198 protein-coding genes, 2 tRNA genes, 3 pseudogenes and 1 riboswitch (2 of these 204 only partly in view) are annotated in these 230,686 nt (G+C 65.3%); of the genes and pseudogenes, 126 read left to right on the top strand and 77 right to left on the bottom strand.

Annotated elements, in window-relative coordinates:
• The 4 genes in view from ACVW17_RS04300 to ACVW17_RS04285 are tightly spaced (at most 34 nt apart) and all read right to left on the bottom strand, a layout consistent with a single transcriptional unit that may run on beyond the window.
• A protein-coding gene (locus ACVW17_RS04300) for a response regulator (protein ID WP_212021435.1) crosses the window boundary here: on the bottom strand, positions 1–583 show its 5' portion. The gene continues 155 nt to the left of window position 1, outside the view; only the first 583 of its 738 coding nucleotides appear in the window; the start codon lies at positions 581–583; its stop codon lies off the left edge, out of view.
• Positions 580–2,325 carry an ATP-binding response regulator gene (locus ACVW17_RS04295; RefSeq protein ID WP_456750791.1) on the bottom strand — a complete coding sequence of 582 codons (1,746 nt, stop codon included), beginning with the start codon at positions 2,323–2,325 and terminating at the stop codon, positions 580–582. Before ACVW17_RS04295 ends, ACVW17_RS04300 begins: the two co-directional genes overlap by 4 nt.
• Positions 2,295–4,361 carry an ATP-binding protein gene (locus ACVW17_RS04290; RefSeq protein ID WP_456750790.1) on the bottom strand — a complete coding sequence of 689 codons (2,067 nt, stop codon included), beginning with the start codon at positions 4,359–4,361 and terminating at the stop codon, positions 2,295–2,297. The genes ACVW17_RS04295 and ACVW17_RS04290 overlap by 31 nt, the downstream gene beginning before the upstream one ends.
• Positions 4,362–4,395: 34 nt before the next feature.
• On the bottom strand, positions 4,396–5,385 hold the full coding sequence (locus tag ACVW17_RS04285) for a TRAP transporter substrate-binding protein (protein WP_456750789.1): 990 nt from the start codon (positions 5,383–5,385) through the stop codon (positions 4,396–4,398).
• Positions 5,386–5,581: 196 nt separating this feature from the next.
• On the opposite strand from ACVW17_RS04285, the gene ugpB reads away from it, so the two are divergent.
• The 10 genes from ugpB to ACVW17_RS04235 all read left to right on the top strand — a co-directional run bounded on the left by ugpB (position 5,582) and on the right by ACVW17_RS04235 (position 16,564).
• Complete coding sequence (gene ugpB / locus ACVW17_RS04280) at positions 5,582–6,901, top strand: sn-glycerol-3-phosphate ABC transporter substrate-binding protein UgpB (protein WP_456756338.1); 1,320 nt, start codon at positions 5,582–5,584, stop codon at positions 6,899–6,901.
• Between the two features lie 250 nt (positions 6,902–7,151).
• On the top strand, positions 7,152–8,099 hold the full coding sequence (locus ACVW17_RS04275) for an aminoglycoside phosphotransferase family protein (protein WP_456796794.1): 948 nt from the start codon (positions 7,152–7,154) through the stop codon (positions 8,097–8,099).
• Between the two features lie 246 nt (positions 8,100–8,345).
• The gene (locus ACVW17_RS04270; protein ID WP_456750787.1) at positions 8,346–9,968 is read left to right on the top strand and encodes an ABC transporter substrate-binding protein; all 1,623 of its coding nucleotides are present in this window, start codon (positions 8,346–8,348) and stop codon (positions 9,966–9,968) included.
• Positions 9,969–10,086: 118 nt separating this feature from the next.
• Positions 10,087–11,100 carry an ABC transporter permease gene (locus ACVW17_RS04265; RefSeq protein ID WP_456750786.1) on the top strand — a complete coding sequence of 338 codons (1,014 nt, stop codon included), beginning with the start codon at positions 10,087–10,089 and terminating at the stop codon, positions 11,098–11,100.
• Positions 11,101–11,103: 3 nt separating this feature from the next.
• Complete coding sequence (locus ACVW17_RS04260; RefSeq protein WP_456750785.1) at positions 11,104–12,003, top strand: ABC transporter permease; 900 nt, start codon at positions 11,104–11,106, stop codon at positions 12,001–12,003.
• 94 nt (positions 12,004–12,097) lie between these two features.
• Positions 12,098–13,819 (top strand): dipeptide ABC transporter ATP-binding protein, encoded by a 1,722-nt coding sequence (locus tag ACVW17_RS04255; RefSeq protein WP_456750784.1) that lies wholly within the window; start codon positions 12,098–12,100, stop codon positions 13,817–13,819.
• A 19-nt stretch (positions 13,820–13,838) separates the two neighbouring features.
• Entirely contained in the window at positions 13,839–14,018 is a 180-nt protein-coding gene (locus ACVW17_RS04250) for a DUF4089 domain-containing protein (protein ID WP_024578945.1), read from the top strand.
• A gap of 7 nt (positions 14,019–14,025) precedes the next feature.
• Positions 14,026–15,423 carry an AtzE family amidohydrolase gene (locus ACVW17_RS04245; protein ID WP_456750783.1) on the top strand — a complete coding sequence of 466 codons (1,398 nt, stop codon included), beginning with the start codon at positions 14,026–14,028 and terminating at the stop codon, positions 15,421–15,423.
• 2 nt (positions 15,424–15,425) lie between these two features.
• Complete coding sequence (hpxZ, locus tag ACVW17_RS04240; RefSeq protein WP_456750782.1) at positions 15,426–15,818, top strand: oxalurate catabolism protein HpxZ; 393 nt, start codon at positions 15,426–15,428, stop codon at positions 15,816–15,818.
• Positions 15,819–15,835: 17 nt separating this feature from the next.
• A complete protein-coding gene (locus ACVW17_RS04235; protein ID WP_456750781.1) occupies positions 15,836–16,564 on the top strand; it encodes a GntR family transcriptional regulator in 729 nt (242 codons plus the stop codon).
• 140 nt (positions 16,565–16,704) lie between these two features.
• Here the strand turns inward: ACVW17_RS04235 and atzF are convergent, their stop codons facing one another.
• A complete protein-coding gene (gene atzF, locus ACVW17_RS04230) occupies positions 16,705–18,492 on the bottom strand; it encodes an allophanate hydrolase (RefSeq protein ID WP_456750780.1) in 1,788 nt (595 codons plus the stop codon).
• 213 nt (positions 18,493–18,705) lie between these two features.
• On the bottom strand, positions 18,706–19,221 hold the full coding sequence (locus tag ACVW17_RS04225; RefSeq protein WP_456750779.1) for a MarR family winged helix-turn-helix transcriptional regulator: 516 nt from the start codon (positions 19,219–19,221) through the stop codon (positions 18,706–18,708).
• Between the two features lie 154 nt (positions 19,222–19,375).
• On the opposite strand from ACVW17_RS04225, the gene ACVW17_RS04220 reads away from it, so the two are divergent.
• Positions 19,376–21,238, top strand: coding sequence for a feruloyl-CoA synthase (locus tag ACVW17_RS04220; RefSeq protein ID WP_456750778.1), 1,863 nt, complete (start codon positions 19,376–19,378; stop codon positions 21,236–21,238).
• 261 nt (positions 21,239–21,499) lie between these two features.
• Here the strand turns inward: ACVW17_RS04220 and ACVW17_RS04215 are convergent, their stop codons facing one another.
• Positions 21,500–22,024, bottom strand: coding sequence for a MarR family winged helix-turn-helix transcriptional regulator (locus ACVW17_RS04215; RefSeq protein ID WP_456750777.1), 525 nt, complete (start codon positions 22,022–22,024; stop codon positions 21,500–21,502).
• Positions 22,025–22,106: 82 nt separating this feature from the next.
• Between ACVW17_RS04215 and ACVW17_RS04210 the strand changes: the two genes are divergently transcribed.
• Positions 22,107–23,309: a cytochrome P450 gene (locus ACVW17_RS04210; RefSeq protein WP_456750776.1), complete on the top strand. Its 1,203-nt coding sequence runs from the start codon at positions 22,107–22,109 to the stop codon at positions 23,307–23,309.
• A 56-nt stretch (positions 23,310–23,365) separates the two neighbouring features.
• A complete protein-coding gene (locus tag ACVW17_RS04205) occupies positions 23,366–24,592 on the top strand; it encodes an ABC transporter substrate-binding protein (protein ID WP_456756337.1) in 1,227 nt (408 codons plus the stop codon).
• Between the two features lie 248 nt (positions 24,593–24,840).
• Here the strand turns inward: ACVW17_RS04205 and ACVW17_RS04200 are convergent, their stop codons facing one another.
• Together ACVW17_RS04200 and ACVW17_RS04195 are read right to left on the bottom strand one after the other, a co-directional pair.
• Positions 24,841–26,115, bottom strand: a complete 1,275-nt coding sequence (locus tag ACVW17_RS04200) for an NAD(P)/FAD-dependent oxidoreductase (RefSeq protein ID WP_456750775.1) — start codon at positions 26,113–26,115, stop codon at positions 24,841–24,843.
• Between the two features lie 115 nt (positions 26,116–26,230).
• On the bottom strand, positions 26,231–27,631 hold the full coding sequence (locus tag ACVW17_RS04195; protein WP_456796793.1) for an MFS transporter: 1,401 nt from the start codon (positions 27,629–27,631) through the stop codon (positions 26,231–26,233).
• Between the two features lie 180 nt (positions 27,632–27,811).
• On the opposite strand from ACVW17_RS04195, the gene ACVW17_RS04190 reads away from it, so the two are divergent.
• Both ACVW17_RS04190 and ACVW17_RS04185 read left to right on the top strand, forming a co-directional pair.
• Positions 27,812–28,120 carry a hypothetical protein gene (locus ACVW17_RS04190; RefSeq protein ID WP_456750773.1) on the top strand — a complete coding sequence of 103 codons (309 nt, stop codon included), beginning with the start codon at positions 27,812–27,814 and terminating at the stop codon, positions 28,118–28,120.
• 35 nt (positions 28,121–28,155) lie between these two features.
• Positions 28,156–29,052: a sigma-70 family RNA polymerase sigma factor gene (locus ACVW17_RS04185; protein ID WP_456796792.1), complete on the top strand. Its 897-nt coding sequence runs from the start codon at positions 28,156–28,158 to the stop codon at positions 29,050–29,052.
• Between the two features lie 105 nt (positions 29,053–29,157).
• Here ACVW17_RS04185 and ACVW17_RS04180 read toward each other — a convergent pair whose 3' ends face one another.
• Complete coding sequence (locus ACVW17_RS04180) at positions 29,158–29,889, bottom strand: DUF805 domain-containing protein (RefSeq protein WP_456750771.1); 732 nt, start codon at positions 29,887–29,889, stop codon at positions 29,158–29,160.
• A gap of 220 nt (positions 29,890–30,109) precedes the next feature.
• Here ACVW17_RS04180 and ACVW17_RS04175 point away from each other — a divergent pair, with 220 nt between their 5' ends.
• From ACVW17_RS04175 to ACVW17_RS04155, 5 genes are all read left to right on the top strand, one after another.
• Positions 30,110–31,282, top strand: coding sequence for an ABC transporter substrate-binding protein (locus ACVW17_RS04175; protein WP_456750770.1), 1,173 nt, complete (start codon positions 30,110–30,112; stop codon positions 31,280–31,282).
• 271 nt (positions 31,283–31,553) lie between these two features.
• Positions 31,554–32,471: a branched-chain amino acid ABC transporter permease gene (locus tag ACVW17_RS04170; RefSeq protein ID WP_456750769.1), complete on the top strand. Its 918-nt coding sequence runs from the start codon at positions 31,554–31,556 to the stop codon at positions 32,469–32,471.
• Positions 32,468–33,415, top strand: a complete 948-nt coding sequence (locus ACVW17_RS04165) for a branched-chain amino acid ABC transporter permease (RefSeq protein ID WP_456750768.1) — start codon at positions 32,468–32,470, stop codon at positions 33,413–33,415. The genes ACVW17_RS04170 and ACVW17_RS04165 overlap by 4 nt, the downstream gene beginning before the upstream one ends.
• A gap of 4 nt (positions 33,416–33,419) precedes the next feature.
• Entirely contained in the window at positions 33,420–34,187 is a 768-nt protein-coding gene (locus ACVW17_RS04160) for an ABC transporter ATP-binding protein (protein ID WP_456756336.1), read from the top strand.
• The gene (locus tag ACVW17_RS04155; protein ID WP_456750767.1) at positions 34,180–34,908 is read left to right on the top strand and encodes an ABC transporter ATP-binding protein; all 729 of its coding nucleotides are present in this window, start codon (positions 34,180–34,182) and stop codon (positions 34,906–34,908) included. The genes ACVW17_RS04160 and ACVW17_RS04155 overlap by 8 nt, the downstream gene beginning before the upstream one ends.
• A 256-nt stretch (positions 34,909–35,164) precedes the next feature.
• On the opposite strand, the gene ACVW17_RS04150 is transcribed toward ACVW17_RS04155, so the two are convergent.
• From ACVW17_RS04150 to ACVW17_RS04130, 5 genes are read right to left on the bottom strand one after another with little or no spacing between them, the layout of a single operon-like run.
• Positions 35,165–36,436 carry an MFS transporter gene (locus tag ACVW17_RS04150; RefSeq protein WP_456750766.1) on the bottom strand — a complete coding sequence of 424 codons (1,272 nt, stop codon included), beginning with the start codon at positions 36,434–36,436 and terminating at the stop codon, positions 35,165–35,167.
• Positions 36,437–36,482: 46 nt separating this feature from the next.
• On the bottom strand, positions 36,483–36,926 hold the full coding sequence (locus ACVW17_RS04145; protein ID WP_456750765.1) for a cupin domain-containing protein: 444 nt from the start codon (positions 36,924–36,926) through the stop codon (positions 36,483–36,485).
• Between the two features lie 39 nt (positions 36,927–36,965).
• Complete coding sequence (locus ACVW17_RS04140) at positions 36,966–37,769, bottom strand: alpha/beta fold hydrolase (protein WP_456750764.1); 804 nt, start codon at positions 37,767–37,769, stop codon at positions 36,966–36,968.
• A 54-nt stretch (positions 37,770–37,823) separates the two neighbouring features.
• Positions 37,824–38,372, bottom strand: coding sequence for an NAD(P)H-dependent oxidoreductase (locus ACVW17_RS04135; RefSeq protein WP_456750763.1), 549 nt, complete (start codon positions 38,370–38,372; stop codon positions 37,824–37,826).
• A 27-nt stretch (positions 38,373–38,399) separates the two neighbouring features.
• A complete protein-coding gene (locus ACVW17_RS04130) occupies positions 38,400–39,632 on the bottom strand; it encodes an acyl-CoA dehydrogenase family protein (RefSeq protein ID WP_456750762.1) in 1,233 nt (410 codons plus the stop codon).
• A gap of 425 nt (positions 39,633–40,057) precedes the next feature.
• Between ACVW17_RS04130 and ACVW17_RS04125 the strand changes: the two genes are divergently transcribed.
• A complete protein-coding gene (locus tag ACVW17_RS04125) occupies positions 40,058–40,858 on the top strand; it encodes a response regulator transcription factor (RefSeq protein ID WP_456750761.1) in 801 nt (266 codons plus the stop codon).
• 34 nt (positions 40,859–40,892) lie between these two features.
• On the opposite strand, the gene ACVW17_RS04120 is transcribed toward ACVW17_RS04125, so the two are convergent.
• Positions 40,893–42,329, bottom strand: coding sequence for a glutamine synthetase family protein (locus tag ACVW17_RS04120; RefSeq protein ID WP_456750760.1), 1,437 nt, complete (start codon positions 42,327–42,329; stop codon positions 40,893–40,895).
• Positions 42,330–42,443: 114 nt separating this feature from the next.
• Complete coding sequence (locus ACVW17_RS04115; protein ID WP_456750759.1) at positions 42,444–43,802, bottom strand: aromatic ring-hydroxylating dioxygenase subunit alpha; 1,359 nt, start codon at positions 43,800–43,802, stop codon at positions 42,444–42,446.
• A 118-nt stretch (positions 43,803–43,920) separates the two neighbouring features.
• On the opposite strand from ACVW17_RS04115, the gene ACVW17_RS04110 reads away from it, so the two are divergent.
• Positions 43,921–44,706 carry an IclR family transcriptional regulator domain-containing protein gene (locus tag ACVW17_RS04110; RefSeq protein WP_456750758.1) on the top strand — a complete coding sequence of 262 codons (786 nt, stop codon included), beginning with the start codon at positions 43,921–43,923 and terminating at the stop codon, positions 44,704–44,706.
• Positions 44,707–44,892: 186 nt separating this feature from the next.
• Here the strand turns inward: ACVW17_RS04110 and ACVW17_RS04105 are convergent, their stop codons facing one another.
• Entirely contained in the window at positions 44,893–45,885 is a 993-nt protein-coding gene (locus tag ACVW17_RS04105) for a helix-turn-helix transcriptional regulator (protein WP_456756335.1), read from the bottom strand.
• Between the two features lie 68 nt (positions 45,886–45,953).
• Between ACVW17_RS04105 and ACVW17_RS04100 the strand changes: the two genes are divergently transcribed.
• The 4 genes from ACVW17_RS04100 (at position 45,954) to boxB (ending at position 51,966) form a co-directional block, all read left to right on the top strand.
• Complete coding sequence (locus ACVW17_RS04100; RefSeq protein ID WP_456750757.1) at positions 45,954–47,477, top strand: benzoate-CoA ligase family protein; 1,524 nt, start codon at positions 45,954–45,956, stop codon at positions 47,475–47,477.
• Between the two features lie 113 nt (positions 47,478–47,590).
• Positions 47,591–48,400, top strand: coding sequence for an alpha/beta fold hydrolase (locus ACVW17_RS04095; protein WP_456750756.1), 810 nt, complete (start codon positions 47,591–47,593; stop codon positions 48,398–48,400).
• A gap of 325 nt (positions 48,401–48,725) precedes the next feature.
• Positions 48,726–50,414 carry a 2,3-epoxybenzoyl-CoA dihydrolase gene (gene boxC, locus ACVW17_RS04090; RefSeq protein ID WP_456750755.1) on the top strand — a complete coding sequence of 563 codons (1,689 nt, stop codon included), beginning with the start codon at positions 48,726–48,728 and terminating at the stop codon, positions 50,412–50,414.
• A 100-nt stretch (positions 50,415–50,514) separates the two neighbouring features.
• Complete coding sequence (gene boxB / locus ACVW17_RS04085) at positions 50,515–51,966, top strand: benzoyl-CoA 2,3-epoxidase subunit BoxB (protein WP_456750754.1); 1,452 nt, start codon at positions 50,515–50,517, stop codon at positions 51,964–51,966.
• Between the two features lie 245 nt (positions 51,967–52,211).
• On the opposite strand, the gene ACVW17_RS04080 is transcribed toward boxB, so the two are convergent.
• Positions 52,212–52,508 carry a type II toxin-antitoxin system RelE/ParE family toxin gene (locus tag ACVW17_RS04080; protein ID WP_456750753.1) on the bottom strand — a complete coding sequence of 99 codons (297 nt, stop codon included), beginning with the start codon at positions 52,506–52,508 and terminating at the stop codon, positions 52,212–52,214.
• The gene (locus ACVW17_RS04075) at positions 52,505–52,813 is read right to left on the bottom strand and encodes a type II toxin-antitoxin system RelB/DinJ family antitoxin (protein ID WP_456756334.1); all 309 of its coding nucleotides are present in this window, start codon (positions 52,811–52,813) and stop codon (positions 52,505–52,507) included. Before ACVW17_RS04075 ends, ACVW17_RS04080 begins: the two co-directional genes overlap by 4 nt.
• Positions 52,814–53,095: 282 nt before the next feature.
• On the opposite strand from ACVW17_RS04075, the gene ACVW17_RS04070 reads away from it, so the two are divergent.
• On the top strand, positions 53,096–54,379 hold the full coding sequence (locus ACVW17_RS04070; RefSeq protein WP_456750752.1) for a hypothetical protein: 1,284 nt from the start codon (positions 53,096–53,098) through the stop codon (positions 54,377–54,379).
• A 24-nt stretch (positions 54,380–54,403) separates the two neighbouring features.
• Here the strand turns inward: ACVW17_RS04070 and ACVW17_RS04065 are convergent, their stop codons facing one another.
• Entirely contained in the window at positions 54,404–55,204 is an 801-nt protein-coding gene (locus ACVW17_RS04065) for an SDR family NAD(P)-dependent oxidoreductase (protein WP_456750751.1), read from the bottom strand.
• 268 nt (positions 55,205–55,472) lie between these two features.
• On the opposite strand from ACVW17_RS04065, the gene ACVW17_RS04060 reads away from it, so the two are divergent.
• The 3 genes from ACVW17_RS04060 to ACVW17_RS04050 are packed head-to-tail and all read left to right on the top strand — an operon-like array spanning position 55,473 to position 56,640.
• Entirely contained in the window at positions 55,473–55,688 is a 216-nt protein-coding gene (locus ACVW17_RS04060) for a hypothetical protein (RefSeq protein ID WP_456750750.1), read from the top strand.
• A 49-nt stretch (positions 55,689–55,737) separates the two neighbouring features.
• Positions 55,738–55,866 (top strand): hypothetical protein, encoded by a 129-nt coding sequence (locus ACVW17_RS04055; RefSeq protein WP_456750749.1) that lies wholly within the window; start codon positions 55,738–55,740, stop codon positions 55,864–55,866.
• A 48-nt stretch (positions 55,867–55,914) separates the two neighbouring features.
• A complete protein-coding gene (locus tag ACVW17_RS04050) occupies positions 55,915–56,640 on the top strand; it encodes a sulfite exporter TauE/SafE family protein (protein ID WP_456750748.1) in 726 nt (241 codons plus the stop codon).
• Positions 56,641–56,687: 47 nt separating this feature from the next.
• Here ACVW17_RS04050 and ACVW17_RS04045 read toward each other — a convergent pair whose 3' ends face one another.
• Positions 56,688–57,743 carry a polysaccharide deacetylase family protein gene (locus ACVW17_RS04045; RefSeq protein WP_456796791.1) on the bottom strand — a complete coding sequence of 352 codons (1,056 nt, stop codon included), beginning with the start codon at positions 57,741–57,743 and terminating at the stop codon, positions 56,688–56,690.
• 181 nt (positions 57,744–57,924) lie between these two features.
• Here ACVW17_RS04045 and ACVW17_RS04040 point away from each other — a divergent pair, with 181 nt between their 5' ends.
• From ACVW17_RS04040 to phoB, 10 genes are all read left to right on the top strand, one after another.
• Positions 57,925–59,319, top strand: a complete 1,395-nt coding sequence (locus ACVW17_RS04040; protein ID WP_456750746.1) for an OmpA family protein — start codon at positions 57,925–57,927, stop codon at positions 59,317–59,319.
• A gap of 2 nt (positions 59,320–59,321) precedes the next feature.
• Positions 59,322–59,618: a hypothetical protein gene (locus ACVW17_RS04035; protein ID WP_212021509.1), complete on the top strand. Its 297-nt coding sequence runs from the start codon at positions 59,322–59,324 to the stop codon at positions 59,616–59,618.
• Between the two features lie 300 nt (positions 59,619–59,918).
• Positions 59,919–60,974 (top strand): UPF0104 family protein, encoded by a 1,056-nt coding sequence (locus ACVW17_RS04030; protein WP_456750745.1) that lies wholly within the window; start codon positions 59,919–59,921, stop codon positions 60,972–60,974.
• An 84-nt stretch (positions 60,975–61,058) separates the two neighbouring features.
• Positions 61,059–62,372 (top strand): sensor histidine kinase, encoded by a 1,314-nt coding sequence (locus ACVW17_RS04025; protein ID WP_456750744.1) that lies wholly within the window; start codon positions 61,059–61,061, stop codon positions 62,370–62,372.
• 136 nt (positions 62,373–62,508) lie between these two features.
• Positions 62,509–63,519, top strand: a complete 1,011-nt coding sequence (gene pstS / locus ACVW17_RS04020; protein WP_456750743.1) for a phosphate ABC transporter substrate-binding protein PstS — start codon at positions 62,509–62,511, stop codon at positions 63,517–63,519.
• 246 nt (positions 63,520–63,765) lie between these two features.
• Positions 63,766–64,755: a phosphate ABC transporter permease subunit PstC gene (gene pstC, locus ACVW17_RS04015; RefSeq protein WP_456750742.1), complete on the top strand. Its 990-nt coding sequence runs from the start codon at positions 63,766–63,768 to the stop codon at positions 64,753–64,755.
• Positions 64,756–64,759: 4 nt separating this feature from the next.
• On the top strand, positions 64,760–65,605 hold the full coding sequence (gene pstA, locus ACVW17_RS04010; RefSeq protein WP_456750741.1) for a phosphate ABC transporter permease PstA: 846 nt from the start codon (positions 64,760–64,762) through the stop codon (positions 65,603–65,605).
• The gene (gene pstB, locus ACVW17_RS04005) at positions 65,602–66,420 is read left to right on the top strand and encodes a phosphate ABC transporter ATP-binding protein PstB (RefSeq protein ID WP_456750740.1); all 819 of its coding nucleotides are present in this window, start codon (positions 65,602–65,604) and stop codon (positions 66,418–66,420) included. Before pstA ends, pstB begins: the two co-directional genes overlap by 4 nt.
• Positions 66,421–66,440: 20 nt before the next feature.
• Positions 66,441–67,157: a phosphate signaling complex protein PhoU gene (gene phoU, locus ACVW17_RS04000; RefSeq protein WP_024578984.1), complete on the top strand. Its 717-nt coding sequence runs from the start codon at positions 66,441–66,443 to the stop codon at positions 67,155–67,157.
• Positions 67,158–67,285: 128 nt separating this feature from the next.
• Positions 67,286–67,996 (top strand): phosphate regulon transcriptional regulator PhoB, encoded by a 711-nt coding sequence (phoB, locus tag ACVW17_RS03995; RefSeq protein ID WP_016844067.1) that lies wholly within the window; start codon positions 67,286–67,288, stop codon positions 67,994–67,996.
• A gap of 271 nt (positions 67,997–68,267) precedes the next feature.
• Here the strand turns inward: phoB and ACVW17_RS03990 are convergent, their stop codons facing one another.
• Positions 68,268–68,780 (bottom strand): GcrA family cell cycle regulator, encoded by a 513-nt coding sequence (locus ACVW17_RS03990; RefSeq protein WP_021076557.1) that lies wholly within the window; start codon positions 68,778–68,780, stop codon positions 68,268–68,270.
• Positions 68,781–69,040: 260 nt separating this feature from the next.
• Positions 69,041–69,280, bottom strand: a complete 240-nt coding sequence (locus tag ACVW17_RS03985) for a hypothetical protein (protein ID WP_456750739.1) — start codon at positions 69,278–69,280, stop codon at positions 69,041–69,043.
• Between ACVW17_RS03985 and ACVW17_RS03980 the strand changes: the two genes are divergently transcribed.
• The 3 genes from ACVW17_RS03980 to ACVW17_RS03970 all read left to right on the top strand — a co-directional run bounded on the left by ACVW17_RS03980 (position 69,279) and on the right by ACVW17_RS03970 (position 72,639).
• On the top strand, positions 69,279–70,481 hold the full coding sequence (locus tag ACVW17_RS03980; RefSeq protein ID WP_456750738.1) for an acetylornithine transaminase: 1,203 nt from the start codon (positions 69,279–69,281) through the stop codon (positions 70,479–70,481). The two genes, ACVW17_RS03985 and ACVW17_RS03980, sit on opposite strands and share 2 nt — an antisense overlap.
• Positions 70,481–71,407 carry an ornithine carbamoyltransferase gene (gene argF / locus ACVW17_RS03975; RefSeq protein ID WP_456756333.1) on the top strand — a complete coding sequence of 309 codons (927 nt, stop codon included), beginning with the start codon at positions 70,481–70,483 and terminating at the stop codon, positions 71,405–71,407. The genes ACVW17_RS03980 and argF overlap by 1 nt, the downstream gene beginning before the upstream one ends.
• Positions 71,408–71,637: 230 nt before the next feature.
• A complete protein-coding gene (locus ACVW17_RS03970) occupies positions 71,638–72,639 on the top strand; it encodes an Hsp33 family molecular chaperone (protein WP_456750737.1) in 1,002 nt (333 codons plus the stop codon).
• A 7-nt stretch (positions 72,640–72,646) separates the two neighbouring features.
• Here the strand turns inward: ACVW17_RS03970 and apaG are convergent, their stop codons facing one another.
• Positions 72,647–73,045, bottom strand: coding sequence for a Co2+/Mg2+ efflux protein ApaG (gene apaG, locus ACVW17_RS03965; RefSeq protein WP_456750736.1), 399 nt, complete (start codon positions 73,043–73,045; stop codon positions 72,647–72,649).
• A gap of 295 nt (positions 73,046–73,340) precedes the next feature.
• On the opposite strand from apaG, the gene ACVW17_RS03960 reads away from it, so the two are divergent.
• The 5 genes from ACVW17_RS03960 to ACVW17_RS03940 all read left to right on the top strand — a co-directional run bounded on the left by ACVW17_RS03960 (position 73,341) and on the right by ACVW17_RS03940 (position 80,630).
• Positions 73,341–74,588, top strand: a complete 1,248-nt coding sequence (locus ACVW17_RS03960; RefSeq protein ID WP_456750735.1) for an OpgC domain-containing protein — start codon at positions 73,341–73,343, stop codon at positions 74,586–74,588.
• Positions 74,585–75,358: an SGNH/GDSL hydrolase family protein gene (locus ACVW17_RS03955; RefSeq protein ID WP_456796790.1), complete on the top strand. Its 774-nt coding sequence runs from the start codon at positions 74,585–74,587 to the stop codon at positions 75,356–75,358. Before ACVW17_RS03960 ends, ACVW17_RS03955 begins: the two co-directional genes overlap by 4 nt.
• Before the next feature lie 16 nt (positions 75,359–75,374).
• Complete coding sequence (locus ACVW17_RS03950) at positions 75,375–76,391, top strand: SGNH/GDSL hydrolase family protein (protein WP_456750733.1); 1,017 nt, start codon at positions 75,375–75,377, stop codon at positions 76,389–76,391.
• 227 nt (positions 76,392–76,618) lie between these two features.
• Positions 76,619–78,121 (top strand): glycerol kinase GlpK, encoded by a 1,503-nt coding sequence (glpK, locus tag ACVW17_RS03945; RefSeq protein ID WP_456750732.1) that lies wholly within the window; start codon positions 76,619–76,621, stop codon positions 78,119–78,121.
• A gap of 64 nt (positions 78,122–78,185) precedes the next feature.
• On the top strand, positions 78,186–80,630 hold the full coding sequence (locus ACVW17_RS03940; RefSeq protein ID WP_456796789.1) for a penicillin acylase family protein: 2,445 nt from the start codon (positions 78,186–78,188) through the stop codon (positions 80,628–80,630).
• 188 nt (positions 80,631–80,818) lie between these two features.
• Here the strand turns inward: ACVW17_RS03940 and ACVW17_RS03935 are convergent, their stop codons facing one another.
• A complete protein-coding gene (locus tag ACVW17_RS03935) occupies positions 80,819–81,100 on the bottom strand; it encodes a hypothetical protein (protein WP_456750731.1) in 282 nt (93 codons plus the stop codon).
• 148 nt (positions 81,101–81,248) lie between these two features.
• On the opposite strand from ACVW17_RS03935, the gene ACVW17_RS03930 reads away from it, so the two are divergent.
• From ACVW17_RS03930 to ACVW17_RS03905, 6 genes are all read left to right on the top strand, one after another.
• Positions 81,249–81,842 (top strand): GNAT family N-acetyltransferase, encoded by a 594-nt coding sequence (locus ACVW17_RS03930; protein WP_456750730.1) that lies wholly within the window; start codon positions 81,249–81,251, stop codon positions 81,840–81,842.
• A 156-nt stretch (positions 81,843–81,998) separates the two neighbouring features.
• The gene (locus ACVW17_RS03925) at positions 81,999–82,625 is read left to right on the top strand and encodes a glutathione S-transferase family protein (protein ID WP_456750729.1); all 627 of its coding nucleotides are present in this window, start codon (positions 81,999–82,001) and stop codon (positions 82,623–82,625) included.
• Positions 82,626–83,774: 1,149 nt separating this feature from the next.
• Positions 83,775–85,190: a threonine synthase gene (gene thrC / locus ACVW17_RS03920; protein ID WP_456750728.1), complete on the top strand. Its 1,416-nt coding sequence runs from the start codon at positions 83,775–83,777 to the stop codon at positions 85,188–85,190.
• Positions 85,191–86,480: a M16 family metallopeptidase gene (locus ACVW17_RS03915; RefSeq protein ID WP_456750727.1), complete on the top strand. Its 1,290-nt coding sequence runs from the start codon at positions 85,191–85,193 to the stop codon at positions 86,478–86,480.
• A 188-nt stretch (positions 86,481–86,668) separates the two neighbouring features.
• Entirely contained in the window at positions 86,669–87,256 is a 588-nt protein-coding gene (locus ACVW17_RS03910; protein ID WP_029079870.1) for a GNAT family N-acetyltransferase, read from the top strand.
• A gap of 117 nt (positions 87,257–87,373) precedes the next feature.
• Positions 87,374–88,027 carry a hypothetical protein gene (locus ACVW17_RS03905; protein WP_456750726.1) on the top strand — a complete coding sequence of 218 codons (654 nt, stop codon included), beginning with the start codon at positions 87,374–87,376 and terminating at the stop codon, positions 88,025–88,027.
• Between the two features lie 73 nt (positions 88,028–88,100).
• Here ACVW17_RS03905 and ACVW17_RS03900 read toward each other — a convergent pair whose 3' ends face one another.
• From ACVW17_RS03900 to ACVW17_RS03880, 5 genes are all read right to left on the bottom strand, one after another.
• On the bottom strand, positions 88,101–88,586 hold the full coding sequence (locus ACVW17_RS03900; protein ID WP_456750725.1) for a F0F1 ATP synthase subunit B family protein: 486 nt from the start codon (positions 88,584–88,586) through the stop codon (positions 88,101–88,103).
• Positions 88,587–88,590: 4 nt separating this feature from the next.
• A complete protein-coding gene (locus tag ACVW17_RS03895) occupies positions 88,591–89,157 on the bottom strand; it encodes a F0F1 ATP synthase subunit B (protein ID WP_456750724.1) in 567 nt (188 codons plus the stop codon).
• Positions 89,158–89,248: 91 nt separating this feature from the next.
• Positions 89,249–89,479 (bottom strand): F0F1 ATP synthase subunit C, encoded by a 231-nt coding sequence (locus ACVW17_RS03890; protein ID WP_016847054.1) that lies wholly within the window; start codon positions 89,477–89,479, stop codon positions 89,249–89,251.
• A gap of 55 nt (positions 89,480–89,534) precedes the next feature.
• On the bottom strand, positions 89,535–90,284 hold the full coding sequence (locus ACVW17_RS03885) for a F0F1 ATP synthase subunit A (RefSeq protein WP_456750723.1): 750 nt from the start codon (positions 90,282–90,284) through the stop codon (positions 89,535–89,537).
• A 71-nt stretch (positions 90,285–90,355) separates the two neighbouring features.
• Positions 90,356–90,727, bottom strand: coding sequence for an AtpZ/AtpI family protein (locus ACVW17_RS03880; protein WP_212021558.1), 372 nt, complete (start codon positions 90,725–90,727; stop codon positions 90,356–90,358).
• Positions 90,728–91,001: 274 nt separating this feature from the next.
• Between ACVW17_RS03880 and ACVW17_RS03875 the strand changes: the two genes are divergently transcribed.
• The 3 genes from ACVW17_RS03875 to ACVW17_RS03865 all read left to right on the top strand — a co-directional run bounded on the left by ACVW17_RS03875 (position 91,002) and on the right by ACVW17_RS03865 (position 92,791).
• On the top strand, positions 91,002–91,625 hold the full coding sequence (locus ACVW17_RS03875; RefSeq protein WP_456750722.1) for a DsbA family protein: 624 nt from the start codon (positions 91,002–91,004) through the stop codon (positions 91,623–91,625).
• Positions 91,626–91,655: 30 nt separating this feature from the next.
• Positions 91,656–92,165: a hypothetical protein gene (locus ACVW17_RS03870; RefSeq protein ID WP_456750721.1), complete on the top strand. Its 510-nt coding sequence runs from the start codon at positions 91,656–91,658 to the stop codon at positions 92,163–92,165.
• A 152-nt stretch (positions 92,166–92,317) separates the two neighbouring features.
• Positions 92,318–92,791 (top strand): secondary thiamine-phosphate synthase enzyme YjbQ, encoded by a 474-nt coding sequence (locus ACVW17_RS03865; protein WP_456750720.1) that lies wholly within the window; start codon positions 92,318–92,320, stop codon positions 92,789–92,791.
• A gap of 79 nt (positions 92,792–92,870) precedes the next feature.
• On the opposite strand, the gene ACVW17_RS03860 is transcribed toward ACVW17_RS03865, so the two are convergent.
• Positions 92,871–94,535, bottom strand: a complete 1,665-nt coding sequence (locus ACVW17_RS03860) for an MFS transporter (RefSeq protein ID WP_456750719.1) — start codon at positions 94,533–94,535, stop codon at positions 92,871–92,873.
• 314 nt (positions 94,536–94,849) lie between these two features.
• Between ACVW17_RS03860 and ACVW17_RS03855 the strand changes: the two genes are divergently transcribed.
• Complete coding sequence (locus tag ACVW17_RS03855) at positions 94,850–95,524, top strand: response regulator (protein ID WP_212021572.1); 675 nt, start codon at positions 94,850–94,852, stop codon at positions 95,522–95,524.
• A gap of 162 nt (positions 95,525–95,686) precedes the next feature.
• On the opposite strand, the gene ACVW17_RS03850 is transcribed toward ACVW17_RS03855, so the two are convergent.
• From ACVW17_RS03850 to ACVW17_RS03830, 5 genes and pseudogenes are all read right to left on the bottom strand, one after another.
• On the bottom strand, positions 95,687–99,196 hold the full coding sequence (locus ACVW17_RS03850; RefSeq protein WP_456750718.1) for a PAS domain-containing hybrid sensor histidine kinase/response regulator: 3,510 nt from the start codon (positions 99,194–99,196) through the stop codon (positions 95,687–95,689).
• A 170-nt stretch (positions 99,197–99,366) separates the two neighbouring features.
• Positions 99,367–100,596 carry a 5-aminolevulinate synthase gene (gene hemA, locus ACVW17_RS03845; protein ID WP_456750717.1) on the bottom strand — a complete coding sequence of 410 codons (1,230 nt, stop codon included), beginning with the start codon at positions 100,594–100,596 and terminating at the stop codon, positions 99,367–99,369.
• A 181-nt stretch (positions 100,597–100,777) separates the two neighbouring features.
• Positions 100,778–101,843, bottom strand: a pseudogene (locus tag ACVW17_RS03840) (MBL fold metallo-hydrolase).
• A 135-nt stretch (positions 101,844–101,978) separates the two neighbouring features.
• Positions 101,979–105,188: an efflux RND transporter permease subunit gene (locus ACVW17_RS03835; RefSeq protein ID WP_456750715.1), complete on the bottom strand. Its 3,210-nt coding sequence runs from the start codon at positions 105,186–105,188 to the stop codon at positions 101,979–101,981.
• A 54-nt stretch (positions 105,189–105,242) separates the two neighbouring features.
• The gene (locus ACVW17_RS03830; RefSeq protein ID WP_456796788.1) at positions 105,243–106,493 is read right to left on the bottom strand and encodes an efflux RND transporter periplasmic adaptor subunit; all 1,251 of its coding nucleotides are present in this window, start codon (positions 106,491–106,493) and stop codon (positions 105,243–105,245) included.
• A 324-nt stretch (positions 106,494–106,817) separates the two neighbouring features.
• Here ACVW17_RS03830 and ACVW17_RS03825 point away from each other — a divergent pair, with 324 nt between their 5' ends.
• Positions 106,818–107,396 (top strand): TetR/AcrR family transcriptional regulator, encoded by a 579-nt coding sequence (locus tag ACVW17_RS03825; RefSeq protein WP_456750713.1) that lies wholly within the window; start codon positions 106,818–106,820, stop codon positions 107,394–107,396.
• A 274-nt stretch (positions 107,397–107,670) separates the two neighbouring features.
• Here ACVW17_RS03825 and ACVW17_RS03820 read toward each other — a convergent pair whose 3' ends face one another.
• The 3 genes from ACVW17_RS03820 to ACVW17_RS03810 all read right to left on the bottom strand — a co-directional run bounded on the left by ACVW17_RS03820 (position 107,671) and on the right by ACVW17_RS03810 (position 111,341).
• Positions 107,671–109,815: a methyl-accepting chemotaxis protein gene (locus ACVW17_RS03820; RefSeq protein WP_456750712.1), complete on the bottom strand. Its 2,145-nt coding sequence runs from the start codon at positions 109,813–109,815 to the stop codon at positions 107,671–107,673.
• 240 nt (positions 109,816–110,055) lie between these two features.
• Positions 110,056–110,799, bottom strand: a complete 744-nt coding sequence (locus tag ACVW17_RS03815) for an outer membrane protein (protein WP_456750711.1) — start codon at positions 110,797–110,799, stop codon at positions 110,056–110,058.
• A gap of 245 nt (positions 110,800–111,044) precedes the next feature.
• Positions 111,045–111,341, bottom strand: coding sequence for a hypothetical protein (locus ACVW17_RS03810; protein ID WP_456750710.1), 297 nt, complete (start codon positions 111,339–111,341; stop codon positions 111,045–111,047).
• Between the two features lie 112 nt (positions 111,342–111,453).
• On the opposite strand from ACVW17_RS03810, the gene ACVW17_RS03805 reads away from it, so the two are divergent.
• Positions 111,454–111,579, top strand: coding sequence for a hypothetical protein (locus ACVW17_RS03805; RefSeq protein ID WP_456750709.1), 126 nt, complete (start codon positions 111,454–111,456; stop codon positions 111,577–111,579).
• Here the strand turns inward: ACVW17_RS03805 and ACVW17_RS03800 are convergent.
• Positions 111,531–113,123 carry a hypothetical protein gene (locus ACVW17_RS03800; protein ID WP_456750708.1) on the bottom strand — a complete coding sequence of 531 codons (1,593 nt, stop codon included), beginning with the start codon at positions 113,121–113,123 and terminating at the stop codon, positions 111,531–111,533. The two genes, ACVW17_RS03805 and ACVW17_RS03800, sit on opposite strands and share 49 nt — an antisense overlap.
• A gap of 237 nt (positions 113,124–113,360) precedes the next feature.
• A tRNA-Thr gene (locus ACVW17_RS03795) sits at positions 113,361–113,435 on the bottom strand.
• Between the two features lie 316 nt (positions 113,436–113,751).
• Here ACVW17_RS03795 and ACVW17_RS03790 point away from each other — a divergent pair.
• Together ACVW17_RS03790 and ACVW17_RS03785 are read left to right on the top strand one after the other, a co-directional pair.
• A complete protein-coding gene (locus tag ACVW17_RS03790; protein ID WP_456750707.1) occupies positions 113,752–113,961 on the top strand; it encodes a hypothetical protein in 210 nt (69 codons plus the stop codon).
• Between the two features lie 44 nt (positions 113,962–114,005).
• Positions 114,006–115,703, top strand: coding sequence for an FAD-dependent oxidoreductase (locus ACVW17_RS03785; protein ID WP_456750706.1), 1,698 nt, complete (start codon positions 114,006–114,008; stop codon positions 115,701–115,703).
• Between the two features lie 137 nt (positions 115,704–115,840).
• Here ACVW17_RS03785 and ACVW17_RS03780 read toward each other — a convergent pair whose 3' ends face one another.
• On the bottom strand, positions 115,841–117,172 hold the full coding sequence (locus ACVW17_RS03780; protein WP_456756305.1) for an IS1182 family transposase: 1,332 nt from the start codon (positions 117,170–117,172) through the stop codon (positions 115,841–115,843).
• 227 nt (positions 117,173–117,399) lie between these two features.
• Here ACVW17_RS03780 and ACVW17_RS03775 point away from each other — a divergent pair, with 227 nt between their 5' ends.
• The 10 genes from ACVW17_RS03775 (at position 117,400) to ACVW17_RS03730 (ending at position 123,978) form a co-directional block, all read left to right on the top strand.
• A complete protein-coding gene (locus tag ACVW17_RS03775) occupies positions 117,400–117,708 on the top strand; it encodes a UBP-type zinc finger domain-containing protein (protein WP_207833514.1) in 309 nt (102 codons plus the stop codon).
• A gap of 171 nt (positions 117,709–117,879) precedes the next feature.
• The gene (locus tag ACVW17_RS03770) at positions 117,880–118,380 is read left to right on the top strand and encodes a hypothetical protein (RefSeq protein WP_456750705.1); all 501 of its coding nucleotides are present in this window, start codon (positions 117,880–117,882) and stop codon (positions 118,378–118,380) included.
• Between the two features lie 70 nt (positions 118,381–118,450).
• On the top strand, positions 118,451–119,275 hold the full coding sequence (locus tag ACVW17_RS03765) for an alpha/beta fold hydrolase (RefSeq protein ID WP_456750704.1): 825 nt from the start codon (positions 118,451–118,453) through the stop codon (positions 119,273–119,275).
• A 376-nt stretch (positions 119,276–119,651) separates the two neighbouring features.
• On the top strand, positions 119,652–120,080 hold the full coding sequence (locus tag ACVW17_RS03760; RefSeq protein ID WP_456750703.1) for a DUF2948 family protein: 429 nt from the start codon (positions 119,652–119,654) through the stop codon (positions 120,078–120,080).
• Between the two features lie 118 nt (positions 120,081–120,198).
• Positions 120,199–121,494: a histidinol dehydrogenase gene (gene hisD, locus ACVW17_RS03755; protein WP_456750702.1), complete on the top strand. Its 1,296-nt coding sequence runs from the start codon at positions 120,199–120,201 to the stop codon at positions 121,492–121,494.
• Positions 121,491–121,994, top strand: a complete 504-nt coding sequence (locus ACVW17_RS03750) for a UPF0262 family protein (protein WP_456750701.1) — start codon at positions 121,491–121,493, stop codon at positions 121,992–121,994. The genes hisD and ACVW17_RS03750 overlap by 4 nt, the downstream gene beginning before the upstream one ends.
• A 54-nt stretch (positions 121,995–122,048) precedes the next feature.
• On the top strand, positions 122,049–122,513 hold the full coding sequence (locus ACVW17_RS03745) for an arsenate-mycothiol transferase ArsC (RefSeq protein WP_456750700.1): 465 nt from the start codon (positions 122,049–122,051) through the stop codon (positions 122,511–122,513).
• A gap of 202 nt (positions 122,514–122,715) precedes the next feature.
• Complete coding sequence (locus ACVW17_RS03740; protein ID WP_456750699.1) at positions 122,716–123,345, top strand: Maf-like protein; 630 nt, start codon at positions 122,716–122,718, stop codon at positions 123,343–123,345.
• 234 nt (positions 123,346–123,579) lie between these two features.
• Positions 123,580–123,762: a DNA gyrase inhibitor YacG gene (gene yacG, locus ACVW17_RS03735; protein WP_456750698.1), complete on the top strand. Its 183-nt coding sequence runs from the start codon at positions 123,580–123,582 to the stop codon at positions 123,760–123,762.
• A gap of 140 nt (positions 123,763–123,902) precedes the next feature.
• Positions 123,903–123,978: transfer RNA gene (locus ACVW17_RS03730), tRNA-Phe, on the top strand.
• Between the two features lie 215 nt (positions 123,979–124,193).
• Here the strand turns inward: ACVW17_RS03730 and ACVW17_RS03725 are convergent.
• A complete protein-coding gene (locus ACVW17_RS03725; RefSeq protein WP_456750520.1) occupies positions 124,194–125,108 on the bottom strand; it encodes a LysR family transcriptional regulator in 915 nt (304 codons plus the stop codon).
• Positions 125,109–125,233: 125 nt separating this feature from the next.
• On the opposite strand from ACVW17_RS03725, the gene leuC reads away from it, so the two are divergent.
• The 5 genes from leuC to ACVW17_RS03700 all read left to right on the top strand — a co-directional run bounded on the left by leuC (position 125,234) and on the right by ACVW17_RS03700 (position 131,258).
• Positions 125,234–126,655 (top strand): 3-isopropylmalate dehydratase large subunit, encoded by a 1,422-nt coding sequence (gene leuC, locus ACVW17_RS03720; RefSeq protein ID WP_456750519.1) that lies wholly within the window; start codon positions 125,234–125,236, stop codon positions 126,653–126,655.
• A gap of 93 nt (positions 126,656–126,748) precedes the next feature.
• Complete coding sequence (gene leuD / locus ACVW17_RS03715) at positions 126,749–127,261, top strand: 3-isopropylmalate dehydratase small subunit (RefSeq protein WP_456796787.1); 513 nt, start codon at positions 126,749–126,751, stop codon at positions 127,259–127,261.
• Positions 127,262–127,316: 55 nt separating this feature from the next.
• Complete coding sequence (locus tag ACVW17_RS03710; RefSeq protein ID WP_456750517.1) at positions 127,317–128,651, top strand: 2-hydroxycarboxylate transporter family protein; 1,335 nt, start codon at positions 127,317–127,319, stop codon at positions 128,649–128,651.
• Positions 128,652–128,690: 39 nt separating this feature from the next.
• Positions 128,691–129,914: a mannonate dehydratase gene (locus ACVW17_RS03705; protein ID WP_456750516.1), complete on the top strand. Its 1,224-nt coding sequence runs from the start codon at positions 128,691–128,693 to the stop codon at positions 129,912–129,914.
• 84 nt (positions 129,915–129,998) lie between these two features.
• Positions 129,999–131,258: a lipase family protein gene (locus ACVW17_RS03700; RefSeq protein ID WP_456750515.1), complete on the top strand. Its 1,260-nt coding sequence runs from the start codon at positions 129,999–130,001 to the stop codon at positions 131,256–131,258.
• 284 nt (positions 131,259–131,542) lie between these two features.
• Here the strand turns inward: ACVW17_RS03700 and ACVW17_RS03695 are convergent, their stop codons facing one another.
• The 3 genes from ACVW17_RS03695 to ACVW17_RS03685 all read right to left on the bottom strand — a co-directional run bounded on the left by ACVW17_RS03695 (position 131,543) and on the right by ACVW17_RS03685 (position 136,276).
• The gene (locus tag ACVW17_RS03695; RefSeq protein WP_456750514.1) at positions 131,543–132,346 is read right to left on the bottom strand and encodes a hypothetical protein; all 804 of its coding nucleotides are present in this window, start codon (positions 132,344–132,346) and stop codon (positions 131,543–131,545) included.
• On the bottom strand, positions 132,327–134,528 hold the full coding sequence (locus ACVW17_RS03690) for an AAA family ATPase (protein WP_456796786.1): 2,202 nt from the start codon (positions 134,526–134,528) through the stop codon (positions 132,327–132,329). The genes ACVW17_RS03695 and ACVW17_RS03690 overlap by 20 nt, the downstream gene beginning before the upstream one ends.
• Positions 134,529–134,632: 104 nt before the next feature.
• Positions 134,633–136,276 carry a hypothetical protein gene (locus ACVW17_RS03685; protein ID WP_456796785.1) on the bottom strand — a complete coding sequence of 548 codons (1,644 nt, stop codon included), beginning with the start codon at positions 136,274–136,276 and terminating at the stop codon, positions 134,633–134,635.
• Positions 136,277–137,013: 737 nt separating this feature from the next.
• On the opposite strand from ACVW17_RS03685, the gene ACVW17_RS03680 reads away from it, so the two are divergent.
• The gene (locus ACVW17_RS03680; protein WP_456750512.1) at positions 137,014–137,223 is read left to right on the top strand and encodes a DUF2945 domain-containing protein; all 210 of its coding nucleotides are present in this window, start codon (positions 137,014–137,016) and stop codon (positions 137,221–137,223) included.
• Positions 137,224–137,234: 11 nt separating this feature from the next.
• On the top strand, positions 137,235–137,783 hold the full coding sequence (locus tag ACVW17_RS03675; protein WP_456750511.1) for a DUF488 domain-containing protein: 549 nt from the start codon (positions 137,235–137,237) through the stop codon (positions 137,781–137,783).
• Positions 137,784–137,817: 34 nt separating this feature from the next.
• Here ACVW17_RS03675 and ACVW17_RS03670 read toward each other — a convergent pair whose 3' ends face one another.
• Both ACVW17_RS03670 and ACVW17_RS03665 read right to left on the bottom strand, forming a co-directional pair.
• Entirely contained in the window at positions 137,818–138,972 is a 1,155-nt protein-coding gene (locus tag ACVW17_RS03670) for a caspase family protein (protein ID WP_456796784.1), read from the bottom strand.
• A gap of 73 nt (positions 138,973–139,045) precedes the next feature.
• Positions 139,046–140,278, bottom strand: a complete 1,233-nt coding sequence (locus tag ACVW17_RS03665) for a hypothetical protein (RefSeq protein WP_456750509.1) — start codon at positions 140,276–140,278, stop codon at positions 139,046–139,048.
• Between the two features lie 205 nt (positions 140,279–140,483).
• On the opposite strand from ACVW17_RS03665, the gene glf reads away from it, so the two are divergent.
• Together glf and ACVW17_RS03655 are read left to right on the top strand one after the other, a co-directional pair.
• A complete protein-coding gene (glf, locus tag ACVW17_RS03660) occupies positions 140,484–141,692 on the top strand; it encodes a UDP-galactopyranose mutase (protein ID WP_456750508.1) in 1,209 nt (402 codons plus the stop codon).
• A gap of 64 nt (positions 141,693–141,756) precedes the next feature.
• Positions 141,757–143,028, top strand: coding sequence for a serine hydrolase domain-containing protein (locus ACVW17_RS03655; protein ID WP_456750507.1), 1,272 nt, complete (start codon positions 141,757–141,759; stop codon positions 143,026–143,028).
• Between the two features lie 101 nt (positions 143,029–143,129).
• Here ACVW17_RS03655 and ACVW17_RS03650 read toward each other — a convergent pair whose 3' ends face one another.
• Positions 143,130–143,417 (bottom strand): hypothetical protein, encoded by a 288-nt coding sequence (locus ACVW17_RS03650; protein WP_456750506.1) that lies wholly within the window; start codon positions 143,415–143,417, stop codon positions 143,130–143,132.
• A 442-nt stretch (positions 143,418–143,859) separates the two neighbouring features.
• On the opposite strand from ACVW17_RS03650, the gene ACVW17_RS03645 reads away from it, so the two are divergent.
• A complete protein-coding gene (locus ACVW17_RS03645) occupies positions 143,860–145,161 on the top strand; it encodes a PQQ-dependent sugar dehydrogenase (protein WP_456750505.1) in 1,302 nt (433 codons plus the stop codon).
• A 14-nt stretch (positions 145,162–145,175) separates the two neighbouring features.
• Here ACVW17_RS03645 and ACVW17_RS03640 read toward each other — a convergent pair whose 3' ends face one another.
• Both ACVW17_RS03640 and ACVW17_RS03635 read right to left on the bottom strand, forming a co-directional pair.
• Positions 145,176–146,030: an alpha/beta fold hydrolase gene (locus ACVW17_RS03640; RefSeq protein ID WP_456750504.1), complete on the bottom strand. Its 855-nt coding sequence runs from the start codon at positions 146,028–146,030 to the stop codon at positions 145,176–145,178.
• A 39-nt stretch (positions 146,031–146,069) separates the two neighbouring features.
• Positions 146,070–146,774, bottom strand: a complete 705-nt coding sequence (locus ACVW17_RS03635) for an alpha/beta fold hydrolase (RefSeq protein ID WP_456750503.1) — start codon at positions 146,772–146,774, stop codon at positions 146,070–146,072.
• A 166-nt stretch (positions 146,775–146,940) separates the two neighbouring features.
• Here ACVW17_RS03635 and ACVW17_RS03630 point away from each other — a divergent pair, with 166 nt between their 5' ends.
• The 8 genes from ACVW17_RS03630 to ACVW17_RS03595 all read left to right on the top strand — a co-directional run bounded on the left by ACVW17_RS03630 (position 146,941) and on the right by ACVW17_RS03595 (position 155,990).
• Positions 146,941–147,546, top strand: coding sequence for a CGNR zinc finger domain-containing protein (locus ACVW17_RS03630; protein WP_456756314.1), 606 nt, complete (start codon positions 146,941–146,943; stop codon positions 147,544–147,546).
• 281 nt (positions 147,547–147,827) lie between these two features.
• Positions 147,828–148,187 carry a hypothetical protein gene (locus ACVW17_RS03625; RefSeq protein WP_456750502.1) on the top strand — a complete coding sequence of 120 codons (360 nt, stop codon included), beginning with the start codon at positions 147,828–147,830 and terminating at the stop codon, positions 148,185–148,187.
• 391 nt (positions 148,188–148,578) lie between these two features.
• The gene (locus ACVW17_RS03620) at positions 148,579–150,048 is read left to right on the top strand and encodes a phenylacetate--CoA ligase family protein (RefSeq protein WP_456750501.1); all 1,470 of its coding nucleotides are present in this window, start codon (positions 148,579–148,581) and stop codon (positions 150,046–150,048) included.
• A 23-nt stretch (positions 150,049–150,071) separates the two neighbouring features.
• Positions 150,072–150,869 (top strand): ABC transporter permease, encoded by a 798-nt coding sequence (locus ACVW17_RS03615; RefSeq protein ID WP_456750500.1) that lies wholly within the window; start codon positions 150,072–150,074, stop codon positions 150,867–150,869.
• Between the two features lie 12 nt (positions 150,870–150,881).
• Positions 150,882–151,706 (top strand): ABC transporter ATP-binding protein, encoded by an 825-nt coding sequence (locus ACVW17_RS03610; RefSeq protein ID WP_456750499.1) that lies wholly within the window; start codon positions 150,882–150,884, stop codon positions 151,704–151,706.
• Positions 151,706–152,299 (top strand): GNAT family N-acetyltransferase, encoded by a 594-nt coding sequence (locus ACVW17_RS03605; RefSeq protein WP_456750498.1) that lies wholly within the window; start codon positions 151,706–151,708, stop codon positions 152,297–152,299. The genes ACVW17_RS03610 and ACVW17_RS03605 overlap by 1 nt, the downstream gene beginning before the upstream one ends.
• Positions 152,300–152,456: 157 nt before the next feature.
• Entirely contained in the window at positions 152,457–154,403 is a 1,947-nt protein-coding gene (locus ACVW17_RS03600) for a DEAD/DEAH box helicase (protein ID WP_456750497.1), read from the top strand.
• A gap of 255 nt (positions 154,404–154,658) precedes the next feature.
• Complete coding sequence (locus ACVW17_RS03595; RefSeq protein ID WP_456756305.1) at positions 154,659–155,990, top strand: IS1182 family transposase; 1,332 nt, start codon at positions 154,659–154,661, stop codon at positions 155,988–155,990.
• A 167-nt stretch (positions 155,991–156,157) separates the two neighbouring features.
• Here the strand turns inward: ACVW17_RS03595 and ACVW17_RS03590 are convergent, their stop codons facing one another.
• Positions 156,158–157,651, bottom strand: a complete 1,494-nt coding sequence (locus tag ACVW17_RS03590; protein ID WP_456796783.1) for a sensor domain-containing diguanylate cyclase — start codon at positions 157,649–157,651, stop codon at positions 156,158–156,160.
• 116 nt (positions 157,652–157,767) lie between these two features.
• Here ACVW17_RS03590 and ACVW17_RS03585 point away from each other — a divergent pair, with 116 nt between their 5' ends.
• Positions 157,768–158,025: a DUF7662 domain-containing protein gene (locus tag ACVW17_RS03585; protein WP_456750495.1), complete on the top strand. Its 258-nt coding sequence runs from the start codon at positions 157,768–157,770 to the stop codon at positions 158,023–158,025.
• Between the two features lie 159 nt (positions 158,026–158,184).
• On the opposite strand, the gene ACVW17_RS03580 is transcribed toward ACVW17_RS03585, so the two are convergent.
• Complete coding sequence (locus tag ACVW17_RS03580) at positions 158,185–161,061, bottom strand: EAL domain-containing protein (protein ID WP_456750494.1); 2,877 nt, start codon at positions 161,059–161,061, stop codon at positions 158,185–158,187.
• A gap of 120 nt (positions 161,062–161,181) precedes the next feature.
• Positions 161,182–162,180, bottom strand: coding sequence for an NAD(P)H-quinone oxidoreductase (locus tag ACVW17_RS03575; protein ID WP_456750493.1), 999 nt, complete (start codon positions 162,178–162,180; stop codon positions 161,182–161,184).
• 287 nt (positions 162,181–162,467) lie between these two features.
• Here ACVW17_RS03575 and ACVW17_RS03570 point away from each other — a divergent pair, with 287 nt between their 5' ends.
• The 6 genes from ACVW17_RS03570 (at position 162,468) to ACVW17_RS03545 (ending at position 166,657) form a co-directional block, all read left to right on the top strand.
• Positions 162,468–162,659, top strand: a complete 192-nt coding sequence (locus tag ACVW17_RS03570) for a DUF1192 domain-containing protein (RefSeq protein WP_456750492.1) — start codon at positions 162,468–162,470, stop codon at positions 162,657–162,659.
• A gap of 480 nt (positions 162,660–163,139) precedes the next feature.
• Entirely contained in the window at positions 163,140–163,652 is a 513-nt protein-coding gene (gene rcdA / locus ACVW17_RS03565) for a protease adaptor protein RcdA (protein WP_146988279.1), read from the top strand.
• A 34-nt stretch (positions 163,653–163,686) separates the two neighbouring features.
• Positions 163,687–164,280, top strand: coding sequence for a hypothetical protein (locus ACVW17_RS03560; protein ID WP_456750491.1), 594 nt, complete (start codon positions 163,687–163,689; stop codon positions 164,278–164,280).
• A 173-nt stretch (positions 164,281–164,453) separates the two neighbouring features.
• Positions 164,454–165,080: an FMN-binding negative transcriptional regulator gene (locus ACVW17_RS03555; protein WP_456750490.1), complete on the top strand. Its 627-nt coding sequence runs from the start codon at positions 164,454–164,456 to the stop codon at positions 165,078–165,080.
• 199 nt (positions 165,081–165,279) lie between these two features.
• Positions 165,280–165,894, top strand: a complete 615-nt coding sequence (locus tag ACVW17_RS03550) for a LysE family translocator (protein ID WP_456750489.1) — start codon at positions 165,280–165,282, stop codon at positions 165,892–165,894.
• 430 nt (positions 165,895–166,324) lie between these two features.
• Positions 166,325–166,657, top strand: coding sequence for a hypothetical protein (locus tag ACVW17_RS03545; RefSeq protein ID WP_456750488.1), 333 nt, complete (start codon positions 166,325–166,327; stop codon positions 166,655–166,657).
• A gap of 197 nt (positions 166,658–166,854) precedes the next feature.
• Here the strand turns inward: ACVW17_RS03545 and ACVW17_RS03540 are convergent, their stop codons facing one another.
• The gene (locus ACVW17_RS03540) at positions 166,855–167,361 is read right to left on the bottom strand and encodes an N-acetyltransferase family protein (RefSeq protein WP_456750487.1); all 507 of its coding nucleotides are present in this window, start codon (positions 167,359–167,361) and stop codon (positions 166,855–166,857) included.
• A gap of 1,121 nt (positions 167,362–168,482) precedes the next feature.
• Complete coding sequence (gene rpmE, locus ACVW17_RS03535; RefSeq protein ID WP_016845230.1) at positions 168,483–168,710, bottom strand: 50S ribosomal protein L31; 228 nt, start codon at positions 168,708–168,710, stop codon at positions 168,483–168,485.
• Positions 168,711–168,904: 194 nt separating this feature from the next.
• Here rpmE and ACVW17_RS03530 point away from each other — a divergent pair.
• From ACVW17_RS03530 to ACVW17_RS03510, 5 genes and pseudogenes are all read left to right on the top strand, one after another.
• Positions 168,905–170,768: pseudogene (locus tag ACVW17_RS03530) on the top strand (ABC transporter ATP-binding protein/permease).
• Between the two features lie 170 nt (positions 170,769–170,938).
• Positions 170,939–172,429, top strand: a complete 1,491-nt coding sequence (locus ACVW17_RS03525; RefSeq protein ID WP_456750485.1) for an amidohydrolase family protein — start codon at positions 170,939–170,941, stop codon at positions 172,427–172,429.
• A 1-nt stretch (position 172,430) separates the two neighbouring features.
• Positions 172,431–173,354 (top strand): CobW family GTP-binding protein, encoded by a 924-nt coding sequence (locus ACVW17_RS03520; RefSeq protein WP_456750484.1) that lies wholly within the window; start codon positions 172,431–172,433, stop codon positions 173,352–173,354.
• Positions 173,355–173,407: 53 nt separating this feature from the next.
• A riboswitch (cobalamin riboswitch) is annotated at positions 173,408–173,603 on the top strand.
• A gap of 107 nt (positions 173,604–173,710) precedes the next feature.
• Positions 173,711–175,993, top strand: a complete 2,283-nt coding sequence (locus tag ACVW17_RS03515) for a TonB-dependent receptor (protein WP_456750483.1) — start codon at positions 173,711–173,713, stop codon at positions 175,991–175,993.
• A 2-nt stretch (positions 175,994–175,995) separates the two neighbouring features.
• Positions 175,996–177,495 (top strand): PepSY domain-containing protein, encoded by a 1,500-nt coding sequence (locus tag ACVW17_RS03510; RefSeq protein WP_456750482.1) that lies wholly within the window; start codon positions 175,996–175,998, stop codon positions 177,493–177,495.
• Positions 177,496–177,501: 6 nt separating this feature from the next.
• On the opposite strand, the gene ACVW17_RS03505 is transcribed toward ACVW17_RS03510, so the two are convergent.
• Together ACVW17_RS03505 and gspD are read right to left on the bottom strand one after the other, a co-directional pair.
• Positions 177,502–178,029, bottom strand: a complete 528-nt coding sequence (locus tag ACVW17_RS03505) for a tetratricopeptide repeat protein (RefSeq protein ID WP_456750481.1) — start codon at positions 178,027–178,029, stop codon at positions 177,502–177,504.
• 22 nt (positions 178,030–178,051) lie between these two features.
• A pseudogene (gspD, locus tag ACVW17_RS03500) lies at positions 178,052–180,440 on the bottom strand (type II secretion system secretin GspD).
• A gap of 322 nt (positions 180,441–180,762) precedes the next feature.
• Here gspD and ACVW17_RS03495 point away from each other — a divergent pair.
• From ACVW17_RS03495 to ACVW17_RS03450, 10 genes are read left to right on the top strand one after another with little or no spacing between them, the layout of a single operon-like run.
• Entirely contained in the window at positions 180,763–182,439 is a 1,677-nt protein-coding gene (locus ACVW17_RS03495) for a GspE/PulE family protein (protein WP_456750479.1), read from the top strand.
• Positions 182,440–182,443: 4 nt separating this feature from the next.
• The gene (locus ACVW17_RS03490; RefSeq protein ID WP_456750478.1) at positions 182,444–183,655 is read left to right on the top strand and encodes a type II secretion system F family protein; all 1,212 of its coding nucleotides are present in this window, start codon (positions 182,444–182,446) and stop codon (positions 183,653–183,655) included.
• 17 nt (positions 183,656–183,672) lie between these two features.
• Positions 183,673–184,191: a type II secretion system major pseudopilin GspG gene (gspG, locus tag ACVW17_RS03485; RefSeq protein ID WP_456750477.1), complete on the top strand. Its 519-nt coding sequence runs from the start codon at positions 183,673–183,675 to the stop codon at positions 184,189–184,191.
• A gap of 22 nt (positions 184,192–184,213) precedes the next feature.
• Positions 184,214–184,678, top strand: coding sequence for a pilus assembly FimT family protein (locus tag ACVW17_RS03480; protein WP_456750476.1), 465 nt, complete (start codon positions 184,214–184,216; stop codon positions 184,676–184,678).
• Entirely contained in the window at positions 184,653–185,063 is a 411-nt protein-coding gene (locus ACVW17_RS03475) for a prepilin-type N-terminal cleavage/methylation domain-containing protein (protein WP_456796782.1), read from the top strand. Before ACVW17_RS03480 ends, ACVW17_RS03475 begins: the two co-directional genes overlap by 26 nt.
• Positions 185,060–185,770 (top strand): PulJ/GspJ family protein, encoded by a 711-nt coding sequence (locus ACVW17_RS03470; protein WP_456796781.1) that lies wholly within the window; start codon positions 185,060–185,062, stop codon positions 185,768–185,770. Before ACVW17_RS03475 ends, ACVW17_RS03470 begins: the two co-directional genes overlap by 4 nt.
• Positions 185,770–186,702 (top strand): general secretion pathway protein GspK, encoded by a 933-nt coding sequence (locus ACVW17_RS03465; protein ID WP_456750473.1) that lies wholly within the window; start codon positions 185,770–185,772, stop codon positions 186,700–186,702. Before ACVW17_RS03470 ends, ACVW17_RS03465 begins: the two co-directional genes overlap by 1 nt.
• Positions 186,702–187,775 (top strand): PilN domain-containing protein, encoded by a 1,074-nt coding sequence (locus ACVW17_RS03460; protein WP_456750472.1) that lies wholly within the window; start codon positions 186,702–186,704, stop codon positions 187,773–187,775. The genes ACVW17_RS03465 and ACVW17_RS03460 overlap by 1 nt, the downstream gene beginning before the upstream one ends.
• Entirely contained in the window at positions 187,772–188,335 is a 564-nt protein-coding gene (gene gspM / locus ACVW17_RS03455) for a type II secretion system protein GspM (protein WP_456750471.1), read from the top strand. The genes ACVW17_RS03460 and gspM overlap by 4 nt, the downstream gene beginning before the upstream one ends.
• The gene (locus ACVW17_RS03450) at positions 188,335–188,979 is read left to right on the top strand and encodes a hypothetical protein (protein ID WP_456750470.1); all 645 of its coding nucleotides are present in this window, start codon (positions 188,335–188,337) and stop codon (positions 188,977–188,979) included. Before gspM ends, ACVW17_RS03450 begins: the two co-directional genes overlap by 1 nt.
• A gap of 7 nt (positions 188,980–188,986) precedes the next feature.
• Here the strand turns inward: ACVW17_RS03450 and ACVW17_RS03445 are convergent, their stop codons facing one another.
• Positions 188,987–189,601 (bottom strand): prepilin peptidase, encoded by a 615-nt coding sequence (locus ACVW17_RS03445; RefSeq protein ID WP_456750469.1) that lies wholly within the window; start codon positions 189,599–189,601, stop codon positions 188,987–188,989.
• Between the two features lie 125 nt (positions 189,602–189,726).
• Here ACVW17_RS03445 and ACVW17_RS03440 point away from each other — a divergent pair, with 125 nt between their 5' ends.
• From ACVW17_RS03440 to ACVW17_RS03425, 4 genes are all read left to right on the top strand, one after another.
• Positions 189,727–190,512: an EfeM/EfeO family lipoprotein gene (locus ACVW17_RS03440; protein ID WP_456750468.1), complete on the top strand. Its 786-nt coding sequence runs from the start codon at positions 189,727–189,729 to the stop codon at positions 190,510–190,512.
• Entirely contained in the window at positions 190,509–191,885 is a 1,377-nt protein-coding gene (locus ACVW17_RS03435) for a cytochrome c peroxidase (protein ID WP_456750467.1), read from the top strand. Before ACVW17_RS03440 ends, ACVW17_RS03435 begins: the two co-directional genes overlap by 4 nt.
• 235 nt (positions 191,886–192,120) lie before the next feature.
• The gene (locus ACVW17_RS03430; RefSeq protein ID WP_456750466.1) at positions 192,121–194,178 is read left to right on the top strand and encodes an alkaline phosphatase family protein; all 2,058 of its coding nucleotides are present in this window, start codon (positions 192,121–192,123) and stop codon (positions 194,176–194,178) included.
• Between the two features lie 121 nt (positions 194,179–194,299).
• Positions 194,300–194,971 carry a hypothetical protein gene (locus tag ACVW17_RS03425; RefSeq protein ID WP_456750465.1) on the top strand — a complete coding sequence of 224 codons (672 nt, stop codon included), beginning with the start codon at positions 194,300–194,302 and terminating at the stop codon, positions 194,969–194,971.
• A 12-nt stretch (positions 194,972–194,983) separates the two neighbouring features.
• On the opposite strand, the gene ACVW17_RS03420 is transcribed toward ACVW17_RS03425, so the two are convergent.
• Entirely contained in the window at positions 194,984–196,333 is a 1,350-nt protein-coding gene (locus tag ACVW17_RS03420; protein WP_456750464.1) for a cytochrome c peroxidase, read from the bottom strand.
• 384 nt (positions 196,334–196,717) lie between these two features.
• Here ACVW17_RS03420 and ACVW17_RS03415 point away from each other — a divergent pair, with 384 nt between their 5' ends.
• Positions 196,718–198,487 carry an alkaline phosphatase family protein gene (locus ACVW17_RS03415; RefSeq protein WP_456796780.1) on the top strand — a complete coding sequence of 590 codons (1,770 nt, stop codon included), beginning with the start codon at positions 196,718–196,720 and terminating at the stop codon, positions 198,485–198,487.
• Between the two features lie 79 nt (positions 198,488–198,566).
• Here ACVW17_RS03415 and ACVW17_RS03410 read toward each other — a convergent pair whose 3' ends face one another.
• Positions 198,567–204,827 (bottom strand): DUF5801 repeats-in-toxin domain-containing protein, encoded by a 6,261-nt coding sequence (locus ACVW17_RS03410; protein WP_456750462.1) that lies wholly within the window; start codon positions 204,825–204,827, stop codon positions 198,567–198,569.
• Positions 204,828–205,305: 478 nt separating this feature from the next.
• Here ACVW17_RS03410 and ACVW17_RS03405 point away from each other — a divergent pair, with 478 nt between their 5' ends.
• Positions 205,306–205,962 carry a FecR family protein gene (locus ACVW17_RS03405; protein ID WP_456750461.1) on the top strand — a complete coding sequence of 219 codons (657 nt, stop codon included), beginning with the start codon at positions 205,306–205,308 and terminating at the stop codon, positions 205,960–205,962.
• Between the two features lie 74 nt (positions 205,963–206,036).
• A complete protein-coding gene (locus ACVW17_RS03400) occupies positions 206,037–206,903 on the top strand; it encodes a tetratricopeptide repeat protein (protein WP_456750460.1) in 867 nt (288 codons plus the stop codon).
• A 47-nt stretch (positions 206,904–206,950) separates the two neighbouring features.
• On the opposite strand, the gene ACVW17_RS03395 is transcribed toward ACVW17_RS03400, so the two are convergent.
• The 6 genes from ACVW17_RS03395 to ACVW17_RS03370 all read right to left on the bottom strand — a co-directional run bounded on the left by ACVW17_RS03395 (position 206,951) and on the right by ACVW17_RS03370 (position 212,148).
• Positions 206,951–207,817: an efflux RND transporter periplasmic adaptor subunit gene (locus tag ACVW17_RS03395; protein ID WP_456750459.1), complete on the bottom strand. Its 867-nt coding sequence runs from the start codon at positions 207,815–207,817 to the stop codon at positions 206,951–206,953.
• A complete protein-coding gene (locus ACVW17_RS03390) occupies positions 207,814–208,020 on the bottom strand; it encodes a DUF1656 domain-containing protein (RefSeq protein ID WP_353699194.1) in 207 nt (68 codons plus the stop codon). The genes ACVW17_RS03395 and ACVW17_RS03390 overlap by 4 nt, the downstream gene beginning before the upstream one ends.
• Positions 208,017–210,068 carry an FUSC family protein gene (locus ACVW17_RS03385; RefSeq protein ID WP_456750458.1) on the bottom strand — a complete coding sequence of 684 codons (2,052 nt, stop codon included), beginning with the start codon at positions 210,066–210,068 and terminating at the stop codon, positions 208,017–208,019. Before ACVW17_RS03385 ends, ACVW17_RS03390 begins: the two co-directional genes overlap by 4 nt.
• A gap of 2 nt (positions 210,069–210,070) precedes the next feature.
• Positions 210,071–210,559 (bottom strand): MarR family winged helix-turn-helix transcriptional regulator, encoded by a 489-nt coding sequence (locus ACVW17_RS03380; protein WP_456750457.1) that lies wholly within the window; start codon positions 210,557–210,559, stop codon positions 210,071–210,073.
• An 85-nt stretch (positions 210,560–210,644) separates the two neighbouring features.
• Positions 210,645–211,784, bottom strand: coding sequence for an MFS transporter (locus tag ACVW17_RS03375; RefSeq protein WP_456796779.1), 1,140 nt, complete (start codon positions 211,782–211,784; stop codon positions 210,645–210,647).
• Between the two features lie 217 nt (positions 211,785–212,001).
• A complete protein-coding gene (locus ACVW17_RS03370; RefSeq protein WP_456750456.1) occupies positions 212,002–212,148 on the bottom strand; it encodes a hypothetical protein in 147 nt (48 codons plus the stop codon).
• 154 nt (positions 212,149–212,302) lie between these two features.
• Here ACVW17_RS03370 and ACVW17_RS03365 point away from each other — a divergent pair, with 154 nt between their 5' ends.
• Positions 212,303–212,515 (top strand): hypothetical protein, encoded by a 213-nt coding sequence (locus ACVW17_RS03365; RefSeq protein WP_456750455.1) that lies wholly within the window; start codon positions 212,303–212,305, stop codon positions 212,513–212,515.
• 48 nt (positions 212,516–212,563) lie between these two features.
• Here ACVW17_RS03365 and ACVW17_RS03360 read toward each other — a convergent pair whose 3' ends face one another.
• Positions 212,564–213,835, bottom strand: coding sequence for a GNAT family N-acetyltransferase (locus ACVW17_RS03360; protein ID WP_456750454.1), 1,272 nt, complete (start codon positions 213,833–213,835; stop codon positions 212,564–212,566).
• A 189-nt stretch (positions 213,836–214,024) separates the two neighbouring features.
• Entirely contained in the window at positions 214,025–214,582 is a 558-nt protein-coding gene (locus ACVW17_RS03355; protein WP_139486795.1) for an HNH endonuclease, read from the bottom strand.
• Between the two features lie 190 nt (positions 214,583–214,772).
• Here ACVW17_RS03355 and ACVW17_RS03350 point away from each other — a divergent pair, with 190 nt between their 5' ends.
• Together ACVW17_RS03350 and ACVW17_RS03345 are read left to right on the top strand one after the other, a co-directional pair.
• Complete coding sequence (locus tag ACVW17_RS03350) at positions 214,773–216,533, top strand: chloride channel protein (protein ID WP_456750453.1); 1,761 nt, start codon at positions 214,773–214,775, stop codon at positions 216,531–216,533.
• A gap of 211 nt (positions 216,534–216,744) precedes the next feature.
• Entirely contained in the window at positions 216,745–218,076 is a 1,332-nt protein-coding gene (locus tag ACVW17_RS03345) for an IS1182 family transposase (protein WP_456756347.1), read from the top strand.
• A gap of 125 nt (positions 218,077–218,201) precedes the next feature.
• On the opposite strand, the gene ACVW17_RS03340 is transcribed toward ACVW17_RS03345, so the two are convergent.
• The 5 genes from ACVW17_RS03340 to ACVW17_RS03320 all read right to left on the bottom strand — a co-directional run bounded on the left by ACVW17_RS03340 (position 218,202) and on the right by ACVW17_RS03320 (position 224,901).
• A complete protein-coding gene (locus ACVW17_RS03340; RefSeq protein ID WP_456750452.1) occupies positions 218,202–219,179 on the bottom strand; it encodes a peptidyl-alpha-hydroxyglycine alpha-amidating lyase family protein in 978 nt (325 codons plus the stop codon).
• Between the two features lie 126 nt (positions 219,180–219,305).
• Positions 219,306–221,093: a flavin-containing monooxygenase gene (locus ACVW17_RS03335; protein ID WP_456750451.1), complete on the bottom strand. Its 1,788-nt coding sequence runs from the start codon at positions 221,091–221,093 to the stop codon at positions 219,306–219,308.
• Between the two features lie 100 nt (positions 221,094–221,193).
• The gene (locus tag ACVW17_RS03330) at positions 221,194–222,279 is read right to left on the bottom strand and encodes a DUF2855 family protein (protein WP_456796778.1); all 1,086 of its coding nucleotides are present in this window, start codon (positions 222,277–222,279) and stop codon (positions 221,194–221,196) included.
• A 102-nt stretch (positions 222,280–222,381) separates the two neighbouring features.
• Positions 222,382–223,899, bottom strand: coding sequence for an acyl-CoA synthetase (locus ACVW17_RS03325; RefSeq protein ID WP_456750449.1), 1,518 nt, complete (start codon positions 223,897–223,899; stop codon positions 222,382–222,384).
• A 30-nt stretch (positions 223,900–223,929) separates the two neighbouring features.
• Positions 223,930–224,901: an NAD(P)H-dependent flavin oxidoreductase gene (locus tag ACVW17_RS03320; protein ID WP_456750448.1), complete on the bottom strand. Its 972-nt coding sequence runs from the start codon at positions 224,899–224,901 to the stop codon at positions 223,930–223,932.
• Between the two features lie 176 nt (positions 224,902–225,077).
• Between ACVW17_RS03320 and ACVW17_RS03315 the strand changes: the two genes are divergently transcribed.
• A complete protein-coding gene (locus tag ACVW17_RS03315) occupies positions 225,078–225,965 on the top strand; it encodes a LysR family transcriptional regulator (RefSeq protein ID WP_456796777.1) in 888 nt (295 codons plus the stop codon).
• Positions 225,966–226,072: 107 nt separating this feature from the next.
• Here ACVW17_RS03315 and ACVW17_RS03310 read toward each other — a convergent pair whose 3' ends face one another.
• Together ACVW17_RS03310 and ACVW17_RS03305 are read right to left on the bottom strand one after the other, a co-directional pair.
• Complete coding sequence (locus ACVW17_RS03310; RefSeq protein ID WP_456756312.1) at positions 226,073–227,635, bottom strand: glycoside hydrolase family 17 protein; 1,563 nt, start codon at positions 227,633–227,635, stop codon at positions 226,073–226,075.
• Between the two features lie 169 nt (positions 227,636–227,804).
• Complete coding sequence (locus tag ACVW17_RS03305; protein ID WP_456750446.1) at positions 227,805–228,458, bottom strand: DNA-3-methyladenine glycosylase family protein; 654 nt, start codon at positions 228,456–228,458, stop codon at positions 227,805–227,807.
• 112 nt (positions 228,459–228,570) lie between these two features.
• On the opposite strand from ACVW17_RS03305, the gene ACVW17_RS03300 reads away from it, so the two are divergent.
• The 3 genes from ACVW17_RS03300 to ACVW17_RS03290 form a co-directional block, all read left to right on the top strand.
• On the top strand, positions 228,571–229,437 hold the full coding sequence (locus ACVW17_RS03300; protein WP_456750445.1) for a nucleotidyltransferase domain-containing protein: 867 nt from the start codon (positions 228,571–228,573) through the stop codon (positions 229,435–229,437).
• Entirely contained in the window at positions 229,437–230,309 is an 873-nt protein-coding gene (gene gluQRS / locus ACVW17_RS03295; protein ID WP_456750444.1) for a tRNA glutamyl-Q(34) synthetase GluQRS, read from the top strand. Before ACVW17_RS03300 ends, gluQRS begins: the two co-directional genes overlap by 1 nt.
• A gap of 110 nt (positions 230,310–230,419) precedes the next feature.
• Positions 230,420–230,686 carry the 5' end (the start) of an ATP-binding protein gene (locus tag ACVW17_RS03290; protein WP_456750443.1) on the top strand. It continues 1,047 nt past the right edge of the window, so only the first 267 of its 1,314 coding nucleotides appear in the window; its start codon is at positions 230,420–230,422; the stop codon falls past the right edge of the window.

Below are 230,686 nucleotides of genomic sequence, written 5' to 3'. Positions count from 1 at the left end.
CGAGTTCCAGGAGCCGCTCGCGCGACAGCACGCGCTTCGGGTTGGCCGCGAACACCTTGAGCAGGCCGAATTCGGAAGCGGTCAGCGGGTGCTCGTTGCCCTCGTCGTCGCGCAGCGCCTGGGCCTCGAGATCGAGCCATTTGGTGCCGAACCGCACCAATTGCTCCTTTTCGGCCTTGCTGCCGGCCGGCTCCGGCGCGGCTGATTTCGCAGGCCCGCTCCGCCGCAGCACCGAGCGGATGCGGGCCATCAGCTCGCGCAATTCGCAGGGTTTTGCCACGTAGTCGTCGGCGCCGAGCTCGAGCCCGACCACCCGGTCGATCGGGCTGGCGGTAGCTGTCAGCATGATGACGGGGACGTTGATCTTGCTCTTGAGGTCGCGGATGATCGACAGCCCGTCTTCCTCGGGCATGTTGAGGTCGAGCACCACGAGATCGGGCGTGCTGCTCTCGATCTCCTTGCGCAGGCTCTTGCCGCCGTCGCACAGCGTCACGCCGAAGCCGTGCATCTTGAGGTAATCGCCGACCATCTCGCGGGCCGGCGCCTCGTCGTCGACAATGAAGATATGCGGGTTCTGGTTCATGTCTCTGTCGCCGGCAGTGTAACCGTAAAGGTCGACCCCTGTCCGGGGCCCGGGCTCTGTGCGGTCACATGGCCGCCATGCATGTCGATGATGCGCTTGACGATGGAGAGGCCGAGCCCGGTCGAGCTCTCGCCCGCGGTCGGCTTGGCCGACAGCCGCTGGAACCGGCCGAACAGCCGGCTGAGGTCCTCGGGGCTGAGGCCGGGGCCCTGGTCGGCGATCCGGATCACCGTGTCGTCGCCCTCATGGTTGACCGAGACCGTGATCTTGCCCCCGATCGGCGAATATTTGATGGCGTTGCTGACCAGATTGTCGATCGCCTCGCGGATACGGTCGGCGTCGCACATCGTGACGAAGTGCTGCGGCCCCGAGACCGAGATGCTCTGCTGCTTGTTGACGGCCGAGGGCAGATTGGCCTCGGTGACCTCGTTGACAAGGGCTGCGACATCGACCGGCTCGCGGCGGATGGTGATGTCGAAGGCATCGGCCATCGCATCCGAGATCAGGTGGTCGACCATCGAGGTCAGCCGCTTGGTGGCGTCGCGGATGTGCTCGACCTGCGCGGTGACGTTCTCCTTCGGCGAGCCGGCGCCGATCAGCTCGGTCAGCATCTCGGTGCGGCCGAGGATCACGCCGAGCGGGTTCTTCAAATCGTGGGCGACGGTGCCGAGGATCTCGTTCTTGAAGCCGTTGGCGCGTTGCAGCCGCAGCCACTGCGCCGACAGCCGCCGGTTGGCCTGCATCAGCGCGCGGGTGCGCTGCGTGACGCGGTCCTCGAGCTGGGCGTTGGCCTCTTGCAGCTGCTGGTACAGGATCACGTTGTCGAACGCGATCGACAGCCGGCTCGAGAAGATCTCGACCAGCGCGCGGTCGGTGTCGGAAAGCTGGCGCTCGGCCTGCAACAGCACCACCACCTCGCGGCCGCTGCCGGTGCGCGAATAGAGCACGCTGCGGTGGTCGGCGAACTCGTTCTTGCGGGCCTGGAACGCGGCTTCCACCATGTGCCTGAGGTCGGGATCGAGTGCCTTCGACGATGTGGTGCCGATGAAGCGGCTGTAGCAGCCCGAGCACGCCAGCACCGAGAAATCGCAGGCGGCCGCGTTGCCGTCGTCGCGTAGCACCAGGATGCCGGCGCAATCGACATTGAGCAGCGAGGCGAGCTGGGTCAGCACGCCCTCGGCGAGCCGCTGCATCGACTTGAAGTCGTACAGCGTCGAGGCGGCGTCGATGATGATCTCGAGCCCGCGCCTGGTCTGCACCATGCGCTCGAGCTGCTGGTAGCTGCGCAGCGCGGCGGTCAGCGAGGTGAACAGCTTGTCGGCGGTCAGCTCGGTCTTCGCCTTGTAGTCGTTGATGTCGTACTGCACGATGACGCGCCGCTCGGGCGCCTGGCCGGGCTGGCCGGTGCGCAGGATGATGCGGACGGTCTCGTTCCTGATCTCGTTGCGGATGTATTCGACGAGCTCGAGGCCGGCGACGTCGGTCTCCATGATGACGTCGAGCAGCACGGCGGCGATGTCGGGATTGTCCCGCATCAGCGTGCGGCCTTCGGCCGCGGAGTAGGCCGAGAGGATCTCCAGCGTCGCTCCGTTCAGATTGTAGTCGCTGAGCGCGAAACGGGTGCCTTCATGGACGGCATGGTCGTCGTCGATGACGGCGATCTTCCATTTGCGGGCCGACGAGTCCTCCGGGGGGCTCTCGGTATCGTCGATCAGTTGGAGGACATCGTCCTGTTCGGCCATTGACTGGTTCCGTCGGCTGCTGCGTCAGTGATCGTGGGCTCCCCCTTGGCAGCCCCCTTGGCGATCCTGGGCATGATAATGCGAAAAGTTGTGCCTTGTCCTACCCTTGACTCCAGCATCATGCGTCCGCCGAGCTGCTGGGTGACCAGGTTATAGACGATATGCAGGCCGAGGCCCGTACCACCTTCGTTGCGCCGCGTCGTAAAGAACGGATCGAACGCCTGTCGCTGCACGTCCGGCGTCATGCCAGCCCCGTCGTCCGCGAAGATGATCTCGACATCATCAGCGCCGCGCCCGCGCGCCGAGATCGTGATGTTGCCGGAGCGGCCATCGGCAAACGCATGATTGACGGCGTTCAGGAAAAGATTGGTTAAGATCTGGCCATAGGCCCCGGGATAGCCGTCGATCAGGAGCCCCTCGGGCACGTCGACGGACAGCGCGATCGCGGCCTTCTTCAGCACCGGGCGAAGGCTCGCCACGATCTGGTCGGTGGATTCACTCAAGGCAAACTGGCGGCGCTCGGCGTGCGAGCGGTCGACCGCGACCTGCTTGAACGACTGGATCAGCTCGCCGGCACGCTGCAGATTGGAGACCAGTTGCTGCGATGCGTCACGCGAGGCGCGCACGAATTCGTCGAGCTTGGAGCGGCGCAGCGGCTCGGTCTTCAGGTCGCTCTCGAACATCTCGCTGCGGCGGGCAAAGCTCGAGGCCACGGTCAGGCTGATGCCGATCGGGTTGTTGACTTCGTGGGCGACGCCGGCAACCAGGCCGCCGAGCGCGGCGAGGCGCTCGGCATCGATCAGGTTCTGCTGCGCGGCGTTGAGCTCGAGCAGCGCGCTCTCGGCCTTCTCCTTGGCGGTGCGCAGCTCGTCCTCGGTCTTGCGCTTGGCGATCGCATTCTCGCGGAATACTTCCACCGCGCGCGCCATCGCGCCGACCTCGTCCTTGGCCGAGGTGCCTTGCACCGGCCGGTCGAGGTCGCCCGAGGTGATGGTGCGCATCGCCGCCATGATCTGCGCCAGCGGCAGCCGGATCGAGAGTGCGATCATGACGCCGGCGGACATGATGACGCCGAGGAAGATCACGGCGATCGACAGCACCCGGCGCGAGATCGACGCCAGCGTCCGGTCGAAGGTCTCCTGCGCCTTCTGCTCGCGCTGGCGCATCTTCACCGACAGATCGTCGATCGCGCCGATCGCATCGGCCTGGCTGGCGTCGATCGAGTTGCGCAACAATTCGGTGCGGTTGGTGAGCTGATCGCTGAGCTTGCCGAGCCCGTCGCGCAGCTCGGCGGTCTTGACCTTGAGCCGCGCCAGCGCCATGCGCTGCAAATCGTTCTCGGCCAGGTCGGTCATCACGGGGATCGTCCGCTCGATCGTATCGATATTGCGGCGGGCTTCCTCGGCCGACGAGGAGGCAAGCGAGAGGTAGTAGGCGTTGGCGGCGACCAAGAGCGAGGTGAATGCCTCGCGCGATTTGCCGAGCGCGGGCCAGATCAGCGCGTCGCGATGGCCGGTGGCGCCCTCGATGATCGAATACAGCCCCGCCATGTCCTTGGTCGGCGTCAGCACCTGCTCGTCATAGGTCTTGGCGATCTGGGTCTGCACGGTGCGCAATTCGCCGAAGCCGTCGAGGAAACGGCTGGTGACGCGCTCCAGTTGCTCGACCGAGCCCGACAGCATCGGGTCGGTCGAGGCCCGGTTGGTCAGCGTGCCGAGCACGGCCTCGCGCAGCAGCAGGATCTCCGCGAACAGGTCCGGGCTCGGCTGGTTGATGTAGCGATGGATCAGGTTCTGCAACCGGCTGGTCTCGCTTTCCAGCTTGGCCAGGATCTTGTCGGATTCCCGCACCTGGCGGACGTCCTCCCAGGCCGAGCCGAGCACCTTGGAGCCGTTCCAGATCAGCACCGCCAGCACGATCACGACCGCGGAGTTGAGCAGCGCGATCGAGAGGATGCGCCAGCGGATTGGCACCGCACGCAGCAACTGGACGATGCGGAAGCGGCCCTGCGGCCCGAAGGCCGCCGGCCGTCGCATCGTCCCGTCCTGCTCTGGTGCGGCCAAGATCCGGTTACTCCATGTTGCGGATGCGTTCGATCAGCGCTGCCATCGCCGGATCGCTTTCCGCCTTGGCATAGACGCCGGCCATCGCCGCTTCGAACGGCTTGCGGTCGAAGTCGGTCACGACCTTGACGCCGGCCTGCTCCGCCTGCCTGCGCGAGCGGTCCTCCAGCTCCCGCCACTTCTCGCGCATGTAGAGGCTGGAGCGCTGCGCGGCCTCGCGGAAGATTTTCTGCTCATCCGGCGTGAGGCTGGCCCAGGCCTTTTGCGACATCACCAGCACTTCGGGGCTCACGGTATGTTGGGTCAAGGTGTAGTAGCCGGCGTATTTGTAGTGACCGGTGGTGACGAAAGACGGCCAGTTATTCTCCGCGCCGTCAATCAGCCGGTTGGCCAGCCCGGTCAGCACCTGGCCGTAGGCCATCTCGACCGGCTCGGCGCCGAGCGCGCGGATCATGTCCGACATCTGCGCCGATTGTTGCACGCGCAGCCGCAACCCCCTGAGGTCGTCGAGCGAACGCACCGGGCGCACGCTGTTATAGATCGAGCGGGCACCGGAATCGTAGAACGTCAGTCCGACAAAGCCGTGGGACTCGAAACTGTTCAGGATCTCGCTGCCGATCGATCCGTCCAGCACATGTTGCAGGTGCTCCTGCGATCGAAACAGGAACGGCATCGCCAGAACGTTGACCTGCGGCACCATGGTTCCGATCAGCGCGACATTGGTCCGGTTCAGATCGATCGCGCCGGCCCGGGTCTGCTCCAGCGTCTCCTTTTCCTCGCCGAGCTGGCGGGAATGGAACACCACGATGCGGTGTTTACCTCCCGTGCGCTCGGTGATCAGGCGGTCCATGTAATTCAGCGCCTGGACGGTCGGATAGTCCTCATTCTGGGTATCGGCGGTGCGGAATTCGCGCGCGAAAACGCTCGCCGAGACCGCTGTGCACCACAGCGCGACGGCAAGCGTGACGATCCGCGAAAGGCCGGCGCGGCGGTACACAGGCTACAATTCCCCTTGTGATGTATGTCCAGGGCGGGAGCAAAAGGTTCAACGCTTTTTAACAGAACGGCGCTGGTTCGCCCATCGGCCAAAACGTTAAATCCCGCCTGCAACCTGCGGTGTCGATTGAATCTGCGGTTGTGGCGCCGTATGACGGCGTGTTGGCACCCGGGAACAGCTCGTCGTGACGTTCACCTTGAAGTTCGCCTGCAAGCTCCTGCATCTCGTCGTCGCAGCCTGTCTGCTGATCTCGCCGGCGCGCGCGGCGACCGAGATCATGTGGTGGCACGCGATGTCGGGCGAGCTCGGCAAGCAGCTCGAGAAGCTCGCTGCCGACTTCAACGCCTCGCAATCCGACTACCGGATCGTGCCCGCCTACAAGGGCAACTACACCGAGACCGTCACCGCGGCGATCTTCGCCTTCCGCTCGCGCAGCCAGCCGGCGATCGTCCAGGTCAACGAGATTGCCACCGCAACCATGATGGCGGCGCGCGGCGCGATCTATCCGGTGTTCGAATTGATGCGCGACCAGTCGGAGGCGTTTTCACCACAGGCCTATCTGCCCGCGGTGGCCGGCTACTATGCCGATGTCGACGGCAACATGCTGTCGTTCCCGTTCAATGCCTCGACGCCGATCCTCTACTACAACAAGGATATGTTCCGTTCGGCCGGGCTCGATCCGGACCAGCCGCCGAAGACCTGGCCGGAGCTCGGCATCGCGGCAAAACGGCTGCGCGCGGCCGGTGCGATGTGCGGCGTCACCACGTCGTGGCCGTCCTGGATCAATGTCGAGAATTTTTCCGCGTTCCACAATCTGCCGGTCGCGACCAGGGCCAACGGCTTTTCCGGGCTCGATGCGCAGCTGATCTTCAACAATCCGATCGTCGTGCGCCACATCGCCCAGCTCGCGCAGTGGCAGGCCGACAAGACCTTCGACTATAGCGGCCGCGGGCAGGCGGCCGAGCCGCGCTTCCAGAAGGGCGAGTGCGGCATCTTCATCGGCTCGTCGGGCACCCGCGCCGACATCAAGGCAAACTCCAAATTCGAGGTCGGCTACGGCATGATGCCGTACGATCCGGACGTGCAGGGCGCGCCGCAGAACTCGATCATCGGCGGCGCCACGCTGTGGGTGCTGCGCGACCGGCCGCGTGCCGAATATGCCGGGGTGGCGAAGTTCTTCGCCTATCTGTCGCGGCCCGAGGTGCAGGCGGCCTGGCACCAGAACACCGGCTATTTGCCGATCACCCGCGCCGCGTTCGATCTCACCCGCGCGCAGGGTTTTTACGATCGCAATCCCGGCGCCTCGATCTCGATCGAGGAGGTCACGCTGAAGCCGCCGACCGACAATTCCAGGGGTATCCGCCTCGGCTCGTTCGTGCTGATCCGCGACGTGATCGAGGAGGAGCTCGAGCAGGTGTTTTCAGGCAAGCGCTCGGCGCAGGCCGCGATGGACAACGCCGTCGAACGCGGCAACCGCCTGCTGCGCCAGTTCGAGCGCGCCAATCCGGATAGGTGATGGGGCGCGTCCAGGCGCTCAGCCGCTTCTCCGATAGACTGTCAAAATATATGACACGCGATGGCGCAACATACTCGATGTCGTCCCGGCGAAGGCCGGGACCCATAACCACCGAAGGCCATTGTTGCGCGGCGCTGGGGCCACAACTTTTTCAACAACTCAACCCTGTGGTTATGGGTCCCGGCTTTCGCCGGGACGACGAGAGGAGAGATTGCGCCGTGATTGCATCGTCTCAGGATGACGGCTGAAAATGCACCTTCCCTCCATCACCACCTACGACACCTACCGCGCCTGGCGCGGCGACAGCTCGCGCTGGCTGCCGGTCGCGCGCGAGATCGCCGACGGCCACGGGCTGTCCTGGGGCACGCCGCATGTGTTTGCGACCGGCACCAATCTCGTCGTCGGGCTCGATGGCAACCTGATCCTGAAACTGTTCCCGCCGTTCCTGCGCCCGCAATTCGTCTCCGAGCGCGGCGCGCTGGCGGAGCTGCGCGGCCGGCTCGGCATTCCGATTCCCGACCTCGTCGCGGAGGGCGAGCGCGACGGCTGGCCCTATCTCGTCATCACGCGCCTCGCCGGCACCGTCGGATCGGAGGTCTGGCCAGCGCTGTCGGACGCCGAGCGGGAGCGCGTGCTGGCCGAGATCGGCGCGGTGATCGCCGACGTGCAGCGCGTGCCGCCCGGCAGTCTGCTCACAATCGGGCAGCCCTGGGAGACCTTCCTGCGCACCCAGATCGCGCAGTGCCGGGCCCGCCACCAGCGCCTCGGCCTGCCGGCGAAATTGCTCGCCTCGCTCGACGATCTGCTGCGCGACGCCACTGAGCTGATCCCGATGAATGCGCCGCCGGTGATCCTGACCGGCGAGTACATTCCGGAAAATTTCCTGCTCGGGCGCCGGGCCGACGGCTGGCATGTCGCCGGCCTGTTCGACTTCGGCGACGTCCGGACCGGATGGGGCGAGTACGACCTGCTCGGTCCCAGCGCCTTCATGGCCGCGGGGCATCCGCGAAGGGTGCAAAGCCTGTTCGACGGCTTCGGCATCCCGCGCAGCGAGGTGAATTTCACGCTGAAGCGGCGGCTGATGGCGTTGATGATACTGCACACGGCCAGCGATCCGCTCCGGCACATCTGCATTGCGGACTGGCCGGACCGGGTGGATGACTTCGTGCAGTTGCAGGAGTTGATCTGGCCGGACTAGCCGTCCGGACGGCGAAGTCGATTGTCGGCCAGAAAACGAGCAGGCCTCATGTATTGCTTATTAACTAAGCAGCGATCCGCCCTTTGTATGCAATGACGCGCATCACCGACAGCGCCAGATCAAGATACCTTCGTCAATTTCTCGCATTCTTACAGGTGCTTAGCGTCTCATAAGGTTTCGTTAAGGGTTGGCACAATCCTTGCGAACCGAGTTCCAAGGCCCAGTCCAGGGGCGTTGGAGCATCACATGAAGCGTCGCGATTTCCTCAAATCGGTGTCCGGACTGGCCGCGGGGGCGCTGGCGCCGGCCGCGCCGGCGATCTGGTCGCCGGCCAAAGCCGACGCCCGCTCCGAGACGCTGCTGATCGTCTCCGAAGGCGGTCCCAACAATCTCGATATCCATGGCGTCGGCACCAACGTGCCCGGCTATGAGGTGTCGTGGAATTGCTACGACCGGCTGATCAGCCACGAGATGAAGAGCGGCCCGGGCGGCGTGCCCTATTACGACCGCGACAAGTTCAAGCCCGAGCTCGCCGAGGACTTCAACATCGGCGACATGTCGGTCACCTTCAAGCTGCGCAAGAACGCCAAATTCCACGACGGCACGCCGGTGACCGCGAAGGACGTCAAATGGTCGCTCGACCGCGCCGTCTCCGTCGGCGGCTTCCCGACCTTCCAGATGAGCGCGGGCTCGCTGACCAAGCCCGAGCAGTTCGTCGTCGTCGACGACCACACCGTGCGGGTCGACTTCCTCAAGAAAGACAAGCTGACGATTCCCGATCTCGCCGTCATCGTGCCCTGCGTCGTCAACTCCGAGCTCGTCAAGAAGAACGCCAGCGAGAAGGATCCCTGGGGTCTCGAATTCACCAAGCAGCAGACCGCAGGCTCCGGCGCCTACAAGGTGACCAAATGGACCGCCGGTACCGAAGTCGTCATGGAGCGCAATGACGAGTGGGTCTCTGGCCCGATGCCGAAGATCAGGCGCGTGATCTGGCGCATGGTGCCGCAGGCCGGCAACCGCCGTGCGCTGCTCGAGCGCGGCGACGCCGACATCTCCTACGAGCTGCCGTTCAAGGATTTCCAGGAGATGAAGGCCAACGGCAAGCTCAACGTGGTCTCGCTGCCGTTCTCCAACGGCATCCAGTATATTGGCATGAACGTCACCAAGCCGCCGTTCGACAATCCGAAGGTGCGGCAGGCGATGGCCTATGCGATGCCGTACCAGAAGATCATGGACGCGGTGCTGTTCGGTCTCGCCAACCCGATGTTCGGCGCTCCGAAGGACAGACCGACCGAGGTCGCCTGGCCGCAGCCGACCAAGTATGTCACCGAGATGGAGAAGGCCAAGGCGCTGCTCGCGGAAGCCGGCTACGCCAACGGCTTCGAGACCACGATCTCGTTCGACCTGAATTTCGCAGGCGTTAACGAGCCGCTCTGCGTGCTGGTGCAGGAGAGCCTGGCGCAGCTCGGCATCAAGACCACGATCAACAAGGTACCCGGCGCCAACTGGCGCACCGAGCTGACCAAGAAGGAAATGCCGCTGTTCACCAACGTGTTCTCGGGTTGGCTCGATTACCCCGAGTACTTCTTCTACTGGTGCTATCACGGCAACAATTCGATCTTCAACACGATGAGCTACAAGTCGCCCGAGATGGACAAGCTCATCGACGGCGCGCGCATCGCGGCCGCCAACGGCGACACCGCGGCCTACGACGCCGACGTCAAGGGCTTCGTCGATCTCGCGTTTAGCGACATCCCCCGCATCCCGCTCTATCAGCCCTTCGTCAACGTCGCGATGCAGAAGAACATCTCGGGCTATGAGTACTGGTTCCACCGTCGCCTCGACTACCGCGCGATGGCGAAGGGATGAGGGGCGAATGGTGAGTGGCGAGTAGCGAGTAGCGAATAGGGAGCATGGCAATGACTGTTAGTCGCGGGCGTCCATTCGCCATTCGCTATTCGCCATTCGCACGTGCGGAGAGCACGCCATGCTGACCATGATCGGCAAGCGGCTGCTGTTTGCGATCCCGTCGCTGATCGGGGTGGTGATCGTGACGTTCCTGCTGACGCGTGCGCTGCCGGGTGATCCGGCGGCGTATTTTGCCGGGCCTGCGGCGACCAAGGAGGCGGTCGACCAGATCAGGAAGAAGCTCGGCTTCGACAAGCCGCTGATCGAGCAGTTCGTCCGCTACAGCAACGATCTCGCCCATGGCGATCTCGGCACGTCGCTGACCACGGGGCAGCCGGTCGCGGCCGAATTGCGCAACCGTCTGCCGGCGTCGGCGGAGCTGACGCTGCTCGGCCTCGTCGTCTCGATCGTGATCGCGATCCCGCTCGGCGTGCTGGCGGCGACGCGGCCGGGCTCCTGGATCGATCATCTCTGCCGCGTCACCACCACGGCCGGCGTGTCGCTGCCGGTGTTCTTCACCGGGCTGGTGCTGGTCTATGTGTTCTACTTCCGGCTCGGCTGGGCGCCGGCGCCGCTCGGCCGGCTCGACGTGTTCTACAGCGCGCCGCCGACCGTCACCGGCTTCTATCTGATCGACACGCTGATCGCGCGCGACGTCGAGGCTTTTCGTTCTGCGTTCAGCCAGCTGATCCTGCCGGCGGTGACGCTTGCGATTTTCTCGCTGGCGCCGATCGCGCGCATGACGCGGGCCTCGATGCTGGCGGTGCTGGCGTCGGATTTCGTCCGCACCGCACGCGCCAGCGGCCTGTCGCCCGGCAAGGTGATCGTCACCTACGCGTTCCGCAACGCGATGCTGCCGGTCATCACCACGCTCAGCATGGTGTTCTCGTTCCTGCTGGGGGCCAACGTGCTGGTCGAGAAGGTGTTCGCCTGGCCCGGCATCGGCTCCTACGCGGTGGAGGCGCTGATCGCGTCCGACTTCGCGCCGGTGCAGGGTTTCGTGCTGACCATGGCGGTCATGTACGTGGCTCTCAATCTACTGATCGACATCCTCTACGGCGTGATCGATCCGCGCGTCAGGCTGGAAGGGTAGAGCATGAGCACCGTTGCGCCGACCGTCGAACCCGCAGGTCCCGCCCGCACGTCCGGCCTCGCCGCGGTGCTGGAGCAGACCCGTTACGTGCTGGGCGAGAACAAGGTCACCGGCTTTGCCTTCGCGCTGCTGATCCTGATCCTGTTCGCGGCGCTGTTCGGGCCCTACGTCGTGCCGTACGATCCGCTCGCCTCGGATACTGCGGCCGCATTGAAGCCGCCGTCGGCCGCGCACTGGTTCGGCACCGATCAGCTCGGTCGCGACATCTTCAGCCGCGTCATCGTGGCGACACGGCTCGACACCTTCATTGCGGTCGCCTCCGTCGTGCTGGTGTTCCTGATGGGCGGGCTCGCCGGCATCGCCGCCGGCTATTTCGGCGGCTGGACCGATCGCATCGTCGGCCGCATCGCCGACACCATCATGGCGTTCCCGCTGTTCGTGCTGGCGATGGGCATCGTCGCCGCGCTCGGCAACACCGTGCAGAACATCATCATCGCGACGGCGATCGTGAATTTTCCGCTCTATGCCCGCGTTGCGCGCGCCGAAGCCAACGTCCGCCGCAACGCCGGCTTCGTGCAGGCCGCGCGGCTCTCCGGCAATGGCGAGTACCGCATCCTGCTCGGGCACATCCTGCCGAACATCATGCCGATCATGATCGTGCAGATGTCGCTGACCATGGGATATGCGATCCTCAACGCCGCGGGCCTGTCCTTCATCGGCCTCGGCGTCCGGCCGCCGACCGCGGAATGGGGCATCATGGTCGCCGAGGGCGCCGGTTTCATGGTCTCGGGCGAATGGTGGATCGCGCTCTTCCCCGGCCTTGCGCTGATGATCGCGGTGTTCTGCTTCAACCTGCTCGGCGACGGCCTGCGCGACATCGTCGACCCGCAGCGGAGGACGTGATGACGGTCTCGTTAGGGTGTCAAGATACCGCTCAACGCCTTTGCATGGGGTTGTTTTGCGGCTTTTTGGATGACGCCTCGCATGAGGGGCGAAGATGACCTCCCAACCGCTGCTCGACGTCCAGGACCTCACCGTCGAATTCACCACCCGCCGCGGCATCGTCAAGGCGGTGCAGCACGTCAATATCTCGGTGGCCAAGGGCGAGACCGTCGGCATCGTCGGCGAGTCCGGCTCCGGCAAATCGGTGACCTCATACGCGGTGATGCGGATTCTCGACCGCGCCGGCCGCATCGCCGATGGCTCGGTGATGTTCTCCGGCATCGACGTCAAGGCCGCGACCGAAAGCCAGATGCGCGATCTGCGCGGCCGCGAAGTCTCGATGATCTTCCAGAATCCGCGCGCGGCCCTCAATCCGATCCGCAAGGTCGGTCACCAGATCGAGGACGTGCTGCGCCAGCATGTGCAGCAGGCTGTTGTCACCGATCGCGGCGAGACCGCGATCGAGGCGCTGGAGCAGGTCAAGATCGCGCGACCGCGCGAGCGCTATCACGCCTATCCGTTCGAATTGTCCGGCGGCATGTGCCAGCGCGTCGTCATCGCGCTGGCGCTGGCCTGCAACCCGCAGCTTCTGATCGCCGACGAGCCGACCACCGGCCTCGACGTCACCACCCAGAAGGCGGTGATGGATCTGATCGTCGAGCTGACCAAGCGCCGTGCGATGTCGACCATCCTGATCACGCATGACCTCGGCCTTGCCGCCGCCTATTGCGACCGCGTCGTGGTGATGGAGAAGGGCCGGGTGGTCGAGACCGCGAAATCGGCCGACATCTTCGCCGCGCCCCAGCACGATTACACGAAGAAACTGATGCGCGCGACGCCGCGACTTGGGGTGTCGCTGAGGGATTTGCTGCCGGAGGACGCTGAGGCGACGCCCACAGCTGCCACCACTACCGCTGCGACCGCGCCTGCGAAGAGTGGGGAGCCTCTCCTGTCAGTGGAAAAGCTCGTCAAGGAATATCCCCGTCAGGGCGCCGGCTCGGTGCTGACAAAACTGTTCGGCCGCAAGCCGCCGGTCGAGGAGGAGATCTTCCGCGCCGTCGACGGCATCAGCTTCCAGGTTGACCATGGCGAGAGCGTCGGCCTGGTCGGCGAATCCGGCTGCGGCAAGTCGACGACGTCGATGATGGTGATGCGCCTCCTCGACCAGACCTCCGGCCGCATCGTGTTCGACGGCGAGGACATCGGCGGCATCCTGCCGCAGTCCTTCGCGCGGCTGCCGCAGCGCAGCCAGATCCAGATGGTGTTCCAGGACCCGACCGACAGCCTCAACCCGCGCTTCACCGCGGCGCGCGCGATCGCGGACCCGATCATGCAGCTCGGCGACATCAAGGGGCGCGACGCGCTGCGTGACCGCTGCGAGGAGCTGGCGCGGCTGGTCGGCTTGCCGGTCAATCTGTTGGATCGCTTTCCGCATCAGCTCTCCGGCGGCCAGAAGGCCCGCGTCGGCATCGCGCGCGCGATCGCGCTGCACCCGAAGCTCGTGATCCTCGACGAGCCGACCGCGGCGCTGGACGTCTCGGTGCAGGCGGTGGTGCTCAATCTGCTGCAGGACCTCAAGCAGTCGATGGGCATGAGCTATCTGTTCGTGTCGCACGATCTCAACGTGGTGCGCCTGCTGTGTGATCGCGTCATCGTGATGCGCGCCGGCCGCATCGTCGAGCAGGGCACGTCCGAACACGTCTTGGGCAATCCGCAGGATGCCTATACAAGGGAATTGCTGACGGCGATCCCGCATCCGCCGTTGCCGGTGTCCTGAGAAACCCATTGGAAGCGAAATGGCCGATCATCTCGACGACTACATGAACGCGGTTGCCCGCGCGATGGGGCTGCCGCTGGAAGACGCCTGGCGGCCCGCGGTGCGTGCCAATCTCGAGGTCTCGCTGCGGCTGGCGAAGCTGGTCGACGACTTCCCGCTGCCGGATGATGTCGTCTCGGCCGCTGTCTATTCGACCTGAGATCGCGATGTCCGAAACTCCCGCTTTCATGTCGGCTGCCGAGATCGCGCAGGCCGTCTCAAACCGCAAGCTCACCGCCCTCTCCGCGACCGAGGCTGCGCTCGCGCGCATCGCGGCGCATGACAAGGTGCTCAACTCCTTCACCGACATCACCGCCGAGCGCGCACGCGCCAAGGCGAAGGCGATCGATGCCGCGATTGCGGCGGGCCAACCGGTCGGCCCGCTCGCCGGCGTGCCGTTCGCGGTCAAGAACCTGTTCGACGTCGAGGGCCTCTCGACCCGCGCCGGCTCGAAGATCAACCGTGACCTGCCGCCGTCGCCGCGCGACGCCACGCTGATCGAGCGGATGGAGGCGGCCGGCGCCGTACTGGTCGGCGCGCTCAACATGGGCGAATACGCCTACGACTTCACCGGCGAGAACATGCATGACGGTCCGTCGCGCAATCCGCACGATCCGACGCGGATGACCGGAGGCTCCTCGGGCGGCTCGGGCAGCGCGGTCGGCGGCGCGCTGGTGCCGATCGCGCTCGGCTCCGATACCAACGGCTCGATCCGGGTGCCGTCGTCGTTCTGCGGCACGTTCGGCCTGAAGCCGACCTATGGAAGGCTGTCGCGCGCGCGCTCCTATCCGTTCGTTGCGAGCCTCGATCACCTCGGTCCGCTGGCGCGGAACGTGAGGGATCTCGCGCTGGCCTACGATGCGATGCAGGGCCCTGACGCCGACGATCCGGCCTGCATCGTGCAGTCGGTCGAGCCGACCGTGCCGTTGCTGGCCAATGATGTCCGCGGGCTGCGGATCGCGATCGCCGGCGGCTATTTCCAGCAGAACGTGTTTCCCGAGGCGGTCGAAGCGGTCGCGCGGGTCGCGCAAGCACTCGGCGCGAAGCAGACCGTGGAGCTGCCGGAAGCCGCGCGCGCCCGCGCTGCGGCCTACATCATCACCACGACCGAGGGCGCCGCGCTGCATCTCGACCGGCTGCGCAAGCGTCCGAACGATTTCGATCCGGCGGTGCGCGATCGCTTCATTGCGGGCGCGATGGTACCCGCGGTCTATGTCGACAGGGCGCAGAAATTCCGCCGCTGGTTCCGCGCCAGGATGCTGGAGCTGTTCCAGTCGGTCGACGTGATCCTGGCGCCGGCGACGCCGTGCACCGCGCCGAAGCTCGGTCAGGTCAATTTCACGCTCGACGGCGTCGAGCTTCCGGTGCGCGCCAATATCGGCATCCACACCCAGCCGATCTCCTTCATCGGCCTGCCTGTGGTGGCCGTGCCGGTGCCGCTCGAACCGTTGCCGATCGGGGTGCAGATCATCGCCGCGCCCTGGCGCGAGGACATCGCGCTGCGGGTCGCCTATGCTCTGGAACAGATGGGCGTTGCGGCCGCGCCGGCGCCGAGAGGGCTCTGATTATGGACATCGATCTTCCCGACGTGGTCGCCGAGGTCACCGCGCAGTTCCAGCGTTACGAGGCGGCGCTGGTGTCGAACGATGTCGCCGTGCTGGACGAGCTGTTCCGCAACGACAGCCGCACGCTGCGTTACGGCATCGGCGAGAACCTCTATGGCTACGCCGAGATCATGGCGTTCCGCGCCCGGCGCTCGCCGGTCGGCCTGATGCGCAGGATCGACCGCACCGTGATCACGGCCTATGGCCGCGACACCGCGATCGCCTCGACGCTGTTCTATCGGGACAGCGCTCCGGGTAGGGTGGGACGGCAGATGCAGACGTGGATTCGCTTCCCTGAGGGCTGGAGAATCGTCGCGGCCCATGTCAGCGTCATCGACGAGCCCAAAGGCGTTTGAACACGAGCGCTTGAACCATGAGCCTGGACGATCTTCCGACCCGCGCGCAGCAAGCCGAGGCCGAGCCGCTGGTGCCGCGCGTCGATCGCCCGTCGTCGCTGGTCGACAAGATCACCCGCGCCGAGGAGTTGCGCCTGCAACTCGCCGACGAGATCGTGCGCGGCACGCTGCCGCCCGGGGCGGCTCTCGACGAGACCGACCTTGCGCGCCGGTTCAACGTGTCGCGCACCCCGGTGCGCGAGGCGCTGCGGCAGCTCGCCGCCAGCGGCTTGATCGATGCCCGCGCGCACCGTGGCGCGGTGGTGGCGCGGCCCTCGCTGGAGCGGCTCACCGGCATGTTCGAGGCGATGGCCGAGCTGGAAGCGCTCTGCGCCGGCCTTGCCGCCGAGCGGATGATTCCGGCCGAGCGTCACGCGCTGGAGGCGGTCCATGAGGAATTGCGGGTGTTGAGCTACACCGGCAATCCCGAGCGCTTCCACGAGGTCAATGAGCGCTTCCACAACGCGATCTATGCCGGTTCGCAGAACGCCTATATCGCCGAGATCACGCTGGCGACGCGGGTGCGGGTGCAGCCGTTCCGCCGCGCCCAGTTCCGCAACCTCGGGCGTTTGGCGAAGTCGCACGCCGAGCACGACCGCGTCGTTGTCGCCATCCTGCGCGGCGACAAGCAAGGTGCCGCCGCTGCGATGCGCGCCCATATCGAGCAGGTGCGCGGGGAGTACGAGACCTACGCGGTGTCGGTGTAACGCTCGCGCAAACCCATCAACGCTGTCATTCCGGGGCGCCGCAAAGCGGCGAGCGGAATCCATTCGTCGACAACGCGTGCGGCCCGATGGATTCCGGGTTCGCGCCAAGAGGCGCGCCCCGGAATGACGATGGGGGGCTGCTACCCCTTCGCCCGCTCCGCCATGAACGCCCGCCAGCCGCCGTAGCCCGAGATATCCGTCGCGCCGGTGACCGCGGCGGGCTCGACGATGAAGCCTTTGGCCTCGCGTCCGTCGGCGAGCCTGATGGTGCCGATCGACAGCGGCGGCGGGATCGCGGCGACGAATGTGCCGAACGCGGCCGGCGACATTGCCCACAGCTCGAGCTTGATCGCGTGGCCCGCGCCGGCCGCGACACGCAGCATGCCGGGCTTGGGCGGCGTGGTGTCGAGCGCGTAGAGCTTGTAGTCCGCCGCGGTGACGGTCTCTTCCTGCAGGCGCGCATCGAGCGTCGTCAATTCGTGGTTCAGCGCCATGCCGGACAGATGCGCGCCGACCACCGCGATCGTGATCTCGTTTGGCGTCGCCTGCGCCGGCACGGCGGCGAGCGGCGGCTGCGGGAGCGCCTTGGCGCTGATGGCAAGCTTGGTGTCGGCGTGGAACACGCGGCCGATGCCGGCGAGCGCGGCGTCGCGGCCGGCCGGCGCCAGCAGCGTGATGCCGAACGGCGCGCCGTCGGTCCGCATCGCCGCCGGCAGCGCCAGGCCGCAGAGATCGAGCAAATTGACGAAATTGGTGTAGGTGCCGAGCCGCGAATTCAGCTCGATCGGATTGGCCAGCACGTCGGCGGTGGAATAGACCGTCGGTGCGGTCGGCAGCACGATGGCGTCGCACTCCGCGAAAGTGCGCGCGGCGACGCGGCGCAGCGCCTGGAGACGATACAGCGCCGAGAACGTATCGGCCGCGGTGAGCCGCGCGCCGCCGATCGTGATCTCGCGTGTCACCGGATGGATCGCGTCCGGCGCCGACGCCAGGAGGTCGCGGATCACCAGATAGCGCTCGGCGACCCAGGGGCCCTCATAGAGCAGCCGCGCGGTCTCATAGAACGGCTCGAGATCGAATTCGACGAGTTCGGCGCCGAGCGACTGCCAGCGCGTCAACGCCTCGCCATACGCTGTCTCCGCTTTGCGGTCGCCGAAGAAGATCAGCTGGCCGCTGCTGGGAATACCGAGCTTCGGCTTCGTCGGGAATGTCGCGAGCGGCGCCAGCGGCCGGTCGCGCAAGTACGGATCGGCATCATCCGGCCCGGCCATCACCGCGAGCGCGGCCAGCGCATCGTCGACGGTGAGCGAGAACACCGAGATGCAGTCGAGCGTGCGGCAGGCCGGCACCAGCCCGGTGTTCGGGATCAACCCGAGGCTCGGCTTGAGGCCGACGATGTTGTTGAGCATCGCCGGCACGCGGCCGCTGCCCGCGGTGTCGGTGCCGAGCGACAGCGGCACCAGGCCCGCGGACACCGCGACCGCGGAGCCCGAACTCGATCCACCCGGCACCAGGTCGCCACGCACCGGATTTTTGGGAATGCCATAGGGCGAGCGCACGCCGACCAGGCCGGTCGCGAACTGGTCGAGATTGGTCTTGCCGATGATGATCGCGCCGGCCGCGCGCAGCCGCGCGACCGCGGTGGAATCCCGTGCCGGCGTGTAAGCGAAAGCCGGGCAGGCTGCGGTGGTCGGCAGGCCCGCGACGTCGATATTGTCCTTCACCGCGACCGGCACGCCATAGAGCGGCAGCGTCGGATCGGTGAGCCGCGCGGCCTCGGCGAGCGCGTCCTGCTCGTCGCGCAGGCTGATGAAGATGGCGGGGTCGTTATGCGCGCGGATGCGCTGGTAGCTGCGCGCCACGGTTTGCGCCGGCGTCATGCTCCCGGCGCGGTGTGCGGCAACGATCGCGGCGACAGTTTCAGTCACGTGGTTGGCCTCGTCTCTGGTGCGGCACCGCCGCGAGGGAATTGCGGCCTGATCGAAGCAAGCAATGTGCCATTGTGTACAATTCACCCGCGCCCATCGCGTGGCGGATTATCATACAATATCAGTCGCTTGAAATAGTCGCCGAGAACTGCCGCGGATCGGCCGGTGAGTGCGATTGCCCATTTCTTGGGCTGATACGGCCAAGCCGCCAGATCAGGTGAAGCAGGTGAGGATCCGCAGCAGCTGCTCGCGATTCTCTTTGCCGATCTTCTCGGCGACATGCCGCTCATGCTCGGCGGCGAGCCGCTTGAATTGCGCCAGCGCGGTCTTGCCGCGCGCGGTCAAGTGCAGCGCGTGGGAGCGGCGGTCGGTGGCGGACGGGATGCGGCTGACGAAGTCGCGCTCCTCCAGGCTGTCGAGCAGATGCACCAGCCGCGCGCGCTCGATCCCGAGCCGCTTGGCGACCGCCATCTGGCTCAGGCCCGGATTGGCCCCGATCACGGTCATGACCGAATATTGGGTCGGGCGGATATCGACGGTCGCCAGCGTCTTGATGAAGTCCTGGAAGATCCAGAGCTGGAAGCGCCGCACCGCATAGCCGGCGTGGCCGACCAGTGCGTCGAGGCCGATGTCATCGCCGGCATGCGCCCCGCCATTGATCGCCCGCGCGCGGGGACGGCGGATTGCCGCTGCTGCCGGCTTGCGCGATGTCTTTTGACGGATTGCCATCACCGCAAGGCTAGCGCGCCTGAGGCGGGAGGGAAAGATTGTTGTTGACGACAACAATTGATGTCCGCAACATTATCGCCAAGAGCCCGGCCGGGACCGCGCCGCCGCATCATGTTGCAGCGCGATCCCGCAAAATGCGGGCGAGGAGGAAACGATGACGATCGCCACTGCCGGCGGTGACAATCCGGACAGCCTGTTCGCGACGCCCGCGATCGTTGCCGTCAGGCGCGACGACGGCAGCATCCTGGTTCGATCCACCACGCCGCTCAAAGACAGCGCCCGCTGCGTCGGCGACTGGCTCGAGCACTGGGCGCGGCAGGCGCCGGACCGCATCTTCCTCGCTGAGCGCGCCAGCACCGAGGTACCCTGGAGCACCGTGAGCTATCGCGACGCGCTCGCCATCGTCCGGCGCGCCGCGTCGTGGATTTTGGCGCAGGGGCTGAGCGCCGAACGGCCGCTCGTCATCCTGTCCGACAATGGCATCGACCACGCATTGTTCGCGCTCGCCGCCCAGCATGTCGGCGTGCCATCGGCTGCGATCTCGCCGGCCTATTCGCTGATGTCGAAAGACTTCGACAAGCTGAAGGGCATGATCAGCCTGCTCGATCCCGGCGCGATCTATGTCACAGGCATCAAGCCGTTCGCGGCGGCGCTGGCCGCGATCAACCCGCTGCATCGGGCGACCATCGTCAGCGGCAATCCCGACGATGCCGATGCGCTGGCGTTCCGCACCATCGCGGCGACGCCGCAATCGCCGGAGGTCGCCACGGCGTTCGCGGCGGTGACGCCGGACACGATCGCAAAATTCCTGTTCACCTCGGGCTCGACCGGCACGCCGAAAGCCGTGATCAACACCCAGCGCATGCTGACCTCGAGCCAGCAGGCCAAGGCGCAGACCTGGACGTTCCTGGAGCAGGCCGGCAGCGAGCTCGTGATTCTGGATTGGCTGCCCTGGAGCCACACCTTCGGCGCCAACCACAATTTCAATCTGGTGCTGCGCAACGGCGGCACGCTCTACATCGACGGCGGCAAGCCGGCGCCCGGGCTGTTTTCCGCCTCGCTCGCCAATCTGCGCAGCGTGGTGCCGACGGTCTATTTCAACGTGCCGCGCGGCTTCGACATGCTGATCGCGGCGCTGCGCACCGACGACGAGCTGCGCCGCAAATTCTTCGAGGGCAGCAAATTCGCCTTCTATGCCGGCGCAGCGCTGCCGCAGAATTTGTGGGATGCGCTGGAGGAATTGTCGCTCGCCACCGTCGGCCGCAAGCTGCCGATGGTGTCGGCCTGGGGCTCGACCGAGACTTCGCCGCTTGCGACCGATTGTCACTTCCTCGCCAAACGCTCCGGCAATATCGGCGTGCCGATCCCAGGCACCGAACTCAAGCTGGTGCCGTCGGGTGACAAGCTCGAGGTGCGCGTGCGCGGGCCCAATGTCACACCGGGCTACTGGAAGGCACCCGAGCTGACCGCACAGGCTTTCGACGACGAGGGCTTCTACAAGATCGGCGACGCCGTCACCTTTGCCGATCCCGACCGGCCCGATCTCGGCCTGTTCTTCGACGGCCGGGTGGCGGAGGATTTCAAGCTCAATTCCGGCACCTGGGTCAGCGTCGGCACCTTGCGCGTCGCTGGCATCGCGGCGCTGGCGCCGCTCGCGCAGGACATCGTCGTCGCGGGTCACGGCCGCGACGAGGTGCGCTTCCTGGTGTTCCCGAACCTCGCCGCCTGCCGGTCGCTGGCAGGATTGCCCGAGACCGCCGATGCGCGCGAGGCGATCGGCCACACGGCGGTCCGCTCCGCGATCGGGCAGGGGCTGGCGCGGCTGAAAGCGCAGGGCGGCCATTCCTCCGGCCACGCCACCCGCGCGCTGTTGCTCGCCGAGCCCGCCTCGGTCGACGGCGGCGAGATCACCGACAAGGGCTACGTCAACCAGCGCGCCGTGCTGACCCGCCGCGCCGCAGCAGTGGCGGTGCTGGAGGACAATGCTTCGGCCGAGCCGATCGCTTGCGCCGGGTGAGACTGTAAGGGAGGTACCAACGGAACGGTTCCCTCCCCCCTGACCTGTGGGCGACGTTACAGGTCTCGGCATGGGACCTGACGCCGCACTCGTTCACCTTTATAGTTGCTATAGCAACTAGTCTGTGCGAGTTTTCGCCCCATAGGGACAAGGCCGGCCAACGGCCTCGCGTTTGGGAGGACGATGTTGCGCAGCAGCGCGCGAGCAGCACGCTTTGAAGAGCTGATGAATACCGCGGCGGCGCAGCGCCCAGCCGCGCCGTCAGCTCGTGCTCTGCCCGGTCACGGCGCCGAGGTTCTCGTGCAGCCGGCGCAGCAGGTCGATCAGCACCTCGCGCTCGTTCTTCTTCAGGCACGACAGCAGCCGCCGCTCGCGCTCCAGCGCCGCGACGATCACCTTGTCGTGGATGGCGCGTCCGCGCGCGGTCAGGGTGATCGAATGGGTGCGGCCGTCGTCGGGCGCGGTGCGGATCGTCAGCAGGCCGCGCTTCTGCAGCGCCGCGAGGTTGCGGCTGACCGGCCCCTTGTCGAAGCCGATCACCTGGCAGATCCGGGAGGCCGGAATCCCCGGTTCGATCGCCAGTTGCGAGATGATTCGCCACTCGGTGACGTTGACGCCGAAATTCTTTTGGTAAAATGCAGTGGCGCTGTTCGACAGCTTGTTGCCGATGAAGGTGATGAACGCCGGCACATAGCGGTTGAGGTCCAGCAGCGGGCCATCGGTGGCATCTGCGGGATCGGCCGGTCTGGGCCGGCGGGGCTTTCGGGGGAGGGGCTGACTGCTCATCTCTTAAATCATCGCTGCGAAACCGCTCGGGAGCAAGTGACATGCGGCCCGTGTTGACAAGAACAAACCTCGGGAGGTCCCGATGACTGCAACAGCAGGGACATCCGTCCCGCATCTCGACGTCGATCCGTTTGCGCTCGACTTCTTCGCCGATCCGTTCCCGACCCATCAGCGGCTGCGCGAGGCCGGGCCGGTGGTCTATCTCGACAAGTGGAATGTCTATGGCGTGGCGCGCTACGCCGAGGTCCATGCCGTCCTGAACGATCCTGCGACCTTTTGCTCCAGCCGCGGCGTCGGCCTCAGCGACTTCTCCAAGGAGAAGCCGTGGCGGCCGCCGAGCCTGATCCTGGAGGCCGATCCGCCTGCCCACACCCGGACCCGCGCGGTGCTGAGCACCGTGCTGTCGGCGACCGTGATGAAGCAGCTTCGCGGGCAGTTTGCCGCGGCCGCGGAGGCTCGCCTCGATGTGTTGCTGGAGAAGCGCCGGTTCGACGCGATCGCAGACCTTGCCGAAGCCTATCCGCTATCGATCTTCCCGGATGCGCTCGGCTTGCGGCCCGAGGGCCGCGAGAATTTGCTGCCCTATGCAAGTCTGGTGTTCAATGCCTTCGGCCCACCGAACCAGCTGCGCAAGGAGGCGATCGAGCGCTCGGCGCCGCACCAGGCCTATGTCGCCGAGCAGTGCCAGCGCGACAATCTCGCGCCTGATGGCATCGGCGCCTGCATCCATGCCCATGTCGATAGCGGCGCCATCACGGCGACCGAGGCGCCGCTCTTGGTGCGTTCGCTGCTGTCGGCCGGGCTCGACACCACGGTCAACGGCATCGGTGCCGCCGTCTACTGCCTCGCCCGCTTCCCGGACCAGTTCGAGAAGTTGCGCAGCGATCCGACGTTGGCGCGCAACGCCTTCGAGGAGGCCGTGCGGTTCGAAAGTCCGGTGCAGACCTTCTTCCGCACCACGACCCGCGACGTCGAACTCAGCGGTGAAAGCATTCCCGAAGGCGAGAAGGTGCTGATGTTCCTCGCCGCGGCCAACCGCGATCCGCGCCGTTGGGAAAACCCTGATAGCTACGACATCACGCGCCGCACCTCGGGGCATGTCGGTTACGGCTCGGGCATCCACATGTGCGTCGGCCAGCTGGTCGCCCGCCTCGAAGGCGAGGTGATGATGGCGGCGCTGGCACGCCGCGTCGCCAGCATCGAAATCACCGGGGAGCCGAAGCGGCTTTTCAACAACACGCTGCGCGGGCTGAGCAGCCTGCCGGTCGAGATCGCGCCGGCCTGACGGGAAGCCTGAAGCCGGCAACGGGATTAGCTGAGGAGAAACGGGGGATGCGATCGATGAGGGGCTTCGGGGCTGGGCGATGTGGGGTTGGGCTTGCGCTGGCATTGGTTTGCGCCGCGGGCAGCGCACACGCGGAGATATCCGACAATGTGGTGCGCGTCGGCGTGCTCAACGACATTTCCGGCATCTTCCAGGACACCAACGGCATGGGCTCGGTGGAGGCCGCGCGGATGGCCGCCGAGGATTTCAACGGCGGGGCTAAGGGCATCAAGGTCGAGATCGTCTATGCCGATCACCAGAACAAGGCGGACGTGGGATCGGCGATCGCGCGCAAATGGCTCGACGTCGAAGGCGTCGACGCTATCGTCGACGTGCCGAACTCGGCGGTCGGCCTCGCCATCAACACCGTGCTGCGCGATTCCAGGATGACGTTCCTGGCGTCGTCGACCGCGAGCTCCGATCTCACCGGCAAGGCCTGCTCGCCGAACACCATTCAGTGGGTCAACGACGCCTGGGCGACCGGCAACACCACCGCGGCCGCGATGATGCAGCGCGGCGGCAAGGACTGGTATTTCGTGACGGTCGACTACGCTCTCGGCAGAGGCATCGAAGCCGAGGCGACCAACTATATCGAGAAGCACGGCGGCAAGGTGCTGGGCTCGAGCAAGCATCCGCTCGGCACCTCGGACTTCGCGTCGTTCCTGCTGCAGGCGCAGAACTCGAAAGCGAAGGTGATCGGCCTCGCCAATGCCGGCGGCGACACCATCAATGCGGTGAAGCAGGCAGCCGAGTTCGGCATCCAGGAAGGCGGCCAGACCATGGTGGCGTTCCTGCTGTTCGTCAACGACATCCACGGCATGGGCCTGAAGGTGGCGCAGGGCCTGCAACTGCTGGAAGCCTTCTACTGGGACATGAACGACGACACCCGCGCGTTCGCCAAGCGCTTTGCCGCGCGCCCCGGCATGAACGGCAAGATGCCGAGCGGCAACCAGGCCGGCGTCTATGCGGCGACGCTCGCTTACCTCAATGCGGTGGCTGCCACGGGCAGCGACGACGCCAAACTCGTGGTGCCGCAGATGAAGACCTTCAAGGGCAAGGACAAACTGTTCGGCGACACCACGATCCGCCAGGACGGCCGGGTCATCCACCCGATGTATCTGTTCGAGGTGAAGAAGCCGGACGAGTCGAAATACCCCTACGACTATTACCGACTGATCGCGACCATCCCCGCCGAGCAGGCATTCCGGCCGCTGGCGGAGGGCGGGTGCCCGCTGGTGAAGTAGCATTGGCGTACGGAGCCTGCATTCGGCCGCTCACCGCATCAGGCGGTGGGGTGAGGCGGCTTGCCATGCAGCTGGTTCTTCCGTCATCCTGAGGAGGCCGCAAAGCGGCCGTCTCGAAGGATCGACGGCCCCGCTGTCGCCGCCAGACGATCAACGTACGCCCAGCGATCGGGGCCGTGCATCCTTCGAGACGCGGCCAAGAGGCGCTCCTCAGGATGACGGGGTTAGAGTCGCGCACGGAAGCGGGCCTACTGCGCCACCTTGCTGCTGCCTTGGGTGATCAGCCGCGCGGCGCGCTGGTCGCGGGTGTGGATCCAGAGCCAGTTCATCGCGACCGCAATGCGGTTGCGCACGCCGATCAGGAAGTAGATGTGGGCGAGACCCCAGATCCACCATGCCAGCGAGCCGCGTAGCTTGAGCCAGCCGAAATCGATCACCGCCTTCTTCTTGCCGATCTGCGCGAGGCTGCCGGCGTGCTTGTAGCGGAACGGCGGCAGCGTCTTGCCGTCGAGCCGGGCCTTGATCAGGGCGGCGACGTAGCGCCCCTCCTGCTTGGCGGCCGGCGCGATGCCGGGCACCGGATTGCCGTCGGGACCCTTGATGGTGACGGTGTCGCCGACCGCGAAGATGTCGGGATGGCCGGGCACGGTGAGGTCCGGCTCGACCTCAAGCCGGTGGGCGCGATCCGCCGGCGCGTTCAGCCACTCGGCAGCGCGTGAGGCGCGCACGCCGGCGGCCCAGACGATGGTGCGGGCCTCCAACCGCTTGCCGCCGAACACCACGCCATCGGCCGAGCATTCGGTGACCGGCTGGCCCAGCATCACCTCGACGCCGAGTTTCTCCAGCGACGCCTGCGCATAGGCTGAGAGATCGTCGGGAAATCCAGCCAGCACGCGCGGCCCGGCTTCGATCAGCACCACGCGCGCCTTGCGGGTGTCGATGTGGCGGAAGTCGTGCGGCAGCGTGTCCTTGGCGAGGTCGGCGATGGTGCCGGCCATCTCGACGCCGGTCGGCCCGGCGCCGATGATGACGAAGGTCAGCAGCGCCGCGCGCTTGTCGGGATCGGTCTCGCGCTCGGCGCGCTCGAAGGCGACCAGGATGCGCCGTCTGAGCGTGGTGGCGTCTTCCAGCGTCTTCAGGCCGGGCGCGAACGGTTCCCATTCGTCATGGCCGAAATAGGCGTGGCGCGCGCCGGTGGCGAGGACCAGCGTGTCATAGGGAACACTGCCGCCGTCGTCGAGCTCGACTTGCTTCGCCGCCGCGTCGATGCCGCAGACATTGGCGAACAGCGTCGTCACCTCGGGCCGGTCGCGCAGGAGATAGCGGATCGGCCAGGCGATCTCGCTGGTCGCAAGCGACGCGGTCGCGACCTGGTAGAGCAGCGGCTGGAACAGATGGTGGTTGCGGCGGTCGATCAAGGTGATCTCGACCGGCGCGCCGGCGAGGCCGAAGGCTGTTTCCAATCCGCCGAAGCCGGCGCCGACGATCACCACGCGATGAGGTTTGGCCGGCGCTTGCGTCATCTGATGTCGCCCTCGGTTTCGAACGGCTTCGTCGCCTGATTATGTAATCATTCGCAGCCTCATTCCAACATGAAATGCCCGATCGCCCGATAGCAAAAGCCAATCGCTGCGCGTCTCACGCATCCTGCGGCGCGGATGCGGCGGCGACCCGTCGTCGCATCGGCAGGAACAATCCCGCGATCGCACCGGCGAAGGACAGCATTGCCGCAAGGCTCATCGCCGCGGCGAATCCATCGCTGAAATGTCCGGATGAATCGGCCGCGCCGTTGGCCGCGAAGCTCGCCACCAGCGCGGCGATGCCGAACATCCCGCCGAGGAAGCGGCCCATGTTGAAGATGCCGGACGCCTTGCCCATCTCGCTGACCGCGACCGCGCTCAGCACCGCATTCTGCGCCGCCGGCATCGCCATCGACACGCCGACGCCCGCGAGCACCAGCGGCGCGACCAGCGCGGAATACGTCACCGTGGGGCTGACGATCTCGCTGATCCAGCCGAGCCCGACCGCCTGCATCAGCAGGCCGGTGACGACAAGCGTGCGCTCGCCGAACCGGTTGACGACGGCGCCGGCAATCGGCGCCGTGATGAACAGCGTCGCGGTCCACGGCAGCAACCGAAGTCCGGCGCCGAAGGCATCGAGCACGATCTGCAGGAACTGCGGCAGCAGGAACAGCACGCCATACATCGCGGCGTAGAACAGCACGCTCGCCGCCATGCCGGATGCAAATGGCCTGGCCGCGAACAGCCGCATCGGCACCATCGGGTTCGCCGTGCGCTGCTCCCACAGCACGAACATCGTTGAAAGCGCGACGCCTGCGATCAACGCGCCCGTGACTTCCGCGCTGGCCCATCCGACGCCGTTGCCGCGCAACAGGCCCCAGACCAGCGCCAGCGCCGCAAGCGCGACCAGCGTCAGTCCAGCGATGTCGAGCGGCGCTTTTGGCCCAAAACTTTCGCGCAGGCGCGCGATCACAAGCGCGATCGCGACGAGGCCGATCGGCAGGTTGATCCAGAAGATCCAGCGCCAGCCGAGGTGCTCGGTGATGAAACCGCCGATCGCGGGACCGATGATCAGCGCGCAGCCGGTGATGCCGCTGAAAATGCCGAGCGCACGGGCGCGCTCTTCGCGGCCGAACGCGCCGCTCAGGATCGCCATCGCCAGCGGCATCACCAGCGCCGCGCCGGCGCCCTGCAAGGCGCGGGCGGCGATCAGTGAACCGGCATTGCCGGCCAGCGCGCAAGCCGCCGATGCCACGATGAACAGGCCGATCCCGGCCGCGAACATCCGGCGCCGCCCAAAGCGGTCGCCGAGCGCAGCACCGGTCAAGAGCAGCACCGCGAAGGTCAAATTGAAGGCGTTGACGGTCCATTGCAGCGTTTCCACCCGGCTGCCGAAATCGGCGCGGATGGTGGCGAAGGCCGTGGTCATGATCATGGCGTCCAGCGCCATCATGAAGGATGCCAGCGCGGTGAGGCCGAGCACCCAGCGCTGTTCGGTACGCTGTTCAGGGGTCTGCATGGGGGGTCTCCGGTGACGTGCCGCAGGCTGCGGCGCGCTTCGCAGGCCAGGACGAACCGAGCCGGGCAAAGGATGCGGAGGAGAATTATTTTTGCCGGGCCGCATCCTTTGGCCGCCCGCGAACGTCCTTGGGTCTGACGCGGCCGGTTCAGGCCGCAGGACCCGGCCAAGGAGGCTGCGATGAGACGGACCCTGATCAGGTACAAGACCAAGCCGGAGCTGGCGGAGAAGAATGCCGCGCTGGTGGCGGCGGTGTTTGCCGAGCTGAAGGCGGCGAGCCCGGAGGGCGTGCGCTACATGACGCTGCGGCTGGAGGACGACACTTTCATCCACATGGTCGAAACCGCCGCCGACGACGGCTCGAGCCCGATCCCGAAGCTGGCCGCATTCCAGGCCTTCCAGGACGGCATCCGGGATCGTTGCGCCGAGCCGCCGCTGGTTCGCAGTGCGGTGATTGTCGGCAATTATCGTATGCTGGATGAGCCGTGAACCGGCGAGCAGTGGATCGATCTGGCGGAGCCATCATGACGTCACCACCCCAAGTGCCCGCCGCGACCGACGTCGAGGCGCTGCTGGCGGCGATGCGGCCAAGGCTGCATCGCTACTGCGCGCGCATGGTCGGTTCGGTGATCGACGGCGAGGATGTGCTGCAGGACGCGCTGATCAAGGCGATGCAGGCCTTCGCGTCCGCAACCCCGATCCAGAATCCGCAAGCCTGGTTGTTCCGGATCGCGCACAACACCGCGCTCGATTTCCTCAGGCGGCGCAACCGCCAGGACGCGCTCCACGCTTCGGAGGAGGTGGGCATGATGGCTGCAGAGCTCGATGATGTCGGCCGTCGCGAGATCGCGGCAAGCAGCCTGCGCACCTTCATGCGGCTGCCGGTGGCACAGCGCTCCAGCGTGATCCTGATGGACGTACTCGGCTGCTCGTTGCAGGAGGTCTGCGGCATCATGGACTTCAGCCTGCCCGCGGTGAAGGCGGCGCTGCATCGCGGCCGCACGCAATTGCGCGCGTTCGCCGGCGAACCGGATGACGCGCCGCGGCCCGGCCTGTCGCCGGCCGACCGCACCAGGCTGAACGCCTATGTCAGCCACTTCAACGCCCGCGACTTCGACGCCATCCGCGCCATGATCGCCGACGATATCCGGCTCGAGCTCGTCAACCGGACGCGGCTGAACGGCAAGGCCGAGGTCTCACGCTACTTCGGCAATTATGCGAAGATCGACGACTGGCACCTGGTGACCGGACAGGTCGAGGGACGTCCGGCGATCCTGGTGTTCGCTCCCGATGCGCGCGACGCGCCGCCGCGATCGTTCATGCTGCTCGACTGGTCGGCCGACAAGGTCGCGACGATCAGGGATTTTCGTCATGCGCCCTACGCGATCGACGGGGCTGAGTGGGCGGTGGATCGCGGCTGATTGCCTTCACCGTCATTGCGAGGAGCGAAGCGACGAAGCAATCCATCGTTCCGCAACGCTGAAGCATGGATTGCTTCGCTTCGCTCGCAATGACGTGTCGTGCCACTACCGCGACTTGCCGCCGAACTCGCCGCCGGCGATCCGCGCCATGCGGCTGCCGGCCGCGGCCGGTGTGTTGTTTCGATCGAACATGCCATCGCTGCCGCTCTCGCGCGGCATGGGCGACGTTTTATCGGCATGGCCGCTGCCCGGCCAGAACGTCAGCACCAGGTTCATCACGCCATTGACGGCGGTGCCGACCACCGTTGCGGTGTGCTGATAGGTCAGCGCATATTCGGGAAATCGTCCGGCAATAGCCCTGTCGAGCACCATGAGCGCGATCCATGCCGCCATCACGCAGACCGGATCCCATCCGATGTCGCGGACCCGCATCGATTGCAGCATGAAGCAGACGACGAGCATGCCATAGAAGGCAAAGATCAGCGCGGGGCTGCTCGCGGCCTGCGCCAGCAGCACGTCCGTCCGGCCGCTCGCCGGTGCGTTGCCGGTGATGCCGTAGACCAGCAACAGGAAGCCGATGCCGGTCACGAAGCTGCAGAAGAAGAAGGCCAACCGGCCCATCCGGGCATTGAAGCCGAAGATGTAATTGAGCATGTGACGCACCCCTTTGGGCGCAGCCTCGCCCGGCGATGCTTTCCGGACCATGAAGCCCGCCCGCGCCTGCCGGCCTGTGGTTTCCACGTGCTTTACCGGATCGTTAAAGCCTGCTGCACTGGGGGCGCGGGTTGCCGGAATGGAGGCCCGGCCTGCGACAATCGTTGCCGACGCAACCGGCATTATATTTCTTGCCATGGTCGATTTGGACGAATTATGATGCAAGGTGCTGGGGTATGCGCCGAAGGTTCTAATGGAGCGCCGTCGGTTCATGCTTGCTGCACACTTGCGATATCGCGCACAAAATACGTCACAGAACGACGCGCGCAACGCGTGACCCCCAGGGCCTCGATTAGGCCTCGATTGGCCCTTGCGGGATCTTTGGTTGAGGAGGGGAGTGAATATGAAGAAGGCATTTTGGCTGGCAGGCGCCATGGCGTTGGCGCTGGCGCAGCCCGCGATGGCGGCTGACAGCGTCAAGATCGGCTTCGTCTCGACCTTCAGCGGTCCGACCGCCGTGATCGGCAACGACATGCGCAATTCGTTCGAGCTCGCGCTCGACCATCTCGGCCGCAAGATCGACGGCAAGCCGGTCGAGGTGATCTACGAGGACGACCAGCAGAAGCCCGACGTCGGCAAGCAGAAGACCGAGAAGCTGGTGCAGTCCGACAAGGTCGATTTCATCGTCGGCTACATCTGGTCGAACGTGCTGCTGGCCTCGCTGAAGACCGCGGTCGACAGCAAGACCTTCCTGATCTCCGCCAATGCCGGTCCGTCGCAACTCGCCGGCGAACTGTGCTCGCCTTACGTGTTCTCGACCTCCTGGCAGAACGACCAGACGCCCGCCGCGATGGGCCTCTACATGAACCAGAAGGGCGTCAAGTCGGTATTCCTGATCGGCCCGAACTACGCCGCCGGCAAGGACATGCTGGCGGGCGTCAAGAGCACCTTCAAAGGCGAGGTGGTCGGCGAGGAATATACGGTGTGGCCGAGCCAGCTCGACTTCTCCGCCGAACTGACCAAGGCGCGCAACTCCAAGGCCGAGTCGATCTTCGTGTTCTATCCAGGCGCCGCCGGCGTCCAGTTCCTGAACCAATATGCCCAGGCCGGCATCAAGGCGCAGATCCCGCTCTACACCGCCTTCACGATCGACGAATTGTCGCTGCCGCTGCAGAAGGACAACGCGATCGGCATTCCCGGCGCCCAGGAATGGGTCAACGACCTGCCGAACGCCGAGAACAAGAAGTTCGTCGAGGACTACCGCAAGAAGTATCCCGGCCTGCGTCCGACCTATTACGGCGCGCAGGCCTATGACGCCGCCCAGCTGATCAACAGCGCCGTCGTCGCTGTCAAGGGCGACCTCACCAAGAAGGACGCGATGAAGGCGGAGATGGAGAAGGCCAACTTCAAGTCGCTGCGCGGCCCGTTCAAGTACGGCAACAACCACATCCCGATCCAGAACTTCTATCTGCAGGACGTGGTCAAGGACGCCGACGGCCAGCTCTCGCTGAAGACGGTCGCGACCATCGTCAAGGATGACCAGGACAAATTCCACGACAAGTGTCCGATGAAGTGATTGTCGGGCAATTCTGGCCTGTGGCTTGCTTCTTCACCTTGCCCCGCTCTCTTGTCCGCCGTAGCCCGCCTTCGGGCGAAGGCGGATGCGGGGAGAGGTCAATCGCGAAGCGATTGGGTGAGGGGCTCTTTCCACACATTCGACTCGTGGAAACAGCCCCTCACCCCGACCCTCTCCCCGCGAAGGGCGGGGCGAGGGAGAACAACAAGCCGTAAAGGCGGCGGCGCATGCGCGCTGCCGCTGTTTTGTTTCAGCCCGATATGAAGGATCCATGTATCTCGTCGTCGAACAACTGCTGAACGGCCTGCAATTCGGCCTGCTGCTGTTTCTGCTGGCGGCCGGACTGACGCTGGTGTTCGGCATCATGGATTTCGTCAATCTGGCGCACGGCTCGCTCTACATGATGGGCGCCTATTTCGCGGCGACCTTCGTGGCCTGGACCGGCAGTTTTGTTCTTGGCGCGCTGATGGCGCTGGGTGCCACGCTGCTGCTCGGCATCGCGCTCGAATACGTCGCGCTCAGGCATCTCTACGGCCGCGACCATCTCGACCAGGTGCTGGCGACCTTCGGCCTGATCCTGTTCTTCAACGACGCGGTCCGGCTGATCTGGGGCCCGGCCGGCCTGCCGCTGCCGTTGCCGGCCTGGCTCACCGTGCCGGTGCAGATCATTCCAGGCGTGTACTACCCGGCCTACCGGCTGATGATCATCGTGGTCGCGCTGGCGGTCGCCGCACTGCTCTATCTGGTCGTGATGCGGACCCGCGTCGGCATGCTGATCCGCGCCGGCGCCTCCAACCGCGAGATGATCGGGGCGCTCGGCATCAACATCAAGCTGCTGTTCACGCTGGTGTTCGGCCTGGGCGCCGCGCTCGCCGGCCTCGCCGGACTGATGCAGGCGCCGATCCTCACCGTGCAGATCGGCATGGGCGAGAACATCCTGATCCTGGCTTTCGTCATCATCGTGATCGGCGGCATCGGCTCGATCCGCGGCGCCTTCATGGCCGCGATTTTCGTCGGCATCATCGACACCATGGGCCGCGCCTTCCTGCCTGATCTCTTGCGCAAGGTGTTGAGCGGAGCGGCCGCCTCCACCGCAGCGCCGGCGCTGTCCTCGATGCTGATCTACCTCCTGATGGCGATCATCCTTGTGCTGCGGCCCGAGGGGCTGTTCCCGGCGGCCAAACGATGATGCGAAAGCTCAACGCCCCCAATGCGGTCGCGGCGCTGCTGTGCGCTGCGCTGATCCTGCTGCCGGTCTATTCGGCGGCCACCGGCAATATTTTCATCCTGACGCTGTTCACCCGCATCGCGATCTATGCGCTGGCGGCTGCGAGCCTCAACCTGATCATGGGCTATGGCGGCATGATGAGCTTCGGCCATGCCGCCTATCTCGGCATCGGCGGCTATGCCGTCGGCATCCTCGCCGCCGAGGGCATCGGCTCCGGCTTCATCCAGTGGCCGGTGGCGCTCGCCGTCTCCGCGCTGTTTGCGCTGCTGATCGGCTCGCTCAGCCTGCGCACCCGCGGCGTCTACTTCATCATGATCACGCTGGCCTTTGCGCAGATGGCCTATTACGTCGCCTCCGCGCTGTCGCGCTATGGCGGCGACGACGGCCTCACCGTCTACAAGCGCAGCGATTTCGCCGGCCTGATCAACCTGTCGGACCGCACCCAGTTCTATTACCTCTGCCTGGCCTGCCTGTTCGGCGGCCTCTATCTGATCTGGCGCATCGTCAATTCGCGCTTCGGCCTCGTGGTGCAGGGCGTCCGCTCCAACGAGCAGCGCATGCAGGCGATCGGCTTCCATGCCAACCGTTACCGCCTGGTCTGCTTTGTGATCGCAGGCACGATCTGCGGCCTGGCCGGCGCGCTGCTGGCCAACAACACCGATTTCGTCAGCCCAGCCGTGATGTACTGGACCCGCTCCGGCGATTTGATGGTGATGGTGATCCTCGGCGGCATGGGCTCGCTGTTCGGCCCCGTGATCGGCGCGATCGTCTATCTCCTGCTCGAGGAGCTGCTGTCGCAATTCACCGAATATTCGGGACTGATCCTCGGCCCGGTGCTGCTCTTGATCGTGCTGTTCGCGCGCGGCGGCATCATGGGCCTGCTCGGGAGGATGCGCCGTGTCTGATTCCTTGGCTGAGCCCCTGCTGCGTGTCGACAATCTGGTGCGCCGCTATGGCGGCATCACCGCGACCGACAACCTCTCGATGAAGGTGATCCCGGGCGAGCTGCACGCCATCATCGGCCCCAACGGCGCCGGCAAGACCACGCTGATCAGCCAGCTCACCGGCCAGGTGATGCCGAATTCCGGCACCATCCGCTTCGCCGGCCGCGACGTCACGCATCTGCCGTCCTACAAGCGCTCGAGGCTCGGGCTGGCGCGCTCGTTCCAGATCACCTCGCTGCTCAAGGATTTTTCCGCGATCGACAATGTCGCGCTGGCGGCGCAGGCGCATGACGGCCACTCCTTCCGCTTCTGGGGCAATGCGCGCAAGGAGCGGCATCTGCGCGAGGCCGCGCGGGCGGCGCTGGAGCGTGTCGGCCTCGGCACGCGCGCCGACGTCGTGGTCTCGCAGTTGAGCCATGGCGAGCAGCGCGAACTCGAGCTCGCGGTCGCGCTCGCCACCAAGCCGCAGCTCCTGCTGCTGGACGAGCCGATGGCCGGGCTCGGCGTCACCGAGTCGGCGCGGATGGTCGCGCTGCTGAAGGAGTTGCGCAAGAAAGTCACCATCGTGCTGGTCGAGCACGACATGGAGGCGGTGTTCGCGCTGGCCGATCGCATCACGGTGCTGGTCTATGGCCGCGTCATCGCCTGCGGCGCGCCGGACGCGATCCGCAGGGATGAAGAGGTCAAGCGCGCCTATCTCGGCGAGCAGCATGCGGTGACGCGCCATGACTGATACCAAGGCGGCCGAAACCCTGCTTGAAGTCGATGCGATCGAGACCTGTTATGGCTTGAGCCAGGTGCTGTTCGGCCTGTCGCTCACGATCAAGTCGGGCGAGATGGTCGCGCTGATGGGCCGCAACGGCATGGGCAAGACCACCACCATCCGCTCGATCATGGGGCTCACGCCGGCCCGCGCCGGCGCCATCCGCTTCGCCGGCGAGGCGGTACGCGGCCTGCCGTCGTACAGAATTGCGAAACTCGGCATCGGCCTGGTGCCGGAGGGCCGCCAGATCTTCCCGAACCTGACGGTGCGCGAAAATCTCGTCGCGGCCTCGGGCAATCGGCTCAATGCCTCCGATCCGTGGACGCTGGAAAAAATCCACGCGCTGTTTCCGCGGCTCGCCGAACGCACCGGCAACATGGGCGTCACGCTGTCCGGCGGCGAGCAGCAGATGCTCGCAATCGGCCGCGCGCTGATGACCAACCCGAAGCTCTTGATCCTCGACGAGGCGACCGAAGGCCTCGCGCCCTTGATCCGCGACGAGATCTGGAGCTGCCTGTCGATGCTGAAGGGCCGCGGGCAATCGGTGCTGGTGATCGACAAGAACGTCGGCAACCTCGCCCGCATCGCCGACCGCCACTACATCATCGAGCGCGGCAAGACGGTATGGAGCGGCACCAGCGAGCAGCTGATCGCCGAGCCGGATTTGCAGCACAAGTATTTGGGGATTTGAGCAGCAAGCATTGCTCAGTTACCGTCATCCTGAGGTGCGAGCGGAGCGAGCCTCGAAGGATCGACGGCCCGGTCGGTGGCCGTGCATCCTTCGAGACGCCTGCTGCGCAGGCTCCTCAGGATGACGGATCACGGGATCAAAACATCTCGAACTATTCGCGGTGCTTCCCGTCCGGCATCTCGGTCTGGAAGCGTTCGATTTCTCGTCCACGAACTCGGTATCCGGGATTTTAACGCGGCCTGCAGTTCGGTGGTCGCTATTCCGCGGGGCTTTCGATCGGCTCGGTCCGGCCGATTTTTTCCCGGGCGAGGATCACCAGCAGCGCGACGATGACGGCCTCGATGATCACAAAGGCGGCGAAGGCACCGGTGAACGAGCCGCCGGAGGCGTTGATGATGGCTCCCATCAACCAGGGCGCCACGAACGCCGAGAAGATGCCGAACACTTCGGCATAGCCGATCGCGGCCGGGGCGAGGGCGTCGGAATATTTCTCGCTCAGCAATGCGAAAATCGCGCCGCCGCCCAGCAGCGCGATGCCGCTGAGTGCGGCCAGCAGTACCAACGCGGCGAACGGCATCGGCGTGACGACGCTCCACAGGAACATCAGCGCGGTCAGCAACGCCAGCACGGCGGTGAGCTTGATCATGAAGGGTTTGCCGAGCCGGTCCGACATGTAGCCGCCGATCATGAGGAAGACCACCTGGGACAGGCCCATCACGGTGCCGATCACGGCTCCGGCTTCCGGTGCCATATGCTGGACGGTGATGAAGGCCGGGACCACCCAGGTGGCGGTGCCGGCGATCGCGAAGGTGCAGGCGACGATGCCGAAGCCGCCGACCGCGATCCATTTCGAGCGGAAGATCTCGGCGAGCGGCAGCGCTTCATGCGCCGGCTCGTTGCCCCAGCTGAAATTGGCAATGCCGAGCTCGCGCGGACCGTTGCGGACCACAAGGGCGTCGATCGCGGCGACGATTAGCGTGCCGATTGCCAGCACCGCGAAGAAGGTGCGCCAGCTCGTGGCCAATGTCAGCGGAATGCCGAGTGCGAAATCCATGGTGATGGCGAGGCTATAGGCTGCCAGGATCATGCCGACGACGGAGCCGCGCCGGCTCTGCGGGAACCAGCCGAAGATCAGCTTCATGTTGCCGATGAAGATGCCGGCATCGAAGAAGCCGATCACGAGCCGCAGCACGACGAGTTCGATGTAGCTCTGCACGAACACCTGCAACACCATGCCGAGCCCGGTGCCCGCGAGCCCGATCAGCAGCATGTTGCGCGCCGACATCGATCGGCTGACCGGAGACCAGACCACCATGCCGATGCCGTAGGTGAGGGCGAAGATGCCCTGGGCGAGACCGGCCTCGGCAGGATTGAGCTTGAGCGTTTCCGATACGAAGGGAAGCACGGCGGCGAACGCGTACCAATCCGCGGCAAGAAAGATCTCGCACAGGATCGCGAGCAGCAGCATGCCTTTTTGCCAGCCTGCAATCCTCTGGCGATCGGTCTCGGAAATGGTGGTCCAGCTCATGATGGGTCCTCTCGGTGATCGCGATCAAATGGAGATGAATACGCCGTCAGGCCGGTGGCGGCAGGAAATCGACCTCGTGCTCGGCGGCGATGCGCACCACCTCCTGCGGGTCCGGAACATTGTGGATGCGCTCGAACAACGTCTTCAGCGAGCGGGTCGGCGCCACCCAGAACAGGCTGGTCGCGGTCTCGCCCGATCGATTGAAGATCCCGTGCGGCACTCCCTTGGGCATGCGGACCAGGTCGCCGGCCCCAGCGACAAAATCCTTGCCGTCGAGCCACAGGTCGTAGCGGCCGCTCAGGACGTAGATGAATTCGTCCTGCGTCGGATGCACGTGCGGGGGGACGAAGGTGCCGTCCGGAAACACCGCGTGCCAGGCCATCGAGGCTTCGGATTGCTGCTTTAAGGTGTAGGTCTGACCCAGGATGTTCCAGACGATATCGCCGAAGCCTTCGTTGTTTGCCGTGACGCCGGGAGGCATGTCGATCATGGTGGTGTCCTTTGGTGTTGCGGGATTGCGTTCGGCCGTTCAGCCGGCGAGGAAATCGGTGACGTGACGAGCGGCCGCCGGTGTTTCCTCGAATACGAGATGTCCGGTCGCCGGCACCAGGACGAGACGTCCGTCGGCAAGGCCGGCGATCCACGCGTGTGCCTGGGCGGTCGGACGCAAGCGATCCTCGGCGCCCCAGAGAACGAGGGTCGGCGCGCCGATCCGGTGCAGCCAATGCGCGAGCTTCGGGTTACCCTGCGGGTCGTTGCGGATCAGCTTGGCGAAGCCCGTGACCTCGCGCCCGAGCCGCGCGTCGAATGCAGGATCTGGGTTTTGCGGGAAATAGCGTAGGGCCGCCGCCGGATCGTGCGCGAGGTAGGACGGCAGCTCGTGCGGAGCGATCTCGAACAGCCCGGGTGCCGGCGCGTCAGCGACGACGAGCCCGGCGGGGGCGACCAGCACGAGCCGGCGCACCCGTTGCGGTTGGCGGATCGCAAATTCGGCGGCAAGCCATCCGCCGAGGGAAAATCCGGCGAGGTCGAATGTGTCGAGACCCAGCCGGTCGAACAGGTCCATATAGTGCAGGACATGATCCTCAGCGGTGTCGATCACGTCCGCATCGCCGGAATCGCCGAAGCCGATATGATAGGGGATGACCACGCTGTGCCGGGTGGCCCACGCACGTGCCATCTCGAAGCCGGTAAAGGTGCCGGTGCCGTGCAGGAACACCAGCGCTGGTCCGCTTCCGATGCTGTGGACCACGGTCCGCGCGCCGTTGATATCGTATTCCGAGCGGGTGAAGCCGGTCAGGTCGGGCAAAGCCTTGGCGGCAGCATCAGGCATGATCGGAGTCTCCGGTTGAAGGCGGCAAGGCTGTGCAGGGAGCGTTGAGGTTGCTCATGCGGCGTCGGCGCGACGGCCCCTCAACAGAGCGGCGAACTGTTCGGCCGCATTGGCGATCCGCGCAGTGATGATCGGCGGCAGCGGTGCGCCGGACGCGAGCTCGCCGCGGCTGGCGTAGATTGCGGTCGACACGGTGCAGGCCTCGAAGAAGCCGAACAGCGGCCGCAGCTGATGCTCAACCACCAGGGAGTGGCGCAGCCCGCCGCCGACGGCCGTCAGCACCACGGGACGATTGCGCAGCGTGTTGGGCTCGATCAGGTCGAAGACGTGCTTGAACAGGCCCGGATAGGAGCCCTGGAACACCGGACAGCCGATCACGAGGCCGTCGGCCTGCTCGATGGCCTCGATCACGATGCGGGCGTGCTCGTCGAGCGCGGCCCGGGTAAATCCGGCGATGCCGGGACCGGCATCGACCAGATCGAGAACCTCGAATGTGAGCGGATGTCGGACGTGCAGCTCGGCGCCGACGGCCTCGACCAGGGCGCGCGCCTTGGACGGTCGCCAGGTGTTGCCGCAGAAACCGACGATGCGGGGCTTCGTCACGTGACCACCCTCATCCGATGGCAAGCCTCAGCCTGCGACGCCGAACACGGTCCAATGCGATCCGGGAGCGGGCAGGCCGAGCAGGGCGCGTCCGCATTCCTCGACGATCTGGTCGGCCATCAGGATGTGCTGCGTCCCGGAATGGATGTCGCGATAGAAGCGCTGCATCGGCGTGTTGTGCAGCGAAGCGCCCCGCGCGGCGCGGTGCGCGAAGGTGGCGGTGTCGGAAATCACGTCGTGAATGTGGCGCAGCGACAGCTTGATCATCGTCATCTGGTCGAGCGTCGGAGTTTCGCCGCGCGCGCAAGCGTCCGACACCTCGCGCCAGGTCTCGTGCACCAATGCCCGCGCGGCGCGGAAGCGCGCCTCGACCTGGGCGAACTGGAACTTGAAGCTCGCGCTCTCGCTCGATTTGCCGAAAGCGTCCTGGCGCTGCACGATGACCTTGACGAGTTCATCGAGCATGCGGCGCCCGACGCCGACCGCCCAGCCGGAATGTGCCCAGGCACTGTAGCCGGCAAGGCCGAGCGCGCCCTGCACGCCGCCGCGGCGGGGCGCGCCGATGTCGAAGTCGTAGGTCATATGGGTCGGCACGAACAGCTCGGTGCCTTCGCTGATGGTGTAGTCGAAGCTGCCGGTGGCGCGCAGGCCGAGCACATCCCAGTTGCCCATCAGCTTGATGGTCGCGCGCGGGTGATGGGTGACCACGATCTTGGGCTGGCCGTTGGGGCCCATCACGATGTCCTTGCCGGTCGGATCGGTGACGAAGCAGCCGGAATGCACCCATTCGGCGTGCTGGATGCCGCTGCCATAGGCCCAATTGCCGCGGATCATGTAGCCGCCATCGACCGGCCGGGCGAAGCCGCGCGGCACGCCGTTTCCGGCAATGGTGATGTCGGGACCGTTGGCGAAGACCTGCTTGATCCCTTCGTCCTCGACATAGATCGCGAGGGTGGTGCCTTCCATGTTGTTGCCGATCACGCACCAGCCGGCCGAAGCGTGGACGTAGGACAGGCGCTCGATCACCGTCATCGCGTCGAACGGCAGCAATTCCGCGCCGCCGACCTGTTTCGGAAACAGCATGGTGTAGATGCCGGCCTTGCGCAGCGCGGCGACCACGTCGTCGGTGAGATAGCCCTGGGCCTCGGCGTCGGCTGCCCTGGCTTCCACCAGCGGCAGCAGCGCGTCGAGACGGGCGTGAAACTCGGCGGCGGTCGTGGTGCCGGATGGCCTGGCGACGCGCTGGGCAGATACGTTCATGGTCGAGATCTCCAGGTCGGACGTTCCCGCCGCGTGCACCAGCCGGTGACGCGAGGGGTGGTTGAAATCGGACGGCGGGATCCTGCCCGGGCGCGGGCACGGCTCTGCCTTTGCCCGCCATGGGTTGGGCGAGCGGCGGAGCGTGCCTGTGATCGATGTCATGTCCCGCCGGAACCGCGCGACGGCGGTCTAAGCCGGCACGCAGGCTCGCGCGATTGCGATGTCACGATGCTAGGAGACGGCTCCGGAACCCGGCAATCCCCCAGCATGGGGGGATCGCGGCCATGGCTCGCGCCCGATCTGAAGCATTGCTGCCGCTTCTTTTCGCTTGACCAATCGTGAGGCAGCGCAGAAATTTTAATCCTATAAGATCCGTCAACGGCGCAGCTGTCCGGGGGGGCTGGTGCAGCGCGAGCGCGCAAGGAGTGGCGGTGGCTGCGGGACGAATGCAGTTGGATCATCTGCCTGAGCGCCGGCTCGCCGATGGGCTCATGTCCATCGCTGAGAGCCGGTCGGTGCATGGACTCGGCGTGGCCTGCTGCGCGGCGATCAGCAGCCTGACCGGCTCTCCGACCGTCGGCCTCTATCTGCTCGACGGTGCCGAGCCCGAGCTGGTTTACAGCCGCCATGTCGCGGAGGGCCTGCTCGACAATTACAGGGCGGGTTTCTGGAAACGCGATCCGGTGCTCGACTGCATCCTGACCGGTGGCCGGGTCGTCGACGGCGCGTCGCTGCATGGCTCAGCGCATTGGCATCGCAGCGCGTCGTTCGAGATGCTGAGGGAGTGGGGCTTCAGCTACAACATGGGCGGCCCATTGCGGTGCGGCCACAAGATCATTGGCGTGCTGTTCACTGCGACGACGGATGCCGAAGCTCCGTACACCCCGCTGTTGCAGCAGCGGATGGACATGCTGTGCCGGGCGGGCTCGCTCGCCGTGACGAACATGATGAATTCAGGTGAGCTCGAGCGGAAGCACGAGGCCATCGCGTTGCCGGAGCGCGCGGTGTTGCCGCAGCCGTCCATGCTCGCGCTGCGGCTCCCGCCACGCTCGGCCGATGTCGCAATCCGGATTTGCCGCGGCCAGACCAACAAGGAAATCGCGCGCGAGATGGGGATCTCGGATCAGACCGTCAAGGAACACGTCGCCAATCTCTGCCGGCGGTTTGGCGCGCACAACCGCACCGAACTGGCGGCGCGCCTGTTGCGCGACAGCTCGCGCCATTGAGGTTTGCTCCGTCCTCGCCGGAGGAAAGCGGCCCTCAAAACATCTCGAAATACTCGCGCTGCTCCCAGTCCGATACCTCGGCCTGGAAGCGCTCGATCTCCGCGTTCTTGATGAAGACGTAGTAGTCGACGAACTCAGGCCCCAATGCCTGGCGGAAGAACGGATCGTCCTGAAGCGCGAACACCGCTTCGCGCAGCGACTTCGGCAGCAGCGCAGCTTTCGTCTCGTAGGGCGTGTCGGCGGACCGGCCGGGATCGAGCTTGCGGTCGACGCCGTCGAGGCCGGAGAGGATTTGCGAAGCCATGTAGAGATAGGGATTGGCGGCCGGCTCGCCGATCCGGTTCTCCAGCCGCGTCGCCGGATCGCCCGCGCCGCCAAGCACGCGGATCATCACGCCGCGGTTGTCGCGGCCCCAGATCGCGCGGTCCGGCGCCAATGAATAGGAGCGGTAGCGCTTGTAGCCGTTGATGGTCGGCGTCGTGAACACGGTCGAGGCCCGCGCGTGCTCGATCAGGCCGGCGAGCCAGGCCCGGCCGAGCGGGCTGAGCGGCTCGCCAATCTCCTTGGCCATGAAGGCATTCTCGCCGCCCGCGCGCGACACCAGCGATTGGTGCAGATGCCAGCCGCTCGCAAATACATTGGGCAGCTTCGGGCGGCACATGAAGGTGGCGTGATAGCCGTGGCGGCGCGCGATCTGCTTCACCGCGGAGCGAAACAGCACCATGGTGTCGGCGGGCGCGAGCCCCACGGTCGGCGCGAAGGTGAATTCGCACTGGCTCGGGCCGAACTCGACCTCGACCGAGCGCAACGGCAGGCCGAGCGCGATGATGTCGCGACGGATGATCTCCAGCGCCGGCTCCATCTGATCGTATCGCTGCTCGGTGAGGTACTGATAGCCGTGCGACAGTAGGCTGACCGACGGCGGCCGTCCGGGCTGACCGGCATCCTCCGGCGCCATATGCGCGTCGTCGAGCTTGAACAGATGGAATTCGACCTCGAGGCCGGCGACGAAATCGTAGCCGCGGCCGGCGAGCTGATCGAGCACCTTGCGATAGAGGTTGCGGGTCGCGAACGGCACCGGCCGGCCGTCGCTGAAATAGAGATCGCAGAGCAGCCAGCCGGTGGTCGGCGCCCAGGGCAGCACGCGGAACGTGGTCGGGTCGGCGACCATCAGCACGTCGGCCGCGCCCTCCATCTCCTTCATGCCGAAACCGCCGCCTGACGTGAACACCGGAAACACCGTCTTGTGCGAGGTGTCCTTGGCGAGCATCGTGGTGGTGATCGAGCAGCCGCCCTCCAGCGAGCGCACCGCTTCGGCTGCGATCAGCGTCTTGCCGCGCAGGATGCCGTGCTGGTCGGGGAACGAGAGGCGGATGACCTCGAGGTTGTTCTCTTCGACGATGCGGCGGAGGCGTTGCGCCGCCTCCTTCTGCTCATCCGACCACAGGCCGTGACGCTCGACGAAGCTCACCGCGTTACTCCTCTGTCTCAGCAGTCGTCATTGCGAGCGAAGCGAAGCAATCCATGTCTCGGCAAGCGGCGCGATGGATTGCTTCGCTTCGCTCGCAATGACGGAAGGACATGGCTACTCCGCCGCCGTCAGATGCTGCACCTTGCCGGCGATCTCGCGCGGCACCGGCGCGGCCCACGGCGCGCCGCGGCGGCGCTTGACGTCGACCTCCATCCAGTAGAGCTCCCAGCCCAGCGTCGGCCCGATGCCGTCCATCGTCGCCGGGCCCTGGATGCTGCGTGCTGAGGCCTCATCGAGGAACAGCATCGGCTTTTCGCCGCCGCCAACCTTCTCGATCTCCTGCCGCAGCAGGCGGCGATACTGCACGATCGCCTTGTCGCTCTGGCCGAGATGCTCGTTGGTGCGGTCCTGGATCGCCCCCATCGATTCCACCGCCCACTGGTCGTGGACGTTGATGTCGGTGCCCATGCCGGTATAGGTCTCGGTGGCCTGCTCGTGCGGATCGAAGCCGTAATCGTTGCTCTTGTTCTTGCGCGACTTGTAGTCGGGCAGCGTGTAGAGCGCGAGCCGCTGGTCGCGCATCTTCGGCTTGTCGACCGGCGCCGCGTAGCTGGTGAAGATCGCATACCAGTAGCAATTCTCGTCGTCGACAGGCACGTGCCACTGCGTGATCGTCATCTCGGTCGACATCGGAATCACGAAGCCGTGCGGGAACAGCTGGTTTGTCACCCGCACATGGGTGCGCTCGGCGTCGAGCTCGCGCAGCGCGATCAGGCGCAGGCCATATTCGGTGTGCTCGACATTGATGATCGGCCGGTCGTATTCGCGCAGGATCTTGGTCATCGGCATGTCACTGCCGGCCGAAGCGCCGCGGAATTGCTTGCCGTAGGCGGCCGAGGTGTCCTCGTCCTCGAAGAAGCGATGCAGGAAGGACGCGTGCGCCGGATCGATGCCGACCTCGAGCGCCTGCAGCCAGTTGCAGTTCATGTGGCCCTTGAACGCAAACGTATGGCTGCCGGGCGCGACGAAGCAGTCGAGCTCCGGAAATGCCGGCGGCGCGCCCTCGCCGAGCCAGGCCCACAGGATGCCGCTCTTCTCCACCACGGGATAGGCGCGCTGTTTGATGCCCTTGCAGAGCTGCGAGCCAACAGGCTCGGCCGGCGTCTCGATGCACTGGCCTGATGTGTCGAACAGCCAGCCATGGAAGGCGCAGCGCAGCCCGCCATTCTCCAGCCGGCCGAAGGCGAGGTCGGCGCCGCGATGCGCGCAATGGCGATCGATCAGGCCGTAGCTGCCGTCCTCGCCGCGGAACAGCACCAGGTTTTCGCCGAGCAGCCGCACCGGCCGAACCGGGCGCGGCCCTTCCAGCTCGTCGACCAGCGCCGCCGGCTGCCAGTACATCCGCATCAGCTTCCCGCACGGGTCTTTGCGCCCGGTGCGGGTGATCAGATCGTTTGCTTCCTGGCTCATCATGGCGGCGTCTCCTGAATTCGGAATTGTTCGCCTATTGAACGGATGTGCGAATTATGCCATGTCTGGTTTGGACAGCAAGCGCAAATTTTGAACCGTTCAAAGCCCCAACCTGATCCCAATGCCCAAGCTGAAGCGGACCGACCAGGACGAGCGCGCCACCGACTTCGTCGAAGCGCTCGATCGCGGCCTGCGCCTGTTGCAGGTGTTCGGCACCGTGACGGGCCCTGCGACGCTGAGCGACCTCGCCCGCGCCGCCGACCTGCCGCGGGCCACCGCGCGCCGCATCCTGTTCACGCTGGCGCATGGCGGTTTTGTCACCACCGACGGCAAGCTGTTCGCCCTGACGCCGCATGTGCTGACGCTGGCCGGTTCGTTCCTGCAATCCAACCAGGTGGTGACGGTGCTGCAGCCGGTGCTCGATCGCATCGCGACCGCGGCACAGGAGATCGCCTCGCTCGCGCTGCTCGACGGCGACGACGTCATGTTCGTCGCGCGCTCGAGCCCGACGCGGGTGTTCTCCGCCGGTCTCGACATCGGCTACCGGTTGCCGGCGTTCTGTACCTCGGTCGGCCGCGCGATGCTCGGCCGGCTCGACGATGCCGAGCTCGCGGCGCGGCTCAAGGCGATGCGCCGCGAGGCCGTGACGCCGCAGACCGTGACCGATCCGAAGAAACTGCTCGCCACCATCATCGCCGATCGCGCGCAGGGCTACTCACTGGTCGACCGCGAGGCCGAACCGCACTTCCGCTCGATCTCGGTGCCGGTGCGCCGCTACGACGGCACCATCGTCGCCGCGATCAACATGGGTGCGCATGTCGACCGGGTGCCAGCCCAGGAATTGATCGATCGCTTCCTGCCGCTGCTGCGGGAAGGGGCGGAGCATGTGAAGAGCAGGTTGCTGTAAAGGCTCCCACGTCGTCATTGCGAGGAGCTCGCGACAAAATTGCAAAACAATTTTGCGCTGAAGCGACGAAGCAATCCACGCATCCACACGCGCGGAAAGATGGATTGCTTCGCGGAGCCTGTCATCCGGCGGCGCTTCGCGCCGACCGGGTGGCTCGCAATGACGGGGAGAGGGCCCGCTTTAAGGCTACAGCGCCACGCTGCGCAGCCCGAACGAGCGCGCCTCGTTCTGCAGCACCGGCCGCACCGAATCGATCAGCCTTGCCGCGGCGGCGTCGACCGACAGCCCGGCGGTATCGACCACCGCCGAGGCGCGCGCATAAAGCGGCTCGCGGCTGACCAGGATGTTGCGCAATTCGGCCATCGCCGAGCGGTCGTCGGCCATCGGGCGCAGGTCGCCCTGGCGGCGGACGCGGGCCATGTGCTCTTCCGGCTCGGCCTTCAGCCAGATCGTGTAGAACGACGACAGGATCAAATCGAAGGTCAAAGCCTCGGAGACGATGCCGCCGCCGGTCGCCAGCACCATCAATTCCTTGCGCGCCAGCAACTGCGTCAGCGCGGCCTGCTCCATGCGGCGAAAGCCTTCCTGCCCGTACAGCGCGATGATCTCGGCGACCGAGAGGCCGTTCTGCGCCTCGATCTCCTTGTTGAGCTCGACGAAGCTCCAGCCGATCTTCTTCGCCAGCATCCGCCCGAGCGTGGTCTTGCCGGCGCCGCGCAGGCCGATCAGCGCGATGCCGGAGAACGAGGCGCGGCGTGGCGCGAGCGCGCTGCTGCCGGCGAGCATGTCCTTGGCCTGCGCGATCTGGCTCGGCGAGGCCTTGCGCAGCAGGTCGCGGATCACGGCCCAATCCGGGATCGGCTCGCTGGTGGGGATCAGGTCCTCGAGATGCGCGCCCATCGCGCCTGCGACACGGCGCAGCAGCACGATCGAGACATTGCCTTTGCCGCTTTCGAGCTGGGCGATGTAGCGTTCGGAAATGCCGGAGACCTTGGCGAGCACCTTGCGCGACATGCCGCGCAGCGCGCGGGTGGTGCGCACACGCTGGCCGAGCTGTTCGAGGAAGTCGGTTTCCGGATCGTTGGCTGCGGTCATGATCCCTGCGCGACGCGAGTTTTCGGAAACATAGTGCCGACAAGGATTGACAGCAAGCCGATCTGGTGGCTTTGTATGAATTATAATTCTTAAATTCACAGGAGAGGGAAGCGTGGCACGTCTGGGTCCAAGGAAGCTCCGAGGATCGGGTCATGACCTATAACGCAGTCTCCTGGCTGCTCGACCGCAACGTCGATGAGGGCCGCGGCGACAAGGTCGTGTTCGACGACACGGTGTCGCAAATCACCTATGGCCAGTTGCAGCAGCAGACCCGCCGCGTCGGCAACATGCTGCGCCGGCTCGGCGTCCGCCGCGAGGAGCGGGTCGCTATGATCATGCTCGACACCGTCGACTTCCCGATCGTGTTCCTGGGCGCGATCCGCGCCGGTGTGGTGCCGGTGCCGCTCAACACGCTGCTGACCGCGGAGCAATACGCCTACATCCTCGGTGATTGCCGGGCCCGCGTGCTGTTCGTGTCGGAGGCGCTGCTGCCGGTCGTGAAGGACATCATCACGCGCATGCCGGACCTCGCGCATGTCGTGGTCTCCGGCAAGGATGCGTACGGCCGCAACAAGCTGTCCGACGAAATCGCGCGCGAGAGCGACGTGTTCGCGACCGCGCCGACCCATGCCGACGAGCCGGCGTTCTGGCTCTATTCGTCGGGCTCGACCGGCATGCCGAAGGGGGTGCGCCATCTGCACGCCAATCTCGCCGCCACCGCGGAGACCTACGCAAAACAGGTGCTCGGCATCCGCGAGGACGATGTCGGCCTGTCGGCGGCCAAGCTGTTCTTCGCCTATGGGCTCGGCAATGCGCTGACCTTCCCGATGTCGGTCGGCGCAACGACGATCCTGAATTCGGAGCGGCCGACGCCGGCGGTGATGTTCGCGCTGCTGAACAAATATCATCCCAGCATCTTCTTCGGCGTGCCGACCCTGTTCGCGGCGATGCTGAACGACGAGGCGACCAAGGCGCAAAGCGGAGGCAATCGCCTGCGGGTCTGCACCTCGGCCGGCGAGGCGCTGCCGGAATCGGTCGGCAACGCCTGGAAGGCAAGGTTCGGGGTCGACATCCTCGACGGCGTCGGCTCCACCGAGCTGTTGCACATCTTCCTGTCGAATGCGCCCGGCGACATCAAATACGGCTCGTCCGGCCGTCCGGTGCCCGGCTACAAGGTGCGGCTGGTCAACGAGGCCGGGGCCGACGTCGCTGACGGCGAAGTCGGCGAATTGCTGGTCGACGCGCCTTCGGCCGGCGAGAGCTACTGGAATCAACGCGCCAAGAGCCGTGCCACCTTCGAGGGCGCCTGGACCCGCACCGGCGACAAATACATCCGCGACGCCGACGGCCGTTACACCTTCTGCGGCCGTGCCGACGACATGTTCAAGGTGTCGGGCATCTGGGTCTCGCCGTTCGAGGTCGAGAGCGCGCTGATCACCCACCCCGCGGTGCTGGAAGCCGCCGTCGTGCCGGAGGCCGATCCGGAAGGCCTGTTGAAGCCGAAGGCCTATGTGGTGCTGCGGCCCGACAACTCGGCCGAAGGCTTGCGCGAGGCGCTCAAGGAGCACGTCAAGCAGAAGATCGGCCCGTGGAAATATCCGCGCTGGATCGACGTGGTCGACAACCTGCCGAAGACGGCGACCGGCAAGATCCAGCGGTTCAAGTTGCGGCACTAAAGCCAGACGTAACACCGTCATTCCGGGGCTCGCGAAGCGAGAACCCGGAATCTCGAGATTCCGGGTTCGATGCTGACGCATCGCCCCGGAATGACTGAGGAAAGAAACTCGGCATGACAAATCTTGCACCCACAGGCTTCCTCAGCATCGACGGCGCCGAGCTCGAATATCGGATGATCGGCCCGTCGCCCGAGACGGCACCCACCATCGTGATGCTGCATGAAGGCCTCGGCTGCGTCGGGCTGTGGGGCGACTTCCCGGAGAAGCTGCAGGCTGCCACCGGCGCCGGCGTGTTTGCCTATTCGCGCGCAGGTTATGGGGCCTCGTCGCCGGCGAATCTGCCGCGTCCGGTCGATTACATGCACCGCGAGGCGCTCGACGTGCTGCCGAAGCTGCTTGACCGGATCGGCTTCCGCCGCGGTCTCCTGCTCGGTCACTCCGATGGCGCGTCGATCGCGGCGATCTATGCCGGCGCGCATCAGGATCATCGCCTGCACGGCCTGGCGCTGCTCGCGCCGCATTTCGTCGTCGAGGACATTTCGATCAAGTCGATTGCCGAGATCAAGACGGCGTATGAGACCACCAATCTGAAGGAGAAGCTGGCGCGCTGGCATAAGGACGTCGACAACGCCTTCCGTGGCTGGAACGACGCCTGGCTCGATCCGAAATTCCGCGACTGGGACATCTCCGACTATCTCGCTTACATCCGCGTGCCCGTGCTGATCGTGCAGGGCGCGGACGATCAATACGGCACGATGCGCCAGGTCGAGATCGCCCAGGAGGAGTGTTACTGCCCGGTCGATGTCGCGGCCATCGCCGGCGCCGGCCACTCGCCGCACCGCGAGGCGCAGGCGGTGACGCTGGACGCGGTCACCGAATTCGCCAAGGCGGCGCTGCGGGACGACCCGGCGCTGGCCGCCTGAGGGGTTGGCGAATGTCGGAAGTGTCATTGCGAGGAGCGAAGCGACGAAGCAATCCATCGTTCCGCATATGCGGGACGTTGGATTGCTTCGCGGAGCCTGTCATCGGGCGCGTTCGCGCGACCCGTTGGCTCGCAATGACGGGTATGGAGGTGACCGCGTCCATCGTAGGTCATTGGCCCAGCGACCGATTTTCCCAAACATGAAACAAAATGCATGTTTTTGCGTTTTGAGCTGGACTAGATCGAAAACATGCATTATTGTGCATGAAGACGTCGACGACGAACCTTCGAACGAACAACAGCAAGACAACAGATAAGGGTGGCCCATGGCTGGTGACGATCGCGTCCTTGCAGGCGGGGCGAAGTACATCGACTTCCAGACCGAGCCGTCGCGCTACCGGCACTGGAAGCTCGACGTCGCCGGCGAGGTTGCGACGCTGACCATGGACGTCGACGAGAATGCCGGCCTGTTCGAAGGCTATCAGCTCAAGCTCAATTCCTACGACCTCGGCGTCGACATCGAGCTGGCGGATGCCGTGCAGCGGCTGCGCTTCGAGCATCCCGAGGTGAAGGTCGTCGTGATGCGCTCGGGCAAGAACCGCGTGTTCTGCGCCGGCGCCAATATCCGCATGCTGGCGGGCTCGACCCACGCCCACAAGGTCAACTTCTGCAAGTTCACCAACGAGACCCGCAACGGCCTGGAAGATTCCAGCGAGAACTCCGGCCAGAGCTTCATCACCGTCGTCAACGGCACCGCGGCCGGCGGCGGCTATGAGCTGGCGCTCGCGACCGACCACATCATGATGGCCGACGACGGCGCGGCCGCGGTCGCGCTGCCGGAAGTGCCGCTGCTCGCGGTGCTGCCGGGCACCGGCGGGCTGACCCGCGTCGTCGACAAGCGCAAGGTGCGCCGCGACCATGCCGACTTCTTCTGCACCATCGAGGAAGGCATCAAGGGCAAGCGCGCGGTGCAGTGGCGGCTGGTCGACGAGATCGCGCCGAACTCCAAGCTCGAGGGCAAGCTTGCCGAGCGCGTCAAGGAATTCGCCGCGAGGTCGAAGCGCAATGGTGCAGGTAAAGGCGTCACGCTGACGCCGCTTCGGCGCACCATCGACGACAGCGGGATCCGCTACGGCTTCGTCAGCGTCGACATCGATCGCGCCGCCCGTATCGCCACCATCTCGATCAAGGCGCCGGAAACCGCAGCGCCCGCCGACATCGACGGCATGATCGCCCAAGGCGCCGCATTCTGGCCGTTGCAGGTCGCCCGTGAGCTCGACGATGCGATCCTGCATCTGCGCATCAACGAGCTCGAGATCGCGATGCTGGTGTTCAAGAGCCATGGCGACCGCGCCAATGTGGTGTCCTATGATGCGCTCCTCGAGGCCAACAAGGCGCACTGGCTGGTCAACGAGGTCAGGCATTACTGGAAGCGCGTGCTCAAGCGCATCGACGTCACCTCGCGCACGCTGGTGACGCTGGTCGAGCCGGGCTCCTGCTTCGTCGGCACCTTGGCCGAACTCGTGTTCGCCGCTGACCGCTCCTACATGCTGATCGGCCAGAAGCAGGGCGACAACCGACCGCCGCCGGCGATCGAGCTGACTGCGATGAATTTCGGACCCTATCCGATGAGCCACGGCCTGACCCGGCTGCAATCGCGCTTCCAGGCCGACCCGATGGATCTGGAGCGTGCGCAAGGCGCGATCGGCAAGGCGCTCGATGCGGAAGAAGCCGAGGAGCTCGGCCTCGTCACCTTCGCGCTCGACGACATCGACTGGGACGACGAGGTCCGCGTGTTCTTCGAGGAACGCACCTCGTTCTCGCCCGACGGCCTCACCGGCATGGAAGCCAATCTGCGCTTCGTCGGGCCCGAGACCATGGAATCGAAGATCTTCTCCCGCCTCACCGCGTGGCAGAACTGGATCTTCCAGCGGCCCAACGCGGTCGGTGAGGACGGCGCGCTGCGTCGCTACGGCACCGGCCAGAAGGCGCAATTCGACATGACGAGAGTGTAAGAGGGCGAGTAGCGAATAGCGAATAGCGAGTGGTCTTCTTTTCCATTCGCCATTCGCTACTCGCCATTCGCCTGCTGCCCCAAACACGGGAGAGGCCACAATGAACATGAACATCATGAACGTCGACTACTCGACCAAGATTCCGAACAATGTGAATCTCGCCGAGGACCGCCAGGTGCTGAAGGCGCTGGAGGGCTGGCATCCCGGCTACATGGACTGGTGGAAGGACATGGGGCCGGACGGTTTCCAGGAATCGCTGGTCTATCTGCGCACCGCCTATTCGGTCGATCCGCGCGGCTGGGCCAAGTTCGACTACGTGCGGATGCCGGAATATCGCTGGGGCATTCTCCTTGCTCCCCAGGAAGAGAACCGCGTCATCCCGTTCGGCGAGGATTTCGGCAAGCCGGCCTGGCAGGAAGTCCCCGGCGAGCATCGCGCCACGCTGCGTCGCCTGATCGTGATCCAGGGCGACACCGAGCCGGCCTCCGTCGAGCAGCAGCGCCATCTCGGCAAGACCGCGCCCTCGCTCTACGACATGCGCAATTTGTTCCAGGTCAATGTCGAGGAGGGCCGCCATCTCTGGGCGATGGTCTACCTGTTGCAGAAATATTTCGGCCGCGACGGCCGCGAGGAGGCCGACGATTTGCTGCGCCGTCGCTCGGGCGATGCGGATTCACCGCGCATGCTCGGCGCCTTCAACGAGGCGACGCCGGACTGGCTGTCGTTCTTCATGTTCACCTACTTCACCGACCGCGACGGCAAGATGCAGCTGCACTCGCTGGCGCAGTCGGGCTTCGATCCGCTGTCCCGCACCTGCCGCTTCATGCTGACCGAGGAAGCCCACCACATGTTCGTCGGCGAGACCGGCATCACCCGCGTCGTGCAGCGCACCTGCGATGCGATGAAGGAGGCCGGCATCACCGATCCCTGCGACATCGCCAAGGTCCGCACGCTCGGCGTGATCGACCTGCCGACGATCCAGAAGAAGCTCAACCTGCACTATTCGCTGTCGCTCGATCTGTTCGGCTCGGAAGTGTCGACCAACGCGGCCAACGCCTTCAACGCCGGCATCAAGGGCCGCTACAAGGAAACCACGATCGAGGACGATCACCAGCTCAAGAGCTCGACCTATCCGGTCATGAAGATGGTGGACGGCCAGATCAAGCTGGTCGACGAGCCGGCGCTGACCGCGCTCAACATGCGGCTGCGCGACGACTACACGCAGGATTGCGTCAAGGGCATGCTGCGCTGGAACAAGGTGATCTCGACCGCGGGCATCGACTACAAGCTCGCGGTGCCGCACACCGCCTTCCACCGCCAGATCGGCGAGTTCAAGGACATCCATGCGACGCCCGACGGCCTCCTGATCGACGACGCCACCTGGGCCAAGCGCAAGAACGACTGGCTGCCGTCGGCTGCGGACGGCGACTTCATCGCCTCGCTGATGAAGCCGGTCACCGAACCCGGCGAGTTCGCCTCCTGGATCTCGGCGCCCAAGGTCGGCATCGACAACAAGCCCGGCGACTTCGAATATGTGAGGATCGAGTCGTAGCGGCGCTACGGACTGGTTCGCGGACTCGTTGATCCGACGCCGACTTGCATTGCAGCCAATGTAGCCCGGATGAGCGAAGCGATATCCGGGGCTGCACCGACCCGCATGCCGCTTCGTCATGCGGGCTGCTTGCTGACCGTCAGCTAGCAGTTCCTCTCCTCCCGGAAGGGCCGAAAAGGGATGAGCCGAGAAGGTCCTGGCTCGCCCCTTTTCTTTTTTGATCAGGTGCCGGTGCGGAGCCGGCCTCAATCGTCATTTGCAAGTTCGTCGGGCCACATCTGCGCGCCATGAAGCACCCGCAAGATACGAACCGTTTCACCTTCGACAAGGTACGCAGCGACATAAGGTGTGCGCGGAACGACCAGTTCGCGCGTGCCGGCGACACGCCCGGGCCGGCCACTGTCAGGAAAATCGAGCAGGCGCCGTGCCGTATCGGCAATCTGTTCGTCAACATGAACCGCAGCACGAGGATTCTCCGCCTCGATGTAGCTGAAAATATCGTCGCGATCGGACAACGCGAAGCGCGACCAGAGGAGTTTCATCGCTTGCGCCCCGGCGCTTTTCGAAGCGCGGCGGCACGGCGTTGCTCGAAATGCGCTTCGACGTCGGAATCATCGAGACTGGGCCGAGTATCCGCCAGCGCTTGGCGCACCTTGTCACGAAACCAGCTGTCGTAAGCCTGGCTGTTGCTCACGAGCTCCAGTGGGAGCATCCCCTCGTTGGCCGTGCGTGTCAGCAGGATCCGCACGGCGTCAGATACCGTAAGGCCCATGTTTTCCAAAACGGCGGTGGCCTTTTCCTTGACGTCCGCGTCGATGCGGGTTTGGACCAGGGCATTCGAAGCCATAGCGATCTCCTTCGCCATCAATGTAATGCATTTGAATGACAAGCGCCAGAGGCGTCGCAACTCATGACCGGAGGTGAGTAGCGCGGTCAAAATTGTCTGCCTGTCGGCGAAACCGCTGCTGCGTGTCCTCAATCTCGGTTCGTTTGGAGTCAGACGAATTTGAGGTGGTCCTGGCCTTCACTTGTGCGGCAAGTCGCAACTTGAGGTGTCGTGGACAATATGACGCACGTTGGTAATAGTGCGGCCGTTTCGTTATGCCGCGTGGAGATGCCGGGAGGTCGCATGTTCGATTGGGTCAAGAAGCAGTTGGCTGGACGACAACCGGCCGCCGACGATCCCTACGAGCAGTTCGTCCGGGCATTCGTCGTGGAGTGCCAGCGGCAAGGCATCCAGCCCAAAAGCTACGATCCAAACGCTCGTGGTTTCGTGTTCTTTCGCGACGATTCATCAGAGAGGATCTTTCGGCTGCACAATGGATTCCACGAGTGGCTCGGGCGGAATCAGGAAAGTCGCGCCATATTGGTCACAACCCTGGTGCGCTCGGTTATCGAGGGCAATCGGAACTACGCGCTCGATCCCGGCAAGTTGCCCGAGCAGTTGATGCCGGGTGTCCGGTCCCACGCTCAGATCAGCAATCTCCTGATCCAGAACTGGACGATGGGGGCGCCAGCCGACGACAGTAGTGCCACCGCGTTCCGGCCGCTTGTCGGCGATCTTGTCGTCTGCGCCATGCAGGACAAGCCGAACACCATGTCACAGATGAGCAATGCCAATCTGGCGGTCGGCGGGCTTTCGATCGATCAGGCGATGGAGCGCGCGATGGCGAATTTTCGCGCCAAGCTCGGGCGACCGGTGTTCGAAAGCCTTGGCGACGGCCTGTTCGGCTCCAACAATCTCGCAGAACATCAGTCGGCGCTGCTGCTGCTGACACCGGGCACGGACTACCAATTGCCCGCGATCGACGGTGCTCCGGTTGCGCTCGTTCCGGCACGAGGTCTCTTCTACCTTACTGGCCGCGCGAATAGGACCGCTTTGATAAGAGCGTTGGACATCGCGAAGAATGCAGCTCAGATGGCGTGGTTTTTATCGCCGACGCTGCTGCAATGGGATGGCGGTCGCTGGGGTGAGGCCACATTGACCGACGACCTTGCACCGCGCCAGCGCGAGGTCATGTATCATCGATTGGCCGCTGATTATGACACGCAGAAGCAACTGCTGGACCAATATCACGAGAGCAAGGGCCAAGATATCTTCGTGGCCAAGATGATGCTGTACAGCAAGAAGGATTCATCCGAGCCCTTCTCTCTCACGACCCTGGCGTCGGGGACGACCGGCACGCTGTTGCCGTATGCCGATCGACTTTGGTTCGGCAAGCAAGTCGTCGATCCGCAGACCGGGTTGGCGCAACCGCAGCCCGAAGATGTCGCCGACGTCACCTGGTCCGATGCCATGGCCATTGCCGGTCATCTGTTCGAGCCGGTGGCCTATCTCTACCCACCACGACTGCGCGCGCTCGGATTTCCGGCCGGCGACGTCTGGGCGCGACTCAAGGCGGTCGCGCGGTAGGCCTGTGTACCGGAGCATCGCGCCCTACCCCGCGATCTCCAGTCCCGCCGTCGCATAGACCACGCCGCCATCGACGGCGATGGTGTTGCCGACCACGTAGTCGCCGGCGCGCGAGGCGAGGTAGATCGCGGTGCCCGCCATGTCCTCGTCGCTGCCGATCCGCCGCGACGGGACGCGTTGCGCGACTTCGTCGGCGTGGTCGCGCGCGGCGCGGTTCATGTCGGACTTGAAGGCGCCGGGCGCGATTGCGGTGACGTTGATGTTGTCCTTGATCAGGCGCGTCGCCATCCGTCGCGTCAGATGGATCACCGCGGCCTTGCTCGCGGCATAGGAATAGGTCTCCATCGGGTTGACGAAGATGCCGTCGATCGAGGCGATGTTGATCACCTTGCCCGGCTTGTCATGGGACGCCGCGGCCCGCAGCGGCTTGGCCAGCGCCTTGGTCAGGAAGAAGATCGACTTGACGTTGAGGTTCATCACCTTGTCCCAGCCGCTCTCCGGGAATTCGTCGAAATCCGCGCCCCAGGCCGCGCCGGCATTGTTGACCAGGATGTCGAGCTTCGGCTCGCGTTTGATGATCTCGCCCGCGAGCCTGTCGCAGCCCTCGACAGTCGAGATGTCGATCGGCAGCGCGATGCATTCGCCGTCATAGGCGGCGGTGAGCTCCTGCGCAGTGGCCTCGCAGGGACCTGCCTTGCGCGCGGTGATGTAAACCCTGGCGGCGCCCTGCGCGAGGAAGCCGGCCGCGATCATCTTGCCGATGCCGCGCGATCCCCCGGTCACTACCGCGATGCGGCCCTTCAGTGAAAACAGATCCTTGAACATGTTGCCTCCTTAGCTATGCCAAGCGTTCTGGCCGGGTTGATGGAGCTAGTCAAGGAACCGCGACCGCCGGCGAACGCGCAGCCCGCTCGATCCTCCGGCGGTGGTCTGATCGGTTACCCGCGAAGGTCGCGCGCCTCATCGATCAGGCTTTCTTGGATCAAGCTCCTTGGATCAAGCTTTCTTGAGATGTGATGCGGTGCACAAATTGGCCGGCCGAATCGGCGCATCATGTGCGCGGGGTGGAATTCCAGATCAAGGAGTTCCAGTAATGAAGCACATTTCATTGCCGGTGACCGGTGTGATGCCCGTCACCCACGTTCAATTTGCACGAAGGCGGAAGGGGCTGTTCGCCGCCATCCTCGGCGCAATTCATTACTCACGGCGGATTCAGGCGTGCCGCGTTCTGAAGCAATATCAGCACTTGATCGACCGCGCCGATCGGCGCCTGACCAATCTGGAGGGCGGCGGCAATGTCCATCACTGATCGGTCGTCGTCCCGCAAATCGATCGTCCGGCTTCCGCAGATCAGCGAAATGACGCTGCTGATCGCCATCGCGGTCGGATTTCTTGTGCTGCACCTTCTCACCGCGACATTGCTGATGCCTGCAGCCACGGCAGATGCGGCCGTGCCGCAGGACGCAAGGGTGATTCACACCGACTAGCATCGCCCCGCTTCACTCATCATCCCTGCACTCAACGGAGGTCCGCTGGTGGCCGACGTCACGTCATTTATCGTGCTCAGCGCCGCGGTGTTCTGCGGCGCCTTCGTGTCCGGTCTCGCCGGCTTTGCCTTCTCCGCGATCGCCGGCGCTGTCCTGCTGCATGCGATGCCGCCGACCGAGGCGGTGCCGCTGATGATGGCGTGCAGCGTCGGCGTGCAGGGGGCCAATCTGTGGGCGCTTCGGCACAACATCCAGTGGAAGCAAAGCCTGTTGCTGACCTCGGGCGGACTGCTGGGCGTCCCGCTGGCGCTCTGGCTGTTGCACAACACCGATGGCCGGACCTTTCGCGAAGGTTTTGGGATCATGGTCGCGCTCTATGCCGGCTACATGCTGTTCAGGCCCGCGATCGGCTACGGCCGGTTGCCTGAAAGGCGCCACGCGCTGGTCGGATTTGGCGGCGGCCTGATCGGCGGGTTGACCGCGATGCCCGGCGCGCTGCCGACCATCTGGTGCGACATCCACGGCGTGCCGAAGCAGCAGCAGCGCGGACTCGTGCAACCCTTCATCGCCGCGATGCAGATTTCGGCGTTGGTGATGATGCTGCTGCATCGCGATCTCTCGATGAAGGTCGCCTATGACGTCGTGCTGGGTGCTCCGGCGCTGCTTGCCGGTTCGTGGCTCGGCATCTTTGCGTTCCGCAACATCGACGAGGCCAATTTCAGGCGGGTGATCCTCGGCCTGTTGCTGGTGTCAGGGCTGTTGCTTGTCGTTTAGTCATCGGGCGCGCATTCGCGCGACCCGTTGGTTTCGTCCGGCGCGCCTCACGCCGCGTCGATGCGGCGGAAGCCGTTCCACACCGCGGTGGCTGCGCCGGAGGTCAGGACCGGCAGCAGGCGCGCGTCCTGGTAATTGCCGTTCAGCGAAACCCGTTGCAGCGCGGTCATGTGCTCGGCGCTTTCGGGAAACAGCATGCCCGGCCGTGTCGTCACCGCGGTCTTGAAGCCGATCGACCGGGCGAGCGCGAATTCGCGCCGGCCTGCGGCGACCCGGTCGCCGTAGGGATAGGCGAGATGCGCGACCGGCCGCTGCAGCGCCTGCTCGATCCGCGCCCGGCAGGTGGCAAGCTCGAACGCGGCGATGGTCTCGCTCTGCCTGGCGAGATTGCAATGACTGATGGTGTGCGCGCCGATGGTGACCAGCGGATCGTCGGCGAAGCCGCGCAGCTCGTCCCAGGACATACAGAGCTCGCGCGCGATCGCGGCCTCGTCGACGCCATGGCGGACGCACAGCGCGGAGATCGCGGCCTGCATCTCCGTCTCGCCCGGCAGTGAACGCAGCCAGTCGTGCAGGCGGCCGAAGGCGGCGCGCTTGGCCTGCGGCGTCGCCGTGTCGATCTTCGTCGTGCCGTCGATCGGCACCTCGATCTCGGAGGCAGCCGCGATCACCCGCTCCAGCGCGATCCACCACAATTTGCCGCAGCCCTCGGCGAAGTCGCTTGCGACATAGACCGTGAACGGCGCGCCGAACTCGCGCATCACCGGCAGCGCGAAGTCGCGGTTGTCGCGATAGCCGTCGTCGCAGGTGAAGCAGGCGAAGCGCCGCGCGAAATTCCGCTCGGAGAGGCGGCGATGCGCTTCGTCCATGCTGACGATGTCGACGTCGAGCGCGCGCAGATGCGTCAGCATCGCGCGCAGGAAGTCGGGCGTGACCTCGAGATGATGGTTGGGCTGGAACGCGTCGGCGCGCCGCGGCCGGACGTGGTGCAGCATGAAGATGGCGCCGACGCCGGCGAAGATCGGCCGCAGCAGGATATGCGCACCCGAGAAATACAACGCCTCCATCCCGGCACGGATCACGGTATTGCGGAGTTGTTTCATGAGGGCGCGGGCCGGCCGATTTGCATTCCGCCGCAAACTTAGCGAAAGACCACTGAAGAAACTGTTATCCCGGTCCGACATGGCGCCCCCGCCATGGCACTTGATTTGGGCGCCTGATTTGGGGTTTGACAGTCAGCCAAGGGTTTGTTTTCTCTCTGGTTCCCGACCCGCAGGACGCTGAATGCACGGACTTTTCAAGTGGAGTAGCAAGTGGTGGCCGGGAGTGATTCCACTGGTCGTCCTGTGGGGGTTCGCGGCCTGGAGCTCGACGGCAACGGTCGAAGCGGATCTCGTTGCGCGCTCTAATGCCGCACTCAAGGACACCGTGCTTGACAAGCGCCGCATCAGCGTCGACGGCCGCGACGTGACCTTTGCCGCCAATGCCTTCTCCGAAGACGGCCGGCTCAGCGCGGTGGCCTCGGTCGAGGCGGTGCCCGGCGTGCGGCTGGTCAATGACGAGACCCGCCTCGTTCCCGAAGCCAAGCCCTTTGTCTGGTCCGCCGAACGCGACGTGGTGCGGGTCACGCTCGGCGGCAACGCGCCGCTGCCGGCGAGCAAGAGCAAGCTGACCGAGGCCGCCAAGGCCGGTCTTGGCGGGGTCGAGGTAGCCGATCAGATGACGCTCGCCCGCGGCGCGCCGCCGCGGTTCGACACCGCGGCGCTGCTGCTGCTCGATCAGATCGGCAAACTGAAGGAAGGCAAGATCACGCTGACCGACAACAAGGTCAATCTCGCCGGCATGGCGCGCGAGCTCGGCGGACGCGAAGCGGTTGCCGCCGCGCTGAAGAACCTGCCGGACGGCTATGCGATCGCCGCCAACGACATCAAGGCGCCGCCTTACGTGTTCCAGGCCTACAAGGACCCGGTCGCGGTGACGCTGACGCTGACCGGCTACGTGCCCGACAACAACGTGCACGCCGCGCTGGTCGCCGCCGCCGGCCGCAAGTTCTTCAGCGAGAAGGTGGTCGACAATCTCAAGGCCAGCATCGGCGCGCCCTCCGGGTTTGCGGCGGCGGTGGTGCCGGCGCTGGGTGCGCTGTCGCGGCTGTCGACCGGCACGCTCGTGGTGTCGGACCGCGAGGTGAAGCTGTCCGGCGATGCGCTCTATGATGCGGCGGCCGGCCAGATCCGCGACGGGCTCGGCAAGGATTTTCCGCAGGGCTGGCAGTACAAGGCCGAGGTCACGGTGAAGCCTGCGGCGGCGCCGGTCGATCCGACCGTGTGCCAGCAGCTGTTTTCCGAGATCCTCTCCAAGGGCAAGATCCGCTTCGAATCAGGGAAGGCCGACATCGTTCCGGATTCCGCCGGCCTGCTCGACCGCCTGACCGAGACCGCGATGCGCTGCCCCAATGCGACGATCGAGGTCGCCGGCCATACCGACAGCGACGGCGAGGAGGCGGCCAACCAGGCGTTGTCGGAGCGCCGTGCGCAGGCCGTGGTCGATTACCTGGTGCGCGCCGGTCTGCCCGCCAACCGCTTCACGCCGGTCGGCTATGGCAGCACGCAGCCGCTCGCCGGCAACGAGAGTGAAGACGGCAAGGCGCAGAACCGCCGCATCGAATTCGTGGTGAAGTAGCGATGACCGTGCTCGCGACATTCTTCTGGGGTTGGCTGCTCGGCGCCGCGCTGCTCGGCTTCTGCATGGGCTGGATCGCGGTGGTGCATCGGGCGCAGGGCGTCTCGAAGGTGTGGATGCGCTGGCTGGCGTTGCTCGCGGTTGCGCTGATCGCCGCGTCGTTCGCGCGGATCGTGCCCGGCCGCTTCGGCTACTGGCTCGACCTCTTCCTGATCATGTTCGCGCTCTATCTCGTCGGCTGCGCGATCGGCTCCTGGTTGCGCGACTGGGTGGTCTCGCGCAGCAAGCCGGCGAGCTGACATGGCGCTCCATCACGGCGCGTTGAGCCGTCGTCCCGTAGTTTACCGGATGGCCCAGCAGACCGTTCGCTGGGCTAACTGCCGCACGTTGCACGTCAAGCTTGTCGAAGGTGGCGAGAAACGCGCATATTTGTGCATCCGCTGTCATGAATCATCCCTAATATCTTGAAGATGCGCGTTTTATTGTCTTTTGACGAATTCCACTCCGGTCTAAAACGCGCTACACGGGGCGGGGCACAGCGAAGCGCCGGCGGGGTTCGCCCGGGAGCCGTCGTCGCGGGATCGCAATTCGAGGTCTAGATGCTGGAAGCAATCCGCAGGGCGATGGCGTTTCTGCGCCAGAAGCAAATCCTGCATCGGCTGGGTGTTGTCATCAGCATCGCCGTCATCGGCATCGCCTGCTACGTCCTCTATCACATGCTGCGCGGCATCGACACCAACGAGGTGCTCGAGGCCATCAAGAGCACCGAGCCGCGGCAGATCGCGCTGGCGGGGCTGTTCGTCGCGGCTGGCTACTTCACGCTGACCTTCTACGACCTGTTCGCGGTGCGCGCGATCGGTCACGCCCACGTGCCCTACCGCATCAATGCGCTCGCGGCGTTCACCTCCTATTCGATCGGCCACAATGTCGGCGCCAGCGTCTTCACCGGCGGCGCGGTGCGCTACCGGATTTATTCGGCCTGGGGACTGAACGCGATCGACGTCGCCAAGATCTGCTTTCTCGCCGGCCTCACCTTCTGGCTCGGCAATGCCGCGGTGCTCGGGCTCGGCATCGCCTATCACCCGGAGGCCGCCGCCAACATCGACCAGCTGCCGCCCTGGCTCAACCGCGCGCTGGCATTCGGCATCATCGTCGCGCTGGTCGCCTATGTGGTCTGGGTCTGGACCCAGCCGCGGGTGGTCGGCCGCGGCCCCTGGACGGTGACCCTGCCGGGCGGCCCGCTGACCCTGCTGCAGATCGCGATCGGCATCGTCGACCTCGGCTTCTGCGCGCTGGCGATGTACGTGCTGGTGCCGGACGAGCCCAATCTCGGCTTCGTCGTGGTCGCGGTCATCTTCGTGTCGGCGACCCTGCTCGGTTTCGCCAGCCACTCCCCCGGCGGGCTCGGGGTGTTCGACGCCGCCATGCTGGTCGGCCTGTGGCAGATGGACCGCGAGGACCTGCTCGGCGGCATGCTGCTGTTCCGCCTGCTGTACTATATTGCGCCGTTCGTCATATCTGTAATCTTGCTGACGTTTCGGGAGGTTATCGTCGGCGCCCGACTCAAACGGCTGTCGCAGGCTGATTCGGGTCCCCGCGCCGAGCCGCATCATGAGGCGGTTCTGGTCCGCAAGCGTGGTGACTCCGGCGTCTGATGAAGCGGCCCGATGCCTCCCGAGGGAAGGTCGCCATGACCGCGCCTGGGCGAGACGTGAACCGACGGGATGAAAGCCGCCGCAATGGCAATTGACGATACGCCGCAATCGATCTTCTCGCCCTGGCCCGACCGGCTGCGCCATTCCGCGCTGATCCTGCTTGCCGCGGCGCTGGCGCTCAGCGTGGTGGTCGCGCTCGGCGAATTGTCGCTGGTGCGCGCCTGCGCGGTGTTCGCCTGCATCGCGGCCGCGGCCCTGGTGCCATGGCGGCTGCATGATGCCGGGACCTCGCGCGAGGATGTCCGCGGCGTCAATCCGGTGGAGGCCGCTGCCGTCAGCGCCGTCGTCGCCGGCATGCCGGATCCGGCCGTGCTGCTCGATCGCGCCGGCCGCGTCATCCATCTCAACGCCGCCGCGGCCGAGCTCGCGCCGGCGCTGCGCAAGAACGAATTGGCGCAATTTGCCCTGCGTTCTCCGGAGATCATCACCGCGCTGCGCGAGGCGATCGCGACCACCGAGCCGCGCCGCGCCACCTACACCGACCACGTCCCGGTCGATCGCTGGATGGAATTGGTGATCACGCCGGTGCCGGTGCCGACCCAGTTCGGCGGCACCGAGAAGTGCATGCTGATGACCTTCCACGATCTGACGCCATTGCGCCGGGTCGAGGAGATGCGCGCCGACTTCGTCGCCAATGCCAGCCACGAGCTGCGCACTCCGCTCGCCGCGCTGTCCGGCTTCATCGACACCCTGCAGGGGCCGGCGCGCGAGGACGCGCGGGCCCGCGAGCGCTTCCTCGGCATCATGCACACCCAGGCCACCCGCATGGCCCGGCTGATCGACGACCTGTTGTCGCTGTCGCGGGTCGAGCTGTCGGCCCATGTGCGGCCCGAGGCTTCGATCGACATCGTGCCGATCGTCCGCCAGGTCGCCGACGGGCTCGAGGCGCTGGCCAGCGAGCGCCAGGTCGAGATCGACGTCGACCTGCCCCAGACCCCGGTCACGATCGCCGGCGACCGCGAGGAACTGCTGCGCCTGTTCGAGAACCTGATCGAGAATGCGCTCAAATACGGCGCCTCCGGGGGGCGCGTCATAGTGTCGCTCAATCAGGCCGCATCCAGCGCATCGGGCGAGGGGGCGCCCGAAATCCGTGTCATGGTACGGGATTTCGGCCCCGGCATTGCGCCCGAGCACCTGCCGCGGCTGACCGAGCGCTTCTACCGGGTGGACGTCGGCGACAGCCGGAACCAGGGCGGAACGGGCCTCGGATTATCTCTGGTGAAACATATTCTTAACCGTCATCGCGGGCGTCTTTTGATCGAGAGCGTGCCGAACAATGGCGCGACCTTTACCGCCTGTTTTCCCCGGCCGAAGACCCCGTTACCGACCCATAGCTGAGCGTTTTCAGCTGCTTAGCTCTGTCATCCAACTGTCATCCAACCTTCGTAAAAGCAGCACCGACCGCTCCTAGATGGACCGGCGTGGGCGCGATCGGGCGCATTCGGCGCTTCGCCCACAAGATGGAGACCACCCCATGAATTTCATCAAAGCAATCGTCGCTGCCGGCATGGTCGCCGCTTCGACGTCGGCCTTCGCTGCCGATATTACCGGCGCGGGCGCGACGTTTCCGTTCCCGATCTATTCGAAGTGGGCTGACGCCTACAAGAAGGACACCGGCAATGGCCTGAACTATCAGTCGATCGGTTCGGGCGCCGGCATCAAGCAGATCCAGGCCAAGACCGTGACCTTCGGCGCCACCGACGCGCCGCTCAAGGCCGAGCAGCTCGAGAAGGACGGCCTCGTGCAGTGGCCGATGGTGATGGGCGCGATTGTTCCGGTCGTGAACGTCGAAGGCATCAAGTCGGGCGATCTCGTGCTCTCGGGCGAAGTGCTCGGCGACATCTATCTCGGCAAGATCACCAAGTGGAATGACCCGGCGATCGCCAAGCTCAATCCGAAGCTGACCCTGCCGGCCGACGCGATCACCGTCGTGCGCCGTTCGGACGGTTCGGGCACCACCTTCAACTTCACCGACTACCTCTCCAAGTCGAACGCCGACTGGAAGTCCAAGGTCGGTTCCGGCACCGCGGTCGAGTGGCCGGTCGGCGTCGGCGCCAAGGGCAACGAAGGCGTTGCCGGCAACATCAGCCAGACCAAGAACGCGATCGGCTATGTCGAATACGCCTACGCCAAGCAGAACAAGCTGACCTACACCGCGCTGGTCAACAAGGCCGGCAAGACCGTGCAGCCGACCATCGCCGCCTTCCAGGCTGCCGCCTCGAATGCCGATTGGGCCAAGGCTCCCGGCTACTACGTCATCCTGACCGATCAGCCGGGCGAAGCCTCCTGGCCGATCACCGCGGCGACCTTCATCCTGATGCACAAGGACGCGACCGACAAGGCGGCCTCGCAGGAAGCGATCAAGTTCTTCAAATATGCCTTCGAGAAGGGTGGCAAGGCGGCCGAAGAGCTCGACTACATCCCGATGCCGGACTCGGTCGTCAAGCTGATCGAGAAGACCTGGTCCTCGGACATCAAGAGCTAAGTCCACCGCATCGGACAACGCCTGTGCCGCCTGTCGAGGGCGGCACAGGTTGAACGACCAAGCTGTTGAGCGATCAAGACCCGGGCTCCGATCACCGCGGCAACAAGCGCGGGAGGGGTCCGGGGTTCGCGCCTCCGGCAGGCGCGGCCGGAACGGTGCCGGGTCACAGGCGTCACTGGAGATCGCTTCGGGGCGTGGCGGTTTGCGTGGCTTTCACATAGTAAAGAGGGAATTGGCGTGGCAGACATGGCTGTTCAGGGCGATGTGATGGAAGCCGCGGGACCTTACGATCGCGCCAAGGCCCTCAGTGCCTTTAAGCTCGGTGATCTCACTTTCTATTGGATCACCCGCATCTCGGCGATCTCGGTCCTGTTGATCCTCGGCGGCATCATCCTGTCGCTGATCGTCGGCGCCTGGCCGGCAATGAAGGAATACGGCTTCGCCTTCCTCTGGACCCAGCGTTGGGCGCCCTCGGCCGATCCGCCGGTGCTCGGCGCGCTCGGCCCGATCTACGGTACGCTGATCACCTCGGTCATCGCCATGCTGATCGCGATCCCGGTCGGCATCGGCATCGCCGTGTTCCTCACCGAACTCTGCCCGCAGTGGCTGCGCCGCCCGATCGGCATCGCCATCGAGCTGCTCGCCGGCATCCCCTCCATCATCTACGGCATGTGGGGCTTCTTCGTGCTCGGCCCGTTCCTGGCCAACACGTTCCAGCCGTTCATGATCCGGATCTTCGAGGGCGTTCCGGTGCTGGGCGCGGTGTTCGCCGGCCCGCCGTCCTATCTCAGCCTGTTCAACGCGGCGCTGATCCTCGCCATCATGGTGCTGCCGTTCATCACCGCGATCTCGGTCGACGTGTTCAAGACCGTGCCGCCCGTGCTCAAGGAAGCCGCCTACGGCATGGGCTGCACCACCTGGGAAGTCGTCCGCAGCGTCGTGATCCCCTACACAAGGGTCGGCGTGATCGGCGGCATCATGCTGGCGCTCGGCCGCGCGCTCGGCGAAACCATGGCGGTGACCTTCATCATCGGCAACTCGTTCCGCATCTCGTCGTCGATCTTCGCGCCGGGCACCACGATCTCGGCGGCGATCGCTTCCGAATTCGCCGAGAGCGACGGCCTGCACCAGTCCGGCCTGATCCTGCTCGGCCTGTTGCTGTTCGTGCTGACCTTCTTCGTGCTCGCCGGCGCGCGGCTGATGCTGATGCGGCTCGAGAAGAAGGCGGGGAAGTGACGCCATGAACCCGATCTACAAATCCCGCCGCCGCAGCGACATCATCATCCGCACGCTCTGCGTCGGTGCGGCGCTGTTCGGCGTCACCTGGCTGGCGCTGATCCTGATCACGCTGCTCTACAACGGCCTTGCCGGCCTCAGCGTGCAGCTGTTCACCCAGAACACGCCGCCGCCGGGCTCGACCGACGGCGGTCTGCTCAACGCCATCGTCGGCTCGGTCATCATGACCGTAATCGGCGTCGGCATCGGCGCGCCGCTCGGCCTGTTCGCCGGCACCTACCTTGCCGAGTACGGCAAGCACGACAAGCTCACCTCGGTGATCCGCTTCATCAACGACATCCTGCTCAGCGCGCCGTCGATCATCATCGGCCTGTTCATCTATGGTGCGGTGGTGGTGCCGATGCGCGGCTTCTCGGCGATCGCAGGCAGTCTTGCGCTCGCCGTGATCGTGATCCCGGTCGTGCTGCGCACCACCGAGGACATGCTGCTGCTGGTGCCCAATCCGTTGCGCGAGGCGGCCTCCGCGCTCGGCCTGCCGCGTTCGCTGGTGATCAAGCGGATCGCTTATCGTGCTGCGCGTAGCGGCTTGATCACCGGCGTGCTGCTGGCGACCGCGCGTGTCGCCGGCGAGACCGCGCCGCTGCTATTCACCGCGCTGTCGAACCAGTTCTTCAGCTGGGATTTGACCAAGACGATGGCCAACCTGCCGGTGACCATCAACAACTTCGTGCAGAGCCCCTACGCCTACTGGAAGGAACTGGCGTGGAGCGGCGCACTGCTCATCACCTTCACCGTGCTCGCGTTGAATATCGGCGCGCGTATCCTTGGTGCCGAAAGGACCGCAAAATGACCGAGCTTTCCGTCTCCACGACTGTCGCGGGCCACGTTCCCCAGGTGCCGCTTCCGGACGCGCCGCCGAAAGTCACGGTGCGTAACCTCAATTTCTATTACGGCGAGCACCACGCGCTGAAGAACATCAACCTGACGCTCGGCACCAACCGCGTCACGGCGTTCATCGGACCGTCGGGCTGCGGCAAGTCGACCCTGCTGCGCATCTTCAACCGGATGTACGACCTTTATCCGGGCCAGCGCGCGGTCGGCCAGCTGATGCTGGACCAGACCAACATCCTCGATCCCAAGCTCGACCTCAATCTGCTCCGCGCGCGGGTCGGCATGGTGTTCCAGAAGCCGACGCCGTTCCCGATGACGATCTACGAGAACATCGCCTTCGGCATCCGCCTCTACGAGAAGATCTCGAAGTCCGAGATGGACGACCGGGTCGAGAAGGCGCTGCGCGGCGGCGCGCTGTGGAACGAGGTCAAGGACAAGCTGAACGCCTCCGGCCTGTCGCTGTCCGGCGGCCAGCAGCAGCGGCTGTGCATCGCGCGCACCGTGGCGGTGCGTCCCGAGGTGATCCTGTTCGACGAACCGTGCTCGGCGCTCGATCCGATCTCCACCGCCAAGGTCGAGGAGCTGATCCAGGAGCTCTCCGAGGATTACACGATCGCGATCGTCACCCACAACATGCAGCAGGCGGCGCGCGTCTCCGACAAGACCGCCTTCATGTATCTCGGCGAGCTGATCGAGTTCGACGACACCAACAAGATCTTCACCTCGCCGAGCGATCGACGCACCCAGGACTACATCACCGGCCGGTTCGGCTGACCGGGCTGAGGAGACAGATGATGGCTTCTGAACACACCGCCAAGGCATTCGACAGCGACCTGCAGGAGTTGACCCGCCTGGTCGCCGAGATGGGCGGCCTCGTCGAGCGGATGATCACCGAGTCGGTCGACGCGCTGATCCGGCGCGACGTCGCGCTCGGCAAGCGCGTGGTCGCCGCCGATATCGAGATCGACAATCTGCAGCGCGTCATCGAAGAGCGCGCGGTGCTGACGATCGCGCGGCGCCAGCCGATGGCGATCGATCTGCGCGAGATCGTCAGCGCGATGCGCGTCGCCACCGACCTCGAGCGGATCGGCGACCTCGCCAAGAACATGGGCAAGCGCGTCGCGGCGCTGGAGAGCGATTTCCAGCCGCTGAAGCTGATCCGCGGCCTGGAGCACATGACCGACCTCGTGCTGTCGCAGGTCAAGTCGGTGCTCGACGCCTATGCCGCGCACGATCTGCCGGCGGCGATGAACGTCTGGAAGGGCGACGAGGAGGTCGATGCGATCTGCACCTCGCTGTTCCGCGAGCTGCTCACCTACATGATGGAAGATCCGCGCAACATCTCGTTCTGCATCCATCTGATGTTCTGCGCCAAGAACATCGAGCGGATCGGCGATCACGCCACCAACATCGCCGAGACTGTGTTCTACATGATCGAAGGCCAGCAGATCACCGACAAGCGCCCGAAGGGCGACATGACCAATTTTGCCACCACTGTGCCGGGTAACTAGGACATCATCCGCACGCGCGGAACCGGATTGTCTTCGACAAGTCGTTTCCGCGGGGATTATGCTCAAGAAGCTAAGTGTTTCGGTTTGCGTCTGGGCAACAGATCACCACAGAGAAAGAACTTAGACCGATGAGCGCACGCATTCTGGTAGTCGAAGACGAGGAAGCGCTAACGACGCTGTTGCGCTACAACCTCGATGCGGAAGGCTACGATGTCGAAACGGTGGGGCGCGGCGACGATGCCGATACCCGCCTCAAGGAGCGCGTTCCCGACCTCGTGGTCCTCGACTGGATGCTGCCGGGCCTGTCCGGCATCGAGCTGTGCCGCCGCCTGCGGGCGCGGCCCGAGACCAAGCAGCTTCCGATCATCATGCTGACCGCGCGCGGCGAGGAGAGCGAGCGGGTGCGCGGTCTGGCCACCGGCGCCGACGATTACATCGTCAAGCCGTTCTCGGTGCCGGAGCTCCTGGCGCGGGTGAAGGGCCTGCTGCGCCGCGCGAGCCCGGAGCGGCTCGCCACCGTCCTGACCTATGGCGACATCGAGCTCGACCGCGAGAAGCGCCGCGTCGCGCGCTCGGGCCGTCCGATCGATCTCGGGCCGACCGAGTATCGGCTGCTCGAATTCTTCCTTGAGCATCCCGGCCGCGTGTTCAGCCGCGAGCAGCTGCTCGACAGCGTCTGGGGCCGCGACATCTACATCGATGAGCGCACCGTCGACGTCCATATCGGCCGCCTGCGCAAGCTGCTCAATCCGGGCCGCGAGCAGGATCCGATCCGCACCGTGCGCGGCGCCGGCTACGCGCTCGACGACCGCTTCGCGAAAGCCGAGCCGCAGCCGTAAGTCGCCTTTCCGGCGAGAGCCGTCATCGTCATTGCGAGCGGAGCGAAGCAATCCATCGCGCCACGAGCGGCGGCTCGTTATCGCGTGAGGTGAGCACACTGTCCGGCTCCCTCCCTCCTTGCGGGGGAGGGTGGGGAGGGGCGCGTGTGCTCACCTTACGTCGCGCAGTGCGCTTGACCTGGGCTATGTGCCCTTGATGTTCATTCGCTCACAAAAAATCCCCGCTTGTGCGGGGATTTGTTTTTCAGGTCTTCCGTAGTTTTCCCGAGGGCTACTTGATCTGCGGCTTCGCCGACGGCCGGCGGCGATCGGCGGCGGGCTGGTAGGCGACGCGGGAATGATGCGCGCAATAGGGCAGGCCGGCGAGCGCCTTGCCGCCGCAGAAGAAGAATTCCGGGCTCGAGGGATCGCCGACCGGCCAGTGACAGGTGGCCTCGTTGAGTTCGAGCAGCGACAGCCGCTGGCTCATCGGCACCACGTTGTCGAACGAGATCGGATCGGGCTCCATCTCGACCTCGAAGGCGTGCGCGAGCGCGGTGTTGCCGCGCGAGACCGGGCGCGCCACTCGCATCATGTGCTGGGCGGGGCGCGCCTTGCGCTGCCGCGGCGCCGCCGTGGAGGGTGCCTTGGCGCGGCCGGAGAGGCCGAGCCGGTGCACTTTGCCGATCACGGCGTTTCGCGTCACATTGCCAAGTTCCGCTGCGATCTGGCTGGCCGAAAGGCCAGACTCCCAGAGCTTCTTCAGCTGCTCGACGCGATCGTCGGACCAGGTCAATACCGTCATCGCATTCTTCCTTTCGCATGGCGCCGGCCAGTCATTGGAGCGGCGCTGCGAGCCAAATCTGGACAAATATCCCTGCGGCCAGAATCCCTTAGCCCTCGCCGGGCGCGGTGTTGCGCCCGAACGTTTACGCGAGACACAAAGGCTACTTAGAGGGTCCAGTACTGCCGCACGAGATGTCGTACCCGACAGGCCAAACGCTACAATATGGCGTGACTCTGGCGCAAGAGTCCGCGGCCGTGCGTCCACATGTTCCGACAAAGTTAAGCATTGCTGTGAGGCTTTTCCACCGCACCGGAATGCTCCGGATTGCGCTCGTTCGGCAGCGCAGGAAGCCCGGCAAAGGACCGGCTCCTGGCGATTGACACGGACCCGCCGCAGCATAGAATGTTGCCCACGTGCCGCCCGCAAAGGCGGCCGTTTTGTTTTCCGAAGCTGGCCGTTGCTGCGCTGGCGTCAAGGCGCGCGGCAATTGTCGGCTTCAAACCGGCAGTGAACGCCATGACCAACGCCTCGTCGCATCTGCTTCCCGTCTTCGCCAGGGTCGATCTCGGCTTCGAGCGCGGTGAGGGCGCCTGGCTGATCGCAACCAACGGCGACCGCTATCTCGATTTCACCTCGGGCGTCGCCGTCAACGCGCTCGGGCATGCGCATCCGCATCTGGTGAAGGCGCTGCAGGAACAGGCGACCAGGCTCTGGCACATGTCGAACCTGTTCAAGAGCCCGGACGGCGAGGTGCTCGCCGCGCGGCTGTGCGAGCAGAGCTTCGCCGACTTCGTGTTCTTCTGCAATTCCGGCGCGGAGGCGATGGAGGGCGTGATCAAGCTGGTCCGCCACTATCACTTCTCCAAGGGCCATGGCGAGCGCTACCGCATCATCACCTTCGAAGGCGCCTTCCATGGCCGCACGCTGGGCACGCTGGCCGCGACCGGCGCGGCGAAATATCTCGAAGGCTTTGGCCCGCCGATGGACGGCTTCGACCAGGTGCCGCATGGCGACATCGAGGCGGTGAAGAAGGCGATCGGCCCGCACACCGCCGGCATCCTGATCGAACCGGTGCAGGGCGAGGGCGGGGTGCGCTCGGCGCCGCAGGCGTTCTTCAAGGCGCTGCGTGCGCTGTGCGACGAACATGGCCTGCTGCTGGCGTTCGACGAGGTGCAGACCGGCATGGGCCGTACCGGCGATTTGTTTGCCTACAAGCGCACCGGCGTCACGCCGGACGTGATGTCGCTCGCGAAGGCGCTCGGCGGCGGCTTCCCGATCGGCGCGGTGCTGGCGACCGCGAAAGCGGCCGAAGGCATGGCGCCGGGCTCGCACGGCTCGACCTTTGGCGGCAATCCGCTGGCGGTCGCCGCCGCCAATGCCGTGCTCGACGTCATGCTGAAGCCCGGCTTCTTCGAGCATGTGCAGAAGATGTCGCTGCTGCTCAAGCAGAAGCTCGCCTCCGTGGTCGACCGCTATCCCGGCGTGCTGTCGGAAGTGCGCGGCGAGGGCCTCTTGATCGGCGTCAAGGCCGTGGTGCCGTCGGGCGACCTGATCGCCGCGCTGCGCAGCGAGAAGCTGCTCACGGTCGGTGCCGGCGACAACGTGGTCCGGTTCCTGGCGCCCCTGATCGTGACGGAAGCCGAGATCGACCAGTCGATCGTCTCGCTCGAGCGTGCCTGCGCGACATTGTCGGCAGCGCAGCCGAGGAAGGCCGGATGATGAGCAAGCCGGTCCGTCACTTCCTCGACATCAACGAGCTGCCGCTCGCCGAGCTGCGCAACATGCTGTCCGCCGGCGCCGCCATGAAGGCGAAGCTGAAGGCGCATGAGAAGGGCAAGAAGCCGCTCGAGGGCAAGACGCTGGCGATGATCTTCGAGCGCCCGTCGACCCGCACCAGGGTGTCGTTCGACGTCGGGATGCGCCAGCTCGGCGGCGAATCCATCATGCTGACCGGCGCCGAGATGCAGCTTGGCCGCGGCGAGACCATCGCCGACACCGCGCGCGTGCTGTCGCGCTATGTCGATGCGATCATGATCCGCATCCTCAACCATGACGCGCTGCTCGAGCTCGCCGCCCACGCCACTGTTCCCGTCATCAACGGCCTGACCCGGCGTTCGCATCCCTGCCAGGTGATGGCGGATCTCATGACCTATGAGGAGAACCGCGGCTCGATCGAGGGCAAGACGGTGGCCTGGACCGGCGACGACAACAACGTGCTGGCGTCCTGGGCGCATGCCGCCGAGCGGTTCAAGTTCCAGCTCAATGTCGCGACCCCACCGGAGCTGTCGCCGAAGAAGCCGATGCGCGACTGGATCAAGGCGACCAATGCCCCGATCATGCTCGGCACCGATCCGGAAGCCGCCGTCCGCGGCGCCGACTGCGTCGTCACCGACACCTGGGTGTCGATGGGCGACAAGGAGGGCGAGCACCGCCACAACGTGCTGCGGCCCTATCAGGTCAATGCCAAGCTGATGTCGCTCGCCAAGCCGGACGCCCTGTTCATGCACTGCCTGCCCGCGCATCGCGGCGAGGAGGTCACCGACGAGGTGATCGACGGGCCGCAATCCGTGGTGTTCGACGAGGCGGAAAACCGCCTGCATGCGCAGAAGGGCATCCTGGCCTGGTGCTTTAACGAAGTCGCGTAAGGCGCAGGTCAGTGAGTGTTGTCGTCCCGGGCAAGCGAAGCGCGACCCGGGACCCATAACCACCGATGGAAATTTTGCGAAAGCTGGGGCCACAGCTTGATGCAGCAACTCACATCGGTGGTTATGGGTCCCTGCTCCCGTGCGCAATTGCGCACTAGGCAGGGACGACGTCGATCCTCGGTGTGCTGAACCCCTTTCGTTTCACGGTCCGAGACCCCAGATAGAGCGCCATGGTTTCACAATCCCCCGACATCAAAATCACGCCCGAGGCGCCGGTCCGCGCGCCGTCTGCGGTTCCTGTCGACGATGCCGTGCTGGCCTTCGAGGTCGGCGCGCTGGATTTGCGCGGCCGGCTGACCCGGCTCGGCCCGGCCCTCGACGAGATCCTGCACAAGCACGATTATCCGCCTGCCGTCGGCAAGCTGCTCGGCGAGGCGATCGTGCTGACCACGCTGCTCGGCTCGTCGGTCAAGTTCGAAGGTCGCTTCATCCTGCAGACCCGGACCGAAGGTCCGGTGTCGCTCCTGATCGTCGATTTCCAGGCGCCCGACCGGCTGCGTGCCTATGCGCGCTACGACGCGGCGCAGCTCAAGCCGGGGCAGACCTCGGGCGAGCTGCTCGGCAAGGGCCACCTTGCGATGACGATCGATCAGGGCTCCAACACCAGCCGCTACCAGGGGCTGGTCGCGCTCGACGGCGGCGGCCTCGAAGAGGCGGCGCACGAATATTTCCTGCGCTCGGAGCAGATCCCGACCCGGGTGCGGCTTGCGGTCGGCGAGGAGATGCGCGGCGGCGAGGGCGGCAAGCTGCACTGGCGCGCCGGCGGCATCCTGCTGCAATTCCTGCCCAAGGCGCCCGAGCGCGCCAAGCAGGCCGATCTGCACCCCGGCGACGCGCCGGAGGGCACGGTCACGCATTCGGTGCCGGATGACGACGCCTGGGTCGAGGGCCAGTCGCTGATCTCGACGGTCGAGGACGTCGAGCTGATCGATCCGGATCTCTCCGGCGAGCGGCTGCTGTACCGCCTGTTCCACGAACGCGGCGTCCGCGTCTTCAACCCGCAACCGCTGCGCGCGCAGTGCTCCTGCTCGCGCGATGCGGTGTCCTCGATGCTGAAGAGCTTTGCGCCGAACGATCGTGCCGAGATGGTCAAGGACGGCAAGGTCGTCGTGACCTGCGAGTTCTGCTCGTCGGTGTACGAGTTCACGCCGGAAGAGGCTGGCGTGGAGTAGGCGCGCTTCAGTTCAGCACCCGCTTGCCGTCCGGGCTCGGGCTGTCCAGCGAGAACGTCGGCACGTCGATCTCGAAGCGCTCGCCGGCCTCGGTCACCATCTGGTAGCTGCCGGTCATGAAGCCGGACGCGGTCGGCAGCGGCACGCCGCTCGTGTATTCGAAGCGCTCGCCGGGCGCGAGCACCGGCTGCTCGCCGACCACGCCTTCGCCGCGCACCTCCTGGCGGCGGCCGGTGGCGTCGGTGATGATCCAGTGCCGGGTCCGCAGCTGCACCGTTTCCGTCCCCGAATTGACGATCACGATCCTGTACGACCAGAAATATTCGCGCCGGTCGATCGACGAGCGCTCCGGCATGAAGTTGGGCTCGACGGTGACTTCGATTTGACGGGTAATGGCGCGATACATACGGCTCAATCCGATGGTCTCAGTGCAAAACCCGCGTTCGATCGGATCATGCGCAAACAGGGGCCTATCATAGCCAATTGGTCAGCCGGAACCAATCGCCTGCCGGACTTGAAAAGCCGGGCTTGAAAGGCCGGAATTGGGGGCGTCCGTTCATCGCGGTTTCAACATAGTTCCGCTTTAAGGCGCGGCCGCATGTCGCCGCGCGTTGGGTCGGCAAGGCTTTCTCAGGAAGTCGCGGACCGATATTATCTTTTCAGCTGGGCAGGCGGGGCGTCCGCGCCCGACACGGTGTTTGATGAGCTCGATTGCCGATCCCATAGCCGGTACGCCGGCGGCTGACGCCAAAGCCGAGGTCAAGGCGAAAGTGGCCGCGCCCGCGATCACGCTGCCGGCGGCCGGCGAGCGCGAGCTCAGGCTCGACCTGTTCCGCGGGCTCGCGTTGTGGCTGATCTTCATCGATCACCTGCCGACCAATCTTCTGACCTGGCTGACGATCCGCAATTACGGGTTCTCCGACGCCACCGAGATCTTCATCTTCATCTCCGGCTACACCGCGGCCTTCGTCTATGGCCGGGCGATGCTCGAGGGCGGCTTCGTGATCGCGACCGCGCGCATCCTGCGCCGGGTCTGGCAGATCTATGTCGCGCATGTCTTCCTGTTCACGATCTTCCTCGCCGAGATCTCCTATGTGGCGACCTCGTTCGAGAACCCGCTCTACTCGGAAGAGATGGGGATCATGGACTTCCTCAAGCAGCCCGACGTCACCATCGTGCAGGCGCTGCTGCTGCGCTTCCGCCCGGTCAACATGGACGTGCTGCCGCTCTATATCGTCTTGATGCTGTTCCTGCCGCTGATCCTGTGGCTGATGAAGTGGAAGCCCGACGTCACGCTCGGCCTGTCGGTCCTGCTCTACGCGCTGACCTGGCAGTTCGACCTGTATCTCTCGGCCTATCCGAACGGCTTCTGGGCGTTCAATCCGTTCGCCTGGCAATTGCTGTTCGTGTTCGGCGCCTGGTGCGCGCTCGGCGGCGCGCGGCGGATGTCGCGCATCCTGTCGTCGAACATCACGATGTGGATCTGCATCGTCTATCTGGTCGCGGCGTTCTTCGTGACGCTGACCTGGTACGTGCCGCAGCTCGGCCACATCATGCCGAAGCTCATCGAGCAATGGATGTATCCGATCAACAAGACCGACCTGGACGTGTTGCGGTTCGCGCACTTCCTGGCGCTCGCGGCCCTCACCGTGCGCTTCCTGCCCCGGGATTGGCCGGGCTTGAAATCGCGCTGGCTGCGACCTTTGATCCTGTGTGGCCAGCATTCGCTTGAGATATTCTGCCTCGGGGTATTCCTTGCCTTCGCCGGTCACTTCGTGCTTGCCGAAGTCTCCGGCGGTGCCGCACTGCACGCCTTGATCAGCGTCTGCGGCATCCTCATCATGTGCGGCATGGCGTGGATTATCTCGTGGTACAAGCACTCCGCCGACAAAGGCGCCTCGAAAAAAGGTGCCGTCGGCAACGCCGATCTGGCGGGAGGGGGAGCATGAAGTCCGCGCGGACGATGCTGGGCCTGCTGCTGCTGGCCGCCTGTTTGGCGGCAGCGCCCGCGCGTGCCGGCGACAACCCCGAGCCGGCACCACCGGCACCGCCCTGCGACGTGCCGGCCTATCTGCTGACAAGTGAGAGCTCGCTGCCGAAGGTCGCCGATGCGGTGAAGGCCAACCGGCCGCTCAACGTGCTGGTGGTCGGCAGCCGCTCCTCGACCATCCCCGGCAACGAGCCCAGCGCCTATCCGGCCACGCTGCAGACGGCGTTGAAAGAGGCATTTCCGACCGCGACCATCGATCTATCCGTAGAATTACAGGGAAAGAGCACCGCCGAGGAGACCGCAGGAACCCTTGTTAAGCTTGTTGAAGCAAAAAAGCCTACTTTGGTTATCTGGCAGACCGGCACGGTCGATGCTATGCGAGCAGTCGATCCTGACGATTTCCGCACCGCCATCAACGACGGCGTTGTTGCGTTGCGGGGCGCCGGGACCGACGTGGTGCTGGTCAACCTGCAATACAGCCCGCGTACGGAGACCATGATCTCTGCACCGCCATATCTCGACAACATGAAGGTGGTGGCGCAGCAGCACGACGTTCCGCTGTTCGACCGGTTCGCGATCATGAAGCAGTGGAGCGACGCCGGATATTTTGACCTGTTCAGCACCTCGCATGGTGTCGACCTGGCCAAGAAGGTTCACGCCTGTCTCGGCCGCGCCCTTGCGAAATTCGTGATCGATGCGGCCCATCTGGGCCCGGTGCAGCAGAATTAGAGGAAGCAGAGTTGTGATGCGTTTTGCCTTCCCTTTTCGCGCTTCGCAGGCGCGGAGCCTGTGCGTCGCGGCCGTGCTGGCGCTGCTCGCGCCGCTTGCGGTCGAGCCGTCGCGCGCGCAGACCGGCCAGGCCGACCAGCACGCGGCGCTGTCGCCCGGTGCCAAGGCCGCAAGATCTGATCTGACAAAGCCTGACTCCGCGAAGCCCGCCGTGATCGCCGCCGATACGACCGACCCGCAACCGGGCGTCGCCGCCAAGGCGCTCGACAAGGTCAAGCAGGTCGCGAAGTCGGCCAGCGACATCTTCCATCGCGTGCCCTGTCATCAGCCGACCGGCGTGCCGAACACCACCGGTTCGCTGCCGCATGTCGCGGCCAAGCTCGCGGCGGGCAAGCCGGTCGTGATCATCGCGTTCGGCTCGTCCTCGACCCAGGGCTACGGCTCGTCGTCGCCGGAATTCACCTACCCGAACCGCCTCGCCGCGCAACTGCGCCGGCAGTATCCCTCCGCCGACATCACCGTGCTCAATCGCGGCAAGGGCGGCGAGGACGCACCCGAGATGATGAAGCGGTTGCAGACCGAAGTGATCGACATGCATCCCGACATGGTGATCTGGCAGGTCGGCACCAATGCGGTGCTGCGCAACCTCGATCCCACCGAGACCGCCAAGGAGATCGAGGACGGCGTCGCGCGCATCCAGGCGGACGGTGCCGATCTCGTGCTGGTCGATCCGCAATATTCGCCGCGCGTCACCGAGCGTCCCGAAAGCGCGCGCGGCATGGTCAAGCTGCTCGGGCGCATCGCCGCGCTGCGCCATGTCGGCATCTTCCCGCGCTTCGAGGTGATGCGCGACTGGCACGAGAAACAGGCGATCCCGATCGACGATTTCGTCATCGCCGACGGCCTGCACATGAACGACTGGGGCTATGCCTGCTTCGCCCAGCTGCTCGGCGACGACATCATCCGCTCGGTCGGCGCGATCAAGATCGGCGTCAACGTCCCGGCCGACGTGCGCACCTACCGGCCGATGTGATCAGTTGGTCTTCTCTCAATCCGTCACCCTGAGGAGGCCGCGTAGCGGCCGTCTCGAAGGGGACGGCCCGGCTGGTGGCCGTGCATCCTTCGAGGCTCGCAAGAGCTCGCACCTCATCAGGATGACGGGCTTGATACGTTCGCAACGCCACACTCACCAGCAAGCTTGACCTCGCCGCGGTAATCCGCTCCCTTGGCGCCTGTTACCAAGCCTCAAGGGAAACGCTCATGTCTTTCGTGCTGGCCATCGATCAGGGCACCACATCGTCGCGCGCCATGGTGTTTCGCAGCGACATTTCCATCGCCGCGGTCGCGCAACAGGAGTTTCCGCAGCATTTCCCCGCCTCCGGCTGGGTCGAGCACGAGCCGGAGGACATCTGGACCTCGACGGTGATGGTCTGCCGCGAGGCGCTGGAGAAGGCCGGGCTGAAGGCGAAAGACATCGCTGCGATCGGCATCACCAACCAGCGCGAGACCACCGTGGTGTGGGACCGCGCCACCGGACAAGCCGTGCACCGCGCCATCGTCTGGCAGGACCGCCGCACCGCCGACATCTGCGCCAGATTGAAGAGCGAAGGCCATGAGCCGGCGATCTCGGCGAAAACCGGACTGATCATCGACCCCTATTTCTCCGGGACGAAAGTCGCCTGGATCCTCGATCACGTGCCGGGCGCGCGCGAGCGCGCCGAGCGCGGCGAGCTCCTGTTCGGCACCGTCGACTGCTATCTGTTGTGGCGGCTCACCGGCGGCCGGGTGCACGCGACAGATGCCACCAACGCCTCACGCACGCTGCTGTTCAACATCCACACCGGCGCGTGGGACGACGATCTCATCAATCTGCTCCGCGTGCCGCGCTCGATGCTGCCCGAAGTGAAGGATTCCTCGGCCCGGTTCGGCGAGAGCACCGCCGACCTGTTCGGCGGCCCGATCGCGATCTCGGGCATTGCCGGCGACCAGCAGGCCGCGACCATCGGCCAGGCCTGCTTCGAGCCCGGCATGATGAAGTCGACCTACGGCACCGGCTGCTTCGCGTTGCTCAACACCGGCACCACGCCGGTGGCCTCGAAGAACAAGCTGCTCACCACCATCGCCTATCAGCTCAATGGCCAGCGTACCTACGCGCTGGAAGGCTCGATCTTCGTCGCCGGCAGCGCGGTGCAGTGGCTGCGCGACGGCCTCGGCATCATCAAGCACGCCGCCGAGACCGGCCCGCTTGCCGACAAATCCGACTCGATGCAGAGCGTCTATCTGGTGCCGGCCTTCGTCGGCATGGGCGCGCCGTACTGGAATCCGCGTGTGCGCGGCGCGCTGTTCGGGCTGACCCGCAACACCGGACCGGCCGAACTCGCGCATGCGACCTTGGAGAGCGTCTGCTACCAGACCTTCGACCTGTGGGCCGCGATGCGCACCGACTGGCCGGAGGCGAACGCCGCCAACACGGTGCTGCGCGTCGACGGCGGCATGACCGCGTCGGACTGGACCATGCAGCGGCTCGCCGACCTGCTCAACGCGCCGGTCGATCGCCCGATGATCCAGGAGACCACGGCACTCGGCGCCGCCTATCTCGCCGGCCTCGATGCCGGCGTCTATCCGGAGCCCGCGAAATTCGCCGACAATTGGCGGCTCGAGCACCGCTTCCGGCCGGCGATGAGCGAGGCGACCCGCGACCGCAAGCTCGCCGGCTGGGCCCGCGCGGTGAAAGGCGTGCTGGCGAGCGACGAGGGGGAGTAGCGCGCGGGCAGGAAAATTCCGGCTCAAGTCTCGCAACCAAAAACAACAACCATCGGAGAACAAGATGAACACGGATCTCAACCGCGTCACCAAGCTACTCACCGCCGCGCTCTGCGCCGCGATGCTCGCCGCGCCCGCCACCGCCCGCGAAAAACCGAGCCCGCTGGTTGCGGCGCGCGAGGTCAAGACCGACGTCGCCGGGCTGACGGCGCCGGGACAGATCCTGGTCGATGTCTGGGGCATCCCGCATATCTATGCCGGCAACGAGCACGACCTGTTCTTCCTGCAGGGCTTCAACGCCGCGCGCGACCGGCTCTGGCAGATCGATCTCTGGCGCAAGCGCGGCCTCGGCCTGCTGGCGAAGGACTTCGGCCCGGCCTATGCCGAGCAGGACAAGGCGCTGCGCCTGTTCCTCTATCGCGGCGACATGAATGCGGAATGGGCTGCCTATGGCCCGAAGGCGAAAACCTACGCCGAGGCGTTCGTCGCCGGCGTCAACGCGTATGTCGCCGACGTCAACGCGGGCAAGCGTCCGCTGCCGATCGAGTTCAGGATCGCGGGCACCAAGCCCGACCCGTGGTCGGCCGAGGATGTGGTGCGCGTCCGCAGCCACGGTCTCACGCGCAACGTCGCCTCCGAGGTGAAGCGGTCGCTGGTGGCCTGCGCCGCCGGCCTCGATGCCGATCGCTTCCGCGTCAAGCTGGAGCCGGCCTGGACCACCAGGATCCCCGACGGCCTCGACCCGTGCAGCGTGCCGAAAGGCGTGCTCGCGGCCTACGACCTCGCCACCCGCCCGGTCAAGTTCGCGGCGCCGAAGGATCAGAAGGCCGCGCTGGCGCATGATCCCGACACATTCCTCGCCGAAGCCGATCAGCAGCGCGACACCATCGGCTCCAACAATTGGGTGATCGCGGCCGCGCGCACCGCGACCGGGCGTCCGATCCTCGCCAACGATCCGCATCGCGAACATTCGGTGCCGTCGCTGCGCTACATCGTCGGCCTCAACGCGCCCGGCATCTCCGTGATCGGCGCCGGCGAGCCGGCGCTGCCGGGCATCTCGATCGGCCATAACGACACCATCGCGTTCGGGCTGACCATCTTCAACGTCGACCAGGAAGACCTCTACGTCTACGAGCTCAACCCCGACAACCCGAACCAGTATCGTTACGGCACGGGCTGGGAGGACATGCGCATCGTGCACGAGACGGAGCAGGTCAAGGGCGAAGCCGACCGCGACCTGGAGCTGAAGTTCACCCGCCACGGTCCGGTGATCTTCGTCGACGCCGACAAGAAGCATGCGTTTGCCGTGCGCTCGATCTGGTTCGAGCCGGGCACCTCGGCCTATTTCGGCTCCTCCGACTACATGACCGCGAAGTCGTGGAACGGTTTTCTCGGCGCGATGCGGCGCTGGGGCGCGCCGTCGGAGAACCAGGTCTATGCCGACACGTCGGGCAATATCGGCTGGGTCGCCGCCGGCAAGACGCCGCGCCGCACCAGTTTCGACGGGCTGATGCCGGTGCCGGGCGACGGCCGCTACGAATGGCAGGGCTTTCTGTCGCTCGACGAGCTGCCGAAGCTCTACCAGCCGAAGCAGGGCTTCATCGCCACCGCCAATCAGATGAATCTGCCGGCGGATTATCCGGTCAATGAGCGCCGGGTCGGCTTTGAATGGTCCGACAGCGCGCGCTGGCAGCGCATCACCGAGGTGCTGGAGAAGAACGGCAAGGTGACGCTGGCGGACGCGATGGCGTTGCAGAACGACGACACCGGCATGCTCGCGCGCCGCCTTCTCGCGCTGCTGAAGCCGCTCACGTCGGACGATGCCAACGTCAAGAAGGGCCTCGAGCTGCTCAAAGCGTGGGATGCCCGCGACACTGAGGACAGCGCTGCGGCTGCGGTCTACGAGGTCTGGATCGCCAACCATCTCGGCCCGGTGCTGCTCAAGACCACGGCGCCGAAGGCGGCTCAGCTGATCGCGCCGGAGGCGTCGAGCATTTCTGCCATCGTCGGCTATCTCGAAAAGCCCGATGCCGCGCTCGGCAGCGATCCCGCCGGCGAGCGCGACCGCGTGCTGCGCGACAGCCTCGGCGCGGCCGTCGCCGATGTCATCGACAAGCTCGGGGGCGATGCGTCGATGTGGCGCTGGGGTCGCCTGCATGTCGCGCAGTTCAATCACGCGTTGATGCCGCTCGCCGACAAGGCGACCGCAGCGCAGATGCAGGTCGGTCCGCTCGCCTTCGGCGGCGCCGCCAACGTGCCGCGCGCCGCCACCTATCGCCACTCCGACTATCATCTGCTCTCCGGCGCCTCGTTCCGCATGGTGCTCGATGTCGGCAATTGGGATGCGAGCCGCACCATCAACACCCCAGGCCAATCCGGCGATCCCTTCAGCGGCCACTACCGCGACCTCGCGCCGCTCTGGGCCACCGGCCAGTATGTGCCGCTGCTCTACAGCCGAGGCGCGGTGGAAGCGGCGACGGCAGAGGCGATCACGCTGACGCCGAGGTGAGAGGCGAGTATGTCTCGCTGGCCGCTCCACAAACTCCGCCGTCGTCCCGGCGAAGGCCGGGGACCCATAACCACGAATCTCGGTTGGGTTGCACACGGCGGCCCCAGCGTGCCTCATCACTCACATTCGGGGGTAATGGGTCGCGGCCCGCGCCGGGACGACAGTGAATGTGTGGAAGCGTCTCCGCTCTACCCCGTCTGCTTCTCCTGCACCTCCAGCATCGCGCGCAATGTATCGTCGCTGAGCTTGCCGTGCGGCGAGGGCACGCGTCGCACGACGGTCTCGATCGGGCGCGCGTGCTGCGGAACGACTGGAGCGCTGTGCACCGGCGCCCCGTCATCGATGTCGGTGGCCGCATCAGCCGCGCCCGCACCATAGGCATAACCGACGCCGCGCCGGCGCCGCGTGGGCTTCGGCTTCGGTGGCGGCGGCGTAGTGATGATCGGCGGCAGCGCGTGATGGCGCGACACGGTGGTTGCTCCGGTGGCCTCTGCACATCGAGCGCCTGATTCGCCAAATCACCCACTGACAAATCGGTAACATTGTTACGCGGCGTTGCATTGCATCTGCCGCGACATGCGAATATCTCCGGCCGACACGCAGAAACAAAGGTCCTCAATGCTGCTGCCCGACGGTTACTCCGACATCCCTCCCGTCAAGATCGCCGCCGTCGTCACACATCTGGAAATGACCGCGCGCCCGCCGCGGCGCGACGATCCGCCCGGCGCGTGGCGCCTGCGCAAGGTCAAGCCGCCTGCGCTCGATTGGTATCGCGATCTCTACCGTCGCGTCGGCGAGCAGTGGCTGTGGTTCACCCGCACCGGGCTCGACGACGCCGATCTCGCCTCGCGGATCCACGGGCCCGGCATCGAGCTCTACGGGCTCGTGGTCGATGGCGAGGACGAAGGCCTGCTCGAGCTCGATTTCAGCGTGGCCGGCGAATGCCAGCTGCTCTATTTCGGCGTCACCGCGAAATTCATCGGCACCGGCGCCGCGCGCTTCCTGATGAACCGCGCGCAGGAGATCGCCTGGTCGCGCGACATCGGCCGCTTCTGGGTGCACACCTGCACCTTCGATCATCCCTCGGCGATCGCGTTCTACCAGCGCTCCGGCTTCCGCCCGTTCCTGCGGCAGATCGAGGTGGCGGATGATCCGAGGCTCGACGGCAAATTGCCGCGCGATGCGGCAGGGCACGTGCCGGTGATTGGATAGCTTGTCACGCAGACCGGCTCATGATCCGGTTGCAATGCGGCGCAAGCCATCTACGATGGTGCAAAGCGCAACCTTTGACCCGGCTTGGCCGCCACACCTTGAAAGCCCTGCTTTCGAGCGCAGTGGCCTGCCGCGGCATGACGGACGAGATGACAGATGTTCCTGATCGGCCAGTACGACTCGCCCTTTGTCCGCCGCACCGCGATCGCGCTGCGGCTTTATGGCTTGCCGTTCGAGCACAAGCCGTGGTCGACCTTCGGCGATGCCGAGAAGGTCGCGGCCTATAATCCGGTGCAGCGGGTGCCGACGCTGGTGCTCGATGACGGCGAGGCGCTGATCGAGAGCAGCGCGATCCTGGATTATCTCGACGAGCTGGTCGGGCCGGAGAAGGCGATGCTGGCGCGCTCGGGGCCCGAGCGGCGCAAGCATCTGCGCATCATGGCGCTGGCGACCGGGCTCGCCGACAAGGCGGTGAGTCTGGTTTACGAGCGCGTGCTGCGCAAGGAGCAGCTCAAGCTGTGGGTCGAGCGCTGCGAGGGGCAGATCTCGCGCGTGCTCACGGTGCTGGAGCAGGAACGCGCGGCGGTGCCGTCGCCTTATTGGTTGGGCGATCGGATCGGCCACGCCGACATCGCGGTGGCCTGCGCGCTGCGCTTCACCGGCGAAGCGCATCCACATCTGTTCGACACGCGCTATCCGGCGCTCACGGCCCACGCCGCGCGCTGCGAAGCGCTGCCGCCGTTCCAGGAGATCGTGCAGCCGCTGGCGCCGCCGAAGGGGTAGGGCGTATCGCGGAGCTCCCTGCTTTCGTCATTCCGGGGCTCGCCGAAGGCGAGAGCCCGGAATCCAATCATCCGCGGAGTCTGCGGCCTGATGGATTCCGGGCTCGTGCTTCGCACGCCCCGGAATGACGAGTGGAGAGAGGTGCGACAAAACAACCCGACGGGCAACTCAGCAAAACGCGTCAAGTGCCGGCGTTGAAAATATTTCGCTTTATCCGAAGCGCAATTCGGTGTATGAATAGCCCGTCTCGCCCGACACGAGGGGCGCTTCGCGGTCGTCACGAACGCGGGTCGAGATGCGGTGGACGCCGATTGTGCAGTCGACGAATGCGCATGAAGCGGACAGCGAAGTCGTGCAGGCCTGACGCCCTAGCGGTAGGTGTCTCTTCCGATTGCGCAGGGCGCGTTGTGAAGACGGTGACAACAAAGCCAAGTCTCGCCGGGGAGAGCACGTATAAGCCGTAAGCCATCGCGCAGGGAAAGCCGGATTGCTCCGGTTACACCTGTGGTCCTACCCCCGTGCTTTCTACCTATTGCACGGGGCCCATGGGTGCGATCGGCACCCGGCTTTCCCTGCGCCCTCACCAACGGAGAGGGCGGAAACGAAGAGCAAGACTCGGACAATTCATGTCGCGAGAACGCGAAACTGCGTCCTCACCCAAGCTGTCATCGCCCGGCTCGCCGCCTCCGCTAAAGCTTCGGCGCGCCACGGACTGCTTGCCTCGTCGAAGCCTTGGCGTAGACGGGACCGGGCGATCCAGTACGCCGCGGCTTCTCGGCTCAAGCATTACTGCCTCTGGAATACTGGATCACCCGCTTTCGCGGGTGACGACACCGACAGTGTGGCAAGTGAATCGAAACCCATTCTCGTCGTCGTCCTGGCGAAACCCATTACCCCGAATCCCAATTGTTGCACGACGCTGGGGCCGCGGTCCCGTTCATCACCGAATGCGGTGGTTATGGGTCCTGGCTTTCCGCCAGGCGACGGCGGTGCTTGTGCCGCACTCACGCGACCTCGCAACGCGCGCTGTGGGCTACCCATTGCCGGCCCGATCTTCTATGGTGCGCTGATCCGGTTCGCATGCGGCGAACTCGATAAATCCATGATATCAAAGGCTTAAGGCTTAGATCGAAGCCTTTGGAGGGCGATTTGACGCGGTATATTTCGACCAGGGGTGAGGCCCCGGTGCTTGGCTTCTGCGATGTGATGCTGACCGGGCTTGCCCGCGACGGCGGGCTTTACGTGCCCGAGACCTGGCCGCTTCTGTCGCACGAGACCATCGCCGGCTTGTTCGGCCGTCCCTATTGGGAGGTCGCGGTCGAGATCATCCGCCCGTTCGCCGCCGGCGAGATTTCCGACGCCGAGCTCGGCCGCATGGCCAACGAGGCCTATGCCACCTTCCGCCATCCCGCGGTGGTGCCGCTCGACCAGGCCGGGCCGAACCAGTTCCTGCTCGAGCTGTTCCACGGGCCCACGCTGGCGTTCAAGGACGTCGCGATGCAGCTGATCTCGCGGCTGATGGATCACGTGCTGGCCAAGCGCGCGCAGCGTACCACCATCGTGGTCGCGACCTCGGGCGACACCGGCGGCGCCGCGGTCGAGGCGTTTGCCAATCTCGACAATGTCGACCTCGTCGTGCTGTTCCCGAACGGCCGCATCTCCGAGGTGCAGCGTCGCATGATGACGACGACGGGTGCTGCCAACGTCCATGCGCTCGCGATCGAGGGCACGTTCGACGATTGCCAGGCGCTGGTGAAGGAGATGTTCAACAACCATCGCTTCCGCGACCAGGTGGCGCTGTCGGGCGTCAACTCGATCAACTGGGCGCGCATCGTGGCGCAGGTGGTTTACTACTTCACCTCGGCGGTCGCGCTCGGTGCGCCGCAGCGCACGGTCGACTTCACGGTGCCGACCGGCAATTTCGGCGACATCTTCGCCGGCTATGTGGCGAAGCGGATGGGGCTGCCGATCCGGTGCTTGCGCATCGCCGCCAACGTCAACGACATCCTGCCGCGCACGCTGAAGACGGGCAATTACGAGGTGCGCGAGGTACACGCCACGGCGTCGCCGTCGATGGACATCCAGGTGTCCTCGAATTTCGAGCGGCTGCTGTTCGAGGCGTCTGGTCGCGACGCCGACCAGGTCCGCCGCCTGATGGCCTCGCTGAAGCAGTCCGGCCGCTTCGTGCTGCCCGATGCGACGCTCGCCGCGGTGCGCCGCGATTTCGACGCCGGCCGCGCCGACGAGACCGAGACCGCGGCCGCGATCCGCGCCGCCTGGCGCGAGGCCGGCGATCTCGTCGATCCGCACACCGCGGTGGCACTCGCGGTCGCCGACCGCGACACCTCGGACTCCAAGATCCCGAACATCGTGCTGTCGACCGCGCATGCGGCCAAATTCCCCGACGCGGTCGAGGCGGCCTGCGGGGTGCGTCCGCAGCTGCCGGCCTGGCTCGGCGGCCTGATGAGCAAGTCCGAACACATCACGGTCATGAAGAATGATTCCGCCGAGGTCGAGCGCTTCGTGCTGTCGGTCAGCCGTGCTGCCAAGCAGGGAGTTGCCTGAATGAGCGTTGACATCACCAAGCTGCCGAGCGGCCTGACCGTCGTCACCGACACCATGCCGCATCTGGAGACCGCGGCGCTTGGGGTCTGGGCCGGCGTCGGCGGCCGCGACGAGAAGCCGAACGAGCACGGCATCTCGCATCTGCTCGAACACATGGCGTTCAAGGGCACCGCGCGGCGCTCCTCGCGCGAGATCGTCGAGGAGATCGAGGCGGTCGGCGGCGACCTCAATGCCGGCACCTCGACCGAGACCACGGCCTATTATGCGCGGGTGATGAAGGCCGACGTGCCGCTGGCGCTCGACGTGCTCTCCGACATCCTCGCCAATCCGTCCTTCGTGCCGGATGAGCTCGAGCGCGAGAAGAGCGTGATCGTGCAGGAGATCGGCGCGGCGCAGGATACGCCCGACGACGTCGTGTTCGAGCATCTCAACGAGCTCTGCTATCCGGACCAGCCGATGGGCCGCTCACTGCTCGGCACCGCCAAGACGCTGAAGGCGTTCGACCGCGACATGCTGCGCGGCTATCTGTCGACGCATTACCGCGCCCCCGACATGGTGGTCGCGGCCGCCGGCGCGGTCGATCACGAGCGCGTTGTCGAGGACGTCGTGCAGAAGTTTTCCAGCTTCGACGCCACGCCGGCGCCGAAGCCGCAGGTCGCGATGTTCGGCAAGGGCGGTTCGCGCGTGGTGCATCGCGATCTCGAGCAGGCGCATCTGACGCTGGCGCTCGAAGGCGTGCCGCAGACCGATCTGTCGCTGTTCTCGCTGCAGGTGTTCACCAACGCGCTCGGCGGCGGGATGTCGTCGCGGCTGTTCCAGGAGGTGCGCGAGAAGCGCGGGCTGTGCTACTCGATCTACACCTTCCACGCCCCCTACACCGACACCGGCTTCTTCGGCCTCTACACCGGCACCGATCCGGCCGACGCGCCGGAAATGATGGAAGTCATCGTCGACGTCATCAATGACGCGGTCGAAACCCTGACCGAGGCCGAGGTCGCCCGCGCCAAGGCGCAGATGAAGGCCGGGCTGTTGATGGCGCTGGAAAGCTGTTCATCCCGGGCCGAACAATTGGCGCGGCATGTGCTAGCCTATGGACGGCCGCAGACGGTGGAAGAGCTGGTGGCGAGGATCGATGCGGTCAGCGTCGAATCCAGCCGCAACGCCGCCCGCGCCCTGCTGGCGCGCAGCCGGCCCGCCGTTGTCGCCCTCGGCAGCGGAAGAGGTCTGGACACGGCGGTGGCTTTTGCGGAAGGATTGACGAAGTCGAAGGCAAAGACGCTGCTGCATTAGAAGTTACCTCTCCCCGCCTGCGGGGAGAGGTCGGATTGTTCTCGGCGATGCGAAGCATCGTCCGGTGCAATCCGGGTGAGGGGGTACAGGTCCCCGACAATCGGCTCGCTCGTGGAAGCAGCCCCTCACCCCGACCCTCTCCCCGCAAGGGCGGGGCGAGGGGGACGTGAGCGGGGGAGTGTTGGGCCATGGCCCTGTTTCGTTTGCCGTCCAGTGGACCCGCTGCATTGATGCCGCGCGGTCACGGGCTGTTGCTGCGCGCGCCGCAAATGTCGGACTTCCCGCAATGGGCGCAATTGCGCGAATTCAGCCGCGCCTATCTGACGCCATGGGAGCCGATCTGGCCGTCCGACGACCTGACCCGCGCCGGCTTCCGCCGCCGCTTGCGGCGTTACACCGAGGATATCGCCGCCGACCGCTCCTATCCGTTCATCATCTTCCGCGAATCGGACGGGGTGATGATCGGCGGCATCACGCTCGCCAATGTCCGCCGCGGCATCGTGCAGGCCGGCACGATCGGCTATTGGGTCGGCCTGCCGCACGCCCATCGCGGCTACATGACGACCGCGCTGCGGGTGCTGCTGCCCTCGCTGTTCGGCGAGCTCAATCTGCACCGCATCGAGGCGGCCTGCATCCCGTCCAACGCCTCGTCGATCCGGGTGCTGGAGAAGTGCGGCTTCACCCGCGAGGGCCTGGCGCGGCGCTATCTCTGCATCAACGGCATCTGGCAGGACCATCTGCTGTTCGGCCTGCTGCACGAGGATTTCCGCGGCTAATCATAAGCCCATTGGCTGAAGGCGGTGCCTTGTTGGACGCCTTGGGTTCGCCGCCATTGGCTTGCTATAACGCCCGCGAAACGGGGAACCCGGATTTGGAGAATGCAGGGATATCGCATGGGTGACAGGGTGATCAGGTTCGCGCTCGCGGCGGCGGTATCGATCGGGCTCGGGGTCTCCTTGCTGCCGTCGGCGGCGTCCGCGCAGTCGCTCAGCGACCGCTTCAAGAGCCTGTTCGGCGGCGGCTCGTCGGACCAGGACAAGCCGGCCGCGCCCGCCGCGCCGCAGCAGCTCAACGACGCCGATGCCGAGCTGACCTGTCCGCCGGTGCAGATCCGCTCCGGGGCCTCGACCTATTCGGTGGCCGCGAACGGCAAGGAGGCGGTCGGCAACGACGTCAAGTTCCTGGCCTCGATCACCCGCACGGCGCGGCAATGCAATCTGAACAGCGGCCAGATCACGGCCAAGATCGGCATCCAGGGGCGGATCATCGTCGGCCCCCAGGGCGCGCCGCCGTCGATCCAGGTGCCGCTCCGCGTCGCCGTGGTGCAGGGCGGCGTCGGCGAGAAGACCATCATGACCAAGGCCTACACCACAACGGTGCAGATGGACGACAGCGGCAGCGTGCCGTTCAGCCTGGTCGCCGAGGATGTGGTCTATCCCGCGCCGTCGCCGGCCGACAACGACAATTACATCTTCTATATCGGCTTCGACCCGCAGGCCCTGAAGCCGGAGCCGAAGCCTCGCGCCGCCCCGCACAAGAAGAAGTAGCGTCCTGGAACAAAGAAAAAAGGCCGGCGCGATCAGCTCGCGCCGGCCTTATTCGGAAGCAGTTGAGATCGCGTCAGTTCAGCTTGGAGCGGACTTCGGCGATGCCCTTGCCGACGAGGTCGTCGGCAACCGAGCCCTTGACCGACTGCGACAGGATGGTCGAGGCGGCGGTCACGGCGGCGTTGGCGGCGGCGGTGCGGACATCGGCCACGGCCTGGGCCTCGGCCTGGGCGATCTTGCTCTCGGCGGTCTTGGTCCGCCGGGCGACAAAATCTTCCATCTTGGTCTTGGCCTCGGCCGCGATCCGCTCGGCTTCGGCCTTGGCGCTGGAGATGATCTCCTGGGCCTCGCGCTCCGCGCTGGCGCGGCGCGCCTTGTACTCGCCGAGCAGCTTGGCGGCCTCGTCCTTCAGACGGCGGGCGTCCTCCAGTTCGGCCTTGATGCGCTCGGCACGGTGGTCGAGCGCCGTCAGCAGGGTGCGATGGACGCCGAGATAGCCGAACACGACCAGCAGAACGACGAAAGCGATCGCAACCCAGGTTTCCGGTTCGTAAAACATCCGTCTATCCCTTCAGCGACGCGTCGACGGCGCTGTTGACCGCGTTGGCGTCCGGCGTGACGCCGGCAAGTTGCTGGACGATGGCGCCGGCCGCATCCGCCGCGATGCCGCGGACGTTCGCCATGGCGTTGGTCCGGGTCGTTGCGATCTGCTTCTCGGCGTCGGCGAGCTTGGCCGCCAGCTTCTCTTCCAGCGCCTTGCGCTCGGCTTCCGAGGCCGCGTTCAGCTTCTCGCGGGTCTCGTTGCCGATCGCCTGCGCGTTGGAGCGCGCATTCGCCAGCTCGGTTTCATAGGCCTTCAGCGCCGCGTCGGACTCGTCCTTCAGCTTCTGCGCCTCGGCCAGATCGCCCTCGATCTTGTTCTGGCGTGCATCGATCGTCCCGCCGACGCGCGGCAGTGCGATACGCGACACGATCAGATAGAGCGCGACAAATGCAATCGCCAGCGACACCAGCTGCGAGGCGAAATTGGACGAATCGAACGGCGGAAAGGCTCCGCCGTGATGTCCGCCTTCGGCCTCGGTGTGGGCGCCGGCTGCCGGGCCTTTTGCCTCGCCATGACTCTCAGCCATGGTGTTCTCCTGTTGCTGTCATGCGCGCCGCCCTTGGTATGACCTTCGGGCGGCGCGACAGGTTACCGCTGAAGCGGAACCGGGGTGCCGCTCAGAGCGGAACGAACAGCAGGAGCAGCGCGATCAGCAGCGAGAAGATGCCGAGCGCTTCGGTCACGGCGAAGCCGAAGATCAGGTTGCCGAACTGGCCCTGAGCGGCCGAGGGGTTGCGCACCGCAGCGGCGAGGTAGTTGCCGAAGATGATGCCCACGCCGACGCCTGCACCGCCCATGCCGATGCACGCGATGCCCGCGCCGATAAGTTTTGCTGCTGCCGGTTCCATTTGTAGCTCCTTGAGAAAGATAGACGGATTGGTGGGTGGAGATTCCCCGGACCGCTTAGTGTCCCGGATGAATGGCGTCGTTGAGGTAGATGCAGGTCAGGATCGCGAACACGTAAGCCTGCAGGAACGCGACCAGCAGTTCGAGGGCGTACAGTGCGATCGTGAGCGCCAGCGGCAGCACGCCGCCGACCCAGCCGAGCGCGCCCAGCGAGAAGCCGAGCATCGCGACGAAGCCCGCGAACACCTTGAGCGCGATGTGGCCGGCCAGCATGTTGGCGAACAGACGAACGCTGTGCGAGACCGGCCGCAGGAAGAACGACAGGATCTCGATGAACATGACCAGCGGCAGGATGTAGATCGGAACGCCGTGGGGGACGAAGATGCTGAAGAATTTCAGGCCGTTCTTGTAGACGCCGTAGATCAGGACCGTGAAGAACACCAACAGCGCCAGCGCCGCGGTGACGATCAGGTGGCTCGCGATCGTGAAGGTGTAGGGGATCACGCCGACGAGGTTCGAGACGCACAGGAACATGAACAGCGAGAAGATCAGCGGGAAGAACTTCATGCCTTCCGCGCCGGCCGTGCTGCGAATCGTGGTGGCGACGAATTCGTAGGAGATTTCGGCGACCGACTGCAGCCGTCCCGGAACCAGGTCCCGGCCGCTCGCCAGCATCAGCAGCGCAATCAGGAGCACCGCGATGAACATGTAGAGCGACGAATTGGTGAAGGCGATCGTGTGATTGCCGATGTGGCCGAGCGTGAAGAGGGGCTCGATATTGAACTGATGGATCGGGTCGATTTTCATCCGCGCGGCTCTTGGTCCACCGGCCGTCCTGCCGGTTATCGAATTTCAAATGTCGTGACTTCCGCCAGCGCTCAGCGCTTGCCCGAGGCCACGCCCGCGGACCTCACCACGTTGACCACGCCGGCGACGAAGCCGAGCAGCGTTAACACGATGAATCCGAATGGCGATGTCGACAGCAAACGGTCGACCCCCCAGCCAAGCGCCGCTCCGACGGCAACGCCCGCGATCAGCTCCGAGGAAAGACGAAAACCGAGCGCCATCGCCGAAGCTCTGGCCGCACTGTCCCCGCTTTCATTATCGGATTGATCAGTCTTGCTCCTGCGGCTGTCGCGAATTTCTGACAACCGATGATCGAGACTTCCGAGCCTTGCGGAAAGCGCAGCTTCGTCAGGAGGCGATTGATCGCGACTTCCACCTGCGCCGTGGTTGGTGTTCTCAGCCATGCTGCGAACACTAACCGATGCCGCGGATGATGGAAATTGCGCCCGTCCCCGTCAAAAGCCGCGCGGACCATACTTACCGCGTCTAATCAAGTCAAGATTGCGTCGTAACCAGTTATTGCTTTGATTCTGCTGATCTTATTTGAAGATATTCAAGGTCAGAGTGACGCAGTGATCGCAGTGCAACAGCTGGCGTGGCATCGAGCGATATTGCCTGGCTTCCCGCGCTCTGCTGGGATCGGCGAAAGTCCCACCTCTCGTGCAGTCAAGGTTCCGCATGCCGCGCCAGATCGACTACTACTTCTCGCTGCAATCGCCCTGGGCCTATATCGGCCACCAGCCCTTTGTGCGGCTCGTAAGCACTTACGATCTCAAGGTAAATTACCGGCCCGTGCTGCTGGTCGATCTGTTCTCGGAGACCGGTGGACTGCCGCTCGCCAAGCGTCACCCGGTGCGGCAGCGCTACCGGATGATCGAGTTGCAGCGCTGGCGCGTCAAGCGCGGCCTCAATTTCCATCTCCAGCCGGCCAACTGGCCGTTCAACGGACGCCTCGCTGATGGCGTCGTGATCGCGCTGCTCGAAGCCGGGCTTGATCCTGAGCCGTTCTTGCAACGCGCCTATCCCGCGGTGTGGGAGCTTCAGCTCAACCTTGCCGATCCAGCGACGCTGGTGAGGCTCGCCGACGATGCGGGCCTACCGGGCAAGCAGCTGGTGGAGCGCTCGGGCTCCGATGCGATCAGCGCGGCCTATGAGCAGAATCGGCAGGATGCATTGGAAGCCGACGTGTTCGGTTCGCCAGGATATGTGCTGGACGGCGAGGTCTTCTGGGGCCAGGACCGGATCGAATTGCTCGAGGACGCGTTGAAGTCAGGCCGCAAGCCCTATAGCTCTGGGCAATAGGGGCGGGATCAGGTTGAGGCGGAGCAAGCCATGCCCATCGCGATGTCGCCGTCGAGATTGTCGATCGCAATTGCTGCGGTGCTGATCTCGAGCGCTGCGGTCTCCGCGCAAACCGCGCCCGATACCGAGAACGGCCGCTACGCGTTATCTCCGGCCGGCGACGGATTCCTGCGGCTCGATACGCGCACCGGCGCGGTGTCGACCTGCACCAATTCCAGCGCCGGCTGGGCCTGTTACATGGTGCCGGACGAGCGCGCCGCGCTGGATGCCGAGATCGGGCGCCTGCAAGCCGACAATGACAAATTGAAGGGCGAACTCGCCGCGCGCGCACCGTCGGCCAAGACCGACGAGGCATTGCCGAAATCGGATCAGCTGAAGAAGCCGGAGCCGAAAATCGCCGAGGGCGAGCGCAAGATCGAAATCCCGCTGCCGAGCGACCGCGACATGGATCGCATGATGTCGTTCCTGGAGCGGGCCTGGCGGCGGCTGATCGAGATGGCCAACCGTGTGCAGCGCGACGTCAACGGCGGCAAGATTTGAGGCGGCGCCATCGCTGTCATCCCGGCCTGGTGGGACCCATAACCACCGCTGGGAGTTGGGTGGCTAAGTTGGTAACTCCAAATCTTCCTAACTGAAATGCCGCGGCGTATGGCTCCTGGCCTTCGCCGGGACGACGTGCTGAGAAAGTACAGATGAACTCACCGAGAAAAATGGTCCGCTCGGCGCCGTCCTCCGTCGCCGCAACCAGCATCGTCTCGTCGCGCCTGACGGTCGAAACGCAGGGCAGCGGCTTCATCGACATCACGCGCGAGGTCGCAAAATTCCTGCGCGAGGTGCGCGCCGGCGAGGGGGCGGTGACGCTGTTCATCCGTCATACCTCGGCCTCGCTGACGATCCAGGAGAATGCCGATCCGACGGTGCTGGTCGACCTGATGACGGCGCTCGATCGCGCCGCGCCCGCGAACGGCGGCTGGCGTCACGACACCGAAGGCCCCGACGACATGCCGGCACATATCAAGACCATGCTGACGGCGACCTCGCTTCAGGTCCCGGTGCTCGACGGCGAGATGGCGCTCGGCACCTGGCAGGGCATCTACCTGATCGAGCATCGCGCCCGGCCGCACCGCCGCGAGATCGTGCTGCAATTCATCGGCGCCACGCGCTGACGCGTTCGCGTCGCCGCTTAAGACGACATCGGCCGCGGATCGCTCCGCGGCCGATGCATGTTGACCGAGATGTCGACGGTCAGGTCCTGGTGATGTCGACGTCCTTGGTTTCCGGAATGAACAGCGCGCCGACCACGACGGTGATTGCCGCGAAGATGATCGGATACCAGAGACCGGAGTAGATATCGCCGGTCGAGGCGGTGATCGCGAACGCGGTCGCCGGGAGCAGGCCGCCGAACCAGCCGTTGCCGATATGATAGGGCAGCGACATCGAGGTGTAGCGGATACGGGTCGGGAACAGCTCGACCAGCATGGCGGCGATCGGGCCGTAGACCATGGTGACGTAGAGCACCAGGATGAACAGCAGTCCGATGATCGCAGCCACTTGCGGACGGAACACGTCGAACGGGTTCGACATCTTCACGATGCCGGCGTCACCCGCCTTCGGATAGCCCGCCGCCTGCACCGCCGCGGTGATCGCGGGGTTCGACGTCTTGGCGTCCGTGTACGGCACCTCCTTATCGTTGACCATGACCTTCACCGGCGCGCCGGCCGGGCCAGGCACGGTGGAGTACTTCACCGACGACTGGGCAAGGAAGGCGCGGGCGGTGTCGCACGGCGCCGAGAAGACGCGGGTGCCGACCGGGTTGAACAGATCGCCGCAGCCGGCGGGATCCGCAACGACCTGCACCTTGACCGTCTCATAGGCCTTTTCCAGCGCCGGATTGGCGTTGGTCGTGATCATCTTGAAGATCGGGAACAAGGTCAGTGCGCCGATCAGGCAGCCCGCCAGGATGATCGGCTTGCGGCCGATCTTGTCCGACAGCGCGCCGAACACCAGGAAGAAGCCGGTGCCAAGCAGCAGCGCCCAGGCGATCAGGAGGTTGGCGGTGTAACCGTCGACCTTCAGGATCGATTGCAAAAAGAACAGCGCGTAGAACTGTCCGGTGTACCAGATCACCGCTTGGCCCATGGTGAGGCCGAGCAGCGCGAGGATCACGATCTTGGCGTTGGCCCAGTTACCGAAGGCTTCGGTGAGCGGAGCCTTGGAGGTCTTGCCCTCCTCCTTCATGCGCTGGAACACCGGCGATTCGTTCAGCCGCAAACGGATCCAGACCGAGATGCCGAGCAGTAGCACCGACACCAGGAACGGGATGCGCCAGCCCCACTCGGCGAAATCCTTCTCGCCGGTGAAGGTGCGGGTAAACAGGATCACCAGCAGCGACAGGAACAGGCCGAGGGTTGCCGTGGTCTGGATGAACGAGGTGTAGTAGCCCCGCTTGCCCTGCGGCGCATGCTCGGCGACATAGGTCGCGGCACCGCCATATTCGCCGCCGAGCGCGAGACCCTGCAATAGGCGGAGCGAGATCAGGATGATCGGCGCCGCGATGCCGATGGTCTTGGCGTTGGGCAGCAGGCCGACGATGAAGGTCGACAGGCCCATGATCAGGATCGTGACGAGGAAGGTGTATTTGCGGCCGACGATGTCGCCGACCCGGCCGAACACGATCGCGCCGAACGGGCGCACCAGGAAGCCCGCGGCGAACGCCAGCAGCGCGAAGATATCGCGGGTTGCCGGCGGATAGTCGGAGAAGAACTGCGCGCCGATGATGCCAGCCAGCGAACCGTAGAGATAGAAGTCGTACCACTCGAACACGGTGCCGAGCGACGACGCCAGGATGACGAAACGCTCATCCTTGGTCATGCCGGCGGGCCGCGCCGAAGTTGCAGTCATTGTGGACATCTGGATAGCTCCCCCCGAATTATTGCTGCCATGCGAGCCCCCGCTTGGCTGACCAGGCCCGAATGAGCCTGACGCTTCCTTTCAAAGTAACATCGCAGCGAAACCCGCCCCAATAAGACTTTTGGCTTTTGCACGCTCGAACTTATCTTCAAGGGGAGAACTGAGTGGAACGCACCCACGCGCATCTGTTGCAGCGCACAAGTTCGGCGGGTTAACTGCGTTGGCATCTGGTATTATCAAGCACTTGCGTGATACTGGCGCGCGGGTCACAACCAAACGGCGCGGATCTGCCGAGATCCGCTAGTGGGACTGAGATGACTGCTGCTGCCAATACTCATCTTGTCATCGCCGACGACCATCCGCTGTTCCGCGATGCGTTGCGTCAGGCAGTGGGAAGCGTCGTGAGTTCGGCCACTATCAGCGAGGCCGGATCGTTCGAGGATCTGACTGCGCTGCTGGAACGGGACTCCGAGGTCGATCTGATCCTGCTCGATCTCTCGATGCCCGGGATCAGCGGCTTTTCCGGTCTGATCTATCTGCGGGCGCAATATCCGGCGATCCCGGTGGTCATCGTCTCCGCCAGCGACGATGCCGGAACCATCCGCCGCTCGCTTGATTTCGGCGCCTCCGGCTTCATCCCCAAGCGGTTCGGTGTCGAGACGCTGCGCGATGCCATCATGAAGGTGATGGAGGGCGACGTCTGGGTTCCACCCGACACCGACCTCTCGGCGGCCGGCGATCCCGACATGACGCGGCTGCGCGATCGCCTGGTGACGCTGACCCCGCAGCAGGTGCGGGTCCTGATGATGCTGTCGGAGGGGCTGCTCAACAAGCAGATCGCCTATGAGCTCGGCGTCTCCGAGGCGACCATCAAGGCCCACGTTTCGGCCATCCTGCAGAAGCTCGGCGTCGAAAGCCGGACGCAAGCCGTGATCGCCGCCGCCAAGATCGCCGGCGGCCAGTGGCGCCAGGGCACGCCGTCGAGCTAGCGTTCCGCCGGGCCTAACTCCGTCACCTGAGGAGCGCGCTCTTGCGCGCGTCTCGAAGGGTCGACGGCCACCAGCCGGGCCGATTCATCCTTCGAGGCTCGCTCTGCTCGCACGTCAGGATGACGGAATGCGTGGTTTGACTTGGATCGCGCACCTTCGCCGCTATTCCGCCGCCACCATCTGCTGCGTCCGCCACTGTCCGAGCAGGGCGCGCAGCGAGGCCGGCTTCACCGGCTTGTTCAGCACCGCGATGTTTTCCTCGCGCGCTGCGGCGCGCACGGCCGGGCTGCGGTCGGCGGTGATCAGGATCGCCGGGATGCCGTCGCCGAAGCGGCGGCGGATCTCGCGGATCGCGGCGACGCCGTTGCCGCGGTCGAGGTGATAGTCGACCAGCACGCCGGTGACGCGGCTGCCGGCGGCCTCGATCGCGCTGATCGCGCCGTCGGCATCGAGCACCGCGATCACCTCGGCATCCCACGCCGTCAGCAGCGTCTTCATGCCGTCGAGAATGGCGGGGTCGTTTTCGATGCAGACGATCAGCGAGCCGCTCATCGGCGTCTTCGCCAGCGGGGTGGCGCTGGTGACGGCTGCGGTGTGGTTGACTGCGGTCGCGGCCGGCACGGTGACCGAGAACGCCGAGCCGCCGCTGACATTGGCCGAGATCGCGATGCGGTGGTTGAGCACGCGCGCCAGCCGCTCGACGATCGACAATCCAAGGCCGAGGCCGCGGGCGATCCGGGCACCCTGCTCAAGGCGGTGGAACTCCTTGAAGATCTCGCCGCGCTTCTGCACGGGGATGCCGACACCGGTATCGTAGATGCTGATCTGCAGCGTGTCGCCGCGGCGGCGGCAGCCGATCAGCACGCGGCCGCGCGGGGTATATTTGATCGCGTTGGAGATGAAGTTCTGCAACAGCCGGCGCAGCAGCGAGCGGTCGGATTCGACCGGCAGCGAGCAGGCGACGAAGCGCAGGTCGAGGCCCTTGTCGCGGGCGATCGGCATGAACTCGATCTCCAGCGAGCGCATCAGGTCCGCCATCCGGAAGCTCGTGATCGCCGGCGTCATGGCACCGGCATCGAGCCTGGAGATGTCGAGCAGCGCGCCCAGGATGTCCTCGATCGCCTCGAGCGAGTCGTCGATGTTCTCGACCAGCCGCGAATCCTCGCCGCCGTTCTGGCGCTCGACCAGGCTCGTGACATAGAGCCGCGCCGCGTTCAGCGGCTGCAGGATGTCGTGGCTGGCCGCCGCCAGGAACCGCGTCTTGGAGGCGTTGGCATCTTCCGCGATGCCCTTGGCGAGCGCGAGCTCCGAGTTCAGCCGCGTCAGCTCCTCGGTGCGGTCGCGCACCCGCTTTTCCAGCGTCGCGTTGGCGCGCTCCAGCGCCTCCGCGGCCTCGAAGCTCGGCGTGACGTCGGAGAAGGTGATGACGAGGCCGCCGCCCGGCATCCGGTTGGCGCGCACCTCGATCACCAGATGGCGGTCGGTGAAGCGCTCCAGATAGGGCTCGCCCTCGGTGGTGTAGGCACGCAGCCGCAGTTGCAGCAGGCTTTCGCCGTCGCCGGCCGCCGGCGGGCTGATCGCGCCCATATATTCGAGGATCTCGGGCAAGGGGATGCCGAGCTGCACAAGATGCGACGGCAGCGCCAGCAGTTCGGAGAACTGGCGGTTGGAACAGATCAGCTGCAGATCGGCGTCGAACACCGCGATGCCCTGGCGCACATGGTTGAGCGCGGTCTGCAGGATCTCGCGGTTGAAATGCAGCGCGGCGTGGGAATCGTCGAGCAGCTTCAGCGCGGCCTTGGCCGATACCGTCCGCCGTTGCAGCAACAGCGACATCACGAGACGCGAGGAGGCGGCGCCGATCGAGGAGGCGATCAGTCGCTCGGCGTGCTGCAGCAGCTCGAAATCGGCCGGTGCTGCGGTCTGCAGCACGATGTTACGGTCGGCGGCGAACGCGGCGAACGCCTCGCGGGTGCGGTCGGGGCCGAGATATTGCGTCACCGTGCTCTGGATGTCCTGCACCGTCACCGTGGTGCGCCAGCGCCGGAAGCTCGGCGCGATCGGGGCCAGCGCGTTGGGCACGAACACGTCGGCCTGCAACAGCTCGATCGCGGACGGCGCGCGGGCCAGCGAGAACAGCACATAGGTGAGGACGTTGAGCGCAAGGCTCCACAGCACGCCGTGCAGCAGCGGCGGCAGGTCGGCACCGAACAGCGCCTGCGGCCGCAGCGCCTCGATTCCGAACGGCCCGTGTTGCAGCAGCATCAGGCCGGCGGTGGAGTTTTCCAGGAAGCTCGGGATGAACAGCGTGTAGAGCCACGTCGCAAAGCCGACCAGCATGCCCGCCATGGCGCCGCGTGCGGTGGCCCTGCGCCAGAACAGGCCGCCGAAGAAGGCCGGCGCGAGCTGGGTGATCGCGGCAAACGACAGCAGGCCGATCGCGACCAGCTGGGTATTGCCGAGCGCGCGGTAATAGAAATACGCCAGCACCATGATGGCGAAGATCGAGAAGCGGCGCGCCTTCAGCAGGAAATCGGCAAAATCCTTCTGGCCGGCGCGGGCGTCGTCGCTGCGCGGCAGCACCAGCGGCAGCACGATGTCGTTGGAGACCATGATCGACAGCGCGACGCATTCGACGATCACCATCGCGGTCGCCGCCGACAGGCCGCCCACGAACACCGCAAGGCTGAGCAGTTGCGAATTGCCCTCGATCGGCAGCGCCAGCACGAACATGTCGGCGTCGACAGCGCCGAACGGGAAGATCACGAGGCCCGCGATCGCGATCGGAATCACGAAGATATTGATCACGACGAGGTAGAGCGGGAACAGCCAGCGCGCGCGGGTGACCTCGGCGGGCGTCGAGTTTTCCACCACGCTGACATGGAACTGGCGCGGCAGCAGCATGATCGCGCAGAACGACAGCAGCGTCATGATCAGGAAATTGCCGATCGACGGCACATATTCGATCGCGCGCACCGCCTCCGGCGTTTTCAGGGCGCGCTCATAGAGCTCGACCGGGGAGAACATCCAGAAGGTGACGAAGGCGCCGGCGGCGATGAAGGCGACCAGCTTGACGATGGATTCGGCGGCGATCGCCAGGATCAGGCCGTGCTGGTGCTCGGTGGCGTCGGTGTGGCGGGTGCCGAACAGCACCGCGAACACCGCCATCGCCAGCGTCACCATCAGCGCGATGTCGCCGATCACAGGGATTTTCGAGAACGCCTGGTCCTCGCTCAGGATGGTCTCCAGCGACGAAGCCATCGCCTTCAGCTGCAGCGCGATGTAGGGCACCGAGCCGATGATCGCGATCAGCGCCACGGTGGCCGCGACCGCCTGGCTCTTGCCGTAGCGCGCGGCGATGAAGTCGGCGATCGAGGTGATGTTCTGCGACTTGGCGAGGGCGATCACGCGGCGCAGCAGCGGGGTGCACAGCCCGACCATCACGATCGGGCCGACATAGATCGCCAGGAAGTCGATGCTGGTGCGGGTGGCGAAGCCGACCGAGCCGAAGAAGGTCCAGGAGGTGCAGTAGATCGCCAGCGACAGCGGATAGATCCAGTGGCTGGCGCGGCCGCGCGCGTCCGGCGGCGTCCGGTCGCCGCGGCTGGCAATGAAGAACAACAATCCGATGTAGGCGAACGCCGTGGCGATCACGCCCCAATCGTGCAGCATCGCTGCTCATCTCCTGTTCCCGGCCTCCAGGGCATGATCCGGAAAAGTGTGAAGCGGTTTTCCGAAAAGATCATGCTCAAACAAAGCGGCCCGGGATCAGGATTATAACGCAAAGGGCCGGCCGCGCGATGCACGGCCGGCCCGAATTCGGGGGCGGAAAACCGATAAGGTTACTCGGCGGCCAGCGGCTTCTGGTGCAGCGGCAGGCCGAGCCGGTCCCAGACCTGGAGCAGGGCTTCCGCCAGCGCGTCGATCAGGCCGTCGTCATGGTAGGGCGAGGGCGTGATGCGCAGCCGCTCGCTGCCCTTGGCGACGGTCGGATAATTGATCGGCTGGATGTAGATGCCGTGGTCCTCGAGCAGCAGGTCGGAGGCGCGCTTGCACTTCTCGGGATCGCCGACGAACAGCGGCACGATATGGGTGTCGCTCGACATCACGGGCAGCCCGGCCGCGGTCAGGATCGCCTTGGTGCGGGCGGCGCGGTCCTGGTGGCGCTCGCGCTCCCAGCTCGAGGTCTTGAGGTGGCGGATCGCAGCGGTCGCGGCCGAGCAGATCGCCGGCGGCAGCGCGGTCGTGAAGATGAAGCCCGGCGCATAGGAGCGCACGGCATCGATCACCGCGGCCTTGCCCGCGATGTAGCCGCCGAGGCAGCCGAACGCCTTGGCCAGCGTGCCTTCGAGGATATCGATCCGGTGCATCACGCCGTCGCGCTCGGCGATGCCGCCGCCGCGCGGGCCGTACATGCCGACCGCATGCACCTCGTCGACATAGGTCATGGCGCCGTATTTTTCGGCCAGATCGCAGATCTTGCCGAGCGGCGCGACGTCGCCGTCCATCGAATAGAGGCTCTCGCAGACGATCAGCTTCGGCCGGTCGGGACCGGCGGCGATCAGGAGCTCTTCGAGATGTGCAATGTCGTTGTGGCGGAAGATCTGGCGGTCGCAGCCGGCCTGGCGCACGCCTTCGATCATCGAATTGTGGTTCAGCGCGTCCGACAGGATCAGGCAGTTCGGGATCAGCTTGGCGAGCGTCGAGATGCCGGTCTGGTTCGAGACATAGCCCGAGGTGAACAGCAGCGAGGCCTCCTTGCCGTGGAGGTCGGCGAGCTCGGCTTCGAGCTGCACCAGCGGATGATGGGTGCCCGCGATGTTGCGGGTGCCGCCGGCGCCGGTGCCGACCCGGGTCGCGGTCTCGACCATGGCGCCGACCACCTTGGGGTGCTGGCCCATGCCGAGATAGTCGTTGGAGCACCAGATCACGACGTTGCGGCTGCCGTTCGGCGAATGCCATGTCGCGTGCGGGAAGCGTCCCGCGATCCGTTCGAGGTCGGCGAACACCCGGTAGCGCCGCTCGTCATGCAGGCGGTTGAGGGCGGTGTTGAAAAACTGGCTGTAATCCATCGGCAAACCCAGAAAGCGGAACCTGACCGGAACGACTGCCTCTTCTTAGAGCTTTTCCAGCTCTAATGTCCATGCACTGGCCCACATCTCGACATGCGTCGCAGTTGGGCAAATTGCCCTAGCGGCCGTCCATCCCGCTTGATTCCGGACAAATAGCCCGGGGTATGATCGCCCGGCGGGCTCAGGTCGTCCTGAAGCGCAGCATGCCGTCGGCGTGCATCGCGGCCGTCAGGCGGCCCTCGACCAGCATGTAGTTGACATGGGCGACCAGCTCGCCGGCGGCGAAGCCCATCTGGTGCTCGTCCAGCACGTGCTTGTGGAACACCACAGGCACCAGTTCCTTGGAGGTCTGCGGCACCTCGCGGCAGGCCTCGGCGATCAGCCGGCAGCGCTCCTCATGGTGGTCGGCGAGCTGCTTGATCCGGGTCTTCAGCCCGTAGAACGGCACGCCATGGCCCGGCAGCACCATCACGTCATAGGGCAGCGTGGTGGTCAGGCTCGCCAGCGAAGCCAGATACTCGCCGAGCGAGTTCTGCTCGGGCTCGACCGCCCAGACGCTGACATTGGGCGAGATCTTGCTCAACACCTGGTCGGCGGACAGGAACAATTTGTCGGCCGCGCAATACAGCATCACCTGGTCGAGCGCGTGGCCGCCGCCGGTGATCACCTTGAAGCGCCGCGTGCCGATCACGACCTCGTCGCCATGGGTGAGGCGGTGATAGGACGGCGGCAGCACCGAGACGCGCTTCAGGTAATCCTGGCCGCGGCCGAGCAGCTTCTCGGTGAGGTCCTCGTCCATGCCGTGGCGGCGGAAGAACAGCCGCTGCGCGTTGCGCCGCTCCTCGGTGCCGCGGTTCTGGTGATAGACCGATTGCAGATATTCCACCTGCGACATGAACAGCGGGCAGTCGAACCGCTCGGTGATCCAGCCGGCGAGACCGACATGGTCGGGATGCGAATGCGTCACGATCAGCCGCTTGACCTTGACGTGCTGCAGCGGTCCCTCGAACAGCGTGGTCCAGGCCGCGATCGATTCCTCGTTGCCGAAACCGGCATCCACCATGGTCCAGCCGTCGCCGTCGGCGAGCAGGTAGATGTTCACATGGTTGAGGCGGAACGGCAGCTTCAGTCCGCGCCCACAGCACGCCGGGCGCCACCTCCACGACCTGGTCGTGGCCGGGATGGTTTTCCCAGGGGTATCGCAGTGCCTCCGCGGAGGAGGGAAGGCTGTCGGTCTTCGTATGCATGCTACCGGCTTAGCGGCACATGGCCCGCCGCGCCAGCCGAAAAATCAGATAGTCGTCCGGAGAATGGGCTCGAACGGCACCCGAATTCCGCAGCCCGGATTGGGCCGGTCGCTCCGCCGCACGCTTGCGACAGGGTCATTCGGCTGGATGCACGCTCCCCACGGGACGGCTGTGTCCGCTCACACCACCCGAAGATGTGCCTTCGTGCGTTGCCACGCGCTGCGGCTTGCGCCCGAACTTGCGGACCACGGTGTAAAACGCTGGGGTAAACAGCAGGCCGAACGCGGTCACGCCGAGCATTCCGGCGAACACCGCGGTGCCGAGCGACTGGCGCATCTCCGCGCCGGCGCCGGTTGCGACCACGAGCGGCGCGACGCCGAAGATGAAGGCGAGCGACGTCATCAGGATCGGCCGCAACCTTGTGCGTGCCGCCGTGACTGCAGCTTCAGCCGGGCTCGCACCGGTCTCCTCGGTCTGGCGCGCGAACTCCACGATCAGGATCGCGTTCTTGGCTGCCAGACCAACCAGCACGACAAAGCCGATCTGGGCCAGCACGTCGATCGGCATGCCGCGCCACAGCAGGCCCGTCACGGAGGCGAGCAGACACATCGGCACGATCATCACCACCGCAAGCGGCAGATTCCAGCTTTCATACTGGGCGGCGAGCACCAGGAACACGAACAAAGCGGCGGCGCCGAACACCAGCAGCGATGATGTTCCCGGCAGCTGCTGTTGAAAGGCAAGCTCGGTCCATTCGAAGCCGATGCCGGGCGGCAGAACCTCATGGGCCAACTCCTCCATCCGATGCAGCGCGCTGCCGGTCGCCACGCCCGGCGCCGCGACGCCCATCACCTCGGCCGCCGGGAACAGGTCATAGCGCGGCACGCGATAAGCCATGTTCTCGGATTTCATCCGCGCCACGGTGCCGATCGGCACCATCTCGCCCGAAGAGTTGCGGGCCTTCAGCCGCGCGACGTCCTGCGGGTCCTGCCGGAACGAGCCATCGGCCTGCGCGATCACCTGGTAGGTTCGGCCCAGATAGTTGAAGTCGTTGACATATTGCGAGCCGAGATAGACCTGCAGGGTGCTGAATACATCGGTCGGCGTCAGACCGACCTTCTCGGCGCGCTCGCGGTCGATATCGGCATAGACCGACGGCGCGCGGGTGCCGAACAGGGTGAAGACCCCAGCGAAGCTCGGATCCTTGTTGGCGGCGGCGACCAGCGTCTGCGCCGCCTTGGCGAGTGCCTCCGAGCCGAGCCCGGCACGATCCTGCAGCATCATCTTGAAGCCGCCGGCATTGCCGATGCCCTGCACCGGCGGCGGCGGGATCGTCAGCACGTAGGCCTCCTGGATCACCGACAGCCGCTTGCGCAAATCGGCGAGCACGCTGGCCGCGGTCACGCCGTCGACCTCATGGTTGTAAAGCGACGGCAGGCCCGAGAAGATCGTTCCGGCGTTGGAGGCGATCGTGAAGGTCGTGGCATCGAGACCCGCAAACGGCGCAACGTGCTCCACGCCCGGCGTCGACATGATGATCTCGATCGCTTTCTTCACGACCGCTTCGGTCCGGTCGAGCGTCGCGCCGGGCGGCAGCTGCAACACCGTGATCAGATAGCCCTGGTCCTGTTCGGGAATGAAGCCGGTCGGCGCCCGTGCGAACTGAAAGCCGGCAAGGCCGATCAGCGCCGCATAGATCACAAGCACGACCCCCGTGATCTGCACCAGCCGGCGCGTCAGGCGTCCATAGCTGGTCGAAAGCCATTCGAAGCCGACATTGAAGCGGGCAAACCCTGCCTGCAGCAGCCGGGCGATCCACGAGCCCCGCGCCTTGCGGCCGGGCTCATGCGCCTTGAACAGCACCGCGCAGAGCGCCGGGCTCAAGGTCAGCGACACGAAGCAGGATATCAGCGTGGACGCCGCGATCGTCACGGCGAACTGGCGGAAGAACTGACCTGTGATCCCCGACAGGAACGCTGACGGAACGAACACGGCACACAGCGTCAGGGCGATCGAGATCAAGGCGCCCCCGACTTCCGTCATGGTGACGTGAGCGGCCTCGACCGGGGTCATGCCACGCTCGAGATTGCGCTCGACATTTTCCACCACCACGATGGCGTCGTCGACCACGATGCCTACCGCGAGCACAAGTCCGAACAGCGAAAGATTGTTCAGCGAGATGCCGAGCAGATACAGAAAGCTGAACGTTCCCACCAGAGAGACCGGGATCGCGATCACCGGAATGATCGCGGCGCGCCAGCTTTGCAGGAACAGGAACACCACGCCGACCACGAGCAGGATCGCAACGAAGATCGTCTTGATCACCTCGTCGACGGATTTGCCGACGAAGATGGTCGGGTCATAGATGATCTTGTATTCGACGCCCGGCGGGAATTCCTTGCCGAGCTTCTGCATCGCCTCGAGCACTTCCTTGTCGACGGCCAGCGAATTGGCGCCTGGCTGGGCGAAGATCAGGAGCGGCAAGCCGGGTTGCCGGTCCATGAAGGCGGTCGAGCCGTAGTCGGAGGCGCCGATCTCGACCCGCCCGACGTCGCGCAACCGCGTCACGCGACCCTCGCTATCCGACTTCAGCACGATGGAGGCGAACTGCTCCGGCGTCGAGAGACGTCCGAGCGTCTGCACGTTGAGCTGATAGGCCTGCTTCGAGGCGACCGGTGGCTGATTCAGGATTCCGGCCGAGACCTGGATGTTCTGGGCGCGCAGCGCGGCCAGCACCTCGCTTGCGTTCAGATTGTGGGCCGCGACCTTGTCCGGATCGAGCCAGATGCGCATGGCGTACTCGCGGCCGCCCTGCATCGTCACGTCGCCGACGCCCGGCAACCGCGCCAGCGCATCCTTCACATGCAATGTCGCGTAGTTCGAGATGTAGAGCAGGTCGCGTGAAGAATCCGGCGAATAGAGGTGCACGGCCAGCAGGATGTTCGGGGTCGCCTTCCTGACCTGCACGCCGAGCCGCTGCACGTCCTCCGGAAGCCGCGGCAGGGCATCCTGCACGCGGTTCTGCGTCAGCATCTGCGCGACGTTGAGATCGGTGCCGATCCGGAACGTGACCGTTATAGTGAGCTTGCCGTCACCGGTCGCCTGACTGTTCATATAGAGCATGTTCTCGACGCCGTTGATCTCCTGCTCGAGCGGCGTCGCAACGGTGCGCGAGACCACCTCGGCGGAGGCGCCGGGATAGCTTGTGGTGATCTGAACGGTGGGCGGCACGATCTCGGGGTACTGCGCGATCGGCAGGATCGCGAGCGCGCCGAGACCGATCAGCGTCACGAACACGCTGAGGACCGTGGCGAAGATCGGCCGGTCAATGAAGCTGTGGCTCATTTGAAGCTCCGGAAGTCAGGAAAGCGACGCCTGGATTCGCTGTCGGTGTTTGACCTAGCCGCGGTCGTCGGCGCTCGCGTCGTAGTGAATGGTGCCGTCCTGCGGCGCGACCTTTGAGCCGGGAATGGCGCGTACCAGGCCATCGATGACGACGCGGTCGCCGGGCTCTAGGCCCGACCGGATAACCCGCAACCCGCCGCGCAGATCGCCCGTCGTCACGATCTTCGGCTTGACCGCGGAGTCCGGACCAATGGTCATCACCAGATGTTGCGATTGGTCGAGCGTAACCGAGGCATCGGGAAGCAAGAAGGCCGGCGCCGGCGGCGCGATCTCGACCCGCAACCGCGCAAACGCACCGGGCGCCAGGAGGAGATCGGGGTTCGGCACCGTCGCGCGCGCCCGGATCGTGCCGCTGGAGCGATCGAGCGCGTTATCGATGAAATCGAGCGTTCCCTCGCGCTTGAAATCATTCTCGTCGGAAAGCCGGATCACGACCTTGTTGGCGAGCGGCCCCTGAATACGGGGCCGCGCGCGCGAGAATGTCAGGAAATCGGATTCGCTCATGTCGAAATCGACATAGAGCGGGTCGAGCGAGACCAGCGTCGCCAGCAATGTCGTCGGGCTGGTCGCGGCGCGGCTGCCCGCGATCAGGCTGCCGATCGAAACCTGCCGCGCGCCGATGCGTCCCGTAAAGGGCGCTCGCACGCGGCTGTAGTCGAGATCAAGCTCGGCGTCGCGCACGCGCGCCTTGGCATCTTCGACCGCGGCTTGCGATGCATCCTGGTCGTTGGTGCGCTGATCAACGGTTTCCTGCGTCGCGAAGTCACTTCGCTTGAGTGACGTCGCGCGCGTCAGCTGATTGTTGGCGAGCTCGACGCGGGCTTTTGCTGTCTGCAGCGCGGCCTGCGCTTGAGCGAGCTTGATTTCGTAGGGGCGCGGATCGATGACAAACAGAAGATCGCCCTTGTGAACGATCTGGCCGTCCTTGAAGTGAATCTCGGTCAGAGTGCCGCCGACCTGGGCACGCAGCTCGACGCGGTCGACCGCGGAGAACTGGCCGAGGAAGTCAATCCTGTTGCTGACCTCGCGCTGCAGCGGCTGGCTGACTGTCACCGGAGGCGCCGGCGGTGCGACCGCTGCCGCCTTGTTGCCCCCATGGGGCGCGAAGCCGAAATAAACCGATCCGACGGCGAGTGCGATTGCCGCGACGATGACGCCGGTTCGCCAGCTGCGTCTGCGCGGTTGCCCTCCCGATCGATCGAGCGGCTCGCGTGCTACCTTCGTGTTGTCGGTGATCTGGTCCATGAGACGTCCGTCATTCTTTGCCTGGCCGCCCGAAGCCTGGCCGGGCGAGGCGCCGCCAACGGCAGGCTGAGCGTTGCGGCGCATCGGGTCGGTGTTGCCTGGTCACTGTCGTTGCCGGAGTGGAAAAATACCGCGCGGGGTTGATATCTGGAGCAAGCCCTCCAATATCTTCGGGGCGATATAACTTCGGGGAGGCGCCGTTCAAGGAATTTTGGAGCGATGACACCAAAAATAATCCAAGGGAAGAAAGCCAGGGACGACACCAGGGACGACACGGTCCGTAACCGCAAGGTGCGCAACCCAAAGCGCGGCCGAGGACGGCCTTTGGTCTTCGATCGCGCCGCCGCGCTGCAGGCTGCGATGAAGCTGTTCTGGGAACGCGGCTATGAAGGCACGTCGTTCGACGAGCTGATTGATGCGATGGGGATCAGCGCCTCGAGCTTCTACAATTCATTCGACAGTAAGGAAGCGCTGTATTGCGAAGCGACCAGCAGCTATCTCGACTGGGCGGGCAAATGGTTTCTCGCCATTCTCAATGATCCGTCGATCGACACCAGAACCGCATTCGCGCACTTGCTCGCGGCCACCGCAGACGAGTTCACGCGAGGCGATCACCCGCTTGGCTGCATGATCTCGCTGGCCGGGACGCATTGCTCGCCGGGAATGAAGAACATTCGTGAGATGATGGTCGAGCATCGCGCGTTCTCGGAAAGCGTGATGGCCGAGCGCATGCGCAGGGGCATTGCCAACGGCGATGTGCCGCCGGCGACCGATTGCGACATGCTGGCCGCCTATTACAGCGCGGTCGTTCGCGGCATGGCTGTCCAGGCGCGCGACGGAGCACCGCGCGAGAAGTTGGGCAAGATCGGCCGCTTGGCAATGCAGGCCTGGCCGCACGGCTAGGCGCCCGAGTGCAACCAGAAGACCGCGATCGGGCGCAATTGCACACCTGAGAGGATGTGAAGTTTTGTCCTCATCCATTGTTGTCGTCGCCCGGCTCGACCGGGCGACCCAGTACGCCGAGGCCTATCGGCTCAAGCACGGCCGCCTCTGGAATACTGGATCACCCGCATGCGCGGGTGATGACACTGAGCAAGCTGAGCAAGCCAATTCCGTCACCCCGAGACGCGCAATTGCGCACCTGAGAATCTCGAGGCCCCCGAACGGCGGCGGCGAGTTACGCCGCACGGATGTTCGACAGGAATCCGTCGATCTCCGAGCGCAGCACGTCGGCCTCGCGGCGCAGCGCGTCGGAGGCGTTGAGCACCTCGGCGGCAGCAGTGCCGGCCTCCGCCGAGGCGGTGGAGACGCCGACGATGTTGCTCGACACCTCGCTGGTGCCGCCCGCCGCATGCTGGATGTTGCGGGCGATCTCGCGGGTCGCGGCACCCTGTTCCTCGACCGCGGCGGCGATCGCGGTGGTGACGTCGTTGATCTCGCCGATCGTGCTCGAGATGTTGCGGATCGCGGAGACCGCCGTGGTCGTCACCTCCTGCATGCTGACGATCTGCTGGCGGATCTCCTCGGTCGCTTTCGCAGTCTGGCTCGCGAGGTTCTTGACCTCGGAGGCGACCACGGCAAAGCCGCGGCCGGCCTCGCCGGCACGCGCCGCCTCGATGGTGGCGTTGAGCGCCAGGAGGTTGGTCTGCGAGGCGATGGTCTGGATCAGGTCGACCACGACGCTGATCCGCGCGGCGTTGTCGGCGAGCCCCTGCATCGTGCTGTCGGTGGCGCTGGCTTCTTCCACCGCCTTGCGGGCGATCTCCGCCGAGGTGACGACCTGGCGGCCGATCTCCTGGATCGACGACGACAGTTCCTCGGTACCGGCCGATACGGTCTGGACGTTGACCGAGGTTTCCTCGGCGGCGGAGGCGACCGCGTTGACCAATGCGCTCGACTGGTCGGCGGTCGCCGACATGCTCTGCGCGGTCGACTGCATCGAGTTGGCGGCGGTCTGCAGGCTGCCGAGCGCGCTCTGCACGTTGGACTCGAACGCTGCGATCTGCGCCTCCATGCGCGAGGCGCGCTCGGCCTTGGCGGAGCGGTCCTTGTTCTGGTTGTCGGTGAGCTCGCGGCTCTCGATCATGCTCTCGCGGAACACCTGCAGCGCGTCGGCCATCACGGCGATCTCGTCGCGCTGCCGGCTCTGCGGGATCTCGGTGTCGAGGTCGCCGTCGGACAACAGCTGCATCGAGCGCTGCAAGCCGCGGATGCGGCGCAGGATGTTGCGCCCGACATAGAGCCAGACGAACAGGAATGAGCCGACCAGCGTCAGCGCGCCGAGGCCGATCATGACCGTGGTCGCGAGCGAGATCTGCTGCCGCGCCTGGAAGGTCGAGGCGTCGGTCTCCTTCTGCACGGCCTCGACCAGCTGCTGCACGCTGATGCCGAGCCCGACATTGAGCTTGCGGGTCTCTTCCAGGATGGTCTGGCCGTAATCGATCGAATCGAGCTCCTTCTGGCGGACCTTGAACACGCCGGTCTTGCCTTCGCCGAGCGCGAGCAGCTTCGCGGCGGTGTCGCGCACGGCGACGATCGCCGGATTGTTCGGCAGGTCCTCGAGGTTCGACTTGACGCGCTCGCGGCCGTTCTTGAACTCGGCCTCGATCGCATCGAGCGTCTCGCTGGATGTGGCCGACAGCGCCGCGGTCATGTCGGCGGCGATCAGATTGCTGACGGAGAGCACATTGCTGATCTGGCCGACGGTGCGGGCCGCTTCGGTGGCGTCGTCGGCGGAGACATCGGCCGAGGCGAGGATGGCGTTGAGCCGGGTCTGCGCGTCGAGCATCGCGGGCCCGGCGGCGGAGACGAAGGCGTTATGCGCCTTGCGCAGCGCATTGTACTGCTTGTCGCGCAGCGCCGCGATATCGAGCCGCTCATGCGCTGCCGAGATCAGGCTCTTGGTCGCCTCGTCGGTGTTCTTGACGTTCTCCTGCAGCGCGCTGACCACGGATTTGTCGGCGCCGAGCTCGATGATCTCGCCGAGCTTGGCATTGGTCTGCTGCGCGACCTCCTGCACCTTCTTGGTGCGTTCGGCCAAGGCATCCTCGCTCTGCACCGCGAGCAGGCCGGGACCCTGGGCGGCAAGCGAGGCGCTCTGCGCCGATAGTTGAAGGCTGGCGGCGAGCCGCGGAATGTCGCGGCCGGAGAGATCGCTCATGGTGCCGCCGAGCCGATGCAGCACGATGCCGGCGCCCGCGCTGATAACGAGCGCCATGCCTGCGATCACGGCGAAGGCCGCGAACAGGCTGCCCCTGACGCCCATCTGCGGCAGGCGGATGCGCTTGAGCTTTGGTTTGCCGAGCTTGAACGAAAACGCCATTGCCCCTGTACCCCCTGGCCAACTATCCCGGCCACTACTCTTGGATGTTTCCCCGGCGCGGGAGTATCGGTGCGGCGGGTTAACAAAATCGGGAAAATTGCGGCGAGCTGCGGGATTTTTCAGGGCCGCCGTGCACAGTCGCCGTTTCGGTTCGCTGTGCGAAATCGATGCACGCGATCGGACGCAGAAAAGGCCGGCGCGAGCCGGCCTCTCCACTCCTGGTTGTGACGGTCGGTCGTCTCAGTAGCGGCCGTAAGCGGGGCCGCCGAGATTGCCGAGATTGAAACGGTAGTTGAGGCCGGCCTTCACCGTGTGCTCGTCATTGTGGAAGCTGCCGTACTGCGCCAGCGCGCCCGGCGCGGTGAAGCGGCTGTCGCCGAAGTCGTAGTACTGATACTCGACCTTGGCCGACCAGTTCGGCGCGAACATGTATTCGGCGCCGCCGCCGATGGTCCAGCCGTTGCTGTGGTTGTCGGTCAGCGCGAAGCCGGCCGGCACGCCGCCCAGTGTCACCGACTCGTTGTTGTCGGAATAGGCGTAACCGCCCTTCACATAGATCAGGCCCGGACCCCAGGTGTAGCCGACGCGGCCGGTGATCGAGGCGATGCCGCGCTGGTTGTTGTTGTAGACGTAGCCACCCGGGAAGATGGCGTTGAGCTGATGGCCGCTGAGCCAGGAATACTGGCCTTCGAGGCCGATCACCCACATCGGCGACAGCTGCCAGTCGTAGCCGGCCTGCACGCCGCCCATGAAGCGGGCGTCGGAGTCGGACAGCGCGAGGCCGTTGAAATTGTTGTTGCCCGAGAACACGCCGCCGAGATGGCCGCCGAGATAGAAGCCGGTCCAGTTGTAGAGCGGCGCGGCGTACACGGGCGCGGGCGCCTTCTGGTAATAGCCGCGGTTGAAGTCGGCGGCGTGAGCGGTCGCGCCGAGGGCGGCCACGGTAGCAGCTGCGGCTGCGGTTGCGAGCAGGAACGTCTTCATGGGGCAGTCTCCGGACAAGTCATGAGGCGCAGCGTGAATGGCGCCATCCATGGTCGCTGGGTTAGCCCGCATTTGAATAAAATTTCTCACCGAACGACGGCTTGGCGCGTTAAGTCGCAGCCTTTGCGGCGAAACGTTTTGTTGTGCCTAACGAACGCTTAAGCCGGGATGACGGAAGGCTTAACGCGGCGTGCACGAGCGCGACTTCCGTTAACCAAGCCGATTCAATCAAAACTCATCCCGCCTTAGGCGAGCCGCTTGCGCACATCGTCGCGCATCTGCTCGCGGAACGCTGCGCGGCGCGCGGTGCGCTCCCCGACCGGAACGTCGTGGCGATCGAACACGTCGAACTCCTGCAGGATCGGATAGTGCTCGCTCGCCATCGCCAGCACGCGCAGCAGGCCGGCGACCTTCGGCGGCGGGCCGCTGACTTCCCATTTGCGCAGCTTCTCGGCGCCGCCGGCCGCGGGCAGCCCGCACAGTTTCGCCATGTCGGCGGCCGTCAGCTCACGGCCGAGCGCCTCGCCGAGATGTTTGCGCAATTTCCTTAATTCCGGGCCGGTCACGCTGAAGTCCGCATAAAGTGTGAAGTGAGTCACATGATGTGCTCGGAGCGCGGTCTATACGCCCTGCATGCATCTCAAGGAAACCATCATGCACGACATCATCGAAAGCCTCAGTCCCGAACACGGACAGATCGATTGGAAATGGGTCGGCAGTGTGTTCGCGTTCTACGTCGCGCTGATGATCGGTGGGGTCGGCGCGCTGCTCGCGCATTGATCCAGCGAACCGGACGAGGGCATTTGCTCGCCCCGGAGCGCCTTCACCTGCTGAAGGGCGAGCGTCAGTTTCATCTTCAATGAGCTGAGGCTTTGCCGCAGCCGCACATAGGCGACGCGGCTGAGCGGAAGGCTCAGGTCTCGCGCGAGCTCCTGGTATCTTTCGGCCAGATTTTGGTTGCCTTCAGCCAGGCTTTGATGGTTTCCGGCCAGCTTTTGGTAGTCTTCGGCCAGACTTTGGTAGTCTTCGACCAACCCCTGATAGTATTGGTTCAGGCGCTCATAGTGTCCGACCAATTCCAGATGGCCGTCGACCAGGTTGTCGTAGACCGGGACAACGTGCTCCTCGAGGTATTGGCCGCGGGCGACCCACTGAAGTCCTTTTGTGCTGATGGCTAGCTCCAGTGGGCCGAGCGTCTCAGGAAGCGTGCTGCGTGTGAGCCCGAGCCGTTGCGCTTCGTCGATGACGACCTGGTCAAATCGCTCGATCATCTGCTTGAACGTCCATGCAGGCGACAGGGCAACTTCGTAATACGCGCGATCGATTATCGATTGTGCCTTGGACGGATTTCGGATGATCGAGACCACTTCCGCCATGTTGCCGTGGTCGCGCCGGAGCGGTACGTAATGCTCCCACGGCCGTACCGCACCTGAATAGTCACCTTCATAGAGAATCATCAGGGTGCGAAGCGCGGCAGCTTCAAAAATGCGCGGAGAAACCACCCGGATGACGATCTTGCCGTCGTCGTCACCCAAAAATCTCTGTCTCACCACCTCGTGAGGGAGATCGGGATTTTCTGCGCAGAAGCGTTCGACGTCGACCTGGGTGTCCCCGGTGAAATCGATGAAGCTGACGCCGCTCTCCGTCCCGAGGACCGCCTTCGAGCTCGCGACAAAATCGACCCAGGAGCCGCCATAGATCCTGGACGTCTCGCTGGTGTCGATGTCGCAGACCAAGTTGTGCCGGGCTGCATCGGCGGCAAATCTGTCGGCAATTCGCCATTTTTCCTCGGCGAACGATCCGAGCCAGGCCGGCGCCTTGCGTGCGCGATACGAAACCTCGAGCGGGCGCGCCGCGTAGTCAGGCACGTCAATCGACAGCAAATGTTCGGGCACAAATCCCGTGAGCGTGTGCTCGAAGCGGACACCATCGAAATACGGGTCGCGGTAAATCTTTCGGGTCACGTCGGGATTCGTGACCGTGAAAATCACGCCGACCTGCAAATCGGCCAATGCAGCGTTTTGACGATCGATGAAGCGATATTCGTCCTGAATGAACGCGACCTTGACCCCCTTGAACCGTCTTATCTTGTCGCGGAAAGAGGCGGGAAGGTAGTTGTCCATCGAGATCACGATGGAATAGTGAAATACGATGCAGTCATAGGCATCGAGATCCGTTCCGATCGCCTCGAACGCCAGCGAATCCACAATCGTAAAATTGTGCCGACCATACTGGCGAAACGCACGAATATGGTCCGATACCGTATTGGTTTTCAGGGCTGCGGCGGCGCACAGCAGCAAAATGTTGTAGCGGGGGGAATGCACTCGGGGATTCTCGACCTGACTATCGGACTACATGACGCGAATATTTTGATTCTCTCAACTTACTTGCGACATTTGGTCATCAAATTTTCAAACTTTGCGCGCCACGCGCCCGGGGGCAAGTCCTGGCCCCAATCGCGGAGTTGCAACAAGAGTGGACCACGCCGGCAGCTCCCAGCCAGCATCGCGTGGCCGGGCCCAATTTCTTCAGTGGGTGACTGATGTGTCAGTGGAACGGGATGGTGCTGCCAGACAGGATTGAACTGTCGACCTCTCCATTACCAATGGAGTGCTCTACCACTGAGCTACGGCAGCATGCCCGGGAAAATTGAATCGGCCCCGAGGGCCCGTCCAAGCGGGCGGTTCTTGCCACAGGCCTCCCTTTCGCGCAAGCGAAACAGCGCCCTCACTGCCGGTGAAATGGGCAGAAATTGGCGTTCCGTCGAGTGATTCCGCCCAATCCGGTCGATTTGGGCTCGATTGGGTTCCCGATTCTACCGAAAGCTCCTGATCCGCCAAGCCGCCGAATCATGCCACCGGGTGCGCAACTGGCCGACCGGGCAGGGTGCGCGGGCATCCGCCATTGGCTATGGTCGTCTCGCGCAACGCGATAGCAGTTCGAGAGTTTGCAATGAGCGAGCAGGACAGAGGCGGCGGGCCGGCCGGAGCCCGCGTGAAGGATTCACGACAGGATCGCCTCAAGCTGGCACTGCGCGAAAACCTCAAGCGGCGGAAATCGCAGGCGCGCGGTCGTGACGATGCGGCCGCCTCCGAACTGGCCGACCGCTCGCCAGATGACGGCTCGCTGGACAACGCCGGCGAAAATGGGCCGGGCCGCTAATCCGACTCTTAGATGTGTGGTGCAACGAGAAGCGGGACGCCGAGATGGCTATCGATGAGACGACGATCAACCGGCTGAACGCCACCGCCTATGCCTTCCCGCGCCATGAGCAGACCTTTCCGACCCTGACCGCGCATGAGATCGAGCGGATGCGCCGCTTCGGCGAGCCGCGCTCGTATCAGGACGGCGAGGCGCTGTTCGAGACCGGCGCGCCGGGCCCCGGCATGTTCGTGGTGCTCTCGGGCAATGTCGCGATCACCCAGCGCGACGGTCTCGGCCATGTCACGCCGATCATCGACCAGGGGCCGGGGCAGTTTCTTGCCGAGATCGGCCAGCTCTCCGGCCGCCCGGCGCTGGTCGACGGCCATGCCGACGGTGCCGTCGAGACGCTGCTGCTGCCGCCCGAGCGGCTGCGCGCGCTGTTGGTCGCCGAGGCCGATCTCGGCGAGCGCATCATGCGCGCGCTGATCCTGCGCCGCGTCAGCCTGATCCAGGGCGGCGCCGGCGGGCCGGTGCTGATCGGCTCCGCTTCGGTCGGCAACATGGCGCCGCTGCAGAACTTCCTGGCGCGCAACGGCCAGCCGCATCACGTCCTCGATCCCGAGGCCGACAAGGATGCCGCCGACCTCGTCGCACGCTACTCGCCGACCCGCGCCGAGCTGCCGCTGGTGGTCTGTCCCAACGGCACCGTGCTGCGCAATCCCTCGGAGACCGCGCTGGCGATGGCGCTCGGCATGATCGGCAACGGCGCGCAGGACAAGCTCTACGATGTCGCCGTGGTCGGCAGCGGCCCGGCCGGGCTCGCCACCGCGGTCTATGCGGCCTCCGAAGGGCTGTCGGTCGCGGTGTTCGATTCCCGCGCCTTCGGCGGCCAGGCCGGCGCCAGCATGCGGATCGAGAACTATCTGGGCTTCCCGACCGGCATCTCCGGCCAGGCGCTGGCCGGCCGCGCCTTCAACCAGGCGCAGAAGTTCGGCGCCGAGATGCTGATCCCGGTCTCGATCAAATCGCTGGACTGCACGCAGGCGTCGGGTGCGTTCGCGCTTGCCACCGGATGCGGGCATACGCTGCGCGCCAGGTCGGTGGTGGTGGCCAGCGGCGCGCGCTATCGGAGGCCTCAGATCGACAATCTCGAGAGCTATGAGGGCCGCGGCGTCTGGTACTGGGCCTCGCCGATCGAGGCGCGGCTGTGCGCCAACCAGGACGTCGTGCTGGTCGGCGGCGGCAACTCCGGAGGCCAGGCCGCGGTGTATCTGTCGGCGCATGCGCGCCGGGTCAACATGATGATTCGCGGCGGAGGGCTCGGCGCCAGCATGTCGCGCTATCTGATCGAGCGCATCGAGGCGACGCCGAACATCGAATTGATGTTCAACACCGAGGTGGTCGGGCTCGACGGCGCGGAGACGCTGGAGCGGGTGCGCTGGCGCAGCCGGCTCGCACCCGACGAGTTCACCATGGACATCCGCAACCTCTTCCTGTTCGTCGGCGCCGATCCGGCGACCGGCTGGCTCGAGGGCTGCGGCGTGCAGGTCGACCGCGGCGGCTTCGTGGTGACCGGCGTGCAGAACGGCGAGGGCGCGCGCGCCGTGCCGCTGCTCGAGACCACGGTGCCCGGCGTGTTCGCGGTCGGTGATGTCCGCTCCGGCTCGGTCAAGCGCGTCGGCGGCGCGATCGGCGAAGGCGCCCAGGTCGTCGCCGCCCTGCACGGCTATCTCGCCGATGCGGGGAGTCCGTCGTTGTAGGGATTATTGATGCGCAAGCATAACGTTTCCCCGTCATCCTGAGAGCTTGTGACGGATTCGGCTCCTGCGGAGTTTTTGGCGGCTGTTCGTCGCAGCAATTGGCAGGTTTGAGTTCGAGTTCGGCGATGACCCGTTGTTTAGGCTCTGGAGAGGCGGTTGCCTTGCAGGATGTTGTTGACGAGGGCGTACCAGAGCACGACGGCACGGACCTTTTCGATGCCGCGCACGGTCAATTGCCGCAGGTCCCAATTGCGCCAGCGGGCATGGATGCACTCGCAGATCGACCGGGACCTGTATCGGGCCTTGCCCTCTTCGCTCGCCATTCGCGCACGCCAGGCCAACACCCCCGGACCGTCGCCGCGCCGCGGTAGATAGGGATCGGTACCGTGCTTGGATTGAGTGGGCGGACAAAAGATATCGATGCCCTCGGCATAGGCCCATTCGATGTCCTCGGCACTGCCAAAGCCGCCATCGACGAGATGGTCCTTGGGCAACCCTCCGGGCCGCGCACGCTGCCGCTCCAGCATGGGGCGCATCAGGCCGCGATCGGATCCGATGTTGCAAATTCTGGTGTCGACGACGATCTGCTCGCCGGCCACGCTCGTCACCTGCACGTTGTAGGCGGGGCGGAAGCCGCCGTTCGCCATCTTCATGACCCGTGCATAGGCGTCCGTCGTGGAGGCCCGCGGCTCCTTCGGCGTCTTGCCGTTGCCGCGACTTTCTTCGCGCTCCTTGCGCTGCTGCTTGATCTCGGCGAGCGCCGTCTGCGCCGCCTTCACCCGCGCGCTGCGTTCCCGCGCGGCCCGCTCCTTGGCTGCCCGGGCACGCTTATTGCTGGCGTCCGAGCGTGTGTCGACCTCGCGCTTGAGGTCTTCCACCACGGCCTCAGCCTGCGCCAAATGCTTATCCAGCGTCGCCTCGCGCCGGAACGAGGCGGCCCCGGCGCTGGCCCGGACCCGCATGCCATCCTGCGCCAAGGTCTCCAGATCGACGAGACCGGCCTTTGCCAACGCTGCCAGATGCTCACTGAGCAGTCGGTCAAGCAGATCGGCGTTGCCGACCCGGAAGTCCGCCAGCAGGTGATAGTTCACCGACACCCCGCCGCACAGCCAGCGATAGGCATCGTGGCTCTCGCACAGCCGCTCCAACGCCCGCGCGCTGCCAACGCCTTCGCTGGCGGCATAGAGCCACAGCGCCAGCAAAAGCCGGGGCGAGGTCGCGGGGTGACCGGGACGATCGCCGCGAGCCTTGATCCGGTCCTCCAACTCACTCAGATCAAGCTCTTCGACATAAGACCAGATCAGCCGCACCGGATGGTCTTCCCCGATCAGGCTCTCAATATCAACCGCTCGCAGCGCAATCTGGTCGCGCTGGGGCTCACGCAGCCGCGGAGCGCCGGGCAAGCCCGCTTCGACTGGTGGCTTCGCCTGCTCCGGCAGGTCCCCAAACAACTCATCGGCAGCCAACATCACCTCCCGCGAATCCATCATCGCCAGAGAATCACACCGCGCCGGCTTTCGGCTATAATGCTCGCTGAAACCCCAAAAAAATCACACCCTCTGAGGTGCGAGCGGAGCGAGCCTCGAAGGATGAATCGGCCACAGTGCGGCCGTGCATCCTTCGAGGCTCGCAAGAGCTCGCACCTCAGGATGACGGGCCAAACAGCGTGCGTGAGGCATATCTAAAGAGGCCAGAAATGACAAAAGGCTGCAGCCATATCGCAGGCATTCAGGACGTCACGCCGAGCGCGCTCGGCTGCGAGGAATGCCTGAAGAGCGGCAGCCGCTGGCTGCATTTGCGGATCTGCCGGACCTGCGGCCATGTCGGCTGCTGCGACGACTCGCCGAACCGGCATGCGACCGCGCATTTCCATGCCACCGGCCATCCCGTGATCGAGGGCTACGATCCGCCGGAGGGCTGGGGCTGGTGTTATGTCGACGAGGTGCTGTTCGACCTTTCGAAGCGCAAGACGCCGCATAACGGCCCGATCCCGCGCTATTATTGATTTCAACGTCCCAATCCGCGCACAGGTCGCTGCATCCGTGGGCGCGGGTCGATCAAAGCCGGCGCCGGAAAAATTTCGGATGAGATGCCGGCCATCCTGCCATCGAACCATGTAGCAATTTGCAAAGACGCATCGTAACGTGGTGCGGGTCCTCAACGGGGAGTGCGCCACATGTCGACGATCGTGCTTGTCCACGTCATCATCAGCCTGATCGCCATCGCCGCCGGTGTGATCGTGATGTTCGGCCTGCTCGGCTCGCGCGCGATGCCCGGCCTGACCTCGATCTTCCTCATCCTCACGATCCTGACCAACGCCACCGGCTTCGTGATCCCGCCGCTGGTGACCGAGAAGCTGCTGCCGTCGCACATCATCGGCGGCCTCTCGCTGGTGCTGCTCGCGATCGCCTGCATCGCGCTGTATGCGATGCGGCTTAACGGCGCCTGGCGCCCGATCTATATCGTGACCGCGATGGTCTCGCTCTATCTCAACGTCTTCGTGCTTGTCATCCAGAGCTTCCTCAAGGTGCCTGCGTTGCAGGCGCTGGCGCCGGCCGTGCCGCCGAACCCGCCGTCCGGGCCGGTATTCGCTGTCGTGCAGGGCATCGTGCTGGTGTTCTTCGCTTTGGTGATCATCGGCGCCTGGCGCCGGTTCAGGCCGGTTACGTTCGCCTGATCATTCTCGTCATTCCGGGGCGCGCGAAGCGCGAGCCCGGAATGACGCACGCAACAAGAGGAGCAATCAAATGCCCACCATCACCACCAAAGACGGCGTCGAGATCTTTTTCAAGGATTGGGGTTCGGGCCAGCCGATCGTGTTCAGCCATGGCTGGCCGCTGTCGTCGGACGACTGGGACGCGCAGATGCTGTTCTTCCTCAACCACGGCTTTCGCGTCATCGCCCATGACCGCCGCGGCCACGGCCGCTCCGCCCAGGTCGCCGACGGTCATGACATGGACCATTATGCCGACGACCTCGCGGCGGTCACCGCGCATCTCGACCTGAAGAATGCGGTCCATGTCGGCCATTCCACCGGCGGTGGCGAGGTCGTGCACTACATTGCGCGCCACGGCGAGAGCCGGGTGGCGAAGGCCGCCATCATCGCGGCCGTGCCGCCCTTGATGGTGCAGACGCCGGCCAATCCCGGCGGCCTGCCGAAATCGGTGTTCGACGGCTTGCAGGCCCAGGTCGCGGCCAACCGCTCGCAATTCTACCGCGATCTGCCGGCCGGGCCGTTCTACGGCTACAACCGGCCCGGTGCGAAACCGTCGGAAGCGGTGATCCAGAACTGGTGGCGGCAGGGCATGATGGGCGGCGCGAAAGCGCATTACGACGGCATCGTCGCCTTCTCGCAGACCGACTTCACCGAGGACCTGAAGAAGATCAACGTCCCGGTGCTGGTGATGCATGGCGACGACGACCAGATCGTGCCCTATGCCGATTCCGGCCCGCTCTCGGCCAAGCTTCTGAAGAACGGCACGCTGAAGACCTACAAGGGCTTTCCGCACGGCATGCCGACCACCGAAGCCGAGACGATCAACGCCGACCTGCTGGCGTTCATCAAGGGCTGAGACAGAGTTGCGTTCTGCGTTGCGCATCTCACCATCGCGCAGTTTCACCGACGTCCAAGTGAGGAAGCCACCAGCGGTAGGGTTCCCTTCCCCCTTGCGGGGGAGGGTTAGGGAGAGGGGGTGGCCACACGGCACGCTCTCTCGAACTGGCTGTTCGACTATGCAACCGAGATTGCGAAGCCGATCGTTTCGTTACGCTTCTCGCCCGGGGCTTACCCCACTCCCCAACCCTCCCCCGCGAGGGGCCCGCAAGGGGGGAGGGAGCTTGAAGAGCGTGCTCACCTCACCTGTCTCGCGCGCAACTCCGGTTCCTCCGACGCGATTATCTCAAGGCGACCTGCTACCTCCTCGGCCGCAAGGCGTTATAACCACCGTCATGTCGCCACCCGCGCCGCTGAAACTGATCGCCCTCGATGCCGATGACCTCGCGGTGATCTCGGCCCATGTCCAGGACGCCCGCGTCCAGGCTGCCGACATCGTCTGGCGCCAGGACGAGAAGCGCCTGGTGGTCGGCCTGAACCGGCTCGACTGGGAACAGACCCTGTCCGGCGGCACCTGCTCGCGCCGGCTGATTGCCGCGCTCCGGTTCGACCGGGTGCTGGCATGCAAGGCGCGCAATATCGACCCCGAGGCCCCGGAGGCCACCCTGGAACTGCTCGGGATCGAATTCCATGCCTCCGACCCGCCTGGCGGCAGCGCGCTGCTGATGTTCGGCCAGGGTGCGGCGCTCCGGCTCGATGTCGAGTGCCTGGAGTGCGAACTGACCGATCTCGGGGAAGACGACCTCGGCGTGGTGCCGGGGTAAATCCTGTCGTCCCGGCCTTCGCCGGGACGACGCCAATTTTCAGCGCTCCCGAAGGGTTGACGGCCATTATCCGCCGCGCCATTGAGCAGGGAGCTGAATTCCACCTAAGAAAGCCGTCATGCCCGTTCGCCTGGACCGACAGAGCGCCGATTTCGACCAGCGTTTCCGCGAATTCCTGGCGGCCAAGCGCGAGGTCTCGGCCGACGTCGAACGCGCCACCCGTGCCATCGTCGACGACGTGGCGGCCCGCGGCGATGCGGCGCTGCTCGAGGCGACCAGGAAGTTCGACCGGCTCGAACTCGACGCCGCCGGCCTGCGCATCACGGCGGCCGAGATCGACGCCGCGGTCGCAGCCTGCGACCCCGAAACCGTTGAGGCGCTCAAATTCGCGCGCGACCGGATCGAGACCTTCCACCGCCGCCAGCTGCCGAAGGACGAGCGGTTCACCGATGCCGAAGGCGTCGAGCTCGGCTGGCGCTGGAGCGCGGTCGATGCGGTCGGGCTCTACGTGCCCGGTGGGACCGCGGCCTATCCGTCCTCGGTGCTGATGAATGCGGTGCCGGCCAAGGTCGCCGGCGTGCCGCGGGTGGTCATGGTGGTGCCGGCGCCGGACGGCAAGCTCAACCCGCTGGTGCTGGCGGCAGCCCATCTCGGCGGCGTCTCGGAGATCTACCGCGTCGGCGGCGCCCAGGCGGTGGCCGCGTTGGCCTATGGCACGGCGACGATCGCGCCGGTGGCAAAGATCGTCGGTCCCGGCAATGCCTATGTCGCCGCCGCCAAGCGGCTGGTGTTCGGCAAGGTCGGCATCGACATGATCGCCGGGCCCTCCGAGGTGCTGGTGATCGCGGACGACACCTCCAACGCCGACTGGATCGCCGCCGATCTGCTCGCGCAGGCCGAGCACGACGTCAGTGCGCAGTCGATCCTGATCACCGACAGCGCGCGGCTCGCCGCCGATGTCGAGCGCGCGGTCGAGGCGCAGCTGGCGACGCTGCCGCGGGCCGAGATCGCCCGCACGTCGTGGAATGAATTCGGCGCCGTGATCAAGGTCGCCAAGCTCGACGACGCGGTGGAGCTCGCCAATGCGATCGCGGCCGAGCATTTGGAGATCATGACCGCGGACGCAGAGGGCCTGTCGAAAAAGGTCCGCAACGCCGGCGCGATCTTCCTCGGGGCCCATACCCCGGAGGCGATCGGCGACTATGTCGGCGGCTCCAATCACGTGCTGCCGACCGCGCGCTCGGCGCGGTTCTCCTCGGGGCTCGGGGTGCTTGACTTCATGAAGCGAACCTCGATCCTGAGGTGCGGGCCGGATCAGCTTCGTGCGCTCGGACCCGCCGCGATGACGCTCGGCCAGGCCGAGGGTCTCGATGCCCACTCACGTTCCGTCGGATTGCGCCTCAACCTCTCATGAACAAGCCGCCAGACGACGAGGATTCCAACAATCGCATCGTCGCGGTGACGCTCGACGAGGAATCGATCGGCCGTTCCGGGCCGGACATCGAGCATGAGCGGGCGATCGCGATCTATGACCTGGTCGAGCAGAATCTGTTCGCACCCGAAGGCGCCGCGGCCGGGCCCTACACCCTGCATATCGCGATCACCGGCAACCGGCTGATGTTCGATATCCGGAAAGAGGACGGCACGCCGGTGGTGGCGCATCTGTTGTCGCTGACGCCGTTCCGCCGCGTCGTGAAGGACTACTTCATGATCTGCGACAGCTATTACCAGGCGATCCGGACCGCGACGCCGGACAAGATCGAGGCGATCGACATGGGCCGCCGCGGCATCCATGACGAGGGCTCGCGCACGTTGCAGGAGCGGCTCAAGGGCAAGGTGCGGGTCGATTTCGAGACCGCGCGACGGCTGTTCACGCTCATCACCGTGCTGCACTGGAAGGGCGAGGGCGGATGATCGGTGATGCGATGATGGACGGGGTTTTGCCCCGGCCAAAAAAAGCCTGATCGCATGGAAGCGCCGCGCGCGCGCAACCCTCAGGCCGTGCTGTTCGCATGCGGCCACAACGCCGTGCGCTCGCCGATGGCCGAAAGCCTGCTGCAGCAGATGTTTCCGCAGGGCGTCTACGTCCGTTCCGCCGGCGTCAAGAAGGGCGAGCTCGATCCGTTCGCGGTCGCGGTGATGGCCGAGTTCGGCCAGGACATTTCCGGCCACAAGCCGCAGACCTTCGAGGAACTCGAGGACTGGGAGGGGTTGAATTTCGACCTCATCATCACGCTGTCGCCGGAGGCGCACCACAAGGCGCTGGATCTGACCCGGACGCTCGCCGCCGAGGTCGAATACTGGCCCACCGTCGATCCGACCGGCACCGGCGGCAATCGCGAGCAGAAGCTCGCCGCCTATCGCGAGGTCTGCGACGGCCTGTTGCTGCGCATCCGCCGCCGTTTTGCCAAGGCGGGCGCTGCCAATCTGTGAGGCCCGGTCGAGGTGAAGGGGGCGCCGGGTGTTCCGATTGGCAGAACCGCGCCTTGTCGCCAGACTGACAAACGACTGTGCTTATGGGGCCTTGTCTTCAAGGGGGCGTGCGATTCGCAAGCCGGTTCCAAGGTTGTGCATCCATGCCCCATCCGATAGGTTCCGCCCGCGTCCGTCCCCCCGATTCAGCCCAAAAGCCCGCATGCTAGGCCGTCCCAAATTCGTTCTTGCTTCCGGTTCGCCGCGGCGGCTGGCCCTGCTCAACCAGGCCGGCATCGAGCCCGACGCGTTGCGCCCGGCCGACGTCGACGAGACCCCGCGGCGGGGCGAGCTGCCGCGCGCCTGCGCCAACCGCCTGGCGCGTGCGAAAGCGGACGCGGCGCTGAAATCGGTGCAGCTCGACGACGATTTGCGCGGCTCCTTCATCATTGCCGCCGACACCGTGGTCGCGGTCGGCCGCCGCATCCTGCCCAAGGCCAATCTGGTCGACGAGGCCGCGCAGTGCCTGCGGCTGCTGTCGGGCCGCAACCACCGCGTCTACACCGCGATCTGCGTGGTGACGCCGCGCGAGGCGTTCCGCCAGCGCCTGGTCGAGACCCGCGTGCGCTTCAAGCGCCTCAGCGAGGACGACATCCAAGCCTATATCGGCTCCGGCGAATGGCGCGGCAAGGCCGGCGGCTATGCCGTGCAGGGCATCGCCGGATCCTTCGTGGTCAAGATGGTCGGCTCCTACACCAACGTGGTCGGCCTGCCGCTCTACGAGACCGTGACCCTGCTCGGCGGCGAAGGTTTCCCAATCCGCCACGGCTGGCTCAACACGGCCACGGTGTGAGATTCGTTGCCGCATCGGTGGTGCACCTCTCCCCTTGTGGGAGAGGTCGGAATTCAAGCGATAGCTTGAATTCCGGGTGAGGGGTCGGTTTCCGCGGATGGAGACCCCTCATCCGTCGCGGACTGCGTCCGCGCCACCTTCTCCCACAAGGGGAGAAGGGAAAGGGGACCGGGGTGAGAGCGGAACACGAGACCGCCTTCTCGATTGCCTGATAGTGTACGCTCCGCTTCAGCCATGACCGACCAACCCCCAACGCCCCCGGCCACGCCGCGCGCCTGCCCGATCTGCGGCAAGCCCGTCGAACAGGCTTTCCGCCCGTTCTGCTCGCCACGCTGCCGCGACGTCGACCTCAACCGCTGGCTGACCGGCCGCTACGTCGTTCCCGGCCGCGAGGACGACGCGGAAGACCCGGAATAGCCAAGATTTCCCAACAAGTTGGGGAAACGTTCAGGTGCGGGCCGCGCCCGGCGAAGCGTTTCGCGAAGCCGGGTGGACACGGCGCCCCGACCTCTCTATAAACCGCCCGCTCGCACCGGCCTTTCAGGCCCCGCGAGTATGCCCAGGTAGCTCAGTTGGTAGAGCATGCGACTGAAAATCGCAGTGTCGGTGGTTCGATCCCGCCCCTGGGCACCATTCAGCTCAGCGCAGCCGTAGCCACCAAGCCGTCAGCACGAAAGTTCGTCCCGGCATAGCCCGAAGGGCGAAGCCGGACGGTTCGATTCTGCCCTGGGCACCAACGCTACGCCTTTGTGCGCTCGACTATGGTTTTACGCGATGGGATTGCGTCAGCGCTTCGCAGGGATCGATCTTGCGCTCGAGTAGCGCTCGGGACCGGCCACGCGAGAAAGCTAGCGCCCGTTTTTCTCGATGTGTCGCCAGAATGCCTCTGCGGCCTGTGCCAAGCGAAGCTTCGGCCGGAAGATGTGGATTTCGATAGGCACGAACCATTCCTGTCCACCTGCCGCGACGATGTCGCCTGAGGCAAGCTGATCGCTGATCAGGCTTTCAGGCAACCATGCCATGCCGCGGCCCGCCTGAACCATCGTCACTAACAGCTTCGCCAGATGTGAGGTGAATGTTGTACGCAGGTGCGCTTGCACCGGCGACCTTGTGCGGACCGCTTCGAGGATCCGTCCCATGCCGGATTCAGGGCGGAAGCTGAGGAATTCAACCGGCGCGCTGTCGCTTCCGGGAAGCTTGAAGCGAGGCTTTCGGTTACGGCGCGAAGCCGGCGCCGATGCCGGAATCAGCCGGTCGTCACCGACATGCAGCGAGCGAAAATGCGACGGCATCAGCGCTGTTGTCGCCGCAGGATGATAATGGCAGAGCAAGAAATGCGCATCCCCCGCCAGCAGGATCCGTTCACAACCTTCCATGTGATTAGCGACGAGCTGCACGTTCGGAACAAACGAAAGCTCGGTCTCGATGCGGCGCAGCCAATCCGGAAAGAAGGTCAGTGACAGCGCGTTGGTGGAGGCGAACTTCAAGACATCGGACGCGCCGCGTGCTCGTTCCTGAGCCTCGAGGCGGCCGGCCGCCAGTCGGCGGAGGATGTCTTCGGCGGTTTGACGAAACACTTCGCCTGCCGGCGTAAGATTGACGCTATGCGTTGTGCGCTCGAGCAACGGTGCGCCGGTCCACAGCTCGAGCGCCTGTATCCTGCGACTTAGGGCGGGTTGCGAGCAATTCCGCTCTTCGGCCGCTCGCGAGAAGCTGCGCGACGTGGCGACCGCAACGAAATCGTACAGCCAATTGATCTCCACGGAAGGCCTCCTCGGCAACTCCTGCGCTTATGCAGGATGTGCATAACGATATCAGAACACGACATTGGATTTCCAGCCATGCGCGCGGCACGGTCGAATGAAGAGCTTTTTCGGAGGAAAGCGCGATGGTCGCGCGCACGCTGTATGACAAGCTGATCGACGCCCACGTCGTTCGCAATCTCGATGATTCCGGTCTCGTGTTGCTCTATGTCGACCGCACCGTGCTCAACGAATATACCAGTCCTCAGGCTTTTGCCGGGCTGCGGGCGGCCGGACGCAAGGTGTGGAACCCCAAAGCTGCCCTGATGGTGGTTGACCACGTCAACCCCACCGCCGCACATCGGACCCTCGCCATGCCGGACCCGAGCGCGGCGCGACAGGTCGACTATTTCGCAGAGAACGCCAGGGACTTCGGCATCGAATATTTCGATATCCTCGACCCGCGCCAGGGCATCGAGCATGTGGTTGCTCCCGAGCAGGGGCTGGTTATGCCCGGTATGGTGATCGCTGCGGGCGACAGCCACAGCACGGCATACGGAGCCTTTGGTGCTCTCGGCTACGGCATCGGAACATCAGACATCGAGCACTATCTGGCGACCTCGACGGTCCGCTACCGCCGCCTCAAGACGATGCGCGTGCATCTGACCGGATCTATCCCGCTCGGCGTCACGCCCAAGGACATCGTAATGGAGGTCATCCGGCGGATCGGCGCCGACGGCGCGACCGGCTACGCAGTGGAGTTCAGCGGCCACGTCGTCTCGAATATGAGCGTCGAGGGCCGCATCGTGATGTCCATCATGATTGTCGAGGGCGGCGCGCGTGGTGTCGTGATCGCGCCGGATCAAAAGGTGCTGGACTATCTCAAAGGCCGCCCTCGCTCGCCGAAGGGCGAGATGTGGGAGCAAGCGGCCAAGAGCTGGCTGACACTGGCCTCGGATCCGGGCGCCCGATTCGACCGCGAGGTCGCGCTCGACGTATCGGAGGTCTCGCCACTCGTAACCTGGGGCACCAGCCCTGACCAGGCGATCGGGGTGACGGAGAACGTTCCCGATCCCGCGCAGGCTGCACCCGACCGCAAGGCGGCAGCCGCGCGTGCACTGAGCTATATGGGCCTGACGCCCGGTGTTCCTATTCAATCGGTTCCGATCGACTTCGCCTTCATCGGCTCCTGCACGAATTCGCGCATCGAAGACTTGCGCGATGCGGCCGAAATCTTTCGCGGGCGCCGTGTTGCGAACGGCGTGCGGGCGATCGTAGTGCCTGGTTCGACCCAGATCAGGGCGCAGGCGGAGGCTGAAGGCCTGGCCAAAGTGTTCACCGACGCTGGGGTTGAATGGCGGCAATCCGGCTGCTCGATGTGCCTTGCGATGAATGACGATGTGCTCAAGCCGGGCGAGCGGTGCGCATCCTCAACCAACCGCAACTTCGAAGGCCGCCAGGGGCCGGGTGCGCGCACACACCTAATGAGCCCGGCGATGGTGGCCGCGGCGGCCGTGACCGGACACATCACCGACGTGCGTCGTCTCCTGCGCGGGCCGCATCAATGAAGCCCTTCGATCAAGTGACCGGCACGGCCGCGCCCATAATGGTGCCGAACGTCGACACAGACGTCATCATAGCCGAAGATGTTCCTCAAAGGCGTGGATCGCAGCGGGCTTGGCGAGGGAGCCTTCAACCTGCTGCGCTTTAGCGCGGGCAGGCCCAATCCGGAATTCATTCTGAACCAGCAGGGCTATCGCGACGCTTGCTTTCTTGTGGTGGGTCCGAACTTCGGCTGCGGGTCGAGCCGCGAGCACGCCGTCTGGGGTCTCCAGCAACTTGGCATTCGCGCGCTGATCGGCACCAGCTTCGCGGGTATCTTCAACGACAATTGTGCCAACAACGGTCTCCTGACGATTTCGCTCGACCCCGGCGTGGTGAGCGAGCTCGCCACCGTTGTGACCGACCGCGCGCGCAATGATGTCACCATCGACCTCGCGGCGCAGACGATCCGGTTCGACCGCGGTCTCCGCTCGATCACATTCGAGATCGAGCAGGCGAGGAAGGAGGCCTTTCTGACCGGCCGCGATTTCATCGGCTCCACACTCGCCTTCGCCGACGACATCCGCGAATTCGAAGCGCGGCATCGCGCGGCAAATCCATGGATGTTTTGAATTGCAAGACCTTGGAGCCGGTCCAGTCCGCCGCGCCACAAACGAACGATAAACAGTGGAGGGACCCTTGGTAGACACGACGTATCGCCCGGTTGAGGCGCCGGAAACAGCCGCTCCGACGAGGCTCGCCGCGCTCAAGATCGGCCCGTTACCGATCGGCATCTACGTTGCTGCGATGGCCGTCTGTGCTGCTGCCGTCTATTTCAAAAAGCTGCCGAATGATGTGATCGGCGGACTGTCGGTGCTGATGCTGCTCGGCTTTCTGCTCGGCAAGCTGGGCCAGACAATACCCGTCCTGAAGCAAATCGGTGGTACTGCGATTCTCTGTCTGTTCGTTCCAGCAGCCTTGGTGAGCTACGGTCTGATGCCGGATGAAGCCCTGAAGGCAATCACGACCACGTTTCGCACCGCCAATTTTCAATATTTCTTCATTGCCTGCCTCGTCGCGGGCTCGATTCTCGGCATGCCCTATCGTGTGCTGGTTCAAGGCTTTATCCGCATGTTCGTCCCGCTCCTGATCGGGACAATTGCCGCCGTGTCCGCCGGCATCGTGGTGGGATTGCTGTTTGGCTATAGCCCGAAAGACACCTTCTTCTTCATCATCATCCCGATCGTCGGTGGCGGCCTTGCCGAAGGCGTGTTGCCGCTGTCCATTGCGTACTCGGAGATTTTGCAGCGGCCACAGGCTGACCTCGTCGCGCACATGGTGCCGGCAGCGCTGCTCGGCAACGTGGTTGCGATCGTCTGCGCCGGACTGCTCGCGCGTCTTGGCGAAACGCGCCGCGATCTCAATGGCCAGGGTATGCTGGTCAAAACCGGAGACGGCGACATCCTCGGCGAGGCGCGGCCAGACCGTCCGATCGATCTCGGGCTGCTTGGTGCCGGTATCGTGCTGTCGTGCGCGTTGTTCGTACTCGGCATGACCTTGGCACCCTTCACGGGCATTCCTGGCCCCATCATGATGATCATCGCTGCGGTGGCACTGAAGCTGACCAAGATGTTGCCGACCGAGATGGAGCTCGGCGCTTATCAGATCAACAAGTTCATGTCGACGAACCTGACCTTCGCCATCCTGGTTGCGATGGGAGCATTGCTGGTCAAATGGGAGCAGCTCGTCGCCTCGTTCAACCTTGGCTACGTCATGATCTGCACGGCCACGGTGCTGGCGATGATCTCGTCAGGATTTTACGTCGGCAGGTGGCTGAACATGTATCCCGTCGAGGCCGCGATCGTGACGGCCTGCCACTCGGGCCTCGGCGGCACCGGCGATGTTGCCATTCTCGGTGCTGCCGATCGCATGGGGTTGATGGCCTTCGCCCAGATCGCCACCCGCGTCGGCGGCGCGATCATGATCGTGATCGCAACGCTGTTGCTGAAATCGCTTTCTTGACGGCCGCGCGGCCGACTTGCCGCGCTGAAGGAGTAACGGATGGACAGGCGAGATTTTGCCAAGGCTCTGCTGGCCGGAGCCGCAGGCGCCGCGGTGTCGGTTCCTGCCATTGCGGCGCCAGGGGCAAGCAACGGGGCGGTCCCTCCGCTGCCGGTGCGTGTCAACGACAAGATCAGGCTGGGTGGCCAGCGCAACTTCGACAAGGGGCCGGTGACGTCGCGCCAGAACATGCAATGGCATCAGCGCTGGGGCATTCGATATCTCGACATCTCGCTGGAAACAAAGAGCGCGGCTCCCGACGTTTTCGGAAACGATGCGCCCAATGAAGCGGCTGTGGCGCGCGCCCAGGCGCTCGGCACCGGTATGGGAGGCGCCCGGCTTCAGCCGACCACGCGGTGGAGTCTCGAAGGCATGATGCGCATTCAGGACACTCTGCAAAAGAACGATCTAAGCTGGGAAAGCGTCCGGATGGATTCGGCGTACATCGCCATGACGCCGGGTCCGGAACGCGACCGCTACTTGGATCTGATTTGCGAGAACGTCCGCACTGCGGGTCGCGCCGGTGTCAAGATCATCAGCTACCACTGGAATCTCACCCCTATCCGCCGCAATCAGAAGGTTCCCGGCCGCGGCGGCTCGGAATATCATGCGTTCAAGCTGGAGGACAATTGGCGCGAACTGCCGCCGACACCCGCGGGTCGTGTGTCCTCCGATGAGTATTGGGAGCGCCTGCAAACCTGGGCGTCGCGCGTTATTCCGGTTGCGATCGAAAGCGGCGTCAAGATGGCCTGCCATCCCTACGATCCGGGCGGCCTGCCACGAGGCTATCTCGGCGTCGACAGCTTTGATGCCGGCGATTACGCGGCTGCGCTGCTGAAATACGAGAAGCTCTACGATTCTCCGAACAACGGCTTCCAGTACGACACCGGTGTCTCACGCGAATCGATGCCGGCCGGTGATGACCAGTTCGCGCTTCTGTACGGCTTGCTGGAGAGAAAGAAGGTTCACCAGATCCATTTCCGCAATGTACGCGGCGGTCAAAACAACTTCGTCGAGGTCTACCACGACGAGGGCGACGTGAACCTGTTCAACATCATTCGCCTGCTGCGCGACACCGGCTGGGAAGGCTCCTTGCTCGCTGATCACAGCCCCTATCACCCCGATGATCCCGGCTACGTGATGGGCTTCGCGTTCGCGAATGGCTACATTCTCGGCCTTCTCCGTGCGGCACACGAAGAGGCCGTCAGGACCGCCGCTCGATAAGGAGCCGACAATTGCGTGGGCCAAGGCAGGTGAAAAAACTCCAGGTCCCAAGGGACCGAATACTCAATATCGTGAGGTGCGGAATTGAAGTCAGCCATAACGATCGCCATCTTTGCGGTGCTGGGACTCTCTCAGGCGCATGCGGGAAGCTCCACATTGCCGATCGGTCCGCAATGGGGCGATCGGGACCTGTCTCCTTTCTATCGTTGGACCGAAGCGCTGCCGTCGCGCCCCGGCGTGATGCTGCGCGAGGAGCCGATGCCGGCCCAACCGGAAATCGCGAAAGCGTCTCTTGCTGTTCGCATTCTCTACAGTTCGACCGACCTTCGCTGGCACGCTGGAATCGTACCCGTGAGTGGAACGCTCTATCTGCCCGCCGGAGAGCCCCCCGCCGGAGGCTGGCCCCTGGTCGCCTGGGCGCACGGTACGCTGGGCATTGCGGATAGCTGCGCGCCTTCCTGGACCGGGCACAAGCCGCGCGACGCCACATACATCGAGAGATGGCTGGAGAGCGGCTTCGCTGTCGTCGCCACGGACTATCAGGGTCTCGGCGGGCCAGGACCGCATCCTTATCTCATATGGGCGGCGGAGGGGCGTTCCGTGCTCGACGCCGTCCGTGCCGCGCTTGCTGCACATGCCGACAAGATCGCGGCGAAGGTCTTCATCAGCGGCCAGTCGCAGGGGTCGGGCGCGGCTTTGGGCGCGACGACCGTCGCACCGAGCTATGCCCCCGATGTGCCGTTGCTCGCCACCGTCGCCACAGGGCTGGTGTCGACCTTTCCCGACGGCCCTTACCGGCCGGCGCAGCCTTTCAAGGTCGGCTCGCCGATTTACCTCACGCTCATGATGCTCGGCGGCTCGCTTCCCGATGAGGCGTCCCCCGTCGACAAGCTTGTGACGGAGAAAGGAAGACTGGTGCTGCGCGCGGCACGAGAGAGCTGTACCGGCGAGATGCGCGCGATCGCAAAGAAGGAAGGCATCACGGCGGATAACGCCTATGTTGAACCGATTGGGAAGGTTGAGGCGAGCTTTCCGTCGCCGACGGACATGAGGCCGGTGCGCCTGCCGGTGCCTGTTCTGCTTGGCACGGGTCTCGCTGATTCCGTGCTGCCGCCGATCCGGCAATATGCCGCCGTGGCTGCCTTGTGCTCGGCCGGCAATGACGTGATGTGGAAGACTTATGCCGGCGTCACCCACAATGGCACCGTGAACGCTGCTTTCCCGGATGCTGTTGCGTTTCTCAACGAGGTGCTTGCGGGTGGCAAGCGGCAGGGCAATTGCGCGGGCATCGCCGAGCCAGGGCTTCCGACTGATCCGGCACAGGGCATACCTTTCAATGACTGACTGCAGTCCGCGCCGGGTTGAGCAACCTTGACGCGAAACTCGGGCGTGGGTTCAAACAGTCGGCCTTCGTGTGGTCGGCTCGAGAAATTCCTTGTTTTTCACGGGGGAGCGAGTGGCACTTTCCGCCATGATGCCGCCGCTCACGCCACCCTAGCAAGGACAAACAAAGGTTCCCGTGTCGGTGGTTGCGTGTGATTCCCTCCCTGGGCACCACGTTTCGCCCTAGCGGGCTCCGCGCGGCGGAGCCGTGCAGATCACAGCGGTGAAGCGGCGGACTTAGCGTCCTACCGATAGTCCTTGTTGTCGATCACCTTGCCGTCCTTGCCGCCGCCGGCGTCGGTCGGCATGCATTCGACCTGCACGAGGTCGGGATAGAGCTCCCAGGTTCGCACCAGGAATTTCCTGCGGATACCGTAGGAGGTGATGATGCAGCGGTTCAATACCGGGCTGACCGCCGCGGCGACGTAGCCGGGATAGAACAGCGAGCCGTGATGCAGCACGCTCCAGATCTCGTTGAACCAGGTCGCGCGCACCCGGAAGGTCACGGTGTTCTGCTCGGTGCAGGGCAGCGTCTCGCAACCGTAGACCTCGTGGACTTCCTGGCCTTCGGTCTGCGAACTGGAGAGATTCTGCGAGTTGGAAAGATAGAGCTGCTCGTCGTGCTGAACCGTGGCGAGGTACCAGGGCAAGGTCACGGCGACCGTTGCCGCGCCATAGATGAGGTAGCAGACGGCGATCGTTGCGAGGATCATGATTCCGCCGCGCGCCTTGCTGAATTCCGGATCGCCATAGGCGTCCTTGGCGTAGACGCAGCGCGCCCACAGCGCCCGGTAGCCGGCGAACGCCCAGCGCAGGAAGCGGTAGATCCGCCAGGTCACCGGCGCGATCAGCTGCAGGTAGATCCAGCCGCAGGAGCGGACGAACTGCGACCAGAACCGGCCGAGCATGGTCAATTCGCGGTGCGCGCGCCCGAGATCGGACTGGTCGTAGGACTTCTTGGCCTCATAGGCCTTGGTCTTGAAGTCGGACAGCGTCTTGTCGATGCCGTGCAGCAACGCATCAGCGTCGTTATGCGGCTTTTCGGTCATGGGCGATCCAGTTCGACGTGAAATTGCGGCTCGCGGCATCGAAGCCGATGTCGAGCGTCCCGCTGAAGGCGGCATCCGCCATCGTCTTCTCGACGATCATGGCCTCGATGCGCTTGATGCGCCCGGGCAGCCCGCGGGCTCCGATCTCGGGCGAATAGGTCTTGTCGCAGAACTCGCGCAACTGGGCCTCGGGGAAGCGTACCTCGATCGATTGCGCCGCATAGAAGGCGTTGATGCGCGAGATTTCGCGGAACACGATCTTCTCGATCGTCTCCATGTTGAGCTTGTGGAACAGGATGATGTTCTCGCGTCCCTCGAAGCGGTTCAGGAATTCGGTCCGGAACGACTTCTTGAGGTCGCGGATGGTGAGTTCATAGGCCTCTTCCTGGGTCAGATCGCCGGGACCGGTGCCGACCCGCAGCGCATGGTCCGCGCCGATATTGGTGGTCATCGGCATCACCACGTCGCCGAACTCGACCTTGCGGCCCAGATTGTCGCGGCAGCGGCCGTCGTCGAGGATGTTGAGGCAGATGTTGAAGATGTCGGGATGGGCCTTCTCGATCTCGTCCCACAGCATGACCTGATACGGATTGGCCCGCACCGAGTTGGTCATCTCGCCGCCGGCCGCGAAGCCGTCATAGCCCGGAGGCGCGCCGATCAGCTTGGTGACGTCGTTCTTCTCCATGAACTCGCCCATGTCGTAGCGGTTCAGCGCCTTGTCGGTGTCGAACAGCGCCTCCGCCAATCCCTTGGAGACCTCGGTCTTACCGACGCCGCTGGCGCCGCAGAACAGGAACGGCAGCGGCTTGTCGGTGCGCCTGCCGCGCCGCCAGACCTTGACCGCACGATCGACATGATCGAGCACCGCGTCCTGGCCGAACACGCGCCGCTTCAGCGAGCCGTGCAGATTGAGCAGCTTGACGGCGTCGTTCTGCTTCAGCTTGGAGGCGTCGATGCCGGAGATCAGCGAAAACTCGTCGATCACCATGTCTGCGGTGAACAGCAGCCGGTCGTTGATCTCCTTGGTGACGGCCTTGTATTTCACCCGGTTCTCGTCGACGGCCGCCTGGGTCCGCGCGATCTCGCCGCGCAGCTGGAGAATTTCGGGCGTCGCATAGCCGGACGCCCTGGCGATCAGGTCGAAGTCGGCATCGCCGGCGGAGGCCTTGCCCGCGGGCTCGTCGAGGTGGCGCTTCTTCTCCTCTTCCTCGAGGGTGCGCAGCTGGGCCTCCATGTGCGCGATCGACTTCTCGCCCTCGCGTTGCGCCGCGTAATAGCCCTTGATTCTGGCCTGGTGTTCGGCGAACTCGGCCTTGTGGCGGGCGATGGCCGCGCGCACGGTGGCGGCCTTTTCCTCGTTTCCGGAAGCCGATCCGCCGGCCGTGAGGCGCGCGAGCTCGGCTTCGAGCTCCGCGAGCAGCGGCGGCGTCGAATGCGCCCGCAACAGATAGCGCGCCATGCCGCGGTCGAGCAGGGTGCGGGTGCGCGCGGGCTGCGCCGCGGTGAGGCCGGTGTCGAGCGAGCGGTACTTGCTCGACATGTCGATCGCCGCCCTGACCGCCGCCGGATCGATCCGGACCCCGTAATTCTCCTCGAGGTCCTTGGCGCCATGCAGCGCGATCTCCTCGAGTTCGGCGCCGACCGGCTCGGTCAGGTCCATCAGCGTGAAGTGATCGCGGAAGTCGGAATGACATTTGAGGACCTGGGTCAGGTCGGCCTCGCGCACCTCGAGGAAGACCTGGGTCTTCTTCGCCTTCACCATCGCGGTCAACGCGTTGACAATGTGCATCAGCCCGCTGTTGCGCAGCGCATCGATCAGGTCGAGCGTGTCCTCGACGATCAGGACGCTGTCGGGCGTGCGGTTCAACCTCGCGAAGATGGTCTTGAACTGCTTGACGATGGCGTCGTTGTCGCCGAGGCCGAACAGGCCGTCGGTGTCGAGCCAGAACAGCCGCTTGTTGACGATGTCGAACGGCGCGTCGGGGTCGGCCTTGCGCGCCTGCAGCGCCTGCGCCAGCGTGGTGATGCCGACGCCGCTCGGACCGGACACGATCACGCTGTTGGCCTCCATCCGCGTCAGGATGGTGCACAGTTCCTCGAACTTGTCCGCGCAGCCGACCAGCTTGAAGTTCTTGCGCTCGGCGAGCTTCTCGCTTCCGGTGATCAGGAAGTTGTCGGCCATTGGGATGTCCATCGGTCAGGCTTGCACATCAAGGAGGCTTGCACATCAAGGAGGCTTGCACATCAAGAAGGCCGGACCGGCCGTGCCGGTCCGGCAGGCGGGCCTCAGATCTGCCCGAACGTGATCTCCTTGTCGTCGACCGGTTTCGGCGTCGCGGCAGCGGCCGGCGCGCCGGCATCCTTGGCGTCCATGCCGATGCTCTCCTGCAGCCGCGCCCGGACGGTCGCGGTGACGTCGCTGAGCTCTCCGAGCCGGCTCTGGATGTTGGAGAGCCCGTCTTCCCGCAGCTTGTTGGCGGCCTGCAGCGATTCGGCGATGTTCGACATCGACTCGACCTTCTCCATGATCCGCTTGGATGCCTCGTCGACCTGCAGCGCCTGGCGGATGACCTCCTTGTTGGCGACGTCGTCGCTCACCGCATTCATCGCCCGCATCGAATCGCGCACGCTCTCCGAGGCCTCGTTGAGCGCCGAGTTGTTGAGTGCCTGGATGGTGGTGTTCAGGCTGGTGGCGACGCTCGCGATGCCGTCGCTGGAGAGCTCGCGCAAATTGACATTCTGCTTGCCGAGCGCGTCGTGGAAGGTGTTGGCGTCGACCGCGTCCTTTTCGAGATCGGCCACGGTCTTCTTGGTGCCGCGGCCGCTGTCCAGCAGCGCGGTGACGTGGCGCTCGAAATCGTTCTTCTTGCGCTCGCGCTCGAGGCGGGCGAGCGTATCCTCGCCGTCCTTTGCGGTCGACAGCGCCTGCACCTTCTCCTTGTTCGCGGTGCAGGCGAGGTCGATGCCCTTGTCGAGGATCGCGACCACGGTGATCATCTGCGAGTTGATCTTGACCAGCTTGTCGGCTTGCCCCTCGATGCCGCCGAGCTCGTCGCGCAATTCCGAGACCGTGACCTGCGACTTGTCGATGTAGTCGAGCGCCGCCTTGATGATGCCCTCGACGCGCTTGACGTGCTCGGGGCCGGAGATGTCGAGCATCTTGCGGACCTGGTCCTTCTCGGCCTTGAACTTGCCCTGCTTGGCGTCGTGCTCGGCCTTCTCCGTGACGATCGCCTGCGCCTTGTCGCGGCAGCTCTTCAGGGCCTCGATCCCCTTGGCGATCAGCAGTTCCTTGGCGGCGATTTCGGCCTGCGCGGATTTCTTGATGCCGCCGAACAGGCCGGTCTGGGTCTTCAGCTGCGCGATGTCGCGATCGAGCTTGTCCTTGTCGGAGTTGATCTGCCGCGCTTCGGACTCGACCTTCGCGGTACGGCGCTCCCACTCGGCCTCGCGCTTGCGATCCTCCTCGATCTCCGCGAAGGTATCCAGCACGACATTGTCGCCGGCGGTGCGCAGCGTGTAGAGCGCATCGAGATTGTCGACCAGCGGCCGGATCATCTCGCGGAAATCGAGCACGCCCTTGTTCATGTCGGCGAAGGTCTGCTTCATCTTGGCGAACACGGTCGTCGACGACAGCTCGATCAGCTTGCGTTGCATCAGCGTGCGCTGCTGCGCCAGATATTCCTTGTAGCTCTCGAGCTGCTTGATCGAGGCCTTGCACTCCTCCGCGAGGTCCGGCGAGAGCAGCGCTCCGATCTGGCGGCTGCGCTCTTCCGGCGCGGCATCGGGATTGAACACGATCTTGGCGACCGGATTGGCCGTGATGTCGACCGGGGCTGCCTGCGCCGCCTGCTTCGGCGCCATCCGCGCCTTGACGGCCTCATTGAGCGCGGTCGATTCGGCGAGCTTCGGGGATGCAGAGGTAGACATTGCAGTCGTCTCCTGGTCTGGCGGTTCCAAAAGGGAGCCGCTTGGGCAGCGCGGGCGTGAACGCCGCGCTGCGCGAAAAAATCGTCCTTAGGCAGCTAACATGAGAAATCCGGCCGATGCGGAAACTAGATGCAGCTCCTCAGCCGCACAACCATAGGGAGGCCCAAATCGAGCGGTTAACCAAACCAAGTCGCGACATTGTTTACGCATCGTTCTGCGGTTGCTGAGTGTTTCAGCCCGGAAGGAAGCTCATTGATTCATTTCGCTGGCTGATTTGTCCGCTTCGCGCCCTGTCCGGTTCGATTGAATCTTCGCGGGCCGGTCCTGAACTGATCATGGGTTGATCTGAGGCACACTTTGCGTTGGTCACCCAGGAGATGCGCTCTCGCCTTGTCGCCCGCAAGGGTCGACAGCGATTTGAAGTGAAGTCGGCGTGGCGCGCGGAAGCCGCGCGCCCAGAGCCTAAATATTTGAAACAGCTTCGGAAATGACCTCTTTATCCGGCTTTCGTCGACCGGTTGTCGACGCGAGAAAATCGCAGCGAGTTCAATGATATGCGGGTTCGAGATTTTATTTTGAATGGCGCATCATCGATGTCACGGCCGCCGTTTGGTGACAGGCGCGAGGGGCAGGAACCTGCATCGGATCCGCCGATTGTCGGGAAGCCAGATATGTCGGGGCGGTTAGGTTGGCCCGCCACGGCGGCCGGCATGCTCGATCAAGCTGGAGCGTACGACATGGCCAGGAGATTCAAGGTCGGCGATCACGTCGGATGGAATTCCGAGGCCGGCCGGGTCTCGGGCACCATCATCGCGGTTCACACCAGCGATTTCGATTACAAGGGTCACACGCATCGCGCCTCGGAGGCCGAGCCGCAATACGAGATCAAGAGCGACAAGACCGATCACGTCGCGGCCCATAAGGGCAGCGCTCTCCGACATGTGTAGCCGAGGGCGGCGTGGCGCTTCCGTTCTTCACGATCGGCCATTCCAACCGCGATCTTGAGGATTTCGTTGCGCTCCTCACCGAGGCCGAGATCGACCGTGTCGTCGACATCAGGACGGTGCCGAGGTCGCGAACCAATCCGCAGTTCAACAAGGACACGCTGCCCAAGCCGCTGGCCGCCGCGGGCATTTCGTATGAGCATTTGGCCGATCTTGGCGGGCTCCGCGGCAAGGCGCGCAGCGTGCCATCGTCCGTCAACGGCTTCTGGAGCAACGAGAGCTTTCACAATTATGCCGACTATGCGCTGTCCCCGCAGTTTCATGCGAGCCTGCAGCATCTGCGCGACCAGGGCCACCGGCAACGCTGCGCGATGATGTGCTCGGAAGCGGTGTGGTGGCGCTGCCACCGCCGCATCGTCGCCGATTATCTCATCGCGTCCGGAGAGACCGTCGTCCACATCATGGGGGAAGGGCGCCTGGAGCCCGCCCGCCTGACCGAAGGCGCCGTCGTGCAGAGCGACGGCAAGGTGGTCTATCCGGGGACGGGTGAACTGGACTTATGAGGGCGACGCCGGCCGTCGCATTGCGAAAGGCGTCTCACCCCCCGCTGCGTTTCCAGGAGCCGGTGCCGAGCTTGCCGGTGATCACGGCAATGCTGTCGCGGACTTCATAGGAGCCGGCGTCGCTGTAATTCCTCAGTCCCTTCAGCGCACGCAGCGTCCAGCGGCCGTTGACGAAGGTGACGGTGCCTTCATGGGCTTGTGCCGAGCGGAACGGCTCGGCGTGGAATTTGTAGGTGCCGTCGGCCAGGATCTGCCAGATCCAGCGCGACTGGCCGCGGCCGCTTGCCACCATGATCTCCCAGGTGCCGACCAACGCGGGATCGATCGCGCCAGCTGGGATTGCCGGCGCCGTCGGCAGTGCCGGAGCCACGGCGGCTGGCGCGGCGTTCGCCTGTTTCGCCGTCTCGGCCGGCGGCGCGCCCGCCAGATAGATCGCCTTGCGCGACAGCGAGCCGTAGACGAAGGGCTGCTGCTCGTTGCGGGTCGCCTCCATCACGTCGTCGCGGACGTTGCGGAACATGAAGGTGACCTCGACGCCCGGCGTCTCGATGTTGCGCAACAGCGCCGCGGCGAACGGGCTGTTGCGGCCGTCGCCGTCGAGCGCGGTGGTGCCGTCGCGTGCGGCATAGGCGACCAGCACGTTGCCGACCGGCTCGATGCGGCCGAGCCCGCTGGTTGTCGCCGCACGCATCGCGAGCGAGCGGCTCATCTTCGCCGCGAACGGATTGTTGCGGCAGGCATCGAGGATGACGAGGCCGAGACTTCCGGTGCTCGAGACCTGCAGCATCACGCTCTGCAGGCTGATCGCTTCATTGGCGGCGTCGGTGTCGCGCTTCAGCTCGGCATCGACCGGGATCAGCCAGTTGTCGCCGTTGATCTCCATGCCGTGACCGGCAAAATACACCGCGGCCATGTCGGCCCCGGCGGCATTGTGCCCGAACGCGATCAGGCCGCGCCGCATCTCGTCGAAGCTGCCATTGGTGATCAGCGTCACCGCGAAGCCGAGGCGCTTCAGCGCCGCGGCAATGTCGCCGGCATCGGTCGGTGGATTCGATAGCGCCGGCACGCTTTTGTAGGCGCCGTTGCCGATCACCAGCGCCACCCGCTTTCCGTCGGCCGCCGCCGGTGCGGCAAGGCCCGCGAGGGTCGCGACAACAGTCAGTCCCGAAACGAACGCGCGGCGGTTCATGCTGGACCCGATCGGAGGTGACCGGCACAGGGTATCGCAGCCGGCGCGCCGCGGCCATGGAAATGGCTGGCGGTCAGGCCGCCTGCTTCGGGGTCCAGACGCCGGCCGGCACCGGCTCGGCCGGCAGCAGATTGGCGCCGGCGGCACCCGCGATCGACATCGTGATCTCGTGGATGTCCTGCACCGAGCGCTGCATCGAGAAGCGCGGATAGAGTTCGCGCATCGTGGTCGCGGTCGCCGCCTGCGCGCTTGCGGGATCGGTCAGCACGGCCTCGACGGCGGCGGCGATGCTCGTCGTCTCCCGACCGAAGCTGTAGGGCGCGAGATGCGGCATCTCCCTGGTCGAGAAGCGGTTGGCGTCGAACACCGGCACGGTGCCGGCGCCGAGCGCGAAGAACACCCGATCGTGCACCGACCCGTCGATATTGGGATTGAGCGAGACCGCGCCGAGATAGCTGCCGAGGCCTTCGCGCATCGCATCGAAGGTCATGGCGCCGAGCACGCGGGCCGGACGGCCGCTGACGTCGAGATCGCTCCAGCCGCCGCCGATGAAATCGACCGGATAGTCGGCGAGCACCGCGCCGACCTCGCGGGTGCGCACGCCCCTGGTGTAGTTGTCGAGCCGGGTCAGGATCACATTGAACAGGTCGCCGCCCGGCTTCAGATAGACCAGATGCTGCGCGGCGACGTCGACGATGATCCTGGGAAACGCGCCGCAGGTCTTGCCTTGCGCCTCGGCGATCGCGTCGAACAGCAGCGCGAACAGCTTTGGCGGCATGGTCTTGCGCCAGCTGCGCTCGAGCGCAACCGGATTCCAGCCCGACTTGGCGAAGATCAGCCGGCCGTTGCGCTGCTCCGGCGGCAGGCCGCCGAAGAAGCCGGGGTCGGGGATGCCCATATGGGTCGCGAACACGCTGCCGTTTGCGCCGAGGTGATCGCGGTTGAACGCCGCGTGGTCCGGGAACACGTAGCCATGTGCGGCATAGCGGCTCTCGAGCCCGTGACGCTTGGCGAAATAGCAGGGATGGTCGCAGAACCAGGTGAAAACGGGGATCTGCGCGACGTCCCAGAACAGCCGGCCGTCCTTGGTATGGATGTCGAGCCCGATGCCGGAGAAGCCGAGCGCCATGGTCTCGGCCTTCCGCGGCAGCAGCGCGTTGAGCCGGGCCGAGAAATCCGGCGCCAGCAGGTCGAGCATCTTGACCTCGTGCCCGAGCCGGTCGAGCTCGGCGGCCGCCATCGCGAGGATGCCGCGGAGCGAATCATAGGTGGTGTTGCTGGAATACAGGACGCAGATCACGGACATGGGGCCTCCGCGCAAAATGCTGTTGCTGCGCGCGCGGACAAATCCGGTCGCTTCGCATGCTGTCAATTGAACGGCCGAGCCGGCGGTTCCGGGCACGGAATTATCGTGGCCTTAACCAAATTCTTCGCCGGAAGTCGGCTCCAGCGCCGTTGAAGCTCCGTCGGGATGTCGCGGCGGGCTATCGCCCGGCCCGCGTGGGGGCCAGATGCAGCTTGAAAGCTTCGACGTCGTCGTGGTGGGCGCGGGCTTCTTCGGCGCCGTGATCGCCGAGCAGGTGGCGAACAAGCTCGGCCGCAGCGTCTGCGTGCTCGATCGCCGGCCGCATATCGGCGGCAACGCCTACTCGGAGCTCGATTCCGACAGCGGCGTCGAGGTGCACCGCTACGGCACCCATATCTTCCACACCAATTCCGAGACCGTCTGGCGCTATTTGCAGCGCTTCACCTATTTCACCGACTACCGGCACCGCGTCTTCACGGTGGCGAACGGCCGCGTCTATTCGATGCCGATCAACCTTGCGACGGTGTGCGCCGCGTTCGGCCGCATCATGACGCCGGACCAGGCGCGCGCGGTGATCGCGGCGGAGGCGGCGGCGCATGGCGCGGCCGGGATCGGCAATCTCGAGGACAAGGCGATCGCCTCGGTCGGCCGCACGCTCTACGATCTGTTGATCCGCGGCTATACGCAGAAGCAGTGGCAGACCGATCCGCGCGAGCTCTCCGCCGACATCATCGGCCGCCTGCCGGTCCGTCTCACCTTCGACGATCGCTACTTCGCCGACCGCTACGAGGGCATGCCGGTCGACGGCTACACCGCGATCTTCCGCCGGATGCTGGAGCATCCCAGGATCGCCGTCGAGCTCGGCGTCGACTATTTCGATGTCGCCGACCGCATCAACCCGCGGCAGCTTGTGATCTATACCGGGCCGATCGACCGCTTCTTCGGCTATGCAAGCGGCCATCTCGGCTGGCGCACCGTCGACTTCGCGCGCGAGGTGCACGACGTCGCCGATTTCCAGGGCGCTGCCGTCATCAACTATGCCGACGCCGAGGTGCCGTTCACAAGGATCCACGAGTTCAGGCACCTGCACCCGGAACGCGCGCATGCCGGGGCGCGGACCACGATCTACCGGGAATATCCCCGCTTCGCCGGCCGCAACGACGAGCCGTATTATCCGATCAACACCGCAGCCGACCGCGCCATGCTTGCCTCCTACCATGCCATGACGGCGGCGCACCCGAACGTCATCTTCGGTGGCCGGCTCGGCTCCTACAAATATCTCGACATGCACCAGGCGATCGGCGCCGCTCTGAAGACGTTCGAGCACGAGGTCGAGCCGTTCTTTACCCGGGAAGGCATGCAGCCCGCAGACACCGCCGCGCGGCGCCACGCCTTGTCGGCTTTGTCGGCGTGATCTAATCCTGCCGGTGCGGGCAGCGAACCCATAACCATCGCCCGCGATCCCCGGTGAGGAAACAATGCGAAGAATCGTCATTGCCGCGGCTGCCGCCGCCACGAGTCTTGCTTTCAACATTGCTCATGCCGCACCGCCGCTGCCGGAGGCTTCGGCGCACCAGGTCGGCTTTTCGGACCAGGGGCTGGCGCGGCTCGACGACTTCTTCGCGCGCGAGATCGCGGCCAAGCGGGTGCCCGGCGCGGTGGTGGCAATCGCGCGTGACGGCAAGCTCGTGCACTACAAGGCCTATGGCCAGCTCGACCCGGTCAAGGGCACGCCGATGCCGATCGACGCGGTGTTCGCGCTGGCGTCGATGACCAAGCCGATGGCGGCGGTCGCGGGGCTCACGTTGATGGAGCAGGGCCGGTTGCCGTTGCAGGCCAAGGTCGCCGAGTACTATCCGGCGTTTGCCGACATGAAGGTCGGCGTGCAGCAGGCCGACGGATCGCTCAAGATGGAGCCGCAGGCGCAGCCGATCTTCATCCACGATCTCTATCGCCACACCTCCGGCCTGATGTATGGCGGCCGGCCCGACAGTTCGAGCGCGCTGGCGCGGCTCTATCCCGACGGCACGGCGCCTGCGGTCGAGGGCGACACGGGGGCCTTCATCGATCGCATCACCCAGCTGCCGCTGGTGCATCAGCCCGGCACCGAGTTCGAATACGGCTTCTCGATCGACGTGCTCGGTGCGGTGGTCGAGAAGGTGTCCGGCCAGCGGCTCGGCGACTATCTCGCAGCCAACGTCTGGAAGCCGCTCGGCATGACGAACGCAACATTCCACCCGGCCGATGCCCAGCGCGCCCGGCTGGCGCGCCCCTTCCCCAACGATCCGCTCACCGGCAAGCCGCAGGCGATCAAGCTGCTCGACACGCCGACCAAATTCGACTGCGGCGGCGCCTGCTCGTTCGCCACCGTCGGCGACTATCTGCGCTTCGGGCAGATGCTGCTGAATGGCGGCGAGCTCAACGGCAAGCGCATCCTCAGCCCGAGCACCGTGCGCCTAATGACGTCGAACCATCTCGGGCCCGAGATCAAGAACAACGTCGCTGCGGTCGAGCCGCATCGCGCAGGCTTCGGCTTCGGCCTCGCGGTCGCGGTGCGGACCAGCGAGGGCCTGTCGTCGGTGCCCGGCGATCCCGGCGAGTTCACCTGGAACGGCGCCTATGGCACGCAGTTTGTTTGCGATCCGAAGGAGCGCCTCGTCGTGGTGGTGGGAACCGCAGCGCCCGGCGAGCTGCGCAAATATTATCGTGAGACCGTGCAGGACATCGTCTACGGCGCGATGGTGAAGTGAAAGCGTCCTGAGCGGCGTAATCGTCAGCAATGACGGCCGAGTGAGGAACAGCAAAAGGCCCGCCGCCCAATCCGAGCGACGGGCCTTCACTCTTGCGTGGGCTACCACTGCCGGTAGACGCCGGTCAGCGTGCCGTTGTTGTTCCCTTCAGGGCCGACGTCGCCCTGCGTCGAACTCGGCGTCGGATGGTTGGTGCCATTCATCGCGCCATACCAGCCCGGTTGAACCTGATTGTACATCACCTGCGGCTCGTAGGTCTGATAGCGCGGGCCGCCATAGTATCGCGGGCCGGGGTTCCCGTAAGGATAGTAGCCTTGCGCGAACGCACCTGCCGTCGTTGCGATCAGCGACGCGGCGGCCAGAGCCATGATCTTGGTGTTCCGTTGCATTCTTACACTCCTTGCTGGTGTCGCGACCAACGGATGCCGCGGACCGGCGTTCCTGATCTGCCATGCGGCTGACGAAGGTGAATTTGCGCGGAGGTGGGATCAGGATTTGGTGAGGGGGCTTGCGTTCCGCGGGCCGCGCCGTCGCTCTGCCCGGTAGAATGCGTAGCAGGCCCGCTATGCTTTTCCGGCTATAACGTGCCGCGGCGGGCTGCGCCCGCCGGGCCTGGAAAGCCCGGGCGCTTCGGAAAAGGAAGCCCGCCGACCGGGGCGGGCAAGGTCTCAGGGAGGAAAACGCTCTGACAAGGGAGCGTGCGGTCAGTCTCCCCGATTCGGGTGCGGCTGCGAAGATCGTATAACTACTGTCATCAGGGCCGGCATTATGCCAATGCTGCTTGCCGGCCGACAACGCGCAAGCACAAAGCGCGACCAACAGGGGAAGTACATGAGCACGTCTGGAGTTTTTGCCCGCGTCGTCGCGGCGATCGGGGCCGGCGCCGTGGCGTGGCGGCGGATGCAGGGCGCACAGCCCGCGCCCGCCTGGGGCAGCGCGCCGCAGATTCCGGCGGCGAAGTCGCAGGGCGCGATCCCGACGCTGAAGATGCCGACGGCGCGCGGCTGGGACAAGGGCCAGCTTCCGACCACAGCACCCGGACTCAAGGTGAACGCGTTTGCGTCAGGGCTCGATCATCCGCGCTGGATCAACGTGCTGCCGAACGGCGATGTGCTGATCGCCGAGGCGACGCAGATCGCGGGCACCCCGCGCAGCGTCTTCCATTATGCGATGCAGGCGACGATGCGCCGCGCCGCAGCGCTCGGCGTCAGCGCCAACCGCATCACGCTGCTGCGCGATCGCGACGGTGACGGTGTCGCCGAAAGCCGCGGTGCCTTCATGGAAGGATTGCGCCAGCCGTTCGGCATGGCGCTGATCGGCGATACCTTCTATGTCGGCAACACCGACGGCGTGGTGGCATTTCCCTACACCGCGGGCGCCGATCGCATCACTGCGGAGGGACGCAAGCTCGTCACCTTCAAGCCCGACGGGCACTGGACGCGCAGCCTGCTGCCGAGCGCCGACGGCAAGAAGCTCTATGCCGGCGTCGGCTCGCTCAGCAACATCGCGGAGAACGGCATGGAGGTCGAGCAAGGCCGTGCCGCGATCTATGAGCTCGATCTCGCCGCCGGCACCAGCCGCATCTTCGCCGGCGGCCTGCGCAATCCGGTCGGGCTCGCATGGGAGCCGAACACCAATGTGCTGTGGACCGTCGTCAACGAGCGCGACGGCATCGGCGACGAGACGCCGCCGGATTATCTGACCTCGGTGCGCGACGGCGGCTTCTACGGCTGGCCTTATTGCTACTGGGGGCAGACGGTCGATGACCGCGTGCCGCAGGATCCGGCGATGGTCGCCAGGGCGATCCAGCCGGACTACGCGCTCGGCGGCCACACTGCTTCGCTCGGCCTGTGCTGGATGCCCAGGGGCACGCTGCCCGGCTTCCCCGACGGCATGGTGATCGGCCAGCACGGCTCGTGGAATCGCTCGACGCTGTCGGGCTACAAGGTAGTGTTCGTGCCGTTCGAGAACGGCCGTCCGTCAGGGCCGGCGCGCGACATCCTGTCGGGCTTACTTGCGCCAGACGAGAAGGTGTCGTACGGCCGTCCGGTCGGCGTCGCACTCGGCCCGGACGGATCGCTGCTGGTCGCCGACGATGTCGGCAACGTGATCTGGCGCGTCACGGGCGCGTAGCGGCGCGAGGTGACTCAGCGGCTCAGGAATTCGCGGATACTCCGCGCGATTTCCGCTGCGTGCGTCTCCAGCGCGAAGTGGCCGGTGTCGAAGAACTTGACGACGGCGTTCGGATTGTCGCGCTTGAACGCTTCCGCACCCGGCGGCAGGAAGAATGGATCGTTCTTGCCCCACGCCGCGAGGAATGGCGGCTGGTGGGTGCGGAAGTAGGACTGGAAGGCCGGATAGAGCGCGACGTTGCTCTTGTAGTCGCCGAACAGATCGAGCTGCACGTCATGCGCGCCGGGCCGCGCCATGTAGTAATTGTCGAGGTTCTGTCCGTCCGGCGACACCGCCTGCGGATCCGAGGTGCCGTGGGTGTACTGCCAGCGCGTGGTCTCCGGCGTCAGGAAGGCGCGCAGCGCATCGCGGTTCACCTGCGACGGGTCCTGCCAATAGGCCTTGATCGGGCTCCAGCCGTCGCTGAGGCCTTCTTCATAGGCGTTGCCGTTCTGCGAGATGATCGCGGCGATCCGCTCCGGATGCTTGAGCGCGAGGCGGAAGCCGGTCGGCGCGCCGTAGTCGAACACATAGACCGCGTAGCGGTCGAAGCCGATTATCTCGGTGAAGCGATCGATCACGCCGGCGATGCGGTCGAAGGTGTAGCTGAACGCGTCCCGCGGCGGCATGCCGGACAGGCCGAAGCCGGGCAAGTCCGGCGCCACGATGTGAAATTTGTCCGCGAGAAGCGGGATCAGATCGCGGAACATGTGTCCCGCGGTCGGGAAGCCGTGCAGCAGCAGCAGTTTCGGCGCGCCGGGCGAACCGGCCTCGCGATAGAACACCTTGACCCCGTCGACATCGGCGGTGCGATACATGATCTCGGACATCTGTCACTCCCTGTGGCCGTGATGTGGTGGGATTTGGAATTACGGCTTGCTCTGCGCGGAGACTGCGCTGACCGCTTCCCGGATGATGTCGGTGACATGCGCCGGCGCCGTGACGATCGGCGTGTGATCGACCGGATGTGAACGCACGACAGCCTGCATCCGCGCCGCCATGCTGCGCTGGGTCTCGGGCGCGATCATCCGGTCCTCTTCGGCAACCAGGAACCAGCTCGGGACGTCCTTCCAGAGCGGACGGCCGACCGGCACGGTGATGCAGGCAGGAGAGATCGGCCGCTGCACGGCGGCGAGCACCGCGAGCTCCTCGGCGCGCGCGCCTTGCGCGAAGGCCGATGCGAAGGCGGACTCGGGCAGCCAGATCAGGCCGTTGGCATCGGGTGCGAGCTTCGGCGCGAACGGATGCGGCGGTGCGCGGTAGAACACGTCGGCGACGGTCTCGCCCTGGTCTGGCGCCAGCGCCGCGACATAGACCAGCGCCCTGACGCGTGGTGCGCGGCTCTCGGCGATCACGGCGCCGGCATAGGCATGGCCGGCCAGCACGACCGGTCCCTCGACGCGGTCGAGCGTGCGATTCAGCGCAGCGACATCGTCGGCGAGCGAGGTCAGCGGCAGCGGCGCTGCCACCGCGGTGATGCCTTCGGCGTCGAGCGCCGTGATCACCCGCGCCCAACTCGAGCCGTCGGCCCACGCGCCGTGGGCAAGCACCACGCTGACATCCTTGTTCGACATCGTCCGCTCCTCGGCTCTATCGTAACCAGTATAATTGTATTTGACAGGTTACTAGACTCATGATCCAGTGCACGTAACTTGTCAAGAGGCGCTTAGGCGGTTATTTCCGATCGGGTCAAAAAAGAAGCCGCCAGGAGGTCCAGCCGTGCAACCCCATCCACCCGCGATGTTCATCGCCGATAGTTTGGGTCTCGATTTCATCAATTCGATCGCGACCCCGGTCGACACGCCGGTGGACTGGATCGGCGACGGTGACGGCCTGTTGCGTTGGCTCGCACAGGCGAAATTGGTGCCGTCGGATGTGGTCGACGCGCTCAAGGCCCGCGCGAAGCCGGGCGAGCTCGATGATGTCGCCGGCCAGGCGCGAGACCTGCGCGAATGGTTCCGCGGTTTCGTGCGCAAGCATATGGGCAGACCACTCGCGCCGCGGGCGCTGAAGGAATTGGAGCCGCTGAACCGGCTGCTCGAGAGCGATCAGGCGTTCAGCCGGATCGTGCCGCATCGTCACGACGATCACGACGGCTTCGCGCTGGAGCAGACGCGGCGCTGGCGCTCGGCGGAAACATTGCTGGTGCCGATCGGCGAAGCGATGGCCAAAGTCGTCTGCGAGGAAAGCTTTTCCGACATCAAGGCGTGCGAGGGCCCGGCCTGCACCTTGATGTTTGCCGATCACACAAGGGCGCGTGCGCGCCGCTGGTGCAGCATGGCGATCTGCGGCAACCGCGCCAAGCAGGCCGCGCATCGCAGTCGGATCAAGGACAGGGGAGCATAATCCGGAAACGTGCGAAGCGGTTTTCCGAAAAGATCATGCTCAAGCAAAGAAGCCAAACCCGAGCAAACGGGCCGCTATGACGCCAAAGGGTAACGGTCGTTGACGCATTACACGCCGGAGGGAACTCAAAAATCCCTCCGCGCCCGATCGCTCGGAAGCGCCTAAAACCGGAATGAAATCCATAGCGGTTTTCAACCATGCCCCTTGAGCCTTCCTCAACTTCCGCAGCCGATGCTTCGCCCGCCCAAAGGACCGACCAGGGATCGACAAGGAGCTTGAGCATGCCGGCCAAGGCAAGAACGACGGCAAGAACGACCGCGACCAACGCCACCGCGCAGGGGCGCGAGGATATCCTTAACGCGCATGCCATCAGCACGCTGGGCGCCGGCGTCGTCAGCGCGATGAGCGCGGTCGGCGCCGCCGTCATCAAGAAGAACAAGCCGGCACTCGGCAAGAGCCCGGACTGGTTCTGGCACATGTTCGCGAAATGCGAGGCCAAGGCCGCGCGTGTCGCCGAGCAGGCCGCGCGCGATCCGGAGGCCTGCGGTGACGCGACCTTCATCGAGGTCTATGCCGCGCAATTGCCGAAGCTGATGGCGTCGGCGCTCGAGAGCCACGACAAGGCGCTGAAGGCGAAGTGATCGGATCAGTCTTGTAGGGCGGGTTAGTACTACTGCGTCACAAGCGCTCTTTCAGCCGATCCTGAGAGGCCGTGAACGAATCCAGCCGTCATTGCGAGCGAAGCGAAGCAATCCATCGGCCCGCAAACGCGGTTGGATGGATTGCTTCGTCGCTATCGCTCCTCGCAATGACGGCGGAGGCAGAATTATGACGCAGTAAGATTAGGCGAAATCGTAACCCGCCATGGCTCCATCGCGTCGCGTTGCGGCGGGTTACGGCTTTGCCCAACCCGCCCGACGTTGCTGCGCGCGGCTGGAGCACCGTGTGACGCCAGTCACGGCAGCCACGCACGCCGCACGCCATTGATAGCGCCATGAACGGGCGGTCCTCCCGTCAATCATGGAGCTGAAGATGACGTCCACGCTTGCAATCAGCACTTCCGATGACAGCCTTGCTCTGGTGCCGGAGCACGATCAGGCCGCCGCGTCCCTGGTGCCCGCCGCGGTCGATAGCACCAGCGTGCCGCAGCGCCAGTTCTGGGAGACCGAGCACACCCGGCCGGATTTCCAGCCGTCCGACGATGCCGCGCCCGAGCTGGTCGCCGCGACCGCGAACTATCTCGGCGAATGCATGCGGCATCCCTATCTGCCGGTGTCGGACATCCGCGCGCGGCAATTCGCCCGCATCAAGCAACTGGTCGAGCTCGCCTATCGCGACATCCCGGTCTACCGCGCCAAGTATGATGCCGCCGGCTTCAGGCCGGAGCATCTGCGCGACTACGACGACATCCAGAAGATCCCTGTCATCACCAAGCCCGAGCTGGTCGCGGCATTCCCGGACCAGTGCGTCAACAGGAAATACAAGCCCGAAAACCTGTTTCCGACCCGCTCATCCGGCTCGTCGGGCCAGACCCTCTTGATCCGCGTCGACTACGACGCCGTGATCACCGACACCATCCAGGGCGTCCGCCAGTTCGCGATGCAGAGCGGCGGCAACTACCGGGCCGAAGACCTGCTCGCCCATGTCTACACCGTGCCGTGGTGGTTCGATTCGATCGGCGGCGATTATCCGACCGCCTTCATCTCGAACCTGATCCCGCCGGCGCGCGTCGCCCAGCATCTGCGCTATCTCGGGCCGAAGATCCTGTCGCTCTATCCGTCGAGCCTCGATGCGTTGATGCCGCATGTCGACGAGTTCCGCTCCTCGCTCAATCTCGCGGTGACGCATTCGGAATATTCCTCCCGTGCCGCCCGGGCGGAATGGTCGCGTCAGCTCGGCGTGCCCGTGCTCGACGAATATTCCTCCGAGGAGGCGACGCGGATCGCGCTCGAAATGCCCAACGGCCAGTATCACGTCTGCGAGGACACCGTGCATCTCGACGTGCTCGATCCCGTCACGATGCAGCCGCAGGCTGCCGGGCAGTCCGGCATCGCCGTGATCACCAACCTGCTCAACGAGGCGATGCCGTTCATTCGCTACGTGCAGGGCGACTACATCACCCAGCCGGCCAACCCCGCGCCGTCCGATATCAACTGGTCGCAGATCGCGAGCATCGACGGCAGGCTCAACGACGCCTTCGTCAACCGCGACGGCCGCAAGGTTCCGGCCGGCAGCATCCTCGATGCGACCTATCGCTGGATGTTCGACTGCAATCTGCACCTGGCGCAGTTCGAGATCGTGCAGCGCGGCGTCGACCTGGTCGAGGCGCGCGTCGTGCTCGGCCAGGATACGCCGCTGGGCCGGTTGCACGGCTCGGTCGCGCATCTGGAGGATCTGCTCAAGGCCTGCCTCGAGCATCCGGTCCGGGTGCAGGCTCACGCGCTGCTGGCGTTTCCGCCCAAGGTCGGCAAGCGCCGCCCGATCCGCCGCGAGTTCGATTGATCGCAGCAAATAGGGTGCGTGCCATGACACAGTCACTGAATCGCATCGCCGCCATGACGGCGCGTTATTACTACATCCTGCGCTCGTCATGGCTCCGGCTGCTCGAGATCGTCTACTGGCCGGCGATGCAGATGCTGGTGTGGGGTTTCCTCTACACCTACCTCTATGACAGCAAGTCGGCGATGGCCTCCACCGCCGGCCTCTTGCTCGGCGCCATCCTGCTCTGGGACGTGCTGTTTCGCGGCCAGCTCGGCTTCACCTTCACCTTCCTGGAGGAGATATGGTCGCGCAATCTCGCCAACCTGATGATGAGCCCGTTGCAGCCGTCCGAGCTTGCGGCCTCGCTGATGCTGATGAGCCTGATCCGACTGGTGATCGGCACGCTGCCGGTGCTGCTGCTGACCTGGTTGCTGTTCGGCTTCAACCTCACTGCGATGGGGCCGGGGCTGATCGCGTTCTTCCTCAATCTCGTGCTGACCAGTTGGGCGATCGGCCTTGTCGTCGCCGGTCTCGTGATCCGGCAAGGTTTTGGCGCCGAGAGCCTCGCCTATTCGATCATGATCGTGCTGCTGCCGCTGTGCTGCGTCTACTATCCGGTCGCGGCGCTGCCGCTCTGGCTGCATCCGGTCGCCTGGTCGTTGACGCCAACCTATGTGTTCGAGGGCATGCGCGCCGTGCTGCTCGACGGCACGTTCCGCACCGATCTGATGCTCGAATGCCTCGCGCTCAATGCCGTCTATCTCGGCATTGGCTTCACCACATTCGTCGCCCTGCTGCACAGCGCCCGCCACAAGGGCGGCCTGCTCACCATGGGCGAGTAAGGGGAGAGATCCATGAGCCGCATCGAACGCTTCCTGCCCCGCGGACATCTGACGCCAGTTTTGGCAAACGCTGCGCCCGCGCAGGGTAACTCGGACCGGCCCAACCTCGATGACACGCCAGCCATCGCCGTCGAGGATCTCTGCAAGAAGTACCGTACCCATTGGGCGGTCGACGACGTCAACTTCATCGTGCCGAAGGGCTGGACCGTCGGCCTGCTCGGCGGCAACGGCGCCGGCAAGACCACCACGATCTCCATGATCATGGGCCTCGTGGTGCCGAGCTTCGGCCGCGCCATGGTGCTGGGCCACGACATGGCGACCGAGCGTCACAAGGTGCTCAGCCGGATGAATTTCGAGAGCCCCTATGTCGCGCTGCCGGGCCGGCTCACGGTGCGACAGAACCTGACGGTGTTCGGCCGGCTCTATGGCGTCGCCAATCTGAAGGCCCGGATCGAGCAGCTGATCGAGGATTTCGAACTCGGCGACGTGCTCGACCGGGTCACCGGGCGGCTCTCCGCTGGGCAGAAGACCCGCGTCGCCGTGGCCAAGGCGCTGATCAACGATCCCGACGTGCTGCTGCTCGACGAGCCGACGGCATCGCTCGATCCCGACCGCGCCGAATGGGTGCGCAGCCGGTTACGCGCCTATCAGAAGCGCCGCGGCGCCACCATCCTGCTGTCCTCGCACAACATGACCGAGGTCGAGCAGCTCTGCGACTTCGTCGTGATCATGAGCCATGGCCGCGTCGTTGCGATGGGGCGTCCGCAGGAGTTGGCCGAGCGCTTCAGGTGCCGGGACCTTGACGAGGTCTTCATCTATCTGGCGAGGGTTGCGTGATGTCCTCATCTGGTTCTCCGAACGACAAGCCGGTTGCGATCCGAAGGGAACGCCGTTCGGACGTGGCGGCGCGAGACAGTCTGCTCGACGCTGCATTCGGTCCTGGCCGTTTCGCCAAGACCTCGGAGCGGCTGCGCGAGGGCCGCAAACCTGCGCGCGGCCTCGCGTTTGTCGCGCGCCGTGGCGGCCGCTTGGTCGGCACGTTACGGCTGTGGCCGGTCATGACCGCGACCGGTCACACCTGCCTGCTGCTCGGCCCGCTGGCCGTCGCCGAGGATGCCCGACGTCTGGGCATCGGCGCCGCGCTGATGCGACAGGCGCTGGCGCGTGCGCAACTGCTGGGCTACCGCGCCGTCATCCTGGTCGGCGATGCCGCCTATTACGGCCGTTTCGGCTTCTCGGCTGCGACAACCGGCGCGCTCCGCATGCCCGGGCCGTATCAACGCGAGCGGCTGCTGGCCTGCGAGTTGGTGCCGGGCGCGCTGCGCGGAGCAGGCGGCCTGATCGCCGCCGCCGGCCCGCGTCCATCGCGATTGTCCGGACTGATGGACCGGATTGCCGGAAGCCGGGCCCCGATCGGACAGCCGGCCTGATCCGCGGCACCTTTTCTGCCACGGAGGCATGGCGATTTGGCCGGTCTTGGCGTAAAGCACGCCAAATCGCCATGCGGCTGTGCCGCTTGCCGGGGTCGCAGCTTCAAGTCGTCCCGCTCGACGTTCTGCGCCCGGACCAATCAAGGTTTCCCATCTCGTGCCCTTTCCGACCACCAGTTCGCCGCTCGCCCGCGCCTTGGCTGAGCGCAACTACGAACAACCGACCCCTGTCCAGCTCGCCGTGCTGGCGGAGGATGCCGTCGGCCGTGACCTGCTGGTCTCGGCCCAGACCGGCTCGGGCAAGACCGTTGCCTACGGATTGGCCATGGCCAAGGACCTGCTCGGCGACGCCGAGCGGTTCGAGCAGGCCGCCGCACCGCTGGCGTTGATCGTGGCGCCGACGCGCGAGCTCGCCTTGCAGGTGCAGCGCGAGCTTGCGTGGCTCTACGAACATGCCGATGCCTGCGTGGTCTCCTGCGTCGGCGGCATGGACCCGCGCCGCGAGCAGCGCGAGCTGGCCGCGGGCGCTCACATCGTGGTCGGGACGCCCGGCCGGCTGTGCGACCATTTGCGGCGCGGCCGCCTCGATATCTCGGGATTGCGCGTCGTCGTGCTCGACGAGGCCGATGAGATGCTCAATCTCGGCTTCCGCGAGGACATGGAATTCATCCTCGAAACCACGCCGGACAGCCGCCGCACGCTGTTGTTCTCGGCGACGTTCCCGCGCGGCATCGTCGCGCTGGCCAAGCAATACCAGCAGCAGGCGTTCCGGATCGAGGTCGCGGGCGACGAAGGCGGCCATGCCGACATCGAGTACCGCGCCATCCGGGTGGCCGCCGACGACGTCGAGCATGCGGTGGTCAACGTGCTGCGCTTCCATGAGGCGCCGAGCGCGCTGGTGTTCTGCAACACCCGCGAAGCCGTCAGGCATTTGCAGGCGGCGCTCTTGGAGCGTGGGTTCTCGGTGGCCGCGCTGTCGGGCGAGATGACCCAGAACGAGCGGACCCAGGCGTTGCAGGCCTTGCGCGACGGACGGTCCCGGGTTTGCGTCGCGACCGACGTGGCGGCGCGCGGCATCGATCTGCCGAGCCTCGATCTCGTCATTCACGCCGACCTGCCGAAAGATCCGGAGGTGATGCAGCATCGCTCGGGCCGCACCGGCCGCGCCGGCCGCAAGGGTGTCAGCATCCTGTTGGTGCCGCCCGCCCGGCGGCGGCGCGCCGAATTGCTGCTCGATCTCGCCGGCATCGATATCGTCTGGGGCACCGCTCCGCAGGCGGACGAGATCCGCAAGCTCGACCATGATCGCTTGCTGAAAGACGCCGTGTTCTCCGAGGAGGCGACTTCGGACGATCTGGCGCTGGCGCAGGCCTTGCTCGCCGAACGCTCGCCCGAGGCGATCGCCGCGGCGCTGGCCCGGCTCTATCGCGCGCGGCTGCCGGCGCCCGAAGACATTCTCGATCCCGGTGAAGCCCGCGGCCGCGACCGCGGCGATCGCGCCGCGCGCCGCGAGGAGCGTGCCGCCGGGCCGCGATCGAAGACCGGGAAGTCTCCGCGCCACGGCATGGAGGAGGCGACCGTCTGGTTCCGCGCCGCGATCGGGCGGAGGAAGAATGCCGAAGCGCGCTGGCTGCTGCCGATGATCTGCCGCCGCGGCGGCATCGACAAGCGGGACATCGGCGCCATCAAGATCATGGACACCACCACCGAGTTCGAGATCGCCGCGCGGGTCGCGGACTCCTTCGCCGTCAAGATCAAGCGTCCGGACAAGGAAGACAGCATCCGCATCGAACCGTTGGCGGAGGCTCCGCAGCGGGAGACGCACGCGGAGAAGCCGGCCCGCAAGCCGAGGCACGAGCCTTGGCGCGACCAAGGTGATGGCCGACGCAGCGCGCCGCGCAGCGACGGGCCGCGTGATGAGGCGACGGCCAAGCGGCGCGGCAAGCCGGACCGCGAAACGAGCGTCAAATTCGACAGCGAGCCCAGGTTCGGCAAGACGAAGCATCGCAGCAAGTCCGGCTACGCCGGGCACACGCAATGGCCGGACGTGTCGACGGCGAAGCCGAAGTTCGGCAAGAAGCCGAAGAAGAAGCGCCGCGGCTGAGTTGGCGGCAGCAGCTGCCGCGCGCTCAGCTTGCTGGTGCGGCTTCGGGTGACACGCTGATGTCCGCCACCGTCATCCTGAGGAGCCGCGAAGCGGCGTCTCGAAGGATGAACGGCCCGGCCGGTGGCCGTGCATCCTTCGAGGCTCGCTCCGCTCGCACCTCAGAGGGTGTGATTTTTTTGGGGTTTCAGCGAGCATTATAGCCGAAAGCCGGCGCGGTGTGATTCTCTGGCGATGATGGATTCGCGGGAGGTGATGTTGGCTGCCGATGAGTTGTTTGGGGACCTGCCGGAGCAGGCGAAGCCACCAGTCGAAGCGGGCTTGCCCGGCGCTCCGCGGCTGCGTGAGCCCCAGCGCGACCAGATTGCGCTGCGAGCGGTTGATATTGAGAGCCTGATCGGGGAAGACCATCCGGTGCGGCTGATCTGGTCTTATGTCGAAGAGCTTGATCTGAGTGAGTTGGAGGACCGGATCAAGGCTCGCGGCGATCGTCCCGGTCACCCCGCGACCTCGCCCCGGCTTTTGCTGGCGCTGTGGCTCTATGCCGCCAGCGAAGGCGTTGGCAGCGCGCGGGCGTTGGAGCGGCTGTGCGAGAGCCACGATGCCTATCGCTGGCTGTGCGGCGGGGTGTCGGTGAACTATCACCTGCTGGCGGACTTCCGGGTCGGCAACGCCGATCTGCTTGACCGACTGCTCAGTGAGCATCTGGCAGCGTTGGCAAAGGCCGGTCTCGTCGATCTGGAGACCTTGGCGCAGGATGGCATGCGGGTCCGGGCCAGCGCCGGGGCCGCCTCGTTCCGGCGCGAGGCGACGCTGGATAAGCATTTGGCGCAGGCTGAGGCCGTGGTGGAAGACCTCAAGCGCGAGGTCGACACACGCTCGGACGCCAGCAATAAGCGTGCCCGGGCAGCCAAGGAGCGGGCCGCGCGGGAACGCAGCGCGCGGGTGAAGGCGGCGCAGACGGCGCTCGCCGAGATCAAGCAGCAGCGCAAGGAGCGCGAAGAAAGTCGCGGCAACGGCAAGACGCCGAAGGAGCCGCGGGCCTCCACGACGGACGCCTATGCACGGGTCATGAAGATGGCGAACGGCGGCTTCCGCCCCGCCTACAACGTGCAGGTGACGAGCGTGGCCGGCGAGCAGATCGTCGTCGACACCAGAATTTGCAACATCGGATCCGATCGCGGCCTGATGCGCCCCATGCTGGAGCGGCAGCGTGCGCGGCCCGGAGGGTTGCCCAAGGACCATCTCGTCGATGGCGGCTTTGGCAGTGCCGAGGACATCGAATGGGCCTATGCCGAGGGCATCGATATCTTTTGTCCGCCCACTCAATCCAAGCACGGTACCGATCCCTATCTACCGCGGCGCGGCGACGGTCCGGGGGTGTTGGCCTGGCGTGCGCGAATGGCGAGCGAAGAGGGCAAGGCCCGATACAGGTCCCGGTCGATCTGCGAGTGCATCCATGCCCGCTGGCGCAATTGGGACCTGCGGCAATTGACCGTGCGCGGCATCGAAAAGGTCCGTGCCGTCGTGCTCTGGTACGCCCTCGTCAACAACATCCTGCAAGGCAACCGCCTCTCCAGAGCCTAAACAACGGGTCATCGCCGAACTCGAACTCAAACCTGCCAATTGCTGCGACGAACAGCCGCCAAAAACTCCGCAGGAGCCGAATCCGTCACAAGCTCTCAGGATGACGGATTTGATTGCTTTGCGGGGACGATGATGCGGTGAGAGTTGCGCGACTAACGCGACTGCCCTCACGCCACCAGCGCGATCTTCGGCACGGTGGCCAGCGCCGACTGGTTGCGGCCGTTGGCCTTGGCGGCGTAGAGCGCCTTGTCGGCGGCTTCGATCAGGTCGGCCCATGGCTGGCCTGCGGCCGGTCGCATGCTGGCGACGCCGATGCTCACCGTCGTGCTGAGCTCGCCCTCGCACCATTGCTGCACCTTGCCGCGGATGGTCTCGGCCAGCTTGAAGGCTTCGAGCGCGGTCATGTTGGGCAGCAGCACGGCGAATTCCTCGCCGCCGAAGCGCGCCGGGCAATCGCCGGCGCGGCGCACCGCGTCCGAAATGCAGATCGCGATCCCGACCAGCACCTGGTCGCCGGCCTGATGGCCGTAGGTGTCGTTATAGGCCTTGAAATGATCGGCATCGATCATCAGCAGCGCGACCGGCTGGCCGTAGCGGCCGGCACGGCGCCATTCGCGCTCGATCTCGGCATCGAATTTGCGCCGGTTCTTCAGGCCGGTGAGGGCGTCGGTCGTCGCCATCTCCTCGAGCCTGTCCTCGGCGTCGGCGCGGCGGACGATCTCGCGGGCGAGCACCAGCGTCGCGCTGAGCACGAACAGGATCAGGACAGCCATGATCGCGCCGATGCGGATCGCCTCGGTGCGCCAGAGGTTGAACACCGCTTCCAGCGGCTTGCCGACCACCACATAAAGCGGCCCGGAGCTGCTGCGCCTGACATAGAGCCGCGGCGTATCGTCGACCGGACCCTTGCCGGAGAAGGAGCCGCCGACCTTCAGATTGTCGGCCTTCCAGTCCGATTGCTCCGCGAGGTTCTTGCCGATCACGTCGAGGTCGAACGGCGTGCGCATGATGATGGTGCGGTCGTTGCGCAGCACGGTGATGGTGTCGCCGGGCACCAGGTTCAGCCGTCCGAACAGATCGTGGAAATAGCTGAAGCGGATCGAGCCGACCACGACGCCGAGGAAGCGGCCGTCGTCGGCGGAGATGCGCCGGCTCAGCACGATGGCGTAGGCGCCACGGTGCAGCATCGGCCGGCTGACATAGAGGCCGGTGTCCGGATGGTCGCGCTGGATGGTGAAATACTGCTCGTCGCTGCGGTTCTCCGGGCGCGGATCGAGGCTCGCGGCGTCGATGGTCAGGTTGCCTTCCGCATCGAACACCTGGATCGCGCCGAAATGCTGCGCGGTCGCGGCATGGTCGAACAGGATCAGCTGGCGCAGTTCCTTGCTGACGTTGCGGATCTCCGGCATCTCTAGATTGCTGGCGACCGCGCGCAGCGACAGATCGTAGAGCTCGATGTTGCGGCTGATGTCGGCCTCGATGCCTGAGGCCAGATTCTCCAGGGTCCGGCGCGCCAGTTCCTCCTCGCCGCGGCGCATGTCGAACATCACGCCGGCGCAGACCGCGGAGAAGCCGAGCACGGTGGCAATCGACGCCGCGATCAGCAGCTTTGCCGATAGCCGCCAGCGCCGCTTAGCCTCGTTTCCCCGTCGAAATGGCATTTTCAGCTCCAATGCGCCGTCATGCATCGGGAAATCTTGTCGTCGCCTTAAATGGCGACAGCGGTCGCCGAATGGGTTAACGGGTGGTTGCCGGAATCCTGAGCCTTGAGGACGACGTGAACGACTACGACCCGCTGCGGGACTACCTGAAGAAGCAGCATCTTCCCGAGTTCGTGCTGACCTTCGAGCAGATCGAGGAGATCATCGACGCGGCGCTGCCGCGCGCCGCGCAACGGGCGTCGTGGTGGGAAACCCTGCGCAGCCCGCAGGAGAAGATGCCGCAGCGCGAAGCCTGCCTCGAGGCCGGCTACATCGCCACCCGCCAGGCCGACGGCAAGAGCGTCAAGTTCAAGCGCATGCCCAAGCCGCGTTAGAAGAGGCAACACTCCAGGTCGTCATCGTCCGCGAAAGCGGGCGATCCAGTATTCCAGAGACGTCAGAGTGATACGGATAAGCCGCGGCGTACTGGATACTCCGCTTTCGCGGAGCATGACATTCGTGAGCGGGGCAGGCAGAGTGCCCCCGGCCCGCGCCTAACTCGCGGCTTCCAGCCGTTCCTCGGTGAGCAGCCGCGTGGCGGCGTCGGCGTCCATCGGCTCGCCGAAGGCGAAGCCCTGCGCGTATTCGCAGCCGAGCTGGTAGAGCTCGACGGCATCCGAATCGGTCTCGGCACCTTCTGCGACTACATCCATACCGAGATCGTGCGCCAGCGCGATGATCGATTTCAGGATCACCGGGCGGGTGCCGCGGCTGGTGGTGCGAACAAAGGACTGGTCGATCTTGATGGTGTCGAACGGGAAGCGCTGCAGATAGGACAGCGAGGAGTGCCCGGTGCCGAAATCGTCGAGCGACAGCCCGGTGCCGAGCTCGCGGATTCGCGCCAGCATCTGGGCGGCGTGCTCCGGGTTCTCCATGACCAGCGATTCCGTCAGCTCCAGCTTCAGCGTGCCGCGCGCCACCGAGGAGCGCGACAGCACGGTGCGGATGTCGTGGATCAGGTCGTGGCGCAGCAATTGCCGCGAGGAGACGTTGACCGAGGCGAAGATCGGCTCGCGGGCGCGCATCGCGCGCTGCCACACTGCGAGCTGGCGCGCGGTCTGGTCCATCACGAACATGCCGAGATCGACGATCAGGCCGGTCTCCTCGGCGACGGTGATGAACTCCGACGGCGACATCCGGCCGAGCTTCGGATGATCCCAGCGCGCCAAGGCCTCGAAGCCGGCGATCGCGCGATCCTCCAGCCGCACGATCGGCTGGTACAGGATCGTGATCTCCTGGCGCTCGATGGCACGGCGCAGGTCGCTTTCCAGGGTCAGGCGGTCGGTCTTGCGTGCCCGCATCGCCGGCTTGTAGACGTCGATGCGGTCGCCGCCGATCCGCTTCGAGTGATACATCGCAAGCTCGGCGTCCTTGATGATCTCGTCGGTCAGCGGCGCCGCCGGATCGGACAGCGCAAGGCCGATCGAGGCGGTCAGGAAGATCTCGCGGTCGTTGAAGGCGATCGGGGCGCGGATGGTCTTGCGGATGGTCTCGGCGAAATTGGTGATCCGCGCCGGGTCCTGCTCCGACAGCAGGATCAGGCCGAACTGGTCGCCGGCCATCCGGGCCAGCGTGTCCTGCGGCTTGAGGATGCGGGTCAGCCGGCGCGCCAGCGTCAGCAGAATGGAGTCGCCGACCGCGATGCCGACGGAATCGTTGACCTGCTTGAAGCGGTCGAGGTCGATCACCATCAGGGTCGGCCGCAGGTTCGGCATGGTCTTGGCGAGGTTCGCCACCGCGCTGAGGCGATCCATGAACAGCTTGCGGTTGGGCAGGCCGGTCAGGTTGTCGTGCACCGAGTCATGCAGCATCCGCTCTTCGGAATTCTTGAACTCGGTGACGTCGGTCAGGGTGCCGACCACGCGCGAGACCTCGCCGTCGGAGCCGACCACCGGGCGCGCCTTCAGCGCGAACCACATGAAATGGCCGTCGGGCGTGCGCAGCCGGAAATCCTGCACCAGGCGGCCGCGGCGCTGGTCGAGCACGCTGTCGAGCGCGGCGCGGAAGCGGTCCTGGTCGAGCGGGTGCAGCACTTCGAGCCATTTCGCGGCAGGGCCTTCCAGCGTGCCGCGCTTCAGCCCGAGCAGCGCTTCGGTCTCCGGGCTGGTGAACACCTTGTCGGCCGAGACGTCCCAGTCCCAGATCAGGTCGCCGGAGCCGGTCAGCGCCAGCGCGCGGCGCTCGACATCGGAGACCACGCCGGTGGTGGCGCCGCCGCCGGCGAAGGCGTGCTGCATGACCGTGAATCCGATCAGCATCACGATCAGCACCAGGCCGCCGAGCAGCGCCGGGCCGACGATGTCGTTGGTGACCGAGCCGGCCACCGTCATGCCGGCCGCGACCACCCAGACCACCAGCAGGAACCAGGTCGGGATCAGCAGCACCGCGCGGTCGAAGCCATGGGTCGAGAGATAGACGATCAGCGCGAAGCCGGCGAAGGCGATCATCACCAGCGACATCCGCGCGATGCCGGAGGCGACCGCGGGATCGAACAGCGCCAGCGCCACCAGCGAGCCGAGGAACACCAGCCAGCCGATCGTGATGTGCGAGTAGCGCACGTGCCATCGGCTGAGATTGAGATACGCGAACAGGAACACCAGCAGCGTCGCCGCGAGGATCGCCTCGCCCGCCGCGCGCCAGACGCGCTCGGCGTTGTTCGACATGTCGAGCACCTTGCCCCAGAAACCGAAATCGACGCCGATATAGACCAGCACCGCCCAGGCCAGCGCCGCGGCGGCCGGGAACATGATGCTGCCCTTGACCACAAACAAGATCGTGAGCACCAGCGCGAGCAGGCCCGAGATGCCGATCACGATGCCCTGGTACAGCGTGAACGAGTTGACCTTGTCCTTGTAGGCGTCGGGTTCCCACAGATAGAGCTGCGGCAGCTTGTCGGTGCGCAGCTCCGCGACATAGGTGACGACGGCGCCGGGATCGAGCGTAATGCGGAACACGTCGGCGGTCGGGCTCTCCTGCCGCTCCGGGCGATCGCCGACCGACGGCGTGATGGTGGCGATGCGCGACAGGCCGAGGTCGGGCCACAACAGGCCCGACGACACGATGCGATAATGCGGCGCGACGATCAGGCGGTCGAGCTGGTCGTCGGTGTTGTTGGCGAGCGCGAACACCACCCAGTTCTGGCCGCCTTCGCGCGCGCGCACCTCGATGCGGCGCACGATGCCGTCGGTTCCGGGAGCGGTCGAGACCTGGATGCGGTCGGTTTCACTGCGCTGATGGTCGAGCACCGCGGTGAGGTCGATCGCCGGTGCGTCGCTGCGCACGCTGACCGCGTCGATCGCATACGCGGCAGGCGCAGCAGCAAACATCATGAGGCCCAGCGCCAGCAGCGCAAGGCACCTGATCGGACGCAATGTCAGTACTCCGCGATCGACAAACTGCCCGGGCCCGGCGACCGGCCCGGAGGTGGCGCGATAAATGACACGAAAGCGAAGGGAATCAAAGGGTTTCCGCCCTTCCATCCGCTGCGAGAGTTAAACCACCAACACAATTTTGCCAATATGTTCGCTGGTCTCCATGCGGCGGTGCGCGTCGGCGGCCTTTTCCAGCGGGAATGTGCTGTCCATCAGCGGTTTGACGCGGCCTTCGCGCAGCAATGGCAGCACCTTGGCCTCGATCGCCGCGACCATCGCCGCCTTGTCCGCATTACTACGGGGGCGCAAGGTCGAGCCGGTGTGGTGCAGCCGCTTCACCATCAGCTTGGCGAAATTGGCTGACGCCTTCGGTGTTCCCGACAGGAACGCGATCTGGACGATGCGGCCCTCGACCGCGGCGGCATCGTAGTTGCGGTCGATATAGTCGCCGCCGACCATGTCGAGGATCACATTGGCGCCGGCACCGTCGGTCGCCTTCTTCACCGCCTCGACGAAATCCTCGGTCTTGTAGTTGACCGCGTGATCGGCGCCGAGCTTGAGGCAGGCATCGGCCTTGTCCTGCGAGCCGACGGTGACGATCACCTTGGCGCCGAACGCCTTGGCAAGCTGGATCGCCATCGTGCCGATGCCCGACGAGCCGCCGTGGATCAAGAGCGTCTCGCCGGCTTGCAGCGCGCCGCGCTCGAACACGTTGTGCCACACCGTCATCAGCGTTTCCGGGATCGCGCCGGCTTCCTGCATCGACAGTGAGGGCGGCACGGTCATCGCCTGCGCGTCCTGCGCGATGCAATATTGCGCGTAGCCGCCGCCGGCGACCAGCGACATCACCTTGTCGCCGATCCCGTGCTTGGCGCCTTCGCCGAGCGCGACCACTTCGCCCGCGATCTCGAGACCGGGCAGGTCGCTCGCGCCGGGCGGCGGCGGATAGGAGCCGGAGCGCTGCGCGACGTCAGGCCGATTGACGCCGGCGGCCGCGACCTTGACCAGGATCTCGCCGGCCTTGGGCACCGGCACCGCGCGGGTCTCGGGCACCAGCACCTCCGGGCCACCGGGCTTGCTGATGGCGACGACGGTCATTTGCGCGGGCAGGTTTGGCATGGTTCGTCCCTGGTCGGTGAAGAGGATTGCCGGATGGCATACCGCCTTTTGCATCGAAGCGAAACGCCATTAAGCCCCGAACCGGGCCGCCAGATGCGCGGCTTTTTCAGGGCTGATTTTCTCGACCGGCGGGGGACGCCTTGCGGCCGGAGTGAGCCATTGGGTCAGCGCGGCACGGATGCGCGTCAGATGTTGCACGCACGGCAAAGTCACTGCAAAATTCTCCTGCGCGCGGATATTCACCTTCTCCGGGTGCGCGACATCGGATCACATCGCCGGGAGGGCACATGCCGATTGAGGATGAGGACCGGCCGCGGAAGAAGATCAGCCACGAGATCGGACAGGATCTCTATCTCTTGTCGGTCGAGGAATTGGCTGAGCGCATCGCGCTGTTGAACGCGGAAGCGGACCGCCTGAAAGAGGCGATGGCGAAGAAGAGCGCATCGAAGGACGCGGCCAACAGCATTTTCAAGTCGTAGCGCGCGAAGCGATCTCCTTCGTAGCCCGGATGGAGCCAACGGGTCGCGCGAACGCGGGCCCGATGACAGGCTCCGCGTAATCCGGAGGCGTCGTGTGCGTCTGCACCGGCCCCGGATTACGCTGCGCTCCATCCGGGCTACGCAGCGGCGTGACGCCACCTGTCCCAAACTAGGTCAATGGCCGACATGGCAAACAAAGCCTGAAGAAATCCGCTCATTTACGGTCGGTTAAGCTTTCTCGATTATGACTGCATTGTCCTCGTTTGGACACCGAGTGGCTCCTGTCCACTCTGTTTGACGCCTCCCTGTTATCAACTTCAAAGCCGCCGGAAACGGCGGCTCTTTTTTGTTGCGTCCACGGCTGGAAACCATAAATCCGGTTGCGGCTGGACTCTTCGGCGCGCCCGCGCAATGATTTGTTCATCATAAGCTGGCGCGTGAGATGCCAGCGGGCGTTACGATGGTGTGAGGGCGTTAACCATGGCCGATCGTTCCCAGAACGAAGCCGGGCTTGTGCTGTTCAGCGAACGGCTGACCAATTCTGCGGCATTCGGCGTGCTGTTCCGGGAAGGCATGGACCTGGTCGAGCAGACCGCCGCATATCTCGACGGCGACGGCCGTGCCGAGGCCAAGGCGCTGGAACGGTCCGTGAGCCTGACCTATGCCACCGAAAGCATGCGGCTGACCACGCGGCTGATGCAGCTCGCCTCCTGGCTGCTGCTGCATCGCGCGGTCAAGGAAGGCGAGATGACGCTGACCCAGGCCAATCGCGAGAAGACCAAGGTGAAGCTGTCGGCCGCCGATCCCGGCCCGGCCGACATGGTCGTGAAGCTGCCCGAGCAATTGCAGCAGCTGATCGCCCGCTCGATGGATCTGCAGGCGCGCGTCCGCCGCCTCGACACCACGATCCACGCCCCGGCGCCGGATCGCTCGTCGATCGGCAACCCGCTGGTGCCGCAGCTCAACCGTCTCAAGGCCGCGTTCGAGCAGTAAGTCCAAGCCGTTACATCGGCGTGAAGCTCGCGATGTGGAGGCGGTCACGGTGCTTTCTTGGCGATACTCGCTGATAGCGGCAGCCGCTTCGGTACCGCTTCTTGTCGCCGCAATCGGCAAAGCTGGCAGCCAGACGACCAGTCATCCGGAGCTCAAGACGCCTGCGGAAATGGCCGAGGCGATTGCTCATTCCATCGACGCGATGGCTCGCGCGTTCGATGCGAAGCGGGAGAAATCGGTGACCCCGCCGATTGCCTTCCAATCCGCGACGTCGCACGACAACGTCGTCGATGTGCATTACAGGGCGAATGATGCGGGAATGCTTCCTCGCAACAAGGCTGAAGGCGAGGAGCAGCGACTTGGATTTGCCGGCAGGTTTTGCTTTGATCGCCGCGTATCGCTGTTTCAAAAGAATGGAGTGGTGATCCATCGAGTCCTTTTCGCGCCCGATGATAGCGCCCCCTTCGAATTCACCATCGATCAATCGACGTGCGCCGCGCTGATAGAGGCCGCCAAAGCGCGCGCCGAATCCCCCAAGCGAGCAGCAGGGCCGGCGCCGAACTCGCTCACCGAGCCGAAGCGCGTGCACACGATGACCATTCGGCCGGAGCAGGCCGAACAGAAATAGCTCAATCGGCATCGAGCCGGCGCTGACCAGTCCATGCCCTGGTCTGCCGCGCACGCGGTCGACCGCTGATCGTGGCACGGAGGCGGGCATAGTGGACCAATCAGTTTGATCGAAAGTGGCCCTTATCCTAAGCCACTTTGGCGCTATCATGCGAGCAATCGAAGAGGTCCGTCATGTACCTGCCGCCGCATTTCAAGATGGAAGAGCTCGGGCCGATCCACGCCGCGATGCGGGCGTCAAGGCTGGCGACGCTGGTCAGCGCGACCGCCGACGGGCTGATTGGCACGCCGCTGCCGCTGATGCTCAACGTGGACGAGGGCGCGTACGGCACCCTGTACGGTCACGTCGCGCGGCCCAATCCGCAGTGGAAGCTGCCCGCGATCGGCGAGGCGATGGCGATCTTCATGGGCCCCGACGCCTATGTGACGCCGTCCTGGTATGTGACCAAGGCCGAGCACGGCAAGGTGGTGCCGACCTGGAATTACGTCGCCGTGCACGCCTATGGCGCGGCCGAGTTCTTCGAGGATGCCGACCGCCTGCTCGATGTCGTGACCCGGCTGACCGTCCTGCACGAGAGCTCGCGCAAGGAGGTCTGGCAGGTCAGCGACGCGCCCGCCGATTTCATCAAGGCGCAGCTGCGCGGCATCGTCGGCGTGCGGATGCCGATCACGCGGATCGATGCCAAGAAGAAAATGAGCCAGAACCGCAAGCTCGAGGACCGCGCCGGTGTGATCGCGGGACTCGGCGAAAGCGATAATCCGGTCGATCGCGAAGTCGCAGCGATGATCCCGGCGAACTGAGGCGTGATGAACGAACGCAGCTCGTCATTGCGAGGAGCGACAGCGACGAAGCAATCCATCCATCGGCATATGCGGGCAGATGGATTGCTTCGCGGAGCCTGTCATCGGGCGCGCGTTCGCGCGACCCGTTGGCTCGCAATGACGGCGGAGGAAGTCGCGTCCGTCCAGCCCCCTCGTTGTCCGGAGATTGAGTCTTCACATGCAATTGTATCTCGCCTTTGCGATCACCACCGCGACCTTCGCACTGATCCCCGGTCCCGCCATGCTCTACGCCGCAGCCCGCACCTTGGCGGGCGGCAGGCGTGCGGGACTGATGGCGTCGCTCGGCCTGCATCTCGGCGGCTATGTCCATGTCATCGCCGCGGCGGCCGGCCTCGCTCTGCTGTTTCATGCGGTGCCGCCGCTCTTCATGACGATGAAGTTTGCGGGCGCCGCCTATCTGGTCTGGCTCGGGCTGTCGCTGTTTCGCGATCGCGGCAGCAAACGTCTTGAGCTGGCGCCGCTCTCCGCCGAGCGCGCCTTCGCGCAAAGCATCGTCGTCGAGGTTTTGAATCCGAAGACCGCGATCTTCTTCCTGGCATTCCTGCCGCAGTTCGTCGATGCGTCGGCCGGCGTTCCGGTCTGGGCCCAGCTGGTCCTGCTCGGCACGACCGTCAACCTGACCTTCTCGGCGGTCGATATCGTCTGCGTGTTGTTCGCCAGCGCGGTGATGGCGAAGCTGGAGCGCTCGCGGAGGTCGCAGCGGATCATGCAGCGGATCGGCGGCAGCATCCTGGTCGCGCTCGGCGCGCGGCTGGCGTTCGGGGATCGCTAGCCGCGGACATTCTCGATCGGCGGCGATGGCGTCGATCAACTCGCTAACTTGCCTGCGAGCGACGTCTGCAGGCCAGCGCCTGTATCGATCCCGGAAACGGCCGGTCATCGTCAGAAATATCCTCAACCCTCGGTAGCGCAATTCGCGATCTATGCTACCGTGCCCTTCTCGGGACGGCTGTTCCGTCCCGGATTTGGGAGGGCAAGTCATGAGATTGTCGCCAGGCTTTGTCGCGCCTTCAGCTGCCGCCGTCTTGTCGACCGTCTTGCTGTGCGGTCCGGCCGCGTCACAAACCGATTCCGCCAAGCCGCTTCCGTCCATCACGGTCGAAGCGCCGAAGCCGGCGGCCCGGCCAAATCGTCCGACGCAGGCGGCGACCACCGGGGTATCGCACCGCGGATCGAGAACCGCCCAGACGAGATCGTCAACCGTGCGCGCGCCGTCGCCGGCGCCGGATACGGTGCTGGGCAGGATTGCCGCGCTGGAGAAGGTCGCCAGCAATTGCAACGGTGGTTGCGAGTCGAGCATGCCGCACGGCAAGGACCCCTGGGTCGGCTGCAGCGAGTCGACGGGCGGACATACATATGGACCGTTCTCGGCAACCTGCCGGGACAACCTGACCTACAAATCCTATGTCGATTGCGTCGAGACCAAATGGTTCCTGGGCGAGTACCGAAACCGAGCCTGGTGGCTTTGCAGCAGCCTGCAGGCCGCGGGGAAGTTCAAGGTCGCCGAACTCAAGCGAGCAAGGCATCCGCGATAAAGCGTGATCAAGCGGCAGCCCGAAGGATGGGTGGAGCGAAGCGATACCCATCATCTCGCCACGGGGTTGCAGCCTGATGGGTTTCGCGGAGCTTATCATCGGGCCGCGCGTTGCGCGGACCCGTCGGCTCTACCCATCCACAGACAAGAGCGCGATGACGATTCAACCGAAGCTCATCGCGCCTTAGCGGCGTGTGCTCATAAGATCCGGGGCCCGAAGTCGAGGACCATGAGCTCCTCATCGTAATACGTGTCGTCATACTTTGAGGCCTTTGTCTCCACGCCATATTCTCGAAAGCCCACGCTTTCATAGAGGTGTCGGGCAGGTTGGTTGTCTCGGACGACGCTCAACTGGACGAGTTCGACATTTTCACGCGCGGCATCCAGCACCGCGTTCAACAGCAGACGTCCGATGCCGAGGTTTCTTGAAGTTGGTCGAACGTACATGCCGAACAGCCTGCCCTTGTGAGCATTCGGTCGCCCTTCCTGGACGGCGAAGCCTGCTGTCCCGACAAGTTCGTCGTCTCGAAGCGCCCCCATGATGTGCGCGTTTTCAAGCCGGCTCGCGAACCATGTCACGTCCAACCCGTCCTCCAGCTCAAAGGTGCTTCGCAACAATTCTGGATTTGCTCTGAGCGCTTCCAGGCGGATTGCCTTGAAAGACGCCGCATCGCCTGACCTCAGGCGTCGGATCGCAGCGTTCATGCACGAGCCTTCCATTTCGCATTTCGTTATTCGCGACCTTAGCGGGCAACGACTGGCTGTCACAAGGTCGGGACAACGTCGCCTCTTGGCCCATCGCGACATGGCCGCAGTTGCGTAAGGGCCGGCCGGCGTCGGAGCGAAGCAGACATCGCCGAAGATTCGGGGGAACGTTCACTTGCTGCGTGCGACCTCCGCAGCCTTGCGCCAGCAATCCCGATGCGGCGGGTGCGACAAAACAACCCGACGGGCAACTCAGCAAAAACGCGTCAAGGGCTCGCTACAAAAATTTTTCGCTTTATCCGAAGAGCAATTCGGTGTATGAATTTTCCCGTCTCGCCCGACACGAGGGGCGCTTCGCGGTCGTCACGAACGCGGGTCGAGATGCGGTGGACGCGGATTGTGCAGTCGACGAATGCGCATGAAGCGGACGGTGAAATCGTGCAGGCCTGACGCCCTAGCGGTAGGTGTCTCTTCCGATTGCGCAAATGCGCGTTGTGAAGACGGTGACAACAAAGCCAAGTCTCGCCGGGGAGAGCACGTATAAGCCGTAACCCATCGCGCAGGGAAAGCCGGATTGCTCCGGTTACACCCGTGGTCCTACCCCCGTGCTTTCTACCTATTGCACGGGGCCCATGGGTGCGATCGGCACCCGGCTTTCCCTGCGCCCTCTGTGAGAGGAGGGCGGAACGAACAGCAAAGCTCGGGCAAATCATGTCGCGAGAATGCAAAACTGCGTCCTCATCTACAACTGTCATCGCCCGGCCTCGACCGGGCGATCCAGTACGCCGCGGCCTCTCGGCTCAAGCACAGCCGTCTCTGGAATACTGGATCACCCGCTTTCGCGGGTGATGACAGCGAGAGTGCGGCAATTGAATCGAACCCCATCCTCATCGTCGTCCTGGCGAAAGCCAGGACCCATTACCCCGAATGCGCATTGTTGCGCGCGCTGGGGCCACAATCCCGTTCATCACCGAATGTGGTGGTTATGGGTCGCCGGGACGACGGCGTGGAGGGAGTGGCGCGCTTGTCCATCCAACCGAGCCGGGCCGCCCCAAAAACAAAAACGCCCCCGAGACGGAGGCGTTTTGCGTTCGACCACGAGGGCGATCCCGAAGCGGACTTCAGTCCTTCTTGAGGAAGCCCGAAAACTTCTTCTGGAAGCGCGAGACGCGGCCGCCGCGGTCCATCAGCTGCTGGGTACCGCCGGTCCAGGCTGGGTGCGACTTGGGGTCGATGTCGAGGTTCAGCGTGTCGCCTTCCTTGCCCCAGGTGGAGCGGGTCAGGTACTCGGTACCGTCGGTCATGACGACCTTAATCGTATGATAATTCGGATGAATATCGGCTTTCATGACAGTTCCTTCGGCGCGCCGGCGCCCATCTCAAGACATTCAGGTACGGGATTTGGCCGGCTCTATAACCCATGGAGCCCCCCAAAACAAGCCAGGAAAGGGCTTTAAGCCCATCACCGGATTGGGACTTTACCGGATTTGCCAGCCGGGGGTCGGCGGGCCTATGTGGGGGGCAATAGAACCGGTCTAGATTGATGAGCATAGCCGAACAGCTTGAGACCCCGCACGGCGCCCCGCAGCCGCCGCGCGACGCATTGCTCGATGAGGAGGCCTTCATCGAGAGCCAGATCACGGAGCCGGCGAAGAGCCGCGCCCGCCTGCGGCCGCTGCTGGCGCTCGCGCCCTATGTGGCGCGCTACAAGGGGCGGGCGATCCTGGCGCTGATCTCGCTGACCATTGCGGCGATCACCACGCTGATCGTGCCGGTCGCGGTGCGGCGGATGATCGACATGGGCTTCACGCCCGAAGGCATCGCGATGATCAACAGCTATTTCAGCGTGATGATCGCGGTGGTCGCGGTGCTCGCCGGTGCCAGCGCCTCGCGTTACTATCTGGTGATGACGATCGGCGAACGCATCGTCGCCGATATCAGGCGCGACGTGTTCGCGCATCTGATCTCGCTGTCGCCCGCGTTCTTCGATTCCGCACGATCCGGCGAACTGGTGTCGCGGCTCACCGCCGACACCACTCAGATCAAGTCCGCGGTCGGCGCCTCGGTCTCGATCGCGCTGCGCAATCTGATGCTGTTCTTCGGCGCCGCCGCGATGATGGTGATCACGAGCCCACGGCTGTCCGGCTTCGTGCTGCTCGCGATCCCGGTCATCGTGATCCCGCTGGTCGCGTTCGGCCGCTGGGTGCGGCGGCTGTCGCGCACCGCCCAGGACACGCTGGCCAATGCCAGCGCCTATGCGAGCGAGCTCGTCAACGCGATCCGCACCGTGCAGGCCTATACCGGCGAGCGGCTCGCCAGGACACGCTTTGCCGGCGAGGTCGAGCAGGCCTATCAGGCCGCGCGCAGCTCGACCAAGGCGCGCGCGGTGCTGACGCTGATCGTGATCTTCATCGTGTTCGCCAGCGTCGTCGTAATCCTCTGGGTCGGCTCGCATGACGTGCTGGTCGGCACGATCAGTCCGGGCCGGCTCGGCCAGTTCATTCTCTATACCGCGTTCGCGGCGAGCGGCCTCGGTCAGCTCAGCGAGGTCTGGGGCGAGGTCTCGGCTGCATCGGGCGCCGCCGAGCGGCTGTTCGAGATCCTGCGCGTCAAGCCGCAGATCGCAGGCCCCGCGTCGCCGCGCGCGCTGCCGCAGCCGGCACGCGGCGATGTCGGCTTCGACAATGTCAGCTTCGCCTATCCGACCCGGCCCAATGCGCTGGCGGTCGACGGCGTCTCGCTTTCGGTTCGCTCCGGCGAGAAGGTCGCGATCGTCGGCCCGTCCGGCGCCGGCAAGAGCACGCTGTTCCATCTGCTGCTGCGCTTTTACGATCCGAAATCCGGCACCATCTCGCTCGACGGCGTACGGCGTGCCGATCCGGCAGGCCGATCCGGCCGAGGTGCGGGCGCGGATCGCGCTGGTGCCGCAGGATTCCGTGGTGTTCGCGGCCAGCGCCCGCGAGAACATCCGGTTCGGCCGGCCCGACGCCACCGATGCCGAGGTCGAGCGCGCCGCCGATCTTGCGCACGCCACCGAATTCCTGCGCCGGCTGCCTGAAGGTTTCGACGCCCAGCTCGGCGAGCGCGGCGTGACGCTCTCCGGCGGCCAGCGCCAGCGCATCGCGATCGCGCGCGCGATCCTGCGGGACGCACCGCTGCTGCTGCTTGATGAGGCGACCTCGGCGCTCGACGCCGAGAGCGAGACGCTGGTGCAGACCGCGCTCGAGGAATTGATGCGCCACCGCACCACGCTGGTGATCGCGCATCGCCTCGCGACCGTGCTGTCCTGCGACCGCATCCTGGTGATGGACCACGGCAAGATCGTCGAGCAGGGCACCCACGCCGAGTTGGTCGCCGCGGGCGGCCTCTATGCGCGGCTGGCGCGGCTGCAATTCGAGGGGATCTGAGCGAATTGGGGCGCCTATGCGCGCCGCCGATGCGATCCATATGCGCGGCGCGGCGGACATTCCGCCAGAGCATGTCGCCACAACCCTGACCCGGTTGCTGTGATCAGCGCGATGCGCTTCTCTGTGCTCGGAAAGCGACCGATCGGCTTCGGAATGCGGGGAGTGGCGAGATGGGTGGTTTGGTGATCAGCGGCGGCCGGGTGGTGGATCCGGCCAGCGGGATGGACGCGATCGGCGATGTCGCCGTCGTCGACGGCAAGATCGCCGCGGTGGGCACCGGGCTCGGCGGCGCGGAGCGGCAGATCGACGCGACCGGACTCGTGGTGGCGCCGGGCTTCATCGACCTGCACGCGCATGGCCAGACCATTCCGGCCGATCGCATGCAGGCGTTCGACGGGGTGACGACGACGCTCGACCTCGAGGCCGGCGTGCTGCCGGTGGCGTCCTGGTACAAGCGCCAGGCCGAGAAGGGCCGGGTGCTGAACTACGGCGCCGCCGCCAATTGGGCGTTCGCGCGGATCGGCGCGATGACCGGCTCGAATTCGGAAAGCTCGCTGGAATCGTTCGGCGCCGCGATGCGTGATCGGCGCTGGATCGAGAACGTCGCGACCGAGGGCGAGGTCGGCGGCATCCTCGAGCGTCTCGCCAATGGATTGAACGAGGGCGGCATCGGCATCGGCATCCTCAACGCCTATGCGCCGGGCGCCGGCGTGCAGGAATTGACCGCGGTGTGCCAGCTCGCGGCCAATCATGCGGTGCCGACCTTCACCCACGTCGCCTACATGTCTCGCATCGACCCCGAGAGCGCGGCCGAGGCCTATATCCGCCTGATCGGCTATGCCGGCGCCACCGGCGCGCATATGCACATCTGCCACTTCAACTCGTCGAGCAAGACCGACATTGAGCGCTGCGTTGCGCTGATCGCGAAAGCGCAGGCGCAGGGCCTGCCGATCACGGTGGAAGCCTATCCCTATGGCACCGGCTCGACCGTGCTGGCCGCGACCTTCTTCAGCGATCCGAAATTCGAGGAGCGCAACGGTCTCGGCTACGACTCAGTGCAGCGCGTGACTGACGGTCACCGCTTCGGCAGCCGCGAGGAGTTGCTGGCGGCGCAGGCCGCAGATCCCTCGGCGCTGGTGCTGTGGCATGTGCTCGATATCGAGAACAATTCGCATCATCGCGATTTGCTCGACATGGCGGTGCTGTATCCGGGCGGCGCGATCGCCTCCGACGCGATGCCCTGGACGCTGTCGGATGGCCGTCCCTATGGCGGCGACGCCTGGCCGCTGCCGGACGATGCCACCTCGCATCCGCGCTCGGCGGGTTGCTTCACCCGCTTCATCCGCGAATGGGTGCGCGAGCGCAAGAAGCTCTCGCTGCTCGAGGGCATCCGCAAATGCGCGCTGATCCCGGCCGAGATCCTGTCGGCGAGCACGCCGGCGATGCGCGCCAAGGGCAGGCTGCAGGCCGGCGCCGACGCCGACGTCGTGGTGTTCGACTACGAGACGCTGAGCGACCGCGCGACCTTCTCCGCGATGAATCGCCCGGCGGAAGGCGTGCGCCATCTCGTGGTCAGCGGCCAGCCGCTGATCAATGATGGCGTGCTCGACGTCGCGGCGCGTCCCGGCCGGCCGGTGCGCCGGCCCGTCACCGGAGGCTGAGGTGGCGGTCCCGATCCTGCTGGTCGCGGGCTTTCTCGGGGCGGGCAAGACCACGGTCGTCAACCATCTGCTGGCGCATGCGCAAGGACGGCGCATCGCCGCCGTGGTGAATGATTTCGGCGCGATCAATATCGATGCCGAGTTGATCGCGGGCGCCAGCGACGGCGTGGTCAGCCTGAGCAATGGCTGCATCTGCTGCACGCTGGAGGGCGACCTGCTGCGCACGCTCGCCAGTTTGCTGCGGCGTGATCCGTGTCCCGAGTTCATCGTGATCGAGACCAGCGGAATCGCCGATCCCGCGGACATCGTGCGCAATCTGATGGATCCCGTGATCTGGAAGGAGGCGCCGCTGGAGACCGTGCTGTGCGTGGTCGACGCCACGCAGCCGGTGGCCGCGCTGGACGATGCGCTGCTGCGCGCGCAGCTGCGGGCCGCCGATATGGTGGCGCTGAGCAAGGTCGATCTGGCCGATGCAGCCGCGTGCGCCGCGATTCGCGATGCCGTGCGCGTGGTGCGTCCGGCGGCGGTGATCGTCGATGCCGTGCATGGCGAGGTGCCGACGGAGCTGCTGTTTCCGGCGGATCTCGATCATCTGCCCGCGCCGCGCGAGACCGCGCCGCGACGGCCGGTGTCCGACCGGTTCGAGACGCTGAGCTGGACGTCGGAGCGGCAGGTATCGCTGCCGCGCCTGCAGCAGGCGATCGGCAAACTGGCGCCGAAGCTGGCGCGCGCGAAGGGCTTGTTCGAGACGGTCGAGCAGCCCGGACGGCTGACGGTGTTTCAGCTCGCCGGCGGTCGCGCGACCTTGGCTGCCGGCGGCGTGCCGGCGCCCGGCGTGCCACGCACGCGGATCGTGTTCATCGCCGAGATGGGCGCGCTCTCGCGTGCGGAGATCGATGAGGTGATGCAGGGATGCGTCGCGTGACATGAAAGCATGCGTGCGACAATCGCATCGAATTGACAGCCATGCCGACTGCACCTATCGTTTTCGCCGACGGTTCCCTTCGGGGATCAAAAGGGAATGCGGTGCGAGGGTAACCCCAATGCCGCAGCTGTCCCCGCAACTGTAAACGGCGAGCCTTTCGTCAAATTTGCCACTGGGCTATCCGCCCGGGAAGGCGTCGACAGGCGATGACCCGTGAGCCAGGAGACCTGCCGTCAGTCGTGGTCACACGCGAGCACATCGGGCGGGGGCGTCCTGGTGGGATCGGAGCACTGCCTTTTCGGCAAGGCCCCAGTCCGTGTTCGCGGTGACGTGCCACGTTACCGCGAGCCGTTTTCATGTCTCCGTCCTCTCCCGTTGCGCGCAAATGGCGCCTCGGTCTCGTCTGCTCCCTGTCATCGTTGCTGCTGCCGGCCGAAGGCTCGGCACAGACAGCTCCAACCACCAGCCTCGATCCGATCGAGGTCTCGCCCTCGGCCTCAGCGAAGCCGAAGCCTGCGGCGCGAGGCCAGAACCCGGCGGCGTCGTCGCGGCCGCGCGCGAGACCCGCAGCATCAGCGGCAGCGGGCGGCCCACCGCGTGCTGCAGCGTCGGGCACATCGGGGACGGCACCACCGACGCTCAACGCCACCACGCCAGGCAGCACCGGCAGCCGCCTCAACCTGACGCCATTGCAGACACCGGCCAGCGTCGAGATCGTCACGGCGCAGACCATTGCCGAACGCGGCCAGCACAATGTGCTCGATGCCGTCACCCAGAACGCGGCCGGGTTCATCGCAACGCCGGCGCCCGGCAATGGCGGCCTGTCGTTCAGCACCCGCGGCTTTGCCGGCAGCAACTCGGTGATGACCTTGTATGACGGCACGCGCTTCTATGTCGGCTCCGGCACCTTGACGTTCCCCTACGATACCTGGTCGACGCAGCGCATCGAGGTGCTGCGCGGTCCGGCCTCGGTGCTGTACGGCGAAGGCGCGATCGGCGGCGTCATCAACGTGATCCCGAAGAAGCCGCTCAACACATCGTATAACGAGGCCGAGGTCTCGCTCGACAGCAACATGACGCGGCGGCTCTCGGTCGACAGCACCGGTCCGATCAATCCCAATGTGTCGTACCGGATCAACGCCACCGGCAACATGTCGGCTGGCTGGGTCGATCGCGACAAGACCTCGAATGCGGTGGTCTCCGCCGCCGTCCGAGTGCAGGCGTCGGACAATCTCGCCTTCACGCTGTCCGAGGACTACGGCGACCGCAGCCCGTCGCGCTATTTCGGCACGCCGCTGATCAACGGTTCGATCCAGGACGCGCTGCGCTTCAAGAATTACAACGCATCAGACAGCGCGATCCGCTACCAGGACAGCTGGACCCAGTTCAGGACCGAATGGGATGTCGCCGACGGCATCAAGCTCAACAACACGCTGTATTATCTGGCCAGCGAGCGGCACTGGCGCGACATCGAGAACTACAGCTGGAATCCGAACACCCGGCTGATCGATCGTTCGAGCTATATCGAGATCTTCCATGACCAGAAGCAGTTCGGTAACCGGATGGATGCGACCTTCAGCGGTCGCGTGTTCGGTCTCGCGAACCAGGTCGTTGCCGGGTTCGACGTCAACCGGATCGACTTCACCCACATCAACAACTCGCCCTACGGCGGCGCGTCGTCGGTCAATCCCTACGTGTTCGATCCCGGGTCGTTCTTCGCGACCACGACGGCGACGACGCCGGGCTTCAATGCGGTCGTCAATCAATATGCGCTGTTCGCCGAGGATCGCCTGTCGCTGACCGACCAATTGTCGCTCGTGACAGGCGTCCGGTACGACCGGCCCGAGGTCGATCGGACCGACTACAAGACGCCGGCGAACAGTTTTGAAACCACGCTGTCGGGAACCAGCTGGCGCACCGGGCTGGTGTACGAGCCGATCAAGAACCTCGCATTCTATGGCCAGTATGCGGTCGGCGTCGATCCGGTCAGCAACCTGATCTCGCTGTCGACCTCGCAGAAAACGTTCCAGCTCGCGACCGGCAAGCAGGCCGAGATCGGCGTCAAGCAGTCGTTCTGGGGCGGCCGCGGCGAGTGGACGCTGGCCGCTTACGAGATCGTCAAGACCGGCCTGACGATTCCTGATCCCAGCAATCCGACCGCCGGCCTGGCATTGCAGATCGGCCAGCAATCATCCCGCGGCGTCGAAGGCTCGATCGGACTCGCGCTGAACGACGGCTGGCGTGTCGACGCCAACCTTGCGCTGCTGCGCGCCCGATACGACAACAACAGCCAGGTGGTCGGCGGCAAGATCGTCAGCTACAACGGCAATGTTCCGGTCAACGTGCCGCAGCAGGTGTCGAACGTCTGGCTAACATGGGATTTCGCGCCCAACTGGTCGGCCTATGGCGGCGTGCAGATCGTCGGTGCGATGTACTCCGATCTCGCCAACAGCCAATTGCGGCCGGGCTACAACGTGGTCAATGGCGGCATCAGATGGAAGCCTGATGACCGCACCACGGTCGCGTTCCGCGTCTACAATCTGTTCGACAAGGTCTACGCGGCGACCTCGAACGGCACCGGGCAATGGCTGCTGGGCACGCCGCGCACCGCCGAACTGTCCGTCAACGTGAAGTTCTGATCATGCGCAACGCTCTGATCCGGCGAGCGCGGCGATGGCTCTATGTCGTCCATCGCTGGATCGGCATTGCGACGTGTCTGCTGTTCGCGATGTGGTTCATCTCCGGCCTCGTCATGATGTATGTGGCGTTTCCGCGCCTCACCGACAGCGAGCGGCTGTCTGCGCTCCCGGTCATTTCGTGGGGCAAGGTGCGAGTCGCACCCGATCGCGCGATGGCGATCGCGGGGATGGAGCGCTATCCCCGCGATCTCCGGCTCTCGATGATGGACGATGTTCCGGTCTATCGCGTGACCGGCTGGAAGGGAGGCTCCGTTACGATCTCGGCGATCGACGGTGCTGTCATCGACCATGTCTCGCCGGATCAGGCACTCGCGGTCGCTCGCCATCATCCGCATGCGGTGCGGCCGCAATTGCTCGATACGGTGACACGCGACCAATGGTCGGTCACCGCACGCTTCGATCCGCTGCGGCCGCTCTATCTGATCGGCCTTGGCGATCCCGATGGCACCGAGCTCTACGTCTCCTCACGCAGCGGCGAGATCGCGCTCGACACCACGCGGCGGGAGCGTGTCTGGAACTGGCTCGGCTCGATCCCGCATTGGATCTATCCGACCGTGCTGCGCAAGGACGGGGCGCTGTGGCGGGATGTCGTGCTGTGGATCTCGGGCGTCTGCCTTGTGGTCGCGGTCACCGGCTTCTGGATCGGCATCCTCCGCCTGCGGCTGACGCGCCGCTACGCCGACGACGCCGTCTCGCCCTATCGCGGCTGGATGACCTGGCATCACGTCGCCGGCCTGATCGGGGGCATCTTCGTCCTGACCTGGATGTTCAGCGGCTGGCTGTCGCTCAATCCCGGCGGCGCGTTCTCCGCTCGCGGCATCACCCGCGAGATCGCGAGGAACTATAGCGGCCACGACGCGCCGGACATCGTGGCCGACTTTCAGTCGACGCCGTCAATACCGGCGGTGGAGGCGCGCTTCGTCTGGATCGGCGGACGCCGGCTGATGCTGCTCAGTGACGGCAACGGCGGCCGGAGCCTCGCCGATCCCGTGACCGGTGCGCCCGCGACGCTCGCGCAGGACGAGATCATCGCCGCAGCGCGCCACGCCATGCCGGGCGCTGTGATGATATCGGCGCGACGGCTCGATGAGCCGGATGCCTATTGGTACACGCTGCACCAGGCGCGCGAGCTTCCCGTGCTGCGCATCGTCTTCGACGATCCCGCCCGCACCTGGCTGCACGTTTCCCCCATCACCGCCGAAATCCTCGATCGCAGCGACGACAGCCGCCGTTCCTATCGCTGGCTGTTCAATGCGCTGCACAGCCTGGATTTTCCGTTGCTGCTGCGCATCTCGCCGGCGCGCGATGTCGTGGTGTGGCTGTTGTCGGCGGTCGGCATGATCATCTCGATCAGCGGCATCGTGATCGGCTGGCGCCGGTTGCGGCGGCCGAAGCTGCAAAGCAGGCGCGTGTCTGCGAGCCCCGCGCGGTCGAGTTCATAGCCGCAGCTACTTGACCGTCAGGTGCACGTCCCGACCGGGCAGTTCGGGGGTCCATTCCAGTGCAAATCGCTGGGCGGCAATGATCTCATAGGTCGAAAGCTTGCCTGCGACCGCATCGCGGAACCGAACATAGGCCTCGCGTTGCCGCCCGCCAGTGCGGGCCGCCGCCAGATTGAGCCATTTGTAGGCCAGCACGTAGTCGTTCGGGACGCCGTGGCCCTTGTCGTACAGCAGGCCGAGCATCGCTTGCGCGAACGGGTCTCCCAGCATCGCGCCGCGATAGTAGCAATCGGCGGCGGCGGCGTAGGCCTGCGGCACGCCGAAGCCATGCTCGTACATAAAGCCGAGCAGGCCGAGGGCTCTTGCATTGCCGCGTTCGGCGGCCGGCGAGAGCTCGCGAAACGCCTGGGCATAATCGCCGCGATGGAAGGCGGCCGTCCCGCGCGCCGCGATGTCGGCGCTCGCGGCTGAAGCGGTCAAGGCCCAAAGCGCGATCGCGGCAGAGGCGCAGTAGCTGGTCCGTTGCGCACACATGCGGAGCATCCTGTCGTCCGGCTCAGTGATAGCTGGTGGTGATCGGTGCATTGGTCGATGTCGTGGCGATGCTGCCACGCAACTTCGATCGCAGCTCCTCGGCCACGACCTGGGCGTCGGTGCCGTTGCGGATGATCTGCGGGCGGATGAAGATGATCAGCTCGGTGCGCTGGGTACCGTTGCTCTGATGTCCGAAGGCATCTCCGAGGCCGGGAATCTGGTCCAGCACCGGAAGCGCATTGCGGGCGCCGCTTTGCTGTTCGCTGATCAGGCCCGCCAGCAGCACGGTCTGGCCGTTGGCCACAGAAATCTGGCTCTTGACCCGCCGTTCCGACACCGTCGGCGTCAGGTTCACCGTGCTGCCGCTGCTCTGGGGAACGTTGCTGATCTCCTGCTCGACATCGAGCCGCACCGTGCCGTTCACGCTGACGCGGGGCGAAACCTTCAGGATGATGCCGGTGTTGCGATAGTCGATGGTGTTGACCACCGTGTTGCTGGTGGTCAGCACCGTCGCGCTGCCGGTCGACACCGGGACGACGTCGCCGACCTGCAAGGTGGCGACCTGGTTGTTGATCACGACCAGCGAGGGATTGGACAGCACCTTGACGCTGGTGACGGCGTGCAGCGCGTCCAGGATCAGGCTTGGCTGCGTCGCGTTTCCGATCAGGAAATTGAAGCCGGGAAAGGCCTGGTTGATGTAGGCATTGGTGAGCGAGCCCGCGGCGCTGACGATCCCGGTGGTCGCATCCGTCGTGGTCGCGGGCGCCGCGGTTGCCTGAGTGCCGAGGATCGAGCCGGTGTTCGGCTTCAGCCCGAGGTTCTGGCTGGTGAGGTAGGTCTGCACGCCATAGGACAGGGTATTGTTGAGCGTGACCTCGGCGATCGTGGCGTCGATCGCGACCTGGAGTTGCGGCTCGTCGATCTGCAGCAAGGTCGCCTCGATGATGCGATAGTTGGCCTGGTCGGCGTAGATCAGCAGATTGTTGTTCACGACGTCGGGCGTGATCCGCACGTCCTGCATGACCGGCTGACCGTTGCCGCCGCTGGCACCGCGGCCGCTATCCAGCGCGGCGTTGTTGCCCTGACCTTGATTGTTGGGATTGTTCGATTGGCCGCCGGCGCCAAATCCCTGGCCGAGACCCTGGCCCGTCGAGCCGGTCCCTGACGTGCCGCGGGATGCGAAGCTGCCCATGCTCGAATTCGAGCCGTTGTTGTTGTTGAGCGACAGGCGGTCGGCGACGCTCGAGCTCGACGAGGTGCCGGAGCCGGGCGCGAGCTGGCTGTCGGCGCTGTCGAGCAGATTGCCGGACGAGCCGCCGAGGAACATGTCGGTCAGGACCCGCGCGATCTGGCGCGCATCGCCGTATTTGACGCGGTAGACATGGACCGTGGTGCGCGCGGTGTCGTTGCGGTCGAGCCGCTTGATCCAGGTCGCGGCCGTATGCAGCATGTCCGGCTTCTTGGTCACGACCAGGATCGCGTTGAGGCGCGCAATCGGCATGAACTTGATGACGTTCTGGCTGAGCCCGTTCTCGCCGGAATCGACGATCTTCTCCAGCTCGGCGATGACGGGCGCCGGCGAGCCGCTCGAGATCGGGAAGATGCCGACCGATTGGCCGCGCATCCAGTCGACGTCGAAGCTGAGGACGGTGTCGACCGCGGTGCGGCGCTCGGCGCCGGTGCCCTGGATCAGCAGCAGGTTGCGGGGTCGTGTCGGCGCGGATTGCGCCCGCCCTGGTGGCGAAGCTGTCGGTCAGCTTCAGCAGGGTCTGGGCCGACACATATTGCAGCGGAACCACCGAGATGCCGAAGCCGGGTTCCGGATTGGCCGCCGCGGCATCGACGCGGCCGCCGCCGACGGCGTCGCCGAGCGGCGTCAGACGATAGCCTGCCGTATCCTTGAGCAACACCACGCCGCTGAGGCGGAGCGCATTCTCAAGCACGAAAACCATGTCGGATTTCGGCACCGGGCGGACCGACACCAGGCTCACCGTGCCCTGCACCCGCGGGTCGATGGTGTAGCCGACATGCAGGATGTCGCCGAGCACGACCTTGGCGACGGTCGCCACCGGCGTGCTCTCGAAATTCAGGTCGAAGCCATTGCCATTCGATGCCGGTTGCGGCCGCGCGTCGACCACCGCGGTGACTTCGCTGCCCTCATACATCGCGGCGCGGACGCTGCCGTTCTGGCTGCCCTGTGTCCCTGCCAGCGCGTTCACCTGTTGCGGCTGGCGCGGCAGCAGATCCAGCGAGCGTACCTTGTCGGTGACGTCGAGCTGGGACGCATCGACGCTTTCGCTGACCGTCGCGGAATTGCACGACGCCAACAACCCCATTGACGCCAAGGCAAAAATGGCTGCCAGGCCGCCACGGATCGTCGGGCAGCGGCCCACTGTGCCTACGCGTTGCATGAAGGCCCTTCGCTCTTACTAACTGATATTGCGATTGTCTGCGACGATCGGTCCTACCCCGCAGGGACTCTTAGCGATCGAACATGACAGAAATAAATTGGTTACATGATTGTCGTTCGCGACCCTCCCCACGCCCCGCACCAAAATCGTGCACCGTGTCCGCGATGCCACGTCAAGGTTTCTTGAGTGCGGCGAGCGATCTGACTTCGCACAGCTGTCACACTTCGGATCGATAACCGCAGAACTGCCGGGAGCCGAATGCGGCGGCACGCAGCGGCCCTTGGCACGGACTGATCCGGGATAGTGTGGCGGGATATAGGGAATGGCCAACGACCTGTCCGTTCGGTTCGTGGATTATCTGCGTCAGAACAATCACCTGGCGCCGGTCGACGGATCGGCTGAGCGGACCGGGCCGGGGGCCGACGTCAGGCAGCTGAAGCTGTGGGAGATCACCAGTCTCTCACCGACCGAATTCGCAGACGAGGCCGCGCGTTTCTTCGCGCTCGGCCGTCTGACGCTTCAGGACATGACCTCGGCCGAGCCGCTGGTCGGGTCGTTCTCGCCGCGTTTCCTGCGTGAGACCATGGTCTATCCGTGCCGGACGGCCGGCGGGGTCACCGTGCTCGCGGTGGTCGATCCGACCGACCAGGCGACCTTGCGGGCGGCACAGATCGTGCTTGGCGCCGGCATCGAGGTGAAGGTGGCGTCGTCGGAAGACGTCGCCATCGCGCTGAACAACGCCTCCAGCGCCGAGGAGACCGAAGGCGCCGATCCGGCGGCGGCGCTGCCCCGCGAAGACGACATCGAGAGCCTGCGCGATCTCGCCAGCGGCGCACCGGTGGTGCGCGCGGTCAACGACCTGATCGAGAAGGCCGTCGAGCTCCGCGCCAGCGACATCCATATCGAGCCGTTTTCCGCGGGCCTCATGGTGCGGTTGCGGATCGACGGCCTGCTGCGGCCGGTCGCGGCGCTGTCGGGTGTGCTGCCGCAGGCGGTGGTCTCCCGCATCAAGATCATCGCCAACCTCAATATCGCCGAGCGTCGTTTGCCGCAGGATGGCGCGGCACGGCTGCGGGCCGGGCGGACCGACATCGATATCCGTGTCGCGATCATGCCGACGCAGCATGGCGAGTCCTGTGTCATCCGTATCCTGCCCAAGGATCGCGGCCTGCTGGTCGTCGAGAAGCTCGGGTTTTCGGAGCCCGACGAAGCCAAGCTGCGTCGGCTGTTGAAGCTGCCGCACGGCATGGTCGTGATCACCGGGCCGACCGGCAGCGGCAAGACCACGACCTTGGCGACGATCCTGTCGATCCTCAACGAGCCGAGCCGCAAGATCCTGACGATCGAGGATCCGGTGGAATACGAGCTCCCCGGCGTCAACCAGTCCCAGATCAAGCCGGCGATCGGCCTGACCTTCGCCACCGCGCTGCGTTCCTTCGTCCGCCAGGACCCTGACGTGATCATGGTCGGTGAAATCCGCGATTCCGAGACGGCGCATGTCGCGGTGCATGCGGCGCTGACCGGGCATCTGGTGCTGACGACGCTGCACACCGAGACCGCGGCTGCCGCGGTGCCGCGCCTGCTCGACCTCGGGGTCGAAGGCTATCTGCTGCGTTCGGTGCTGCGCGGCGTCATCGCGCAGCGCCTGGTCCGGCAATTGTGCGAGCGCTGCAAGACGGCGCGGCCGCTGGCCGCCGCCGATTTCACCGAGGATTCCCGGCTCGCGGCGATCGGCTTCAAGGCCGGCGAGATCATTCACGAGCCTTGCGGCTGCGAACGGTGCGGTGGAACCGGTTATCGCGGCCGCCTCGGCGCATTCGAATTGCTCGAGCTGTCCAATGAATTGCGCGAACTGATCGGGGAGCGGACTGACGGGCTGAAGATCGATACCATGGCGATCCGCTCGGGCATGACCACGATGCTCGATGACGGGGTCGCCAAATGCCGCGCCGGATTGACCTCGCCCGCCGAGATCCTCCGCGTCGCGACGGTGCGGTGACGCTGTGCCGAATTATCGCTATCGCGCGTTGACCCAGGCCGGCGAGATCGTGAACGGCACGATCTCCGCCCCGACCGCGGCCGAAGTGGCGCGGCGGATCGAATATCTGAAGCTGCTGCCGATCGAAACCACCGAGGACAGGCGCGCGTCCGGCGCCGCCGGCGGCCGCAGCCTGTTCGGCGGCCCGAGTGCCGCCGAGGTCACCACGTTCACGCGCGATCTCGCGCTATTGCTGAAAGCCGGCGCGCGTCTCGACGATGCGCTGGAGCTGTTATCCGGCGATGCCGACGTCGGGCGGATGCGTCCGGTGGTGGCGAAAATCCGCGCCGCTCTGCTCACCGGCGAGAGCTTTGCCGACGCGGTGGCGGATCATCCGACCCTGTTCCAGCCGATGTACATCGCTCTCGTTCGGGTCGGCGAAATCTCGGGCACGCTGGATTCCGTGCTGGAGATGCTGGGCACCGAACGCGCGCGCTCCGAGCAGATGCGGCGCAAGCTGACCGACGCGATGCAGTACCCGGCCTTCGTGCTGGTCGCGGCGTCAGGCGTGATGCTGTTCTTCCTGCTGTTCGTGCTGCCGCAATTCTCGACCGTGCTGGGCGACTTCGGCGGCAAATCGGATACCGCGCTCGCGAGCTTCATCGCGGTGTCGGACTTCCTGCGCGCCAATGCCACGGCGGCAAGCTTGATCAGTGCGGCGACGATCGCACTTGCGTGGTGGCTGCTGCGGCAGGCCCGGGTGCGCGCCGCGCTGGTCAACGGCATTTCGCGGGTGCCCGGCATCAGCAGTGCCTTCCAGTTCTACCGTGCCAGCCTGTTCTGCCGCAATCTCGGCGTCCTGCTCGGCAGCGGCGTCAATCTCACGGCCGCATTGCGCATCCTGGTCGACATCATGGCGGTGACCGGAAGCGAGGCGAACTGGACGGCCGCCGCCGACCGCGTCCGCCATGGCGGAAAATTATCGGAAGCGCTCGCGGTGGCGGACAGCCTGCCGCCGATGGCGGTCCGCATGCTGCGGCTCGGCGAAGAGACCGGCCAGCTGCCGGTGCTGGCCGGGCGGGTCGCGGAATTCTACGAAGCAAAATTGCAGCGCAGCCTGGACCGGGTCGTCGGCATCGTCGGTCCGCTGGCGATCATCACGATCAGCACCGTGGTCGGCGGCTTGATCGTGTCGGTCATGACAGCGCTGCTCTCGGTCACGCAGCTAGTCGGTTAGAGCAGAGGTCATCGGTCATGATATCGCGCAACAGCATCATCGAGGCATATTCCACGCGGGCGGCACGCGATCGCGCCCGATCGCAAGCGGCAAGTCGTTCGGGCGAGGCGGGCTTCACCCTGGTCGAGATGCTGGTGGTGATCGCGATCATCGGCCTCATCATGGGGTTGATCGGGCCGCGCGTGCTCAACTATCTCAGCGAGTCCAAGGTCAAGACCGCGCGCATCCAGCTGCAGAGCTTCTCCAGCGCGCTCGACCTGTTCTATCTCGACGCCGGACGCTTCCCGTCGACGGCGGAGGGACTTGCCGCGCTGGTCCGGCGTACGCCCGGTGTCGCGGCCTGGAACGGCCCGTATCTGAAGGGCGGCAACGTCCCGAACGATCCGTGGAATCACCCTTATCTCTATCGCTCGCCCGGCGAGCACGGGCCCTATGACATCGTCTCCTATGGCTCCGACGGTCAGGAGGGTGGCAGCGGCACATCGGCCGACATCTCGCTCGAGAAGACCACGGCCTCCAGCAACGACCAGCAGTGACGGATAAGGATGCACGGCAAGCATGAATGACGCGACGCAGCGCGGATTCACCCTGCTCGAGATGGTGTGCGTGCTCGCCATCATCGCGCTGCTTTCGGCCGTGCTGCTTCCGTTCATTCCGCACCAGACCTCGCGGTCGCGGTTGCAGGCCTACGCGCTGCAGGCCGCGACGCTGCTGAAGGCCGACCGCAATGCCGCGATCGAGCGCAGCAGCAGCGTCGCGACGCTGGTCGATGCGCCGAGCCGGGTGATCCACTCCGGCGCGTCGCGCATGATGGTGCGGATCCCCGATGACGTGCGGTTCGACGCCGTGCTGCCGCAGAGCTGTCAGCGCCGCGCGGCACTGTCGACCATCCGCTTCTTCGCCAATGGCGGTTCCTGCGGCGGCTCCATCGCGCTGACGCGGCTCGATGCGGGATATGAGGTCCGCGTCAACTGGCTCACCGGAAGGGTTGAAATCGTTGCTCGCGACGTCACCGCCAACTAACCGCAGGGATGCGGGGTTCACCATCATCGAAGTGCTGGTGGCACTGGCGCTGGTGGCTGTCTCGATCGTTGCGATCGGCGCCGTGATGGGGGTCAAGACGCGCGGCGTAAAGGCCATGGAGCAGCACGTCGCGCTGATGCAGGCGGTGCGTACCTTGATGACAATCGGCATTCCGCCGCGCGCCGAATTGCAGCCGGGCAGCTCGACCGGGCAGGCGGAGGGCTATCGCTGGACCATCGACGTCAGTCCGCTCGGCGGCGAGTGGACCGTGCCCGAGGGCAACGTGCCCTGGGCTCCGGAGCTCGTGCGGATTCGCGTCAAATCGCCGGCCGGTGCATTGTCCGACATTCGCACCGTACGCCTGATGCCGAGGTCTTCGGAATGACCCGCGCCGGCACAGCACAGCGCACGGGTGAGCGCGGCTTCACGCTGATCGAGGCCATCGTCGCGTTGGCGCTGATGGGGCTGCTGTTGTCGGCGCTCGCCAGCATCACGGCGCAATGGCTGCCGAGCTGGAACAAGGGGCTCGACCGGATCCAGCGCAGCGAATTGATTGGGATCGCGCTGGAGCGGATCGGCGCCGACCTCGCCGCGGCAGAATTCGTCGCCGCCAACCGCGATACCCACAAGCCGCTGTTCGACGGATCGGAATTGTCGGTCACCTTCGTGCGGACGTCGGTGGGGCCGAATGCCGGGCCGGGCCTCGACGTGGTGCGCCTCGGCGAGGTCAGGGATCGCGGCGAGTTCGTCACGGTTCGCACGCAGGCGCGCTTCACGCCGCTGGCCGATGGCGTGTCGCTGTCGGAGCAGGTGCATCTCGACAGCCCGGTCGTGCTGCTGCGCGCGCCGTATCGGCTGTCCTTTGCCTATGCCGGGCCTGACCGGGCCTGGAAGGGCGCGTGGAAGGATGCCGAGAAGCTGCCGGCGATGATCCGACTGACCGTGCGTGACGCAGCGAGCCAGCGCGTGCTGTCGGTGTCGACCATCGCCCCGCTCCACGTCCAAATCCCGAGCGACTGCACCAAGCCCGACGGCAATTGCGGCGACAAGCCAAGCTCCGATACTGTTGCCACCGACCAGGGGAAGACGTGATGGGCGCGTCCGGCAACAGCGGCCGATCGCCGGCCGACCGCGGCTTCGTCATCGTCGCGGTGCTCTGGATCCTGCTCGCGCTGTCGTCGCTGGCGATCATCGTCTCGGCCTATCTGGCCGCCTCGGCGCGCGCGCTGGCGGCCAGCGACATCTCGTTGCAGACCGAGGCGCTGGTGTCGGCCGGGCTCGAACTCACCGCCTACCAGCTGACGCTGACCGACGACAAGACGCGGCCGCAATACGGCGCGTTTCATTTCGGGCTCGACGACGCCAGCGTCACTGTCAGCTTCACGTCGGAGGCCGGCCGGCTCGATCTGAACTACGCATCGAAGGAGATGCTGAGCGGGCTGTTCGTCGTGCTCGGGGCCCGGAAGGACGCGGCCAGCGAATATGCCGACCGGATCGTCGGCTGGCGGACCCGGCCCACGCCGGGCAGCGAGAATGTCGAGGCCGCGCGCTACAATGCGCTGGGCTATGCGCCGCGGCAGGGGCTGTTCACCCATGTCAATGAGCTGGCGCTGGTCGCCGGCATCCCCGAAGCCTTTGTCGATCGTGTGCTGCCGTTCGTGACGGTGTTCAACGGCAGCCCGGATGTCGATCCGACCATCGCCGCGCCGGAACTCGCGCTCGCCGTGGACAAGGCATCGGGCAAGCAACCAGACGGCTTCGGCTCGGCTGCTGTTGGGGCGAGCGCTCCTTCGCCGAACGGCGGCCTCCCGGCCGGATCGCAGGCGCCGAGCCCGCAGAGCGCGGCCTCGACGGCGCAGAGCCCATGCTACCGGATCGCCGTGTCGATCCGATTCCGCAACGGTCATCGCACCGATTCCGAGGCGGTGATTGCACTCGGCGACAAGGCCGAGCCCTATCGTGTGTTGTCCTGGCAGAACGACGTCGAACCGCGCGTGACGGTTCTGCCGCGGGGGAGAGGTTGATGGCGATACTTGCCGAAGCACGGCATTGGTTCGAGCAATGGATTGGCGCGGTTGCGACGGCCGTCGACGGCGTCGCGGGCCGGTTCATGCGCCGGCGCAGCGTCGCGCTTGACGAGAATGGCGACGGCAGCTTCACCGCGCGCCTTGCGGCGGCGAAGGACGGCGCGCCGTCGACGCCGGTTTCGTTCCGCCTCGATCATGATGTGCCGCAGCCACCGCTGCCGGCGGAGTGGAAGACCGCGTTCGACGGCAGTCGCATCGAGGTGCGCTTGCGCTCCGATCACATCGTCAGCCGCGTGCTCGATTTCCCGAGCCAGGCCGGCGACTTCCTCGACGGCATGATCCGCGCCCAGGTCGACCGGCTGACGCCATGGACTGCCGCCGATGCGGTGTTCGGCTGGGGCGCGCCGCAGCCGATCGCCAATGACCGCATCGAAGTTGCGTTCGGTGCGACCGCGGCGGCCAAGGTCGATCCGCTGGTCCGGATGGCGCGGCAGCTCGGCGCCGCTTCCGTTGCGGTCTCGGCGCCGGCGGTCGGCAGCGACGGCGCGACGCAGCAGGTGATGCTGCTCGACAAATCGCTGCGCGGCCTGGCCGGACCTCAGGTTCCCCGGCTGTTGCGCATCGGGCTGATCTCGACGGCGGCGGCCGCGGCGGTCTCGCTGCTGCTCAACATCTATCTCGGCGGCTGGCTGCAATCCGAGCAGAAGGACCTGCAGCACCGGATCTCGCAGCGCCGCGCCGCGTTGCGTCTCGATACCAACGGCGATTCGTCCGGGCTCGGGCTGCTCGCCAAGCGCAAGCAGACCACGCCGTCGAGCGTCATGGTTCTGGAGGCGATCTCGCGCGTGCTGCCCGATACGACCTATGTGACGGAGCTCCGCATCGAGAACAACAAGGTGCAGGTGGTCGGACTGACCCAGGATGCGCCATCGCTGATCCGCTTGCTGGAGCAGTCGCCGCAATTCACCCGCGCGACCTTCTTCGCGCCGACGACGCGCGCGGCCAATGAGACGGCGGAGCGGTTCCACGTCGAGGCCAACATCTCAGCCTATTTTGGGTCCGGCTCATGAGCGCAGCATCCCGATCGCTGACCGCCGTCAGCACCTCGCCGCTGGTCGCGAGCGCGAGCTATCTCGGCCTGTTCGTGCTGCCGCTGTTTGTCGTCATCTCGTCGCTCTCTGACATCATCGGCCTGCGCAGCGATGTTGCGGCATCGGCCGGACTGCTGGAACAGCTGGAGGGGCGGTCCAAGGCGAACACCGCGCCCGGCCAGCCCGCGATGCCGACCGGATCGGCCTATCTCGAGGGCGCGACCGTCACGGTTGCCGGCGCCACCTTGCTGCAACGCGTGTCGGGCGCGGTGATCAAGGCCGGCGGGAACGTGCTGTCGACGCAGCTCGACGTTCCGAACGCGCCGGCCAAGGCCGGCTTCATCAGCATGGTCGCGAGCTCCGAGATCGAACAGGCGCAGTTGCAGCAGGTGCTCTACGATCTCGAGGCCGGCATGCCGTTCCTGTTCATCGACCAATTGGTCGTGCAACCCGTCGCCGACGAGGCCGCCAAGGGCGCCGATCCCGGCAAGCTGCGCGTGCTGCTCGGCGTATCCGGACAATGGCGAGGAGCCAAATGATGCGACGCTTTGCAGCGACCATCCTGCTGTTGGCGGTGTCGGCCTCTTCCGCGCCGGCGGCCGTGCCTGACCGGGCCGGCGACGCCCTGGACGCCGGCATGCTCGACGACACCCGTCTGGGTGGACCGGTGCTGAGTTCGCCGCCGTCTTCCGAACCGGTGACATCGGTCCGGGTGGCGCCCGTGCCGGCCCCGGCGCCGCGGCCGCTCAGCGCAAATCCGCTGTGGGGGATTCCGCTCAAGACGCTGTCCAACACGCGCGACCGTCCGGTGTTCTCGCCGTCGCGGCGGCCGCCGCCGGCCGTGGTCGCGGAACCGGAAGTCAGCAAGCCACCGCCGCCACCGCCGCGCAAGGTGGCGGCCGAGCCGCCGCCGCTGTCGCTGGTCGGCACCATCGCCGGCGACGACGAGAGCTTCGGGATATTCCTCGACCAATCGAACAAGACCGCCTTGCGGCTGAAGCTCGGCGACGAGTTCCAGGGATGGAAGCTGCGCACCATCAAGGGGCGCGAAGTCACGATGCAGAAAGACGAGCAGGGGGCGGTGCTCACACTGCCCGAGCCCGGCGGTGACGAGAACGGCGATGCCCGCATCGTTCCGGTCAGCACCGAGAGGATGCCGCTTGCCGCGCGGCGCCAGAAGTGATGGCGCGCTAGGTCGCCAACCCGAGCCAGTTCTGAAGGGCTGGCGTCAGAAGAAGCCCGAGCGCAAGGAACGGACCGAACGGAATCGAGGTCTGGCGCTTCATTTCACGTCCCGCAAGCTGCAGGCCGCCGGCAACGCCAAGGGCCGCGAGCGCCGCGATCAGCAGCAGCGTCGGAATGCCTAAGGCACCGACCCAGATCGTCGCGGCGGCGAGAAACTTGACGTCGCCCAGTCCCAGGCCGTCCACGTGCCGTAGGACGAAGTAAAGCCGCTGCAATAGAAAGAACAGGACGCCGACGAGGACGGCGATCCCAAGCGCGCTGAAGGCGGCTGTCGTGCTGTCCGTGATGACGACGTTCGCCAGCCCGAGCGCCGCGATCGCAAGGTTCAGCCAATTGGGAATGATGCCGTGGCGCAGATCGATCAGCGCCACGGCACAGCAGAGCAGGCAAAGCGCGCCGTAGGATCCGATGAAATAAAGAGCTTCGCGATCGATCTGCATGGTGGCGGGACAAGTGTGACGCGTGCCGGCCCTGTGTTGCAACAATGCGCGCGCGTTGAACAGTGCATTTCTAATCGACCAATCATCCCGCGATGTTTTTTGCGCGATTGTGATCGTCAACAACGATCGCCAAGCAGAAAAGATGCGACAAAAAGTCTGCGCTGTCACAAATCCGCAGTGGATACCGACAATAGTTCGCTCCGCTACGTGCCGCGAGCCCTTCGCGGCCGATGAGTGGGTTGGCTATGTACATGATGCGAGTGGCGGCGTGCCTGGCTTTGCTGGCAGCGTCGGCAGGCGTGCGCGCCGCGAAAGCTGGCGCTCTCGAGGACGGCGCCGAGCGCTATCGGCCGTATCTGATCGAGGGCGTCGCCAGCGCGCTGGCGGGCGCGCGTGCGTTGCGCGAGCGCGCCGCTGCGGCGGATCTGCCCGGTGCGAAGAAGGCCTGGCTGTCGGCGCGCGCCGGCTGGGAGCGCTCGGAAGTATTCACCGCGGGCTTCGTGCCCGAGCTCGATGCGCAGATCGACGCCTGGCCGAACGCAGACACTGGATTCCACGCCATCGAGGCGAAGCTGTTCGGCGCCGGCAGCACCGAGGTAGCCACCGATGCGGCCGGCCTCGTCGAGCACCTCAACGATTTGCACGGCAAGCTCAGGGATATCAAGCTGACGCCGCAAGGGCTGCTGGATGGTACCGTGCGGCTCGCCTATGAGGTCGGCGAGAGCAAGGCGGATGGCGGCGAGTCGCGCATCAGCGGCACCTCGCTGGACGACATGCGCAACAACATCGCCGGCATCGACTTCGCCTACCACACGATCTTCTCCGCCGCGCTCAACACCGTCGACGGCAAGCTCGACGAGATGGTGACCAACCGGATCGAGCAGCTCGAGGCGATCGTCGCGACGCCCGATCTGCCGCATGTCAACATCGCCGATCTGCGCCAGACCAGCGAGGAACTGGTCGTCGCATTGCAGAGCGCGTCGGCCAAGCTCGGGCTGCAGCGCCCGACCCTGGAGGCCCAGGCGCGATGAGATCGCTTCACCAGCGTCTGGCCACGCTGCTCTCCGCTGCCTTCGCCCTTGCGCTGCTCGGACGCGCGGCGGCGTTTCCGGTCGACGGTGACAAGACCGTGCTGCCGGTTGCGACCGAGCTGAACGAGGATGCGCTCGACAAGCCGCGCGAGGTGTTCCAGTCGGAGCGGACCGGAGCCAAGTCGTATCTGGTCAATCTCGGCGATCTCGCGTTCAATTCGCCCGGGCTGCTCGGCGAGGTGGCGCGGCAGGCCGGCGTGAGCTGTGGCACTTGCCACGTCAATGGCGCGAACAACGCCAAGTTCTTCATGCCGAAGATGTCGAGCCGGCCCGGCACGTTCGATACCACGGGTGCACTGTTCAATCCGAAGGCCAACAACCTGGCGTTCGATCCGGTGCGGATCCCGAGCCTGCGCGGCGCCCGCTATCTGGCGCCCTACGGCGCCGATGGCCGCTTCGCCTCGCTGCGCGACTTCGTCCACAACGTCATCACCAACGAGTTCGCGGGTCCCGAGCCGTCGCCGGCGACGCTCGATGCCATCGTGGCGTATCTCCACGACATCGACTTCCTGCCCAATCCGAGCCTCGGTCCCGCCGGGCGGCTGGCCGGCAGGATCACCGACGCGGAGCGTCGCGGCGAAGCGTTGTTCGCAAAGCCGTTCCCGCACGATGCGGCGCTGAGCTGTGCGGGGTGCCACGTTCCTTCGTCCGGATTCGTCGATCACCAGCAGCATGACGTCGGGTCGGGCGGCCTGTTCAAGACGCCGACGCTGCGCAACGCCGACTTCAACGCGCCGTATTTCCACGACGGCCGCTTCGACAATTACAACCAGGTCGTCGATTATTTCGACCGGACCTTTCAGCTTGAGCTCTCGGCGCAGGACAAGGGCGACCTCGTCGCCTATCTCACGGCGATCGGCGATGGCGTGCAGCCCTACGAGCGCGACGGAGCCGGTGCGACGCTGAAGGAGATCAACGATTTCTCGTCGGTGCTCGCGACCGCGATTCCTGCCGGCGACAAGGACGTCGTCGCGCTTGCGGTCGACACGATCGGGCGCGAACTGCGCGAGTTGACCGAGCAATATCCCGACCGCAAGAATACCAGCGTATCCGGCGGCGAGCAGCAGCGCGTGCTCGCGCGCAACGGTCTCAAGGAGCTCGTGCTGACGCTGCGGCGCATCGAGATGGCGGTTGCTGCAGGACGCAACGCCGATGCGGCGAACGAGTTCAGGAATTATCGCAATCTGATGGCCGCTGCGGTGCCGGCGCTCCTGGCGAGCGCCGAGCCGTGGTCGCTGTTCAATCAAGACGTGCATGACCAGCATTATGCTGCGCTTCGCCAGGTGATGCGCTCCAGGCATGTTGCGCACTGATTGCGCTGCACTTGCAGTGCATTCGCGATCCGCATCGTTGCGCGGATCGCTCGATCAATTTCGATCATCCGTTGAAGTGCAGGATCGTGCAGCTGCGCGCGCTGCAGATGTCTCCACAGAAAATCTTTGAACGGTTCGAAATTTCTCGCGCGCTTTCACGTAAGCGAAAATCATGCGTCATACTGCCGCACTAAGCAGGGTGCGTTGCTAACCGCAAAACACCCTGAGGTCGACAATGAGTTTGAATTACAAAAAGCACTGGCGAACCAGCACCGCGCTCTGCATCGCGTCAACGGTGCTCGTCGCAACAGCCGCATATGCCGCGCACTATCCGGGCGGTCGCAGTGATTGGGACAAGCGTTCGCATCACACCAATCAGGCGCACGAAGAGGGCAATCGTGCGAAGCATGAGGACCATGGCCATCATGGCGACGGCGATCACGGCGTGAAGACCGCGTCGCCGATCAAGCACGTCATCATTCTGATCGGCGAGAACCGCGGCCTCGATCACACGTTCGGTGTCTACAAGCCGAAGGGCAAGGGGCAGACCATCTCCAACCTGTTGTCGAAGGGCATCGTCAACGAGGATGGAACGCCGGGACCGAACTTCGCGCAGGCGCAGCAGTATTCGGTCGCGGGCCAGACCGCCTACTATATCGGCGCGCCTGTCATCTCGAAGTCGCTCTACAACGCGACCAATTTGATGCCGCAGCCGAACACCAACGGCACGCCGACCGCGCAGAGCGACACGTCGCCTCCGTTCAAGACGATCGCCGAGGCCAGCGTCGAGAAGGACATGGACCCGGCCGATCTCGATATCCTCACCACCGGCTTCAGCGGCCTGCCGACCGGTGTGCTTGATACCCGCGTTCCCGGCGCCGGCGGCCTGAACGGACCGTTCCCGCTGCAGGGCGAGCAGATCAGCGACGACGATTACACCGGCGATTCGACGCATCGCTTCTACCAGGACTGGCAGCAGGAAGATTGCAGCGCCGCCAACGCCACCAAGAAGAACAATTCGGGCTGCTTGAACGATTTGTTCCCGTTCGTGATGGCGACCTACTCGTCGTCCAACAAGAGCATGGCCAACTCGATGGGCTTCTATAATGCCCAGCAGGGTCAGGCTCCGGTCCTGAAGATGCTGGCCGACCGCTTTACCCTGAGCGACAACTTCCACCAGTCGTTCCACGGCGGCACCGGCGCGAACCACTTCATGCTCGGCACCGGCGACGCGGAGTTCTGGAGCGACGGCAAGGGCAACCCGGTGACGCCGCCGGCCGCCCTGATCGCCAACCCGAACCCGGTCGCGGGCTCGGTCAACCGCTACACCGTCGACGGCAATTGGAGCAATTGCTCCGATATCTTCCAACCCGGCGTGAAGCCGATCGTCACCTACCTCAACAACCTGCCGTACGCGGCGGAGCCGAACTGCAAGCCGAACCACTACTACATGCTCAACAACGTCAATCCGGGCTATCTGCCGAACGGTGCGCTGTCGGGTGGCAACAACGTGCCGCCGTCGTCGGTTCGCACGATCGGCGATGCGCTGATGGAGAAGAACATCTCCTGGGCGTTCTATGGTGGTGCGTTCAACGACGCCGTGGCGCTTTCCAACGCCGCGGTTGCGGCCAATCCGTCGAACCCGAACCTCAGCGCCGCTGCGGTCGCCGATCCGGCGCACGCGCTCGGCGTGGCCTACTGCCAGATCTGCAATCCGTTCCAGTATGCGACCTCGATCATGGCCAACCCGGCCGTGCGTCAGGCTCACATGAAGGATACTGCCGATCTGATCACGGCGATCCAGGGCAACACGCTGCCTGCGGTGTCATTCGGCAAGCCGGACGGTCTGCTCGACGGTCATCCGCAGAGCTCGAAGGTTGATCTGTTCGAGGCCTATGTCCTGAACGTGCTCAACGCGCTGGAGAACAACCCGGAGCTGAAGGCGGAAACCGCTGTCTTCATCACCTGGGACGAGGCCGGCGGCTATTGGGACTCGGGCTACACGCAGTCGATCGACTTCTTCGGCGACGGACCGCGTATTCCGACCCTGATCCTTTCGCCCTATTCGACCGGCGGCAAGGTCAACCACAACTACGCCGACCACGTGTCGCTGCTGAAGTTCATCGAGCGCAACTGGGGTCTCGAGCCGCTGACGAACCGCAGCCGCGACAATTTGCCGAACCCGAGCTACGCGAAGAACAACGAGTACGTTCCGACCAACAGCCCGGCGCTGTCTGATCTGTTCGACGCGTTCGACTTCAGCAAGCCGGTCACGTTGTCCTACACCGAGTGATCGAGCGCTCGTCCACAACGAGCACTTGATCCGAGCCTAGGCCGGCGCCGATCGAACCGATGGTTCGGTCGGCGCCGTCATGTTCTGCCCATCGACCACCCAATCGACCGGAAAACGTCAGATGAAGCGTCACGCGAAGCCGAGAGCGGCAGCCGGCCTGCTTGCGATGTCCATTCTGGCGAATGCCGCGACGCAGGCCGTGGCGCAGCAGTTTTCCGCCGACCTCGTTGCCAGGAAAGACGATGCGGCAACCACCGTGGGAGCTTTGCGGGTGCTGGACGGACGGGTGCGACTGGAGACCAGCGCGCTGCCGGACGGCTTCTTCCTCATCGATGCGGCCAAGCCGGCGGCGGTTTTCGTCCGTCCCGGCGCGCATGTTTTCATGGACGCGAGGCAGTCCAGCCCGTTGACAGGGATGTTCGTTGCGGTCGATCCGGACGATCCCTGCCGGCAATGGCAGGCGATCGCGCAACTGGCTGCGTCGGTCGATCCCGCCGCGTGGCATTGCCAACGCGACGGTGCGGAAGCAGTCAGCGGCCGCAACACGGAGATCTATCGGATCACGGCGCCATCCGGTGCCGGCTTTGTCGGCTGGATCGACCGCGCACGCCGGTTTCCGGTGCGGATCAGGACCGCGGATGGGACCGTGATCGCCGCCGAGCACATCCGCGACGAGCCGCAGCCGGCGCAGGCCTTCGAAATCCCGGCAGGTCTGCGCAAGTTCGATCCGCAGGCGCTGATCCGCAGGATCCAGCAGAGCGATGTGTGGGTCGCGCCGCCGGCCTCGCAGTGAGCATGCGCTGCGTCACTGCGATTGCTGGCTGGTCGCCGGCAGCAACCGGCCGAGTGCGGAGTAGTGCGACTGATGCACGTTGCCGTTGAACAGCGACCAGGGCTCGGCCTTTTTCAGGACGACGGGAACGTCGAAATTCACCAGCTGGGCAAACCTGCGATATTCGGCCATCGCTTCGTCGGTATGGCCGGCCGTGACCTCGAGATCGATGCGGCGCAGGGTGAGGACGAGATCCTTGAGGATCGCACGCGCCGCCAGCCGCTCGTCCTTGCCGCCGACCGTCGCGTTCCTGATGTCGGGGATATGCTCGGTCAATTCGCGCAGCTCGGCGCCAACCCCGGTCACGGCCAATGACACCACCGCGGTATCGGCGGCCGCGATCGCGACCTCGAGCACGCTCGAGAGCTCGAGCACTTCCTTCATCCGGAGCACGACGCCGTCCTTGTCGAAGGGGCGTTCGCCGTCGCCGACCGCATTCAGATAGGCCACGAGGTCCTGCGTGTCCTGGGCCGACAGCTCGAGGTCGAACACCCGGTCGAAATGCTCGACCACCTGCTCGTAAGTGTCGTAGCGGCCGTCGTGGAAGTAGGGCGCATTGAAATTGGCGTTCAGCAAAGTGGGGGTCTTGACCAGTCCGCCAGAGCCTATGTCGTGACGCAGCTGGTCGCTGAAGGTGCTCGCGGGGATATGACAGCCGGCGCAGCTCAGCTCGGCCTGCTTCGGGAACGGCTTGAAGAACAACTGCTCGCCGCGCCGTTCCTCGACACTGGCCTGCGCGCCGAGCCTGCCGCCGGGCGCAAGCTTTGGATTGGGCAGGAAATCGATGTCGTTGATATAGGCGACAAGGCCGTCGAGGACCTGGTCGCTCGGCCTCGGGCCGGAAAATTCATTGACGATGACATTATATACGAACTCGCGCAGCGAGGTGATGCGCCCGTCGTGCCCGTAGGGGGCGAGGAAGCGGGCGCCCCGCAGGCTCGGAATCCTGACCGGATCGAGGATGCTGTTGAATGTCTTCGCGTTGAAGATCAGGCTTGTGGTGTCGAACGTGCCCGGGCGGGAGGATGCGCCCGGAACGAACAGTTTCGGGTTCGATGCGCCGTTGACGTGGCAGGTGCCGCAGCTCATCTCGGCCTGGCGCGCCTTGCCGCCCAGGATGGCGGGCGAGTTGAAGGCGAGATCGCCGAGATTGACCAGATAGGACTTTCGCCCGCCCATCGCTTCCGAATCAAACAGCTCGCGCGGCCGCGCCAGCGCGTCTTCGGACAATTCGGTGCCGGCCGGCAGCACGGTCTGGTCGCCGCCGAGCGGGAAGGCTATCGCGCGCAACGGAAGCAGGGCAACGACGAGTGCCAGCAACACGATACGTGCCGGTCTCGCGCGATCGGCGGACGTGTCGCGACATCTTCCGAACTCGGACGCCAGAATATCCCAAGCCATTGCGAGATGATGCCCTCCGTCACAATGCATATGCGCCGCCGCGCGTCGGAAGATGTCACGCGTGTGGCAGTTTCCTGTCGGCAGGATCAATGACCGTCTGATTGGATAGACGATTGTTGATTGCGATTTGATGACGGCAACCAAGCAGAAACCGATCTGCACATCTCATCCGGCAAAAACTTTATCGGCGCGAAAGCGCTCCAATGATGCGTTTGTGTGGGCGTCGAAAAACGGTCATCCCAGCGAAATGTGTTTTGCATAGCGTGTAATTCCATTTCTATTTCTTTCTGAAATCAGGAGAGCACTATGCGGCTTTGGGGAGCCATTCCGGCGCTCGCGATTGTTGCTGGCGCCGTTGCCATCTCGCCGGTGGCAAACGCTGAGAATTTGGTCGAAAAGATCGTTGATGAGTTCAAGCACGAGGTGCGGGACGAATTGCGTAATCTGCGCGACCGCGGCCATGAAGGTGTGCATCAGTACAAGCACATCGTCGTCATCTACCAGGAAAACCACAGCTTCGATAACCTCTACGGGCACTGGGGCGATGTCGGCCGTGACCGGATCAACGGCACCTCCGACGCCGACCAGGCCCATACGCTGCAGGTCCGGCAGGACAATCAGACCGTCTATGCCTGTCTGTTGCAGAACGACGTCAACCTGACCTCGCCGTCGCCGCAGCCGACCACCTGCACCGACAACACCGGCTCGGTCGCGATCCTCAGCGCCTTCAAGAACAAGCCGTTCGAGATCAACGAGTTCATCCCGACCTCGGCGACCACCTGTCCGAAACCGCTCGGCGCTTTCGCGGCGCACGGCTTCCTCAACGGCAGCGGCGCGCCCGGCGGCTGCACCGAGGACATCGTGCACCGCTTCTACAGCGAGCAGTATCAGCTCAATGGCGGCCGGCAGAACCGCTACATGACCGGCAGCGATGCTGCGGGCCTGGTGATGGGCTATTACGACACCAAGAAGCTGCCGATCTACACCTATCTCCACGGCCACGGCGCGCCGAACTACGTCATTGCCGACAGCTTCTTCCAGGGTGCGTTCGGCGGTTCGTTCCTCAACCACCAGTTCCTGGTCGCGGCCGCGGCGCCGCAGTTCGTCGGCGCCTTGAACGACGGCAGCGCCAACGACTTCCACTCGATCGTCGACGCCAACGGCATGCCGACCAGCACGCCGCTCTATACCCCGCTCTCGACCGTGAAAGATGCGCAGCTGACCGCCAAGTGCAACCAGACCGGTCTGCCGGCCGGCCTCGCCTGCGGCGACTACGCGGTCAACACCACGCAGCCGACCTATCAGCCCTATTCGCCGGGTACCCCCGACATCAAGCGCCTGCCGCCGCTGCACACGCCGAATATCGGCGATCGGCTGTCGGCCAAGCATGTTGATTGGGCCTGGTATTCCGGCGGCTGGTCGAACGCCAACGGCGACGTCGGTGCCTCCGGCTGGACCAACGGCAACGGAACCACCTGCACCGATCCGAACCATGTCTCCACCGCAGTGTTCCCGAACTGCCCCGACGTGGACTTTCAGTATCACCATCAGGCGTTCAACTACTTCGCCAACTATGCGCCAGGCACGCAGGCCCGCCGGGACCACCTGAAGGACGAGGCGGAGTTCATTCAGGCGGCCAAGAACGGCCGGCTCAAGCAGGTCAGCTTCATCAAGCCGATAGGCGAGGAGAACGAGCATCCCGGCTACACCAGCGAGTCCGAAGGCAGCCAGCATCTGGTCGATCTCGTCAAGGCGATCGTCGAGGGGCCTGACGGCAAGGACACGCTGATCGTCATCACCTATGACGAGTTCGGGGGCCAGTGGGATCACGTCCCGCCGCCGCCGCACAACCGTCACGGCGCCGAAGCCAGGGCTGCGGACCAGTGGGGCCCGGGCACCCGCATTCCGGCGCTGCTGATCGCCAAGCGCTTCAACAAGTCGGGCGTCGCGCATGAGGACTTCGACACCACGTCGATCATCAGGATGCTCGAGAAGCGCTTCGATCTGGAGCCGCTGGTGACGCGTCCCACGCGCAGCCTCTCGGCCGCGCTGAAGGCCGGCGAAGGCTGGCACTGATACGAGACCAGTCTCGAGACAAAATCCCGGCCCGCGCCAACGTTTGGCGCGGGCCAGAACCTTCACCAGGCTTCAGGGCCTACAAAATCAGATCGTGCTGCACGTGCGTAATCGGGTCTGAAATGATGCTGCTGCCCATGGCAGCAAAGATCGGCGCGGGGGCCGCGGTCGTGACGCCCAGAATATCGACCTGAAGGTTGGTCGCAGCCGAATCGCCGTCCCTGTCGGTGGCGAGCACGTCGAACAGCAGATCGGTGCTCGGAATGGTCGTCTTCTCGTTATAGGTGATGTTGTTGATCGTGAAGGTGGCGTTGCCGCTTGCCGCCTGATTGTAGTCGATCTGGACCTGATTGAACTCCTTGCCGACATAGAGCGTGTAGGTCGATGTCGCGCCGTCGAAGGTCGACGTGTTGATCAGCGAGCTGTCCGACGTTTGCTGCACGAAGACGGTGGTGTTGCCGCTATGTGGCTTTGGAATGTCGATGCTGAAGTCGTGTACGTCGGAGCTGCCGTCGAGCACCTTGAAGACCACGCCCGCCGTGCCGTTGCCTTGCCACTGGGTCAGCATGAAGCTGATCTGCGGCTGCTCGTTGGAGAATGCGAGGTTCAACTGCTCATTGGGATCCATGCTCAGCCCGGTATCGCCGACCGCAATGCCATTGCTCGACGCCTTGACATCGATCGGATGACCGCTGTTGTCGGATCCCGTGATGACGAGCTCGCCATCCGGAGCCGTCAGAGACGGCGTGCCGCCGCCCGAGGCGCCGAACGTGGAGCCCGCTACGGTCACCTGCTTCAGCACATCGACACTCTCGAGATTAAAGGAGAAGGTCCCGTCCGGATCGATCAGCAGCTTGAAGTAGGGATCGGCCAGCGTGCCGCCGGAGTCCGAAAGGTAGGCGTCCATTTCGACGCCGCCGCTCACCACATGGGTCGTATAGTAGAAACTATAGTCATCGCCGTTTCCGGTGACATGCACCGAGGTGATGCCGCCGCCGAGGCTTGAGGTGGCCAGATTGTAGCCGGTGGCGCCGACCGCGCCGTTGTGGACCGCAACGGACATTCCGGCGTCGCCATCCGCGCCAAAATTGATGCTGTAAGTGCCGTTGACGGTCTGGTTGTCCTGAGCGGCGATGTCGGTGTCCGGGAAGCCGCCAATCGACGGGCCGTCGTCGGCGATCGTCAGCTGCTTGCCGAGATCGAAGCTCGCGCTCTGGAAGTCGCCGTCCTTGTCGGTGACGGTCGCAACCAAGTTGACGGTTCCGGCGTTCAGCGCGACGGCCTCGCCGATGTCGGGGGCGGTGCCGAGCGGTTGCGTCACCGGGCGATACTCGGTGAAGGTCACGGAACCCGTCGCCGGGTCAATTTCGATGGTGAATGCCAGCGTACCGGTGGTCGAGCCGACATGCCCTTCGATCGTGTCGCCGTTCAAAACCAGTATGTCGGCGAGACCGGTGTGCGAGTCGATCAGGCCGGAGGCGGTGCCGTTGCCGCCGGTGATCGTCAATGCGTAGCCGACGGATGCACCATCCGCGCCTTGAACGGAGGAGAATGCCGTCGAGAAGTCGGCTGACGTCGCCGTCAGCGACGCGTTCGGCGCCGAACCGGCCGTGTTGTCGTCGAACGCCGTGGCCGTCAGGTGCATCTCGCTCAGCGTCAGCGACGGCGTGGTCCCGCTCAGCATGATGCTCGGGCCGTCGTCAGTGATGGTCAGCTGCTTGCCAAGATCGAGGCTCGCGCTCTGGAAGTCGCCGTCCGTGTCGGTGATCGTCGCCGTCAGGCTGACGATGCCGCCGCCGAGCGTGACGCCTTCGCCGTTGTCCGGGTTGGTCCCGAGCGGCTGTGTCACCGCGCGGTACTCGGTGAAGGTGACGAACCCGGCGGCCGGATCGATCGCGATGGTGAAGGCCAGGGCGCCGGTTGTGGTGCCGACGCGGCCCTCGATCGTGTTGCCGTTCAGAACCAGCACATCGGCGAGGCCGGTGTGCGAATCGATCAGGCCGGACGCGGTCCCGTTGCCGCCGGTGATTTTCAGCGCGTAGCTGATGGTCGCGCCGTCGGCGCCTTGAACCGAGGTGAAAGCGGTCGAGAAGTCGGCTGCTGTCGTGGTCTGCGCCGCATTCGGCGCCGAGCCCGCGATGTTGTCGTCGAATGTGGTCGCCGTCAGGTGCGTCTCGCTCAGCGACAACGCTGGGATCGTCCCGCTCAGCCTGATGCTCGGACCGTCGTCGGTGATCGTCAACTGCTTGCCGAGGTCAAGGCTCGCGCTCTGGAAGTCACCATCCTTGTCGGTGATGGTGGCCGTCAGGCTGACGATCCCGCCGGCGAGCGTGACGCCTTCGCCGTGATCCGGATCGGTGCCAAGCGGCTGTGTCACTGCCCGGTACTCGGTGAAGGTGACGCGCCCGGTCATCGGATCAACCGTGATGGTGAACGCCAGCGCGCCAGTGGAGGCGCCGACATGGCCCTCGATAGTGTTGCCGTTCAGGACCAGCACGTCGGCGAGGCCGGTGTGCGAATCGACCAGGCCCGACGCGGTGCCGTTACCGCCTGCGATCGCCAGCGCGTAGCTGATGGTCGCGCCATCGGCGCCCTGGACCGAGCTAAAGGCCGTCGAGAAGTCGGCTGCTGTCGTGGTCTGCGCCGCATTCGGCGCCGAGCCCGCGATGTTGTCGTCGAATGTCGTCGCCGTGAGGTGAGTCTCGCTCAGCGACAGCGCTGGCGTCGTACCCGATGTCCTGATGCTCGGGCCGTCGTCGGTGATCGTGAGTTGCTTGCCGAGATCCAGGCTCGCGCTCTGCGCATTGCCGTCGTTGTCGGTGATCGTCGCCACCAGGTTCACGATTCCGAAGCTGAAACCGATGGCTTCGCCGGTATCCAGGCTGCTGGCGAGCGGCTGCACCACCGCGCGGTATTCGGTGAACGTCACGCGTCCCGTCGCCGGATTGACCGTGATGGTGAATGCCAGCGTGCCGGTGGTTGTGCCGACGTGGCCTTCGATGGTGTTGCCGTTCAGGACCAGCACGTCGGCAAGGCCGGTATGCGAGTCGATCAGGCCCGAGGCGGTCTCGTTGCCGCCGGTGATGGTCAGCGTGTAGCCGATGGTCGCGCCATTCGCGCCCTGAACCGAGCTGAACGCCGTCGAGAAGTCGGCAAACGTCGTCGTCAGCGCCGCGTTCGGCGCCGAGCCTGCGATATTGTCGTCGAACGCGGTCGCGGTCAGATGTGTCTCGCTGAGCGTCAGCGAGGGGGTGGTGCCATTGGTCGCGATGCTCGGGTTGTCGCCCGTGATCGTGAGCTGCTGGCCAAGATCGATGTGGGCGATCTGGAAATCGCCATCCTTGTCGGTGATCGTGGCGACCAGGCTTACAATGCCCGCGCCCAACGTGACGCCGCCCTCGGAGCTGGTGCCGGACTGCTTCACCGCGCGGTACTCGGTGAAGGTGACCCGGCCCGTCATCGGATCAAGTGCGATGCTGAACGCCAAGGTGCCGGTGGTCGTGCCGACATGGCCCTCGATGGTGTTGCCGTTCAGGACCAGCACGTCGGCCAGCCCGGTGTGTGAATCGATCAGACCCGACGCCGCGCCGTTGCCGCCCGCGATTGTCAGCGAATAGCGGATTGCGGCACTGTCCGCGCCCTGGACCGAGGTGAAGGCCGTCGAGAAATCGGCAGAGATCGTCGTCAGCGACAGATCCGGAGCCGAACCCGGGATGTTGTCATCCAGCGCCGTTGCAGTCAGATGCGATTCGCTCAGCGTCAGCGATGGCGTCGTCCCGCTGGTGGCAATCGTCGGGCCGTCGTCGCTGATGCTCAGCCGGCTGCCGAGATCGAGGCTCGCGCTTTGGAAGTCGCCATCCCTGTCGGTGATGGTTGCAATCAGGCTGACCACTCCGGCAGATAGCCCGATGGCCTCGCCGCCGTCCGGGTCGGTGCCGAACGGCTGTTTCACCGGCCGGTACTCGGTAAAAGTCACCCGCCCGGTCGCCGGATCGAGCGTGATGGCGAATGCCAGCGTGCCGGCGGTGCCGCCGACCCGGCCTTCGATCGTGTTGCCGTTCAGGACCAGCACGTCGGCAAGGCCGGTGTGCGAATCGATCAGGCCCGAGGCGGCGCCGTTGCCGCCGGCGATCGCCAGCGCATACTGGATCGTTGCGCCGTCCGCGCCCTGAACCGAACTGAACGCGGTCGAGAAGTCGGCTGACGTCGTCGTCAGCGACGCGTTGGGTACCGAGCCTGCGATGCCGTCATCCAGCACCGTCGCCGTCAGATGTGTCTCACTCAGCGTCAGCGACGGAGCCGTGGGATTGGTCCTGATGCTCGGCCCATCGTCGGTGATGGTCAATCTGCTGCCGAGATCGAGCGTCACATCCTGGAATTCGCCGTTCGTCGCGACGATCCCGATCAGGGTGACGACCCCCGTCGCAAGCGTCACGCCTTCGCCGCTGTCCGGGCTGGTGCCGAGCGGCTGTGTCACCGCACGGAATTCGGTGAAGGTCACGCGTCCCGTGACCGGATCGAGCGCGATGGTGAATGCCAGCGTGCCGTCGATTGCGCCGACGCGGCCTTCGATGGTGTTGCCGTTCAGAACCAGCAGGTCGGCGAGGCCGGTGTGCGAATCGATCAGTCCGGATGCGGTGCCGTTGCCCCCGGTGATCGTCAGCGCGTAGCTGAGGGTCGTGCCGGTCAAGCCGCTTGCGGTGACGAATGCAGCCGAGAAGTCGGCCGAAACCGTCGTCAGTGCCGCATTCGGCGCCGAGCCCGCGATGTTGTCGTCCAGCGCGGTCGCAGTCAGATGCGTCTCGCTCAGCGTCAGCGACGGCGCCGTCCCGGCCCCGATCAGCGGGCCGTGAATGGTGATCGTGATGACCTGCGGGGTGCCGCCGATCGTGGTGACCGTGAAGCTGTCGGTCAGCACATCACCTACCCCGAGGGCCTGAATCGTGCTGTTGTCGTTGTCGAGCGTGTAGGTCCACACGCCGCCCGTCGTGATGGTGAACGAGCCATAGCCGCCCGCGCTTGTCGTGGGCGTGCTCACCGTCGCGAAAGTGTTGGCGGGATCGTCGACATCGGTATCGGTCAGGAGGCCGTTTGCGATGAGCAGGCTGGGCGAGGCACCGTTGACGCCGACCGCGCCGACCACCGAACCATTGATGACGCCGGAAATGATGGACGCGTCATCGACGCCGACGATCGTGATGTTGAAGCTCTCGCTGGAGATGAGCGTGCCGTCCGAAACCGTGATGACGAAGCTCTGGATCGCGTTGACCTTCAGCGCATTGATCGCATCGTTGTTGGGAACGAAGGTATAAGCGCCGCTCGCGCTGTTGAGGTAGAACGTGCCAAAGGTGCCGACGCTCGAGACGTCGTAGGTCTGCGCGCCCCGCACCATGTTGCTGGCGACGCCGCCGACGACGCCGAAGGTGATTGCGCCGCCGTTGGTGGTGGAGGCGGAGAAGGTCCCGTGCGCGGTGCTGAAATCGTCGAATACCGACGTATCGACCTCGGTCGGCGCCACGCCGAGGTTCAGCTTCGGCGGCTGTGGCGGCGGGTGGTAGATGATGACGTAGGGGAGGACAGTTCCGGGGAGCGGCCCGAGCTGGTTTGGTATCGGCGAGGGGTCCGGGTCGGAAAAATTTATCGGTTGCAGCAGCGGCGACCCATCGTAAGCGGGCATGCCGGAGCCCTTTGCCCACACTCCCTTCGCGTAACCGGCAAGCGCCTCCTGTTGCGCGTTGCGCAAATCCTCCATGTGGGCAGGGCTGTTCGAGACCTGGCTCACGCCGACCGACGAGCCTCTTGTGGTCAGGATGACCGTGACCCCGGGGTCGTCGACGACGATATGCCGCGGGTTCGCCTCTTTCGTCACCAGCTCGAACACGCCGTGGTGCATGTCCTTGTAGGTGATGGTGTCGTCGTCCAGGAAGGTGACGTTGGGCTCGGCGGCCCGGGCGTCCTTCAAGAGCGAGAAGGTCAGCGCGGCGAACGACAGCAGGCCGAAGCCGCTTGCCCTGACGGTGCCAATCGGCGTGTCCGCGGTCAGGATGCCCGACCCGGCCAGCCGGCTGCCGATCAAGCGGAAGATGCTTCTGGTTTTGGCAAACAGGCCCCGATGCGAACTGCTGCCGGAGTCCTGCGCGAAGTCGCCCAATTCCAGCCGGGTGCCCGCTGGCAGATAGAGCATTGCCCCATCGTTCAAGCGGATGTCGACCCGTCCGCCTGCCGCGACCTCGATGATGTCGCCCTGGCAAACCGGATCGCCGGCCATGGCCAAAACGGCGATGTCGCGCGCACGCACAATGGTGCCGCGACCGATCACCGTATCGACAACGCCAACCACTCGGGGCAGCTGGCCTAAAACGGCCGAGCTCGCGCCCCCGAACGCTACGCCGGACGCGACTAACATTGGCTTTTCGCCTGCTGAACGGTTCAGGCGGTAGGTGCTGCCGTCGTTTTCTTGGTCTGGCTTGCGCTCCCTACGAGGTGAAAAAACCTCGCACCCGCAGCCATAGGCTTGCCCGCCGAAACGTCCTGATTGAAACCAAATTCGGTAGTGAAAAATCGGCTTCCAATGCGGCGGGGAGCCATCGCGGAAACGACAGACCTGCTGTCCATTATCCCGAGTGCAGCCCCACTGAATTTAGTGTATATTTACCAAGTAAATTGTCCACTTATTAATTTTTAATCGAGCCACACCAGGCCCTTAGGCCTGTTTTTGCGACAACTCGTTTGGCAGTAAAGGTCCTGCGGTCCCGGCCTGGCGGTCCAGATCGTCCATCGCGCCGTGACACGGCAAGATCTTCTCAACGGAGGGGATCGTGCGTATCCATTTGATTGTGCAATTGCTTGCAAGCTTCGTTTTGGCGTTCGTGATGCTGACGCCGGGTCCGATGCTGGCGCAAACCGAGCGCGCCCAACCTGCGGTTCAAACGTCCTCGGCGAACTTCATCGGGACGGTGGTGACGGCCACGGGCTCGGTCACGATCGAGCATCCGAGTGCTGTCGTCGTGCAGGCCGCTCTGTCGGATCAGCCGTCGCAGGCCAAGGTTGGCGACCGCATCTATATGGGCGACGTGGTGCAGACCGGGGCCGACGGACGGGTCGGAATCAACTTCACCGACGGCACCTCGTTCAATCTGTCGAGCAACGCCAAGATGGCCATGACCGAGTTCGTCTACGACCCGAACGGCAAGTCGAATTCGACGCTGTTCAAATTGGCCAATGGCACCTTCACCTTTGTCGCCGGCAACATCGCCAAGACAGGCGACATGAAGATCGACACGCCTGCGGCGACGATGGGAATTCGAGGCACCACGCCACGCATCGAAATTTCCGACGATGGAACGGTCAGGTTCGCGACGCTCGTGGAAGAGGGCAAGAGCAAGCTCGTGAGAAAGCCCGCGACACGCGTGACGCCGCAACCCGAACAAAACACCTACCACAGGTTCAATCCCGGTATTTGTCGAGGGTGCTAGGCAAGCAAGGCGTCGGTCTTGTGCGGCTACTCACGGAAATCGGCGGCTCCGCGTCATCAAGACCGGAGCCAGACATGAAGCCTCGTGCGGGTACCGCCGCGGGGGGCGGCTTGGTGGCGCTGCTGCTCCTGCTGTTGCTCGTATCGCCGACGGCCGCGCAGAGTCCGAAGCCAAAGGGCAACTATCTGCAGAATATCGAGTTGTGCAGCGGCCACGATCGCAAGGCGGTCGACGCGCGCATCGTTGCCTGTACGGCGCTGATCGACGCAGCCGAGGACATGACGCCGGTTGGCCTCGCGATCGCCTACAACGATCGCGGCAGCGCCTATGCGTCCAAGGGGGAATACGACCGCGCCATCCGGGATTTCGATCATTCGATCGAGCTCAATCCGAGCTACATCAAGCCGTTCAACAACCGCGGCGTGGCCTATTTGGGGAAGCGCGACTACGATCGCGCGACCAGCGCCTTCGATCAGGCCATCAAGCTCAACCCGAACTACGGCGAGGCCTTCGCCAACCGCGCCGGCGCCTATCTGAAGAAGCATGACTATGCCCGCGCAGCCCAGGACTATGATCAGGCCATTCGTCTCGAGCCGAACCTGGACGGCGTGTGGAACGGACGCTGCTGGAGCCGGGCCATCCTCGGCGCGTTGCAGCAAGCGCTGGAAGATTGCAACAAGGCGCTGCAATCGGGACCGGCCAACGCTGCCACTTATGACTCGCGCGGCCTGGTCTATCTGAAGACCGGCGCGCTGGGCGCGGCGATCGACGACTACAGTTCGGCGCTTCGCGTCGATCCGAAGCTCGCCAGCGCACTCTATGGACGCGGGCTCGCGAAGCTGAAGCAGGGCGACAAGGCCGGCGGCAATAGCGACATCGCAGCCGCCAAGGCAATTCAAGCCGGCATCGGCGACGAGTTCAGGCGTTACGGCGTGCAGTAGACGCGCTTGGCGACGGAAGCCACCGCAAGCATGCGCGGCCCGGCCGGCTAGTCCATGATCTCGACCGTCGCCGAACGGCCGGCGACCAGCGCAATGCGATCCGGCAGCTGGTCGAGCGCGATGCGGACGGGCACGCGCTGCGCCAGCCGAACCCAGGTAAAGGTCGGATTGACGTTGGCGAGCAGGTTCGCGCCCTGGCCGCGGTCGCGATCCTCGATGCCGGCCGCAATGCTCTCGACATGTCCGGTGAGCCGGACCGGCTCGCCCATCAGCCGGACCTGCGCCTTGTCGCCGACGTGAATGCGCGCCAGCTTGGTCTCCTCGAAATAGCCTTCGACATGCAGCGTGTCGCTGTCGACCAGCGCCATCACGCCCTTGCCCGCGGAGACGTAGACGCCGGGCCGCAGATCCATGTTGGTGATGGTGCCGTTGACCGACGCGCGCACTTCGCTGCGATCGAGGTTGAGCTGCGCCACGGCGCGATCGGCGACCGCCTGGTCGTAGGCGGCCTTGGCCTGGAGCTGCGTGGCCAGCACCTGCTCCTGCTTCTGCTGCGACACCGCATCCGTTGTCAGCGAGCTGTAGCGTTTGAGATCGGATTCGGCCTGATCCAGCGTCGCGCGATGTCCGGCGACTGCGGCATCGGCCTGCTGCAACGCCAGGGCAAAACGCGCGCGATCGATCCGGAACAGGATATCGCCGCGATGCACCGGCTGGTTGTCCTTGACCAGCACGTCGGTGACGAAGCCGGATACGTCGGGAGCAACCTGAACCACATCGGCGCGCACCCTGCCGTCGCGGGTCCACGGCGATTCCATATAATAGATCCAGAGCGCGCGAGCGACGGCCAGCGCAGCGACGAGCGCGACCGCAGTCAGCGCCACCCGGCCGAGCCAGGCGAAATTCCCCTTCATGGCAGAAACTCCGAGAGATAAACGACGACGCCCAACAGGCATACGTACAGTGCGAAATTGAACAGCGCGCGGTGCCAAACCAGCCGGTACAGCCCGAAGCGCTGCATGATCCGGCTCACCACCGCGCTCAGCGCATAGGCAACGATGAGCCACAGCAGCAGCGCCGGAACCAGGACACCGTAGATGTCGAGCTCATATCTCATGCCGCAAAACTCTCCTCGGGCTGCGATCGATACGCGGGCGCATCCGGAAACAGGCCGCGCCGGATGCCGACGAGGCCGAGCAGCGCATCGTCCCGTGCGCGCTCATTGGGATCCTTGACGACCGCGGTCAGCGCCGCATCGATGCATGATAGAAGTTCGTCCGGCAGTGGCTGGTCCGCATGGGCGCGAAACGCCGCCGCGAGGTTGTCCAGCATGTCGTCGACGGCGTCCACGGTCGATGCGGCGAGACCATAACGGGCGCGCCTGAGGTCGATGATGTTGAGCCCGATGCGCAGCTGAACCAGGCTGTCGGCATCACGGCGGTCGCTCTCGGAGATGAATGCGATGCGCTGGACCAAGAGCCCGAGCCGATGCAGCATCAGGCCGGCAAACTGCGCGCGATCGCCGCGGCCGCGCCGCTCGGCCGCATCCGCGAGCGTCTGCCAGCTCGAAATCATCAGCCGCTTGGCGATCCATTCGGCGCCGACGCCGCGCGCGATCCGCGTCACGATCTCGGCGATGACGACGCCGAGGAAGAAGGCGACGGAGGTGTTGGCGAAACTGGCAAAATCCGCGCTGTAGGTCGATTGCAGCGCGAGCAGCGTCGCGGTGTTGGCGGCGAGCGCCATGCCGATCGGCGCGGTTTTCGGCCGCGCGATCAGGAAACCGTACAACAGGAAGGTCGGCGCCAGCGCGGCGATCAGGACCTCGACATGGGAGATGCCCGGCACCAGCGCGAACTGATAGATCGCGACGACGACGATCGCGACCAGCGAAAACAAGCCGAAGGCCCGGATGCTGCGCGCCGGTTCATCCTGCGCGGCGAAGAAGGAGCAGGCGACCGCCGCCATCATCGGTGCCGAGGCGCCGTCGGCCCAGCCGGTCGCAATCCACAGGCCGCAGCAGATCAGGATCGCCGCCGCGGCGCCTGTGGCCGACCACAGCGCCATGCCGTGGTCGCGATGACGGACCGGTGCTGCCCCCGACTCCGGATGGAACGCCAGCGGGACGGTCGAGATATCCCGGCCCGCGGCAATCGCATCGCCCACCGCGCGGCAATCGGCCGAGATGTCGACAAGCTCGCGCAGCCGCAGCAGCAGGCTGATCGTGATGATGCGCTCGCGCGGCGCGAGCCCGTCGAGTGCGGATTGCCGCTCGGCGATCGCAACCCTGATCGGTTCGCTGGATTGCCGCTGGCGGTCCTCGTCCACGATCCATTCGGCGAGATTGCCGAGCAGGCGCCGCAGCTCCGGCTGCCTTTGCAGCGCCGCCTCGCCGAGCGCGACAAGCCGGTCCTCGATCGAAGTGATGATCGGCAACAGCATCAGCATGCGCAGCCGGACTTCACGCAGGCCGCGCACGAGGCCGGCGTCGGCCAGCCGGTCATAGGCGAGATGGGTGGTCAGCGTGTCGAGCTCGACGATGTCGGTCGCAAGGCGCAGGCGTTCGGCCCGGCGGGTCTCGCTGCTGCCGCGATCAAGCAGCACATCGCGGGACAGGCGGCGCGCATCCGACAGCCAGCTCCGGACCCGGCCGCCGACGGCCGGTGCGACGCTGCGGGGAAACACCACGGTCGAGACCAGGCTCGCGCAGATGATGCCGAGCGAAATCTCTTCGACCCGCGCCAGCGCGATATCGAAGATGCTGCCCGGCGCGGACACCGACGGAAAGCCGATCAATGCGACGGTGTATCCGGCCAGCATGAAGACATAGCTGCGCGGCGTGCCGTCGAGCAGCGACAGATACAGGCAGAGCCCGACCCAGAGCGCGATCGCGAGGCACAAGAGCTCCGGCGCATCGATCAGGTTCGGCAGCAGCGCGACCGTCATGCTGGCGCCGACCAGGGTGCCAATGACGCGGAAGAACGCTTTCGAGCTGGTCGCGCCGGCCAGCGGCTGCGAGGTGATATAGACCGTCGCCATCGCCCAATAGGGACGCGGCAGATCGATCATCAACGCGATGACGAGCGCCAGCATCGACGCGGCGAACGTCTTCAACGCGAAGATGAGGTTCGCGTGGCGGACCAGGAACGGCTCATCCGCGCGCATGGCTATTTCGCCTCGTGGGCAGTTGCGGCCGCAGTCGTCTTGGCGTCCTGCAAGCGGCTCGCGCGCTGCTCGATGCGCAGGAGCACCTCGAAGGTTACCGCAAGTTCCTCGCTGCCGATATCCTTCAGCAGGCTCGACCGCACGCGGCGCAGCACCCTGTTGGTTTCCTCGACCTTGGCGTGGCCGGTTGGGGTGAGATGCAGCGTCTTGGCGCGCCGATCGGTCGGGTCCTCGCGACGCTCGACCAGGCCTTCGGACTGCAGCAGATCGATCAACCGCACCAGCGACGGCCCCTCGATCCCCAACTCGTCGGCCAGCACGCCCTGGCGGACGTTCGCGCCCTGCCGCGACAGCACCAGGAGCGGAATCGCCGTCGCGTAGGACAGGCCGTGCTCAGATAGCGCCTGATCCGACTCGCGGCGCCAGATCCGCCCGAGCCTGGTGATCAGGCGGCCGATCTCGGCGTGGATATGGGATTGCGACGGCGGCATGAAAAATTAGATAGGATACGAACTATTAGGATACAACGATAGGGTTCCGCTCGGTGCGGGTGTTCACGCAAATGCGATCACGGCGTCAGTATTTCTGCACGGTCGACCGGAACGCCGTCCAGATCGCGACCGACAGAAGGCCCAACCCGCCGAGCACGAGGAAGGCTGGGCCATATCCGACCCATTGCGCGATCCAGCCGCCAAGCGCCGGGCTCAGTGAGGCGCCGACGCCTTGAATCGTAATGACCGCTCCCTGTCCAAGGTTGACGCGGCCGGTTCCGCTGAGCGAGCGCGCCACCATTCCCGGCACCGCGACGCTCTGCAGACCGGCACCGATGCCGTCGAGGACCTGCACAGGGAGAACGCCCCACCAGCCCGAAAGGAAGAAGGCGAGCGCGCCGCGCGCCGGCAAGGCCAGGAACGACAGCAACAGGACGGACCAATAGTTCCGCCGCTCGGCTGCGTGCATGCCGGCGATCGATGCGAGGATCATCACCGCCTGCGCAACCACGATCGTCGTCGCGACGAAGCTCGGACCATTGGCGTGATTGCCGGCGACCGCGGCAAGGCCGTAAAGCGGCACGATCGCAGCGTTGCCGAGGTGAAACGCAGCCAATGCGACCGCGAGCACCAGCAGCGGCCTGTGCTTGACCAACACCGAGAAGCCGCTGGGCTGGCTGTCCGGATCGTCTTCCTTACCGCGTGCCGCGTGGTGATTAATGCTGTCGGGCGGGATCATCAGGACACAAGCAATCGTGATCGCGCCGAACAGAGCGGCGAGGACGAAGACCGCCACATAGCCGTACTGCCAGCCGAGATAACCCGATGCCGCGGCACCGACCAGGTTGCCGGCGTGGTTGAACGCCTGATTGCGGCCGTTCTGCCGGTTGAACCCGCGCTGCTTGACGATGCCGAGCGTGATGCCGGTGACCGCCGGAACGATCGCGGCACCCGCGATCGATGTCGCGACCTGCGACAGGGCGACGGCCCAGAAGTTTTGCGACATCAGGATGACCGTGGATCCCAGCACGACCGCCACGCCCGGGACGATCACCCAGGCCCGCTTGTGGTTCGTGGTATCGATGCAGCCGCCGATCGGCGTCGTGATCAGCATGCCGGCGACGTTACCGAGCGTCAGCGCGGTCCCGATCAGGCCGCTGGTCCAGCCATGCAGCTGAAGGAAGACGCCGACGAACGGTCCGATCCCCGACTGCATGTCTGCCATGAAGAAGTTCACGGCCAGCAGCGGCCAAAGGCGGGCAGGCGCAGAGGATTTCTTTGCGTTGCGATCGGGCATGTTCCATGAACGCGCGGGAACGCCGAACGGGCTGGTCATGAATTGATAATTTCTGCGCAACCGGCAGCGCCGCAATCTGCATGGCGACAGGCTGCTTGCTCCCCGGCCGCTGCGAGGCGGCGTCGGACAGACGGTGCCGGCCCGCTTACCGCATCAGCGTGTAGGCGAGCACGACGACCACGAGCGCGATGATCGCAGACGTGATGATCATGCCGTAGGGGCGCGCCCGGATCGCCTGCGTCGTCTCGGCGGTCCTTGCGGGAGCTGGTTCAGCGGGACCTTCTCGGACCATCCTTGGCGTCCTGCTCGTCACAACACATTCCGACGCGGCCGGTGCAGCTTCGTTCCTAGCGAGCGAGGGCCGAACCGGAGCGCATAGGAACTTCGCTCCGAGGGCGTTGTTGAGGCCCTGTTCGGAGGCGCGCAGCTTGCGCAAGGAGAAGACGATGGGATTGGCTCAATACGCGGTGATTCCGGCCGGCGAGGAATGGGGCGTCCTGCATGACGGCAATCTCAACGCCGGGTACGCCACCAAGGAAGCTGCATTCGAGTCGGCCGCGGCTGCCGCGTCCCTGGCAATCAGGCTGGGGCACGAGGTCCACGTCAGCGTTCCCGGACGCGAAGAGGGCGAGGCGGCTCTCACCAAGCAGCCGGCTTAGCCGCGAACGGCGCTTGCAGTCTGCATCGTCGCGCTGCGGCGCCCGACCTCAGCCGAAGTCGTGCATCAATCGGCTCCAGTCCTCGCCGGCGAGGCCGCCGACATAGATGTCGCCGCGTATAATGGCCTCGTTGACTTCCGGAATACGCGTCAACGCCATGGCGAAGGCGCGGTGCCGGAACACCAGCCCGCGCTGCAGCCCGAGCCCTGCCATCAGTGCCGGTTGCGCGCGGCCGCGGGCTTCGGCATGGCCGGTGTCCTCGAGGTGGCGGAACATCGCACACAGCACGCCAACCTCCTGGTCGGGACGCGACAGGATGTTGAGAACATGCGCGGTGCGCCCCGGGGCCGCATAGTAGACAAAACAGCCGATCGGCGTGCCGGACTGGTCTTCGACCGCACGGATCGTGAATGAGCCGAGTGTGGTGTTCTGCGCCGCCAGGCCGACCAGCCAGCCCAGCTCATCCGCCGACCAAAGCGGGCGGACGGCGTAGTGGGCAATGAACTCCGGCGCGCGCGTGAGGAAGTCCGCGACAGACATTTCCCGCACCTTGAGGCCGGCGGGCCCCTCGGTGTCGCCGTCGCCGCGCAGGCGGCTCAGCAGCGCGTCGACGGGACGCGCGAGCGTTGCCAGGCGCCGATCGAGGCCGCGCAAGACGCGCGGCGAAAGACGTCCGACGAACGCTGCCACCGGACGGAAGGTGCGCACCCATTCCAGGTTCTGCAGCGGAATCGTTTTCCCGCCGATCGCCAGCAGCGACTTGGCGCTGGTCGGCGATGCACTGTCGCAGAACGAAAGACCAGCCCTTTTCGGCCGCAGACCAAGATTGAGCTGGGCCGCACCGGCGGAGTCCCGGTTTGTCATGAAGACGCCGAGCAGCCGACCCGGGATGACGTTGCCGCAGGCCATGAAGTGCATCGGGATCGCGAGCAGCGCGCTCGAGATGCGGCCATCCTGCTGTTGATAGATTTGCGTGCCCGCCGCTTCGCTGTAGGACGGTGATCCCAGGGTCAACGCATGCAGATAGCCTTTGAGATCCGCGCTGGCGGGTTTGTCGATGCCCCTGAAGACCTTGAGGAAGAGACCCGCGACCGCGGCAACGTCTGCCGTGGTCATCGGCCTGGCGGCGCCCTTGCGTGACGTTTGCGGGGCGGCCTGGGCGGTCGGTTCGGACTGCTGCCGCGGATGATCCGGCACGATCGACAGACTGTCGCGCGGATGGATGAGCCGGACCGCCGTATCGGACGTTACGCTAAGCATGATTCGCCATCTCGTCTCCTGCCGCCCAATTGCGACAGCACCGTCGGACGACAGAATCAATGCCAGCCGACAAGCTCGGGTCGGTCGACATCACGCGAGCATGACAATTTCAGAACTGCTCCGCGCAGGCGTGCGTCCTTGCTTCGACTCTCCAGCGAGACCTGTGAGCCGTCAACAAATTCAGCTTGTGGAGGTTAATTCGTTAACCTTGCGGCCCGTCGCGGCACAGCCGCACCGCCGAGACCGAGATTACGGATCGAGCTCAGTATCCCAATAGAGATAATCGAGCCAGCTCTCGTGCAGATAGTTCGGCGGGAACAGCCGGCCGTTGCGATGGAGCTGATGCACGGTGGGTGCATAGGGCGTCTGCTTCGGAAACATCTTGGCCTGCTGCGGCGTCAGATTGCCCTTGCGCAAATTGCAGGGCGAGCAGGCGGCGACGACGTTCTCCCAGGTGGTCTGGCCACCCTTGCTGCGGGGAATGATGTGATCGAAGGTGAGGTCGTCGGCCGACAGGCAATATTGGCAACTGAATCGGTCGCGAAGGAAGACGTTGAACCGGGTGAAGGCGGGGTGGGTGGTCGGCTTGACGAAGGATTTGAGGGATACGACGCTCGGCAGCTGGATTTCGAAGGAAGGACTTCGTACCGCGCGGTCGTAATATTCGACGATGTTGACACGATCGAGGAACACCGCCTTGATCGCGTCCTGCCAGGACCAGAGCGACAGCGGGTAATAACTCAGCGGCCGGAAGTCCGCATTCAACACCAGCACCGGCCAACCGCCTTGCGAGACATGTGCGTTCAAATAACGCTCCTGACTCCCATTAGCTGCGAAGCAGCATGCACTCACATACTACAGGCAGCGTGACGGGATTGTGAAGAGCAATGAGCGGCTTATCCGCCAGCCCCTGCCATGTTCCTGCCCCGATTGCCTCCTGCCCGCGAGGCCCGTAAAGGGAGCCGCAAGCCCCCTCGGCCAGTGACGGACCCTGCCGATGACCACGACATCACGCTATCTCGAGGCGCCGCGCCGGTTGCGCGCATTCGTGCGTGCGCACGAGACGAGCCTCGTGGTGCTGGCGGTGCTGATCGGCGCCATCGGCGGCCTCGTGGTGGCGGTCATGAGCGGCCTCGTCACGGTGCTGCATTCGGTGCTGTTCAATCTGCCGCTGGGTGACCGGCTGTCGAGCCAGCCCAGCATCGATCCCGTGCGCGCACTGCTGGTTCCCACGGTTGGCGGCTTGCTGCTGGGATTTGCGTTCCTGCTGCTGCTCCGGGTCCGGCCGGCCCGCGAGATCGACCCGATCGAGGCCAATGCGCTCTATGGCGGGCGGATGTCGTTCCGCGGCAGCGTGATCGTGGCGCTGCAGACGATCTGGTCGAGCGGCGTCGGCGGCTCGGTCGGGCTCGAGGCCGGCTACACCCAATTGTCCAGCGGCTTGGCCGCCTCGCTCGGCCGCGGCTTCCACCTCCGCCGCAACGACCAGCGAATCATGGTCGGCTGCGGCGCGGCGGCGGCGATCGCCGGGGCCTTCAGCGCGCCGCTAGCCGGCGCCTTCTACGCTTTCGAACTTGTGATCGGCGGTTACACGCCGGCCAGCCTGACCCCGGTCGGCGTGGCGGCGGTGACCGGCTACTTCGTGGCCCATGCCTTCGAGCCGCTGCCGCTCGGGGTCGGCGTCGGAACCGTCGGCGACGTGCTCGGGCGCGATCTCGCGATTGCCGCGCTGCTCGGCATGGTCGCGGCGCTGACCGGGATCGCGATCATGCGCGGGGTGACGCTGAGCGAGGCGCTGCTGACGAAGACCCGCCTCTGGCAGCCGCTGCGGCCGGCGCTCGGCGGGCTTGCCGTCGGCGCGATGGCGCTGCTGACGCCGCAGGTGATGTCGTCGGGCCATGGCGCGCTGCGCTTCGCCGGCATCGTGGCGATGCCGCTTGCCTTCATCGCCGGCGTGTTCGTGCTGAAGGCGATCGCCTCGATCGTCTCGCTCGGCTCCGGCTTCCGCGGCGGGTTGTTCTTCGCCACGCTGTTCATGGGCGCGCTCGGCGGCCGGCTGTTCGCGGCCGGCGTCGACATCGTGTGGCCGGGGCTCAACCTCGATCCCAACGCCTATGCGGTGATCGGCATGAGCGCGCTGTCGGCCTCGGTGATCGGCGGTCCCTTGACGATGTCGTTCATCGCGCTGGAATCCACCGGCAATCTCTGGCTCACCACCGCAGTGCTGGTCGCGGTCATCATCTCGACCACGATCACGCGCGAATTGTTCGGCTATTCGTTCGCGACCTGGCGGCTGCATCTGCGCGGCGAGACCATCCGCAGCGCCGCCGACATCGGCTGGATTCGCGATCTCACGGTCGGCAAGATGATGCGGCAGGACATGACGACGGTGAGCGCCGCCATGCCGATCGAGGCGTTCCGCGAGGAATTTCCGCCGGGCTCGAAGACCCAGGTGGTCGCGATCGACGGCGAGGGACGCTATGCCGGGCTGGCGCTGGTTGCCGAGGCGCATGCGCCCGATCTCGAGGCCCACAAGGGACTGGTCGGCATCCTGCGCTACGCCGACGTGGTGCTGCATCCCGGCATGAACGTGCAGGAGGCGATCGCGGTGTTCGACGCCGCCGAAGCCGAATCGCTCGCCGTGGTCGAAGGCGATGGCGCCCGGCGGCCGATCGGCCTGCTCACCGAAGCGCATGCGATGCGGCGCTACGCGGAAGAATCCGAGCAGCGCCGCCGCGAGGTGATCGGCGAGATTTGATTTTCGCGGGTGCGCTTTTTCGACCCGTCATCCTGAGGTGCGCGCTCTTGCGCGCCTCGAAGGATGCACGGGCACCAGCCGGGCCGTCGACCCTTCGAGGCTCGCTCCGCTCGCACCTCAGAGGGTGTGATTTTTTTGGGGTTTCAGCGAGCATTATAGCCGAAAGCCGGCGCGGTGTGATTCTCTGGCGATGATGGATTCGCGGGAGGTGATGTTGGCTGCCGATGAGTTGTTTGGGGACCTGCCGGAGCAGGCGAAGCCATCAGTCGAAGCGGGCTTGCCCGGCGCTCCGCGGCTGCGTGAGCCCCAGCGCGACCAGATTGCGCTGCGAGCGGTTGATATTGAGAGCCTGATCGGGGAAGACCATCCGGTGCGGCTGATCTGGTCTTATGTCGAAGAGCTTGATCTGAGTGAGTTGGAGGACCGGATCAAGGCTCGCGGCGATCGTCCCGGTCACCCCGCGACCTCGCCCCGGCTTTTGCTGGCGCTGTGGCTCTATGCCGCCAGCGAAGGCGTTGGCAGCGCGCGGGCGTTGGAGCGGCTGTGCGAGAGCCACGATGCCTATCGCTGGCTGTGCGGCGGGGTGTCGGTGAACTATCACCTGCTGGCGGACTTCCGGGTCGGCAACGCCGATCTGCTTGACCGACTGCTCAGTGAGCATCTGGCAGCGTTGGCAAAGGCCGGTCTCGTCGATCTGGAGACCTTGGCGCAGGATGGCATGCGGGTCCGGGCCAGCGCCGGGGCGGCCTCGTTCCGGCGCGAGGCGACGCTGGATAAGCATTTGGCGCAGGCTGAGGCCGTGGTGGAAGACCTCAAGCGCGAGGTCGACACACGCTCGGACGCCAGCAATAAGCGTGCCCGGGCAGCCAAGGAGCGGGCCGCGCGGGAACGCAGCGCGCGGGTGAAGGCGGCGCAGACGGCGCTCGCCGAGATCAAGCAGCAGCGCAAGGAGCGCGAAGAAAGTCGCGGCAACGGCAAGACGCCGAAGGAGCCGCGGGCCTCCACGACGGACGCCTATGCACGGGTCATGAAGATGGCGAACGGCGGCTTCCGCCCCGCCTACAACGTGCAGGTGACGAGCGTGGCCGGCGAGCAGATCGTCGTCGACACCAGAATTTGCAACATCGGATCCGATCGCGGCCTGATGCGTCCCATGCTGGAGCGGCAGCGTGCGCGGCCCGGAGGGTTGCCCAAGGACCATCTCGTCGATGGCGGCTTTGGCAGTGCCGAGGACATCGAATGGGCCTATGCCGAGGGCATCGATATCTTTTGTCCGCCCACTCAATCCAAGCACGGTACCGATCCCTATCTACCGCGGCGCGGCGACGGTCCGGGGGTGTTGGCCTGGCGTGCGCGAATGGCGAGCAAAGAGGGCAAGGCCCGATACAGGTCCCGGTCGATCTGCGAGTGCATCCATGCCCGCTGGCGCAATTGGGACCTGCGGCAATTGACCGTGCGCGGCATCGAAAAGGTCCGTGCCGTCGTGCTCTGGTACGCCCTCGTCAACAACATCCTGCAAGGCAACCGCCTCTCCAGAGCCTAAACAACGGGTCATCGCCGAACTCGAACTCAAACCTGCCAATTGCTGCGACGAACAGCCGCCAAAAACTCCGCAGGAGCCGAATCCGTCACAAGCTCTCAGGGTGACGGGATTAAAGCGGAGCTTCGCTACGCCGTCACCCGCTCCAGCTTCTGCAGGCACCGCGTCACGCGCACCGCGGCGGGCATCTCGGTGTCCGGAAAACTGGTCGTCCAGTCGGTGACGCCGACCTCGCCGACATAGATGTCGCCGCGGGAATCCAGCGCGAGGCCGTGCGGCGCCAGGAATTTTCCGGTCTCGACGCCGGGGCCGCGCTCGCCGCCGAGCCGGGCGATGTGCCTGCCGGTGTGATCGACGATCGACAGCCGCGGGCCGAGATTGGGCACCTTGCGGTTGACGGCCATGCCGGGCCCGAGCTCGCCGATCACGAAATTCGGCTGCTTGCCGCCGCCGCAACGGCACAGCGCGCAAGGCCGGTGCAGGTTGTTCCACTGGGTCTCGTATCTGCCGTTGCCGTCGAACACCTGGACGCGGTGGTTCTCGCGATCGGCGACGTAGACGAAGCCGTCGGCGTCGGTGGCGATGTTGTGCACGATGTTGAACTGGCCGGGATCGGTGCCGGGCTCGCCCCAGCTTTTGATCAGCCTGCCGTCCGGCGTGTATTTGTGGACGCAGGCATTGCCGTAGCCGTCGGAGACGTAGATCTCGCCGTTCGGCGACAGCGCCGTATGGGTGCAGCGGTGGAACGGCTCGCCGCTCATGAACGGCGCCGGCTTGTGCGGGATGCCGATCGTCAGCAGCACCTTGCCGTCGGTGGTGCATTTGCGCACGGTATGGTCGCCGTCATCGGTGCAATAGAGGTTGTCCTCGGCGTCGATATGCAGGCCGTGAGCGCGCGAGAACACGCCTTCGCCCCAGCTCCTGATGAAGTTTCCTTCGCGGTCGAGCACCACCATCGGATGGTCGCCGCGGTTGAAGACATAGACGCGGTCCTTGCTGTCGACGGCGACGGAGGCGACGTCGGTCAGGCTCCAGCCGTCGGGCAGCTTCGCGAAATTCTCCACCACGCGGTAGCGGTGCTCGCCGGCGCCGAGGATGGTTGGCATTTTATGTTCCTCTCTCTCGTCATTCCGGGATGCGCGAAGCGCAGGCCCGGAATCCATTTATCTACAGAGCTTGCGGCCCGATGGATTCCGGGCTCGCGCTGCGCGCGCCCCGGAATGACGGTGTGGTTAGGTCAACTTCGCCACCGGCCCGACATCGCGCGGCAGCAGGCCCTCTTCGATGGCCTTGATCTGCAGCGCGAGGTAGCGCGAGTTGATGCGGCATTGCGCGAGGCTGCCGGCGATGAACCACAGGCCGGGCTGCGGCGTGCGGGTGTACATGTTGCGCAGCTCCTGACCGTCGCCAAAGCCCCAGATCGGACCGATTCGCGCGGCCATCGCCGCGCCGAACAGCTTCTTCACCAGCTCTTCCTGCGGCCGGTAGCCGGTCGCGAGCACGATCAGATCGGCTTCCACGGTTTCGCCGGTCTTCAGCCGCGCGCCGTCGGCCACGAAGGTCTCGATGTCGGCAAATTGCTTCAGGGCGATCGCGCCGCTCGCGACGAGATCGGAGCAGCCGACGTTGAAGTAGTAGCCGCCGCCGCGGGTCAGGTATTTGAACTGCCAGCCGGTGCCGCCGTCGCCGAAATCGAGCTTGAAGCCCTTGCGCGCCAGGCCGTCGAGCAGCGTCTTGTCAAGCTGCTTGGATTGCTCGGTCATCAGCACGTGGCTGCGCTTGGCGAGTGTCAGCGGCATCGAGGTCGCGATCAGGTCATTGTCCTCGAGCGAGCCTTCGTTATAGGCGGCATAGGCCAGCTGCGCCGACGGTTCGATATTGGTGACGAGGGTCGAGGAGCGCTGCACCAGCGTCACGTCGGCGCCGGAGGAATGCAGGTCCTGCGCAATGTCGTGGCCGCTGTTGCCGGTGCCGATCACCAGCGCACGCTTGCCGGTCCAGGTCTCGCCGTCTTCGTAACGGCTGGAATGCATGACCCTGCCGGAGAAATTCTTCAGGCCGGGGATCTCGGGCAGATTGGGGATGCCGCTGACGCCGGTTGCCATCACGACATGGCGCGGCTGCATTGTCCGCGTCGTTCCGTCGGCGCGGCGCAGCTCGACGGTCCAGCGTCCGTGTGCGTCGTCGTAGCTGCCGCCGAGAAATTCCGTGCCGGTCCAGAAGTTCAGCTCCATGGCGTCGACATAGGATTCGAACCAGTTGGCGAGCTTGTCCTTCGGGATGTAGGTCGGCCAGTTCGGCGGGAACGGCATGTAGGGCAGATGATTGACCTGCACCTGGTTGTGCAGGGTCAGCGCGTGATAGCGCTTGCGCCAATTGTCGCCGACCCGCGCCTCGCGGTCGACGATCAGCGCGTCGATCTTGAGTGCTTGCAGCCGCGCGGCGATCGCAAGCCCGGCCTGTCCGCCGCCGACCACCAGCACAGCGGGATCGCGGCCGGCATACTCGACGGACGCCTTGCGCAAATCGAGCCAGTTGGGGCCGCGGAAGTCGCGCGAATAGGCCTGTCCGCGCGGTCGTGTGTAGCCCTGCTGCTCCTCGAACCCCTTCAGCTCCTCGAGCGCGGTCAGCAAGGTCCAGGCCTTCAGCCGGTCGCTATCGGCGGCATCTGGGATCAGCCGCACGATGCCGTGGCCGCGGCCAATGGCGGTCTCGAACTTGAAGATCGCCTCGATCGCATCCGTGCCGGCGCGCGTGACCCGGCGCGGCGCCGCGCGCTCGGCATCGATGCGAAAATGATGCGGCGTGCTGCGCCGCGCATGCGCCGGCAGTTCCTCGATGATGGCGAAGGCGCGGTTGATGGTCTGGATGTTCCAGCTCAGCGCCAGCACGTCGCGCCAGTAGCTGTCGGGATGGAACAGCGGCTTCACCAGCACATCGTCGGGGCCGGCCAGCGCATCCTCGAACTGCACGAGCCAATTGTCGGCGGCGACCGAGATATCGTCCGTCTTGTCGAGCATTGAGTGTTTCCCGCCATCGGCCGCCTTGATGCGGCGCTCCTATTGCCGCAAAGCCTATACCGATCCGAAGCCACGCTGAAAGGGCGTGACGGGATGGCGCCTATTCGGCGAGCGACAGGATCAGGCCTTGATCCGGCGGGACGCGGCCTTGCAGGGTATCGAGATAAGCCTCGCGCACCGCAGCCGGACCGCGCCGCTCGACGACATCGAGCCAATCGGGCAGATGCGGCACGAGTTCGGCCCAGGCGGCGCCAAAGCGCTGCTCGATGCCGCCGGGCCCCCATTCCTTGGCGCGCCTGCGGATCTGGTCGGGCGCGAAGAACCACACCGGCTTGGCACCGGGCAGCGTCGGCTCGTCCGGCTCGCTCGCGCGATGGGTGAGGCCGACCCGGCCGGAATAGACCATCTGCGCACCGAAGTGCCGGTGCAGGCTCTCGCGCAGCGCGCTGTTGCCGGCCATGTCGACATAGGCGACGGATTCGGCCGGAGGGATCGCGGCGACCCGGTCATAGGTGACGACCTTATCATAGCAGCCGAGCGAACTGACGAAATCGACATTGCCCTTTGAGGTCAGCCCGATCACGCGGATGCCCCGCTTGTGCAGCAGGTGCGCGAGCCCGAATGCGGTCTTGCTCGAGGCCGAGGACAGGATGACGCGGCGCGCGCCGTAGAATTCATTCTCGGCGAGCGCGTCGTCGACCAGGAACGACAGCATGAACAGCGGCAGCATCAGCGCGCGGAAGTCGCCCTGCCGGCCGGCATAGGTCGGGTCGGTGGAGACGCGGGCATAGTTGTTGTAGACCGGCGCGACCTCCTGCCGGTGGGCGGCGCCGTCACGCAGGCCGCGCTTGCTGACGTCGGCCGCCTCGATCACCAGATGGGTCGCCATCGGGAAATAGCCGAACAGCGTCTCGCCGACGGCGATCATGGGGTGTTTCGAGGCCAGCACCTCGCCAAAACCCCACACCGGGATGATGCCGTAGTCCTTGGGGGCCGGAAACAGCTGCCAGTATTTCAGCTGCTCGCCGATCACGGCGTAGGTGATGTTGTTGGCGGTGAAGGCGAAGCGGGTAACCTTCACCAGCAGCGCGTCGGCCGGCAGCGCCGCGGTCTCTGGCAACTGCGTCTCGATCAACTTGCATTGCTGCAGATCGTTGCGGATGACGATGAAGTCGGTCGAGTTCATGGCGAAGGTCCCAGCTTCGGATGCGGGCGCATCGTTGCGTCGATTGCCGGTGTTTTGCAACAGCAACTAAGTTTCAAACGCCGTTCGCCTGGCCGTCACCGTTCAGCGAAGCTGTCCTTCGCGGTAGAGATCGCGCAGCTTGCGCTTGAAGATCTTGCCGGTGGCCTCGCGCGGCAGCGCGTCCATGAAGCGGATGTCGCGCGGCACCTTGAAGTTGGCGAGCTTGCCGCGCAGGAAATCCTGGATCGCCGCAGCCGACAGCGTGCTGCCGGCTTCCGGCTCGACGCAGGCGAACAGCCGCTCGCCATATTCGTCGTCGGGAACGCCGAACACCGCGCAGTCGCGCACCCCGTCCATGCCGATCAGGGTGTTCTCGATCTCGGCGGGATAGATGTTGACGCCGCCCGAGATCACCATGTCGCGCTTACGGTCGCACAGGAACAGATAGCCGTCGGCGTCGAGATAGCCGACATCGCCGACGCTGATCAGGCCGTCGCGGTCGGCCTCGGTGCGCGCCTTGGCGTTGCCGTGGTAATCGAAATCCGAGATCAATGTTTGACGCATAAAGATTTCGCCGGGCTCGCCGACATCGCATGGCGTCCCGTCGGGCCGGAAGGTCTTGACGATGCCGCCCTCGATGGCGCGACCGACCGTGCCGGGCTTGGCCAGCGCTTCGGCCGACGAATGCCACACCGGGATGCCGGTCTCGGTGGAGCCGAGATATTCGTTGATCACGGGTCCCCACCACTCGATCATCGCGCGCTTGACGTCGATCGGGCAGGGCGCCGCGCCATGCACGATGAAGCGCAGCGACGACAGGTCGTAGCGGCGTCGCGTCTCCTCCGGCAGCCGCAGCAGCCGCACGAACATCGTCGGCACCATATGCATATGCGTGACATGGTGGCGCTCGATCAGTTGCAGCAGGTCCTCGGGATCGAAGCGCGGCTCGAGCACGATCGCGCAGCCGCTGCGGAACGCGAGCATGCCGTAGGAGTGCGGGGCCGAATGGTACATCGGGCCGTTCATCAGGACCACCTGGTCTTCATTCGGCTTGACGCCGTAGGTGAGGGCGCCGACGCGCGCGGCGGCCGCCTGCTGCTCCGGCCGCATCGGCTTGCGCTTGACGCCCTTCGGCAGTCCTGTCGTGCCCGAGGTGTAGAACATCGGCGCCGCGCCGATCGGCGCGTCGGTGAGCGGCTGATGCGTCTCGCGCCAGATATCCCAATCGGTCATGCCGTCGGGCACGGTTGTGAGCGCGGGAGCCACGCCATAGGCCGCGGCGATCTCCGGCGGCGTCGTCACCACCAATAGCCTGATTCCAGCAGGCAGTCCGTCGCGGATCTGCGGCAGCAGGTCGGCGTGGCAGACCAGCGTGTCGGCGCCGCTGTCGGTGAGGATGTAGGCGACCTCGTCGGCCTTCAGATGCCAGTTGATCGGCACCACCGGGCTGCCGAGCGCAGCGGAGGCCGCGACCACCTCGAACAGCGCGAAATCGTTGCGCAGCATCATGCCGACCGGCTTGCCGCCCTGCACGCCGAGTGCGCGGAAGCCGGTGGCGGCCCGCGCGATGCGGGCGTGGATGTCGGCGTAGCTGATCTGTCGGTCGCCGCTGATGATCATAATAGCTCTCTCCAGGCGGTCGTCCGGACCTCAGGCGCTGGCCTGAAGGAACTGGCTGCGCGCCGCATTAAACTCCGCCTTCAGCCGCGCCACCAGCTCGGCGACCGGCGGAGCGTCGACGATCTGGCCGATGCCCTGCCCCGAGCCCCAGATGTCGCGCCAGGCCTTGACCTTCATGTTGCCGCCGGAGCCGAAATTCATCTTGGACTTGTCGGCGACCGGCAGATTGGCCGGATCGAGACCTGCCGCGGCGATCGACGGTCCGAGGTAGTTGCCGTGCACGCCGGTGAACAGGTTCGAATAGACGATGTCGTGCGCGGCGTATTCAGTCAGCGCCTGCTTGTACTTGAGGTCGGCATTGGCTTCCTCGGTCGCGATGAAGCGGGTGCCGATATAGGCAAGGTCGGCGCCGAGCGCGAGCGCGGACGCGATGCTCCAGCCGTCGGAGATCGCGCCCGACAGCAGGATCGTGCCCTTGAACCATTGCTTGACCTCGCGCACCAGCGCGAACGGCGACAGCGTGCCGGCATGGCCGCCGGCGCCGGCGCAGACCAGGATCAGGCCGTCGACGCCCTGCTCGGCGGCCTTGCGGGCGTGCTTCACATTGATGACGTCGTGGAACACCACGCCGCCATAGGAATGCGCGGCCTCGACGATCTCGGACGGCGGGCGCAGCGAGGTGATGATGACGGGCACCTTGTGCTTCACGCAGGTTTCCATGTCGCGCATCAGCCGGTCGTTGGAGGCGTGGCAGATCTGGTTGACCGCGTAGGGCGCGACCTTCTTCTCGGGATGCAGCGCCTGGTACTCGCCGAGCTCGTTCTCGATCTGCGTCAGCCACTCGCCGAGCTTCTCGGCCGGGCGGGCGTTCAGTGCCGGGAACGAGCCGACGATGCCGGCCTTGCACTGCGCGATCACAAGCTCGGGACCCGAGACGATGAACAGCGGGGAGCCGACGACCGGCAGTTCGAGCTTGTTGGCGAGCGACGCGGGCAGCGGCATTGTTCGGGTCCTCCATGGGTGGACCGCTCGGCCGGTGGCCAAAGCGGTTCGCGATTTGTTGTGATGGCTTGGAGCGGCGGCGCTCTTGCGTCGCAATATAGGGCTGGACGGTTGCGCGATGGCGTTCAATATTGAACAGTCAGTTGCCCAGAAATGAACATAGGCGGACGAGCGGCATGGACTGGGAGCTTTGCAAGACCTTCGTCGCGGTGGCGGAGACGCGCAGTTTCGCCGCCGCGGCGCGGCGGCTGCGCATCAGCCATCCGACCGTCGGCCGCAACGTCGCGGCGCTCGAGAAGCAGCTCGGGACCCGGCTGTTCGCGCGGTCCAATGACGGCTTGTCGCTGACCTCGCATGGCCGCAAGTTCCGCGAGCACACGGAGGTGATGGCCGCAGCCGCCTTGCGCGCGGAAGCCTCGGCGTCCGCCTCCGGCGAGCAGGCCCGTGGCGTGGTCAAGCTGTCGCTCGGCGCGACGCTTGCCGCGCACTGGCTGATGCCGCGGCTCGGGCCGTTCCTGCACGATCATCCCAATATCCAACTCGAGATCATCACCCATCCGTTTCCGGCCAGCGTGCGCCGCCGCGAGGCCGATGTGGTGCTGCGGCCGGTCGATGCAGGGGATGAGAACCTGATCGGGCGCAGGATCGGCCGGCTCGGCGCCGGCTTCTATGCCTCACGCCTCTATGCGGCCGGGCGCAAGCTTCCGGAGCGGCCGGATGAGTGGAAGGGCCACAGCGTGATCGGGTTTGCCGACCAGGCCTCGAATGTGCGGCTGGCGCGGTGGAGCGATGTCATCACGCGGCAGGGCACGCTGGTGATGCGCTGTTCCTCGCAGGGCGACATGCTGGCGGCGGCGCGGGCCGGGCTCGGGATCTGCGCGCTGTCCTGCCTGGTCGGGGCCGACTATCCCGATCTGGTCCGGGTCGCGCCGCAGAAGCTCGCGAGCCTCTCCGATCTGTGGCTGCTCGCCCATCCCGATCTGGTGGAATTGCCGTCGGTGCGCGCGGTGATCGGCTTCGTCACCGACAGCGCGCGGGAAGATCGCGTCAGGCTGCGCGGCTAGAGCGTTTTCGAGCGAAGTGGATACCGGTTCGCGTTAAGAAAACGCGTCAAAACAAGAATCTAGAGCGCCGTTCCGATTCAATTCGGAATGGCGCTCTAGGCACCGTCTCAGGCGCGCGCCCGCCACAGCGTTCCCGCAAGCAGGATGAAGACAGCGCAAGTCCACATCGCCTGCCAGTTCTCAAATCCTTCGTTGAGGAGCGTATAGATGGCGGCTCCGACAAAGATGCCGGCGAAGATCGATTCGGCCAGCGGCCGGACTCCCTTGGTCGGCGGATTGAGCAGCGTCATCGCCGCAAACGGCACCGCCGCCATGGTGAGTGGCGCAAACGGAAAATCGATGAAGCGCGGGTCGAACACCAGACCGATCGCGGCCGCCGTGCCGACCACGACGGTGACGATCAGGGCCAATCCGTGCAAGGTCACCAGCACCGTCTCGGTGTGGTAGCCCTTCGGCCCCAGCAACTCCTGGAAGCTGGGCGGTGCGCGGCCCGATATCAGGGCGTTGGCGGCGAACAGCGGCGACGCCGTCGCCGCCACCAGAAGCGAGCCCCAGATAAGCCAGCCTCCCGTTCCGGTGCTTTCGTAGATCATTCGCTGGGCGGCGACCCCAAACAGGATTCCGGCGGTGGTCGCCGATACGCCGACCGCAAGCCATGGTGCGAATTCGGGCGTCCTCGGCTTGCGGCGCAAGCTCAGCCATGCCGCGCCGAACACCAGGATCGCCAGCGCCATTCCGCCGGCCATCTGCAATTTCCAGGACGGAAAGTTGCTGATCGGCACGCCGGCCGGATATTTCAGCGTGCGCTGTTCGGAATCGAACAGGCCCCAGGATCCGCCAATGGTGCCCTCGATCTCGCGCTTCCAGCCTTCATCATAGGCCTCGAACAGGTTGACGCGGAAATGCTCGCGGCGAGCCAGATCGAGCACCTCCGAGACCACTCGTGCCTGATTGATGCGCGACGGCAGCGCGGATTCGCGCATGCGTCCCTCGCTCGGCCAGCCGACTTCGCCGATGAAGATTTCCTTGCCCGGAAAAACCGCCGCGACCTGCCGGCGCATCTCGTCGGCATGCGCGGCGGCATGTTCCGCGGCGATTGGAACATTCTCCCAATAGGGCAGGATGTGAATGGTGACGAAGTCGACGGCATCGGCGAGTTCGCGATTGCTCAGCCAGAACTCCCAGACGTCGGCATAGGTGACGGGGACGGCGACCTGCGCCTTGATCGCGCGGATCGTGGCGGCAAGGTCGGATGCCGACATTTCCTTGCGCAACAAAACCTCGTTGCCGACCACGAGTGCGATGATCGTGTCCGGATATTGCCTGGCGAGGCGGATCGCCGTCTCGACCTGCGTCGCGTTCTTCTTGCGGTCCCGGTCGAGGAAAATGCCCTGAATGACTTTCAGTCCGGCCTTGGCTGCTAACCCGGGAATCTGATCGAGACCGAGATCGGTCGCATAGGTCCGGATGCAGTAGGAAATCTTGGCAAGCTGAGCGAGGTCCTCCGCGATCTGCTGCGGCGAGACCTGCGTCGCCGGCGAAAGTGATGTCTGATTGTTTCGGAACGGCGCGTACGAGATGCACTGCACCTTGTCGTTCGGATCGATCGGCGCCCGCGCGAGGCTCACCGGGATGCCCAGCCACCACCACGCGGCGGCGATGGCACCCAGCGAGATCGCGAGCAGCGTCAGCGGGATACGGGGAGAAACCAGGTCCGTCCTCCTTGCCGGAAGGATGTGCTGGGCGTGCTAAATGGGCGGGGCCGGCAAATTGAAAAAGTATCTGTCGGCTGATGCTATATCACGCGATCGCGTGTCGGTATGTTTTTCTTGATGACAGCTACTTCGCGGCGGCGATCACGCCCTCGCGGTTCTTCAGCACGCGATAATACGCCCACCACAGATGGGCGGCCGCGCCGCGTAGCGGACGCCACGGCTCGGCAAGCGGCGCCATCTGCTTCGGCGTCGGCCGCTGCTTCAACCCGAGCCCGACCTTGATCGCCTCCTGCACGGCAAGGTCGCCAGCCGGCCATGCGTCGCCATGGCCGAGACAGAACAGCAGATAGACGTCGGCGGTCCACGGGCCGATCCCGGGCAGCGCGGTCAGCGTGTTGTGCGCGGCATCGGCTTCTTCGTTGGCGAGCACGTCGAGGTTCAGCCGCTCTTCTGCGAGTTCGCGCGCGATGTGCTTCAACGTCTTGATCTTGGCCGTCGACAGCCCGAGGCGGCCGAGCCGGTCGGCGCGCGCCTTGCGGATCGCATCATGGTGAAACGGGTCGAACGCCTTGCTGACGCGCCCCCAGATCGCCGCCGCACTTGCGGTCGAGAGCTGCTGGCCGCAGATGATCGCGGCAAGCCCGGCAAACCCGGGCTCACGCTGCCGGATCGCCGGCATGCCGGTGGCTTCGAGAATCGGGCGCAGCCGCCGATCCTGGTCGACCAGTTTCTGGACCGCGTCGTCGAGGTCGGCCTGGGTTTCGAGATGAATCAGCATTGCGGGATCGACTTCCTCAGGCGGGCGCTCGCAACAGCTCGGGCTCCACGCCCTGTGGACGGTTCAGGGGATTTCAGAGTATGACAACATTACTTGATTTCGGAAGTGCTCGATGAGTTTGAGAAGCATTCCTGCCGACATGGACGCAGGAAAGGTCGCGGCGATCGATGCGATGCTCGACGGCATCGCGGATGAACACCGGGTTTTCTTGCCACTGGCCGTCGAGAGTGGAAGCCGGGCGTGGGGCTTTTCGTCACCCGATAGCGATTACGATTGCCGCTTCGTTTATGTCCGCCGCGCCATCGATCATATTACGCCCTGGATCGTACGCGATGTGATCGAGCTTCCGCTCGAAGGCGATCTGGACGTGAATGGCTGGGATTTGCGCAAGGCGCTTCAACTGCTGCTGAAAGGCAACGCGGTCATCATCGAGTGGCTCTGTTCTCCGGTGGTCTATCGCGGTCAGGTCTGGTTCCGCGACAGCTTTCTCGAATTTGCGCGGCATGCGGCGAGCCGGGAAGCGATCTGCCGCCACTACCTGCACCTGGGCGAACGGCAGCGCAGGGTCTATTTCGGCGACGAGAGCAGCATTCCGCAGAAAAAGGTGTTCTATGCGCTCCGGCCGGCGGCGGCGCTGCGCTGGTTGCGGATGCATCCGACCGAGGCTGTGGCACCGATGCATTTCCCGACGCTGATGGCAGAGTGCGCGCCTCCGGCGGAGTTGGCGGAGGAGGTCGGCGACCTGATGGCCCGCAAGGCCGTCACGCACGAACTGGGCGCCACGCCGCTGTCGCCTGCAGTTGCGGCCTTCATCGATTCGGAGTTCGACATTGCACGTAATGCGTTCCAGAACGGCACGGCAGAAATATCTGAGGAGATGATGCTGGAGGCTGGACGGTTCTACCGAATGGTCGTCGAGAGGCTGGAACGGGAGACGGGATCCCCATCCGAGGTGTTTCGTCACACCGGCTCGGTCTGATGCCGCCTCCCGTTTTCCGTTTCGCGCCGAGTCCGAACGGCCACCTGCATCTCGGCCACGCCTATTCGGCGCTGCTCAACCATGACCTCGCGCGGCAGACCGGCGGGCGCTTTCTGCTGCGGATCGAGGACATCGACGCGACGCGCTGCCGACCGGAATTCGAGCAGGCGATCTACGAGGACCTCGCCTGGCTCGGCCTCGCTTGGGAGACCCCGGTGCGGCGGCAATCGGAGCATTTCGCCGCCTATCGCGCGGCGATCGACCGCCTGGCGGTCCAGGGGCTGGTCTATCCGAGCTTCGAGAGCCGTGCCGAGATCGCGCGGCTGGTCGCCGAACGTGAGGCCAGTGGCGCCTGGCCGCGCGATCCGGATGGCGCGCCGCTCTATCCGGGCACGGCCAGATCGCTGCCGGCGGCGGAACGCGACCGGCTGACCTGGCAGGGCGCGCCGTTCGCGCTGCGGCTCGACATAGCCGTGGCCGGCGCGAAAGCCTGTGACCTGTGCTGGCACGAGGCGGGCGAAGGGCCGGACGGCGAGCGCGGCGACGTTGTGGCCCGGCCTAAGGCCTGGGGCGACGTAATCCTGGCGCGCAAGGAGACCCCGACCAGCTACCATCTCTCCGTCGTGGTCGACGATGCCCTGCAGGGTGTGACCGATGTGGTCAGGGGCGTTGACCTGTTCTGGTCGACCAGCGTGCATCGGCTGTTGCAGCAGTTGCTCGGCCTGCCTATGCCCGCCTACCGGCACCATCGCCTGATCCGGGATGCCGCCGGCCAGAAACTGTCGAAATCGACCCGGGCGACCGGACTGCGCGAATTGCGGGCGGAGGGAGCGAGCCCGGCCGACATTCGCCGTCTGGTCGGCCTGCCGTAAAGCGGCTGGTGACGATCATCGCGCATTGCGGTGATGGACCGCAAACGCTGCCGTGACTCCGGCCTGCCTGGCATGCCATGTTGTCGTCCGGGGCGGGGATCACGGAAACCATGGCGTCAAAATCGCGCGCACGGCGCAGCAAGCGGCCATCCAACAGGCCGCCGCCGAAGACCCGCGCCGCCAAAACGCGCGCGGCCGAAACCGGCGCCAAAACCGGCGCCGCGAAGGCGGCAACCAAGCCACGGCATAAGCGAGCGGCGCCAAAGCCGGCCCCGAAGACCACTCCCGGCATGGTCGAGACCGCGCTTGCCGCCTTTGCCCATGAGGTCCGGACGCCGCTGACCGGCATCCTCGCGATCAGCAATCTGCTCGCGACG

It is taken from the genome of Bradyrhizobium sp. USDA 4473 (assembly GCF_054063335.1).
The sequence above is the reverse complement of the archived record's forward strand: the minus strand, read 5'-3'. Positions and strand labels throughout refer to the sequence as shown.

Excerpts from the sequence above, each read along its gene's own strand:
- argF (WP_456756333.1), top strand. The coding sequence starts at position 70,481 with ATGAGCAAGCCGGTCCGTCACTTCCTCGACATCAACGAGCTGCCGCTC.
- hpxZ (WP_456750782.1), top strand. The coding sequence starts at position 15,426 with ATGGACATCGATCTTCCCGACGTGGTCGCCGAGGTCACCGCGCAGTTC.
- ACVW17_RS03540 (WP_456750487.1), bottom strand. The coding sequence starts at position 167,361 with ATGAACGCTGCGATCCGACGCCTGAGGTCAGGCGATGCGGCGTCTTTC.
- ACVW17_RS03870 (WP_456750721.1), top strand. The coding sequence starts at position 91,656 with ATGCCCATCGCGATGTCGCCGTCGAGATTGTCGATCGCAATTGCTGCG.
- ACVW17_RS04025 (WP_456750744.1), top strand. The coding sequence starts at position 61,059 with ATGGCAATTGACGATACGCCGCAATCGATCTTCTCGCCCTGGCCCGAC.
- ACVW17_RS04200 (WP_456750775.1), bottom strand. The coding sequence starts at position 26,115 with ATGACGCAAGCGCCGGCCAAACCTCATCGCGTGGTGATCGTCGGCGCC.
- ACVW17_RS03880 (WP_212021558.1), bottom strand. The coding sequence starts at position 90,727 with ATGGCTGAGAACACCAACCACGGCGCAGGTGGAAGTCGCGATCAATCG.
- ACVW17_RS03335 (WP_456750451.1), bottom strand. The coding sequence starts at position 221,093 with ATGCTCGACAAGACGGACGATATCTCGGTCGCCGCCGACAATTGGCTC.
- ACVW17_RS03895 (WP_456750724.1), bottom strand. The coding sequence starts at position 89,157 with ATGGCTGAGAGTCATGGCGAGGCAAAAGGCCCGGCAGCCGGCGCCCAC.
- hisD (WP_456750702.1), top strand. The coding sequence starts at position 120,199 with ATGCCCGTTCGCCTGGACCGACAGAGCGCCGATTTCGACCAGCGTTTC.
- ACVW17_RS04095 (WP_456750756.1), top strand. The coding sequence starts at position 47,591 with ATGACAAATCTTGCACCCACAGGCTTCCTCAGCATCGACGGCGCCGAG.
- ACVW17_RS04290 (WP_456750790.1), bottom strand. The coding sequence starts at position 4,361 with ATGCGACGGCCGGCGGCCTTCGGGCCGCAGGGCCGCTTCCGCATCGTC.
- ACVW17_RS03425 (WP_456750465.1), top strand. The coding sequence starts at position 194,300 with ATGAAGCGTCACGCGAAGCCGAGAGCGGCAGCCGGCCTGCTTGCGATG.
- ACVW17_RS03665 (WP_456750509.1), bottom strand. The coding sequence starts at position 140,278 with ATGTCCGTGATCTGCGTCCTGTATTCCAGCAACACCACCTATGATTCG.
- ACVW17_RS03830 (WP_456796788.1), bottom strand. The coding sequence starts at position 106,493 with ATGGACCAGATCACCGACAACACGAAGGTAGCACGCGAGCCGCTCGAT.
- ACVW17_RS04065 (WP_456750751.1), bottom strand. The coding sequence starts at position 55,204 with ATGTTCAAGGATCTGTTTTCACTGAAGGGCCGCATCGCGGTAGTGACC.
- ACVW17_RS04035 (WP_212021509.1), top strand. The coding sequence starts at position 59,322 with ATGACCGTGCTCGCGACATTCTTCTGGGGTTGGCTGCTCGGCGCCGCG.
- pstC (WP_456750742.1), top strand. The coding sequence starts at position 63,766 with ATGGCTGTTCAGGGCGATGTGATGGAAGCCGCGGGACCTTACGATCGC.
- ACVW17_RS04245 (WP_456750783.1), top strand. The coding sequence starts at position 14,026 with ATGTCCGAAACTCCCGCTTTCATGTCGGCTGCCGAGATCGCGCAGGCC.
- ACVW17_RS04115 (WP_456750759.1), bottom strand. The coding sequence starts at position 43,802 with ATGATGAGCCAGGAAGCAAACGATCTGATCACCCGCACCGGGCGCAAA.
- ACVW17_RS04060 (WP_456750750.1), top strand. The coding sequence starts at position 55,473 with ATGAAGCACATTTCATTGCCGGTGACCGGTGTGATGCCCGTCACCCAC.
- ACVW17_RS03450 (WP_456750470.1), top strand. The coding sequence starts at position 188,335 with ATGCGACGCTTTGCAGCGACCATCCTGCTGTTGGCGGTGTCGGCCTCT.
- ACVW17_RS03390 (WP_353699194.1), bottom strand. The coding sequence starts at position 208,020 with ATGAGATATGAGCTCGACATCTACGGTGTCCTGGTTCCGGCGCTGCTG.
- ACVW17_RS04205 (WP_456756337.1), top strand. The coding sequence starts at position 23,366 with ATGAGGGGCTTCGGGGCTGGGCGATGTGGGGTTGGGCTTGCGCTGGCA.
- ACVW17_RS03960 (WP_456750735.1), top strand. The coding sequence starts at position 73,341 with ATGAGCTCGATTGCCGATCCCATAGCCGGTACGCCGGCGGCTGACGCC.
- phoB (WP_016844067.1), top strand. The coding sequence starts at position 67,286 with ATGAGCGCACGCATTCTGGTAGTCGAAGACGAGGAAGCGCTAACGACG.
- ACVW17_RS04055 (WP_456750749.1), top strand. The coding sequence starts at position 55,738 with ATGACGCTGCTGATCGCCATCGCGGTCGGATTTCTTGTGCTGCACCTT.
- ACVW17_RS03650 (WP_456750506.1), bottom strand. The coding sequence starts at position 143,417 with ATGCAACGGAACACCAAGATCATGGCTCTGGCCGCCGCGTCGCTGATC.
- ACVW17_RS03655 (WP_456750507.1), top strand. The coding sequence starts at position 141,757 with ATGCGAAGAATCGTCATTGCCGCGGCTGCCGCCGCCACGAGTCTTGCT.
- ACVW17_RS03765 (WP_456750704.1), top strand. The coding sequence starts at position 118,451 with ATGCCCACCATCACCACCAAAGACGGCGTCGAGATCTTTTTCAAGGAT.
- ACVW17_RS04170 (WP_456750769.1), top strand. The coding sequence starts at position 31,554 with ATGTATCTCGTCGTCGAACAACTGCTGAACGGCCTGCAATTCGGCCTG.
- ACVW17_RS03300 (WP_456750445.1), top strand. The coding sequence starts at position 228,571 with ATGAGTTTGAGAAGCATTCCTGCCGACATGGACGCAGGAAAGGTCGCG.
- ACVW17_RS03480 (WP_456750476.1), top strand. The coding sequence starts at position 184,214 with ATGAATGACGCGACGCAGCGCGGATTCACCCTGCTCGAGATGGTGTGC.
- boxB (WP_456750754.1), top strand. The coding sequence starts at position 50,515 with ATGAACATGAACATCATGAACGTCGACTACTCGACCAAGATTCCGAAC.
- ACVW17_RS03395 (WP_456750459.1), bottom strand. The coding sequence starts at position 207,817 with ATGAAGGGGAATTTCGCCTGGCTCGGCCGGGTGGCGCTGACTGCGGTC.
- ACVW17_RS03875 (WP_456750722.1), top strand. The coding sequence starts at position 91,002 with ATGCCGCGCCAGATCGACTACTACTTCTCGCTGCAATCGCCCTGGGCC.
- ACVW17_RS04185 (WP_456796792.1), top strand. The coding sequence starts at position 28,156 with ATGACGTCACCACCCCAAGTGCCCGCCGCGACCGACGTCGAGGCGCTG.
- ACVW17_RS04215 (WP_456750777.1), bottom strand. The coding sequence starts at position 22,024 with ATGAGCAGTCAGCCCCTCCCCCGAAAGCCCCGCCGGCCCAGACCGGCC.
- pstB (WP_456750740.1), top strand. The coding sequence starts at position 65,602 with ATGACCGAGCTTTCCGTCTCCACGACTGTCGCGGGCCACGTTCCCCAG.
- ACVW17_RS04225 (WP_456750779.1), bottom strand. The coding sequence starts at position 19,221 with ATGGCAATCCGTCAAAAGACATCGCGCAAGCCGGCAGCAGCGGCAATC.
- ACVW17_RS04210 (WP_456750776.1), top strand. The coding sequence starts at position 22,107 with ATGACTGCAACAGCAGGGACATCCGTCCCGCATCTCGACGTCGATCCG.
- ACVW17_RS04250 (WP_024578945.1), top strand. The coding sequence starts at position 13,839 with ATGGCCGATCATCTCGACGACTACATGAACGCGGTTGCCCGCGCGATG.
- yacG (WP_456750698.1), top strand. The coding sequence starts at position 123,580 with ATGACCGACCAACCCCCAACGCCCCCGGCCACGCCGCGCGCCTGCCCG.
- ACVW17_RS04030 (WP_456750745.1), top strand. The coding sequence starts at position 59,919 with ATGCTGGAAGCAATCCGCAGGGCGATGGCGTTTCTGCGCCAGAAGCAA.
- ACVW17_RS03615 (WP_456750500.1), top strand. The coding sequence starts at position 150,072 with ATGACACAGTCACTGAATCGCATCGCCGCCATGACGGCGCGTTATTAC.
- ACVW17_RS03495 (WP_456750479.1), top strand. The coding sequence starts at position 180,763 with ATGGCCAACGACCTGTCCGTTCGGTTCGTGGATTATCTGCGTCAGAAC.
- ACVW17_RS03590 (WP_456796783.1), bottom strand. The coding sequence starts at position 157,651 with ATGCCATTTCGACGGGGAAACGAGGCTAAGCGGCGCTGGCGGCTATCG.
- ACVW17_RS04140 (WP_456750764.1), bottom strand. The coding sequence starts at position 37,769 with ATGCCTGATGCTGCCGCCAAGGCTTTGCCCGACCTGACCGGCTTCACC.
- ACVW17_RS03370 (WP_456750456.1), bottom strand. The coding sequence starts at position 212,148 with ATGGTCCGAGAAGGTCCCGCTGAACCAGCTCCCGCAAGGACCGCCGAG.
- ACVW17_RS04275 (WP_456796794.1), top strand. The coding sequence starts at position 7,152 with ATGCACCTTCCCTCCATCACCACCTACGACACCTACCGCGCCTGGCGC.
- ACVW17_RS03970 (WP_456750737.1), top strand. The coding sequence starts at position 71,638 with ATGGTTTCACAATCCCCCGACATCAAAATCACGCCCGAGGCGCCGGTC.
- ACVW17_RS03305 (WP_456750446.1), bottom strand. The coding sequence starts at position 228,458 with ATGCTGATTCATCTCGAAACCCAGGCCGACCTCGACGACGCGGTCCAG.
- ACVW17_RS03625 (WP_456750502.1), top strand. The coding sequence starts at position 147,828 with ATGCCGGCCAAGGCAAGAACGACGGCAAGAACGACCGCGACCAACGCC.
- ACVW17_RS03940 (WP_456796789.1), top strand. The coding sequence starts at position 78,186 with ATGAACACGGATCTCAACCGCGTCACCAAGCTACTCACCGCCGCGCTC.
- ACVW17_RS03510 (WP_456750482.1), top strand. The coding sequence starts at position 175,996 with ATGCGCAACGCTCTGATCCGGCGAGCGCGGCGATGGCTCTATGTCGTC.
- boxC (WP_456750755.1), top strand. The coding sequence starts at position 48,726 with ATGGCTGGTGACGATCGCGTCCTTGCAGGCGGGGCGAAGTACATCGAC.
- ACVW17_RS03620 (WP_456750501.1), top strand. The coding sequence starts at position 148,579 with ATGACGTCCACGCTTGCAATCAGCACTTCCGATGACAGCCTTGCTCTG.
- gluQRS (WP_456750444.1), top strand. The coding sequence starts at position 229,437 with ATGCCGCCTCCCGTTTTCCGTTTCGCGCCGAGTCCGAACGGCCACCTG.
- ACVW17_RS03835 (WP_456750715.1), bottom strand. The coding sequence starts at position 105,188 with ATGAGCCACAGCTTCATTGACCGGCCGATCTTCGCCACGGTCCTCAGC.
- rcdA (WP_146988279.1), top strand. The coding sequence starts at position 163,140 with ATGGCCGATCGTTCCCAGAACGAAGCCGGGCTTGTGCTGTTCAGCGAA.
- ACVW17_RS04145 (WP_456750765.1), bottom strand. The coding sequence starts at position 36,926 with ATGATCGACATGCCTCCCGGCGTCACGGCAAACAACGAAGGCTTCGGC.
- ACVW17_RS03865 (WP_456750720.1), top strand. The coding sequence starts at position 92,318 with ATGAACTCACCGAGAAAAATGGTCCGCTCGGCGCCGTCCTCCGTCGCC.
- ACVW17_RS03630 (WP_456756314.1), top strand. The coding sequence starts at position 146,941 with ATGTTCATCGCCGATAGTTTGGGTCTCGATTTCATCAATTCGATCGCG.
- ACVW17_RS04045 (WP_456796791.1), bottom strand. The coding sequence starts at position 57,743 with ATGAAACAACTCCGCAATACCGTGATCCGTGCCGGGATGGAGGCGTTG.
- ACVW17_RS03340 (WP_456750452.1), bottom strand. The coding sequence starts at position 219,179 with ATGCCAACCATCCTCGGCGCCGGCGAGCACCGCTACCGCGTGGTGGAG.
- ACVW17_RS03575 (WP_456750493.1), bottom strand. The coding sequence starts at position 162,180 with ATGCCAAACCTGCCCGCGCAAATGACCGTCGTCGCCATCAGCAAGCCC.
- ACVW17_RS03785 (WP_456750706.1), top strand. The coding sequence starts at position 114,006 with ATGGCTATCGATGAGACGACGATCAACCGGCTGAACGCCACCGCCTAT.
- gspM (WP_456750471.1), top strand. The coding sequence starts at position 187,772 with ATGAGCGCAGCATCCCGATCGCTGACCGCCGTCAGCACCTCGCCGCTG.
- ACVW17_RS03460 (WP_456750472.1), top strand. The coding sequence starts at position 186,702 with ATGGCGATACTTGCCGAAGCACGGCATTGGTTCGAGCAATGGATTGGC.
- ACVW17_RS03610 (WP_456750499.1), top strand. The coding sequence starts at position 150,882 with ATGAGCCGCATCGAACGCTTCCTGCCCCGCGGACATCTGACGCCAGTT.
- glpK (WP_456750732.1), top strand. The coding sequence starts at position 76,619 with ATGTCTTTCGTGCTGGCCATCGATCAGGGCACCACATCGTCGCGCGCC.
- ACVW17_RS03780 (WP_456756305.1), bottom strand. The coding sequence starts at position 117,172 with ATGTTGGCTGCCGATGAGTTGTTTGGGGACCTGCCGGAGCAGGCGAAG.
- ACVW17_RS04165 (WP_456750768.1), top strand. The coding sequence starts at position 32,468 with ATGATGCGAAAGCTCAACGCCCCCAATGCGGTCGCGGCGCTGCTGTGC.
- ACVW17_RS04295 (WP_456750791.1), bottom strand. The coding sequence starts at position 2,325 with ATGGCCGAACAGGACGATGTCCTCCAACTGATCGACGATACCGAGAGC.
- ACVW17_RS03990 (WP_021076557.1), bottom strand. The coding sequence starts at position 68,780 with ATGACGGTATTGACCTGGTCCGACGATCGCGTCGAGCAGCTGAAGAAG.
- pstS (WP_456750743.1), top strand. The coding sequence starts at position 62,509 with ATGAATTTCATCAAAGCAATCGTCGCTGCCGGCATGGTCGCCGCTTCG.
- ACVW17_RS03640 (WP_456750504.1), bottom strand. The coding sequence starts at position 146,030 with ATGTCCGAGATCATGTATCGCACCGCCGATGTCGACGGGGTCAAGGTG.
- ACVW17_RS03380 (WP_456750457.1), bottom strand. The coding sequence starts at position 210,559 with ATGCCGCCGTCGCAATCCCATATCCACGCCGAGATCGGCCGCCTGATC.
- ACVW17_RS03435 (WP_456750467.1), top strand. The coding sequence starts at position 190,509 with ATGAGATCGCTTCACCAGCGTCTGGCCACGCTGCTCTCCGCTGCCTTC.
- ACVW17_RS03980 (WP_456750738.1), top strand. The coding sequence starts at position 69,279 with ATGACCAACGCCTCGTCGCATCTGCTTCCCGTCTTCGCCAGGGTCGAT.
- ACVW17_RS03815 (WP_456750711.1), bottom strand. The coding sequence starts at position 110,799 with ATGAAGACGTTCCTGCTCGCAACCGCAGCCGCAGCTGCTACCGTGGCC.
- ACVW17_RS03685 (WP_456796785.1), bottom strand. The coding sequence starts at position 136,276 with ATGTCTACCTCTGCATCCCCGAAGCTCGCCGAATCGACCGCGCTCAAT.
- ACVW17_RS03605 (WP_456750498.1), top strand. The coding sequence starts at position 151,706 with ATGTCCTCATCTGGTTCTCCGAACGACAAGCCGGTTGCGATCCGAAGG.
- ACVW17_RS03555 (WP_456750490.1), top strand. The coding sequence starts at position 164,454 with ATGTACCTGCCGCCGCATTTCAAGATGGAAGAGCTCGGGCCGATCCAC.
- ACVW17_RS04195 (WP_456796793.1), bottom strand. The coding sequence starts at position 27,631 with ATGCAGACCCCTGAACAGCGTACCGAACAGCGCTGGGTGCTCGGCCTC.
- apaG (WP_456750736.1), bottom strand. The coding sequence starts at position 73,045 with ATGTATCGCGCCATTACCCGTCAAATCGAAGTCACCGTCGAGCCCAAC.
- ACVW17_RS03670 (WP_456796784.1), bottom strand. The coding sequence starts at position 138,972 with ATGAACCGCCGCGCGTTCGTTTCGGGACTGACTGTTGTCGCGACCCTC.
- ACVW17_RS03925 (WP_456750729.1), top strand. The coding sequence starts at position 81,999 with ATGTTCCTGATCGGCCAGTACGACTCGCCCTTTGTCCGCCGCACCGCG.
- ACVW17_RS03790 (WP_456750707.1), top strand. The coding sequence starts at position 113,752 with ATGAGCGAGCAGGACAGAGGCGGCGGGCCGGCCGGAGCCCGCGTGAAG.
- ACVW17_RS04190 (WP_456750773.1), top strand. The coding sequence starts at position 27,812 with ATGAGACGGACCCTGATCAGGTACAAGACCAAGCCGGAGCTGGCGGAG.
- ACVW17_RS03915 (WP_456750727.1), top strand. The coding sequence starts at position 85,191 with ATGAGCGTTGACATCACCAAGCTGCCGAGCGGCCTGACCGTCGTCACC.
- ACVW17_RS04220 (WP_456750778.1), top strand. The coding sequence starts at position 19,376 with ATGACGATCGCCACTGCCGGCGGTGACAATCCGGACAGCCTGTTCGCG.
- ACVW17_RS03695 (WP_456750514.1), bottom strand. The coding sequence starts at position 132,346 with ATGACCGAAAAGCCGCATAACGACGCTGATGCGTTGCTGCACGGCATC.
- ACVW17_RS04040 (WP_456750746.1), top strand. The coding sequence starts at position 57,925 with ATGCACGGACTTTTCAAGTGGAGTAGCAAGTGGTGGCCGGGAGTGATT.
- ACVW17_RS03885 (WP_456750723.1), bottom strand. The coding sequence starts at position 90,284 with ATGAAAATCGACCCGATCCATCAGTTCAATATCGAGCCCCTCTTCACG.
- ACVW17_RS03365 (WP_456750455.1), top strand. The coding sequence starts at position 212,303 with ATGGGATTGGCTCAATACGCGGTGATTCCGGCCGGCGAGGAATGGGGC.
- ACVW17_RS04080 (WP_456750753.1), bottom strand. The coding sequence starts at position 52,508 with ATGAAACTCCTCTGGTCGCGCTTCGCGTTGTCCGATCGCGACGATATT.
- ACVW17_RS03515 (WP_456750483.1), top strand. The coding sequence starts at position 173,711 with ATGTCTCCGTCCTCTCCCGTTGCGCGCAAATGGCGCCTCGGTCTCGTC.
- ACVW17_RS03850 (WP_456750718.1), bottom strand. The coding sequence starts at position 99,196 with ATGCTGCACGATTGGGGCGTGATCGCCACGGCGTTCGCCTACATCGGA.
- ACVW17_RS03505 (WP_456750481.1), bottom strand. The coding sequence starts at position 178,029 with ATGTGTGCGCAACGGACCAGCTACTGCGCCTCTGCCGCGATCGCGCTT.
- ACVW17_RS03705 (WP_456750516.1), top strand. The coding sequence starts at position 128,691 with ATGGACAGGCGAGATTTTGCCAAGGCTCTGCTGGCCGGAGCCGCAGGC.
- ACVW17_RS03680 (WP_456750512.1), top strand. The coding sequence starts at position 137,014 with ATGGCCAGGAGATTCAAGGTCGGCGATCACGTCGGATGGAATTCCGAG.
- ACVW17_RS03320 (WP_456750448.1), bottom strand. The coding sequence starts at position 224,901 with ATGCCGCTGCCCGCGTCGCTCGCCAACAAGCTCGAACTGCCGGTCGTC.
- ACVW17_RS03955 (WP_456796790.1), top strand. The coding sequence starts at position 74,585 with ATGAAGTCCGCGCGGACGATGCTGGGCCTGCTGCTGCTGGCCGCCTGT.
- ACVW17_RS03820 (WP_456750712.1), bottom strand. The coding sequence starts at position 109,815 with ATGGCGTTTTCGTTCAAGCTCGGCAAACCAAAGCTCAAGCGCATCCGC.
- ACVW17_RS03375 (WP_456796779.1), bottom strand. The coding sequence starts at position 211,784 with ATGGCAGACATGCAGTCGGGGATCGGACCGTTCGTCGGCGTCTTCCTT.
- glf (WP_456750508.1), top strand. The coding sequence starts at position 140,484 with ATGCAGCTTGAAAGCTTCGACGTCGTCGTGGTGGGCGCGGGCTTCTTC.
- ACVW17_RS04150 (WP_456750766.1), bottom strand. The coding sequence starts at position 36,436 with ATGAGCTGGACCACCATTTCCGAGACCGATCGCCAGAGGATTGCAGGC.
- ACVW17_RS03760 (WP_456750703.1), top strand. The coding sequence starts at position 119,652 with ATGTCGCCACCCGCGCCGCTGAAACTGATCGCCCTCGATGCCGATGAC.
- ACVW17_RS04235 (WP_456750781.1), top strand. The coding sequence starts at position 15,836 with ATGAGCCTGGACGATCTTCCGACCCGCGCGCAGCAAGCCGAGGCCGAG.
- ACVW17_RS03770 (WP_456750705.1), top strand. The coding sequence starts at position 117,880 with ATGTCGACGATCGTGCTTGTCCACGTCATCATCAGCCTGATCGCCATC.
- ACVW17_RS03745 (WP_456750700.1), top strand. The coding sequence starts at position 122,049 with ATGGAAGCGCCGCGCGCGCGCAACCCTCAGGCCGTGCTGTTCGCATGC.
- ACVW17_RS03325 (WP_456750449.1), bottom strand. The coding sequence starts at position 223,899 with ATGATCATCAGCGGCGACCGACAGATCAGCTACGCCGACATCCACGCC.
- ACVW17_RS03470 (WP_456796781.1), top strand. The coding sequence starts at position 185,060 with ATGACCCGCGCCGGCACAGCACAGCGCACGGGTGAGCGCGGCTTCACG.
- leuC (WP_456750519.1), top strand. The coding sequence starts at position 125,234 with ATGGTCGCGCGCACGCTGTATGACAAGCTGATCGACGCCCACGTCGTT.
- ACVW17_RS03910 (WP_029079870.1), top strand. The coding sequence starts at position 86,669 with ATGGCCCTGTTTCGTTTGCCGTCCAGTGGACCCGCTGCATTGATGCCG.
- ACVW17_RS03740 (WP_456750699.1), top strand. The coding sequence starts at position 122,716 with ATGCTAGGCCGTCCCAAATTCGTTCTTGCTTCCGGTTCGCCGCGGCGG.
- rpmE (WP_016845230.1), bottom strand. The coding sequence starts at position 168,710 with ATGAAAGCCGATATTCATCCGAATTATCATACGATTAAGGTCGTCATG.
- ACVW17_RS04265 (WP_456750786.1), top strand. The coding sequence starts at position 10,087 with ATGCTGACCATGATCGGCAAGCGGCTGCTGTTTGCGATCCCGTCGCTG.
- ACVW17_RS03645 (WP_456750505.1), top strand. The coding sequence starts at position 143,860 with ATGAGCACGTCTGGAGTTTTTGCCCGCGTCGTCGCGGCGATCGGGGCC.
- ACVW17_RS03430 (WP_456750466.1), top strand. The coding sequence starts at position 192,121 with ATGAGTTTGAATTACAAAAAGCACTGGCGAACCAGCACCGCGCTCTGC.
- ACVW17_RS03890 (WP_016847054.1), bottom strand. The coding sequence starts at position 89,479 with ATGGAACCGGCAGCAGCAAAACTTATCGGCGCGGGCATCGCGTGCATC.
- ACVW17_RS03570 (WP_456750492.1), top strand. The coding sequence starts at position 162,468 with ATGCCGATTGAGGATGAGGACCGGCCGCGGAAGAAGATCAGCCACGAG.
- ACVW17_RS03805 (WP_456750709.1), top strand. The coding sequence starts at position 111,454 with ATGCACGACATCATCGAAAGCCTCAGTCCCGAACACGGACAGATCGAT.
- phoU (WP_024578984.1), top strand. The coding sequence starts at position 66,441 with ATGGCTTCTGAACACACCGCCAAGGCATTCGACAGCGACCTGCAGGAG.
- ACVW17_RS03550 (WP_456750489.1), top strand. The coding sequence starts at position 165,280 with ATGCAATTGTATCTCGCCTTTGCGATCACCACCGCGACCTTCGCACTG.
- ACVW17_RS03595 (WP_456756305.1), top strand. The coding sequence starts at position 154,659 with ATGTTGGCTGCCGATGAGTTGTTTGGGGACCTGCCGGAGCAGGCGAAG.
- pstA (WP_456750741.1), top strand. The coding sequence starts at position 64,760 with ATGAACCCGATCTACAAATCCCGCCGCCGCAGCGACATCATCATCCGC.
- ACVW17_RS03930 (WP_456750730.1), top strand. The coding sequence starts at position 81,249 with ATGCTGCTGCCCGACGGTTACTCCGACATCCCTCCCGTCAAGATCGCC.
- ACVW17_RS03855 (WP_212021572.1), top strand. The coding sequence starts at position 94,850 with ATGACTGCTGCTGCCAATACTCATCTTGTCATCGCCGACGACCATCCG.
- ACVW17_RS03415 (WP_456796780.1), top strand. The coding sequence starts at position 196,718 with ATGCGGCTTTGGGGAGCCATTCCGGCGCTCGCGATTGTTGCTGGCGCC.
- gspG (WP_456750477.1), top strand. The coding sequence starts at position 183,673 with ATGATATCGCGCAACAGCATCATCGAGGCATATTCCACGCGGGCGGCA.
- ACVW17_RS04110 (WP_456750758.1), top strand. The coding sequence starts at position 43,921 with ATGCCCAAGCTGAAGCGGACCGACCAGGACGAGCGCGCCACCGACTTC.
- ACVW17_RS03345 (WP_456756347.1), top strand. The coding sequence starts at position 216,745 with ATGTTGGCTGCCGATGAGTTGTTTGGGGACCTGCCGGAGCAGGCGAAG.
- ACVW17_RS04255 (WP_456750784.1), top strand. The coding sequence starts at position 12,098 with ATGACCTCCCAACCGCTGCTCGACGTCCAGGACCTCACCGTCGAATTC.
- ACVW17_RS04075 (WP_456756334.1), bottom strand. The coding sequence starts at position 52,813 with ATGGCTTCGAATGCCCTGGTCCAAACCCGCATCGACGCGGACGTCAAG.
- ACVW17_RS04155 (WP_456750767.1), top strand. The coding sequence starts at position 34,180 with ATGACTGATACCAAGGCGGCCGAAACCCTGCTTGAAGTCGATGCGATC.
- ACVW17_RS03385 (WP_456750458.1), bottom strand. The coding sequence starts at position 210,068 with ATGCGCGCGGATGAGCCGTTCCTGGTCCGCCACGCGAACCTCATCTTC.
- ACVW17_RS03440 (WP_456750468.1), top strand. The coding sequence starts at position 189,727 with ATGTACATGATGCGAGTGGCGGCGTGCCTGGCTTTGCTGGCAGCGTCG.
- ACVW17_RS03635 (WP_456750503.1), bottom strand. The coding sequence starts at position 146,774 with ATGTCGAACAAGGATGTCAGCGTGGTGCTTGCCCACGGCGCGTGGGCC.
- ACVW17_RS03400 (WP_456750460.1), top strand. The coding sequence starts at position 206,037 with ATGAAGCCTCGTGCGGGTACCGCCGCGGGGGGCGGCTTGGTGGCGCTG.
- ACVW17_RS04270 (WP_456750787.1), top strand. The coding sequence starts at position 8,346 with ATGAAGCGTCGCGATTTCCTCAAATCGGTGTCCGGACTGGCCGCGGGG.
- ACVW17_RS04070 (WP_456750752.1), top strand. The coding sequence starts at position 53,096 with ATGTTCGATTGGGTCAAGAAGCAGTTGGCTGGACGACAACCGGCCGCC.
- ACVW17_RS03905 (WP_456750726.1), top strand. The coding sequence starts at position 87,374 with ATGGGTGACAGGGTGATCAGGTTCGCGCTCGCGGCGGCGGTATCGATC.
- hemA (WP_456750717.1), bottom strand. The coding sequence starts at position 100,596 with ATGGATTACAGCCAGTTTTTCAACACCGCCCTCAACCGCCTGCATGAC.
- ACVW17_RS03465 (WP_456750473.1), top strand. The coding sequence starts at position 185,770 with ATGGGCGCGTCCGGCAACAGCGGCCGATCGCCGGCCGACCGCGGCTTC.
- ACVW17_RS03950 (WP_456750733.1), top strand. The coding sequence starts at position 75,375 with ATGCGTTTTGCCTTCCCTTTTCGCGCTTCGCAGGCGCGGAGCCTGTGC.
- ACVW17_RS03525 (WP_456750485.1), top strand. The coding sequence starts at position 170,939 with ATGGGTGGTTTGGTGATCAGCGGCGGCCGGGTGGTGGATCCGGCCAGC.
- ACVW17_RS03900 (WP_456750725.1), bottom strand. The coding sequence starts at position 88,586 with ATGTTTTACGAACCGGAAACCTGGGTTGCGATCGCTTTCGTCGTTCTG.
- ACVW17_RS04130 (WP_456750762.1), bottom strand. The coding sequence starts at position 39,632 with ATGAACGTATCTGCCCAGCGCGTCGCCAGGCCATCCGGCACCACGACC.
- ACVW17_RS04260 (WP_456750785.1), top strand. The coding sequence starts at position 11,104 with ATGAGCACCGTTGCGCCGACCGTCGAACCCGCAGGTCCCGCCCGCACG.
- ACVW17_RS03775 (WP_207833514.1), top strand. The coding sequence starts at position 117,400 with ATGACAAAAGGCTGCAGCCATATCGCAGGCATTCAGGACGTCACGCCG.
- ACVW17_RS04100 (WP_456750757.1), top strand. The coding sequence starts at position 45,954 with ATGACCTATAACGCAGTCTCCTGGCTGCTCGACCGCAACGTCGATGAG.
- ACVW17_RS03985 (WP_456750739.1), bottom strand. The coding sequence starts at position 69,280 with ATGGCGTTCACTGCCGGTTTGAAGCCGACAATTGCCGCGCGCCTTGAC.
- ACVW17_RS03750 (WP_456750701.1), top strand. The coding sequence starts at position 121,491 with ATGAACAAGCCGCCAGACGACGAGGATTCCAACAATCGCATCGTCGCG.
- ACVW17_RS04180 (WP_456750771.1), bottom strand. The coding sequence starts at position 29,889 with ATGCCGGTTGCGTCGGCAACGATTGTCGCAGGCCGGGCCTCCATTCCG.
- ACVW17_RS03315 (WP_456796777.1), top strand. The coding sequence starts at position 225,078 with ATGGACTGGGAGCTTTGCAAGACCTTCGTCGCGGTGGCGGAGACGCGC.
- ACVW17_RS03350 (WP_456750453.1), top strand. The coding sequence starts at position 214,773 with ATGACCACGACATCACGCTATCTCGAGGCGCCGCGCCGGTTGCGCGCA.
- ACVW17_RS03330 (WP_456796778.1), bottom strand. The coding sequence starts at position 222,279 with ATGAACTCGACCGACTTCATCGTCATCCGCAACGATCTGCAGCAATGC.
- ACVW17_RS04175 (WP_456750770.1), top strand. The coding sequence starts at position 30,110 with ATGAAGAAGGCATTTTGGCTGGCAGGCGCCATGGCGTTGGCGCTGGCG.
- ACVW17_RS03690 (WP_456796786.1), bottom strand. The coding sequence starts at position 134,528 with ATGGCCGACAACTTCCTGATCACCGGAAGCGAGAAGCTCGCCGAGCGC.
- ACVW17_RS03860 (WP_456750719.1), bottom strand. The coding sequence starts at position 94,535 with ATGTCCACAATGACTGCAACTTCGGCGCGGCCCGCCGGCATGACCAAG.